Raw genomic sequence first — 230686 nt, forward strand, 5'->3', positions numbered from 1 at the left:
CCACTGCCGCGTCGCTGGGTCATAGAGCGCAGCTGTGGTGAGTCAATCGGCTCGGAGGCCTGGCTCGTGACTACGAGCGCCTACCGGAAACCCTGGCAGGAATCGACTTTATCGTCTTCAGCATCATCATGCTCGGAAATGCTAAGGCTCTACTTCAAAATTCATAACGCGCTCTAGGGTGCGCTCGCATCGTCCCTGAGCACGAATGTATCGCCACGTGGCTGAAAGTTGCGCTGGATTGCGTCCCCCCCGGTTTCACGTATGTGGCTGATCCGGCCATCCTCCAGCGTGACGATCTGGTCGGCAATATCGAAATAGCGGTCGTCGTGACTGATCGCCACGATCACCTTGTTGCGTCGCTTCAGTGCTGGAAGAATCTCGTGATAGAAGACGGCCTTGAATGTTGGATCCTGGTCGGCGGCCCATTCGTCGAACAGGTAGACGTCCTTGTCGTCGAGGATGGCGGCCAGTAAGGCCATGCGTCGCCGCTGCCCATCGGAGAGCGCCAGCGTTGAAAAGCAACCGTCCTCATAGCGGACCTTGTGTTCCAGGCCAAGAGCCTTGAGGTAGTGCGTGATCTGTTCAGTCCGGTTGGCAGGATCGGCATCGCCGAGCACGCGATTGAATAGATGATAATCCGAATAGATCGCGCCGATGCACTGGCGCAACGTGCCGATCGTGTCGTCGGTGACGGCTTGGCTGCCAAACCGAATGGTGCCTTCCCCTGCACGGTAGTGCAGGGTGATGAGCTTGCTGAGGGTCGACTTTCCCGACCCATTGCCGCCGACAATGAAGGTGACTTCGCCGCGGCGGAGTTCCAGATCGAGCGGTCCGACCCGGAAGCCCCTGCCGTCGGCAGCAGCATGTGTGTAGCAGACGGACTCGAGCCGAATGCGGTCCCATGTGGCAGCCGGAAGCTGGTCCATGGCGATGGCCTCGGCCGGAATTTCATTGAACAGCCGTTCCACGCGATTCAGGGAAACACGAGACATCGTCAACTGCGGGATGTAGTTGAGGATCATCGCTACCGGGCCGGTAATGTACAGAAGGGCCATGATCACGCCGATCAGTTCCGAGCTGGTCACGATCCTGTAGTTCACGAATATGAAAAGAATGCAGCCAATGACGAAGAAGCTGAGCAGGTCACCGTAATTACTGGCCGCACGCACCAGCGTATGCCCTGACTTCTCGCTGTCGCGCACCTCCCGCTCATGGCGCATGAGCACTTCGCTGAAGAAGGTGTCGCGTTTGACGTCGCTGAGCTTGAGTTCCTTGATCCCATGGATGAGTCCGTGGATGGACTCCTGCAGATGGTCGAACCCGGCACGCGCGCGGACGAAGTATCGGCGTCCGAAAATGATCGGAATCTGGTAAGTCACCACGCCGAACACGATGCAGCCCAATACGAACACGAACACGTCCGAATTTAGCACGAGAAGAAAGCCGAGCATGCCGACCAGGGTGACCACATTGATGAGAAGATCCGGCATCAGGCGTGCGCCCAACACGATGCGGGGCACGTCGGTGGTCAATGCGGCGATCAGCCGCGGCCCTCCAATCTGCTCTAGCGCCTGAAGTGGCGCTGCGGCAATGCGCGCGTACATCTGCGATCGCAGGTCCGACGCGACATCGATGGCCACCCGCGTCAACATGATCTGCGATACGGTGCGCGATACCAGGATGAAGACGCAGACAGCCGCAAAGACGATTGCGAACGGAGCGTTCGCGATCTCCAGGAAGAGCCACGTGGTGGGTGGCGAGACGACTTCGTCGAATCGGCGGTCGCCATCTTGAATCACGCTCAGCACCAGAGGGATCAGCAGCGAGTAGCTGATGCCGGACAGCCCGCCGAGAATGATCGACGCGAAGACCCGATTCGGCGCCCGGCCCGAGAACTGCCCTAGCAGATTCATGGCCGGGTCCCGCGGGCGGAGGTAGCGCTGTCGGTGCCAGTCGCTGCGGGGGACAGCGAGTAGTAGCGTACCTTTTGAAAAGGTTCGACCATGTCGTCGTAGTGACGGCTCATCACATTGCCTGATTGGCCGGTGGAGTTCATGTACTCGTGCCGTATGCGATTCCGGCTCATGGCGATCACCTGGCGGAAGCCTGCGCCGAATTTCTGGAGATAGCCTTCCGCATCGCTGAAATCGGCCGACGCGACATTGATGGCATCGGCGGAGCCGCCGTTATCGATCCGGCGTTCGAACAGCGGGCGGAGCGGCTTGATGTGGCTCATCGGTGGGTGCGCATACACGGTTCGGTGAAGCTGACCCCACCCCCAACTGTCCATGCTCCAATCCCCACGCAGCTTGTGGAGTTCGTTGAGCGCAGCGGTAAGGGAGGTGGCAAGCACGGCATCGCAGGCGGGTAGCGCACTGTTAGCCGTCTTGGCGGCGCTGCACCAGTGGCCGTCATCGTTGCGCAGGCTCTGTTCCAGTTGCTCGAGCCTTACCGTACCGGCAAGTCGACGCAGCTGGCGCGTGCGTTGCGGATTATTCCAGTCGCCTTGCAGTGGATTGGAATACAGCTGCTGGCGGAGCTGCCGCATCCAGGCGTGGAAGATGCTCGCGGCCTGGCTGTCGGCTTGGGTGTTCCCGTCCCAGTGCGCAAGGTACTGTGCGGCGCGACTGGAGTGCCCGTCAGGGGGGAGCCTGTTCCGTAGGGTCGCCATCATCGCCGCTACGTTGAGATCCAGCGTATCCGCCTGCATGCGCTCCATGTCCGCGACATCGAACGTCTTGCCTGCACCGATGCCTGCCTGGATCAGCTGCCGGATGCGACGCGCCCGTGCCGGCGATGCCCAGTCATGCGAGACGAAGTAGGGATAGTCCGCGTCGTTGATGCCGTCGTTGGCGCTGATCAGGTAGCCTTCGGGCGGATTGTAGCGTTGCGGCCATTCGGCGGAGGGGACCGAGCCTTTCCAGCCATAAGCCGGGTCCCAGCCCGGTACCGGCAGTGTTCCTTCGCCCTGGCGTCGCAATGGTATGCGTCCAGCGCCGATATAGCCGATATTGCCCGCCCTGTCGGCATACAGCATGTTCATGGCGGGTGCGACCAGGTGATCAAGCGCGCTGCGGAACTGCGTCCAGTCTTTGGCGTAGTTCAGCCTGAAGAATGCCTCATAGCTGGAATCGTCGGGATCCAGGCCGGTCCAGCGCAGGGCGACAGGTCGGTCGAACACGGCGAACTGATCGCTGATGATGGGGCCGTGCCGGGTACTTCGGACATGCAGAGTAACGGGGGCATACTGTCGTCGCAGGACGTCGGGGAACTCCGCGCGGACCCGAATTGTTTCGGTGCGCTGTTCAAATGGGATCCAGCCGCCGTCGGTATCGTAACGATCGCCATTTGCGTCGGTTCGCTCGAAGAACAGATCCTGGGTGTCCGCCATCATATTGGTGCCGCCCCACGCGATGTGGTCATTGCGCCCGAACACGACCAGAGGAAGGCCTACCAGGCTCATGCCGCTCGAGTGCAGGGTCGGCGTCTCGAGGCTGACGGCGTACCACAACGAGGGAATCTGAAGCCCGAGATGCGGGTCGTTGGCGAGAAGCGCGCCCCCGTCGGTGGTGTGCTTTCCCCCGATCACCCATGCATTGCTGCCGGTGTTTGGCAGCGCCAGGTGCAGTGATGCCAATACTCGGCGATGCGTGTCAGCCATCGCTTGGAGGCCTGTATCGGCCGATGGAGTCGCTGCAGGCACAGTGGCCTGCGTAGCGCTGCGATAGCCTGGGAAGAAGGTCGCGGCGCGATCCTCTCCCAGCAGCGATCTGGTCAGGTAGTAGTCCATCTCGCGACGATAATTGCCGCCCAAGTCCAGGGCGAAAACCTTGACCCAAGCCAATGAATCCATCTCGGTCCACGGCTGTGGCTTCAGTCCCAGCAGCCTGAACTCGACGGGCAGCTTGTCGGTTTCAGCGATACGCGCATTGATGCCAGCGGTGTAGGCGGTGAGCGACGCGCGCGCCGGCGCGCTGAGCGTGGTCCAGGCGCTGCGCGCCGATGCGTGCAAGCCCAGGGTTCGAAGCCATACGTCGGCATCGATGCTGTCCTTGCCGAACACCTCGCTCAGTTCGCCGCGTGCCATGCGTCGCTGCACTTCCAACTGCCAAAGCCGATCCTGCGCCTGGGCATAGCCGACTGCGAAGAAGGCATCGGAATCCGTTTTCGCCCGGATGTGGACGGCGCCCTGCGCGTCGCGTTCGATGTCGACCGGCGAGGACACGCCACTCGTGATTCGTGTGGCCGCTTCTGGTGGCAGACTGCCGCGCAGTTCTAGCCAGATCCAGCTCGCAAGCGCCAGTAGCGGGATCGCTACCAGCAGGATGAGTCGTGCGGCAACGGGGTGCGTGCGGAAGGGACGGAGTGCACTCACGATGCGGTCCTGCGGCCGTAGGCCGGGTGTCGGAAAAACGCATGCTCGGGGCTTGCGCGCAGATCATCGGCAGGGCAAGTAAGCATTCGGAGAGCGCCTCCAGATTGCGCTAGGAAGAACAGTTCCATCTCTGTTGGTTGCCGTATTGGCAACGTCGGCGTGCGCCTGTATATCACACCTTTTGCACAGTTCCAGATCGTTGCTCGGCTACTTTCACGTTCTGCAACGCGCATGTTTCGCACGTGTCGCGGATGTTGTCTTCGTCGTGGGCCGCGTTAGATGCAACCCGTGCCGCATTGGTTTTTGCGCGAGAGTGCGACTTGCTCCACAGATCCAGAGATTGTCGCGTGATGCGATTGTGAAAGACCCGCTTTGGACGCTAGAGTCCAGCCGCACCACGCATTCGTAACGACTCGTTACTTGGTGCGCCAAACGTTGTTTGCAGCAACGCCGATGCCATGGTCTGCATGGTCATTGCAGCTTAGGGATGAACTGGGATGGACAGGATGTCTGATGTGCGTCTTCCACGCGCCACTCGCTACTCGCTCTGCGGCATCCGCCATGCGGCAATTTCAGTCGCATGACAAGGTCGTGTGCGGTTTACGGTGAATGCCTGCGGGACGTCCGATCTGCGCGGCAATGCGATGTGCATTGCCGCCAGCTGATTCGCGCGCTTTTTTGCTAATGCCGGTATCGAAAACGCCTTGCAGTGCATTGCGTCGGACGCTGTCGCGCCGAACCCGACGCGGTTAGGCGCCAGGCTGAAGCTGGATCGTGATTTCTCGTCGAGGGGGCGTGTCCGTGGCAACCTGCAATGTGGCCGAGACCGAATGGATTCCGTTGTCTGCGGCCCAGCGCGGCCGCTGGCTGGCGTATCGCATGGCACCCGAACGCCAGGGTGATCACAACATCGTTTTTGCCGCTCGTATCGAGGGCCATCTGTGCGCGGAGGTGTTGCGCAGTGCGCTGGCTCAGCTGGCGGCACGTCATGCTGTACTTCGACTGCGCATCGTCGAGCACGATGGAATACCACATCAGCGTTTCATCCATGACGTCGCGCCGACACTGCATGTGGAGGACGTGACCGGTTGGAACGAAGCTGCGTTGCAGCAGGAGATCGTTCGGGCCACATCTCAGCCTTTCTTGCTGGAGCAAGAAGCACCGTATCGCGCGGCTCTCTATGAGCAGGAGGCGGGCACACAGATTCTCACATTGGCGTTCGACCACATTGCGGTAGATGGCTGGTCGTTCTGGATACTGCTGGAACAATTGGGCTTGCTTTTGCAGGATGCCGAGGCTTCACTGGGAGTCGATCTCGACATCGACTATCCGGATTACGTAGGCTGGCAACGCGACTGGCTTTCCTCGGAGCGGGCGGCATCGCAGCGTTCCCACTGGAATCATGTCATGGCGTCGTTGCCGCCAGCGTTGCAGTTGCCTGTGGATCGCAAATGCCAGGATGTAGCAGGCGAAACACAGGTGGTGCCTGTCTGGCTTGCGCCGACGTTGACTACGGCGTTGCGCGCACTCGCTCGCCGCCATGGCGCAAGCATCTATACAGTCCTTCTTTCGGCATGGCAGATTTTCCTGCATCGCATCACCGGCCAAGCCGAGATCGCGGTGGGATCGCCGATGCCCGGCCGCAGCGGGGTGCGCTGGGATCATGTGGTAGGTGACTTCGTCAATCCTGTCGCGCTGGTTGCGCGATTCACCGAAGACACCACTGTGCAGGACGTGTTGCGACAGGCGCGCAACGACTCTCGGCGCGCATTGCGGCACCAGGACTATCCCTATTCCAGCTTGGTGGAAGATCTGCGTGGTCGCTCTGGTCTGTCGACGATCGAACTGTTCCAGACCATGTTCGTATATCAGCACGCGCGCCACGGCGCAGGCATGCGTGCGCTCTGGGAAGAGTGCCAGGCATCGACGCCGATCGCCTGGGCGGGCCTCCACTTGCGGGGCTATCCGGTAGCGCGGAGCGGCGGCGAGACGTTCCCGCTGATGCTTGAGGCGATGGAACTCGAGACCGGGGTGCGCTGCGACCTTCGTTTCAACCCGTCAATATACGAGCGTGAGACCATCGCCGAATGGTCAAACGCATGGGTACATCTGCTGGGGAGCATGGCGTCTGATGAGACGCAGAAGGTCTATGCGTTGGAACTCATGCCACCTCGGCCAGCGAGCACGAGTGGAGGTATGGCAGGGTGCGCGGCTGTTCGGTCGGCGCTGGAAGGCTTCAGGCACTGGGCAGCGGTGGCACCAGAGGCTATTGCACTCGTTGACGGCGATGTCGAAGTCACCTATGCCGAGTTGGCGCGGCGCGCTAGCCAGATCGCGCGCCGACTGGCCGAGAGAGGGGTCGGCCGTGGAGATCGCGTGGCGCTTTGCCTGCCACGCGGTACGGAACTGGTTGCTGCGATGCTGGCGACGTGGGAAGCGGGCGCAGCCTACGTGCCTCTCGATCCTGACTATCCCCGGGCCCGTTTGGCATACATGCTGGATGACAGCCTGCCAGCCTGCGTAGTCGTGTCTTCGGCATCCGATGACGTTCTGCCGACGCGCGCTGACGTCGATCGCGTGGTGCTGCCAGGAACAGATGTAGCTGAGGCTGACGTGATGCTGCTGAGCGCAGCGAATGCGCCGAAGTCCGACGACGTCGCGTATCTCATCTACACATCCGGCTCCACCGGCGAGCCGAAAGGCGTCGCCGTGACGCACGGTAACCTTGCAGCACAGGTCTCCGTGCATATCGGCAACTGTGCATTGGCACCCGGCCAGCGTATGCTGCAGTTCGCTTCTGCGTCGTTCGATAGCTCGGTTGTCGAGATATTTCCGACGCTATCGGCCGGAGCGACACTGGTATTTCGGCCAGAGACATTGCTGGCTCCCGACGCGGAGTTCGCCGCATTCCTGGCCAGCCACCGGATCGACACCGTCGACCTGCCCACGGCATTCTGGAATCGCTGGGCTATTGCCCTGCGGGACGGTGCGCCGTCGCCATCGGTACGCCGCGTTGTGGTGGGAGGAGAAAAGGTAGAGCGACGCTTCTTCGACGCATGGAGTCAGGCCACGGCCTGTCCCGTACTCAATACCTACGGACCGACCGAGACCACGGTATATGCGACGGCGATGCTGCTCGAGCAGGGGGCATTGCAGGACGGACAGGATGTCCCGATCGGCCATCCAGTGGGGCATACCGAAGTGCACGTGCTTGATCGATGGGGCGCGCCGGTGCCGGTAGGTGTCGTGGGTGAACTGTACATCGCGGGTCCGCAGGTGGCCTTGGGCTATTGGAATCGCCCGGAGTTGACCAGCGAACGTTTTGTGCGTGATGGGTTTGTGGCAGATCCCCGGGCACGCATGTACAGGACCGGCGATCTCGGTCGCCGCCGCGCAGACGGGATCCTGGAATACGTAGGCCGTACTGATTTTCAGGTCAAGATCCGCGGGTTTCGAATCGAACCGGGCGAAATCGAGGCGCGCCTGGCGGCGTTCCCGGGTGTGGACGAAGCAGTGGTGCTCGCGAGAGAAGACGTTCACCGAGAAAAGCGGCTTGTCGCGTATGTGGTACCAAGGCAAGGCGCTGCTATCGGAGTCGCTCAGCTGCGGCGGGCGCTCGCCGCTGAACTGGCGGCCTACATGCTGCCTGCTGCCTACGTTGTGCTGTCCTCGTTGCCGCTGACGCCCAATGGCAAGATCGATCGTGCAGCACTGCCCGAACCGGGCGACGATGCAGTGGTACGGCAACCGCACCAGTCCCCTTGCGGACCGGTCGAACAGCGTATCGCAGACGTGTGGTGTGCGCTGTTGGGTTTGCGACAGGTCGGGCGATACGACGATTTCTTCGAGCTGGGTGGGCATTCTCTGTCAGCGGCACAAGCGGCCTCGCGGCTGCGTGAGGCACTGGGATGCGAGGTGCGTTTGCGCGATCTGTTCACGCACCCTCGGTTGTTCGATCTGGCCGCGTTCCTGGCCCGTGCTGACGAATCGGCTGCATCCGTGCAGGTGCCTGTTGCGCTGGCTGCACCGCGGCCTCCTGCTTTGCCGATGTCTTGGGCTCAACAACGGCTATGGTTCCTGGATCAGCTCGATCCGGCGGCCGGGGCGGCGTACCACATGCCGGTGGCATTGCGTTTGAGCGGTGTGCTGGATGATGTCGCCTTGCTAGCGAGTCTGGACCGGGTTGTCAGCCGGCACGAGATCCTGCGCACTGGTTTTGTGAGTCACCAGGGAGATGCCGTACAGGTCGTTTCGGCGCCAGACACGCCATTCTGCTTGCGGGCACATGATCTTCGCGGGCAGCCTGCCGATCAGCAGGCGGTCGTGCTGGCCAGTCTTCGCCACGATGAAGCGCACGTGCCGTTCGATCTGGCGCGTGGCCCGCTGATCCGCGGGTCGCTGGTACGTCTGGCGGATGAAGAGCATGTGCTGCTGATGACACAGCATCACATCGTGTCCGACGGCTGGTCGATCAACGTGTTGATCAACGAAATCAATTCGCTGTATGCGGCATTTCGGGCCGGACAGCCTGATCCGTTGCCGCCGTTGCCGCTGCAGTACGCCGACTACGCCCTGTGGCAGCGCAGCCCTGCGTATGCAGAGGGGCTGCGCGATCAGGTGGAATACTGGCGCCGGCAGCTGCGAGGCGCCCCCATACTGTTGGAGTTGCCGGTTGATCGTCCGCGGCCTGCGGTGCAACGCTATGCCGGCGCATGCGTGCCAGTGCAGTTGTCAGCCGGACTGTGCGACGACCTGACAGCACTGTCTCGGCGCCACGGCACGACGGTGTTCATGACGCTGCTGGCGGGCTGGTCCATGCTGCTGTCGCGGCTGAGTGGGCAGGCGGAGGTGGTGGTGGGGACGCCGGTAGCCAACCGGGTGCGCCCGGAGCTTGAGCCACTGATCGGCTTTTTCGTCAATACGCTTGCACTGCGGGTGGACGTGGGCGGGGCGGCGGACGTGGCGGATCTGCTGGCACAGGTGAAGGCGACGACGCTGGGCGCCTACGAGCATCAGGATCTGCCGTTCGAGCAGGTGGTCGAGGCGGTGCAGCCGGTGCGCAGCATGAGCCATAGCCCGCTGTTCCAGGTGATGCTCAGTTTCGACAATACGCCTGGAGACGAAGCACTGTCGTTGCCGGGGTTGCAAGTGGAGCAGTTGCAGAGCGAAGCGTCGAAAGCGCACTTCGATATGGAGCTTTCACTGCGGCCTGAGAGCAACCGGATCATCGGAGAACTGTCCTATGCGACCGATCTTTTCGATGCATCGACGGCCGAGCGGCATGTGGCCTGTCTGGAGGCGCTGCTGCAGGCGCTGTGCGAGCACGAGGGCGCACTGGTCTCGCTGCCGTGGTTGTCGTCGCCGGAGCGTGAGCGGGTGCTGGAGGTATTCAACGCCACCTCGATGCCGCGGCCGATGACGCTGATCCACCACGCGTTCGAGGAACAGGCTCGTGCTACGCCGGACGCGGTGGCGCTGGAGTGCGGAGGCGTGACGCTTTGCTACGCGGAGTTGAACCGGCGTGCGAATCAGGTGGCGCACCGGCTTGCCGCCGTGGGCGCGATGCCCGATGCGCGAGTGGCGATCTGCGCCGAGCGTGGGCTGGACATGGTGGTAGGCCTGCTGGGCATCCTCAAGTCCGGCGCGGCCTATGTGCCGCTGGACCCGACACATCCGCGCGAGCGCCTGGCGGGGATGCTGGCCGACTGTGCGCCAACGGCGGTGCTGGCACAGCCGTCCACGCTCGGTTTGCTGCCGCAGGATGCGCAGGTGCCGACGCTGGTCTTGACGGCGCGGGTGTGGGAAGACGCGCCGACGCATGACCTGCAGGTCGCCGGGTTGACGCCGCAGCACCTGGCCTACGTGATCTACACCTCCGGTTCGACCGGGCAACCGAAGGGGGTGATGAACGAACACCATGCGGTGATGAATCGCCTTCACTGGGGCAAGACGCAGTTCCCCTGGATGGTGGGCGAACGGGTGTTGCACAAGACGCCGTTCGGATTCGACGTGTCGGTCTGGGAGATATTTCAGCCGCTGCTGTCCGGGGCCAGGCTGGTGCTGGCGCAACCGCAGGGTCATCAGGATCCGGACTATCTGATCGCCTTGATCGAAAGTGCGCAGATCACGGTGGCGCACTTCGTGCCGTCGATGCTGCAGGCGTTCCTTGATCGCCTGCCGGTGGGCCGGTGTGCGGGACTGCGGCAGATATTCTGTAGCGGCGAAGCGCTGGGGTTGGCGCTGGCGGCACAGGTACGGTCGAAGCTGCCGCAGGTGGAGCTGCATAACCTGTATGGTCCGACAGAAGCGGCGATCGAGGTGACCTGGTGGAACTGTGCCGAGGGCACGACGCGGCCCGCGGTTCTGATCGGACGGCCGATCGCCAATACCCGCATGTATGTGCTGGATGGGCAGGGCGAGCCGGTGCCGGTGGGGGTGGCCGGTGAGCTGTGCATCGGCGGGGTACAGGTGGCACGCGGCTACTGGAACCGTGCGCAGTTGAGCGCGGAGCGGTTCGTGCCGGACCGGTTCAGTGCCGATCCGCAGGCGCGGATGTACCGCACCGGGGATCTGGGCCGGTGGCGGGCCGACGGAACGATCGAGTACCTGGGGCGCAACGACTTCCAGGTGAAGATCCGCGGCTTCCGGATCGAGCTGGGGGAGATCGAGGCGCAGTTGCTGGCGTGTGCGGATGTGCGCGAGGCGGTGGTGGTGGCGCGTGCCTACGGCGAGGGCGACACGCGGCTGGTGGCGTACGTGGTGATGGCGCCGGGTGTGGCCTGCGATGTGTCGGCGCTGCGGCAGGCCTTGCTGCAGCGGCTGGCCGAGTACATGGTGCCGAGCGCGTTCGTGGCGCTGGAGGCGTTGCCGCTGACGGCCAATGGCAAGCTGGACCGTCAGGCGCTGCCGTCGCCGGAGACGGCGGCGGTTGCGGTGCGTGCGTACGAAGCGCCGCACGGGGAGATCGAAGAGGCGATCGCGGCGATCTGGCAGGACCTGCTGGGCGTGGAACGGGTGGGGCGCCACGACCACTTCTTCGAGCTGGGCGGCCACTCGCTGCTGGCCGTGCAGGTCGCCTCACGATTGCGTGAGCGGTTCGGCGTCAGCGTACCGGTTGCCAGTCTGTTCCAGGCCGCTCAGCTCTCGGCTCTCTCCGCACTTGTGGTGAGCGCCATCGTAGAGCAGTACCCCCAGGACGCCATTGCGGCTCATGCCGATGCGCTTGAGGGCCTGTCCGCCGACGACTTGCGTGCCTTGCTGGAAACAGAAGACGCATGAATCGACTCATTTTCGCCAGATCGGCAATTCGTTCCGTAGGTACGCCATGACGCATTCATCATCGTCGGAAATCGAACTGCTGAAGCTGGAATTGATGCGTCGCCGCTTGGCAAAGACAAGCATAGCCAAGCCTGCATTGACTGCATCCATTCCTCGCGCGGAAAGGAGCGGAACGCTGCCGCTGTCGTGGGCGCAACAGCGGCTATGGTTCCTTGAACAGTTCGATCAGGCCGCAAGCGTGGCCTATCACATGCCGGTGGCGTTGCGCTTGGACGGCGACCTGGACGTGCCGGCATTGCAGGCCACCCTGGATCGCATCGTCATGCGCCACGAGAACCTGCGGACGGTGTTCGTTAAATCAGGAGATGCGGCACGGCTGGTGATCCGGAACGACGTCAACGGACTGCCGATGGACTACCAGGATCTCAGCGATGCTGCGGGACGCCTGGACGATGCCGAAGTTGCGTTGATCGTGTCGGAGCAGGTGCGTACTCCGTTCGATCTGGAGCATGGGCCGTTGATTCGGGCCTGTCTTTTCAAGCTGCGTGAGCGCGAGCATCTGTTTCTGGTAACCCAGCACCATATCGTCTCCGACGGCTGGTCCATCGGTGTGTTGATCAACGAATTCACTACGTTGTATCCATGCTTCCGCTTGGGACGGCCTGATCCGTTGCCGCCGTTGCCGATCCAGTACGCAGACTATGCGGTATGGCAGCGGCAGCAGCTGCAGGGACAGGGACTGGAGGATCGGCTGTCCTTCTGGCGCGGACACCTCCGCGGTGCCCCGCCGTTGCTCCTGCTGCCGACTGACCGCCCCCGGCCCGCAGTGCAGAGCTATGCCGGAGATCGTGTTCCGGTGATGTTTGCTGAGGCATTGACTCAGTCGTTGAAGGAGTTGGCACAAAGGAGCGGCACGACGACCTATATGGTCCTGCTGGCAGGCTGGTCCACATTGATGGCCCGCTTGAGTGGGCAGACCGACGTGGTGATAGGCAGCCCTGTGGCGAACCGGGATGCTGTGGAAACGCAAGGGCTGGTGGGCTGTTTCGTCAACACCGTCGCGCTACGCGTCCAACTGGACGATGATCCGACGTGCCTGCAACTGCTGGAACGAGTCAAGCGCACCGCGCTGGCCGCCTATGCGCACCAGGATCTTCCTTTCGACCAAGTGGTCGAGGCATTGCAGCCTGAGCGGAGCCTCAGCTATAGCCCAGTGTTCCAGGTGATGCTGACGCTGGACAATACGCCTCGCAACAGCACCCTGTCGCTGCCTGGCCTGGATGTCATCCAAGTGGAGCCTGCGCATCCGACGGCGCACTTTGACCTGCGCATGTTGTTGAGCGATGGCGGTGTGTCGCTGGAGGGCGAGCTCGAGTACGCCAGCGATCTGTTCGATCGCGCCACGGCCGAGCGCATGGTGACGCAGTGGTTCACCCTGCTGGCCGGCATGTGTCTTCATGAGAACGCAGCCCTGAGCGCGCTGCCTTTGTTGACAGCGGCCGAGCGGCAGCTGGTCGTGCATGGCTTCAACCGCATCGAGGAGTGCACGCCGGACGAGCACGTGGTGGGGTTGTTCGCCGCGCAGGTGGCGCGCACGCCGCAGGCGCCGGCGATCGCCTTCGGCGGCCTGACGCTGGACTTTGCCACGCTGGATCGTCAGTCCAGCCAGCTGGCGCAACGGTTGGTGGCGCTGGGCGTGCGCCCGGACGATCGGGTGGCGATCTGCGTGGAGCGTGGGGTGCAGATGGGCGTGGGCCTGCTGGGGATCTGGAAGGCCGGCGCAGGCTATGTGCCGCTGGACCCGGGGTATCCGCAGGAGCGGTTGGCGTACATGCTGCAGGACAGTGCCCCGCGTGCGGTGGTCAGCCAGGGCGATGTGCTGGCGTCGCTGGAGCTGTCGGTGGCGGTGCCGCTGGTGGACCTGGACGATGCGACGCTGTCCGCCGAGCCGACGCAGGCGCCGGCGGTGGCGCTGGAGCCGCAGCATCTGGCGTACATGATCTACACGTCCGGCTCGACCGGGCAGCCGAAGGGGGTGATGATCGAGCATCGCTCGCCGGTGAACTTCTGGCGTGCGATGCGCCAGAGCACGCATCGGGACCTGCCGGCCAATGCGCGTGTGGCGGTGAACGCCGCGTACGCCTTCGACATGTCGCTCAAGGGATGGCTGCAGTGGTTGTCCGGGCATTGCGTGATGCCGGTGCCGCAGCAGATCCGGGCCAGCGGCCCGGCGCTGCTGGCGTTCCTGGAGCAGGAGCGGATCGATGCGCTGGACAGTACGCCCTCGCAGTTGGAAGGCCTGCTGGCGGCGGGCCTGCTGGAGGGGACGGGCCATCGTCCGCGCAGCGTGCTGCTGGGGGGCGAGGCGATCGGGCCGGCGTTGTGGGCGCGCTTGCGCGGGTCCGAGCGGATCGCGTTCTTCAACATGTACGGTCCGACCGAGTGCACGGTGGATGCGACGCTGATCGGCGTGCGGGAGGCGGGTGCGACGCCGACGATCGGGCGTCCGATCCGGAACGTGCCGGTGTACATCCTCGATGGGCAGGGCGAGCCGGTGCCGGTGGGGGTGGCCGGTGAGCTGTGCATCGGCGGGGTGCAGGTGGCACGCGGCTACTGGAACCGTGCGCAGTTGAGCGCGGAGCGGTTCGTGCCGGACCGGTTCAGTGCCGATCCGCAGGCGCGGATGTACCGCACCGGGGATCTGGGCCGGTGGCGGGCCGACGGGACGATCGAGTACCTGGGGCGCAACGACTTCCAGGTGAAGATCCGCGGCTTCCGGATCGAGCTGGGGGAGATCGAGGCGCAGTTGCTGGCGTGTGCGGACGTGCGCGAGGCGGTGGTGGTGGCGCGTGCCTACGGCGAGGGCGACACACGGCTGGTGGCGTACGTGGTGATGGCGCCGGGGGTGGCCTGCGATGTGTCGGCGCTGCGGCAGGTCTTGCTGCAGCGGCTGGCCGAGTACATGGTGCCGAGCGCGTTCGTGGCGCTGGAGGCGTTGCCGCTGACGGCCAATGGCAAGCTGGACCGTCAGGCGTTGCCGGCGCCGGAGACGGCGGCGGTTGCGGTGCGTGCGTACGAAGCGCCGCACGGGGAGATCGAAGAGGCGATCGCGGCGATCTGGCAGGACCTGCTGGGCGTGGAACGGGTGGGGCGCCACGACCACTTCTTCGAGCTGGGCGGCCACTCGTTGATGGTGATCGGGCTGATCGAACGGCTGCGCCAGCGCGGCCATGTCACCGATGTGCGCAGCGTGTTCACGGCCCCGATCCTGAGCGCGCTGGCTGAGCGCATGGGAGCCGAGCGCCAGGGCGGTCCGACGCTGGCTGCCAATCCGATCACCCCCCAGACCACCCGCCTTACGCCGGAGTTGCTGCCGCTGGTGCGGCTGGAGCAGGCGCAGATCGACCAGATCGTGGCGCAGGTGCCGGGCGGGGTGCCCAACATCCAGGACATCTATCCGCTGGCGCCGCTGCAGGAAGGCATTTTGTTCCACCACCTGCTGGAGCAGGAGCGCGAAGGCGACGCCTATCTTATGCGTTCGGTGGTGGCCTTCGCCGACCGGGCACGACTGGATGCGTTCCTCTGGGCGATGCAGCAGATGATCGACCGGCATGACATCCTGCGCAGCGCGATGCAGTGGCAGGGGCTGCCGCAACCGGTGCAGGTCGTGCACCGGCAGGCGCGCTTGCCGGTGCAGGAACTGGAAGTGGACGCCGGCCAGGATGCGCTGGCGCAGTTGCAGCAGGCGACCGATCCGCGCCGGCATCGGGTGCCGGTGAGCCAGGCGCCGGTGATGCGCGCGTTTGTGGTGGAAGACCCGGTGCGCGGGGAATGGTTGCTGGCGCTGCTGCGGCACCACCTGGTCTGCGACCACGTGGCGATGGATCTGCTGCTGTCGGAAATCCAGACGCTGCTGGGCGGCGGCACGCTGCCGCCGGCACGGCCGTATCGTCACTTCATCGCGCAGATGCAGCACGAGGACGTTGCCGCCCACGAGGCGTATTTCCGCCAGCAACTGGGCGACATCGAGGAACCGAGCGCACCGTTCGGGGTGATGGACGTCCGCCACGACGGGGCGGCGGTGAACGAGGCACGCAGTGGGCTGCCGCTGGCGATGGCGCAGGCGATCCGCAGGCAGTCGCGGCAGTTGGGCGTGAGCCCGGCGGTGCTGTTCCACGTGGCCTGGGCACGGGTGGTAGGGCAGTGCAGCGGGCGCGATGGCGACGTGGTGTTCGGGACGGTGCTTTCCGGACGGCTGCAGGGGTCGGAGGGCGCCGACCAGGTGGTGGGCATGTTCCTGAACACCTTGCCGGTGCGGATCGGGCAGGGAGCCGATGCACGCGGCTCCGTCGCGGCGGTGCACGAGCAACTGAGCGCGCTGCTGGAACACGAGCAGGCATCGCTGGCACTGGCACAGCGCTGCAGTGGCGTGGCCGCTCCGCTGCCGCTGTTCACCTCGCTGCTGAACTACCGGCACAGCCATGCCGCCACGCCCGAGGAGAGCGCGCAGGCGGCACAGGCATGGGAGGGCATGCGCCTGATCGGAGGCGACACCCGCAACAACTATCCGCTGACGATGTCGGTGGAGGACCTGGGGGAGGCGTTCGGGCTGACTGCGTTGGCGGTGGACGGGATCGACCCGCAGCGCCTGGTGGGGTACATGGAACAGGCGCTGTGCGCATTGCTGGACGCGCTGGAGACGGGGGCGCAGCAGCCGCTGCGTCAGCTGGCGATCCTGCCGGCGGCCGAGCGGCAGCTGGTCGTGCATGGCTTCAACCGCATCGAGGAGTGCACGCCGGACGAGCACGTGGTGGGGTTGTTCGCCGCGCAGGTGGCGCGCACGCCGCAGGCGCCGGCGATCGCCTTCGGCGGCCTGACGCTGGACTTTGCCACGCTGGATCGTCAGTCCAGCCAGCTGGCGCAACGGTTGGTGGCGCTGGGCGTGCGCCCGGACGATCGGGTGGCGATCTGCGTGGAGCGTGGGGTGCAGATGGGCGTGGGCCTGCTGGGGATCTGGAAGGCCGGCGCAGGCTATGTGCCGCTGGACCCGGGGTATCCGCAGGAGCGGTTGGCGTACATGCTGCAGGACAGTGCCCCGCGTGCGGTGGTCAGCCAGGGCGATGTGCTGGCGTCGCTGGAGCTGTCGGTGGCGGTGCCGCTGGTGGACCTGCACGATGCGACGCTGGCCGCCGAGCCGACGCAGGCGCCGGCGGTGGCGCTGGAGCCGCAGCATCTGGCGTACATGATCTACACGTCCGGGTCGACCGGGCAGCCGAAGGGGGTGATGATCGAGCATCGCTCGCCGGTGAACTTCTGGCGTGCGATGCGCCAGAGCACGCATCGGGACCTGCCGGCCAATGCGCGTGTGGCGGTGAACGCCGCGTACGCCTTCGACATGTCGCTCAAGGGATGGCTGCAGTGGTTGTCCGGGCATTGCGTGATGCCGGTGCCGCAGCAGATCCGGGCCAGCGGCCCGGCGCTGCTGGCGTTCCTGGAGCAGGAGCGGATCGATGCGCTGGACAGTACGCCCTCGCAGTTGGAAGGCCTGCTGGCGGCGGGCCTGCTGGAGGGGACGGGCCATCGTCCGCGCAGCGTGCTGCTGGGGGGCGAGGCGATCGGGCCGGCGTTGTGGGCGCGCTTGCGCGGGTCCGAGCGGATCGCGTTCTTCAACATGTACGGTCCGACCGAGTGCACGGTGGATGCGACGCTGATCGGCGTGCGGGAGGCGGGTGCGACGCCGACGATCGGGCGTCCGATCCGGAACGTGCCGGTGTACATCCTCGATGGGCAGGGCGAGCCGGTGCCGGTGGGGGTGGCCGGTGAGCTGTGCATCGGCGGGGTGCAGGTGGCACGCGGCTACTGGAACCGTGCGCAGTTGAGCGCGGAGCGGTTCGTGCCGGACCGGTTCAGTGCCGATCCGCAGGCGCGGATGTACCGCACCGGGGATCTGGGCCGGTGGCGGGCCGACGGGACGATCGAGTACCTGGGGCGCAACGACTTCCAGGTGAAGATCCGCGGCTTCCGGATCGAGCTGGGGGAGATCGAGGCGCAGTTGCTGGCGTGTGCGGACGTGCGCGAGGCGGTGGTGGTGGCGCGTGCCTACGGCGAGGGCGACACACGGCTGGTGGCGTACGTGGTGATGGCGCCGGGGGTGGCCTGCGATGTGTCGGCGCTGCGGCAGGCCTTGCTGCAGCGGCTGGCCGAGTACATGGTGCCGAGCGCGTTCGTGGCGCTGGAGGCGTTGCCGCTGACGGCCAATGGCAAACTGGACCGTCAGGCGCTGCCGTCGCCGGAGACGGCGGCGGTTGCGGTGCGTGCGTACGAAGCGCCGCACGGGGAGATCGAAGAGGCGATCGCGGCGATCTGGCAGGACCTGCTGGGCGTGGAACGGGTGGGGCGCCACGACCATTTCTTCGAGCTGGGCGGCCACTCGCTGCTGGCCGTGCAGGTCGCCTCACGGTTGCACGCATCGCTGCAACTGGAGGTCCCGCTCCGCGAACTGTTCGCACGGCCGACCCTGTCGGCGCTGGCCGCCAGCCTCGACAGCACGGCCTCTCTCGCTCCCTCCCGGACCTCCATCACCCTGGCTGATCGCAGCCGGCCGTTGCCGCTGTCGTGGGCGCAGCAGCGGTTGTGGTTCCTGGACCAGTTGGACCCGGCCGCCGGCGCGGCGTACCACATGCCGGTGGCGCTGCAGTTGCACGGTGCGCTGGACCGGGCCGCGCTGCAGGCCAGCCTGGACCGCATCGTCGCCCGCCACGAGAACCTGCGCACACGCTTCGTCAGCCAAGCCGATGGTCCGGTCCAGCTCGTCGATGCGGCCGACATCGGCTTCCGGCTGCAGTGGCACGACCTGTCCGCGTTGCTGCCCGATGCCCAGGCGCAGGCCGTGGCCGCGCACAGCCAGGAGGAGGCCGGCGCACGGTTCGACCTGGCGCAGGGGCCGTTGGTACGCGGGCGCCTGCTGCGCCTGGACCAGGACACGCATGTGCTGCTGGTGACCCAGCACCACATCGTGTCCGACGGTTGGTCGATCGGCGTACTGGTGCAGGAGGTCAGCGCGTTGTACGCGGCCTTCTGCCAGGGCCAGGCCGACCCGCTGCCGGCGCTGTCGATCCAGTATGCCGACTACGCCGCCTGGCAGCGCGGCTGGTTGCAGGGGGATACGTTGCAGGGGCACCTGCAGTATTGGCGTGCGCAACTGGCCGGTGCGCCGGCGTTGCTGGAACTGCCGGTCGACCGTCCCCGTCCGCAGGTGCAGCGCTATGCGGGCGAGCGGCTCGCGGTGCATCTGCCGGCTGCGCTGAGCGCCGGGCTGCGCGCCCTGTCGCGGCGGCATGGCACGACCCTGTTCATGACCTTGCTGGCCGGCTGGTCGGCACTGCTGTCGCGCCTGAGCGGGCAGTCGCAGGTGGTGATCGGCAGCCCGGTGGCCAACCGCACCCGGCGCGAACTGGAGCCGCTGATCGGCTTCTTCGTCAATACGCTGGCCCTGCGGGTGAACCTGGAGGCGGCCCCGACCGTGGCCGACCTGCTGGCGCAGGTGAAGGCGACCACGCTGGCGGCCTACGACCACCAGGACCTGCCCTTCGAACAGGTCGTCGAGGCGGTGCAGCCGGTGCGCAGCCTGCGCCACAGCCCCCTGTTCCAGGTGATGCTGAGCCTGAACAACACGCCTGACCGCGGCGGCCTGCAGTTGCCGGGCCTGACCCTTGAGCAGATGCCCAGCCCCGCACAGACGGCGCAGTTCGATCTGTCGCTGTCGCTGGTGGATCAGGGACAGACGCTGAGCGGCAGTCTGGTCTATGCCAGCGACCTGTTCGATCGTGCCACGGTGGAGCGGATGCTGGCGCAGTGGCAGACCTTGCTGGCGGCGATGGTGGCCGATGCGCATGGCCCGCTCATGGCGCTGCCGCTGCTGGAGGCGGACGAACGCGCGCAGGTGCTGGGCGGCTTCCATGCGCAGGCCCATGCAGGAAGAGCGCAGACGTTCTCGCCCGGGCTGGTGCATGCCGGGTTCGAAGCCCACGCGGCCCGCACGCCGCACGCCACGGCGGTGCGGTGGGAAGGGCAGACGTTGAGCTATGGCGAACTGGAACGGCGCGCCAACCAGGTGGCGCACCGGTTGATCGCACTGGGCGTGCGCCCGGATGAGCGGGTGGCGCTGTGCGTGGAGCGCGGCCTGGAACTGGTGGTGGGCCTGATCGGCATTCTCAAGGCCGGTGCCGGCTACGTCCCCCTGGACCCGGCCTATCCCGGCGACCGGCTGGCCTACATGCTGGCCGACAGCGCACCGGTGGCAGTGCTGACCCAGATCGCACTGGCCGCCACGCTGCCGGCAACGAGCGTCCCGATCCTGGCGCTGGACCAGGCGGCACAGTGGCAGGCGCAGCCGGTGCACGCGCCAGACCCGGCGCAGTTGGGGCTGCAGCCGCACCACCTGGCGTATGTGATCTACACCTCCGGCTCGACCGGTCAGCCGAAGGGCGTGATGGTCGAACATGCACAGGTGAGCCGGTTGTTCGCGGCCACCGAGCACTGGTTCAACTTCGGCCCGCAGGATGTCTGGACGCTGTTCCATTCCTATGCGTTCGACTTCTCGGTGTGGGAGCTGTGGGGAGCGTTGAACTACGGCGGGCGGCTGGTGGTGGTGCCGTCGCTGTGCGCGCGCGCGCCAGCGGAGTTCTACACGTTGCTGGTGACCGAGCAGGTCACGGTGCTGAACCAGACGCCCAGTGCGTTCCGTGCGTTGAGTGCGGCGACGGGCGCGGGCGCGCATGCGCTGCGCCTGATCGTATTCGGGGGCGAGGCCCTGGAGCCGGCGATGCTGGCGGACTGGGTGCGGCACACCCCGACCTCGTCCACGCAGTTGGTCAACATGTACGGCATCACCGAGATCACCGTGCATGCGACCCATCGGTCGATCACCGAGGCCGACATCCTGACCTCGCACGGCAGCCCGATCGGCCAGGCGATCCCGGATCTGCGGCTGTATGTCCTGGATGCGGGCGGAGAGCCGGTACCGGTGGGAGTGAGCGGGGAGCTGTACGTCTCCGGCGCGGGCGTGGCGCGCGGCTATCTCAACCGGCCGGCACTGAGCGCCGAGCGGTTCGTGCCGGATCGGTTCAGCACCGATCCGCAGGCGCGGATGTACCGCACCGGCGACCTGGGCCGCTGGCGCGCCGACGGGACGATCGAATACCTGGGACGCAACGACTTCCAGGTGAAGATCCGCGGCTACCGGATCGAACTGGGCGAGATCGAGGCGCGCCTGGGCGCCTGTGCCGGCGTGCGCGAGGCGGTGGTGATCGCGCGCGAGGACAGCCCGGGCGACAAGCGGCTGGTGGCCTACGTGGTGATGGAATCGGGGCAGGCGTGCGAGGTGCATGCGCTGCGTCAGGCGCTGGCCCGCGACCTGGCCGAGTACATGCTGCCCAGCGCATTCGTGGCGCTGGAGGCGCTGCCGCTGACAACCAACGGCAAGCTGGACCGGCAGGCGCTGCCGGTCCCGGATCAGAGCGCGGTCCTGCAGCGTCCGTTCGAGGCGGCGCAGGGCGAGCGGGAGCAGGCGCTGGCCCAGGTCTGGCAGGAGCTGCTGACGCTGGAGCAGGTCAGTCGCCACGATCACTTCTTCGAACTGGGCGGCCACTCGCTGCTGGTGGTGAGCCTGATCGAACGCTTGCGCCAGCGCGGATGGAGCATCGACGTGCGTGCGGTCTTCATGACCCCGGTCCTCATGCAATTGGCGACGCTGCTGCAGAGCACGGCAGATACGGCATTCGAGATACCCGCCAATCTGATCCCCGAGCACTTCGGAGAGCAGGACACCGCAACCGATATGGAGGAGTTCAACGTATGACGCCACAGGACGTGCTCGCTCAGCTTCACGAACGCGGAGTATCGGTGCAAGTCAAGGACGGGGAGCTTGTCGTACGTGCAGCGCGTGGAGCGATGGACGACGGACTCATGGCGATGCTCAAGCAGCACAAGGCAGAGTTGATAACACTCCTTGAAAATGCTTCGCCTGCCGTCACCGGGATTACGCCGCAGATGCTGCCGCTGGTGCAGCTGAACCAGGAAGAGATCGACGAAATTGTCGAAGGCATTCCCGGCGGCGTGGCCAACATACAGGACATCTATCCATTGGCCCCGTTGCAAGAGGGCATGCTGTTCCAGCATCTGCTCGGGGGTGACGGCGATGCCTATCTGCTGAGGACGACGTTGGAATTCAACGATCGTGGAACGCTCGATGCTTTCGTGGACGCGCTGGGAGCGATCATCGCGCGGCACGACATTCTACGGACAGGCTTCCGATGGGAGGGCCTGTCCACACCGGTTCAGGTGGTCCAGCGCAGAGCGCCGCTCCACATCAGCGAGGTGATCATCCCGGCAGGCGAAGACTGCGCCAGTTGGCTCGATGCCCATACCGACCCGCGCCATCGTCGTCTGGATCTGCGGCACGCCCCGTTGCTGCATGCCCATGTGGCGCAGGATGGCGATCGAGGCTGCTGGCGAATGAGCCTGTGGCGGCATCACCTGGTCTGCGACCATGTCACGATGGAACTGCTGCTGGGTGAAGTTGCCGAGGTCCTTGCCGGTCGTGGCGCCGACCTCCCGCCTCCGCAGCCCTATCGCAATTTCATTGCGCGCACCCGTGCAGTGCCGGCGGATCGCCACGAGGCCTACTTCCGTGAGCGGCTGTCTGACATCGATATGCCGACGGCACCGTTCGACGTGTTGGATGTGCATGGTCAGGGGGAGTCCATACAGGAGCATAGGCAGGTGCTGTCAGAGGCCGATTCTGTCGTGCTGCGCGCGGAGGCGCGTCGCCTCGGGGTATCGCCCGCCGCTGTATTTCACCTGGCATGGGCGCGGGTACTTGCGATGTGCTGTGGGCAGGACGATGTGGTCTTCGGAACGGTACTGTCCGGTCGCCTGCAGATCGGCAATGCAAGCCAGGTGGTGGGGATGTTCATCAACACCCTGCCGATCCGCATTACGGTCGGGACCGCAACGATCGAAGATACATTGCGCAGCATTCAGCACGATCTGGGCGAGTTGCTGGAGCATGAACAGGCGTCGCTGGCGCTGGCGCAGCGTTGCAGCGGCGTAGCCGCGCCGCTGCCGCTGTTCTCGAGCCTGCTCAACTATCGACACAGCCACCGACCGGTCGGATCCGGCGGTCCGGTTGATGCTGTCTGGCAGGGCATTCGGTTGATGGGGGCCGAGGAGCGCACCAACTACCCCATGGTGATGGCAGTTGAAGACTGGGGCACTGCGTTCGGGCTGACAGTGCAGTGCAGCCAAGGACTGGATGCACCCCGCATTGCCCGCTACATGAACACGGCAGTGCAATCCGTGCTGTCCGCGCTCGGGATGCGCCCGACGTTGCCGGTGCGCAGCCTGGCGGTCATGGATGCGGCTGAGCGCGAGCGCGTGTTGGAGGAATTCAACGCGACCGATGTCGCATTGGAAATCGACGATACCGTGCACGGCCTGTTCGAAGCACAGGTCCGGCGTACACCGGACGCGCCGGCGGTGCGTCTGGACGATGCAGGGCTCAGTTACAGTGAGCTCAACAGGCGCGCCAATCGGCTTGCGCATCATCTGATCGGACAGGGTGTCCGCCCCGACGACCGTGTCGCCATCCATGTGGAACGCAGCATCGAGATGGTGGTAGGCCTGCTTGGCATCCTCAAGGCCGGAGCGGCCTATGTTCCGCTGGATCCAAGCTATCCGGTCGACCGACTGGGGTACATGTTGACCGACTGCGAACCGTCGCTGCTGCTGACCGACAGTGCGCTGCTCACGCGTCTGGATCGTGGTTGTCTGCCGCGGACGATCTGTCTGGATACCGATGCGGCGCTGTGGGAAGAAGGCGATGATACCGACCCCGATCCGCAAACGTTGGGCCTGACACCGCTGCATTTGGCCTACATCATCTACACATCGGGTTCGACCGGACGTCCAAAGGGGGCGATGAACGAACATCGAAGCGTGGTCAATCGCCTGCTCTGGGCACAATCCGCATTCGCGCTTGACGCCGCCGATCGCGTGTTGCAGAAGACACCATGCGGTTTCGATGTGTCGGTATGGGAATTTTTCCTTCCTCTGCTGGCCGGCGCCGAGTTGGTCTTGGCGCAGCCGTCCAGGCATCGGGAGCCGGACTATCTGGCTGCACTGGTGACCTCGGCCGACATTACCGTGGCTCACTTCGTCCCTTCGATGCTACAGGTGTTTCTTGCCAACCTGAGCGCTGGCGACTGCGCGTCGCTGCGCCATGTCCTGTGCAGCGGAGAAGCGCTTCCGCATGCATTGCAGATGCGCTTCTTCGCGGCGCTGCCTCACACGAACCTCCACAACCTGTATGGCCCTACCGAAGCTGCGGTGGATGTCACCTGGTGGCGTTGCGAGGCGCAGCGCCACGCGGGACGCGTGCCGATCGGGTATCCAATCGCCAACACCCGCATGTATGTTCTGGATCGTCACGGATCACCAAGCCCGATCGGCGTGAGCGGCGAGTTGGTCATCGGTGGCGTGCAGGTGGGGCGAGGCTATTGGCGTCTTCCTGAACTGACCGACGAGCGATTTGTTCCGGATCCCTTTGCGCGTAAGCCGGGAACGCGAATGTATCGAACCGGAGATCTCGGCAGATGGCTGCCCGATGGGGCAATCGAGTACCTGGGGCGCAACGACTTCCAGGTGAAGATCCGGGGCTTCCGGATCGAACTGGGCGAGATCGAGGCCCGCCTGATGGCCTGCCCAGGGGTAGGCGAAGCGGTGGTGCTGGCGCGACAGGACGCCGCAGCCGAGATCCGGCTGGTGGCTTATGTGGTGATGCGCGAGGGGGGCGACGCGTCTCCAGGCACGCTGCGGCAGGCGTTGGCCGGCGATTTACCCGAATACATGGTGCCCGGTGCCTTCGTGATGCTGGATGCGCTTCCGTTGTCCCCGAACGGAAAGCTGGACCGCAAGGCATTGCCGGCCCCGGACATGGAGGCGGTGACCTCGCGTCACTACGCGCCGGCGCAGACCGCCGCCGAACATGCGTTGGTCGAGGCCTGGCAGGCGCTGTTGGGCGTGGAGCGGGTAGGGCGGCACGACCATTTCTTCGAGCTAGGCGGGCACTCGCTACTGGTAATCGGGTTGATCGAACGCCTGCGTCGCAGCGGCTATGCCACCGATGTTCGCACCGTTTTCACTACTCCCGTACTGCACGAGCTTGCGGCAAACCTTGAGGCCAGGGACGGCGACAGGCTGGATGTCGCATTCAATGCCATCACGGAGGCAACGGCGCGAATTACGCCGGACCTGCTGCCATTGGTCGCACTCAGCCAAGCGGAGATCGACGCGCTGGTGGAGCGGATCCCCGGCGGGGTCGCCAATGTGCAGGACATTTATCCGCTGGCCCCCTTGCAGGAAGGCATCCTGTTTCATCATTTGCTGGAGCAGGACAGCGAGGGAGATGCCTACCTGATGCGGTCGGTGATCGCCTTCGAGCGCCGTGATCGCTTGGATGTGTTCCTGGAAGCGTTGCATCAGGTCATTGCGCGACACGATATCCTGCGCACCTCGGTTCATTGGCAGGATCTGCCAAGGCCTGTGCAGGTTGTGCACCGACGCGCCGAGCTGCCAGTGGAGATGCTAGCTCCCATTGCAGGCAGCGATGCACTCGACCAACTGCTGGCCCGCACCGACACACGCAAGCTGCGTTTCGAACTGGGCCGTGCGCCGTTGTTGCGAGCTTATGTCATCGAAGATCGCGCCAGCGGCGAATGGCTGCTGGCACTGCTCAATCATCATCTCGTCGATGACAACTATTCCCTGCAATTGTTGCTTAGGGAGGTGCAGACGCTGCTGCGCGGCGAGGGCGACTTACTGCCGCCGGCAATGCCGTACCGCAACTTCATTGCTCGTACCGAGGCGATGGACCTCAGTGGGCACGAGGCCTATTTCCGAGCCCAGTTGGGCACCGTGGAGGAGACTACTGCACCGTTCGGTATCGTGGATGTTCGCGCTGAGGATACCAAAGTCTCGGAAGCGCGCTCGCGCCTGCCGATGAGCATGGCGCGCCGCCTCCGCGACGCGGCGCGCCGACACGCCGTACCGGCTGCCGTACTGTTCCACGTAGCCTGGGCACAGGTGGTGGCCAAGTGCAGCGGCCGCGGCGACGTGGTGTTCGGTACGGTGCTTTCCGGCCGGTTGCAAGGGTCCGAAGGCGCCGATCAGGTGGTGGGCATGTTCATCAATACCCTTCCGGTTCGGTTCGACGTCGAAAACCTGGACGCTATCGCGGCAGTCGAACAAATGCAGCGGCAATTGCTGGACCTGCTTCAGTACGAACAGGCGTCTCTTGCGCTTGCGCAACGCTGCAGCAACGTCCCGCCCCCGTTGCCGTTGTTCACGGCATTGATGAACTATCGGCACAGCAACGCCGTGACCAGTCAGGCGGAGATCGAAGCCGCAGCGCTGGCATGGGAAGGAATGCGATCGATCAGTATCGAAGCCCGCAACAACTACCCGCTGACGATGTCGGTGGAGGACCTGGGGGAGGCGTTCGGGCTCACTGCGTTGGCGGTGGACGGGATCGACCCGCAGCGCCTGGTGGGGTACATGGAACAGGCGCTGTGCGCATTGCTGGACGCGCTGGAGACGGGGGCGCAGCAGCCGCTGCGTCAGCTGGCGATCCTGCCGGCGGCCGAGCGGCAGCTGGTCGTGCATGGCTTCAACCGCATCGAGGAGTGCACGCCGGACGAGCATGTGGTGGGGTTGTTCGCCGCGCAGGTGGCGCGCACGCCGCAGGCGCCGGCGATCGCCTTCGGCGGCCTGACGCTGGACTTCGCCACGCTGGATCGTCAGTCCAGCCAGCTGGCGCAACGGTTGGTGGCGCTGGGCGTGCGCCCGGACGATCGGGTGGCGATCTGCGTGGAGCGTGGGGTGCAGATGGGCGTGGGCCTGCTGGGGATCTGGAAGGCCGGCGCAGGCTATGTGCCGCTGGACCCGGGGTATCCGCAGGAGCGGTTGGCGTACATGCTGCAGGACAGTGCCCCGCGTGCGGTGGTCAGCCAGGGCGATGTGCTGGCGTCGCTGGAGCTGTCGGTGGCGGTGCCGCTGGTGGACCTGGACGATGCGACGCTGTCCGCCGAGCCGACGCAGGCGCCGGCGGTGGCGCTGGAGCCGCAGCATCTGGCGTACATGATCTACACGTCCGGCTCGACCGGGCAGCCGAAGGGGGTGATGATCGAGCATCGCTCGCCGGTGAACTTCTGGCGTGCGATGCGCCAGAGCACGCATCGGGACCTGCCGGCCAATGCGCGTGTGGCGGTGAACGCCGCGTACGCCTTCGACATGTCGCTCAAGGGATGGCTGCAGTGGTTGTCCGGGCATTGCGTGATGCCGGTGCCGCAGCAGATCCGGGCCAGCGGCCCGGCGCTGCTGGCGTTCCTGGAGCAGGAGCGGATCGATGCGCTGGACAGCACGCCCTCGCAGTTGGAAGGCCTGCTGGCGGCGGGCCTGCTGGAGGGGACGGGCCATCGTCCGCGCAGCGTGCTGCTGGGGGGCGAGGCGATCGGGCCGGCGTTGTGGGCGCGCTTGCGCGGGTCCGAGCGGATCGCGTTCTTCAACATGTACGGTCCGACCGAGTGCACGGTGGATGCGACGCTGATCGGCGTGCAGCAGGCCGGTGCGACGCCGACGATCGGGCGTCCGATCCGGAACGTGCCGGTGTACATCCTCGATGGGCAGGGCGAGCCGGTGCCGGTGGGGGTGGCCGGTGAGCTGTGCATCGGCGGGGTACAGGTGGCACGCGGCTACTGGAACCGTGCGCAGTTGAGCGCCGAGCGGTTCGTGCCGGACCGGTTCAGTGCCGATCCGCAGGCGCGGATGTACCGCACCGGGGATCTGGGCCGGTGGCGGGCCGACGGGACGATCGAGTACCTGGGGCGCAACGACTTCCAGGTGAAGATCCGCGGCTTCCGGATCGAGCTGGGGGAGATCGAGGCGCAGTTGCTGGCGTGTGCGGACGTGCGCGAGGCGGTGGTGGTGGCGCGTGCCTACGGCGAGGGCGACACACGGCTGGTGGCGTACGTGGTGATGGCGCCGGGGGTGGCCTGCGATGTGTCGGCGCTGCGGCAGGCCTTGCTGCAGCGGCTGGCCGAGTACATGGTGCCGAGCGCGTTCGTGGCGCTGGAGGCGTTGCCGCTGACGGCCAATGGCAAGCTGGATCGTCAGGCGCTGCCGGCGCCGGAGACGGCGGCGGTTCCGGTGCGTGCGTACGAAGCGCCGCACGGGGAGATCGAGGAGGCGATCGCGGCGATCTGGCAGGACCTGCTGGGCGTGGAGCGGGTGGGGCGCCACGACCACTTCTTCGAGCTGGGCGGCCACTCGTTGATGGTGATCGGACTGATCGAACGGTTGCGCCAGCGCGGCCATGTCACCGATGTGCGCAGCGTGTTCACGGCCCCGATCCTGAGCGCGCTGGCTGAGCGCATGGGCGCCGAGCGCCAGGGTGGTCCGACGCTGGCTGCCAATCCGATCACCCACCAGACCACCCGCCTTACGCCGGAGTTGCTGCCGCTGGTGCGGCTGGAGCAGGCGCAGATCGACCAGATCGTGGCGCAGGTGCCGGGCGGGGTGCCCAACATCCAGGACATCTATCCGCTGGCGCCGCTGCAGGAAGGCATTTTGTTCCACCACCTGCTGGAGCAGGAGCGCGAAGGCGACGCCTATCTGATGCGTTCGGTAGTGGCCTTCGCCGACCGGGCACGACTGGATGCGTTCCTGTGGGCGATGCAGCAGATGATCGACCGGCATGACATCCTGCGCAGCGCGATGCAGTGGCAGGGGCTGCCGCAACCGGTGCAGGTCGTGCACCGGCAGGCGCGCTTGCCGGTGCAGGAACTGGCAGTGGACGCCGGCCAGGATGCGCTGGCGCAGTTGCAGCAGGCGACCGATCCGCGCCGGCATCGGGTGCCGGTGAGCCAGGCGCCGGTGATGCGCGCGTTTGTGGTGGAAGACCCGGTGCGCGGGGAATGGTTGCTGGCGCTGCTGCGGCACCACCTGGTCTGCGACCACGTGGCGATGGATCTGCTGCTGTCGGAAATCCAGACGCTGCTGGGCGGCGGCACGCTGCCGCCGGCACGGCCGTATCGTCACTTCATCGCGCAGATGCAGCACGAGGACGTTGCCGCCCACGAGGCGTATTTCCGCCAGCAACTGGGCGACATCGAGGAACCGAGCGCACCGTTCGGGGTGATGGACGTCCGCCACGACGGGGCGGCGGTGAACGAGGCACGCAGTGGGCTGCCGCTGGCGATGGCGCAGGCGATCCGCAGGCAGTCGCGGCAGTTGGGCGTGAGCCCGGCGGTGCTGTTCCACGTGGCCTGGGCACGGGTGGTAGGGCAGTGCAGCGGGCGCGATGGCGACGTGGTGTTCGGGACGGTGCTTTCCGGACGGCTGCAGGGGTCGGAGGGCGCCGACCAGGTGGTGGGCATGTTCCTGAACACCTTGCCGGTGCGGATCGGGCAGGGAGCCGATGCACGCGGCTCCGTCGCGGCGGTGCACGAGCAACTGAGCGCGCTGCTGGAACACGAGCAGGCGTCGCTGGCACTGGCTCAGCGCTGCAGTGGCGTGGCCGCGCCGCTGCCGCTGTTCACCTCGCTGCTGAACTACCGGCACAGCCATGCCGCCACGCCCGAGGAGAGCGCGCAGGCGGCACAGGCATGGGAGGGCATGCGCCTGATCGGAGGCGACACCCGCAACAACTACCCGCTGACGATGTCGGTGGAGGACCTGGGGGAGGCGTTCGGGCTGACCGCACTGGCGGTGGACGGGATCGACCCGCAGCGCCTGGTGGGGTACATGGAACAGGCGCTGTGCGCATTGCTGGACGCACTGGAGACGGGGGCGCAGCAGCCGCTGCGTCAGCTGGCGATCCTGCCGGCGGCCGAGCGGCAGATGGTCCTGCACGGGTTCAACCGCGTCGAGGAGTGCACGCCGGACGAGCATGTGGTGGGGTTGTTCGCCGCGCAGGTGGCGCGCACGCCGCAGGCGCCGGCGATCGCCTTCGGCGGCCTGACGCTGGACTTCGCCACGCTGGATCGTCAGTCCAGCCAGTTGGCGCAACGGTTGGTGGCGCTGGGCGTGCGCCCGGACGATCGGGTGGCGATCTGCGTGGAGCGTGGGGTGCAGATGGGCGTGGGCCTGCTGGGGATCTGGAAGGCCGGCGCAGGCTATGTGCCGCTGGACCCGGGGTATCCGCAGGAGCGGTTGGCGTACATGCTGCAGGACAGTGCCCCGCGTGCGGTGGTCAGCCAGGGCGATGTGCTGGCGTCGCTGGAGCTGTCGGTGGCGGTGCCGCTGGTGGACCTGGACGATGCGACGCTGTCCGCCGAGCCGACGCAGGCGCCGGCGGTGGCGCTGGAGCCGCAGCATCTGGCGTACATGATCTACACGTCCGGGTCGACCGGGCAGCCGAAGGGGGTGATGATCGAGCATCGCTCGCCGGTGAACTTCTGGCGTGCGATGCGCCAGAGCACGCATCGGGACCTGCCGGCCAATGCGCGTGTGGCGGTGAACGCCGCGTACGCCTTCGACATGTCGCTCAAGGGATGGCTGCAGTGGTTGTCCGGGCATTGCGTGATGCCGGTGCCGCAGCAGATCCGGGCCAGCGGCCCGGCGCTGCTGGCGTTCCTGGAGCAGGAGCGGATCGATGCGCTGGACAGCACGCCCTCGCAGTTGGAAGGCCTGCTGGCGGCGGGCCTGCTGGAGGGGACGGGCCATCGTCCGCGCAGCGTGCTGCTGGGGGGCGAGGCGATCGGGCCGGCGTTGTGGGCGCGCTTGCGCGGGTCCGAGCGGATCGCGTTCTTCAACATGTACGGTCCGACCGAGTGCACGGTGGATGCGACGCTGATCGGCGTGCGCCAGGCCGGTGCGACGCCGACGATCGGGCGTCCGATCCGGAACGTGCCGGTGTACATCCTCGATGGGCGGGGCGAGCCGGTGCCGGTGGGGGTGGCCGGTGAGCTGTGCATCGGCGGGGTGCAGGTGGCACGCGGCTACTGGAACCGTGCGCAGTTGAGCGCGGAGCGGTTCGTGCCGGACCGGTTCAGTGCCGATCCGCAGGCGCGGATGTACCGCACCGGGGATCTGGGCCGGTGGCGGGCCGACGGGACGATCGAGTATCTGGGGCGCAACGACTTCCAGGTGAAGATCCGCGGCTTCCGGATCGAGCTGGGGGAGATCGAGGCGCAGTTGCTGGCGTGTGCGGATGTGCGCGAGGCGGTGGTGGTGGCGCGTGCCTACGGCGAGGGCGACACACGGCTGGTGGCGTACGTGGTGATGGCGCCGGGGGTGGCCTGCGATGTGTCGGCGCTGCGGCAGGCCTTGCTGCAGCGGCTGGCCGAGTACATGGTGCCGAGCGCGTTCGTGGCGCTGGAGGCGTTGCCGCTGACGGCCAATGGCAAGCTGGACCGTCAGGCGCTGCCGGCGCCGGAGACGGCAGCGGTTCCGGTGCGTGCGTACGAAGCGCCGCACGGGGAGATCGAGGAGGCGATCGCGGCGATCTGGCAGGACCTGCTGGGCGTGGAACGGGTGGGGCGCCACGACCACTTCTTCGAGCTGGGCGGCCACTCGCTGTTGGCCGTGCAGCTGATGGTGCGCCTGCGCGACACGTTCTACATCGAAGTCCCCCTGCGCGAACTGTTTGAGCAGCCAATCCTTCAGGTGCTCGCCGATGTGATTCAGGCCCAACTGATGTTGGGAACGCTCGAAGACGAGATCAGAAGCATGGACGACGAACTGGATGGCCTGACCGAAGCTGAACTGCTTGCGATTCTCAAGCGGGAGTCGGTGAATGAGTGAGCAGAACGAAACGCTTGAAGCGCTCAAGCGCAGCATCGTATTGAACCGGGCCAAGCAACGCGCCGCAGCCAAGGCCAAAAGCGATGGCAATGGCCAAGCGATTCCCCACGCCGATCGCAGCCGGCCGTTGCCGCTGTCGTGGGCGCAGCAGCGGTTGTGGTTCCTGGACCAGTTGGATCCGGCCGCCGGCGCGGCGTACCACATGCCGGTGGCGCTGCAGTTGCACGGTGCGCTGGACCGGGCCGCGCTGCAGGCCAGCCTGGACCGCATCGTCGCCCGCCACGAGAACCTGCGCACACGCTTCGTCAGCCAAGCCGACGGTCCGGTCCAGCTCGTCGATGCGGCCGACATCGGCTTCCGGCTGCAGTGGCACGACCTGTCCGCGTTGCTGCCCGATGCCCAGGCGCAGGCCGTGGCCGCGCACAGCCAGGAGGAGGCCGGCGCACGGTTCGACCTGGCGCAGGGGCCGTTGGTACGCGGGCGTCTGCTGCGCCTGGACCAGGACACGCATGTGCTGCTGGTGACCCAGCACCACATCGTGTCCGACGGCTGGTCGATCGGCGTACTGGTGCAGGAGGTCAGCGCGTTGTACGCGGCCTTCTGCCAGGGCCAGGCCGACCCGCTGCCGGCGCTGTCGATCCAGTATGCCGACTACGCCGCCTGGCAGCGCGGCTGGTTGCAGGGAGAGCGCCTGCAGGGTCAGCTGGACTACTGGCGAAGCCAGCTAGACGGCGCGCCCGCACTCCTTGAATTGCCGACAGACCGTCCGCGTCCGCTACTGCAGCGCCATGTCGGCGATCGGGTCGATGTACGTCTGCCGGCCGCGCTGAGCGCCGGGCTGCGCGCCCTGTCGCAGCGGCATGGCACGACCCTGTTCATGACCTTGCTGGCCGGCTGGTCGGCACTGCTGTCGCGCCTGAGCGGGCAGTCGCAGGTGGTGATCGGCAGCCCGGTGGCCAACCGCACCCGGCGCGAACTGGAGCCGCTGATCGGCTTCTTCGTCAATACGCTGGCCCTGCGGGTGAACCTGGAGGCGGCCCCGACCGTGGCCGACCTGCTGGCGCAGGTGAAGGCGACCACGCTGGCGGCCTACGACCACCAGGACCTGCCCTTCGAACAGGTCGTCGAGGCAGTGCAGCCGGTGCGCAGCATGAGCCACAGCCCCTTGTTCCAAGTAATGCTCACGATGAACAACACCCCCGCAGGCGGTGGCCTCTCGCTGGCAAGCCTGCGCATCTCCGCCATGGCGTCGTCGCGTCCCACAGCGCACTTCGATCTTGCGCTCTCGTTGAATGAGACGACCGACGGCATCGCTGGAAACCTCGAGTACGCCAGCGACCTGTTCGAGCGGCGCACGGTGGAACGCTTCGTGGCTTGTCTCCAGACGCTGCTGGGCGCGATGTGTGCCGATGACAGGGTCTCTGTGATGCGACTGCCGCTGCTCACTCGCCGGGAGCGCGAAGACATCCTGGAAGGGTTCAATCGCCGCAGCGGTGAGACGGGCATGGGCATGTTGCTGCAGGACATGATTCAGGCCCATGCGCTGCATGCACCGGAGGCGATCGCACTGCAGGGCCAGCATGGCGCGATGACCTACGCGACGCTGAATCTTCGCGCTAACCAATTGGCCCATCGCTTGATCTCGGCTGGCATCCGCCCGGACGATCGCGTGGCGATATGCGGTGAGCGCAGTTTCGAAATGATCGTGGGATTACTGGCGATCCTCAAGGCTGGCGGAGCCTATGTACCCTTGGATCCCTCCTATCCGGCGGACCGCCTGGCGTACATGCTCGCTGACAGCGGTCCTGTGGCGCTGCTCACTCAATCGCATCTCCAGGAGCAACTGCCTTGGCTGGCTGATGCGCGGCTACCGACGTATCTGCTTGACGAGCCTGAGCCGTCCCCGCAGATCCACGCTGCCGACCCCGTAGTGCCAGACCTGCGTCCAGACCATCTGGCTTATGTGATCTACACATCGGGTTCGACCGGACAGCCCAAAGGCGTCGCCATCGAACACCGCAACATCGTGGCGCAGTCGCTGACGCATATCCGGACCTACGGACTCCATTCCCAGGACCGGACCCTGCATTTCGCCAGCTTCTGCTTCGACAGCTCGGTGATCGAACTGTTCCCGGCCCTGTGCGTTGGAGCGACAGTGGTGCTTCGCCCTCCGACGATGATCGCGCCAGACGAAGAATTTGTGCGCTTTCTCAGCGACCAGCAGCTGAGCGTGATCGATCTCCCCACCGCCTTCTGGCACGCGTGGGTGCAAGAAATCTCGGCGCTGCGCTCGCTGCCACCACCTGGACTGCGGCTGATGGCGGTGGGGGGCGAAAAGGTGGAACGTCGCCACCTGCAGGCATGGCTGGAATCCCCAACGACCGCAGGCTGTCGCTGGCTGAATATGTACGGTCCCACCGAAGCCACGGTGGACACCACCTCCGTGGGATATCAGGGGCAGCAGGAGCTCCCGCCAGGTGAAGTGTCGATCGGCAAGCCGCTAGCCAATGTGCGTGTGTATCTGCTGGATGAATGCCATCAGCCGGTTCCTGTCGGTGTGCCGGCGGAGATCTATGTTGGGGGCGTCGGCGTTGCCCGTGGGTACCTGAATCGAACCGAGTTGACCAGCGAGCGTTTTTTCCGCGATCCGTTCGTGGATGATCCGACGGCGCGCATGTACCGGACTGGCGACCTGGGCCGCTGGCAGGCCGACGGCAGTATCGATTACATCGGCCGCAACGATGCCCAGGTCAAGATTCGCGGATTCCGCATCGAGTTGGGCGAGATCGAAGCGCACCTGTCCAGATGTGAGGGCGTGCGTGAGGCGGTGGTCATCGCGCGGGAGGACACGCCAGGAAGGAAGTTCCTGGCTGCCTACCTCGTCGCACACGATCATGCCACGCTCTCCATCGCGGGCTTGAAGGAGACGCTGGCACGTGATCTGGCCGAGTACATGGTGCCGGCCACCTACACCTTCCTGGATGCGCTGCCGCTGTCGCCCAATGGCAAGATCGACCGCAACGCGCTACCCGTACCCGTTGATTCCGCGCTGCAGGCCTCCGCTTATGTGGCGCCCCAAGGCCAGTATGAGCAGGCCGTGGCGCAGGTGTGGGGCGAGGTGCTGGGGCGGGAAAGAATCGGCAGAAACGACCATTTCTTCGAGCTTGGCGGACACTCGCTGCTCGCCGTCCAGGCAGTGTCGAGGCTCCGTCAGGCGTTGGCGATCCAGATCCCGTTGCGCGACCTCTTCACGTGGCCTACGCCAGCCGCTCTGGGCGCCCGTCTGGGCGAGACGCAAAAGGGCAGCGTACAAACCATCGTGCGCGCCGACCGTATGCAGCGGCTGCCGTTGTCGTGGGCACAACAGCGCTTGTGGTTCCTGGATCGGCTCGATCCTGCGGCTGGTGCCGCTTATCACATGCCGGTGGCACTGCGCCTGCGCGGCCAATTAGATCGCGGCGCGCTGCGCGCTGCGCTGGACTGCATCGTGGCACGCCACGAAGTGCTGCGAACCCACATCGCATCGGAGTCCGGCCAGGCATGGCAGGTGATCGGCCCGGTTGAACAGCGCTTTGCGCTGACCGAAGTGGACCTTTCGGCACTCTCCGCTTCGACGCAGGCCGAGCGCGTGCGGACGCTAGCCAGGGAGGAAGCCCATGCGCGGTTCGATCTCGCGACAGGCCCTTTGATTCGAGGCCAACTGCTGGTCCTGGATACGACCACCCATGTACTGCTGGTCACCCAGCACCATATCGTTTCCGATGGCTGGTCGGTAGGCATCTTGATTCGTGAATTCAGCGCGTTGTACGACGCGCTGTGCAAGGGGGCAGCCGCTCCGTTGCAGGCCCTTGAGTTGCAGTATGGCGACTTCGCCGCATGGCAGCGTGGTTGGCTGCAGGGAGAAATTCTGCAACGCCAGCTGAGCTATTGGCGCGATCGGCTGGAGGGTGCGCCTGCGTTGTTGGAACTGACCACGGACCGGGCGCGACCTGCGCTACAGAGTTATGCCGGCGGCCGCGTTCCTGTGCGTTTGTCGCCCTCGTTGAGTGAGTCGCTGAAGGCGTTGTCCCGGCGGCATGGCACGACGGTGTTCATGACGCTGTTGGCTGCATGGTCCGTGCTGCTGTCGCGCCTGAGTGGGCAGGCGGAGGTGGTGGTGGGGACACCGGTAGCCAACCGGATGCGTCCGGAGCTGGAGCCGCTGATCGGCTTTTTCGTCAATACGCTTGCACTGCGGGTGGACGTGGGCGGGGCAGCGGACGTGGCGGATCTGCTGGCACAGGTGAAGGCGACGACCCTGGGCGCCTACGAGCATCAGGATCTGCCGTTCGAGCAGGTGGTCGAGGCGGTGCAGCCGGTGCGCAGCATGAGCCACAGCCCGCTGTTCCAGGCGATGCTGAGCATGAACAACACGCCTGGCGGCAACACTGGCATGCGGATGCATGGACTGGAACTGGACACACTCGACAGTGGACAAGCCAGTACCCACTTCGATCTGGAACTGGCGGTCAGTGATACCGGTCAGGCGTTGATCGGCAATCTGGTGTACGCCACCGATCTTTTCGATGCATCGACGGCCGAGCGGCATGTGGCCTGTCTGGAGACGCTGTTGCAGGCGCTGTGCGCGCACGAGGGCGCACTGGTCTCGCTGCCGTGGTTGCCGTCGCCGGAGCGTGAGCGGGTGCTGGAGGTGTTCAACGCAACCTCGATGCCGCGGCCGATGACGCTGATCCACCACGCGTTCGAGGAACAGGCTCGTGCCACGCCGGACGCGGTGGCGCTGGAGTGCGGAGGGGTGACGCTTTGCTATGCGGAGTTGAACCGGCGTGCCAATCAGGTGGCGCACCGGCTTGCCGCCCTGGGCGCGAGGCCCGATGCACGCGTGGCGATCTGCGCCGAGCGTGGGCTGGACATGGTGGTAGGCCTGCTGGGCATCCTCAAGTCCGGCGCGGCGTATGTGCCATTGGACCCGACACATCCGCGCGAGCGCCTGGCGGGGATGCTGGCCGACTGTGCGCCGACGGCGGTGCTGGCACAGCCGTCCACGCTCGGTTTGCTGCCGCAGGAGGCGCAGGTGCCGACGCTGGTCTTGACGGCGCGGGTGTGGGAAGACGCGCCGACGCATGACCTGCAGGTCGCCGGGTTGACGCCGCAGCACCTGGCCTACGTGATCTACACCTCCGGTTCGACCGGGCAACCGAAGGGGGTGATGAACGAACACCATGCGGTGATGAATCGCCTTCACTGGGGCAAGACGCAGTTCCCCTGGATGGTGGGCGAGCGGGTGTTGCACAAGACGCCGTTCGGATTCGACGTGTCGGTCTGGGAGATATTTCAGCCGCTGCTGTCCGGGGCCAGGCTGGTCCTGGCGCAACCGCAGGGTCATCAGGATCCGGACTATTTGATCGCGTTGATCGAAAGTGCGCAGATCACGGTGGCGCACTTCGTGCCGTCGATGTTGCAGGCGTTCCTTGATCGTCTGCCGGCGGGCCGGTGTGCGGGACTGCGGCAGATCTTCTGTAGCGGCGAAGCGCTGGGGTTGGCGCTGGCGGCACAGGTACGGTCGAAGCTGCCGCAGGTGGAGCTGCATAACCTGTATGGGCCGACAGAAGCGGCGATCGAGGTGACCTGGTGGAACTGTGCCGAGGGCACGACGCGGCCCGCGGTTCCGATCGGACGGCCGATCGCCAATACCCGCATGTATGTGCTGGATGGGCAGGGCGAGCCGGTGCCGGTGGGGGTGGCCGGTGAGCTGTGCATCGGCGGGGTGCAGGTGGCACGCGGCTACTGGAACCGTGCGCAGTTGAGCGCGGAGCGGTTCGTGCCGGACCGGTTCAGTGCCGATCCGCAGGCGCGGATGTACCGCACCGGGGATCTGGGCCGGTGGCGGGCCGACGGGACGATCGAGTACCTGGGGCGCAACGACTTCCAGGTGAAGATCCGCGGCTTCCGGATCGAGCTGGGGGAGATCGAGGCGCAGTTGCTGGCGTGTGCGGACGTGCGCGAGGCGGTGGTGGTGGCGCGTGCCTACGGCGAGGGCGACACACGGCTGGTGGCGTACGTGGTGATGGCGCCGGGGGTGGCCTGCGATGTGTCGGCGCTGCGGCAGGCCTTGCTGCAGCGGCTGGCCGAGTACATGGTGCCGAGCGCGTTCGTGGCGCTGGAGGCGTTGCCGCTGACGGCCAATGGCAAGCTGGACCGTCAGGCGCTGCCGGCGCCGGAGACGGCGGCGGTTCCGGTGCGTGCGTACGAAGCGCCGCTCGGGGAGATCGAGGAGGCGATCGCGGCGATCTGGCAGGACCTGCTGGGCGTGGAGCGGGTGGGGCGCCACGACCATTTCTTCGAGCTGGGCGGCCACTCGCTGCTGGCCGTGCAGGTCGCCTCACGGTTGCACGCATCGCTGCAACTGGAGGTCCCGCTCCGCGAACTGTTCGCACGGCCGACCCTGTCGGCGCTGGCCGCCAGCCTCGACAGCACGGCCTCTCTCGCTCCCTCCCGGACCTCCATCGCCCTGGCCGATCGCAGCCGGCCATTGCCGCTGTCGTGGGCGCAGCAGCGGTTGTGGTTCCTGGACCAGTTGGACCCGGCCGCCGGCGCGGCGTACCACATGCCGGTGGCGCTGCAGTTGCACGGTGCACTGGACCGGGCCGCGCTGCAGGCCAGCCTGGACCGCATCGTCGCCCGCCACGAGAACCTGCGCACACGCTTCGTCAGCCAAGCCGACGGTCCGGTCCAGCTCGTCGATGCGGCCGACATCGGCTTCCGGCTGCAGTGGCACGACCTGTCCGCGTTGCTGCCCGATGCCCAGGCGCAGGCCGTGGCCGCGCACAGCCAGGAGGAGGCCGGCGCACGGTTCGACCTGGCGCAGGGGCCGTTGGTACGCGGGCGCCTGCTGCGCCTGGACCAGGACACGCATGTGCTGCTGGTGACCCAGCACCACATCGTGTCCGACGGCTGGTCGATCGGCGTACTGGTGCAGGAGGTCAGCGCGTTGTACGCGGCCTTCTGCCAGGGCCAGGCCGACCCGCTGCCGGCGCTGTCGATCCAGTATGCCGACTACGCCGCCTGGCAGCGCGGCTGGTTGCAGGGGGATACGTTGCAGGGGCACCTGCAGTATTGGCGTGCGCAACTGGCCGGTGCGCCGGCGTTGCTGGAACTGCCGGTCGACCGTCCCCGTCCGCAGGTGCAGCGCTATGCGGGCGAGCGGCTCGCGGTGCATCTGCCGGCTGCGCTGAGCACCGGGCTGCGCGCCCTGTCGCGGCGGCATGGCACGACCCTGTTCATGACCTTGCTGGCCGGCTGGTCGGCACTGCTGTCGCGCCTGAGCGGGCAGTCGCAGGTGGTGATCGGCAGCCCGGTGGCCAACCGCACCCGGCGCGAACTGGAGCCGCTGATCGGCTTCTTCGTCAATACGCTGGCCCTGCGGGTGAACCTGGAGGCGGCCCCGACCGTGGCCGACCTGCTGGCGCAGGTGAAGGCGACCACGCTGGCGGCCTACGACCACCAGGACCTGCCCTTCGAACAGGTCGTCGAGGCGGTGCAGCCGGTGCGCAGCCTGCGCCACAGCCCCCTGTTCCAGGTGATGCTGAGCCTGAACAACACGCCTGATCGCGGCGGCCTGCAGTTGCCGGGCCTGACCCTTGAGCAGATGCCCAGCCCCGTACAGACGGCGCAGTTCGATCTGTCGCTGTCGCTGGTGGATCAGGGACAGACGCTGAGCGGCAGTCTGGTCTATGCCAGCGACCTGTTCGATCGTGCCACGGTGGAGCGGATGCTGGCGCAGTGGCAGACCTTGCTGGCGGCGATGGTGGCCGATGCGCATTGCCCGCTCATGGCGCTGCCGCTGCTGGAGGCGGACGAACGCGCGCAGGTGCTGGGCGGCTTCCATGCGCAGGCCCATGCAGGAAGAGCGCAGACGTTCTCGCCCGGGCTGGTGCATGCCGGGTTCGAAGCCCACGCGGCCCGCACGCCGCACGCCACGGCGGTGCGGTGGGAAGGGCAGACGTTGAGCTATGGCGAACTGGAACGGCGCGCCAACCAGGTGGCGCACCGGTTGATCGCACTGGGCGTGCGCCCGGATGAGCGGGTGGCGCTGTGCGTGGAGCGCGGCCTGGAACTGGTGGTGGGCCTGATCGGCATTCTCAAGGCCGGTGCCGGCTACGTCCCCCTGGACCCGGCCTATCCCGGCGACCGGCTGGCCTACATGCTGGCCGACAGCGCACCGGTGGCAGTGCTGACCCAGATCGCACTGGCCGCCATGCTGCCGGCAACGAGCGTCCCGATCCTGGCGCTGGACCAGGCGGCACAGTGGCAGGCGCAGCCGGTGCACGCGCCAGACCCGGCGCAGTTGGGGCTGCAGCCGCACCACCTGGCGTATGTGATCTACACCTCCGGCTCGACCGGTCAGCCGAAGGGCGTGATGGTCGAACACGCACAGGTGAGCCGGTTGTTCGCGGCCACCGAGCACTGGTTCAACTTCGGCCCGCAGGATGTCTGGACGCTGTTCCATTCCTATGCGTTCGACTTCTCGGTGTGGGAGCTGTGGGGAGCGTTGAACTACGGCGGGCGGCTGGTGGTGGTGCCGTCGCTGTGCGCGCGCGCGCCAGCGGAGTTCTACACGTTGCTGGTGACCGAGCAGGTCACGGTGCTGAACCAGACGCCCAGTGCGTTCCGTGCGTTGAGTGCGGCGACGGGCGCGGGCGCGCATGCGCTGCGCCTGATCGTATTCGGGGGCGAGGCCCTGGAGCCGGCGATGCTGGCGGACTGGGTGCGGCACACCCCGACCTCGTCCACGCAGTTGGTCAACATGTACGGCATCACCGAGATCACCGTGCATGCGACCCATCGGTCGATCACCGAGGCGGACATCCTGACCTCGCACGGCAGCCCGATCGGCCAGGCGATCCCGGATCTGCGGCTGTATGTCCTGGATGCGGGCGGGGAGCCGGTGCCGGTGGGAGTGAGCGGGGAGCTGTACGTCTCCGGCGCGGGCGTGGCGCGCGGCTATCTCAACCGGCCGGCACTGAGCGCCGAGCGGTTCGTGCCGGATCGGTTCAGCACCGATCCGCAGGCGCGGATGTACCGCACCGGCGACCTGGGCCGCTGGCGCGCCGACGGGACGATCGAATACCTGGGACGCAACGACTTCCAGGTGAAGATCCGCGGCTACCGGATCGAACTGGGCGAGATCGAGGCGCGCCTGGGTGCCTGTGCCGGCGTGCGCGAGGCGGTGGTGATCGCGCGCGAGGACAGCCCGGGCGACAAGCGGCTGGTGGCCTACGTGGTGATGGAATCGGGGCAGGCGTGCGAGGTGCATGCGCTGCGTCAGGCGCTGGCCCGCGACCTGGCCGAGTACATGCTGCCCAGCGCATTCGTGGCGCTGGAGGCGCTGCCGCTGACAACCAACGGCAAGCTGGACCGGCAGGCGCTGCCGGTCCCGGATCAGAGCGCGGTCCTGCAGCGTCCGTTCGAGGCGGCGCAGGGCGAGCGGGAGCAGGCGCTGGCCCAGGTCTGGCAGGAGCTGCTGACGCTGGAGCAGGTCAGTCGCCACGATCACTTCTTCGAACTGGGCGGCCACTCGCTGCTGGTGGTGAGCCTGATCGAACGCTTGCGCCAGCGCGGATGGAGCATCGACGTGCGTGCGGTCTTCATGACCCCGGTCCTCATGCAATTGGCCACGCTGCTGCAGAGCACGGCGGCGGCCGTGCAGCGAAGCGTCGCCGCCAATCCCATTACCCCGGCCACAGAACGGATCACGCCAGACCTGCTGCCGCTGGTGAGCCTCTCGCAGGTTCAGATCGACGCCATCGTCGCATCCATACCGGGGGGCGCCGCCAATGTGCAGGACATCTATCCCCTCGGTCCGCTTCAGGAGGGCATCCTCTTCCACCACCTGATCGACAGTGAACGTCCGGGTGATCCCTACCTCGTGCGGTCGTTGTTCGCGTTTGACCGACGGGAGAAGCTGGATGCCTTCGTAGCAGCGCTGCAGCAGGTGATTGAACGGCATGACATTCTGCGCAGCGCGCCGCGCTGGCAGGGACTGGAGCGGCCGGTGCAGGTGGTGCATCGCCGAGCGCCATTGCCGATGGAAGTGCTGAGCCCGGTGGAGGGAAGTTCCCCTATGCAGGCGTTGCTCAAGGTCAGCGACCCGGCCCGGATCAAGCTGGACCTGGAGAAGGCCCCATTACTCCGTATCCAGGTGGTGGAAGACACTGCGAGTGGCCAATGGCGGATGGCGCTGCTCAACCATCATCTGGTTGACGACAACTACTCCATGCAACTGCTGTACCGCGAAATCCGGACGATTTTGCAGGGGCATGCGCACACCTTGCCGCCTCCGGAGCCGTACCGCACCTTCATCGCACGGGCAGTCGATTCGGACGACGCAGGGCATGAAGCCCACTTCCGCAAACAGCTCGGTTCCGTGACTGAACCCACCGCGCCGTTTGGCGTGCTGGATATCCACGGCGAAGCTGGTTACGTTCGCCGTGCGCGAGTCGACCTGCCGTCGTCGTTGACCACCTCCGTGCGCGAGCAGGCTCGCGCTTCCAGAGTGACGCCCGCCGTGCTGTTCCACGTGGCCTGGGCGATGGTATTGGCCCGGCTGATCGATCGCGCCGATGTGGTGTTCGGCACAGTGCTGTCCGGTCGCCTGCAAGGATCGGAGGCGGCCGATGAAGTCGTCGGAATGTTCATCAACACCTTGCCGCTGCGCTTGGATCTGACCGGTTGCACCGTCACCGACGCTGTGCAGCATGCGCAGCAGGCATTGGGCGAACTGCTCCAGCATGAGCAGGCATCGTTGACGCTCGCTCAGCGCTGCAGTGGGGTGAGGGCTCCATTGCCGTTGTTCACCACGCTGCTCAACTACCGTCACAGCCATCTGGTGGAAGACGGGGAAGAGAGCATCGAGGTATGGGATGGGATCCATGCACTTGGAACTGAAGAGCGGACCAACTATCCCATCGGCGCGTGTGTGGACGATCTGGGAACAGGTTTCACGCTGACGGCGCAGACATGCGGAAGCATTGATGCAAAGCGCGTGGTTGCCTATCTGCTTCAGGCAACGGAGGGGCTGGTCACTGCCCTTGCCGGCGAAGCTGCAGTCGAGGCTTTGTCGGTCGACGTGATGCCTGTCGGCGAGCGCATGCAGTTGCTCGAGGCGTTCGCCAGGTCGCCAGACGATATGGCCTGCGGGCGGCCCGAAACATTGGTCCAACTGTTCGAGGCACAAGTCGCCCGGCGCCCGGATGCGGTGGCGCTGTACGGTGCTTTTGGCCACTGCCGATATGACGATCTAGACCGTATCGCCAACCACCTGGCCCGCGCTCTGCGTGAGCAGGGCGTCGTTCGCCACGATCGAATCGCCGTCTTCGCGGAACGCGGGGAAACGATGATCCAGGCGCTACTGGGAGTGCTCAAGGCAGGTGCGGTTTACGTGCCGATGGATCCGGACTATCCGGCTGAGCGCCTGACGTTCATGCTTGAAGACAGCGCGCCATCGTTGGTGCTCGCCACCCGAGCGGCGGAAACGCAAGTGCGCCGATTGGGGTTCGCCGGTACCGTGATTGTGCTCGAGGACATGATGGGTCCGTCGGCCCGGCGCGAAAGCGAGCACTGCCTGCATGCGCAGGAGGCCGCAGCACAGCCGAACGACGCGGCCTACATGATCTACACCTCCGGCTCGACGGGCCGCCCCAAGGCGGCCATCAATCGCCATGCTGGTGTCAGCGCAATGATACGTGCTTCGTTGCAGGCGGTCGGCATCGACGACAGCAGCCGCATCCTGCAGTTCGCCTCGCCCAGTTTCGATGGCAGCGTCTTCGAGATATTTGTGTCGCTGTGCTCCGGCGCGGCGTTGTGCCTGGCAGATCGCGAAAGCTTGCGCCCTGGCGACGCGCTAGTGGACACGCTGCGGCGATTCGAGATCAGCCATGTCGCGATGCCCGCTTCAGCGTTGCAGGCCTGTGGTGCCGGCGCAGCCATACCATCCTCGATCACACTGATGCTGGGAGGAGAAGTGCTGCCTCCCGCATTGGCTCGGGCCTGGGCCTCGACGCACCGGCTTTTCAACCTCTATGGCCCCACCGAGACGGCGGTGACGTCCACCTTCCACCGTTGTCTACCTGACGCCGAAACCCATGTCCCGATAGGACGTCCCCTGGGGCATTGCCGACTGTACGTCCTCGACGAGCAGGGGCGTCTTTCGCCGATTGGCGTACCCGGGGAACTCCATGTTGGAGGGGTGGCAGTCGGTCTCGGCTACTGGAAACGCGAGGCGCTGACGGCCGAGCGCTTCGTCGAAGATCCCTTCATGCAGACTGGAGCTGGGCGGATGTACCGCACCGGAGACAAGGTCAGGTGGTGCGATAACGGAGAGATCGAGTACCTAGGGCGCAACGATTTCCAGATCAAGCTGCGCGGGTTCCGGATCGAACTGGGCGAAATCGAAGCGCGCCTAGGTGAGATCCCGGGGATACGTGCCTGCGCCGTGGTGGCGCGCGACCATGCGACCGGCCTGCGCCTGGTAGCCTACGTGGTGCCCGAAAAGGGTGTCGATCTGGATGCCGGCTTCCTTCGCCAGCGGCTCGCGCTGACCCTGGCGGAGTTCATGCTTCCCAGCGCCTTCGTGCAACTCGCCGAATTGCCACTGAGTCCGAACGGAAAGCTGGACCGCACCGCTTTGCCGGCTCCGGATCAAGCCGCGCTGGCGCAACGTCCCTATGTGGCGCCACGCACACCGGACGAGCAGGCGCTGGCACGTTTGTGGAGCGAGCTATTGGGAACGGATCGCGTCGGCTGCGACGATCACTTCTTCGAACTTGGCGGTCACTCGCTGTCGGCCATTCGACTGGCTTATCTCGCCCGAGAGAGGCTGGGAGCGACACTCTCACTCGCCACCGTCTTCGCATCGCCCACACTCTCGGCGATGGCCGAAACACTGCATGGGAGCCGCCGCGGCCAGTATGATCCCGCCGCCCCGGCAACACAGACGCTGGTGACGATGCTGGCCGGCGATACCGGAGCACCGGCCCTGTTCTGCATCCATCCGATCGGTGGGCAGGTGGCGCGCTATTTACCATTGGCACAACGCCTATCGACGCATTGGCAGGTATTTGGGGTGCGTTCGGCCGAAGTCGTGGATCTCGGCGAATCGCCCAGCCTGGATGCGTTGGCGCTTCAGTATGCCCAAGCAATCCAGCACGTACGCCCGCGGGGCCCTTATCACCTGCTGGGCTGGTCGACCGGGGGAATGTTCGCGGCAGCCGTCGCCACGGCCCTGCAGGCGCAGGGTGCCGTAGTGGAGTATCTCGGCTGGATCGATACCCATACGACAGCAATCCCCGCCGATACCAGCACTGCGTACCGCTATGCGGCAATGGCCGAGCTTCGCGGTAGCCGCTATACGCTGCGCGATACAGGCGATGCAGCGGATCTGCTGCTGGCAAGGCTTCCTACTTTAACGTACGAAGAGGCATCCCCTTTGCTGGAAGCCGCGTTACAGCCAGCGATGGACCGCCCCACATTCGAACATCTGCAGACGCAGATCGCGGTGGGCTCACATCATCTTCAACTTCTGCGGGATTTCAGCCAGACCGCGTTGATGAAGCCCACCCAGCAGTTCCGGGTCGGGGGAGGGGAGGACGAAGCAGCGCTCGACACACATCCGAACGACGTGGTGTGGATGGAGGGGGACCATTACACGTTGCTTGCCGAACCCCAGGTGGGCCAACTGGCCGAAGCATTGTACGATTGGCGAGACGCAAGGAGCCCTGCATGAGTCAATCCAGCCAGGCCGGTTGGCTTGTCGGACAGCCTGCTCCGACCGCGCGCCTTCGACTGTATTGCTTCTCCTATGCAGGTGGCAGCGCCTCCATCTTCCACGGATGGGGAAGCGCCCTCGGGCCGGACGTGGAAGTCTGCGCGGTGCAGCTTCCAGGCCGCGGCGCGCGCCTGGCCGAACCGCCAGTCACCACGATGCAGGCATTGCTGCAATCCCTGGTGCCGGTGATCGCGCGACACAATGATCGGCCCTTTGCGTTTTTCGGGCACAGTGTGGGTGCCTTGGTCGCCTTCGAGTTGACCCGCTACCTGCGCCTGCATGGGATGTCGCTACCGCGACAGCTGATCGTGTCCGGTTGCCAGGCCCCTCAGTTCCGCAGCGTGCCGCGCAACTACCACCTCCTTGACGACGATGCGTTCATCGACGTGCTCGGCGTTTACAAGGGCACGCCACGGATAGTGCTGGAGAACCGCGAGTTGATGGATCTGCTACTGCCGGCGTTGCGCGCCGACTTCTCCATAGCGGAAACGTACCGGTATCGCGGGGGACCACAACTGGGTCTTCCCATCACGTTGTTTGCCGGTGAGCACGACGACATCCGTGGAGAGGGCCAGGTGGACGGCTGGGGACGGGAGTCCAGCCATCCGCTGAGCACGATCTGGTTCGACGGCGGGCACTTCTTCATCGATACGCATCGGCAACAGGTCGTCGACCAGGTGCGTGCCGCCCTGTCCAACGTGCACGAGCCGCTGCACGCTTAGCCGTTGCCCCAATGCACCATTCGATGCAAGCGCATCATTAGAAGGAACTGCAATGCACGTACGTCCGTTGTTCTCCGCCGCCCACCATCCCATCGTCATCACGCCGGATGGCGATGCCAGCGTCGCGGCACTGCAAGACTATATCCACAGCCACCAGGAACAGTTGCAGAAATGGCTTGTGCAACACGGCGGCATCCTGTTCCGCGGATTCGCCCTGGACGGCGCCGAAGGGTTTCGTCAGGGCGCCGAGGCACTCGGCGCACGCCCGTTCGAGTACATAGGCGGAAACACGCCACGCAGCCAGGTCGCGGTCGACGTCTATACGTCGACGGACTATCCAGCGAGCGAAATCATCTCGATGCACAATGAGATGTCCTACCTGCCGCGTTGGCCGAGCCGGCTTTTCTTCTACTGCCTGACTCCAGCGGCATCCGGTGGACAAACCTCGCTTGCCAACAGCGGCGACGTATTGCGATCGCTGCGCGACGACATCCGCGATCGCTTAGGGACGCGCAAACTCAGTTACATCCGCAACTTCCAAAGCGAGATCCCGCTTGGAAAGAGCTGGCAGGCGACATATCAGTCCAACGATCGCCAGCAAGTGGAGCAGATCGCCGCCGACCAGGGATCGGTGTGCCACTGGAGTGGGAGCGATGCACTGCGTGTCTCCACGCTGTGCGAGCCCTTTGCCACTCACCCTGGCACGGGCGAACAAGTGTGGTTCAACCAGGCGGAGCAATGGCATCCGTCCGCACTCAATCCGGCGATTCGCACCATGTTCGAGCAGGCGCTTGGAAAGGGGCGGTTGCCGCACGAGTGCGAGTACGGCGACGGGACGCCCATCGAAGAACCGGTGCTGGCGGAGATCCGCAGGGTGATGAATGAGAACAAGCTGCTGTTCGATTGGCAGCGCAACGATCTGCTGATGATCGACAACGTGCTGATGATGCACGGTCGCGAGTCGTTCAAAGGAGAGCGCAAGACCTTGGCGTACCTGTCGGAGACGTGATCGTCCGCAGCGAGCGGAGGGGATATGACGGCCGGGGAGGCCCAGACGGCGACCCGAACTTCTGACTTGAAATGGAGACGTGTGTAATGGATGAACTGAATCATTTTTTCAGCACAGCGCCGACCGTGGACTACGGCGTGGTCAACTCCTACAACGAATGGGACCCACTGGAAGAAGTGGTGGTCGGACGCATCGACGACGCGGTCGTGCCGGAGTGGCACGTCACCTTGGAATCGACGATGCCGGAAGTTGCCTGGGACATGTTCCGTCGCAAGGGCGGAGAGCGATTCCCGCAGGATATGCTGGACAAGGCGCGCGAAGAGCTTGAGGGCTTTGTAAAGCTTCTCGGCGAGGCCGGCGTCACCGTGCAGCGGCCGGCGGCGATCCGCCAGAGCCGACCGTTCGCCACGCCCGACTGGAAGGCCAAGGGGAGCCTGTACTCCGCGATGCCCCGCGACACGTTCCTGGTCGTGGGAAACGACATCATCGAAGCGCCGATGGCATGGCGGAACCGCTACTTCGAACCCAATGCATTTCGCGAGGTGCTCAAGGGATATTTCCGCAAGGGGGCGCGCTGGACGGCCGCGCCCAAGCCGGAGCTGCTGGACGATCTCTACGTGCAGGACTTCAAGAGCCCGGAGTCCATGGACGAGATGATGTATGCCATCACGGAGTTCGAGCCGGTCTTCGATGCGGCCGACTTCGCCCGGTGTGGGCGCGACATCTTTGCGCAGAAGAGCAATGTCACCAATGAGATGGGGATTGCCTGGCTGCAGCGGCACCTGGGACCGGAGTATCGGGTCCATACGCTTGACGTCGTAGACACCCACCCGATGCACATCGACGCCACTTTTACACCGCTGGCACCGGGCAAGGTGCTCATCAACCCCGAACGCATCCACCAATTGCCCAAAATGTTTGATACCTGGGAGAAGCTGGTCCCGCCGCCGCCCACCATCGACATCACTCGCGAATTCTCCATGTGCAGCAACTGGATTGTGGCCAACACCTTCATGCTGGACGAGAAGCGCATCTTCGTGGAGGCCAGCGAGGAGCCCTTGCTGCGGCAGTTCGAGGCATGGGGCTTCGAACCGATTCCCTACTCACTGATCAATTTCAACCGCTTCGGCGGTGGATTCCATTGCTGCACGCTGGATGTGCGCCGTCGTGGCGGTTTGGAGTCCTACTTCGATTGATCCAATCGTCGGTCCGGTCGGACCGACGCCTTTCCGCTCTCGGCTGAGGCAGCCTCATGTTCCGACAAGATCTCTACCAACCTGGGAACGCCGTCGCCGGCAACCTCAGGTTGCACTACCAGAATCTGCATCACGTCCCGTTTCCCGGCTTCGTCAGCGATGCCTTCTTTCCGACGCTGAAGGCAGAAGTCGATCGTCTTCTGGAGCATTCGCGCCGGCGCGACTTCCTCATGGAATGCATGGAGAACTCCCCGCGGCGCATGAATGTCGTCAACGGACACACGATTGAGCGGATGTCCACGATAATCCCTGAGTTGTACAACTCTCCGACGTTGCTGGATTTCCTTTCAGATGTGGTCGGCGAGCGGGTTTTGCCGCTCGACGACGATATCGACAGATACGTGATCAACCAGCTCCGACGCTCTTCGGATACCTTCGGTGCGCACTACGACGACTATCCGTTGTCGTTCGTGCTCATCATGGAATCGCCTGGAGAAGAGGGCGGCGGGTATGCGGAGATGTGCCCGAATGGCGCGCTGTCGGACCTGGACATCAACCCCATCCGCTTGCCGCTCAAGGCCACCGATGCTTATCTCCTCAAGACCGACACCACCGCGCATCGTGTGGCTCCGTTGAGGGTGGATGCGTTACGGACCGCCATCAACTTCGCCTACACAACGCCGGGCTTTGTGCCGCAATGGACCGAGTCCGCCAACCGCCTGTATGCAGAAGATGACGCCTGAAGGAAAAGCGCCTGCGGCTTCTGTTCGCGCTTGTTGCGTGGCGGATCTTTAGGCCTGTCGCGCAGGAAATGCGATGTTGCCAGATGACTTTTCGTCCGGTGGGGCATCTAACGACAGGAGTGTTTGAGGATCAAGGACGGGTGCCAATGGGTCTGCAACTGCGTATGGTGTGGCTTTCCCTGCTGCTGGCAGGGGGGCTGGCGTGTCACAGCGCCCCGGCATCCGGGGCGATCAAGCTGGATGGGCGGGTCGATGAACCGGAATGGTCTGAGGCGCTACGATTCGACGACTTCAAGGTCACCGACCCGTACCGTTTGACCGCCCCCGAGCCCGGCCTGGGCACCCAGGCTCGGCTGTTGTCTACGCCTGACGGCATCGCAGTGGCCTTTTTGGTCGAGCAGAGGCCGGGAGTCGCCCGGGTCAAGCCGCGACTGGAGCGCGACCAGCGTCGAGAATCGGATCGGGTGAACTTCATCATCGATTTCGATGGCGATGGGCGCACAGCCTACAGCTTCACGGTCGGGTTGTCCGGCTCGATCCAGGATGGCGTAGTGACCAACGAGCGGGAAATAAATCTCGACTGGGACACCGACTGGACTTGGGCAGTGAGCGAGGGAGAGCAGGGATGGCAGGCGGAGATGCTGATCCCTTGGTCAGTGGCGTCCATGCGCGGCGTGGAACAGCCCACGCGCAAGGTGGCCGTGTACTTCGGACGCTCGCTGGGAAGTACCAGGGAGCGCCAGGCCTTCCCCAGCGTCTCGGCAGAGCGCAGCCGGTTCCTGTCCGGGTTCGAGCCAGTGGAGATCGCACAGTATCGCAAATCGCTTTTCCATTACTGGCCATACGCAACCGCTCGACATGATTTCATCAACGGCGCCATCCGTTACGAGGCCGGTATCGACCTGTTCTGGAAGCCTTCGCCCGACTTCCAGTTGAGCGCTACCCTCAATCCGGATTTCGGACAGGTGGAATCGGACGATCTGGTGGTCAATTTTGACGCGATCGAAACGTTCTACAGCGACAAGCGCCCTTTCTTCACCGAGAACCAGGGCATCTTCGACCTGCGCACACCCGATGAAGGCCGCTTGGTACATACGCGCCGCATCGGTGGCGACGCCGATGACGGATCGGGGGCGAGCGATATCGATGCGGCGCTCAAGCTCATCGGGTCGGCAGGCGCGCTTGGCTACGGGCTCATGGTGGCGACCGAAGACGGAGTGGCCGGACGCGACTTCTACGTGGCTCGACTGCAGTACCCAGCCAGCCGTACTCTGAATCTCGGGTGGCTCGGGACCCAGACCGAGCGACCCTACCTGAACCGTTCGGCGCAAGTGCAGGCAGTAGATATCAGTTGGCGTCCGAACGAGCGCCTGATCGTCAACGCCCAGGTGCTGGGCAGCTTCACCGACCAAGCCCGCACATCGACCCACGACAGCGGTGCATGGACACGTGTCAACTGGATTCCCTCCAGCCGCTGGAGCTATGAGCTGGAGGCAACGCATTTCGGTCGGGATCTCAACTTCAACGACCTGGGTTACCAGCGGCGCAGTAGCCTGAACGAAGTCGAGGCGACGGGTGAGTATGTCCATCGCAGTCCGGACGCCGCGTCGCGATTGAGCAGTGTGCGAACCGCAGTGGAAGTGCAGGCGCGCAGCAACGATTCCGGTGACGACCTGCCCACGTACCTGATCCTGACCAACGCGCTGAATTTCCGCTCGGGCAACCGACTGGTGCTTGAGACGTCCGTAATCTCGCCAGGTGCCGACGACCTCATTTCTCGTGGCAATGGACTGTGGAAGAAGTCCAGGCGCTACAAGGCCACCGTCGAATGGACCACGCCACGCTATGGCGACTGGGCGTTCTTCGGTGCCGGCGACCTGATCGGGCGCGGGCTGTCCGCGCGTCCGTCCAAGGTGCTGACGCTCATCGCCAGCTGGTACCCGAGCGATCTGTTCAATGCCGAGCTTGAACTAGGTCCGGAGTGGGGCAATGACTGGCTGATCTGGGAGGGCCAGCGCAACTTCGGTCGCTACGCCCGCCGGGTCGATTTCCTGAGCATCAACATGAACTGGTTCCCGGGCATGCGCCACGAGCTTCGCCTCAAACTCGAATGGTTGGCCGTACGCGCCAAGGACGGCCAACGTTATGTCCTGGCGGACGATGGCCGCATGTTGGCTGCTAGCGAGTCCCTGTCGAACTTCGATGTCAACAACTTCGGTTTCCAACTACGCTACCGCTATCTTCTGGGTCCACAATCGGATCTGTTCCTGGCGTACTCACGTGGAGGAGCAACACGTCAGGAGCGGGACGGAGTGGGTGACCTGGACCTGCTCGACGAAGCACTGCGGTTGCGCGATGCCGATCAATTGCTCGCCAAGGTCAGGTACCGGTTTTGAGTTGAACGCCACAGGATTGATGGAAGTCTCACAATTTCCCATGGATCCTGGCTAACCGGCGGGCCTGCAGACACATCCCACTTCCATGGACGATGCTGAACTTCAATGGCTAGCGCTGGCGAGGCGCGGTGACCAGCAGGCATTCCGTCGGCTGCTCGATGCGCATGCTCGCAAAGTTCGCAGCCTGTGTCTGCGCATCACCCGCGACGCCGCAATGGCGGACGATGCAGTGCAGGAGACGTTCTACAACGTCTGGCGACACTTGGGCAGCTTCGACGAGCGCGCCGCCTTCCCGACTTGGCTGCATCGGATCGCGGTCAACGCGGCATTGGAACAACTTCGCCGCAATGTCCGTCACCAGCACGAAGTCAGTCGCCTCTGGAAGGACGTCGACGATGACGGCCCCGACTATCTGTCCTCGTTGGTCGACGAGCTTCCCGGACCAGAGGATCACGCGGCAAGTGCGCAACTTGCCGATCGTATTGGCGCCCAGATGGCGGCGCTGAGCGCCAACGAGCGCGCCGCCTTCGTGCTCAGGCACTGCGAAGGCCAGGGGTTGCACGAGATCGCACAAACCCTGTCGATGAACATCGGGCAATGCAAACAGGCGATTTTTCGCGCCGTGCGCAAGTTGCGCGGCGCTTTGGAATCGGTGAGGTGACCATGAAACATGTTGTCAGCGACGACGAACTTGTGCTGTTTCACTACCGCGATGGATTGTCGGCATCGCGGCTTCGGGAGATCGAGGTCGCATTGGCGGACGACGCGTCCGTGCGTACGCGTCTGGCCACGCTGAAGCGATTGCTTGCCGCGGCAGACGACGTGCTCGTGCCCGAGCCGGACCAAGGCTATGAAGAACGTCTCTGGCAGCAGCTCCAGCCGCGCCTGCGGGCAGAGGCGGGCAGGGAGCACCTGGTGCAACTGCGCATGCCGGCCCCGCGGCGGCGGCGACGCTGGATGCGAGCGGCGGCGGCGGCCGTCCTGGCGCTGTCCATCGGCTTGGTGGTTCGGCCCATGCTCGCCCCGGAGCGTTTAGTGGCGACCTCTCCTGCGCGACAACCCGGCCTCCCGACGACGACTGCCATCTCCGCCACACCCAATCGGATCATCGACGACGCGATGGCGTCTCACCTCCGTCGGACCGAGGCAATGCTGGTGGAAGTGCTCAACGGCGACGGAGCGCTCTTCATCGTTGGAAGCGCTGGCGAAGCCCAGGTATTGCTGGACGACAACAGGCTTCTTGCTGCGGCAGCGGCGCGCAGCGGCGATCGGGGATTGGCCGTCTTCCTGAGCTCGCTCGAACCGGTATTGCTCGAATTGGCTAACCAAACGCCCGACGCGGGCATCCAACTGGATCAGAACGGCATGCGGGACGTGGTACGCAATGCCGATTTGCTGTTCCAGGTCCGTGCCGTCGAGGCCGGTCTCAAGGCGACGGAACGCCGGCGTGTTTGAATCGAGGTGAAGCCATGAGACATTCAAAACTTCCTGTTTTTTTCGCATTGGCAATGGTCATTGGTACAGGCACCGCCTCGATGGCAGCCCTGTCAGCGGATCAGCCATCGTCCATCGACCAGGATGCTTACTCGAACGATGAGAAGGCTCTGTATCGAAAGGCCCATCAAGCGCTCAGCGAGGGCGACTGGGATCTGGCGGTGCGGCAGTTCGCCGCGCTCGAACGCAAGCTTGATGGCCGCAGCGGCGCGGATGCGACCCTGTACTGGCAGGCCTACGCGCTGAGGCAGGCGGGACGCGGCGTGGAAGCCCAGCCGTTACTGCGGCGTCTGCACGTGGAATACCCGGGCAGTCCCTGGATTGCTCAGGCCAGACGGTTGCAGGGAGGCGAGCGCGACGAAGAGGCGCTGCTGGGCTTGCTGAATCTGCCTGCAGACCAGGCCGTGGCGAAGCTTGTCCAGCGGTTGCAGGCCGGTGGCTCCGAGCAAGATCGTCGACGGGCGCTTTTCGTGCTCGGCCAAATCGACGATCCCAAGGCAGTGCAGCAACTCACTAAGGTGGCCGGCGGTAAAGACCCCGCATTGGCCGGCGCGGCCGTGCACTTTCTAGGCGTGTCCGGCGCCACCGCACAATTGCAGCAGTTGTATGCCACGAGTACGGACCCGGTCATGCAGCAACGCGTGCTGAAGGCGTTGGGAGTTGCAGGTGCAGGGCCAGCATTGGAAGCAGCGGCACGGGAGAATGCCGCGGTTCCGGTACGCCGTGCGGCGATTCAGGCACTTGGCGTGGCGGGAGACGCTGATGCATTGGCGCGCATCGCTTCGGGCGACAGCAATCTTGAGGTTCGACGCGACGCCATCAAGGCGCTCGGTGTCGCTGGCGGGCACAAGCAGCTGCTTGCGCTGTATCCGATGGTTGCCCGCTCGGCACCGCTGCGCGCCGAGACGATTGCGGCCCTCCAAATGGCAGACGGCGATGGCGGAGCACTGCTGTCCCTTTACCGAAACGCCAAGACCCCGGAAGAAAAACAGGCCCTGCTGCAGGCGCTCAAGTCAGACAGCCCTTGATCGCAGGCGTCAGCACTTACTCGCTCAATTGCCAAACCCAGGAGTTGCCGATGAAAACTTCAAGAAAAGGTGTCTGGATCGGACGTATCGTGACCGCCGGGGTGTTGGCCTCGGCGCTGGCGGCCCTCGTCGTAAGCGCGCAGCCGCAGGGCACGGCGGCAACGACGAGGGCCGCTGCGCGCGACGATACGAGCGCGCTGCTTCTACTCGCTGCGGTACGCGCTGGTGACGAGAACAGCGTCCGCGAGCTGGTTCTTTCGGGCGTCAATGTCAATGCCGTAGTCGAGCATGAAGGATCCGCTCTCATTGTCGCGGCCCGGACGCGCAATCTTGACATGGCCAAAGAGTTGCTACTGCTTGGTGCCGATGTAAAGCTTGCCGTACGCGGCGATGGCAACCCGCTGATGGCGGCAGCAGCCACGGCTGATAACGCCGCGCTGATCGAACACCTCATCGCGGCTGGCAGCGACGTCAATGCCATTGCGCTCGGCGATGAAACACCACTGATCAACGCCGCACGAAGTGGCAGTCTCGAGAACGTCAAGGCACTGGTCAGTCGGGGCGCAAATGTGAACCTCGCCGTCAACAGCGAGCTGGGCGTGCGTCGATCCCCACTCAATCAGGCCAAGGGATCAGCGATTCGGGACTACCTCATTGCTCGAGGTGCCCATCCGTGACTGCAGGGTTTGAGTGTGATCTGTTAGGGAAGTTCTGAACAAAGGCCGCCAACCTGCGCAAGCGCACGCGACGCGAGCTGTTCCTGAAAGAGATGGAGCAGGTGGTGCCATGGAAGGCGCTGCTGGCGCTGATCGAGCCGCATTATCCGACTCTGGGTCGGCCGGGACGGCAGCTCTATCCGCCGGCGACAATGCTGCGAATCCACTTCCTGCAGCAGCGGTACGCGTTGAGCGATCCGGCGATGGAAGAGACCCTATAAGACACCCCGGTGATGCGCCGCTTTGCACAGCTGGATCGTGTCCTTGGAGAGAGAAAAATCCTTTTAAATCAAGCAGGCACACGATCCAAGCGAAAAGGACACGAACTAAAGAAACTGACAAGAGGTAAGCCACAGTGTGGATTGCTTTGGTTCGTGTCTGACACCAAGTCGTTGATGCTTAAGGACTTCGCCAGAGAAGCTCACGGACGAGCCTCGTTGGCAGTTCCCAAGGACACGATCTAAAGAGAAATGTCACCTTCTGGACGCGGTCGCGAGCAGGGCGGGGTGCTTGAGCCATCGAGAGTAACGCGCGCAGTCCGGCACTAGCTCGGATGCGCCCCGGCGAGCACGACAAAACGATAGTCTAAAGACTATAAATACCTTTTCTATTCAATGCGTTGCGATTGCACGACGCTTCTCCGCGTGCTAATTCTGCGGCGCCGCATGCTGCGGTGACTGTCAATCGGCGGAGACGCGAACTATGGCCTGACGCACTCGGATGCCTGTGGCTAGAACGACGAAAGGTCAGGGTGGGCGCCCTGACCTTTCTGAACAACCGGATAATCCGCCGATTGGGTCTAGCCTTTCATACTTTCCTTTCCCTGTCAACAGGGAGAGCGGGCGTCTATTGCGTCGGGTCTGAGGACCCAACGATGAGCTTGAACATGAGGGCCTCGCGCCCAGTCAGGGATCTGGTCGTAAGGCCGGGTGAATTGGTGATGTGCGGGGGAAAACTTTCACGAATTCTTAACTGCGTAGCCCCGGACAAGATCCACGTGAAAACCGAAGGTGCTGCCGAGTTTCAATGGGTTGGGATCGGTGAACTTTCTGCGTACGAGCATCTCGCCGTCAAAGGCAAGATCAGGCACGTGTCCCAAAACGATCCTGATCAGGAAGCAGCTGCACGCGAATGGACGCGTGCCCTTGGCCGGGCGGTCAAAGAGCAGGGTTCCAAGCTACTTGCGCCGACTTGCCAAAGCTTGGCTGCCAAGTTCGGCGTTTCGACCAAAACGGTGCGCCGTCGTTGGAAGCTGCATTGCGACAACCCGCTACCTGCATCTCAGTTGCCCAGCATGCCTGGCCCGACACCTAACGCGAGACTTTTGTCGCCTTTAGCAGAGAGCTTGATTGCTTCAGCTATCGATGAGGTCTATTTGGTGCGCGAAGGCAGCACTGTTTCGGCGGTGGTTCGTAGATGCGCTCAACTTGCCCAACAAGCCAATGTGCCCACACCAAGCTACGCGGCTGTTCGTGCGCGGATCAAAGCGCGTGATCCGCTCCAAGTGGCCGTCAAGCGGCAAGGATCCCACGAGGCCTACGCAAAGCAATCCCCCTCCATCCGGGGACTTGAAACGAGCTATCCACTCGAAGTTGTGCAGATCGACCACGCGTTAGTTGATTTGATGGTGGTGAGCCCGTTGACCAGGCAAGTCATCGGCCGTCCGTGGATCACGCTGGCCATCGACGTTTTTACTCGTTGTGTTGTTGGCTACTACATGAGCTTCGACCCGCCCGATCAAACGTCAGTGGCTCTCACCCTTGAACATAGCTGTTTACCCAAGGAGAAATGGCTTCACTCCTTAGGACTAAGGGAAAAGGTCACCTATCCGATGTTCGGGAAGATGTCACGGATTGCCTGGGATAACGCGAAGACATTCAAGACAAAGTCGCTGCTCGCACAATGCGAACGATACGGAATCGAAGTGCGCCCTAGGCCGGTTCGCCGCCCGCACTATGGCGCTTACATCGAGCGCTACATCGGGACGATGATGGGTGCTGTGCACTTGCTGCCAGGCACAACGTTCTCGAACTCAAAGCAACGAGGGGACTATCAATCGGAGAAGAAAGCAATTCTCACATTTGCCGAGCTGGAGCAATGGCTTGCGTTGGAGATTGCTGGCGTGTATCACAACAGCCCGCACAGGGGTTTGGCTGGCCGTACACCAGCCCAGGTTTGGGAACAGTCGTGGACAAGCGCTCAGGGAGTGACTAGGTTTCCTCCAATTATTGGGAACCCTCGAGACTTCACTCTTGGGTTTCTTCCTGCCACGGGAAGAAAGATTGGGCGGACAGGGATCCAGCTGCACTCGCTGCACTACTGGGACCCAGCCCTTACGCCGTTTATCAACGATGGAATCGAGCATAGAGTCCACTTCAGCCAACGAGACCTCAGCAAGGTCTATCTGTATGCTGGCGGCGATTACCTGGATGTGCCGCTACTGGATCGCTCAAGGGAACCCTTCTCTCTATGGGAGCTTCGGGATATCCGTGCGCACCTTAAAAATGAGGGGCGAAGGGCTTCATCAGAGAGCGAACTCTTCGAGGCGATGGAATTGCAACGCAGCATCTTACTCGGCGCGGCAAGTAGCTCTAAGAGGGCACGCCGGAAGGTGGCTAGGTTGCCAGAGCCTAGGCAAGGGCAGCATAACCACGGCGAGGTCGACTACACGACACCAGTGGAACCCATTCGGGCAAGCCTGGGAGAAGTGGAATGAAGAACGCCAATGCTCCCGAGTCGGCGGTTGCGGTTCCATATCTAGACGGTGACCTGCCATTTGTACTGAGTTCGCCCTCTATAAACATACTAAAGATATTGAGCCGGCTGCGCGCTGGTGAGTACAAGCGCAGCCGCCCTGTATGTCTTCATATTGTCGCCGCAGCCGGAAGCGGCAAGAGCAGACTTCTAAATCACTATATGTCGCAGGTTTCAGCGGCGCGAGAGACGAGCGGATCGAGATACCGGGAAGCAATCTTAATTGAGGCGCCCTATGACGGCAATTGCATGAAGATGTGCCGGTCCATCATCAATGCATGTCTGCCTGGATACCCGATCCGTAAGTCCCAGAATATTCATGAGCAGGTCGCTGATGTCCTTCATGCTTCGGGGGTTAAGCAGTTGCTGATCGATGAAGCTGGGCACATCCTCAATGCGGGCAAGGCCGGCCAGCAATACACTTTGGCGTTGATCAAGTCCATATGTAACTTGGGCATCACGGTCTGCATTGCGACAACCAGGAACATGGTCAATGTGCTAGCCGCGGACGAGCAGCTCGCCTCACGCTTCAAGAAGGTCGAGCTACCGGTCTGGGTTGAGTCAATGGAGTTCAGGCAGTTTCTTGCCGGTATTGAAGCTGAGTTGAACCTGCCGAGCCCCTCAAACCTCGACAGCAAGACTGTTATTCGCTGGCTCACCGCTCATGACTGCTGCGTTACGTTCAGGCTCCTTGAGGTGGTGATCGGTGCCGCCCGGATGGCGCATTCTAGGGGGCAGGGACGTATCACGATCGAATTGCTCGACGAGTGCTGGAAAGCTGGCTTAGGCGAAGAAGGCAAGGGCAATGAGGGTTGAAGATCTGCCTGACGCAGCCGTTCCGTTTCCAGGTGAGAGCGTCTTTTCGTGGCTCGAAGCTACAAGACAGAAGCTGGGCCTTGCTCCGTCTGAATGGAAAGAGTGGTGTGGTTTCTCACCCAGCGAACCTGAGCGACGGTCCGATGGCAGTGCGTGGGGTAAGCTCCCTACGGAGTTGGACCGCATAGAGCTCATACCAGTAGCTTGGCGCATCGAGAGCACCTGGAGACAGATGGCATGCCCAAGATGCGTACTCCCAGTGGACAAGGGAATTAGGTATCCGGTTTTGGTGGACTGGCTCGACGCACGAACTATCGCTTGTAGCCGGCATCAGTTGCTTTTGTGTTACTTCCCTACCGACGAACCCATGCCAGTTACTGCGAACCAAGAGATCCAGGACTTATACGAATGGCTGCAGCAATGGCGGAAAGGAACAATTGAGCGACAGGATGCTCGGCTTCGCCGCGACCTAGTTTTGGCGTCCGGACGAAACTGGGACCCAGGTTTTTCAAAAATCGCTAGCGCTGAGTTCGCATGGGTCATTGAAGGGATGGGGTGGCAACTGCCAAGAGCCCAAAGCTCTTACCGTCCGCTCGGGCCCTCCCGGATCGGTGCACTCGGCCCTCTCGACAGGGCGGCTGCTTTGCTCGGAGCGTACCGTGCCTGGACTGCTTTGAGAGACCCATCCTCACAATCGCTTCCCGATTGGCCCACTGCGGCGTGGAGATGGCTTGAACGCCGACTGCGCTCAGGCGCGGGACCAAGCGTAGGGGCGACGCTCGGGGGTGTCCTTATGGCGAGTCGGGGTCGGCGTAGGTGACTCTTACCGCCGCTAGCCCAAACAGCAGTGGGTGCACGGCGGGCGAGCAACTCTATCTCCGGTGTTACGTAATAGTGAGGCGGTGCGGAGAAGATAAATGGATCCGCTTCGCGATTTTTTCAGCTTAAAATAAGCAGAGGACAATGATGTGAAATTTAGATTGATGACTAATGTGATCAAATATCGCCAGGGCTACGTCGAAATTTCAAACATCCATGCAAGGTGCGTGAATCTAGAGGTCTGGTCTATCAACCCGGATACTGAACTTAAAGAAGGCGAGGACCCATGCAATGAACTCGAAGATGATCACGTTACAGGAAACGTTGAGGTTGAACTGGGTCCAGAGGGAGTGAAAGCGCTGATCAATGCGCTGCAAAAAGCACTGAGCGAATCTCTCGACTCAGTGAACGTGTTTGATGATAAAAATCAAGCTTAGTTTTCTGTGGCAGCCTTGATCTCACGGGTCAACGCTAACGCCAAGCAGCTTTTATTTCTCGTGGCCTGGCGAACTAATCCACTCAGCGAGTGTGATATTTAGCTCTACACCTTCTGACACCTTGTGTAAGCATTTCGCCAACTTTGATTGTTGATCTGGCGACAAAGCGCCGATTGCCAGAATGGCATCAGCCATTTCTGGGGTACTCGCTAAGAGATATGCTGGAGGCACGCCTAGGATTTCGGCCAGTTTATCGAGGTTGTCGAATCCAACTGCTGTGACCTGACGCTCGTAACGGTTTATTCGGGAGGAACCCTTCTCCTTGCCCAGACCCATACGATCACCCAAGGCTCTCTGGCTTAGGCCACGCAGCTGCCGTGCCTGCTTGAGGCGGGCAGCAAAAATGGCGCGGACAGACAGCAGCTCTTGGGACACGTAGACAACAGGGTTGCGGGATGTCTCATGAGCATGAACAAACCTCTTCCTCTCGTGCAGTCTCTATCTGTAGGATAGAGGGTGCAGAGCTGGAAAAAACGTGACCGGATACGCAATCTCACAGGGGGATCCATGAAATTAGGCGCAATCATCTTCAGTGTGGCCACAATTTTGGAGCTAGGGGTCACGGTTGGCTGCAGCAGACCTACACAAGATGTGGACTATTACAAAGCCCATCCGGAGGAGCGGAGCAGGGTGGTCGTGGATTGCGGCCAAGACCTTAGCAACGCGCAAAGGAGAGACGACTGTGCAAATGCTGGGAAAGCGGAATTCGAGGGTAAGCCTGTAAAGAAAACCCCCGGTAAGGCTTATTAAGCCCATTAGAGTTGCTGGCGGATTAAATTACTAATGACAAAACTACCTCTTGCAACCATCTTCAGCGCTAAATCTAAAATCCGAGAAGAGCTTCGTAAGCTTGAGGAACAAGAAGTAGCGCTCCGCCAAGAACAGGCCGCCTACGCTGCAGCCGAAATTGTAGGTCTGCTGTCCCAATACAGCGACTATTTCACGCCGAAACAAAAGGCCGAACTGGCCATCGCCATCGGCGCTAGGAGCCTTGGCCGTAGCGGCAAGGCTGCCACTACCCACACCAAGAAGGAAGTTACCCCCAAGTATTGGCTGCCCCATACTCAGGAGACCTGGTCGGGCCGCGGACGCACTCCTTTAGCATTCAAGGCGTGGGAAGGCACGGTGGCTTATAAGCACTGGAAGGTCAGTCACCCGAATGAGAAGTTCCCTAAGTATCCCGGCTGATCGGCAATCTGGATGTAGGTGGGATATCCGAGGAGGTGTGGTCTTAGGGCTGCCCTGAGCTGATCAGCGACGGGCAAATCAGCGCCTCGTAATTCGATGGGCGATCGCTGGCAATTGAACTTGATTCGCGGAATTCTTCATCTCCGGGCTTGCTCATCAGAAAAATAATGTTGCGTGCGCTTGGGTGTAGGATTCTTCTGATGTTGCGCTCAGCCTTCAACTGATCACAGGTCCGCCTTTCTCATGGCAATGTGATCCCATCGTCTAGGCCACTTCACCCACCATGGTTGGGGGACGGAGGCAACAACCTCCACTCAAGCGCCGACGATCAAGGGCCCCGCACGCGGGGCCTTTGCTTTTTGCCCGGCTGGGCTGGGGCCTGATATCGGCCAGGGCGAGTAGGGCCGCGGCTCGACTTCACGGATGCATTTGTCCAATCCCGTAGACGGTTTTTCCCAGCCTCTGGGCTGCGCTTGCGGCATCCTCAGCCCAGCAGTAGCGTCTATCAGGCCGCATCCTCAAGGAACGAACGATGAAATCCCTCTCAACGATAGTGATTGGGGTGGCCATGATGGCCGCCGGGTTGTCCCCGCTCGCCAAGGCAGCGCAGCAGCCGGCATTGAACCCGGCCGACGTCATCGAGGGCATGGGAGAACGCATTCCCCCCGGCAAGGAAAACGTCAGCCTGTCGCCGCTGTTCAAGACATACGTCTTCGAGAAAGCGGGGTTGAAATTTGTCCAGATCAACTCTCTCCAAGATGAGGTCATCACTGTGATAGTGGTGACCCCGGGTGCGGAATCCCGCCTGCCGATAGGCTCCGCCGCGGGCCAGCCGCTGCCCGTGCTCGAGGGCGACGCGACAAGTTGAGCGGACGCTCCCATTGAGCGGGACTCTCCTCGTAGTCTATCCCTTGCCAGCAAAGAGAAAGCCCCAGGTGGTGACCTAGGGCTTTTCAAAAAACGCGTTGCGGATCGGGTGCGTGCTCAGCTCAGATCGCAGTTGCTCGGCAGCTTCCACGTCGTCGCCGGTAGCATGTTCTTGACTGCAGAAGATGTGGTGATGCCAACATTGCTAGCGCCGATGAGTTCTTCCAGGTCGGCGATCGACACGATGTAGTCGTCGAGGCTGCCCAAGCCAGTTTGGTTCGGAATGATCCAGCTAATAGCCTTCTCGGCGCCCGTGCTCGGGTCCATAGTGATGATGGTCTTCCAGAAGTATTCCGGCGTGCGGATGCCGTGGCTCGACAGGAAGTAGTCGTTCGACGTGTCGCCGAAGACCACGCCACCGTAGACCTTCACCGGCTTGATGTCTCGGTAGCACTCGGCGACGTTCTCCGCCTGCACCCAGATCCCCTGGTTGAAGCCCGACACTTGCGGCACGATGTTGGACATCAGGTTCGCGCGAACGATGTAGGTCGAGTTGTAGTCCATGTGGTTGGACGTGACTAGGTGACCACGATCGTAGCCCGAGCGCACGCTGGCGTATGACTTCGTCGACGTCTGACCGCCACAGCCGCTAGGAAGCGTCGTATCAAGCTTGAAATCAGACGGACGCGCCGCGGAGCCAGTGTCCGGGTTGAGCAAGTATTCGTAGCGCGTGGCGGTGTGCTCTGTGCAGTCGTAGGTCAGGAGGAAGCCGCCCTTGTTGAGCGTGACGACCTGAGCCTGCGCTGTTGCGCCGGCGGTGGTGAACAGGAAGACTGCGAGGAAGATCTGGAATCGCATAGTGCACTTCTCCATGTGTTTGGGCAGGCCGCACGAACCCAGCAAGCACGGACAAGGGCCGTGCGTGTTGAGAGACGCGCGAGTTGACAGAGGTGGAGCAGACAGCCGAGACCGGCTCGATGCCGGTGTGGTGGGAGAGACGGCAACCGGGCCCTTTGCCAAGTAGTGGCACGCGGTTGCGCTATGTATCTAACAGCGAGCTGAGCGGGTCAACCGCGGTTTAGTCAAATTGTGACTCAGCCTCAAGACTTCGCCGCTGTAAGCTTGTATCCATTGCAAGGAAATGATGAGAACACAATTGAAGATACTTTCTTTGACGGATTGCATCGGAAGCATCAGATTCCAAGGCAGGTCCATTCACTAGCTCCAGATCCAGTCGCAGTATCCGAAGCCATGTTAGAGGCTGGCGTGGTAGCAAATCCTCAAGAAGCTCCACGGCAGAGCTGGGATGCCGAAAATGATGCCATGTAAAGTTGTTCTGATTATCATCGCTAATAAATAACTGTTGCCACCAAATACTTAGGTCATGGCTGCGATTCCCTACGAGAACCAACTGCTCGGCGCGTTTATCTATGCGCTAGGATATGAAGCAGGTCGAAACCAGCAATCCGTGCCGGTTAACCTGTTTCAACAAACCCCGCTAGACAGCTGCTTAGGCGACTTAATCGTCGGAGGAGCACGCTGCCTTGCCATTGAGTTCAAGCGTCGACGTAGTGATCTGCGCAGCGAACGCAACAAATGGCGTGCCGACTTCGGTAAATGGATCAATGAGAGACCGGAGCTTATAAATACCTCCTGCAAAAGTCACTTCGTCTGCTTTGGCGATCATGGAGACAGTGAGGTCAAGCTATCACTCGCGCGCTATTTGCAGGCTTACAACGATATGGAAAACGTAGTTGCGCTTCCGGCCGGTGAGGCGGTAAAGCACCTAGCCAAGCCATCCTTGCCTGGCAAGCAGCCGGCCTGGGGAGTTGATGGCCCTGCGCTTCTGAGCTATTTAGAAGCCATCCGGGTCTTTCGTAAGACCGAGGGCGGAAGATCTGGCGTGTACAGTGCGACCTGGCTAACTGTTTGCGCGTCCAACAGTGGCTATCAGATTCTTGCGGCACCGTCATTGGAGGCGCTACTTGGACACTCCAAGGAGCATGAAAATTCACATGCCCGCGGCCACGAGCGAGCTGCCGAGCACGAACAGGAATACGATGGACCCAGCATGTGAAGCAAGGACACGGTTATCAATAGGACTACACCGTATCAGCTGGGTACTCGTTAAGATTTTCGAAGGAAATGAGGGCGTTTTTGTCGCGCGCATGGAATTGCATGCATTCTGCGCCGCTGCAGCATAGGTCAATTAGACGTTATTCCATACGGAGAGCCCTGGCAAAAGGACAGGAAATAGGGGGCATTATCAGGGGTAGAGAAGAGTAGCCTCCCCCAGGTCGGGCATCGCGCCAGTTCCTTAATTCGGTAAGTAACACGGTCAAAGTTCGAGGAGAGGATTTTAGTCGCCATGAATGAAATGTCTTACGCTGCTGCCCTCGATGCTGGGCTAGAACCAATCTCTTATCGCAGCGACGCTTTAGAATTCCTGGGAGAAGGGTACTTCACGGGAAAGTTGGATGGCTTAGTGTGGTCAAAGCGGCAGCCATGCCTGATGGCATTGTTGACACTGGACAACGACGCGCGAGTTCAGGTACTGGGCTTTCAACGCCACTCTCGCAAAGACCTGCCTGAGTATCTAGGACTCCGCTTATTGACGCCGGGCCAGCGGATCGTTCTACAGGTTGATCGAGGCCTGCGTGGTGGGCTTCGGCCGCTGGTGCTCTCAGATGATGCTGGTCAAGTATCAAATCCGGGCGCGAAGCATCAAGGCGACGAGAAGCAATGAGTCGCTCTTGCAGGTAACTGAGGCTCTGGCGGGTACGCCGGCTATGCACGATCGACCTTGTCCGCGATACTTTCTCAAGCTACGATCAGCCTGACCCAACGTGCTGTTCTACCCCCGCATCCATGATGGAAGCCCATGAACGAACAGACTGCCATCCCCGTTTCGGTTGACACGGATTCCCACCAGGGCGAGTTCTACTTTCTGGAACCCAGCCGCTGGAATGATGGCATCGGGCACGGCCTGCAGTTTGCCAACGAAGCGGCGCTCTGTCGGCCGGGTATGCACACGGTCGATCCACCCAACGGCGACCCTGCCCAGTACCCCGAACGCCCTCACTTGGTACATGTGCCGGCCGAAGGCGGGTTGCCGCGTGATTTCGAGGTCTACGCCAGCATCTGGATTGTTTCGCAGGCGTTGAAAGATGTCTTCGATGCAGTGGACGCGCAAGGCTTTGCGTTTGCTGCGTGTGACTTCACGTTGGCCGATGGAACTCCCGGACCGCAGTACTACCTGTGCGATGTCATTCGCGAGCTGGATGCGCTTGACGCTTCGGCCTCCCGCGTGAAGGTCAAGGTTGAGCACGACTTCATCACCGACCAAGACGTGCAGTTCTACAGCATTGTCGGTGGTGCTTCGCTGGTGTTCAAGAAAGAAGTTGTAGGCGGCGCGCACATTTTCCGCCAGCCCAATAGTGGGTTCGACCCCATTTGCGACCGAGTGATGTTCGACGCCCTCAGCCACGCGGCGTTGGACGGTATACGACTGCAGGATGCTTCAGCGCTGTAAGCCAGCCATCCCCTGAAATGGACTTCTGAGCGGGAGTTGACCGATGTCTGATAAACCGCGTTTCCGTGGACACCATATATTCGAGCAGGTCGCGTACAAGGACAGCCGGCTGCTTCAGGAGCTGGACAAGCGCGGTCTTTTCCACCTGCACGATGAAGGCAATATCCTGAATTTGCCGGTCAACGACGAACTGGCCGCAAAAATGGGCATTTCACCTCATGGTGGCGGTCCGCTGGACAGCTACTCCAAAGAACTTTCCACGTTGCTTAAAGACCTGGAGGCAACTCCCGACGGAAAGGCCACGCTTGGCAAACTGGGAACACCCGAACAACAGGCTGCTGCCGCCGAGCGCATGGGTGCTCGGATAGCGAACCTCGAGCGTACCCTGCGGGCCGGTCTGGTGAACGGTGACCTGTTCACAAACTTGCCAGAGGGCATGTCCAAAGATGTGGCCAACGCCAAGAATCGCATATTCTTCGGTGACGTTGATGGCTATGAGCACGCACATACCGAACAGATCAACGAATTCAAGGCCATGAGGCCAGACGAGCTGCGCTGGCGCGCTGTGACCCAGTCCGAGGCTAACGTCAATCTGGCGCTGGAAGAACTAAAAAGGACCAACTCTCCCGCGCTTAGTCCACGCTGGGGTGGGCATGAATCATTTGGCGCCGCGATTGAAGAGGCCAATCAGGCCGGCCGCCTGCGTCTCACGGAACAAACTGCGGCGAACGTTCGCAGCGCCTTCACTCTTGAAAAGCCTTTGGTCATCACGCGACCTACGTCCACCTCCGGCCATGGTGCCAGCGCTTCGGAAGTAGCCAATCATATTGGAAGACCCAGCTCCAGCGTATCGGAACTAGCCGGCAGTGCAGGCCGGGGCGGTGTAACCGAAGGCGCTGCCAGCGAGGCGGCGGCCTTGGCCGCGCGCGGACGCATCAGCGGTGCCGGCATGCTCACCACCGCTGGTGTGGCCGCGGTGGCGTTGGATTTTGCAGTAACCGGCCACCGCGTGGTTGAGTTGCGCTCGCAGGGCAACCAGGCTGGCGCGGACTCGGCTACCACCCACTTCGTGGGACGTACCGCCGGCGGCATTGCCGGTGGCGTCAGCGCAGGTTTTGTGTACGGACTGATTGCCGGCTCGGAGACCGGCCCAGGTGCTTTGGTGACCGGCGTGGTGGGCGGTGTGGTCGGTGGGTTTGCAGGGGAATACTGGGCGCAGCAGCAAGACAAGAAGACCGTCTACACCCAGGTAGACCGCAGCGGCAACGAGTGGAGCCGCGACCCGGAAAAGCCTGGCAGCCCGTGGACCCGCACGGTGACTGCGCCCACGCCCGAGGGTGGCTTCCGGGAATTGCAGATGGTCGCCGGCGGAAGGCTGGTAGACGAACTGAACTACAAATCGGCCAACGACGCCTATTCGCTGGGGTTGGCCAACCTGCCTGAGCCCCAAAAACCGTTTCGCATCGATGCCAGTGGGGACCGCACTCCGCCGCCGGAGCCGTTTGAAACGAGCCGCCACTACGTGCGCAACCCGCAGAATGGCGAATGGAGTCTTTCCATCCATGAGGTGATTGATGGACGCGTTCCGGTCGATCGCTCAGTGGCGATAAGCCCGGAGAAGTCGGTGCAGTTGGAAGCGGAATCATTGCGCATCATTGCCCAGAACGCCGCCAACACGCCCGAAGCACTCGCCGCCCGCTACCAGGTAGCGTATGAGCAGTACGGCTGGCGCGACTTCGCCAACATTGAACCCGTACCCGAGGTGATCACCAACGCTCAGACCCAGCAACTGCCACTGATGGCCTCGGACGGTCACGAATACACGCTGGGCGGCGATGGCAAATGGACCACCCCCGGCACGCTCTATGGCACCAACACGGCAGAGCTAGACGTGCAGAAAGAGCTGGACCTCACTCGCCAAAGCCAGGAAGCGGGCTTGCAGGAACTCCGCACCATGGCCCAGATTGCCCACGACAATCCCACCCCAACCGAGTTGGGCCTGCGCGACCAAGTGATTTTAGGCTACCGCGCCGCCGGCATTTCCCGCACGCCCGAAGAGATTGACGCCGCCGTGGACGCGGTGACTCAAGATCATGCACGCGATATGAGCGAGCGCATACCATATTCCCTGCAAGTGCAGAAGGATGGCTCGTTGGTCACCTTGGCAGGCAAGGATGACGAGCGGATGGAGATCAAATCCGTAACAACGCGGGAAGAGATTGAACAGGCGCACGCCCGCCACGCAACTGCTCCAGAGGCGCAGCCGCCAGCCAAGGTGTCGCCCACTTCCCCCAGCACACCTGAGCCCGCACCAGTCGCGCCTGTGCCGCATGGCACTGCACCTGCCACGCAGGACAAGGGCGAAGTTGATCGTCGCCACGGCATGGCTCCGCGCCCGGAAGACACCGGGTTGGTGGAGCAGTTGCGCTCATCTGTGGCCAGGCTAGATGAAAAGCACAACAAGCCGTGGGACGACAGCAGTGATCGCCTGCTGGCGAGCGCTTACCGGATGGCGGCCGAAGCCGGGTTCAATCCCGGCGACAAGGTGGGCGTGGCGTTGAGTGAAGCGACCGAAACACGCGCCGCCGGAAGCACCCTGTTCGTGATGCGATCCGGGCCAGGGGCGTCGCCGGACCCTGCGGCAAACCGGGCGCATATGCCGACGCAGGAGGCATTGGCGGCTACGCCCGAGCAGCAGTATGCAGCCGCCAACCAGAGCCGGGCGTCGCAGCAACAGGATCGTGTGCAGGAGTTGGTGCAAACGCAGACCCAGGACCAGCAGCAACGGGACGAGCAGATGCGGCAAGGGCCGAGAATGGCTTGATCCCCGATGTTCGACCAACCATATGCCGGGCTCTGCCCAACTGCTGCTGGCGCGAACCCCGACCCCCCTTCTTCTGCAGCCAAAGGCGGGCGAGACTATGTCCGCTTCTGGCCGAAGGCGGACATTGGAGACACACGTGCACCGCAGCCGGCGACACCATGCTTGTTGGCCGGATCCAGCTGCCATAAGATCGAGAAGGAAAAAGGGGAAACCTCACCTGGATTGGGCATGTGCCGGGGCATCGCGGCCGTCTAGCAGGCGGTTAGACATTGATCGGGGGATTTGTGCAAACAGCAGGCCTGAGAGGATACAAAGCCACACTGGCTAAAGTTAACGATCAGCTCTGTTTTCATTTCTTTGCGGCCCAGCAAGCTGGACCTGCAATAAATCAAGCAGTAGCTGAACATCCTGATCGGTTCGTAACCGAGTCATTCCCGGAGAACTCTTTCTCTCCTAGGATCAACATTCGCAACAAGAGCTTGCCGGACTTTCAGAAGTCAGCGATGGAAACGCTGGGCGGCGTTGCGCTAGTCTTTGCGACCGAGTGCCTGCTTTCGTACAGCGACGAAATTCAGTCGCTACGATCAGAGGTTGTCCCAACCATCCATGACGCTATCACGCATAAAAAGCAAGAGGAGCAGCTCTCTGAGAAGCTGACACACTGGGGGGCTCCGCCACCTGCCGCCCTCACAAAGTCATTCGCTTACCTGAGGCTGCGTCGTAACCATATCGCCCACGCTAATCATGATCCGAATCAGTCGCTCAAGGAACTGACAAAGAACTACGGTAGCATGCTTGCCGCATATTGGGGTGGGCAGCCAACCAAGCTTCCTGGCTTATCATTCACCAGTCAAGATTTCTCTGTGAGTAGTGCGCAAGAGGCTTTCTCTTTGCTCAATCTTTGCAGAGTCGTTATGGAGAAGTACGACGATCTCTTATGTCAAACTATCCCGCAATCGGATATGGAGTCTTCTGCTCTAAGGAGCTTCATCCTGTCCAACAAGCATCTGCGAGGAAGGTCGCTCAGCGACCGACATAGGAAGTTCGCCTATCAATTCAAACTTAGTTTTGGAGTAGATCTGGCAATGACCGAGCCTGAGTTTGACCGCGCCTGGGCCAATGACTAGCAGTCGCTCAAGGCAAGCCCGATTCTTGCTTTGGTTACTCAGGCTGTACGTCGCGGTAAAAGCAAGAGCGGTGTCTGTCCGCTTCTGGCCAAGAATGGACATTGGGCAGAGTCGTGGATTCAGGATGTTTATCGGCGATAAGGAGAGCGCTTTTCGCTCTGAAGCGGACGTCCGAATCAAGATTTACGCCCTGATGGAGGACCAAACGGCGGGCCTTCCATAACGACCACGAGCTGAGCAATGGTTGGCCGCACTGGTTAGCGTCGAATAGTATTGAATGGCGCAGGATGCTTTTGTACAGGAGGCTTGGCAGGGTGTCCTAAAACGCAATCCGCTCAGAGAGGATGGATTGCCTGCGAGGCAACGGCTTTCATCGAGCACGGAGGAATCGCGTCTGTGGCAATGATTGAGGGCTTGTTGAAATCTGGAGCAGATCATGGCGAGGAAGAGTGAGACCCCCATTGGGGTCGCCGACATACGTGAGTTCTTGGCAACCCAGGACGATTTCGCTTTGGAATTGGCCATCTACCACCAGACGAAGCTGTTGGGGCTTGAAGTGACGCACGGCGGCAACTATGAGGATCCGGTAACGAAGAAACCGCGGCAGTACGATCTGCGAGTTTTCCGCGCTCACGGCGATAACCGCATCGACTTGGCAATCGAGTGCAAGAGCCTGAGTCCGTCGTTCCCGCTGTTGATCTCACGGATCCGCCGCATTCCGGAGGAGAGCTACCATCAGCTCATATGGTCACATGACGACGATGACGCCAGCGGTCCGTTCCGGGTCCCTGGGCTGGACGCTAACGCGCGGACCGCCAGCCTCCGCAACGAGGATTCGCTATACCGGGCGGGTGAGTTCGTTGGCAAGGCCACGACCCAGATCGGCCGGAATGACAAGGGCCAGTTTGTATCGGGCGATGGGCAGGTGTTCGACAAGTGGAGCCAGGCACTGGCTTCGGCCGCCGACCTGGTGTTCGACGCTACCGAGCATCACGCGGATAGCGAGAGCGGAGTCTGCAACACCTTCATCTGCCCGATATTGGTCGTGCCCGATGGCACGCTCTGGGTCGTCGACTACGAGGATGATGGCGCGGTACGCGGCGATCCGCGGCAGATCGACGAGGCGACCCTGTTCGTCGGGCGCGAGTATTGGGGGAGCGTGAGCCACCCCGGCTACACAATCAGCCATCTGCATTTCTGCTCCCGATCCGGAATCGTGGCGCTGCTGGGTCGGGTCGCCGGCGATCAGTTGCTTTGGGAGAGCGTGTTCCCGGTCGGTCCGATTCTGGCGTCGGTGGCCGGGGACTGAAACAAGCCACCGGCGCTTACCCCGCGTATCAGCCTCTTTCTGTGGTTTCGATCAACACGAGCGAGACTCCAGGGATTTCTTCATCCTGCCCGATCTCCGGCGCGAACTCGCCGGGCGGCACACGGTCGCCTCCGTTGCGTACCTGGCCAAGGGTTCGCAGCAGCAGCGATTGCATCTGGCTGCGCTCCGATCCCGGTACCACCTGGATGCCATCGCCGGACAGGCAACTGGTCATGAAACTCAGGGTGGACATAAGGGGATCACCCGCAGCACGTGAGGGACCTTGCAGGTCGACCCGACGCCGGTTGAAAACGTTGCGCAGTCCATGCGCCAGCAAGTCCCAGACGACCTGGCTCCAGTTGCTCGGATCAAGATCGAGATCGTCCTCGAATGGGCGGCCGCTAACGCCGACGACGAAGCGGAGCAGTTCGGTGGAGAATGGGAAGCACGGGAAAAGCTGCTGGCTTGGAGGGCACGTGGTCATGCAGTACGTGCCGGGCCATCCCAGCAGCCCTGATGCCGAAAGTCCGCCGGTACCATCATCGAGTAGCAAGTACTGCGCACCGACGTGAGCCAATTTCGGGGTCACGTCGCGCTGCTGCCCGTCGAGCGGGGCGCCTGTCTGGAAGTATTCGAATGGCGGCCACGATTGATACAACTGCAGTTGTACCTGCTCGTTCGCACCCACGGCATGTCCCGCTGCACCGCACCACTTGGCCTGCAACAGCAGTGCATTGCTGCGCGCGGCCTGCTGAGCCGCGTTGTAGTGCCGATGGACCAGCAGGATGTCGCCGAGTTCGCAGCCCTTGACGCCTTTCCCCGTCCGAACCAATGGGCGTTGATGGCAGAAAACCGAGGTCACCGTGCATGTGAGCCCGTACGGGTTGAGGATGCCGCGCAATGTGTTAGCGATGTAGGGTGTGCCCTCTTGCACCAGCATGGCCACGATATCCGGTTCCTGCGGCTTCTTCGGCCTGGACCTGACGAGGGCTTCGTGCACCGAGATGCGGAGTGCTTGCTCGAAGCCGGCTGTGGCGTAGGAACTGTGATCCAGAAGCAAACTTTCGAGCGTCATGAGTCATATCCATTGAGGTTCATGTCCACTCTAACGGTTGATGGTGGAAGCAGAAAGACAGGTAGTCGGGCCGCCGTTAGAGGTTGAAGAACCAGGATGCAGGGTTCTGGAAAGGCCGATGAGTGCTAAGCGTAAAGAAATCCTCGCATTGTCGTTGGGGAGGGAACGAGCACTCGGGCGCACTGCCCCTAAACGGCTGGCTGCAATAACCAGGTCGAGCGGCTTAGAATCGAGGCTGCATCAAGACATCAGGATGGACGGGGAATGGAGCGAGTGTCGGGGTTGGGCTATTCGTATTTCAATGCATGTCAGGTATTGCGCGAACGATTCCGGCGTTTCTCCAGAAAGAATTTGCCTGAAAGGATCCACCGCGAGAGCGGGCAGAGATACCTGGTTGATGTCGATGTCTTGGCGCTGTTGCGCGACACGACCTTAATACGGAACAACGTACCATCCGTCGCCGCTGCGGAATATATGCGGCTTCAATCGGATCTGGCCAGCGGGCTCCCGGACTACCAGGAGGCATTGGACAGGGGGTGGTTCCGACAGATTGGCGACGAACTCATTTCCGCGTGGCCATTGCGGGACTATGTGAGGACACAGGAGCCGTTTTTTGCCGAGGCTTTGGAAAACTACATTCGCTGGCTGCACGGCTACTCATATCAGGTGGCACACCCGGGGAACCATGCCACGGCAAACGAATTCGGGGCCTACCTCCTGGCCGATCGGGAAGTGCGCGAAGAACGCCCATTAGTTCTTTCAGCCGATTGGATTGCGGCGCGCTTATGGGACACGGTGCCGACGCCCGATATCAGGTCGTGGGCGGACTGGTGGGAGCTTCTGGATCGGCCGTCATTGCTACCAGTTCTTGTTTGGTCTTCCGAACATGCAAAAGTGTTTCGCAATGCCGCGTTGACGGCCTTACGTGAAGGCAATCTGCCGCGCTGGGGAGAGGATGGACGTGAAGTGACCCGGAACCTCCGCTTCAACGGCGACCAGCGGGGCGCATCGTCGCTGGATGAGTATCCCCAGCATTTGCTCGGGCTCTATCGTCGTTTGTGCTCCGAGCCAACAGATGGTCAGCGTGTCTATGAGTCATATCGGTTGACGAGTCTGGTCGGTCCGCTCGTCAAGGAGCTGCCGCATATTGTGGGGCCTATTCCATCGGCGACCGCCAGCACGCTGGCTGAGTTGGCGCTAATGTCCCCTGTCGTGCTGGACGCTTTGATCACGTACTTGAAACAGGAGCCGGAAGCGCTGGCCGATTTCGTGTTCTGTCCGCATGCAACATCACTGGTGTGCTACCTGGTGGCGACCTGGGATCGTATTGCGCCCGGGCAATGGGAGCAGCGGGATGCCGCCGCCGAGACGGTTCAACTCTCGTTGTTGATGGATTGCCTGGAAGTGCTCAAGCACTTCGTTGTCCAAGAGCGAGCCTCGCCGGAAGAGTACGGCCGCCTCCTCGCAGCACTGCAGGCGCAGGACGCGGAACGTCATGAGGGCCTGCATAGGCTTCCGATTGTGATCGAGCATCTTCGGTCACTACCTGCGTCCGTGCAGAAATCGATTCGTGGCGGCTTGCTGGCTCTTGGACTGGAAGGAGGCAGCGCCACCGATTTCACCGTGTTGCTCAAGGCATTAGCGGTACTTGGAACCGATCTGAAAGAAGACGAGGCCGCGCGCATTTCCCGTGCGTACAAAGAGTTGATCGGCGCTCTCAAGTTCGAACCGGACGTTGCCATGCTGGACGAATCAGCAGCCGGAGCACTTGCCGGGATCGGGATGAATCATTTTGGAGCCATACGGACTGAAGTGCTGGCTCCACTGGATGTGGCGGCACTCATCAAGTCGCGGCCCGAGGATCTCTCGCGGATTGGAGCGGCATTGTGCGCGCATATGCGTATCCTGGCGCGTGCAGTAGCCAGTTATCCAGGAGCGGTGCCGGAGGCGCTGGTGGATGCATTGGCCAAGGCGATCCACTCTGGGGCGTGCAGTCGGGCGGAACGCCAACAAGTCGATGCATTCGAATTTGCTTTCGAGCCTTGGCGAAAGTCGCGCCAGCGCCCTGTCGAGATCGACCTGATCGAGGCCATTCGCAGGCTCGATAGCCCCGCACAGCAAAAAAAACTCGTGGATGCATTGCTGAAGGTCGAAGAGCCGCTGGTGCTAGCCGCATTGCTTCAGCGCCTACCATGGATGCACCACGATGCCATCCGAAATCGGCTTGAACAGCTGAAGCCGGATGATGTCAGCCCCGCAAGCTGGATTCCGCAGTTGGATGGGCGGATCGATGCGCTACTAGACGCTGGGTTGGACGGGATGGCCGCGTTGTACCTTGAGGATCGGAACCGGCAGCTGGAGGGGCGGCAGTCTCCAGATGGGGGGATTGCGCAGTTGCGTGCGAAATTGCATTTGCATTTCTTGCGCAGTGAATTCCCCGAAATCGAACATGCGGTTATTCCCGCTGGCTTGGCGGGAGAACGAGAAAAGGATGCCCGGCGGACGATCGAATTTTTCCGTGGCCTGATGTGGCTGACGCGGACGCCGAAGGATCCAGGGAAAGCAGCCGTCATTTTTTCGCGGCTATACCGGGAGCGGCCCAGTACCACATATGCGATCAATCTTCTGGCTTCCCGGATCGACAAGCTGCTAGAAGGCAATTTATTCAAGACATTGTCGGGTGAGCAGGCATCTTTGGCTAGCTACGCGCTGCAGGAAGCGGACAACCAAATTGGAGATGGTGAGCAGCTGGATCTGAGCGGGCGTTCCGTGCACGACAGCAATTGCGCGAAGTTGTTGCTTGCGATGGGGCGGCCACGCGAAGCGTTGGCCAGATTGTCTTTGCTGGACCCAACCCTGCGCACAGCGGACAGTCTGGCGTTCGAGGCCGTGGCGAATGCACGGATTGGCGACCGCCAGCGCGCTGAGCTGCTTCTTCGCGTGGCGCGGGAAATGTTCGGTCCCAGCAATGCGCTTTTGAATGCAGCCGCGGATCATGTAGCGCACGTGCCTGATGCGGGTTCCTATGCTGTTGGTGCACGTGTGCTGATGGATGAGCAAGGCCTCGCCAGGATACGTGCGGGATTGCTGCTTTTTGCGGGGCTTTCTCCAGAAGAACAGGCAGCCGTAATGCGGCAGGGTTCGCTGCCGCTGGAGCAAGTGCTGGCTGAGGTATTCCGGGATTCAGCGGCGACGTTTGAAGCGGCGACTTCCTATCTCAAGCTGCATGACAATCATTATTTCGACGAGGATGACCTCAATGGCTTGTTCGCCGATATGGTGCGTGGCCGGATTGAGTCGAAGTTCGGATGGGCGGTGAGTGAGCAGTCACCAGGTGGATTCACTGCTGCAGGAAATGCGGGGAGGCGCGATTTTTCCATCGAGAAGAATGGCGTGGATATTGCCGTTTTCGAAGCATTGAAGGCCGATCGCCCCAAGGATGAGCGAATAGTTAAGCACTTCCAGAAATTACTTGCCTATTCGAATGCCAGCTTGTTCTTCCATGTCACCTATTCATTCAGAAAGGAGGGGCGGAAAGCGCGCGAAGACACGGAGATGTTCGCTTCAATTCGAGAAATGGCGAAGTCAACTCCGGATGGCGTGGACTTTCTCGGTCTAGAGGATATAGCCGCTGACGGTGCCAGGCCGTATTGCCTCCGGGGTGCCTATAAGCGGCATGGCTCCGACGTCACAGTGTTTTTCTTCTTGATCGACATGCAGCTGGGTGCATTACGTGCGGCCATCGGTGCGCCTGACGCGGTAGCGGGCCTTGATCAATAACGGGTGCTTCCGGCTTCAAGAAGCAAAGCCAGATCCGTCATCTTCGGCAGGACGGCTGCGGCCGCAGCCGTTGGGCGTCCGCTCAAGTCGAAAGACCATGCCGGGCAACCATCCGGGGCGTGTTTGTATGGCCACTGATACTCTGTGCTTCGGCGGCGGCCCTGAGTGCGGTGCTGGCTCTGTTCGATCCGCACAGTGAACGTGTAATGCCAGAGTGTTGAAGGAGCGTATCGGCTCGATCGGAGGTATCGCACACCAGGAATTCTACTTAAGCGCCGGTTCCCTGTCCCAACACGACAGGGAGCAACGGATTAGGGAGATTTATCGGGGGCAGGGAAGGGCACTTCCGACTCGACCAGAACTTCTGCCAAAGCCGATAGTTGACGTTGGCAATTCCGGCAATGCCGGCGTAGCCAATCATACGCATAACAGGCCAACACCACGTGGCCCTCGGCAGTGGTGCGTCGGTCCGTTTGATCGATATTTGGGCCAGACCATCCAGATTCCCGAAGATTCCCTCGCCGCCGACTCAGTGGCGACTTTGCTCGTGCTCCCCCCGTGGGGAGGGGGAGTGTCTGGCAGCCTTGGCACGAACACGACCGTCCACGTCCGCTGACGCGCGCTACCGCACCGGAACCACGCTAGAACTTCGATTCTTCTATTTCGTTCGACCGGCCCGGGGTGTAACTCACCTCGAGCGAGGCACTCATCCGGATGACAGCGGTGGTATGCCAGTAGCGGGCAACGTGTTGGACACGGTCAGCCCAAGCCTCCTAAACCAGCACGCTCTAGGCGTAGTCGCGGCAAAGTGGCTGCAACCTGACACCGATCAAACTGCTCTGCATAGCGACACTGGTACGAAGAGCGTCCACGCGTTACTCTGGATCGTGTCCTTGGAGAGGGAAAAAAGCCTTTGAAATCAAGCAGGGGCACGATCCAAGCGAAAAGGACACGAACTAAAGAAACTGACACACAGCCAGACCCAACGCAGCCGCTGCGTGGCCATGCACGAAATTTCGCATAATGTATCTTATGTAAAATCAAGCAGGCCCGATGCGGCCCGCAACGCAAGACACCATCAGACCCACCAACCTCACCGCACCGTCACCAACCCCTGCGCCCCCGCCCACTGCTGGATGTCGTCCCGGCGGATCGCCGCGGCCATCAGGCCTGGAAAGGCATCCGGCGTGCAGGCGAACGACGGCACGCCCAGCGCCGCCAGCTTGGCCGCCAGGGCGCGGTCGTAGGACGGCGTGCCCTCGTCGCTGAGGGCGAGCAGCACGATGAACTGCACGCCGGATTCGATCAGTTCGCGGGCGCGCGCCAGCAGCCGCTCCTCGACGCCGCCTTCGTACAGATCCGAGATGAGCACCAGGATGGCGTTGTGCGGTTCGCGGATGATGCCCTGGCAGTAGCTCACCGCGCGGTGGATGTCGGTGCCGCCGCCCAGTTGCACGCCGAACAGCAGGTCCACCGGATCGTCCAGTTGCTCGCTCATGTCGACCACTTCGGTGTCGAACACGACCAGGCGCGTGGACACCGCCGGCAGCGAGGCCATCACCGCGCCGAAAATGCTGGAATACACCACCGAGGCGGCCATGGAGCCGCTCTGGTCGATGCACAGCAGCACTTCGCGTTGCGGCTTCCTGGCCTTGCGGCCGTAGCCGACCAGGTCCTGCGGCACCACGGTGCGCAGGTCCGGCTGCCAGTGCCGCAGGTTGCTGCGGATGGTGCGGTGCCAGTCGATCTCGGCCAGGCGCGGGCGGCGGTTGCGGCGCGCGCGATCCAGGGCACCGGTTACCGCCGAGCGCATCGGTTCCTCCAACTGGCGCAGCAGGCGCTCCACCACTTGGCGCACCACCATGCGCGCGGTGTCCTTGGTCTGCGCCGGGATCACCCGGCTCAGGCCGATCAGGTTGGCGACCAGGTGCACGTCGGGCTGCACCTGCTCGAGCATTTCCTTTTCCAGCAGCATCTGGGTGAGGTCCAGGCGCTGCAGGGCGTCGCGTTGCATCACCTGCACCACCGACGACGGAAAGTAGCGGCGGATGTCGCCCAGCCAGCGGGCCACGTTGGGCGAGGAGGCCCCTCGCCCGCCGCGGCGCCCCAGGCCGCCCGCGCCGTCGGGTTCGTACAGGGCGGCCAGCGCCTGGTCGATGCCCTGCAGCGGCTTGGGCAAGGCGCCGCAACTGGATTCGGCTTCCTGCCCCAGGATCAGGCGCCAGCGCTGCGCGCGCGAGGTGGGCGTGTCGGGAGTGGATGGCGTGTCGGTCATGCGGGCAATCCCAGCAGTTCGCGCAGCGTCGGCAGGGCACGCTCGGCGCGGGCCAGGTTCCAGTCCGGGGCGACAGCCGCCACGGTGGCCTCCACCGGCGCCTGGCGCACGCGCGTTCCCAGATCGCGGCGGTCGGCCGGCGGGAAGGCGGCGAAGGTGCGCCGCACCAACGGCAGCACGCGCACCAGTTGTGCTTCGTCCAGCGCCACGACCCAGGCGTCGATCATCTGCCACACGGCGTCGTCGTGCAGCAGCACGGTGGCGTTGCGGTTGAGGAAACCGTCCAGCCACTGCGCGGCCTGCAGCGGTTCGGCACCGGGCGACAGCTGCTGCTGCAGCTGCAACTGCACGGTGTCGGCCTGTACCGCCTGCGTGTCGAACAGGAGCCGCAGCGCCACGCCGCGCAGCAGCGCGCTGCATGCCGGCGACAGCGCGACGCGTCGCAAGGCCTGCTGCCAACTGGCGCTGCCGTCCGCATCGCCGCGCAGGCCGATGGCGCGGTCGGCGTCCAGGACGATGCCGCGTGCCTGTTCGGCGCGGGCCTCGTCGAGGCTGGACAGCGCCAGAGTCAGGCCGACGACCGCACGCGCCAGCATGCTGTCGAACAGGTGCGCGACCTGGCGGCCCTCGGTCTGGCGGACATTGCCGTAGCGGTACACGTTGGCCAGCGGCGGCAGTGCGCCGAGCAGCGCCAGCGGGTCGGCATCGGTGGCGGCACGGGCCTCGAGTTCGGCCGCGATCGCGCTGACCGCCTGCGGCAGGTCGGCCAGCAGCACCTGGTCCACCAGCGCGGACAGCGCAGGCAACGCCTCGGCCTTGCGTGCCTGCGCGATGGCCATGCTGGACGCGGCATCGGCCAGGGTCTGCCCGTGGCGGCTGGCTTGCACCAGGTCCACCAGGAAGTGCGGCTGCCAGGCCAGCTGCCAGATTTCGTGGAAGGTGCCGCGTGCGGACTGCCCGGTGCGCGCCAGCCGGCCCCATTCGATGCCGATCAGGCGCAGTCGATGCAACAGATGGCTGCGTGCCAGGTCGGTGTCCTTGCGCAGATCCAGATCCAGGGTCTTTTCCAACGCTTCGGGTTTCAGACGCAGGCGCTTCTGCTGCGCCTCTAGGTCGCGCTGCAGCGGCACCGCCGGCACGCTGTCGGGCACCTGTCCCAGGGCATCGCCGATCATCAGGCGCTCACGGATGAGCCGCATCGGCGCATCGTCGCCGTTGCAGATGACCGCGCGGCTGGCTTCGGCGATGTCCTCCAGGCCAGGGGCTGGATGACCACGCAAGGCAGCCAAGGTGTCGGCCAGGCGGGTGGCCTCGATCAGGTGCGCCGACGAGCAATCGAGTCCGTTCTCGCGCAACAGGCGCCCCACCCGCGCATACCAGCCGACGGCGCGCTGGTCGTGGACGCCGCTGCTGCGCCACAGGTGGTCGTACCAGCCCGGCGCTTCAACGCCGGCGCCGTAGCCGCTGTCCATGCTCAGGTGACGATAGGTCCACGGCACCCAGGTGCTCTGCGTCTTGCGCTTGGGCATGGCCTTGAGCAGGCGGCTGTCGGCGGTGGCGCTGTTGGCGCGCAACGCCTCCGGCTGTAGTGCCGGCACATGCCAGGCGCCGCACACAACCGCGACGCGCGCGAAGGCCTTGCCGGCACTGCGCAGCGCGCTGCGCATATGGGCCTCGCGTACGGCCTCGTGTTCGCCGCGCAGGCCGGGGTGATCCGGCGTGTGTGCGCGCACCGCGGTCATGGCCTCGGCGATGGCATCGAACAGGCCTTGCCCGTCGCCGCGCTCTTCCACCATGTGGTTCCACCAGGTCTCGCCGTCGGCATGGCCGGCGGCGCGCGCCAGCCAGTCCAGCGGATCGGACGAACGCACCTCGGCGCTCCCCTCCCCGGCTGGGTCGGCAGCGTCCGGCGCCGGCAGCGGCGTGTCCGCCTGCTCCGGCATGTCGTGGATCTGCGCGGGCGCACGCTCGGCACGTGCCTGCGCCTGCCATTCCAGGGTCAAGGCGGGCGGCACATCCATGAAGCGCACCGGCACGCCGTTGTGCAGCGCCCAGTGCATGGCCTGCCACTCCGGGGAGTACGCCGCATAGGGATGGAACACCGCCAGTTGCGGGTCGTCGACGCAGTAGGACAGCAGGGCCACCGGCGGCTGCATGCCCTCCTCCAGCACGTGCGGCAGCAACGCCTCGGTGCCGGCCGGCCCTTCGATCAGCACGCAGTCCGGCTGCAGCGCCGTCAATGCGGCGACCAGGCTGCGCGCGCAGCCGGGGCCGTGGTGGCGAATGCCGAACAGGGAGATCGCGTCGCTCATCGGTGCCGGCCCGCTCAGGCCTGCTCGCGGAAGGCGCGGTACAGGTCCTTCCAGTCCTCGCGCTCCTTCACGACGGTTTCCAGGTATTCCTTCCACACCAGCGCATCCTGCACCGGATCCTTGACGATCGCGCCGATCATGCCGGCCGCCATGTCGCCCGGGCGCAGCACGCCGTCGCCGAAATGGCCGGCCAGGGCCATGCCGTTGTTGATCACCGAAATGGCCTCGGCCGTGGACAGCGTGGCGGTCGGGCTCTTCAGCTTGGCCTTGCCGTCTTCGGTGACGCCATTGCGCAGCTCGCGGAAGATGCGCACCACGCGCGCCACTTCCTGCAGCGCCGGCGGTTCGGCCGGCAGGTCCAGCGCCGCCCCCATTTCGGCCACGCGCTTGCGCACGATCGCCACTTCGTCCTCCTCGCTGGACGGCACCGGCAGGATCACGGTGTTGAAGCGTCGCTTCAGTGCGCTGGACAGTTCGTTGACGCCCTTGTCGCGGTTGTTCGCGGTAGCGATCACGCTGAAGCCGCGCACCGCCTGCACTTCGCTGCCCAGTTCCGGAATCGGCAGGGTCTTTTCCGACAACACGGTGATCAGCGCGTCCTGCACGTCGGCCGGAATGCGGGTGAGTTCCTCGATGCGGGCGATCTTGCCCAGGCGCATGGCCTGCATCAGCGGGCTCGGCACCAGCGCCTTCTCGCTGGGGCCGTTGGCCAGCAGCTGCGCGTAGTTCCAGCCGTAGCGGATCTGCTCTTCGCTGGTACCGGCGGTGCCCTGCACCAGCAGCGTGGAATCGCCGCTGATCGCCGCGGTCATGTGCTCGGAGACCCACGACTTGGCGGTGCCCGGCACGCCGAACAGCAGCAGGGCGCGATCGGTGGCGATGGTGGCCACGGCCACTTCCATCAGGCGGCGGTCGCCGATGTACTTGGGGCTGACCACGAAGCCGTTCTCCAGCGTGCCGCCAATCAGATAGGTGACCACGGCCCAGGGCGAGAGCAGCCAGTTGGCGGGCCGTTGGCGGCTGTCCTGGCGGCGCAGTTCCTCCAGTTCCTCGGCGTATTGGTGTTCGGCGTGCTGGCGCAGGACGGCAGTGCTCATGAGGTCTCCAATGAAAGGCGTGAGGATCAGGATGCGGCGTGCAGGGTCTGGCGCAGGGCCAGGAGCTGGCGGGCCTGCTGCACGCAATCGAGCATGGCGGCGGTGGCATCTGCCGGCGGATCGGCCACCTTTACCTGCAGCAATGCGGACGGATGCAGGACGGCGAGCAGTTCCAGCAGCGCATCGCGCAGGGTGTAGTCGTGGCGCAGCGTGGCCTCGCCGAACAGGGCCCCCAGCCCTGCCGCCAACCGCTGCGAATACGCCACGCTCAGGGTCTGGCCGAGCGCGGTGCTGGCCAGCACGTCGCCGAGCAGGCGTTGTTGCTGCAGGTCGGCGGCACTGGCCGGCCAGTGCCGCTCGCGCTGCGCCGGCGGCAACAGCGCGAGCAGGTCGCCCAGGCCCAGCAACCGCTGCTCCACGCCGATCAGCGCTTCCACCCAGGCCGGTTCGCTGGCATCCACGCGTTCCAGCCAGGAACGCAGCAAGGCGTCGTACCACTCGGTGTCGCGCGCCCAGGCCAACACCTCTTCCGGGGTCTTCTCCAGGGTGTCGCACCACCAGGCAAGCGGCAGCTGTCGCGCCAGTTGGTAGAGCCACCAGGCGCGTTCGCCAAGGGCGTCGTGATCCGGCCGCTTGCCGTCCATGGCGGCGTCGGTCCAACCAGGATCGGCGGCGGACGGCGCATCTAGCATCCAGCTCACCCGGCGCAGCAAGCCGCTGCGTTGTTGCCGCAGGATGCCGAGCATCTGCGTGCGCAGGTACTGCGCATGCGCGCTTGTCGAAAGTCGCGCCAGCATCGGCCCGGCGAGCAGCCGCACTTCGCGGCTGCGATCCTTCAACAGCTGCTGCAGCAAGGGCGCGTCGGCATCGCTCAGGTGCGCCTGCAAGGCCTCGACGCAGGCCGCGCGTTCGCGCGCAGACAGATCCTTGAGTGCGGCTTCCAGGCGCGAGCGTGCGCCAGAGGCGTCCTGCGTGCGCAACTGCCGCAAGGCCAGCAACCGGGTGTCGAACGCGCCGTCGTTCCACATACGCTCCAGGTCTGCAGGCGTCTGCGCCGCCTCAACCGCATCGGCGGCGTAGGCCCACTCCGCACTGCGCGCCGCCAGCCATCGCCCACGCGCACCGAGTACCGGGCGCAATGCGGACCGCAGCGCGCTCAGGCGTGCGCCTGCATCCAGTGCCTGCGGCAGTACCGCGACCGGCAGATGCTGGCCGCGAGCGGCCAACTGCAGGCAGGCCTCGTGGCGCAGGCGCTTCAGCCACGCGGGCGGCTGCTGGCCGGCGAACAGCCCTCGCAACACCGGCAACCAGGGATGATCGGCGGGCAGCACCTGCGGATCCGGCGGTGCAGGCGGCACCAGTGGCATTGGTGCGCCCAGACGCAGCGCCGCACGCCGGCAGGCCGCCAACGCGCCCACCTGCAGGCTGTAGCCCAGTGCGGCGTCCTCCTGCGTGGCGATGGCAGCGAGCACCTCGCCGAGCGCGCCGTCGACCGGGATCCGTTGCGGGCGATCGATGCCCAACAGGGCCGGCTTCAACCAGGCCTCGTTCATGCCGCGCTCCTTTCCCAACGCTCGCCTTGCGCATTCCAGGCGCTGAGCGGCAACAGCGTATCGCCATCCCACTCGCCCATCAGACACAACGGATGGCCACCCGCGAACGCGAGCAGCGCCCAGCCCTGCAACGCGGACACCTGCAGGGGCAGGCTGCCGTCGGCGTGCTGCGCCCAGGCGCTGCGGCCATCGTGCGCGATGTGTAAGTCCTGCAGATACATGGGTACCTGCGGCAGCCAGGGATTGAGCGCATGCGCGCGGGCGGCGTCGTCGAGGGTGTCGGTGCATGGCGGCGCGGCGCCTGCCTGCACTCCGGCATCCACCTCGCCCGGGACGGCCCGCAACGGCACCGTACCCGGATGGAAGTGCAGGCGGCCGACATGCACGTCGCCATTGCGCCAGTGCTGCTCCCAGCCGCGCCCACCGTGGCTGTAGTCCTGCAGCAACGCCGTGCGACCGCTATCCATGCCGTGCAGCCACACGCGGCGCTCCAGCAGATTGCCCGGCTGCTCGATCAGGAGCTGGCCCTGGACGTGCCAGCGATCGTGCACCGCCTCGCCGTCGCGCAGCACCATCTCGCGCTCCAGCGGCCAGCCCAGCGCCGCGCGCAGATCGGCCTGGCGCGTGGCGCTGAAATCCTCCGCCCGCAGCACCGCCTGGGCCAACAGCTGCAGCAGGCCGAGGCGCTCGCCGAGATCGGCCAGTTGCGCGAGATCGCGACCGCCCTCGCCCACGGCGCGCTCCAACTGCGCGGCCAGCCCCGGTGCCTGTGCATCCACCATGCGCGCCATCATGCGCCGCGCGTCGTGGGCGAACTCCGCGCCCAGGTTGGCCAGGCCCTGGCGGAACTGGTCGGCGATCCAGCGTTGCAGTTCCATCGCGCCGGCCTGGATGCGCGCCCAGCGCGCCTGTTCGCGTTTGGCCGCCGCCGCGGCCTGGGCCTGCGGATCGGGTGGCGGCGTGCTGGCGGCGACCTCCTTGCGCGCCGCGCGCTCGCGGCGTCCCTGCATCCATTCGTCGACCCAGGCCGGGCGGGTGCCCGGCACGCAGCGCGGACTGCCGGCGGCATACAGCAACAGCATGGCCAGGCCATGCTTGCACGGGAACTTGCGGCTGGGACACGAGCAACGGCTGACCATCGCCGCCAGGTCCACCTGGGTCTGGTAGGGCTTGGCGCCACTGCCCTGGCATTCTCCCCACAGCACCTCGGCATCGGCCCCGAGCAGGCCCCATTTCGCGTCCGTGGCCAGGCCCGCGGCCGCCTTGGCCGATGCCGCATCGGGCGCAAGCGCGAGGACCTGCTCGCGCGTGAGTCGCAATTCCATATCCGTACTCATTTCAGCGTCGCGGCGATGATAGCCGAGCTTGTGTGGCAATCCGCCACACCGTCGGGGCCGAACGCGTGGCTCCGGACGAATGCGGCCGTGGCTCAGCCGCCCCGCCCCAACCGCCGCAGGATCTGGGCGCGTTGTTTCGCGCTGAACACGGCGGCGTGTGCCTGCAGCAGCGCGATCACCGCGGTATGCGCCCCCTCGGTGCGGCGTTGCAGTTCCCGGGTGGCGGCCTGTTCGATGGCGCGCCATTCGGCGACGGTGGTTCCGGTCGGGATGAGGGTGCTGGCTGCACGCATTGCGAGGTCCGGTTGCGACACTGGGGCAGGCCGCTACTCGCTCGGCCTTGCCCTACTCTATCGCCAAGTGGTCTGCCTTGGCGCGTGTCGCATGGACGGCCGGATGCAGAACCGCATCTACGCTCCGCAGCTGTTGCGGATCTCAGGCGTGGCGCTTGCGTGGCGTCGCCGCCGACGCACTGGTCGCCGGCGCATCGGCATCGCCCGCGGGCACATGCGGCAAGCGCACCCGCGCGCACAGCCCGCCGCCCTCGCGGTTGGCGAATTCCAGCGCACCGCCGTGCGCCTGGCAGATCGCCGCGGCGATCGACAGGCCCAGGCCGCTGCCGCCGGAATGGCGCGCACGCGAGTCGTCGGCGCGCCAGAAGCGGTCGCCCATCCGCGCCAGCGCCTCTTCGTCGACACCAGGTCCGCGATCGGCAATGCGGATCAGCACACCCTCGGCATCGGCCTGCGCCTCCAGGGTCAGTTCGCCACCGGCCGCGGCGTAGCGCAGCGCATTGTCGATCAGCACCGAGAGCACCTGGCCGAGGCGGTCGCGGTCGGCACTGATGTGCAGGTGATCGGGGATGCGGACCTGCACCTGCATGCCGGCCTCCTGCAGCGGTTGCGCGGCCCAGGTCAGGCGTTCGCGGACCAACGCGCCGAGCGCGAACCGCTGCGGCTCCAGCATCAGCTGGTTGGCACGGGCCATCGACAGCAGGTGCAGGTCGCCGACCAGGCGATTGATCTGCTCCAGCTGGCGCTGGACCATGCGCAACTGCTCCTCGCTACTCGGGAACACCTGGTCGAGCATGCCCTGGACCCGTCCCATCGCCGCGTTGAGCGGCGTGCGCAATTCGTGCGCCAGCATCGCGCTGGACTCGCGCACCTCGCGTTCGTACTGCTGCAGCTGCGCACTCATCCCATTGAAATCGATCGCCAGGCCGGCCAGCTCGTCCGGCGCGCCGGGCACCACCCGCGCGCGCGCGGCGAAATCGCCATCGCTGATCCGGCGCGCCGCCGCGGCCACATTGGAGAACTGTCGCGACAGCGGCCGCGAGGCGAGCAGGCCGCAGACCACGATCACCGGGATCGACGCCAGGATCATGCCCGCCAGCAGCAGCCAGTCGCGGCTGGCCAGCCCGGGCAGGAAATCCGCCACGTCGTAATAGGTCTCGAACAGCTCCCACAGGCGCCGCGCATTGCTGTGCGGATCCTCGCGCAGTCGCAGCATCTCCTGCCGCGCCTGCGGCGGCAGGCGGCTCAGGGTGGAGACGTCCCAGATCGCGAAGCGCAGCACCATGCCCAGCGCGATCGCGATAATGGTCAACACCGCCAGCGCGCTCATGCGCAGGCCCACCCACTGCCACAGCGGCGCGTGGCGCTTGCGGCGGAACCAGGACCAGTTCATCGGAAGCGGTAACCGATGGCGCGCACCGTCACCAGCAGCCCGGTGACCTGCTCGTGTTCCAGCTTCTTGCGCAGGTTGTGCACGTGCGCATCCACCACCCGTTCCAGCGCATCGCTGTCGGGCAGGCAGATCTCCAGCAGTTCGCTGCGGGTGAAGGCCTTGAACGGCGTCTTCATCAGCGTCGCCAGGATGTTGAATTCGGTCGGGGTCAGTTCCAGCGCCACCTCCTGCCCGTCGGCATCGCGCACGGTGGCACGCACCGCGGCGGTGTCCACGGTGAGCCGTTCGTGGCGCAGCGGCTCCTCGCTGGCGCGTGCCGGCCCGGCGCGGCGCAGCACCGCAAACACCCGCGCCACCACTTCCTTGGGGCTGTACGGCTTGACCACGTAATCGTCGGCGCCGTAACGCAGCGCGCCGAGCTTCTCCGGTTCGTCGCCCATCGCGGTGACCATGATCACCGGCGTGTCGCTGCTGCGGCGGATCGTGGACAGCACCTCGGTGCCGCTGAGCCGCGGCAGCATCACGTCCAGCAGCACCAGGTCCGGCTTCCACTGCGCATGCACCGCCACCGCCTTCTGTCCATCCTCGGCGATGGTGACCTCGAAGCCGTCGCGGCGCAGGTAGGCCTCGAGGATGCTGGCGCTGTCGGCATCGTCTTCGACCAGCAGGATCTTCTTCGCGTGCATGCCCGGTGCCCGTGTTTGGCGTCTTGATGGAATCTTGAAGATTCCTAGAAGGCGGCTTGAACATGCCCGCCGATGCTGGCAGTCGAGTTCGATCACCCGACTGCCGCCATGATTCTACCGTCCCTGCCGCTCCGCCCGCGTCGCGCCCACGCCCTGTTCGGGCTGCTCGCCCTTGCCTTAGGGGGCTGCTCTTTGGCGCCGGTCTACCAGCGCCCGCAAACCGCACTGCCCCTCACCCTGGGCGCGACCACCGCAACCGTGGCCGCGGCCCCTGGCCGAAGCGACAGTGCGCTCACCGAGCAGGAGCAGCAGTTCGTGCGCGCGTTCTCGCCGCAGCACGACCTGACCCCACTCGTCACCCTGGCGCTGGCCCACGACCCGGACTTCCGCAATGCCGTGCTGACCGTGCAACAGGCCCGCGCCCAGTACCGCATCGAACACGCGCAGCAGTTGCCGCAGCTCGGCCTCGATGCCCAGGGCACGCGCCGCGAGTACGACGACGCGGCCACGCAGGCACGCTATGGCCAGAAGCTGAGTACCGTTGCAGTGGGCGTGGACGGCTTCGAACTGGACCTGTTCGGCAAGCTGGCCTCGCTGTCGGCGGCGGCGCAGCAGCGCTACCTGGCCTCCGAAGAGGGCCGCCAGGCGGCGCGCGGCGCACTGATCGCCGAAGTCCTGCGGGCCTACACGCTGGAACGCGCCGCCCTGCAGAGCCAGCAGCAGACGCAGACCATCGCCGAACGCAGTGCCGCGCTGCTGGCGATCGCCACGCGCCAGCAGGCGGTCGGACTGATTGCCCGCGATGCGCTGGACCGCCAGCGCCACGACGACGACCAGGCGCAGGCGCGCGCGCAGCAGGCCGCCAGCGACCACGCCGCCGCCCGCCGCGCCCTGCACTTGCTCGCCGGCTACGCCGCGCCCGATGGCGTCGGCACCCTGCAGGACCTGCTGCCTGGCGCGGGGCAGGACGACGGCCGCGTCTGGCGCGACCTCGATTCGCAGCTGCTGCTGCAGCGCCCGGACGTCCGCCAGGCCGAAGCAGAGCTGCGCGCGCGCAATGCCGACATCGGCGCCGCGCGCGCCGCATTCTTTCCGTCGATCCGCCTGAGCACCTCGCTGGGCACCGCCAGCGAGGCATTGAACGGCCTGTTCATGCCCGGCAGCCGCACCTGGAGCTTCATGCCGCAACTGGTGCTGCCGCTGTTCGACGGCGGTCGCAACCGCGCCAACCTGGACATCGCACAGCTGCGCAAGGACGGCGCGGTGGCCGACTACGAGAAGACCGTGGAAGCGGCGTTCCGCGAGGTCGCCGATGCGCTGGATGCGCTGCCGGCGCTGCAGCAGCGCGAACGTGGCGAACGCACCAATCTCGAACGCGAACGTCAGCGTGTGGCGCGCCTGCAGCAGCGCGTCGCGCAAGGTCTGCAGGACCGCCCCGAGCTGCTGGCCGGCGACATCCAGGCCGCGCAGGCCGAACTGGCGCACCTGCAGGCGCGGCAGGACCTGCTGCTCGATCGCATCGCGCTGTTCCGCGCGTTCTACGGCGTGCCACTGCCGCACGCGCCCTGATCGTTCCCCCGCACGAGGTTGCCCAGATGAAACATGTCCTCTCCGTTCTGTCGCCCACTCTGACCGTGGCATTGCTGGCACTGCCGCCGGCCGCGCACGCAGCAGATCCCGACCCGGCGTCCGGCGCCGGCCTGTTCGGCGATCGCACCCAAGTGAGCGTGGGCGCCGGCGCCATGCTGAACCCGCGCTACCCCGGCTCCGCCGACGACCGCGTGCAGGCGGTGCCGGTGTTTTCGATACAGCGCGGCATCCTGTTCGCGGACACGGTACGTGGCGCCGGCGTGCAGTTCCAGAACGCGCACGGCTTCTCCGCCAGTCAGTCGTTCGGCTACGACCTGGGCCGCCTGCAACGCAACAGCAGTTGGCGCCCCGGCTCCAAACGCCTGGCCGGCATGGGCGACGTCCCCGGCGCGATCACCGCGCGCAGTCTGGTCATGCAGCAACTCACTCCATACCTGGCACTGGACGCCGAAGCCGAGTTCGCGCTGAAGGACGGCGCGCGCCGCAACCGCTACCGCGCCGGCGCGCGCTTCACCCTGCTGCAGGCCGCGGCCGATAACGTGACCCTGGACCTGGACGCGCATGTCGGCGACCGCCGCTTCAACCAGGCGTACTTCGGCGTCACCGAAGCGCAGAGCCTGACCAGCGGATTCCAACCGCACCGCGCCGATGCTGGCGTGTACGCCTATTCGGTCGGCGCCGAATGGGATCACACCCTGTCGCCGCACTGGACCGCCTCGCTGCTGCTCGACGCCACCCGCTACGTCGGCCCCGCCGACGGCAGCCCGGTGGTGCGTCGCCGCGCCGCTGCCGGCGGCGGCGCCACCGTCACCTACACCTTCTGATCGCTTTCGGACATCGCCGACCATGACCCTGCGCCCCACCCTGCTTCTCTCGCTGTGCCTGCCGCTGGCCGCGCTGGCGCTGTCCGGCTGCGGCCGCGAGGCCGCACCGCCCCCCGACGCGCCACGCGCGGTCAAGCTGGAAACCGTCGGCAACGATGCCGCGCACGACAGCACCCGCTACTTCGCCCAGGTGCGCCAGCAACAGCGCGCCGACCTCGGCTTCGAAGGCGGCGGCCGCATCGCCGCCATTGCCGTGGACGTGGGCGACCGCGTGCACGCCGGCCAGGTGCTCGCACGCCTGGACCCGGAACCGAACAACCTGCGCCTGCAGCAGGCCGAGGCCGGCGTCGGCATCGCCGCGGCCAACCTGCAGCAGCAACAGACCCATCTGGCGCAGCAGCAGGCCATGTTCGACGACGGCGCCGCCTCCGCGGCCACCCTGACCGCGGCCAAGAGCGCCTTCGCCGCGGCGCAGGCGAAGGTCCGCAGCGCGCAGTCGGACCTGGCGCTGGCGCGCCGCGCGGTGCGCCAGTCGGAACTGCGTGCGCCGTTCGACGGCAGCGTGGTGGCGCGGCTGCAGCAGCCCGACACCTTGGTAAGTGCCGGCCAGCCGGTGCTGCAGCTCGACGGTGCGGATCGTGCGCAGGTTCTGGCGACCTTGCCGGCCGATCGTGCGGCGGCGCTGCAACCCGGCCAGCGTGTCCTCGCCTACCGCAGCAACGCACCGCAGCAGGCCTTGCCGCTGCGCCTGCGCAGCGTCTCCGAACGCGTGGACGGCGGTGCCACCGTGCAGGTGCTGTTCGACAGCCACAGCGCCGATGCCGTGCAGCCGCGCAGCGGCGAATCGCTGCTGCTGGCCCTGCCCGACAGCGGCGCCGATCAGGCGCCGAGCGTACCGCTGAGCGCGCTGCTCCCGAGCATGGCCGATGGCCACACCATGGTGTTCGTGTACCGCCAGGACAGCGGCAGCGTGCGTCGCCGCCGGGTCGTCACCGGGCACAGCGATGGCGGCCGTGTGCAGATCCTGCATGGCCTGGCACCGGGCGAGCGCGTCGTCGCCGCCGGCGCCGCCTTCCTCCACGACGGTCAGCACGTCGTGCCGTTCCGTCCCACCACCCGCCTCGGCACCGTCTCGCCATGAACCTGACCCGCGCCACCTTGCAATCCAGCCGCCTGGCGCTGTTCAGCGCCGCCCTGATCCTGATCGGCGGCATCGTCACCTTCCTCGGCTTCCCGTCACAGGAGGAACCGAGCGTGACCGTGCGCGACGCAATCGTGCAGGTCGGTTTCCCCGGCATGCCCAGCGAACGCGTGGAGAACCTGCTCGCGCGACCGCTGGAGGAACGCCTGCGCGAGGTCAGCGGGCTGAAGAGGATCGTCACCACCATCCATCCCGGCAGCGCCATCGTGCAGATCACTGCGCAGGACAGCGTCAAGGACCTGCCGGCGCTGTGGCAGCGCGTACGCAGCAAAGCCGCCGAAGCCGGTGCCGAGCTGCCCGCGGGCACCCAGGGTCCGCTGGTGGACGACGACTTCGGCCGTGTCGCCATCGCCTCGATCGCGGTCACCGCGCCCGGCTTCAACACCGCCGAGATGCTCGGACCGCTGCGGCAGATGCGCGCGCAGCTCTACGCCGTGCCGGGCGTCGAGCGGGTCACCTTCCACGGCCTGCAGGACGAGCGCGTCTATGTCGCCTTCGATCGCACCAGGCTGGGCGAGGCTGGCCTCACTCCGGCCGCGGTCGCACAGCAACTGCGCGCGCAGAACGTGGTCGCCGGCGGCGGCCTGGTCGCCGCGTCGGGCATGGCGATGACCGTCACCACCTCCGGCGAGGTGCGCGACCTGGACGCGCTGCGCAATATCCCCATCGCGACGCAGGGCACCGACGGCCCGCGGCAGATCCCGCTGGCGCAACTGGCGCGCATCGAACTGATGCCGGTGGACCCGCCGGAGGCCGGCGCGATCTACCAGGGCCAGCCGGCGGTGGTGGTGGCGGTGTCGATGGCGCCCGGCAACAACGTTGCCGAAGTCGGCAAGGCGCTGCGCCGCACCCTGGGCGAAACCGCCAAGGCGCTGCCGGTGGGCTTCGCGCAGCACGTGGTCACCTTCCAGGCCGACGTGGTCGAGCGCGAGATGGGCAAGATGCACCACGTCATGGGCGAGACCATCGTCATCGTGATGGCGGTGGTGATGCTGTTCCTCGGCTGGCGCACCGGCCTGATCGTCGGCGCGATCGTGCCGTTGACCATCCTCGGCGCACTGATCGCGATGCGGGTGCTGGGCGTGGAACTGCAGACCGTGTCCATCGCCGCGATCATCCTTGCGCTGGGCCTGCTGGTGGACAACGGCATCGTCATCGCCGAGGACATCGAGCGGCGCCTGGCCGCCGGCGAGGAACGCCGTGCCGCCTGCGAGGCCGCCGGCCGCAGCCTGGCCATCCCGCTGCTGACCTCCTCGCTGGTGATCGTGCTGGCGTTCTCGCCGTTCTTCTTCGGCCAGACCAGCACCAACGAGTACATGCGCTCGTTGGCGATCGTACTGGCGGTCACCCTGCTCGGCTCCTGGCTGCTCAGCATCACCATCACCCCGCTGCTGTGCATGTACTTCGCCCGCGCGCATGCCGCACCGGCCGACGGCCATGGCGACAGCTACACCTCCAAGCCGTACCGCCTGTACCGGCGTGCGATCGAGGCGCTGCTGGCGCACAAGGCGCTGTTCCTGGGCAGCATGCTCGCCCTGCTGACGCTGGCGGTGACCGTGCTGGTCTCGGTGCCGTACAGCTTCCTGCCCAAGTCCGACCGTCTGCAGTTCCAGATGCCGGTGACCCTGCAACCGGGCAGCGATGCACGCGAGACCCTGCGCACCGTGCAGTCGATCAGCCAGTGGCTGGCCGATCGCCGGCAGAACCCGCAGATCGTCGACAGCATCGGCTATGTCGCCGATGGCGGCCCGCGCATCGTGCTCGGGCTGAACCCGCCGCTGCCGGCGGCCAACATCGCCTACTTCACCGTCAGCGTGCAGCCGGGCACCGACATCGACGCGCTGATCGCCAAGGTGCGCACCCACCTGCGCCAGGCCTATCCGGCGGTGCGCGCCGAGCCCAAGCGCTTTTCGCTGGGCTCCACCGAATCCGGCGTGGCCATCTACCGGGTGATCGGCCCGGACGAGGCGCAACTGCGCCGCCTCGCCGCCGGCATCGCCGACGCCTTGCGCGCCCTGCCCGGCACGCTGGACGTCAGCGACGACTGGGACAGCCGCATTCCGCGCTACGTGGTGCAGGTGGACCAGGCCAAGGCGCGGCGCGCCGGCGTCGCCAGCGAGGACATCGCCCAGGCGCTGCAACTGCGCTATGGCGGCGTGGACGCCTCGGTGATCCACGACGACGGCAGCAACGTGCCGATCGTGCTGCGCGGCGACAGCGGCCCGGGTGCGCGCAGCGGCGACCCCGGCGACACGCCGATCTATCCGTCCTCCGGCGCCGCGCCGCTGCCGCTGTCGGCGATCGCCGACATCCAGTTGCGTTCCGAACCCTCGACGATCCAGCGCCGCAACCTCAGCCGCGCCATCACCATCACCGGCCGCAACCCCGACCTGACCACCGACCAGGTGGTGGCCGCGTTGGCCCACAAGGTCGCGGCGCTGCGCCTGCCGCCCGGCTACCGTATCGAGATGGGCGGCGAGCTCGAGGACGCCGCCGAAGCCAACCAGGCGCTGCTGCAGTACATGCCGCATGCGCTGGGCGCGATCCTGCTGCTGTTCGTGTGGCAGTTCAATTCGTTCCGCAAGCTGTTCATCGTGGTCGCCAGCATTCCGTTCGTGCTGATCGGCGCCACCCTCGCCCTGCTGGTCACCGGCTATCCGTTCGGCTTCATGGCCACCTTCGGCCTGCTCGCGCTGGCCGGCATCATCGTCAACAACGCGGTGCTGCTGCTCGAACGGATCGAGGCCGAACTGGCCGATGGCCTGAGCCGGCACGAGGCGGTGATCGCCGCGGCGGTCAAGCGCCTGCGCCCGATCGTGATGACCAAGCTGACCTGCATCGTCGGCCTGATCCCGCTCATGCTGTTCGCCGGGCCGCTGTGGACCGGCATGGCCATCACCATGATCGGCGGCCTGGCCCTGGGCACGCTGGTGACGCTGGGCGTGATCCCGGTGCTGTACGACCTGCTGTTCGCACGCCGCGCCAGCGGGCCGGCGAAGGTCGCGGCGTGAGGCGCCAGCGCTGGCACCGCGTGATCCTTGCCTGCGCCGTGCTGTGCATGGCGCTCTGCGCGGGCGGCTGCGCCAGCGTCACCCTGCAGCGGGTGGATGCGGCGCGCTACATCCAGGCCAAGCGCGGCGATGCGCTGAGCGCCGCGCGCCCCAGCGACGCCGCGCTGCAGACGCTGAACGTGGCTGGCCTCGACGCGGCAAGCTGCACGGCGAAGGCGCCGCCGTGCATCGACCGGTTGCTCGGCAACGCCGACATGGACCAGGAACGCGCCCTGGCGACGGCGGCGGAGCTGTCGCTGCTGGCCGCACAACGCGCCGCCAGGCAACACGCGGACAGCGATGCCACCCTGGCCGACTGGCTGCAGACCGCGCGCTACGCCTACGCCTACCTGTTCTTCAGCGCACGTACGCCCAGCGAACGCGCCTTCGAGGAACGCCAGACCCAGGTGCGCGACTACTACAACTACGCCGTACAGCAAGCGGTGACCGCCTTGTTCGCGCGTTATCGGCGGCATCCGCCCGCCACGCACGACGCCGGCGCGCAGATCGCCGCCCTGCCCGACTGGACAGTGACACTGGATGCCAGCGGCGTGGGCAGTCCGCAGGACATGCCGATGCCCGAGGCGATGCTGGCAGCCGGCGACCTGCGCTTCGACGGGCTGCGCAGCGTGTATCGGCGCGATGGCTTCGGCGCGGAAATGGTCGCGGTCCTGCCGCAGCCTTCGGCGGACGCCATGGACGATGCCGACGCCGCGCCCGCCTACAGCGACATGCCCACGCCCAATCTCACGGTGCTGCTGCGCTTCGACGGCCGCACTCTCAAGGAAGTCCTGGCCGGTCACAGCGCGCACGTGGAGGTCCACGATCCTTCGCTCGGCGAGCGCGTGGCGATGGGCGGTATCGACGTGCCGCTGGCGGCCAACTTCAGCGCCGGCTATGGCGTGTGGATGGCGCGCGCCGGCTTCGCCGCGCAATCGCTGCGCACCCTGCTCGGCCTCGGGCACGGCATCGACCGGCCGCACGTGTTCCTGACCCAGCCCTACGATCCGCACCGGCGCGTGCTGGTGCTGCTGCACGGGCTGGCCAGCAGCCCGGAGGCCTGGGTCAACCTGGCCAACGACCTGCTCGGCGACCCGCAGGTCCGCGCGCGCTACCAGATCTGGCTGGTGTACTACCCGACCAACCTGCCGATTCCCTACACCCATCTGCAGGTTCGCACGGCGCTGCAGCAGACGCTGGACCGGCTGGATCCACAACGCCGCAGCGTGTCCGCGCATGACATGGTGCTGATCGGGCACAGCATGGGCGGCGTGTTGGCACGACTGATGGTGTCCTCCAGCGAAGGCGACCACCTGTGGCGCACCCTGTTCGACGATGCAACCCTGGATCCACAGGCGCGCCAGGCGCTGCAGGCCAGGCTCGGACCGATGCTGCATTTCGCGCCGATGCCGGAAGTGTCCGAGGCGATCTTCCTGGCCACCCCGCACCGCGGCACGCCCGAAGCCGCCGGCACGGTGGGCGAACTGGCACGCGCCGTGATCGGCCTGCCCCGGCGCGTGCTGGATCAATTCAAGGACATCGCCGGCAAGGACATGCTCGGCGCCCTACCCAACAGCATCGACAGCCTCAGCGACCACGATCCCTTCATCCTCGCTGCGGCGCAGTTGCCGATCTCGCCACAGGTGACCTATCACTCCATCGTCGGACAAGAGGATCCGCGCGTGCCGCTGGCACAGTCCAGCGACGGCATCGTGCCGTACTGGAGCGCCCACCTGCCCGGCGCGGCCTCGGAAACCGTCATCGTCTCCGGACACAGCGTGCAACGTACGCCACAGGCGATCCTGCAGATCCGCCGGCTGCTGCGCTGAGCGGGCGCAGCGCTAGCTCTCTCTCAAGGAGAAGGACAAAAGCCCCTCTCCCTCCGGGAGAGGGGTTGGGGTGAGGGTACGGGGCGCGCAGCGCCTGCACCACTCTGGCCATGCGAGGCTACGCCCGTACCCTCATCCGCCCCTTCGGGGCACCTTCTCCCGAAGGGAGAAGGGAACAGCAACACCGCTCGCTCGAAGCAGCCACCGATCCACCTGCCGTCCAGCACCGGCACTGCCGCCATCTGACCTCGACCACACACGACCGCCGCACACATAAAAAAACACCCGGCAATGCCGGGTGTTTTCGAAAAGTGGCGTCCCCACGGGGATTCGAACCCCGGTCGCCACCGTGAAAGGGTGATGTCCTAGGCCTCTAGACGATGGGGACGCGGATAACGATGTTGCTTTGCGGACGGCCTATGTCCGGAAAGTTGGTGGAGCCAGCCGGGATCGAACCGGCGACCTCTTGCATGCCATGCAAGCGCTCTCCCAGCTGAGCTATGGCCCCACGTGTACTGGCAGAAGCGGAATCTTACCCGACTTTCTTCCGATGTACAAACCCCGCACTCATTGCGTTCGGCAGAGCCGAACCCGGATGCGCGCGAGGAATTCCTGCTGAAAAATGGCGTCCCCACGGGGATTCGAACCCCGGTCGCCACCGTGAAAGGGTGATGTCCTAGGCCTCTAGACGATGGGGACGCTGTTAACGATGTCGCTTTTGCGGACGGCCTATGTCCGAAAAGTTGGTGGAGCCAGCCGGGATCGAACCGGCGACCTCTTGCATGCCATGCAAGCGCTCTCCCAGCTGAGCTATGGCCCCACGTGCTGCGAGGAGCGGAATATTAACGATCGTGATCGGCACACGCAAGCGTTTTTTTGCGGAACGTTCGCGACGTCGCAATGGCGCTCGCCGCGACCCGCAAAATCCGCTGCGTCCCTGCGTTCAACGGCGTACGCACCTCGCACCGAGCGCTGGATGCAGTCTGCGGACAGCGCCAAAGCGCCTGGTAGAGCCTCCAGCGCACCCAGCGCCGGCAATTGCCGATATCCGCATAACGCACCTACCCGCGCGGCACGCACGTAGCTGCCGAACGCGGCGCCAACCTATCGATCCACATATATATAGAGAGACGCTCGGCAGCCACCACGGCCGCTGATCGCCCCCGCCTGCCCTGCCCAAGGACGGCGAGCGCAAATGCGCTGGCGGCCGAGCCGAAGTGTCGGCTATACTCCGCGGCCGCGCCGAAGTGGCGGAATCGGTAGACGCAGCGGACTCAAAATCCGCCGCCCTTAAAAGCGTGTGGGTTCGAGTCCCACCTTCGGCACCAGGACTGACGGCAGCTTCGGCTGCCGTTTGTTTTTTGCGCGACGACCACGTGTGAAGCAGACACAGGTAAACGCTTCATCTTCCTGTGTCGGTTGTCTAGGCGACGGCTGTGACGGTCCCGCTATACTTTCTGTTCCCAAACCTTAACGAGCAAGCGATGTCGGCATTGCGGGGCCTGCGTATCCTGGTGGTCGAGAACGACGAGATGAACGCCACGCTGCTGGAGCTGCAGCTTGCCCAGGCCGGTGCCGAGGTGGTCGGCGTCGCCGCCTCCGTGCAGCAGGCGCTTGCGCTGATCGACAGCGAACGCCCGGACCGGGCCGTGCTCGACTTCCGCCTCTCCGCCGGCGAGACCAGCGAGCCGGTGGCGCGGGCATTGACCGACCGCGGCACGCCGTTCGTGCTCGCCACCGGCGTCGCCGCCGACACCCTGCCCCCCGGCTTCGCCGCCGGTGTGGTGCTGACCAAGCCCTACCTGTCCGAGCAGCTGATCAAGGCGCTGCAGGACGCTCACGCCAAGACGACCGCACGCCCCTGAGAATCCTCGATCGTAAGCCCGCCGCCTGGCGGGGACGATTCGAGGGATTCAGCCATCAACGCCAAGGACTGTTCGCCGCCTCCTGTCCGGTTTCCCGCCGGCAGCGCCACGGGGGCCTTGCTGCGCGCCATCGATTGGCGCGAGCACGAACTGGGTCCGATGGAGCACTGGCCGCGGAGCCTGCTCACCGCACTGTCGATCTGTCTGAACTCGCGGTTTCCGATGGCCGTGCGCTGGGGCGAGCGCCAGTTCAACCTGTACAACGACGCCTACGTGCCGATCCTCGGGTTGCGGCATCCGCAGGGGTTCGCGCGGCCGATGGAAGAGGTGTGGCCGGACGTGTGGCCCGAGGTCCGGGCGCAGGCCGACCAGGTGATGGCCAGCGGCGAATCGACCTGGAACGAGCACATCCCGCTGACCATGCTGCGCAACGGCTACAGCGAGCAGGTGTACTTCACCTTCTCCTACAGCCCGCTGTTCGACGACGAGGGCGACATCGCCGGCGTGCTGTGCGTGTGCACCGAGGACACCGCGCGCATCACCCTGGCGCGCGAACGCGATGCGCTGCTGAAGGCGCTGGAAGCGCAACGCGCGCAGATGGCCGATGCCTTCGAGCAATCGCCGGCGGCGCTGGCGATCCTGCGTGGCCCGGACTACGTGATCGAGACCGCGAACCAGCGTTACCAGCAACTGGTCGGGCCGCGCGAGGTGGTCGGCCGGCCGCTCATCGAGGCCATTCCCGAAATCCAGGGCCAAGGCGTCATCCGCCTGCTCGACAATGTCCGCGCTAGCGGCGTGCCGTTCACCGACGAGTCGATGACCTTCCAGCTGTGCCGCAGTCCGCACGAAGCGACCTCGGACACCACGCTGGAATGCGTATACCAGCCCATGCACGACGCCGAGGGCAAGGTCAGCGGGATCCTGGTGCATGGCATCGACCGCACCGAGCAGGCGCGCGCGCAGGCGCACGACAGCTTCCTGCTGATGCTCGAGGACACCCTGCAGAACCTGCACAGCGCCGAAGCGATCTGCGAGACCGGCGCCGCCCTGCTCGGCCAGCACCTGGGCGCCAACCGCTGCGCCTACGCGATCGTCGAGGCCGACGAGGACGCGTTCGACGTGCGTGCGGATTACGTCGACGGCGCCAGCCACCTGACCGGGCGTTCGCGCTTCAGCGACTTCGGCAGCGACCTGTCCGAGTGCATGCGCGAGAACCGGCCGTGGGTGGTGCACGACACCGAGACCCACCAGCCGCCGATGCGCGTGGACGATCCCAACTACCAGCGCCTGGGCCTGCGCGCGGTGCTCACCGCGCCGCTGCACAAGGCCGGTCGCCTGGTCGCTGCGATCGGCGTGCACCAGGCCCAGCCACGGGTCTGGACATCGGCCGAGATCGAGCTGGTACGGTTGGTGGCCGCACGCTGCTGGGAATCGATGGAACGCGCGGACGCGCAGAGAGAACTGGCCAACAGCGCCGCGCGCTTGCGCGAACTGGCCGACGCGATGCCGCAGATCGTGTTCACCGCCATGCCGGATGGCCACGTCGACTACTTCAACCGGCGCTGGTACGAGTACACCGGCTTGCCTGTCGGCGAGGCCGGCTACGACAGTTGGCGCCATGTGCACACCGAGGAAGGGCTGGCGCGGGTGATGGAGGTGTGGCCGGAGGCGCTGCGCAGCGGCAGGCCGTACGAGATCGAATATCCGCTGCGCCGCCACGACGGCGAGTACCGCTGGCACCTCGGCCGCGCCCTGCCGATCCGCGACGACAGCGGCCGCATCGTGCGCTGGATCGGCACCAATACCGACATCCACGACCGCCGCTTGACGGAACAGCGCCTGCAGGAAAGCGAACTGCGTTTCCGCCAGCTGTGCGACAACGCGCCGGTCATGATCTGGATGGCCAATGCCGACGGCGATTGCGAGTACATCAGCCGCCAGTGGTATCTGTTCACCGGGCAAAGCGAGCAGGAAGCGCTGGGCAGCGGTTGGCAGGAACAGGTCCATGCCGACGACCTGGCCGCGGTCGGCCGCACCCTGGCGCGCGCCTGCGCCGACCGCCGCGCCTACACGCTGGAATACCGCCTGCGCCGCCACGATGGCGAGTATCGCTGGTGCCTGGCGAGCGCCACGCCGCGCTTCAGTTCGTCCGGCCAGTTCCTCGGTTTCATCGGCTCCCTGCTGGACATCGCCGAGCGCAAGCGCATCGAGAACGCCACCGCGGCCGAGCGCGCCGCGCTGGAGATGATCACCACCGGCAAGCCGCTGAACGCGGTGCTGGAGGCGATCGCACGCGGCATCGAGTCGCAGAGCGATGTCGGCCTGCGCTGCACCATCATGCTGGTCGACGAGCACCGCCAGTGCCTGCTGGAAGGTGCAGCGCCGAGCATGCCGCAGAGCTTCCGCAAGGCCGTGCAGCGCCTGCCGATCGATCCCAACACCGGCTGCTGCGGACGCGCCGCCTACCTGCGCCGGCAGGTGTTGTGCAGCGACGTGCGCGTCAACCCGCATTGGCAAGACTATCTCGCCACCGCCCTGGAGGCGGACATCGTCGCCTGCTGCTCCACGCCCATCCTGGCCAGCGACGGCGAGGTGCTGGGCGTGGTCGCGATGTACTACCCATTCGTGCACTACCCCAACCCGCACGAACAGGACCTGGCGCGCTCGGCCTCGCACCTGGCCGGCATCATCATCGAGCGCCGCGGCACCGACCTGCGCCTGCAGCAGTTGCTCGCCGCCGAGCAGAGCGCGCGCGGCGACGCCGAACGCGCCAGCCGCATGAAGGACGAATTCCTGGCCACGCTCAGCCACGAGCTGCGCACGCCGCTCAACGCGATCCTGGGCTGGTCGCGGCTGATGCAGGACGCATCGGTGCGCGAGAAGGATCTGGTCAAGGGGCTGGAGGTGATCGAACGCAGCGCCCACGCGCAGGCGCAGATCATCGACGATCTGCTGGACATGAGCGCCATCCTGTCGGGCAAGGTGCGCCTGGATACGGACGAGCTGGATCTGCGCACGCTGCTCGGCGACACCATCGACGCGGCCCGCCCCGGCGCGCAGAACAAGGGCATCGACATCGTGCTGGTTGCCGACGACACGACCGCCCTGCCCTATCTGGGCGATCCGGTGCGGCTGCAGCAGGTGCTGACCAATCTGATCGGCAACGCGATCAAGTTCACCCCGAGCGCCGGCACGGTCACGGTGACCCTGGACAGCACCAGCACGCATGTGCGCATCGCCGTCAGCGACACCGGCATCGGCATCGACCCGGCGTTTCTGCCGCACGTGTTCGACCGTTTCCGTCAGGCCGATGCGAGCAGCACGCGCAGTGCCGGCGGCCTCGGCCTGGGTCTGGCCATCGCCAAGCAGCTGGCCGAACTGCACCAGGGCCAGTTGTCCGTCAGCAGCGATGGCGTCGGTCTCGGCGCCACGTTCACCCTGCTGCTGCCGCGCAACGATCTGCAGCCCCTTGAGCCGATCCACCGCGACCAGGACGCGGCGCTGTCCAGCGCCGTGCGGCGGCGTGGCGGCATCCGCCTGGACGGCGTGCGCGTGCTGGTGGTGGACGACGACATGGATTCGCGCGGCGTCACCCAGCGCTTCCTGCAGGAAGCCGGTGCAGTGGTCGAGGCCGCGGTCTGCGCCGACGATGCCGAAGCGCTGCTGCGCAAACGGCCCTATGCGCTGCTGGTCAGCGACGTCGGCATGCCGCGCCGCGATGGCCACAGCCTGATCCGCAGCGTCCGCGCCCGCGGTGCCGGTGCCGCAAGCCGCATCCCGGCCATCGCCCTCACCGCCTACGTGCGCAGCGAGGACCGCGCGCTGGCCCTGGAAGCCGGCTTCGATGCACACCTGGGCAAGCCGGTGGATCCGGTCAAGCTGCTTGGACTGGCCGCATCGCTGGTGGCACCGCCGCCGGCCACGCTCGCCACCGACGAGAGCTCGCGCGCCGAACCGGCTTGATCCGACGCGCTGCACGACCGCAGCTTGCGGTCGTGGCGGCGGTGACCGGCGCAGCCGCGCCAGCCGTCCTCCTGCAATCTCAGCCGCGCTTGGCGCGGGCGAACGCGTCAGCCAACGCACTGTTGACCGGCGCCGCGGCCGCCGGCCGCGGCTTGGCGTTGCCGCCGCTCGGGGCGCCGCGCCCGTCGCGTTCCCGGCGCGGCGGGCCGCCCGCGCCGCGTGCGCCAGTGTCGCGGTCGGCGGGACGCGCCGGCGCCGGCGCGTCGTCCAGACGCCGGGTCAGCGCGATGCGCTTGCGCGCCACGTCCACTTCCAGCACCTTGACCTTGACGATGTCGCCGGCCTTGACCACGTCGCGCGGATCCTTGACGTAGCTGTCCGAGAGCGCGGAGATGTGGACCAGGCCGTCCTGGTGCACGCCGATGTCGACGAACGCACCGAAGGCGGCGACGTTGCTGACCACGCCCTCCAGCACCATGCCCGGCTTGAGGTCCTTGATGTCCTCCACACCGTCGGCGAAACGCGCCGCCTTGAACTCCGGGCGCGGGTCGCGGCCGGGCTTTTCCAGTTCCTTGAGGATGTCGCGCACGGTCGGCAGGCCGAACTTCTCGTCGGTGAACTGGTCCGGCTTGAGCCCGCGCAGGAAACCGCCATCGCCGATCAGCGCCTTGATCGGCTTGCCGGTGGCGCCGACGATGCGCTCCACCACCGGGTAGGCTTCCGGGTGCACCGCCGAGGCGTCCAGCGGCTCCTCGCCGTCGGCGATGCGCAGGAAGCCGGCGCACTGCTCGAAGGTCTTCTCGCCCAACCGCGGCACCTTGAGCAGATCCTTGCGGCGCTTGAACGGGCCGTTGTCGTCGCGATGGCGCACGATGTTCTCGGCCACGCTCGACGACAGCCCGGACACGCGCGACAGCAGCGCCGCCGAGGCAGTGTTGACGTACACGCCGACCGCGTTCACGCAGTCCTCCACCCGCGCGTCCAGCGCCCGCGCCAGGCGGTACTGGTCGACGTCGTGCTGGTACTGGCCCACGCCGATCGCCTTGGGCTCGATCTTGACCAGCTCCGCCAGCGGATCCTGCAGGCGCCGTGCGATCGACACCGCGCCGCGCAGCGACACGTCGAGCTGCGGGAACTCCTTGGCGGCGAATTCGGAGGCCGAGTACACCGAGGCCCCGGCCTCGCTGACCACGATCTTCTCCAGCTTCAGCTGCGGATTCTGCTTGATCAGGTCGGCGGCCAGCTTGTCGGTCTCGCGGCTGGCGGTGCCGTTGCCGATCGCGATCAGTTCCACGCCGTGCTGCGCGCACAGCTGACGCAGCGTATGCAGCGACTGGTCCCACTGCCGGCGCGGCTCGTGCGGATAGATGGTGTCGGTGGCCAGCAGCTTGCCGGTGGCGTCGACCACCGCGACCTTGCAGCCGGTACGGATGCCCGGATCCAGGCCCAGGGTCACGCGCGGGCCCGCGGGCGCCGCCAGCATCAGGTCCTGCAGGTTGTCGCCGAACACCGCGATCGCTTCGGCCTCCGCCTTTTCGCGGGCCTGGTTGAACAGGTCCAGCAACAGGTGCATGTGCAGCTTGGCGCGCCAGGTCAGACGGCAGGCGTCCAGCAGCCAGCGGTCGCCGGGACGGCCCTGGTTGGCGATGCCGGCGCGCAACGCCACGCGGCCCTCGGCGTACTGGTGGCCGGCCTCGGCCTCGCTGCCGGGATCCAGTTCCAGGTACACGATCTCCTCGCGGCGCGCGCGGAACAGCGCCAGCAGCCGGTGCGAGGGAATCTTGGCCAGCGCTTCGGCGTGGTCGAAGTAGTCGCGGTACTTGGCGCCTTCCTGTTCCTTGCCCTCGGCCACGCGGGCGCGGATCACCCCGACCTCACCCAGCCAGTTGCGCAATTCGCCGACCAGCGCGGCGTCTTCGCCCCAGCGCTCCATCAGGATCGCCCGCGCACCCTCCAGCGCGGCCTTGACGTCGGCCACGCCCTTGTCGGCATCGACGAAGCCGGCGGCGAAGGTCTCCGGCACCAGTGCCGGATCGGCCAGCAGGCCGTCGGCCAGCGGCTCCAGCCCGGCCTCGCGGGCGATCTGCGCGCGCGTGCGGCGCTTGGGCTTGTACGGCAGGTACAGGTCTTCCAGCCGCGACTTGGTGTCGGCGGCGACGATCTCCGCGCGCAGTTCGTCGCTGAGCTTGCCCTGCTCGGCGATGCTGGCCAGCACCGCGGCGCGGCGCTCTTCCAGTTCGCGCAGATAGGTCAGGCGCACTTCGAGATTGCGCAACTGGGTGTCGTCGAGCCCGCCGGTCACTTCCTTGCGGTAGCGCGCGATGAACGGGACGCTGGCGCCCTCGTCGAGCAGGGCGATGGCGGCGCGCGCCTGCGCCGGCTGCGCGCCGATCTCGGCGGCGATGGTGTTGGCGATCTGCTGGGCGAGCTGAGTGTCGTGCATTGCGTCCGGCCGAAGCCGCCTTGCGGAAAACCCGCATTTTCGCAGTGCGCGCGCCGCCGGGGAACCCGTTGACAGGCTCGCGCCAAGCTGGCGGCGTCAGGTGACGCCGTTCGGCCCGTCCAGCACCATGCGCACCTTGCGGATCAGCTCCTGGCGGTTGTACGGCTTGGCCAGCACCTCGAACTCGTTGCCGCCGGCATCGGTACGCTCGATCGAGGACTCGGCATAGCCGGTGGTCAGCAGCACCTTGATCTTGGGCCGGCGCCGCCGCGCCTCGCGCGCCAGCATCACCCCGTTGAGGCCGCCCGGCATGATCAGGTCCGAATACAGCAGGTCCACGTGCACGCCGGTGTCGAGCAGTTCCAGCGCCTCGCGGGCGTTGTAGACCACGTGCGTGGCATAGCCCTGGTCGCCCAGGAACAGGCGCGCCAGTTCGGCGATGTCCGGGCGGTCCTCGACGATCAGGATGGTCTCGTCGCCCTGCCGGTCGAACGGACGGCGCGTGCGCGAATCGCGCGGGGCCATGTTCTCGACGTTGTCGTCGATCGGGAAGTACAGGCGCACGGTGGTGCCGTGGCCCTCCTCCGAATACAGCCGCACCGCGCCGCCGGACTGCTTGGCGAAGCCGTAGACCATGGACAGGCCCAGGCCGGTGCCCTTGCCCTCTTCCTTGGTGGTGAAGAACGGATCCAGCACCCGCGCCAGCACCTCCGGCGGCATGCCGCTGCCGTTGTCGGTGATCGACACGCACACGTAGTGGCCGGGCAGCAGATTGTCGTAGGTGGTGGGTTCGTCGGCGCGCACCGAGACGTTGCGGGTCTGGATCACCAGGCGCGGCGCGGCCTGGTCGGCCATTGCGTCGCGCGCGTTGATCAGGATGTTCAGCAGCGCCACTTCAGCCTGGGTCGGGTCGATGCGGCAATTGCGCAGGTCCGGCGACAGTTCCAGCGAGAACGCGATGCCGTCGCCGAGCGTGCGCTCGGCCACGTCGCTCATCCCGGCGACCAGGGCATTGAGGTTGAGGACGCGCCCTTCCAGCTTCTGCTTGCGCGCGAACGCCAGCAACTGCTGGGTCAGGCGCGCCGCCTGGCCGGCGGCGTCGCGCGCGCGGTCCACGCTCTTGCGCAGCAGCGATGGATTCAGCGGATCGCTCTCGACCGCATGCTCGATCAGTTCCAGGTACCCGGACATCACCTGCAGCAGGTTGTTGAAATCGTGCGCGATGCCGCCAGTGAGCTGGCCAAGCGCTTCCATCTTCTGCGCTTGGCGCAGGGCGTCCTCAGCGTCGCGACGGCGGCTGACGTCCAACTGCGAACCGAAGAAGTACACCAGTTCGCCGCGGTCGTCGTAGACCGGGGAGATGTACAGCGCGTTCCAGAAGCTGGAACCGTCCTTGCGGTAGTTGAGGATCTCCACCGCCACTTCGTTGTGCGCGGTAATGGCATCGCGGACGCTGCGCACCGTCTCGCGGTCGGTGTCCGGCCCCTGCAGGAAGCGGCAGTTGTTGCCGATCAGCTCATCGCGGCTGTAGCCGGTCATCTCCAGGAACGCGCGGTTGACGAAGATGATCGGGTTGTCCGGCTGCCGCGGATCGGTCACGATCATCGGCATGCGCGTGGTCTGCACCGCAGCGAAGAAGATATCGCTGCGCTGGTTGGACATGTCGGTGGGGGCGTTCGGGTCGACGGTCGTCGGCGGCGCCGAGGTGTTGCTGGTTTCTGGTGCGGGCATGGTCGATGGCAGGTCGATGCGAACCGTCGCTGGCCCGCCTAGGCGGGCGACCACACCGGGGTTCGCACGCCGGCGTCAACGCGAATAATACCTATGCAAGCGTTCTACCACGATATCGTCCTGCAGCGATTCCAGCGCCATGATCCGCACCTGCCGGTCGCTCAGCGCCAGCACGCGCTCGACGTAGATCTCCGGGCCTGCCTCGGTTTCCTTCATGGACTTGCGGAAACCGTAGGGCACCACGCCCTTCTCTCCGTCCTTGCTGCCACCGATGTACAGAACGACCGACATGACGCTTCCTCTACAGGGAATTCGTGGAACTGGCGCGCACCATACACAGCGCCATGTGAGGGACTTCTGCACCGAGGTTAATCGTGGCTGTTTGCCCCAACATGACGCCCGTGCCGCCTCACGCAGACTTAACCGGGCCTGCGCGTAAGTCGCACATCCCTTCTGCGCTGGGGCGCCATGGATCTCAAGAGCGGTTATCCCTTCTGGTCGGTCCGCAACGGCCTGATGCAGAGTTTTCCGCAGCTGCGCGACGACGTGCGCTGCGATGTCGCCATCGTCGGCGGCGGCATTACCGGTGCGTTGATCGCCGAGGAACTGAGCACGCACGGGCATGCGGTCACGCTCCTGGAGCAGCGCGACATCGGCTGGGGCAGCACCGCGGCCAGCACCGCCCTGCTGCAGTACGAGATCGACACCCACCTGATCGACCTGGCCAAGCGCTATGGCGAACCCGCCGCCGCGCTGGCCTACGGCGCCTGCGCGCAGGCGCTGGAGCAATTGCGCGACCTGGTGCGGCCGCTGCGCGACGTCGACTTCTCCCGCAACGACAGCCTCTATTACGCCAGCAAACGCCGGCACGTGCGGGTCCTGCAGGAAGAACTGGAGGTGCGCGCGCGGCACGGCCTGAACGTGGAATGGCTGGACGCGCAGGCGCTGGACACCGCCTACGGCATCCAGGCGCATGGTGCGATCCTCAGCCACCAGGCGGCGCGGGTGGATCCGTACCGCCTCACCTATCGCCTGCTCGGCCGCGCCTTCCGGCGCGGGGCCGGCGTCTACGACCGCACCCGCATCGCGCGGATCGTGGTCAACAGCCGCGGCGTGACCCTGCACACCGACCAGGGCGCGCAGGTGCGCGCCGGTCACGTGGTGATGGCCGCCGGCTACGCCAACCAGCACTGGCTGGATCAGCGCGTGGCGCGCAACCGCAGCAGCTATGCCTTCGTCAGCGACCCGCTGGATCCGTCCGCGCTCGGCCCGTTGCACGACACCATGGTCTGGGAGAGCGCACGGCCGTACCTGTACCTGCGCAGCACCGGCAACGGCCGCATCGTCGCCGGCGGCGAGGACGACAGCGTCGACGTGCCGGCACGCCGCGACGCGCGCGTGGACAGCAAGGCGCGCACGCTCTCGCGCAAGATCGCCAAGGCGATCCCGGGGCTGGAGCTGCAGCCGACCTTCGCCTGGGCCGGCACCTTCGCCGAAACCGAGGATGGCCTGCCGTTCTTCGGCCCACATCCGCAGCACGGCCCGCGCGTGCAGTTCGCCATGGCCTACGGCGGCAACGGCATCACCTACAGCATGATCGGCGCCGGCCTGCTGCGCGCGCAGATCGAGCGGCACGCGCATCCGCTCAAGCGCCTGTTCGGTTTTTCACGGCTGGATTGAAGGGAGCCGCTCGCAAGGACGTGGGTCACTCGTAGGAGCGGTTTCAGCCGCGACCAGGCATTCGGTGGAACGCCCGTCGCGGCTGAAGCCGCTTCTACGTGGCACCTGATGCATCGCGAAGTGGCAAACGCTATGCACTCAGCCAGTACCTGGCCACCAACCGCGGCCGTGCATTGCGTAGCGATCGGCAGCCCGCTCCAGCGGGTTGCGCACGCTGACCCCGCCGCAGGCCAGGTACACCGGCAGGAACAACGGCCCCAGCAGCATGTACTGCAGCACGTGCGCGCGTTCGTGATCGCCGAGCCGCACCGCCGGATGCCGGCAGCGACCGGCGGCGTGCTCGTAGGTGGCGCAGGCCACGTCCAGATCGTCGGCGCTGAGCAGAATCACGTTGCCCAGGGTCATCGCCCCGCGCGGCCGCAACGGCACCCGTTCGAACACCAGCGCCAACTCGCGGCGACTGAAGCGCAGGCGCGCACCGAACGCCAGCGCGATGCTCCCGGCGAGCACGCCAAGCGCCGTGTTCGGCGAGGTCCACAGAACGCCGAAAACGATGCCGGCACGGCGAAACGCCAGCGGCAGCGGCCGCTTCAGTCGGCTTCGTTGGGAATCAGCAGCCACAGGATCAGGTAGACCAGGATGCCGGGGAACGCGGCCGAGACGATCGAGCCGACCACGTACAGCACTCGCAGCAGCGTCGCATTCCAGCCGAAGCGGTGAGCGATGCCGCCCATCACGCCCGCGATCATGCGGTCGTTCAACGAGCGCGACAGCGAACGGGCTTGCGACATGGCACGGACTCCAGCGACGACGGCGTAACGACTCTACGCGCGCCGGCGCGGGCGCGGCGTGAGGGCACGCTGCGATGGGCGCTCAGTGCCCGCCATCGCGCTCGGCCAGCCAGCGATGCAGTGCCGCCGGCACCTCGCGCTGGGCGCGGCCGGAAACGTAGATGCCGATATGGCCGCCGCGGAAACTCAGCTCGGCGTAATCGCGGCTGCCGACCACGCCGCGCAGCGCCCGCGAAGCGTCCGGCGGCACCAGGTGGTCCTGCTCGGCGTAGACGTTGAGTACCGGCATCGTGACCTTGCCCAAGTCCACCGTCTGTGCGCCGATGCGCGCGCGTCCGTGCATCAGCGCGTTGTCCTGGTAGAACTGCTTGACGAACTCGCGGAAGGTCTCGCCGGCCAGGTCCGGCGAATCGAAGATCCATTTCTCCATGCGCAGGAAGTCCTCCAGCGCCCGCGGATCGTCGAGGATGTCGAGCAGGCCCACGTATTTCTGCAGGTTCAGCCGGAACGGCTTGAGCATCAGGTAGCTGACGTTCATCAGGTCCGCCGGCACGTTGCCCAGCGTGTCCACGAACAGGTCGACATCGACCTGGCGCGCCCAGTTGGACAGCATGTTGTCCGGGGTGTGGAAATCCACCGGCGTGACCATGGTGACCAGGTTGCGCACCTTCGCCGGCTGCAACGCGGAATAGCAAAGCGAGAACGTGCCGCCCTGGCAGATGCCGAGCATGTTGACCGGCGCGCCGTCGCCGGCCGCGCGCAGGTGGTCCACCGCGCCGTCGATATAGCGCAGCAGGTAGTCCTCCAGCGTCAGATAGCGCTCGGAGCGATCCGGGTAGCCCCAGTCGAGCACGTAGACGTCCTCGCCCAGCGCCAGCAGGCCCTGCACCAGCGAGCGATCGGCCTGCAGGTCGACCATGTACGGGCGATTGACCAGGGCATAGACGATCAGCAGCGGCACCTTGGCGGTGGGCGGGCGGTCGCCGACGAAGCGATACAGCACCACCTTGCCGTCGCGCCACACTTCCTGGCGCGCGGTGGCGCCGTAGTCGACCGTGTCCAGGCCGGGCAGCACGCGCAGGCCCTCGAGCAGCTTGCGCTGCAGCTCCAGGGTTTCCTGAACCAGATCGTCGCTGCTGAAGCTCAGCGGCCCCTTCATGCGCGACTCCGGCGGGCGGCGGCGGACGTGGTCCCGGCACGCCGCGGCTTGGCCGCGGACGCGGCCTTCTTTGCCGCGGTGGCGTTGGATTTGGATTTTGGTGCGACCGCTACCGGCTTCGCAGCGGCAGGCTTGGCGGCCGTCTTCCTGGTGCTTTTCTGCGGCGTTGCGTTGGCCGGGGCCGCTGCTGCAGACGCAGGCGCCGCAGGCGTGCCGTGCCCTTCGCCACGCTCGAGCCGCCGCAGCCGTCGCTCCAGGTCGGCGATGCGCCGATGCGCGGCGTCCAATTCGGTGCGTGTGGGCAGGCCAACCTGCTCGCAGACCTGCTCGGTCTCGCGCTGCAGCAGGGCGCGCAGGCGCATCTGCGCATTGGCGACGTCGGCGTAGACCTGACGGAACTCCGGCGACAGCGCCGCCGCCGCATAGGCCTCCTCGGCCGCGTCGATCCACAGATCGAACATCGCCCGCGCGTTGGTCAGTTGCCGGCCAGGCTCCTCGTGCGCGCGCAGCTTCTCCTCGAACAGGCCGAAGGCACGGTCGATGGCGCCCTGCAGCAGCCCCAGATAGGCCTGCAGCTGCGCCTGGTAGTCCTGCTGCGCCTTGGCCAACGCGCGCCAGCGCGCCTGGTGGTTGCGCGCCGGGCCGAACCCGGGCATCTGCAGCCACGGCCCGCTGTCGCGCTGCAGGCCCTGCAGCCACTGCGCCGCCTGCTGCAACCAGGCGTCGATCCCGGCCTGGCCGGTGCCGCGCACGGCGCCCAGCAGCCACTGCAGCAATTGTTCGCGCTGGCCCTGCACTTGGCGCTTCCACGCCTCGGCGACGTCGGCACTGCTGGCGTCGCGGCCGGCGAACTGCGCCGCCACCTGCTGCATCGCGCCGAGCCAGTCGCCGGCCTGCTGCTGGAACTGCGCCACCGCGTCCTCGGCCTGCGGTGCGCTGCCGCGCGGCAACCACTGGCTCCAGGCCGTGATCGCCTCGCGCCAGGCGCCGGCGCCGTCGCCAGGCACGGCGGACGCGGGGCCCGGCGCACCCTGGCGCAACGCGGCGCTCCAGGCCTCCCAGTACTGCCGCGTCATCGCCTCGAAATCGCCGGCGTCACCGCCGCCGCTAGCCTTCATCGCCACTCTCCCGAACTGGCCCGCGATGATAGCAACCCACCGCGATCAGGGTTTGGGGATGCGCAGCGTCTTGCTGATCATCAGCGAGCCGGACAGCGCGAACAGCAGCGCCAGCGGATGCAGCAGCCACGGCCCCAGCCGCCACTCGCCCCACCACAGGGCATCGCCGATGTGGCCCAGGTGCGCCGCGATCGCCAGCACGATGACCAGGCCAAGGCTGCTCGGGATCGGCGTGCCTTCGAAGTACGGCACCTTGTCGCCGTCGCCGGCCAGTTGCTCGGCGGTGACGTTATAGCGGGCCAGGCGGCTGACCCCGCAGCAGACGAAGAAACTCAGCACCAGCCAGTCCCACCCGCCCTGCATGCCGCAGGCGTAGGCCAGTGCGGCCGGGGCCACGCCGAAGGAAATCACGTCGGCCAGCGAGTCCAGCTCGCGGCCCAGGGTCGAGGACGACTTGCGCCAACGCGCCACCCGGCCGTCCAGCGCGTCGAACACGAACGCCAGCGGAATCAGCGCCATGCCGAACAACAGGTCGCTGCGGCGGCCGTCCTGCAGGAAGCGCATCGCCGCGAACACCGCGCCGGTGCCGCAGAAGGCGTTGGCCAGGGTGAACCAGTCGGCCAGCTGGAACTCGCGCAGCATGGAGAAGTGGCGTTTCATCGGCATAACGTGGCGGATCCGGCGTGAGCGGCAAGCGACGGCACAGGGTAGCGTGGCGCCGCCGCACTGGCGAGCGGCCGCTGCCGGGCGCCGCGCGCGCTGCTACGCTGATCGCTCCCCACTTTCGCGCAGGTATTGCCTTATGCAGACCGTCCTGATCACCGGTGCCGCCAGCGGCATCGGCGCCGGCATCGCCAAAGAACTGGCCGCCGGCGGCCGCCACATCGTCGTCAGCGACCTCGACCCGACCGCCGCCGACGCGGTCGCCGCGCAGTTGCGTCAGGCCGGCGGCTCGGCCGAGGCGGTGGCGCTGGACGTGGCCAGTGCGGACAGCATCGCCGCGGCGCTGGCGGCCGTCAGCCGGCCGGTGGACGTGCTGGTCAACAACGCCGGGCTGCAGCACGTGGCGCCGTTGCAGGAGTTCCCGATGGACAAGTGGAGCCTGCTGGTGGAGGTGATGCTGACCGGCGTGGCACGGCTGACCCAGGCGGTGCTGCCGGGCATGCGCGAGCGCGGGTTCGGCCGCATCGTCAACATCGGCAGCATCCACTCGCTGGTCGCCAGCCCGTACAAGAGTGCCTACGTCGCCGCCAAGCACGGCCTGGTCGGCTTCTCCAAGGTGATCGCACTGGAGACCGCCGACACCGACATCACCATCAACACGCTCTGCCCCAGCTACGTGAAGACGCCGCTGGTGGACAGGCAGATCGCCGACCAGGCGCGCACCCGCGGCATTTCCGAGGCCGACGTGATCGCCCAGGTGATGCTCAAGCCGATGCCCAAGGGCGTGTTCATTGCCTACGACGAACTGGCCGGCTGCGTGGCGTTCCTGGCCTCGCCGGCGGCGCGCAACATCACCGCCCAGACCATCGCCATCGATGGCGGCTGGACCGCGCAGTAGCGCTGCGACAGGCACGCACGTCCGGCTGCGTGCTCGCGCGATCGACACTGGCGAATTTTTCGCCAGCGCGACGGCGACCGTTGCGGCACAACGCCACCGGCCTCTTATCCACAGCGTTCGTGCGCTTTCATCCACACCGGCTGTGGAGAAGCGCGGCCGGGACTGTTGAAATTTTCGCCACCAGGCGAAATCGGGCAGCCATTTCAGGGACTTGCCACGCTTGCCCACAGGCTTGTGCAGGATCGATCCACAGCTGCTGTGGACAAACCGGGCGCGAGAAGGATGAGGCCGTTCCTTCTCCCGCCGGGAGAAGGTGGCCCGAAGGGCCGGATGAGGGTACGGGCGAAGCCTGGCGCAACCGAACTCCGCGGGTCGCTTTCGCGCTGCACTCTTGCCCTACCCCCCCAAACTTCGCGGGTCGCTTTCGCGCCGCACCCTCACCCCACTCACCCAAACTTCACGAGTCGCTTTCGCGCCGTACCCTCACCCCAACCCCTCTCCCAGGGGGAGAGGGGCTTAATGTCAGACCCGCGAATAGCGCCAGGACTGCATGCGCCCGTCGCGGTATGGCATGACCCCGTGGAACGGGCGCGGGTCGCCATCGAACACCAGCGGCAAGAAGAGGCTGTTCCTTCTCCCGTCGGGAGAAGGTGGCCCGAAGGGCCGGATGAGGGTACGGGCGGAGCCTGACGCAGCCAAACTCCGCGAGTCGCTTTCGCGCCGTACCCTCACCCCACCCACCCAAACTCCGCGGGTCGCTTTCGCGCCGTACCCTCACCCCAACCCTCTCCCGGCGGGAGAGGGGCTTAAGTGTCAGACCCGCGAATACCGCCAGGACTGCATGCGCCCGTCGCGGTACGGCATGACCCCATGGAACGGGCGCGGGTCGCCATCGAACACCAGCGGCAGGAAGTGGCGATCACCCTCCCACATCGGCAGCGTGTCCATCTGCGCGATCGGCACCCAGGCCAGCGCGCCCTCGGCGTTTTCGGCGAACGGTTCCCCGCTGTAGGCCTCGATCAGGAACACGAAGCCCAGCCAGTCCTCGCCGTGCTTGCCGAATCCCGGCCAGCTGATGGTGCCGCGCAACTGCAGCGCCTCGCAGGTGATGCCGGCCTCCTCCAGGATCTCGCGGCGCATGCCGGCCAGCACGTCCTCGTCCGCCTCGACCTTGCCGCCCAGGCCGTTGTACTTGCCCAGGTGATGATCGCCGGGCCGGGCATTGCGATGGACCATCAGCACCTGGCTGCGGTCGGGCGAGAGAACGTAGCCCAAGGTGGCGACGATGGGGGTGTAAGGCATGCGGAGAAGGCGGATGGCGACGGGCGCGCAGTATGCCGTAACCGCGCCCCCGCTTCGTCTAGCCTGTGGCTAGACGGCGGGCGTCGCCGCGTCCTGCGCCGCGCGCGGCAGCGGCGGCGCCGAGCGCAACGTGGCCACGCCGTGGCCGCGCTCGGCCAGGTATTCCAGCCATTTGCCGAGGAAGGTGTTCATACGCATGCGGTGGCTGATCAGTTCCGCCGGCGGCGGGTACAGCCCCATCACATCCTGCCAGCGGCGGCCGACATAGCAATGCGTGGTCTCGGCCTGGCGCGCATCAAGGTACAGGCGCACGTAGGCCGACGGGTCCGGCTCGCCGGTCAGCGGATCGCACAGGTCGTAGGTCAGGCGCAGCTCGACGGTGTAGCGGTGGCGTTCGATCACGTCCAGGCGCAGGTCCAGGCCATCGCCGATGCTGGACACGTAACTGCCGGCGGCCAGGTCGGCCGGCACGAACAGGCGGTTCAGGTGCAGATAGTTCTCGGCGTACAGCCCCATCAGCCAGCCGAAACGGCTGAGCCGGGGGATGCGTTCGCTGCGGGTCAGGGCGTGCTGCATGGGCCGATCCTACACGCTGCATCGCGCCGGCGGCAGCATTGACGGATCGGCGCCAGCGGCCTACCTTGGAGATCCATGCGGCGAAGTGCGGAAATTCCATCGCTGCCAGGAGCGGCCCCGCCCCGACCGGCGCAGACCCGCCCGCAACCACCCTGATCAGAACATCTCGCGCTGCAGCCCCAGCGTCGCCAGCACCTTGCTGGAAATCTCCTCGATCGAGGTATGCGTGGTGCTCAAGGTGGGAATGCGCTCCATGCGGAACATGGTTTCGGCCGCCGCCACTTCGCGCCGGCAGGTCTCGGCATTGGAGTACCGCGAATTCGGCCGCCGCTCCTGGCGGATCTGCTGCAGCCGCTCTGGATCGATGGTCAGCCCGAACAGCTTGTTGCGGTAGGCGCGCAGCCGCGGCGGCAGCCGATCGCTCTCCAGGTCCTCATCGGTCAGCGGATAGTTGGCCGCACGCACGCCGTAATGCAGCGCCAGATAGATGCAGGTCGGCGTCTTGCCCGCGCGCGACACCGCGACCAGGATCACATCGGCTTCGTCGTAGGTGAGCGCGATGCCGTCGTCGTGCGCCAGCGCGAAGTTCATCGCGTTGATGCGGCGGTGATAGGTCTCGAAATCGACCAGACCGTGCGCCTGTCCCACGCGCGAGTGCCGCGGCGCGTTCAACTCGCGCTCCAGCGGCTCGATGAAGGGCGCGAACACGTCGAGCATCAGCGCCCCGCTCTCGGCCAGCAGCATGCTCAGTTGCGGGTCGACACAGGAGTTGACCACGATCGGCCGGACCTGATAGCGCTCGCCCGCGGCATGGATGCGCTGCGCGGCATCGCGGGCTTTTTCCGGATCGTCGACGAACGACATGCGGTCGGTGACGAAGCTGAAACCGCTGAACTGGGTGAGCAGGCTATGCCCAATGGTTTCAGCGGTGATACCGGTTCCATCGGACACGTAGAACACCGGTCTGATCGTCGACATTGCCTGCATTCTCCTGGCTGAAACCCAACGGATGCGCCCGCTTCGCTTGTGCCGGCTCGGGTGCGCACTGCATCATATCGGCTTCTTCCCTCACGGACGCGGCCATTCAGCCCGCCTCGGGCGATGGCCTAACGGAGCATCGCGCTTGAACGAGAACATCCTGTGGTTGCATGAGCTGCGCCTGGCCGACCTGGCTCGCGTCGGTGGCAAGAATTCCTCCCTCGGCGAAATGATCGGCAATCTGGCGGGGCTCGGCGTGTCCGTGCCGGGCGGCTTCGCCACCACCGCCGAAGCGTTCAAGGCCTTCGTCGCCCACAACGATCTGTACCAGCGCATCTTCGACAAGCTGGCCACGCTGGACGTGGAAGACGTGGGCGCGCTGACCGCCGCCGGCAAGGAAATCCGCGGCTGGGTGATCGACGCGCCGCTGCAGCCGGAGCTGGACCAGGCGATCCGCGACGCCTACGCGCAACTGTGCAACGAGAACGGCGGCGGTGAAGTCGCGGTCGCGGTGCGCTCCTCGGCCACCGCCGAAGACCTGCCCGACGCCAGCTTCGCCGGCCAGCAGGAGACCTTCCTCAACGTGACCGGCGCCGACGACGTCGTGCACAAGGTCAAGGAAGTCTTCGCCAGCCTCTACAACGATCGCGCCATCGCCTACCGCGTGCACCACGGCTTCAAGCACGAGGACGTGTTCCTGTCGGCCGGTGTGCAGCTGATGGTGCGCTCGGGCGTCGGCGCCTCCGGCGTGCTGTTCACCCTGGACACCGAATCCGGTTTCCGCGACGTGGTGTTCGTTACCTCGAGCTTCGGTCTCGGCGAAATGGTCGTGCAGGGCGCGGTCAACCCCGACGAGTTCTACGTCTACAAGCCCACCCTGAAGGCCGGCAAGCCGGCGATCCTGCGCCGCTCGCTGGGCAGCAAGCTGATCCGCATGGTGTATTCGGACGTGCCCGGCGAGCGCGTACGCATCGAAGACACGCCGGCGCAGCTGCGCAACACCTTCTCGATCAACGACGAGGACGTGCAGGAACTGGCCAAGCAGGCGCTGGTGATCGAGCAGCACTACCAGCGGCCGATGGACATCGAGTGGGCGAAGGACGGCGTCAGCGGCAAGCTGTTCATCGTGCAGGCGCGCCCGGAGACGGTGAAGTCGCGCGGCCACGCCACCCAGATCGAACGCTTCGCGCTGCAGCAGCGCGGCGAAGTGATCGCCGAAGGCCGCGCCATCGGCCAGAAGATCGGCGCCGGCGTCGCCCGCGTGGTGCGCAGCCTGGACGACATGAACCGGGTGCAACCCGGCGACGTACTGGTCGCGGATATGACCGATCCCGATTGGGAGCCGGTGATGAAGCGCGCCTCGGCGATCGTCACCAACCGCGGCGGCCGCACCTGCCACGCGGCGATCATCGCCCGCGAGCTGGGCGTGCCGGCGGTGGTCGGCACCGGCAACGCGATGGAGCTGGTCGAGGACGGCAAGGAAGTGACCGTCAGCTGCGCCGAAGGCGACACCGGCTACATCTATGGCGGGCGCCTGCCGTTCGAGCGCACCACCACGGACCTGGGCAACATGCCGCCGGCGCCGCTGAAGATCATGATGAACGTGGCCAACCCGGAGCGCGCGTTCGACTTCGGCCAGTTGCCCAACGCCGGCATCGGCCTGGCGCGCCTGGAGATGATCATCGCCACGCACATCGGTATCCATCCCAATGCGCTGCTGGAGTACGCCAAGCAGGACGCGGCGACCAAGAAGAAGATCGACGAGAAGATCGCCGGCTACGCCGACCCGGTGAGCTTCTACGTCAACCGCCTGGCCGAAGGCATCGCCACGCTGACCGCGTCGGTGGCGCCGCACCCGGTGATCGTGCGCCTGTCGGACTTCAAGTCCAACGAGTACGCCAACCTGATCGGCGGCAGCAACTACGAGCCTCACGAAGAGAACCCGATGATCGGCTTCCGCGGCGCCAGCCGCTACGTCGATCCGAGCTTCGCTGCCGCGTTCGCGCTGGAATGCAAGGCCGTGCTCAAGGTCCGCAACGAGATGGGCCTGGACAACATGTGGGTCATGATCCCGTTCGTGCGCACCCTCGAGGAAGGCCGCAAGGTCGTCGAGGTACTGGCCAGCAACGGCCTGCGCCAGGGCGAGAACGGCCTGAAGATCATCATGATGTGCGAAGTGCCGTCGAACGCGCTGCTGGCCGAGGAGTTCCTGGACATCTTCGACGGCTTCTCGATCGGCTCCAACGATCTCACCCAGCTCACCCTGGGCCTGGACCGCGACTCCTCGATCGTGGCGCACCTGTTCGACGAGCGCAATCCGGCGGTCAAGAAGATGCTGTCGATGGCGATCAAGGCCGCGCGCGCCAAGGGCAAGTACGTGGGCATCTGCGGCCAGGGCCCGTCGGATCACCCGGACCTGGCGGAGTGGCTGATGCAGGAAGGCATCGAGTCGGTGTCGCTGAACCCGGACACCGTGGTCGACACCTGGCTGCGCCTGGCCAAGCTCAAGAGCAAGGGGTGATGCCGATGCAGTCGTGGCTGACGGCACTGACGGCGGCCACGACCGCTGCGCCGGCGACGCGCGCGGCGCGTCCGTTCGACTGGCGGACCCTGGACTGGGCGCAGTACGCGCTCAACTGGGGCGTGGCGATCCTGATCGTGGTGGTCGGGATGTGGATCGCCAAGCGCCTGAGCGAATGGCTGCGCAGCGCGCTGCTGCGTGCGCGGGTGGAAACCACGCTCAGCAACTTCCTGCGCAACGTCGCCTATGCGTTGATGCTGGTGCTGGTGCTGGTCACCGCGCTGCAGAAGATCGGCGTGCCGCCGACCTCGCTGTTCGCCGTGCTCGGCGCCGCCGGCCTGGCGGTGGGCCTGGCGCTGAAGGACTCGCTGTCCAACATCGCCTCCGGGGTCATGCTGATCGTGCTGCGGCCAATGCGCGACGGCGACCACGTGGTGGTGGCCGGCCAGGAAGGCGTGGTCGACGAGATCCGGATCTTCCAGACCCGCATCCGCACCTTCGACGAGCGCATGGTGACCCTGCCCAACAGCACCATCACCACCGCGCCGATCGTCAACTACAGCACCCTGCCCAACCGGCGCCTGGAGATCACCGTCGGCGTCGGCTACGGCGACGACCTGAAGAAGGCGCAGGAGCTGTTGCTGAAGATCGCCCAGGACAATCCGAACATCCTGAAGACGCCCGCCCCGTTCGTGCAGGTCACCAACCTGGGCGAGAGCACGGTGGACCTGATGCTGTTCGGCTACGCCAAGAACGGCGATTTCGGCGCGGCCAAGAGCAGCACGCTGGAGCAGATCCGCAACCAGTTGCTGGAGAACGGGCTCAGCATTCCGTATCCGCAGCGCGACCTGCACGTGTACCACCACGATGCGGACGGCCGCCCGATCGCCGAGCTGTTGACCAAAGGCGTCACCGACGACGGCGAGACCAAGCCGGGACCGCCGCTGGCGCGCTGAGCGGCGGCGTCATTTCCTGTACTGCCTGTGCATCCGCCCGACGATCGTCGGGCGGTCTTCCGTATGCGCCTCGACGGCGCCTGAATCGCGGATCAGCCCTCGCCCTGCCCGCCCAGCCTGCCCATGAACGGGCGGTAGTAGCGCAGTTCGTCGATGGAATCATGCACGTCGCTCAGCGCGGTGTGCGAGGAGGTCTTGGTCAGCCCGGCCGACACCGTCGGCGCCCAGCGCCGCGCCAGTTCCTTCAGCGTCGACACGTCCAGGTTGCGGTAGTGGAAGAAGCGCTCCAGCCGCGGCATCTGCCGGTGCAGGAAACGCCGGTCCTGGCAGATCGAGTTGCCGCACATCGGCGAGGTGCCGGGCTTGCACCACTGGGTCAGGAACGCCATGGTCTCGGCCTCGGCCTGGGCCAGCGTGACCTGGCTGTCGAGCACGCGCTGCCACAGGCCGGAGTGGCGGTGCTGGTTGCGGTTCCACTCGTCCATCGCCTCCAGCGTCTGCAGCGGATGGGCGATGGCGAACTCCGGGCCCTCGGCCAGCACGTTGAGTTGCGCGTCGGTCACCACCGTGGCGATTTCGATGATCGAATCGCGATCGGTATCCAAGCCGGTCATTTCCAGATCGATCCAGATCAGCCGATCGTTCGCCACGTGCGCTTGCGCCATATCACCGTCCTGTCGTTCGCGGCGGCGAGGCCGGCGCGGAAGTGTCGTATCAGACTTCAATGATACCGCGCGGCCTGCGCAACCGGCAGGGGCTGGCCGCTCACGCGCCCAGCGGCGGCTTGCCGCGCTTGGCGCGGAAATAATTGGTCAGGCGCGTGCTGGCCTCCGCCGCCAGCACCCCGCTGCGCACCTGCACGCGGTGGTTGTGGCGCGGGTCGGCGAGCAGGTCGAACACGCTACCGCAGGCGCCGGTCTTGGGATCGGTCGCGGCGTAGACCAGTTCAGCCACCCGCGCGTGCACCACCGCCATCGCGCACATCGCGCACGGCTCCAGGGTCACGTACAGGCGGCTGCCGACCAGGCGATGGTTGCCGAGCCGGCGGCCGGCCTGGCGCAGCGCGACGATCTCGGCATGCGCGCTGGGATCGTGTTCGGCGATGTTGAGGTTCCAGCCCTCGCCCAGCACCTCGTCCTCGGCCGAGACCAGCACCGCGCCGACCGGGATCTCGTCGAACTCGCGCTCGGCGCGTTCGGCCAGGGCCAGCGCATGGCGCATCCAGTGCACGTCGCGCGACAGTTGCGCGTCGTCGCCGACGCTCATCGCGACGCGCCGTGCTTGCGCACGAACTCGGCGAACACGGCCAGCGTCGCTTCGCTGACATGGTGCTCGATGCCCTCGGCATCGCGGCGCGCGGTGTCCGCGTCGATGCCCAGCGCCAGCAGGAACTGCTCCACGGTCTGGTGGCGCTGCCGGCTGGCCGCCGCCAGCGCCTCGCCCTCGGCGGTCAGGAACACGCCGCGATACGGACGCTGTACCACCCAGCCGCCCTTGACCAGGCGCTTGAGCATCTTGGCCACGGTCGGCTGGGCCACGCCCAGGCGCGCGGCGATATCCACCTGCCGCGCTTCGCCGCCGTCGGCGAGCAGGTCGGAAATCAACTCCACGTAGTCCTCGATCAGCTCCAGGCGGTGCGCCTCGCGCACTTGGCGGAAGCTTTCGACCTGCACTTCGGCGTCGAGCAGCACCGGCGGCGCCATCGACTTCCCGCTTTTCTGCATCGCAACGCCCTTGTCCTGTGCCGGCACCCGCCGGCCACCTGCATATTCTGGCCGAAATCCGGGCTATCGCAGCGATTCGAATTGCCAATGCTAATCCATATAGCATCTGCTATATACTGATTCGCGTCCCCGCTCCACGCCGTCGCCGCCATGGCCGCCCCCCTGCCCCTGCCCCGTTCCGCTGCCGAACACGCCAGCCGTGGCGAGGCGCGCCCCAGCCTGGGGGCGATGAACGCGAGCGTCGCCGTGCCGCGCACCGGCCTGGGCTGGCGCCGCTTCCTGGCCTTCCTCGGGCCCGGCTACATGGTCTCGGTCGGCTACATGGACCCGGGCAACTGGGCGACCGATATCGCTGGCGGCTCGCACTTCGGCTACCTGCTGCTGTCGGTGATCCTGCTCTCCAACCTGATGGCGATCGTGCTGCAGGGGCTGGCCGCGCGCCTGGGCATCGCCACCGGTCTCGATCTGGCCCAGGCCTGCCGCGCGCACTACTCCAAGCCGGTGAACTTCCTGCTGTGGCTGGCCTGCGAAGCGGCCATCGTCGCCTGCGACCTGGCCGAGGTGATCGGTACCGCGATCGCGCTGAAGCTGCTGTTCGGCATCCCGCTCACCGCCGGTGCGATCATCACCTCGATCGACGCGCTGCTGGTGCTGTTCCTGATGCGCCGCGGCTTCCGTGCGCTGGAGGCGTTCGTGATCGCCCTGCTGACGGTGATCTTCGCCTGCTTCCTGGTGCAGATCGTGCTGGCCGCGCCGCCGCTGCGCGAGGTGCTGGCCGGCTTCATCCCGCGCGCGCAGGTGGTGACCGACCCGGCCGCGCTGTACCTGGCGATCGGCATCATCGGCGCGACAGTGATGCCGCACAACCTGTATCTGCATTCGTCGATCGTGCAGACCCGCGCCTACGAACGCACCGACCAGGGCCGCCGCTCGGCGCTGCGCTGGGCACTGACCGACAGCACCATCGCGCTGAGCCTGGCGCTGTTCGTCAACGCCGCGATCCTGATCCTGGCCGCCGCGGTGTTCCACGCGCACGGCCGCACCGACGTGCAGGAGATCGAACAGGCGCACGAACTGTTGGCGCCGATGCTCGGCGTCGGCCTGGCCTCGACCCTGTTCGCGGTGGCGTTGCTGGCCTCCGGCATCAATTCCACCGTCACCGCCACCCTGGCCGGGCAGATCGTGATGGAAGGCTTCCTGCACCTGCGCCTGCCGCCATGGGCGCGGCGCCTGCTGACCCGCGGCCTGGCGATCGTGCCGGTGGTGGCGGTGACCTCGCTGTATGGCGAACAGGGCACCGCCAAGCTGCTGGTGCTGAGCCAGGTGGTGCTGTCGATGCAGTTGCCGTTCGCGGTGATCCCGCTGGTGCGCTTCGTCACCGACAAGCAGCGGATGGGACCACTGGTGGTGCGGCGCGGCCTGGCCTGGCTGGCCTGGGCGATCGCCGCGCTGATCGTGGTGCTGAACCTGAAGCTGCTGGCGGATACCGTGTTGCAGTAAGCGATAGGCCGGGCGCGCGCCCGAGGTTAACGGTCCTGTGCTGCCGACAGCGGCACCACGTACGCCTCCAGTTCCGCCATCCGCCCATCGCGGAATCGCCAGACGTCGCAATAGGAAAACAGCGACGTCCCGGCGTCGCCGGTAACGAGCGCGATCTGGCCGATGGCCACGACGTGGTCCTCGCCGACGATGAACTTGCGCACGTCGAACTGCGGCGGCTGCCGGCAGGCCTCGGCCATCCACTCCCTGCTCAGGTTCTCTGTGCCTTCGCGAACAGCGCCGTATAGCGCCGCTGCATCTCCTCCGGCGTCACCGACTCGATCGCGTGGCCGATCAGCCAGCGGTGGCCGAAGGGATCGCGCACGGTGCCGGAGCGCTCGCCGTAAAAGTGGTCCTGCATGCCGCGCTCGAGCGTGGCGCCCGCGGCGACCGCGCGGGCGACCAACGCGTCGGCATCGTCCACATGCAGGTGCAGCGTGACCGGCGTGGCACCGAGGTGTTCCGGGCTGCGCACACCCATGTCCGGATACTCCTCCGACAACATCAGCGTATGGCCGTCGAGATCCACCTCGGCATGGCCGATGCGCCCGTCCGGCTCGGTGAGGCGGAACAGTTCGCGTGCGCCAAACGCTTGGGCGTAGAACGCCATTGCGGCGGCTGCGTCGCGCACGCACAGGTAGGCATAGAGCTCGTGGATCGCCATGTCGAATCCTTGTGAGGTGACAGGCCATTAGTGTGCCGCGGCGCATGCACAGCGTCTTGCAAGGATTTGACCTGCACTCCGCTCAGCGCGGCACGTGCCGCGGTGCGGCCGGGTCGGCCATCCGCCGCCAGGCAGACGGTGTCACCCCGGCCACGCTGCGAAAGGTATTGGCCAGATGCGCCTGGTCGGCGAAGCCACTGGCGGTGGCGATCCCGGCCCAGTCCCGCGATCGGTCGCAGGCCAGTTCCAGCGCATGCGAGAACCGTTGCAACCGCAGCCATGCATTCGGTGCGAGACCGGTGGCCTGCCGGAACATGGCGATGCAATGCCGATGGCTGAGCCCGCTGGCGCGCACCATGGTCTCCACGCGCAACCCTGGATGCCAGGCGCACGCAAACATCCTTTCCAACGCTGGATGCAGCATCGGTGGCCGGCCACGAGCACGCGCGATCAACCAATGCTCGAATGCCGCCAGCCGCGCCGGCGCATCGGTGCAACGCTGCAGCCGCTCCAGCAGCGCATCGACCTCGCCAGCGGACAGCAACAGCTCCAGCGGCGTGTGATGCCCGGCCAGCGCGGATTCGGGCACGCCGAGCAGCACGCCGGTGGCGCCGGGACGCAACATCGCACCGACCGAGACGGCGGGCTGTGCGACATCGCGCACGTGATACGCCGTGCGCACCCCGCCCACCACCGCATGGCCCAGGCAATGGCCATGCAGGTCGGCGGCGTGGTCGAACACCTGCAACGGAGCGCCGCCGACCCGAACAGCGAGATGCGTGGCGCCAGTCGGCAGCACATGCTCGCGCACGGGCGCCCGTTCGGCTGCCGACATCGGTGCTGGATCGTACGCCCACACCGCTGTCACCAGGCCGCGCAATGCCGGAACGGGAGGCCGATGCACGGAAGCCATGGCGCGATGCTACGCCTTCCCCGCTCATAGACGTAGACCATCCAACGACGTGCCCGGTCGCTCTGAACACAGCGTGCGATAGCCAATGAGCGAAGCGTCAGCGCTGTTACCGCTAACACGAATGCACAGCCAGGAAAAACTAACAGATATGCGTCTGCATCCGTCGATCACTGCGATGCGTCTCACACTGTCGCGTCCGCTGCCAACTGTCTACCTTCGGCAGCGAGCCGGCTTATACAGTAGCCGCGACACACCACGGATGGCGGGGATGGCCGCGGGACGAGATATCGCCAAAGGCGCTTTACTGAGCGCGGCCTACTGCAGCGCCTTCCTGCTGGCCTGGCGCTGCTCCGTGGACCAGTGGTATCTGCCGGCAGGCGTGCGCGTCGCCAGCCTGCTGTTCCTGCCCGCACGGCGCTGGCCGTGGTTGCTGGCCGGCGAAGCCGCCGCGTTGCTGACGCTGCGCATTCCGATGAGCGAGGCCTGGGGCGCAAGCGCCACCTGGGCATATGTGAGTCCGTTCCTGCTGATGCCGGCCGTGTCGCTGCTGCCGGTCGTCGTGCGTCAACGCGTTCCGGATCTGGCACGCAACGATCACTGGCTGCTGCCGCTGACACTGGCGACCGCGCTGTGGAGCACGCTGTGCAACATCGCGATCAACACCGCACTTGGGGGGCCGGCAGGGCCCGCGCCGCTGGACGTGCTGCTGCGCTACTGGCTTGGCGATTACCTCGGCACGCTGATGTTCGTGCTGCCGGCATTGCTGTGGTTGCGACGCGACGAGCCTGCGCAGATGCAGGCCTCGCTGCTGCGCGAGGGGTTGGCGTCGATCGGCGTGGTCGTGGCGCTGTCGGCATCGATCGCCCTGGCCGGCGACGCGCTGCTGCGGCAACTGCTGATGGTCCTGCTGGTGATCCCGGCGATCGTGCTGACGCTGCGCCATGGGTGGCGGGGCGCGGCGCTCGGCGTGGTCCTGGCGAACGTCGCCGTGGCGCTGTCCATGCCCAGGGTCGTGGCACCCGGCATGCACGACGCCGACGCGTTCGTGGTGCAGATCCTGCTTGCCGCCACGGCCACGGTGATGTTCGCGTTCGGGTCGCGCATCTCCGCGGCCTATCGGCACATGCGCGACGACGGACGCCTGCGCGAGCAGGCGCTGGCCTTCGCGCAGGCCGGCTATCTGTCGGCCGAACGCACGCTGCGCCGGCGCGTGGTCGACTACACCGACCTCAGCACCCAGATCAACAAGCTGCGCCGCGACGTGGTGGAGGACCTGCGCGCGCGCGGCCATTACGCCGCCGCCATGCAGATGACCCGCACCGGCGTGATCCAGGCGCAGTTGCTGGACGAGTACGTCACTGCACTGTATCCGCTCGGCATCGAGACGCATGGGCTGTACCCCACCCTGCACTCGCCGACCTTCGCCAACCTGTGCGGGACGGAGTTCCGCTGCCGCCTGCATGGCGATCCGCGGCGGCTGTCGCTGGGCCTGCAACTGGTGGCCTATCGCTGCATCCTCGACGCGATCGAGACGCTGCCCGTGGCCCACACCCATCTGCTGCAGGCGCGCGTATGGCGTGCCAGAGGGCGGCAGGGCATCGCCATCCGCATCACCGCCGATGCCGCGATGCTGAGCGCCTTGCGGCGCCGCCCGGAGGCGCCGGAGCGCGAGCTGGCGGTCCGCCTGCAGGCGCATGGCGGCACCTGCCGGCGCCGCCATGCGTTGAGCTTCAGCTTCCTGGTGTCCGAAAGCCAGGCCGCCGGCCTCACTCCACCGCGGTGATCTCCCAGGCGTCGCCGCTGGCATCCTCGCGCAGCCGCACCACCACATCCGCAGTCCGGTAGATCACACGACCCGGCATCGCCGGCGATGCCGTGAGCGAGACCCGCGCCACGTCGCTGCCCATCGGCAGCACCCACAGGGTCTTGCCGATGCGGCCGACCGCGGCACGTACCACACCGCTGGCGTCGTTGATCTGCAGGTAGTTCACGCCATCGCGCGAGAACGCGTAGACGCGCCAGGCCGAGTCCGTGGCCAGATTCAGCGCCTTGGGCACGCTTTCGCCGAGTCCCTTGCCCACCACCCCATGCCCGCCAGAGGGACAGCAGGACTGTGCCTGCGCCTGAAAGGACAGCGCCAGCCCCGCTGCCGCCATGATCGCCAAGCCCTTCGCCTTCGTCTTCATTCCATGTTCCTTTCCCATCCGGGGAATTCCGCCTGCATCTCAGGCTGGATCAAGGTACGTGGTCCGGGGCGTGAAGCGGTCGACAAACAGTGCCGCGGCCATGGCGCCCGACCAGGCCGTTACCTGTCCACGATGAGCAAGCGCCCTTCGGTGAGCGCATCCAGGCACTCGGCCATGGGCGCCCCAGACGCGATCATCAGCAACGCCTTGCGCTGCTCCGCATCCAGTTGCGCATCACGCTGGGCCTGAGCCAGTTCTCGGTACACGTGCACCTATCTACGATCGCCGCAGCGGTGTTAATGGATAACACTGGAGACGGTTCGTCACGAATGAAACCGAGATCCGCTGAAAGCACGGCTGCCACGGTCCGACGGGAGTCCATGTTGGCATAGGTGCTGCGTGAAGCGTGTGCGACGTGCATCAAGGTCTGTAGCTGAAGCTGCGTTGGAATGTCTTGGGACGCAGACCTCGGCGCAGCGCTCCGCGCCGGCACCGATCCCGACCCTACTCACGCGAGGTCCAGCCCCTGCACTATCCGGCGCCATGCGATCTGCAGACCGCAGGACACGCGGCGCACCTGCTCCACGTCAGCGCGAGCCGCCGCCTTGGACGGCACCCACGCAACACGGTCATGCGCAAGAGGATCGTGACGAGGCACGTCAACGAACAGAATCATCAGGCTGTCGGCTTCTACGAAAGAATGGGTTTCAGGCGCACAGGCCAGTCCCCACGCGACCACCAGGGCAAGCCCTATCCGCTCATCCACCTTGAATACGCGCCCTAGGCGCACTTTGGAACAGCGCTCGCGGCCTACGCAGGGAGCGGCAGATGCGGAAAGCGTAGGTGCTCGCGCTACTCTCCAAAGATCCTGGCGCAGTACGCGCGCAGCCGTTGCGGCGCGTCTAGCGGGCCGCGGAAGGCGATATGACCGTCGGGCCGCACCAGCACCATCGCAGGATCGCCTTCGATGCCGTAGGCGCCATGTGCCAACCCATCCAGGTCGAACAGCGCCGTGGCGTCGCCGGCCTGCGGTACCGTCTTGCCGAGGATCAACCGCGGCCGGATCCACTCCCACGCATGGAGCTGCGCCAACGCATCACGCATCGGCATCAAGGCGTCCTGCTGCCGGGCATCGAACAGCAGCAAGGCCCAGCCCCAGGTCACGCCATCGGGGTTGTAGAGATGCGCGAACAGCGTCGTGGACGCACCGTCCTGGGCGATGACGGCCGCATCCGGTGCGCGGTCGCCAGGATGCGGAACGCGTCGGTGCACGATCTCCCGCAATCCCTTGAGGTGGTCTTCGTTCAAGGGGCTGTCGGGATAGGCGACGGACAGTTGCTGGAGATCGTCGGTGCCCTGAATCAGCGCGCCGATGTTGGGCAGAAAGCTCGCGGCGATACCCATGGCCGCATCCTTGATGGCGCCGCGATACACGCTGTTCCGGAAGCCCTTTTCCTGCTGCGCATCCAGGCGGCGGTGTTCGCCGCCGCGCTCCAGTCCGTAGGATTCCAGCAGCACCGGTGCGGCCTTGCCGTTTAGGGCCATCGCCAGCCGCCATGCCAGGCCGACCGCATCCTGCAGCCCGGCGTTCATGCCCTGGCCGCCCGCGGGCAGAGTGAGATGGCCGGCATCGCCGACCAGGAACACGCGTCCCTCGGCGTAGCGCGAGGTCACCCCATGCTGGAAGCGGCTGTGGGTCATCCAGATCGGATCGCTGAGCTCCAGCGTCTCGTCTTCGGTGACCTCGCGCGCGATGGCCTGCAGTTCCTCCAGCGTCGGATCGCGATCGGGGATGCCCGCGTCGTCGGACAGGAAGAACAGCCGGTGGTAGCCCTCCCACACCGGCAGCACGCCGCAGAAGCCCTTGGGGTAATAGAAGAACCAGAGGTGATCAAAATCGGTGGAGCGGCGCCAGCGCAGTTTCGCGTCGAGCTGGCGGTTCATGCAGTGGGGCAGCTTTTCCGTCGCGAAGTCCGCGCCGATCTGCTTGCGCACGAAGCCTTCGGCGCCGTCTGCGCCCACCAGGTAGCGGCAGCGCAGGCGCTCGACCGGGCGCCCTTCGACCGGCTCACCGTCGTCGTTCACCGTCGCGATCGTCACGCTGACCCCGTCCGCATCCTGCTCGAAGCCGACCACCTTGCGGCCTCGTTCGAGCGCTGCGCCGCCGGTCTCGATCCGCCGGGCAAGCACGTTCTCGATGACGTCCTGGCCGCTGTACAGCACCTCCGGATACGGACTGGAGACCTGCGCGATGTCGATCGGATCCACTGTCTTGCCGTTCAACAGGGTGTTGATCCGGGTGATCCGGTACGCCCGCTCGGCCAGGGCATCGCGGATGCCGATGCTCGCCAGCAGCTCCTGCGGGCGCGCCCAGAGATTGTTGGCGCGCGAATGCGGCTGGGGCTGCGTGCGTTGCTCGAAGATGCGGAATCGCACCCCGTGGTGCGCCAACGCGCAGGCGGTGGTCAGGCCGACTGGCCCGCCACCGATGATGATGACGTCCGTATCGAAGCCGTCAGGATGCGGGGCAAGCGCCATGGTCTCTCCTTGGGTTGAATCCTGCCGCGCGCAGGCTTGCGCGCTTCATTCGGCCAGCGACTGGTCTAGGGCGTCGCGCATGTCCAGGAGCACCGCGATGGCGGTCCTGACGCGCTCGGCACCCAGTCGGTCGATCAGGTGCTGGTCGAGCGACGCGACAGCGGCTTCGGCGGCGCCCAGGGCTGCGCGTCCTGCCTGCGTCAACACCACCAGCTTGGCGCGCGCATGGTGCGGATTGGTCTCGAATACGACGAACCCGTGTTCGGCCAGCAACTCGACCACACGCTGCACCGCCTGCCGGGTCAGGCCCATGTTGCGGGCGATATGCGCGACCGGCAGCGGCACCGGCGAGTAGCCCAGCGCACCGAGCACCTGCCACCAGGCGGTGGTCAGCCCGATCGGGCGCACCAACCGGTTGCCCATGTCGACCAGGCGGCCGTTGGTGGCGAACACCGCCAGCACCAGCTCGCGAACCAGCAAGGGAAGGTTTTCCGCAGCCATGCATCATCCTGTCTATTTGACAGCATGTTGTCAAATAGCTCTCACCACGTCGTGTCCCTCGAAGCGCCCCAAGGCTCCGCACGACGTGACTGCTGAACTTCGGCATGTTCTGTCGCGGTGCCTTGGGCGGGTCGGCCGCCACCCAGCGACCGCCGGCGACGGATCGGCGGCGGCATTGCCACGTCCGTCGCTGGCGCTAGGAATCTGCTGGCGCAGCGGTGGGCTGCAGCAGGAGCCGCACCAACGGATTGGGAAACCGCCGCGCCATGGTCACGGCGTGGAAGGTCTCCACGATGTCCGGCAATTGATCGCCTTCCACTAGCACGCCCGCGGCGATCTCGTCCTTGACCACGATCGGCGGGAGCACGGCCAGGCCGATGTCCTCGCGCGCCAGCAGGCGCATCATCGCCATGTCCTCCACTTCCGCCACGATCTGCGGGCGCACGCCCAGGCGGTCGGCCAGGGCATCGAATCCCGCGCGCACGCTGTTGTCCACTGTCGGCAGGATGATGGGATGGTGGCGAAGGCGGTCGGCGACGCTGGCGGCATGGCCCAGCCGGTCCGGCGTGCCCACCAGGCTGACCGGTCGCTCGGCAAGCCGATGGGTCACGAACGGCGTCAGCGCGTCGCCCGGCGGCGCCTGATTCAGCAGCACCACGTCGAGATTCAGTGCTTCCAGCGCCCGCAGCAGTTCGCCGGCGCTGCCCGAGCGCAGGATCAGGTCGATATCGGTTCGGCCGAGCAGCGGCCGCAGGAACTCCAACTGGAAGTTGCGCGACAGCGTGGCCAGCGAACCGACCCGCAGCGCCTGCCGCGCGGCACCGGTCTGCCGCAGCGTGCCCAGCAGTTCATCACCGGTGGCGAAGATCGCGTCGGCATGGTCCAGCGCGATCTGCCCGGCCTCGGTCAGGTGCAATTGCCGTCCGCGCCGCTCGAACAGTGCGTGGCCGAGGCGCTCCTCCAGCTTGCGGATCTGCACGGACAGGGCCGACTGCGTGAGGTTGAGCCGCTCGGCGGTGCGGGTGAGATTGCCGTCGTGGGCCACGGCCCAGAAGTAGCGCAGGTGGTTGTAGTTCAGGGCAGCCATCGTTCGATAATAGCGAACGATATCGTGAAAACAATGAATTTTTGTTCGACCCCAGCGATCGCTATCGTGGCGCCGCCCGCCACCGTGCCCGATCCGAGGGGATTGCCTTGTCGCTCTATCTGCTGCCGCTCTCTGCACCGTTCCTGCTGCTGGTCGCCGCCGTGTTCGGCTTCGTCCGCAGCGGCCGGCGCCCCCGTCTCCTCCCCGCCTTCGCCGAAGGTGCCGCGCTCGGCGCGCTGCTCGTCGCCATCGCCTCGCTGGCGCTGCTGATCGCCCGCGGCGCCGGCGACAGCGAACTGATCGGAGGGAACGGTGTCGGCCTCTCGGTCCGGCTCGATGCGGTGAGCACCACGATGCTGCTGCTGGTCGCCTTCGTCGGTTGGATCGTGGTGCGCTACACCCGCACCTATCTCGATGGCGAGGCGCGCCAGGGCTACTTCACCGGCTGGCTCTGCGTCGCGCTCGCGGCGGTGTTGCTGCTCGTGCAGGCCGGCAACCTAGTCCAGGTCGTGGTAGCCTGGATCGCGACCAGCGTCGCGCTCAATCGCCTGCTGCTGTTCTATCCCGACCGCGTGGCGGCACAGCGCGCCGCGCGCAAGAAGCGCCTGTTCTCCAGCATCGGCGCCATCGCTCTGGCGAGTGCGGTCGCGCTGGTCTGGAACAGCCTGGGCACCACCGACATCGCCACGATCAACACCCTGGCCCGCAGCGGCCAGCACGGCTGGTCGCTGACCGCGGCCGCCGCCCTGCTTGCGCTGGCCGCGGTGCTGAAATCGGCGCAGTTCCCGACCCACGGCTGGCTCACCGAGATGATGGAGGCGCCCACGCCGGTGTCGGCGCTGCTGCATGCCGGCGTGGTCAACGGCGGCGGCTTCCTGCTGATCCGCTTTGCCGACCTGATGCTGGCGGCCCCCGGCGTGCTCGCCGTGCTGGCCATGCTGGGCGGGTTCACCGCGCTGTTCGGTGCGCTGGTGATGCTGACCCAGCCCGCGGTCAAGACTTCGCTGGCCTGGTCGACGGTCGCGCAGATGGGCTTCATGATCCTGCAGTGCGGGCTGGCGCTGTTCCCGCTGGCGTTGCTGCACATCGTCGCGCACTCGCTGTACAAGGCGCATGCCTTCCTGGCCTCCGGCGGCGCGGTCGAGCAGGTGGCGTCGATTCGCCGGCCCGGGCCGGTGGCGGTGCCCGATGGGGCGGCGGTCGGCCGCGCCTTCCTGATCGCGCTGGCGATCTACATCGGCATCGGCGCGGCCTTCGGGTTCGCCTTCGGCTTCGGGCACAAGTCGCCACAGGCGCTGGCCCTGGGCGCCATCCTGATCTTCGGTGTGGCCTACCTGCTGGCCCAAGGCCTGGCCGATGCCGCGCCGCGCCCGCTCACCCGCAGGACCGCGCTCTACGCCAGCGCCGCTGCGGTCGGCTACTTCGCCTTGCAGAGCGCCGCCGAATGGTTGACCGCCGGCGTGCTGCCGGCAACGCCGGCGCCGGGCCGGCTGGAGTGGACGCTGATGGCGCTGGCGGTGCTGAGCTTCGGCCTGGTGGCGGTGGCGCAGGCGCTGTTCCCGCTGTGGGCGACGCACCCGGCCGCCGCCGGACTGCGCGTGCATCTCGCCAATGGCCTGTATGCCAACGCCACGCTCGATCGCCTGCTCTGCGGCTGGTCCGTCCGCAAGACCTCGTGACTCCCTAACCGCCAGGACACCCCCATGCTGATGACCACCACCGACGCGTCGCACCTGTCCCACGCTGCGATCATCGCCGCCGCCGCGCGTGCGGCGCGTGCCATTCCCCCGCTGTGGCCGCTCGCCTCGAGCGTGGCAGTCAATCCCTTCCTCGGCCAGACCGGCGAACCGCTGCCGATCGCGGCGGCGCGGCTGCGGCGCGCGGCCGGCATCGCCGTGACCATGCCGCGCGCCTGGTATGCGGAGCGACTGCAGTCCGGCGAGATCGCCGAAGAGGATCTGCGGGCGGCCTGGCACAACGTGCCGGCGGCGCTGCGTCCGCCGAGCGTGGCCGCACTGAAGCTCGCTATCGAAGCCACGCGCCCTGCCCCGCAGGCGATCCCGACCGTCGCCGATCTGGCACGCGATGCGTCGCAGGTCGACTGGCCGGGCATCGTCGAAGAGCGCATCGGACACTGGGCCGCCAGCTACTTCGATCAGGGCCAGGCGCTGTGGGTCGCCGGACAGTCCGGTGGCGCCTACAACGCATGGCGACTGGTCGCGACCCATGATCTGACGCCGGAAATCGCCGGACTCACCCGATTCGCCCAGCAGGTGGCGGACGCGCCAGCGACTGCCGAAGAGGCGATCGCCGAGGGGGTCGCCCGCCTCGGCCTCGCGCCAGACGCGCTGGAGGGCTATTTCCACCGCCTGCTGACCACGCTAGGCGGCTGGAGCCAGGTTGCGCGGTATCGGCTCTGGCAAGCGGAGTTGAGCGGCGGAACCGATGCCTGCGTCACCGACCTGCTCGCCATCCGCATCAGTTGGGACGCCGCGCTGCTGGGCAAGTTCGGTGCGGCGATCGCGCCGCAGTGGCGAAGCGCCATCGACGCCTACAGCGCGCCGGTGGCGGCGACGCCGGACGATGTCGTCGACGGCCTCCTGCAGGAAGCGGCCGAACGCGCGGCGCAGCGGCGGCTCGACGCGCTGCTTGCGTCACCCGCCCCGCTCCCGGCGACGCCCGACCGGATGAAGCTGCAGATGGCCTTCTGCATCGACGTGCGCTCGGAAGTGTTCCGCCGCGCACTGGAAAGCCTCGATGCGGGCATCCAGACCCTCGGATTCGCCGGATTCTTCGGGCTGGGCATCGGCCATCGGCGGTTCGCCTCGGACGTGGTCGAGGCACGTCTTCCCGTGCTGCTGACACCCGCGGTGCACACCTGCGCGGGAGCGGCGACGGCCTCGGTGGCCGAGGCGGACCTCGCCGCGCGGATCGCGGCGCGTGCGAAGCGTGCCTGGGGACGCTTCAAGCTGGCCGCCATTTCCTCGTTCGCCTTCGTCGAGGCCACCGGCCCGATCTACGTCGCCAAGCTGCTGCGCGATGGCTTGGGACTGACGCGGCACTCGGCGCCGAACGATCCCGCCCCGCGCCCGGCCGACGCGCTCGACCTCGACACGCGCCTGACCATGGCCACGCGCATCCTCACCGCGATGTCGCTCACCAGCAGGTTCGCCCGACTCGTGGTGATCGCCGGCCACGGGGCAAACGTGGTCAACAATCCGCACGCCAGCGCCCTGCACTGCGGCGCCTGCGGCGGCTATTCCGGCGAAGTGAACGCGCGTCTGCTGGCCGCGCTGCTCAACGACTCCGAGGTACGCGCCGGTCTCGCCGAACGCGGCATCGCGATCCCGGCAGATACGTTGTTCGTCGGCGCCCTGCACGACACCACGACCGATGCGGTCACGCTGTACAGCGCCGACCATCCTTCGCCCGACCATGTCGCCGACCTCGACCAGACGGCGCGTTGGCTGCACGCCGCCGGCGCGCTGGCGCGCGGCGAGCGCGCGCTGCGCCTGCCACGCGCGCAGCGCAGCCAGGACATCGCGCCTCGCGCCCGCGACTGGGCCGAGCTGCGCCCGGAGTGGGCGCTGGCCGGCTGCCAGGCCTTCATCGCCGCGCCGCGTGCGCGCACGGCCGGGCGCGACCTGGCCGGACGCGCCTTCCTGCACGACTACGACTGGCGGCGCGACGAAGGTTTCGGCGTGCTGGAGCTGATCCTGACCGCCCCGGTCGTTGTCGCCAGCTGGATCAGCCTGCAGTACTACGGATCGACTGTCGCACCCGAGGTCTTCGGCGCCGGCAACAAGCTGCTGCACAACGTCACCGGCGGCATCGGCGTGGTCGAGGGCAACGGCGGCCTGCTGCGCGGCGGACTGCCCTGGCAATCGGTCCATGACGGCGAACGGCTGATCCACGAACCGCTGCGGCTGTCGGTACTGATCGAGGCACCGACCGCCGCAATCACCGACATCCTCGAACGCCATCCGCAGGTCCGCGCGCTGTTCGACAATCGCTGGCTGCATCTCTTCGCGCTGGACGACCAGGGCCGCATGGCGTGTCGCTACACCGGCGATCTGCGCTGGGAGGTGTGTCCTGGCGATGCATCTTCCACGCGCAATCCGGTACCGGCGGTGGCCTGACGGCGCGTTTTCTCAGCCCGCCCTTCCCGACGCAGGCGGGAGGGCGGGCGTCGGTTTCTCCGCAACGGGCGGACACTTGCGGGATCGCGGAGCGACAGCGTCAGGCCACACGCGTGCCGGCGCCAGCAACCAGCATCTCGACAAAGCCGGTGACCTTTGATGGGCGAAAGCGCGCCGTCGGGTAGACCACGTGAATGCCGCCGGCCGGCAACGACCAGTCCGGCAGAACGGCGACCAGCGTTCCCGCTGCCAAGGCATCCGCCACCAGGAAATCCGGCAGGACCGACACCCCGCCACCGGCCAGCGTCGCCGCCAGCACCGCCGGCGTCGCGTTGGTCGACAGGGCCTGACGCATGCGCACCGTGCGTCGCTCGAAATCATCCTTGACGAAGTGCCAGATCAACGGCTCGCGGAGCGCGCTGTTGGCGACGAACGGAACCTGCGCGAGATCGTCGGGGTTCGCGACCGCCAAGGCGCTGGCCAGTTCCGGCGTGGCGACCAGGCACTGCCGGAAGTCGCCGATGCGCCGCGCATGCAGGCTGGAATCGTCGAGCCAGCCCACCCGGATGGACAGATCGACCTGGCTGGCGACCGGATCGATGCGCGTATCGGCCAGGATCAGCTCGACCTGGCACGCCGGATGACGCCGCGTGAAAGCGGCGGCCAGCGGTGCGATCCTGGAGGTGCCGTAGTCGTTCGGTGCTGCCACCCGCAGCACGCCGCTCGGCTCGACATTGGAGCGCGTCACCTCGCCGATGGCATCCTCGACCTGACGCAGCACACTCACGCTGCGCGCATGCAGCAACCGCCCGGCCTCGGTCGGTTCGACCCGACGGGTGGTACGCATCAGCAGCGCCGTCTTCAACTCTGCTTCGAGCTTGGCCACCTGCTGGCTGACCACGGTCTTGGTGATGCCCAGCCGTTCGGCCGCGCGCGTGAACGAACCCGTGTCCACCACGGCCGCGAAGTAGGCAAGCCTGTTGAGATTGACGGCTTCCACGCCGACCTCTCCGAATTGTCAGCCAATTGCTTACAGAATGTAGCATTCAAAGCGATTTATCCGCCAATCCGCGGTCGCTAAGGTGGCCGCACCTCCTCAAGCGGATCCCACCATGCACATCACCTACCTCTTCGATCCTCTCTGCGGGTGGTGCTACGGCGCCATCCCCGCGCTGGACCAGCTTGCGCAGGTCCTTGGCGTGACCGTGCGGCTCGCCCCCACCGGCTTGTTCGCCGGCGAGAACGCGCGGCCGATGGACGCGTCCTTCGCCGCCTACGCTTGGCAGAACGACCAGCGCATCGCCCGCCTCACCGGGCAGGCGTTTTCCGAGGCCTACCGCAGCCAGGTGCTCGGCGCGACCGGTACCCTGTTCGATTCGGCCCCCGCGACGCTCGGCGTGATCGCCGTTGGCATGACCGCGCCGGAGCGCGAACGCGACGCGCTGAAGACACTGCAATGGGCCCGTTATGTCGACGGCCGCAACACCTCCGATCGCGCGGTCGTGGCAGCGGTGCTGTCCGGTGCAGGCTTTGCCGATGCCGCACAGCGTGTCGTGTCGCCCGACGCCGACGTGCTCGGCGCCTATCGCGCGCGCATCGATGCCGCGCGCGGCGAAATGGCGCGCTTCGATGCGCATGGCGTCCCCACGCTCGTCGTCGACGACGCGCACGGCAGCCGGCTGCTGCCGAGCGATCTGCTGTTCGGCGACCGCAACGCCCTGGTCGCGCAGTTGCGCGCAGCCTGAGCTTCCCGACCCTTCTTTCCCACTGCCTACGCGCCCGAAGACAAGGAGATCTGCGATGAGCAACGACCGCCAGACGTCCGCATTGACATGGACCCATTTTCCCGCCGGCCAGAACGGCTTCTTCCGTGCGCCGGTGCTGCTGACCGGCCCGAGCGAAGCGCTGCTGATCGACGGCGGCTTCACCTATCCCGACGGCAAGGCGGTGGCCGAGGCGATCAAGGCCACCGGCAAGACGCTGACGACGATCTACGTCAGCCAGTCGGATCCGGATTACTACTTCAGCCTCAAGCCGCTGCACGAGGCCTTTCCGCAGGCCAGGGTCATCGCCGCCTCCGCCACGCGCGCCGCCATCCAGGCCAATGTCGAGAAGAAGCTCGCCGTGTGGGGGCCGCAGCTCAAGGAAAACGGTCCGCAGACACTGGACGATATCGTCCTGCCCGAGATCTTCGACGGCGCCTCGCTGTCGGTCGATGGCGAGACGGTCGAGATCGTCGCCGCCCAGGGCCTGGCCAATCGCCGCTATCTCTGGGTGCCGTCGCTGCACGCCGTGTTCGGCGGCGTCATGATCTTCTCCGGCGTGCATGTCTGGACCGCCGATACGCAGACGAAGGAGCAGCGTGCTGCCTGGATCGCCAATCTCGACGCGATCGCCGCGCGCGCGCCGGCGGTCGTCGTGCCTGGCCATCTGACGCCCGACGCGGCGCCCGACCTGTCGGCCATCGCCCACACCAAGGCCTATCTGCTCGCCTTCGAGGAGGAACTCGCGACCGCCAAGGATGCGGTCTCGCTCAAGGCGGCGATGGAAGCGCGCTTCCCGAACCTCGGCATGGGCGTGGCCCTCGAGATCGGCGCCAAGGTCGCCACCGGCGAAATGCCGTGGGGCTGAGATGATCGACAACCGCGAACTGATCCGGAAGACTTACGCAGGGTCCTCCGAGGAGAACGCCGAACACCTGTTGGCGGTGCTGTCGCCCGACGTCGAATGGACGGAGGCCGAAGGCTTCCCCTACGCCGGCACCTATGTCGGCGTCGAGGCGCTGATGCGAGGCGTCTTCCACCGCCTCGCGAGGGAATGGGCTGATTACACGGCCAGCGTCCATACCTATCTGGCCGATGGCGAGCGGGTGGCGGCCTTCGGCGTCTATTCCGGCACCTACAAGGCAACCGGAAAATCCATGCGTGCGCACTTCGCACATCTCTACGAACTGCGCGACGGCCGGATCGTGCGCATGCAGCAGTACGTCGACAGCGCGATGGTGCGGCACGCGATCGACTGAACGAGCAAGCAATCGCGTCAAGCAGGGGTCGCAGCAGACGCCGCGCGGATTGCCGCAGCGATCTCGTCCTCGCTTTGCCCCCCATTGATGGCAACGCGTCCCCCGAAGACGAAATGGGGAACCGAACGGACACCGGCCTGCGCCGATCTGGCCGCTTCCTCCTCGACGCGGCGGTGCTGCGCAGGATCAAGGGCGATGGCACGCGCACGATCGCGATCGAACCCGTGCTCGGCTGCGATGTCGGCCAGCACATCCGCATCGGTGATGTTCTTCGCCGCGATGAAGTAGGCATCGGTGATGGCGACGGCGAGCCGATGCTGGGTGCCGTGCCCAGCGGCGGCGAGGATCAGGGCATGCGCCGCCTGGGTCGGATAGGTCCAGCGCTGGCGACCCAGATCCAGCTCGAAGCCCGACGCGCGCGCTTCCGCCTCGGGGCGCGCGAAGGCGGCCTTCGGATCGGTGATGCCGTAGCGCGAACGCAGCAAATCGGGAATGTAGAGGCCACCTGCGGGCGCATCCGGCAGCAGCAGCACCGGATGCTGCCGGATATCCACGACCAGGTCGGGGAAACGCTCCGCCAGCACCTTGTCGAGACGATGATGTCCGACGAAGCACCACGGGCATGTGATTTCGGTATAGAGGTCGATCTGCATCGCCATGTTCTCGCGATCCTGTCTTCGCGCTATGAATTCGAAGGGAGCCCTGGATCGATGCCGGTCAGTTGCACCGACACCTCCCACAGTCGTCTCGCCAGTTCCGGGTTCCGCGCTTTCGGAGACGGTGTGCACTCGCCGGAGGGACCTCGTAGCTCGGACAGTTGCGTCGGCCCGTAATAGCCGCCGGGCTCGATCTCACCTGTCGCCGCGTGCAATGCGCCCCACGCGCCCTTTGCCGGCGTATTGAAGAACAGGCCGATCAAGGACATGGCGATGTTGCCCCACCCGCTGTCGCGCGCAAGATCGGTTCCGGCAAGACCCGGATGGCAGGCCACTGCCGTCACCGGCATGCCCGCCGCTCGCAGTCGCCGATCCAATTCAAAGACAAAAAGCAGATTCGCCAGCTTGCTCGCCGCATAGCGCGGCATCCACTTGTAGCTCTTCTCCGCGCTGAGATCGTCCCACTCGATCTTCGCATCCTTGTGCAGACCGCTGCTGGTGACGACGATGCGCGACCCGGAAGTTTCCGCGAGCTTGGGCAACATGAGCGCGGTGAGCGCAAAGCAACCGAGATGATTGACGCCGAATGTCCGCTCGAAGCCCTGCGCCGTGCGCCTCAGCTTCGGCCCCTGCACACCGGCGTTATTGACGAGCGCATCGATGCGCGACTCTTTTTCGGCCAGTTTTGCGGCGCTGCGAACACTCGCCAGATCCGCGAGGTCCAACGGCAGGAATCCGAGATTCGCATCAGGAATCTTCGCATGAATCCGACCGACGGCAGCCTGTGCTTTCTGCTCGTCACGGCAAGCGAAAAGCACCCTGGCTCGCCGCGCCGCCAATGCGCTTGCTACTTCAAAACCGATGCCGGTGTTGGCACCGGTCACGATAAAGGTTTTTCCCGATTGATCGGGCACATCGGCGCTGGTGAATCCGCTCACGGCAAAGACTCCGCAATGGCTTTACTGGTCATCATGAAAAGAACTGCGCAGGCCATGCTCATGTGTGTTGCCGCGAAGGCATTCCCGCGTCACTGGTTGGCGATGCACGGCGCGGCGCGCACGAATTGCGTGTCTGTCACCTGATCGACCAGGAACTTGGCGAGATTGCCTCTGGAAAGCTTGCTGCCGAGCCCGGTCCGTCCATACCAACCCACCTCCACGCTGCCGTCGGCCGGGCCATCCTTGAGGTTGGGAATGCGCACCAGCGTCCAGTCCAGGTCCGAACCGGCGACCAAGGCGCCGGTCGCCTGGATGTCCTGGTAGCCCTTGCGCGCGATCAGCTTGAACAGCAGCGCGAACGCGTGGGGCCGAACGCGAACCCGTCCTTGGGATCGCGATAGGCGGCAGTGGAAATCTGGATGAGGCGGCGCACGCCGGCCTGCTTCATCGCGGCGATGATGTTGGCCAGGCCGTGCATGACCGGCTTGTCGCCCTGCACCTTGAGACCGTTGGGGCCCAGGGCGCTGATGACCGCATCCGCCCCTCGGACGCACTGCGCGATGGCGACGCGGTCCTGCAGGTCGCCGACAACGATGTCGACCTTTCCCGCGAACGCGGCGAGCTTCCCGGCGTCGCGCGTGTAGACCGACAGGTGATAGCCACGCTTCAAGGCTTCCTCGATCAGGTGCCGCCCGGTCGGTCCGGTCGCACCGAACAAGGCGATGGTCTTTTTCCCGGTCATGCGCTCATGCCGCCTTCGCCAACAAGGCGGCGACGGCCGTTGTGGCATCGGCGACGGCGGCGTTCACCGCATCGGGCCCGAGCACGGTGCCTTCGATGCGCACCACGTCGACATCGGTGAGGCCGATGAAACGCAGCAGATGCAGCAAGTAGCTGGTCTGAAAGTCGAACGGCGCCCAGGCGCCCTCCGAGAACACGCCGCCCGTGGCAGCGACGAGATAGACCTTCTTGCCGGTCAGCAGCCCCTCCGGCCCGCGCTCGCCATAGCGGAACGTGACACCGGGCCAGGTGACGTGATCGAACCACGCCTTGAGTTGCGAGGACGGACCGAAGTTCATCATTCCCGAACCGAGCACGATCACGTCGGCGAGCTTCAGTTCGTCGACGAGCTCCTGGGCGATGTCCACCGCCTCGACCTGTTCCGGCGTGCGGTGTTCAGGCGACACGATCCGGCCATGAATATAGGCCGACGTAATGTGCGGCGGTGGATGCGCGGCGAGGTCACGCACGGTCAGCTGACCGCCCGAGCGGGCCTGGAGACCCTCGGCGATGTCGGTCGCGAAGCGGGTGGAGAGACTGTCCGCGCGGCGCGGACTGGACGTGACAAGGAGGATACGGCGCATGACGGCTCCAAGGTATAAAATGAGAACCAAGTAATAAGTAAGAAGTTACTTACTAATCCATACAGAGGATGGTATGGTCCCTGCCGGCGCCCAACAAGAAGGCACACGGATGTCACCTGGTCACATCGACCCACCTGTCGACGTCCCTGCACCTGACACGGGTGGCTGTCTGGCGACGCGTCAAATCCTGGATCGCATCGGCGACAAGTGGAGTCTCTACATCATCGCGATGCTGGCGAACGGCCCGCAGCGCTTCAATGCATTGAAGCGTGGCATCGACGGCATTTCCCAGCGCATGCTGACGCTGACCCTGCGCGGACTGGAACGCGACGGACTGGTCACGCGCACGCTGTACCCGACGATTCCTCCGCGCGTCGATTACGCACTGACCGACCTTGGACGCACGCTATTGACGCCGGTCATGGCATTGGTCGATTGGGCGAACGAAAACCAACGCGCCATCGCCGAAGCGCATCGACGTTTCGACGATGCGCCGGAGCAAGATCAGGTCTTGGTTCAGGGCGTCGTCTACCAGCGTCGCTAGTCAGACCCCGTTTTCGTGGCGCGCGGCTGGAAGAAGCAACTGCCAGTACACGACATCCACCCAACGGCCGAGCTTGTAACCGACCTGCTCAAAGTGCGCCACCTTCTTGAACCCTAGCGCTTGGTGCAGCCGGGCACTTGCATCGTTCGGTTGAGCGACACCGCCGATGACTGCGTGCAACTCCAGCCGTCGCAGTGTTTCCAGCAGCGCGCCATACAGGACAGCGCCCAGCCCGCGCCCACGATGCCCATCATCCAGGTAGATCGTGGATTCCACCGAATGCTGGTACGCCTTTCTCGCTCTCCACTGGGTGGCGTAGGCGTATCCAACGACTTCGTCGCCCACCAGCGCCACCAGCCACGGAAGGCCGACGCTGTGGACATCTTCAATGCGCCTGGCCATGTCGGCCGACGTCACGGGATCCAGTTCGAACGTGACGCACGAGTTGGCGATGTAGTGGTTGTAGATGTCCGCGATGCGCTTGGCATGCACGGGACTGGCCGACACGACGGTCGCTGTCACGGTCACCGGCTTCCTTTGTTGATGAAAAGGCAGGGCCTGAATCACAGGCGCTTCGACATGCAGACGGCGCTGGACGGACAGAGGCGTTCGAACTGACTCGACGCCCCGACCAGCGGCGGCACCTGCCGCCGGTCGCACTGTGCGTAGCCCATGGCGGCGAACACATCCTGCGCCGTCGTGGTCAGCAGATACAAGGCAAGCACCTCACGCTGCACAGCCAGGCGCTCTGCCTCCCAAACCAGCCGACGCCCGAGGCCATCACCGCGATGCCCCTCCGCGACGCACAACGACCGCAGCACGCCATGTTCGCCATGGAATTCGACAGCCACCGTGCCGACCAACCCACCCCGACGCGCGGCAAGGAACTGTCGCGACGCGTGACCGGCGATCAGGTCGGAGGTCGGCAACCCCGAGGACTGCAGCAGTTCTTCCGTCTGCTGATCGAACTGCGACAGGCTGATCACGACGTCCATGACATCACCTCGATATGTGCAGAAGAACGAAACGACGATTGGCGGCAACCTGACGATACGCCGTCGGCGCGACATGAGCCGTGCCCACGCTCATGTCGCAGCCATTCCGCATCAAATGCCAAGCGTCAGCAAGTCCGCCCCTCTCCGCAACGCACGTCGCCGCCGCAGCAGTTCTCGGTCAGGTAATCGAGCAGGCGCGTCATCGTGTCGAACTCGGCGCGATAGCAGACCGTCCTGCCCCTTTGCTCGGCGCGGATCATTCCGACAGCAGCCAGCTCCTTCAGGTGGAAGGACAGGGTCGGCCCCGGCAGGGTCAGCGCGCTGGCGATCTCGCCCGCCAGCTTGCCCGCCGGTCCGGCCTGGACGAGCAGCCGGAAGATGGCCAGGCGGGTCTCGTGGCCCAATGCCGACAAGGCCTTGGTTGCGGTCAAATGTTCCATTATTTTAGAATAATTGAATTAATGAACCCGGGCAATCGATCATGGACCTTCCCAATCTTGACCCAACGCTTGCGCCCGCAGCGGATCGCGTGCGCCTGGCCGCCGGCGATGCCGAGCACAAGCCGCGCATCCTGATCCTGTATGGATCGCTGCGCCCGGAGTCCTACAGCCGAAAGCTGGCACTGGAAGCGCAACGCCTGCTCGACTACTTCGGCGCCGAGACCCGCGTCTTCGATCCGCACGACCTGCCCATGGTCGATGCCGTCGGCCCGGACCATCCGAAGGTGCAGGAACTGCGCGCCGCTTCGCTGTGGTCGGAAGGCCAGGTCTGGGTGAGCCCCGAACGTCACGGCGCGGTGTCGTCGGTCTTCAAGAACCAGATCGACTGGCTGCCCCTGCAGGAAGGCAGCGTCCGACCGACGCAGGGACGCACGCTCGCGGTGATGCAGGTCTGCGGCGGATCGCAGTCCTTCAACGTGGTCAACGCGCTGCGCATGCTTGGGCGCTGGATGCGGATGGTGACCATCCCGAATCAGTCGTCGGTGCCGAAGGCCTGGCAGGAGTTCGACGCCAATGGCCGCATGAAACCATCGGCGTACTACGACCGGGTGGTGGACGTCATGGAGGAACTGGTGAAGTTCACCTATCTGGTGCGCGGCCGCAGCGACTACCTGGTCGACCGCTACAGCGAGCGCAAGGACACGCAGGCCGCCGCTGCACTGGCGGCGGCCGCAGGGGCGATCGAAGCCACCCAGGCGACAGAGACCGCGCCATGAAGGCCGTGATCTGCCACAACCCGGAATGCGGCACCTCGCGCAACACCTCGCCCTGATCCGCCACGCGGGAGCACACCACAGGTCGTCGAAACCTCACGACGCCTCCAAGCCGGCAGCGACTTGTGGAACTGATCGCCGCATCGAGGCTGACGGAGCGGGAGGTTCTTCGGGAGAAAGGCACGCCGTATCAGGCGCTGGAGCTACGACATCCCGAGCTGACGGACAGCGACCTGCTGGATGAGATTCTGGAAGGCGAGCCGGAACACGACCGCAGTGCCAAGCCTGCTTCCGGGTCGCGCCGATCAGCCAGCGCCGCCCACGAAGGAGGTCATCTCACTCCCATTCGATCGTCGCCGGCGGCTTCCCGGAGATGTCGTACACCACCCGCGAAACACCCCGCAATTCGTTGATGATGCGATTGCTCACGGTGCCGAGGAAGTCGTACGGCAGGTGCGCCCAGTGCGCAGTCATGAAGTCGATGGTCTCCACCGCGCGCAGCGCGATCACCCATTCGTAGGCGCGGGCGTCGCCGACCACGCCGACCGACTTCACCGGCAGGAACACGGCGAAGGCCTGGCTGGTCTTGTCGTACAGGTCGGCCTTGCGCAGTTCGTCGATGAAGATCGCGTCGGCCTTGGCCAGCAGTTCGGCGTACTCGCGCTTCACTTCGCCGAGGATGCGCACGCCCAGGCCGGGGCCGGGGAACGGATGGCGGTAGACCATGCTGCGCGGCAGGCCGAGTTCGACGCCCAGGCGCCGCACTTCGTCCTTGAACAGTTCGCGCAGCGGTTCGACCAGGCCCAGCTTCATGTGCTCGGGCAGGCCGCCGACGTTGTGGTGGCTCTTGATGACGTGGGCCTTGCCGGTCTTGCTGCCGGCCGACTCGATCACGTCCGGGTAGATGGTGCCCTGCGCCAGCCACTTGGCGTTGCGGAGCTTGTTCGACTCCTCGTCGAAGATCTCCACGAACAGGTTGCCGATGATCTTGCGCTTGGCTTCCGGGTCGCTGACGCCGGCCAGCGCCTGGAAGTATCGGTCGGCGGCGTTGACCCGGATCACCTTGACGCCCATGTGCTCGGCGAACATCGCCATCACCTGGTCGCCTTCCTGCCAGCGCAGCAGGCCGGTGTCGACGAACACGCAGGTCAGCTTGTCGCCGATCGCCTTGTGCAGCAGCGCGGCGACCACCGACGAATCCACGCCGCCGGACAGGCCGAGGATCACTTCGTCGTCGCCGACCTGCGCGCGCACGCGGGCGATCTGGTCGTCGATGATGTTGGCCGCGGTCCACAGCGTGGCGCAGCCGCACACGTCGACCACGAAGCGGCGCAGCAGGGTCTGGCCCTGCAGGGTGTGGGTGACTTCCGGATGGAACTGCACGCCGTACCAGCGCTTGGCCTCGTTGGCCATGGCCGCGACCGGGATGCGGTCGGTGACGGCGGTGATGGTGAAGCCCGGCGGCACCTGCGACACGTGGTCGCCGTGGCTCATCCACACGTTCAAACGCGATGCGCCTGCGTGATCGGTCAATCCGGAGAACAGCGCATCGGCAGCGACCACCTCGACCTCGGCATGGCCGAACTCGCGCTGGTCCGCCGCTTCGGTGGCGCCACCGAGCTGCGCGGCCAGGGTCTGCATGCCGTAGCAGATGCCGAAGATCGGCAGGCCGCTGTCGAACACCTCCTGCGGCGCGACCGGCGCCCCCGGCAGCGTTGTCGATTCCGGGCCACCGGAGAGGATGATGCCTTTCGCGCCGAAGCCGGCGATCTCGGCCGGATCGTGGTCCCACGCCCAGATCTCGCAATACACGCCCAGTTCGCGAATGCGCCGCGCGATCAACTGCGTGTACTGCGCACCGAAATCGAGGATGAGGATCTTGTCGCTGTGGATGTTGGTCATTGGGGCCGGGAATCGGGAACGGGGAATCGGGAATGGGCAAAGCGGTGCAGACGCTGGTTCATCGATTCCCGACTCCCGATTCCCCATTCCCGGATGGGCGTCAGCCCATCCTGTAGTTCGGCGGTTCCTTGGTGATCTGCACGTCGTGGACGTGGCTTTCGCGCTGGCCGGCACCGGTGATGGTGACGAACTTCGGCTTGGTACGCATCTCTTCGATGGTGGCGCAGCCCACGTAGCCCATGGTCGCGCGCAGGCCGCCGATCAACTGGTGGATGATGCCGCTGAGCGGGCCGCGATACGGCACGCGGCCTTCGATGCCTTCCGGCACCAGCTTGTCGGCGTCGGAGGCGTCCTGGAAGTAGCGGTCCTTGCTGCCCTTCTCCATCGCGCCCAGGCTGCCCATGCCGCGGTAGCTCTTGTAGCTGCGGCCCTGGAACAGTTCGACCTCGCCCGGGGCTTCCTCGGTGCCAGCAAACAGCCCGCCGACCATCACCGTGGAGGCGCCGGCGACCAGCGCCTTGCCGATGTCGCCGGAGTAGCGGATGCCGCCGTCGGCGATCAGCGGGATGCGGTCCTGCAGGGCCTCGGCGACCATGTCGATCGCGGTGATCTGCGGCACGCCGACGCCGGCGACCACGCGCGTGGTGCAGATCGAGCCCGGACCCACGCCGACCTTGACCGCGTCGGCGCCGGCGTCCATCAGCGCCAGCGCGGCGTCGCCGGTGACGATGTTGCCGCCGATCACCTGCAACTGCGGGTAGGTCTTCTTGACCCAGGCCACGCGGTCGATGACGCCCTGCGAATGACCGTGCGCGGTGTCGACGATGACCACGTCCACACCGGCCGCGGCCAGCAGCTCGATGCGCTGCTCGGTATCGCCGCCGACGCCCACCGCGGCGCCGACCAGCAGCCGCGTGGCGGCGTCCTTGGCGGCGTTGGGGTTGTCGGTCTTCTTCTGGATGTCCTTGACCGTGATCAGCCCGCGCAGCTCGAAGCCGTCGTTGACCACCAGGATCTTCTCGATGCGGTGGCGGTGCAGCAACTGCAGCACTTCCTCGTCGCTGGCGCCTTCGCGCACGGTGACCAGGCGATCCTTCTTGGTCATGATGTGGCGGACCGGATCGTCGAGCTTCTTCTCGAAGCGCATGTCGCGGCTGGTGACGATGCCGACCAGCTCGCTGCCGTCCACCACCGGCACGCCGGAAATGTTGCGGGCACGGGTGAGTTTGAGCACCTCGCCGATGGTAGTCTCCGGACCGACCGTGAACGGCTCGGTGATGACACCGGCCTCGAACTTCTTGACCTTCGCCACTTCGGCCGCCTGCTGCGCCGGGGTCAGGTTCTTGTGGATGATGCCGATGCCGCCGAGCTGGGCCATGGCCACCGCCAGGCGGTGCTCGGTGACCGTGTCCATCGCGGCCGACAGGATCGGCAGTTTCAGGCGCAGGTCGCGGGTCAGCCGGGTTTCCAGGCTGACGTCCTTGGGCAGGACGATCGAATGGGCGGGGACGAGCGAGACGTCGTCGTAGGTGAGAGCTTCAGCCTGGATGCGCAGCATCGGCGGACCCGAGTGTGGGGAAGCGCGGCATTTTAACGCATTGGGGCGGGGATTGGGGAGTCGGGATTGGGGATTCGCTAAAGCGGCGCCCCGCGCGGCCGGGCGTTTTCCTGGCTTTCAGCAGGCCGATGCTGGAACGGATAGACGTGCATGCGCTTCCGCTGTTGCTTTAACGAATCCCGAATCCCACAGCCCCAATCCCGCGCAGCCCTCAACGCATCCCCAATCCCGAATCCCGACTCCCCGCCGCCTCAGCGGCCTCGATCGTGTTCTGCATCAGCGTGGCCACGGTCATCGGCCCGACCCCGCCCGGTACCGGCGTAATCCAGCTGGCGCGCTGCGCCGCCGCGTCGAAGCCGACGTCGCCGACCAGGCGGCCGTCGTCCAGGCGGTTGATGCCGACGTCGATCACCACCGCGCCGGGCTTGACCCACTCGCCCGGGATCAGCCCCGGCCGGCCCACCGCCACCACCAGGATGTCGGCGTCGCGCACCCGCGCCTGCAGCACCTCCGGCGGGGTGAACTTGTGGCAGCAACTGACCGTGCAGCCGGCGATCAGCAGTTCCAGCGCCATCGGCCGGCCGACATGGTTGCTGACGCCGACGATGGTGGCGTTGCGCCCGCGCACCGGCTGGTCGGTGTGCGCCAGCAGGGTGACGATGCCGCGCGGCGTGCACGGGCGCAGGCCGAACTCGCGCAGCGCCAGGTGGCCGACGTTCTCCGGATGGAAGCCGTCCACGTCCTTGCGCGGATCGATGCGGTGGATCAGCCGGCTGGCATCGGGGATGCCCGGCAGCGGCAGCTGCACCAGGATGCCGTGGATCTTGGGGTCGGCATTGAGCCGGTCGATCAGCGCCAGCAGCTCTGCTTCGCTGGTGCCGGCGGGCAGGTCGTAGTCGAACGCCTCGATGCCCACTTTCTCGGCCGCGCGGCGCTTGTTGCGCACGTACACCGCCGAAGCCGGGTCGCCGCCCACCAGCACCACCGCCAATCCGGGCCGCGGCTGCCCGGCCGCCAGCCGCGCGTCGACCCGCGCCTTCAGCTCGTCGAGCAGCTCTTCGGCGATGCGCCGCCCGTCGAGGATGCGGGCCGGGACGGAGGAGACGGGCGCGGAATCGGTCATCGGGGCAGGCGGGTGTAGAGTCGGGGGATGTCCATTGTCCCCGATTCCGCCATGACCGACACCACCCGCATCGAGGCCGCCGCCTTCCGCCGCCTGCTGCAGCACCTCAACCAGGACCGCCCCGACGTGCAGAACATCGACCTGATGATCCTGGCCGGGTTCTGCCGCAACTGCCTGGCCGACTGGTACCGCGAAGCGGCGGCCGCCGAGGGCGAGGACCTGAGCAAGGAGCAGGCACGCGAGCGCGTCTACGGCATGCCGTTCGCCGAATGGAAGGCGCAGCACCAGGCCGAGGCCACCCCGGCGCAACTGGCCGCCTTCGCCGAGGCGCAGCGCAAGCACGGCTAGCAATGCTGCGTTACACCGCGATCGCGGCGGCCATTCTCGTCGCCGCCTACCTGGTGGTCTGCGCCCTGCTCTACCTGGGCCAGCGCGACCTGCTGTATTTCCCGCAGGGCACGCGGGTGGCACCGGCGCAGACCGATTTCGCGCTGCGGCGCGACGCGGACGTGGAGCTGCGCGGTTGGCGGGTCACTCCCGGTCGCGACAAGGTGCTGCTGTACTTCGGCGGCAATGCCGAGGATCTGCGTGTCGCACGCGCGCAGTTGCAGGCTGCCCTGCCCGACCACAGCCTCTACCTGCTCGCCTACCGCGGTTACGGCGCCAGCGGCGGCAAGCCCAGCGAGAACGCCCTGGTCGGCGATGCGGTGGCGCTGTACGACCACGTCCGCGCCGCGCAACCACAGGCACAGATCGCGGTGCTGGGACGCAGCCTGGGCAGCGGCGTGGCCAGCCAACTGGCGGCGCGCCGCGCGGTGGCGCGGCTGGTGCTGGTCACACCGTTCGACAGCCTGGTGTCGGCGGCGCAGGCGCACTACCCGTGGGCGCCGGTACGCTGGTTGCTGCGCGATCGCTACGACTCGGCGCGCGCCTTGCGCGCCTATCGCGGCCCACTGCTGATCCTGCGCGCCGGTCGCGATCAGGTGGTGCCACCGGCCAGCACCGATGCCCTGCTCAAGGCCCTGCCACAGCATCCGACCGTGGTCGCCTTCGCACAGGCCGACCACAACGACATCAGCGACGATCCGGGCTACGTGCGGGCGCTGCAGGCGTTCCTGCGCTGAGGCTGGGCCCCTGTCGTAGGAGCGGCTTTAGCCGCGACCAGGCGTTCCCAGGAAGGTACGTCGCGGCTAAAGCCGCTCCTACAACTCCCCGCCAACGATTCGATTGTGGTTACGTTCCGTCACGTTGCTGCGCTGGCTCGATCAAACGAGATCAGCGACGATCCTGGGCTACGTGCAGGCGTTGCAGGCGTTCTTTCGCTGAAGCTGGGCCCCTGTCGTAGGAGCGGCTTTAGCCGCGACCGGGCATTCCCAGGAAGGTCTGTCGCGGCTAAAGCCGCTCCTACAACTCCCCGCCAACCATTGCGGCTATGTGCCGTCACGCTCCTGCGCTGGCTCCGCCACCGGCACGCCTTCCGGGTTCAGCGTACGGCTTTCGCGCCGCGGCGGCGTGAACGGCGTCGGGGTCGGCACCACTGGGGTGATGTTGCCGTACATCAGGCCCCTGCCAGCACGCACGTCGCCGGCGGCGATCTCCAGTTCGAGCCGCTCGGCATCGCGGCGGCGGATCTCGCGGGCGATGGAACGCGCCTCGCTCTCGTCCATGCCCAGCTCGATCAGCGCGGCCTGGCCGAATTCCACCGCCGATTCGAAGGTCTCGCGAATGTGGTAGTCGACGCCGGCGGCGATCAGCTCCAGCGCGTGTTCGCGGTCGTAGGAGCGCACCAGCAGCTTGGCCTGCGGGAACTCGGTGGTGGCCAGCTCGACGATGCGGTTGGCCGCCTCGCGGTTGTCCACGCACACCGCGATGGCGCGGGCGCTGTGCGCGCCGGAGGCGTGCAGCACATCCAGACGCGTGCCGTCGCCATAGTAGATCTTGAAGCCGAACTTGGCCGCGCTCTGGATCATCTCGATGTCGTTGTCGATGATGGTCACGTCCACGTCGCGCGCCAGCAGCGACTGGCTTGCGACCTGGCCGAAGCGCCCGAAGCCGATGATCAGCACGCTGCCGGTGAGGCCGTCGGCCGCATCCACGCCGTCCATCGACGGCGCCTCCACCGGCGCCCAGCGCCGGTACAGCAGGACGAACAGCGGCGTCAGCGCCATCGACAGCACCACGATGGCGGTCAGGTTGGCGTTGATCTGCGCGTCGATGACACCGGCGCCGCTGGCGGCGGCGAACAGCACGAAGGCGAACTCGCCGCCCTGCGCCATCAGCACACCGCGATCCAGCGCCTGCGCATGGCCGCTGCCGGTGAGCCGCGCGACCAAGTAGATGCACGCGGCCTTGGCCGCCATGAAGGCGAGCACGCCGCTGAGGATCAGGGTCCAATTGGCCGCCACCACCGCCAGGTTCAGCGCCATGCCGACACCGAGGAAGAACAACCCCAGCAGGATGCCGCGGAACGGCTCGATGTCGGCTTCGATCTGGTGACGGAAGGTCGATTCGGACAGCAGCACGCCGGCCAGGAACGCGCCCATCGCCATCGACAGCCCGCCGAGCTGCATCAGCAGCGCCGCGCCCAGCACCACCAGCAGGGCGGCCGCGGTCATCACCTCGCGCGCCTTGGCCGCGGCCAACAGCCGGAACAGCGGATTGAGCAGCCAGCGTCCGGCCGCCAGCAGGCCGACGATCGCCGCGGCACCAACACCGATGCCGACCCAGCGCGACGGCGCCGAGGCATCCGCGGGCACCGGCGCCATCCATGCCACCACCGCCAGCAGCGGCACGATCAACAGGTCCTCGAATAGCAGGATCGCCACGATCTTCTGCCCGGCCGGCAGGGCGATGTCGCCGCGTTCGCCGAGCAACTGCATCACCACCGCAGTGGAGGTCAGCACGAAGCCCGAGGCGGCGATGAAGGCCACCGGGAGCGGGAAACCGAAGGCCAGGCCGACGCCGGTCAGCACGCTGGCGCAGACGATGATCTGCGCGGTGCCCAGGCCGAAAATCTGCTTGCGCAGGCTCCACAGATGCGAAGGCCGCATTTCCAGGCCGATCACGAACAGGAACATGACCACGCCCAGTTCGGCGACGTGCAGGATCGCCTGCGGATCGGAGAACCAACCCAGGCCGAACGGCCCGATCGCCAAGCCGGCGGCGAGATAACCGAGCACCGACCCCAGGCCGAGCCGGCGGAACACCGGCACCGCCACCACCGCGGCGCCGAGCAGCGCCACCACCTTGATCAATTCGCTGCTGTCGGCTGGACTGGTCATGCGCCGATTCTACGCACAAGGTCCGGACATCCCTATGGAGCGGAATGCGAGGTGAGACGCGGCGCACTGCGTGCTGCGCGCAACGCGCCTCTCGTGCGACACGCACGCGATCGCATGTTGGACGGCATCGATCGTGTGCGATCAGCGCGCAGCCTCGCCTCCCTTCTCCCATCGGGAGAAGGTGCCCCGAAGGGGCGGATGAGGGTACGAGCGCCGCTGTGAACAACAACGGCCGACGCAGCCAGGCATCGCGAAGCGCTTCGCGCCCTACCCTCACCCCAACCCCTCTCCCGCAGGGAGAGGGGCTTGAGCATGCACGACTCGCGTGAGCCATCGAGACCACACCTCCCTTCTCCCACCGGGAGAAGGTGCCCCGCAGGGGCGGATGAGGGTACGGGCGCCGCTGCGCCATCGACGAGCTAGTGCAGCCAAACAGCGCGAGACGCTTCGCGCCGTACCCTCACCCCAACCCCTCTCCCGGAGGGAGAGGGGCTTGAGCGTGCGCGACGCTACTTCACCCATCGAGACCCCGCTTCCCTTCTCCCATCGGGAGAAGGTGTCCCGAAGGGACGGATGAGGGTACGCGCGCCGCTGCAAACAACGACGCCTAATAGCAGCTAACGCTCAGCGCCACAAAACTGCGCGTAGTCGATGTACCCGGGAAATGGCCGGTCCGGCGCGCACAGCGGGCACTGCGGATCGGCGGACAGGCGGGTTTCGCGGAAGCGCATCGCCAGTGCGTCGAAGTGCAGCAGCCGGCCGCGCAGCGGTTCGCCGATCTCCAGCAACAGCTTCAGCACCTCGTTGGCCTGTAGCAGCCCGACGATGCCGGGCAGCACCCCGAGCACGCCGGCATCGGCGCAGTTCGGTGCGAACTCCGGCGGCGGCGGTTCCGGGAACAGGCAGCGGTAGCACGGCGCCTGCCCGCGCCGGCGGCCGGCGTCGAACACGCTGACCTGGCCCTCGAAGCGCTGCACAGCGCCGTACACGAGTGGCTTGCCCAGCTTCACGCAGGCGTCGTTGAGCAGATAGCGCGCAGGGAAGTTGTCCGAGCCGTCCAGCACCACGTCCACGTCCTGCAGCAGCCGCTCGACATTGTCCGCGGTGACCCGCTCACGGATCGCTTCGACCCGCACCCCCGGATTCAGCGCCCCCAGGCTCGCCGCAGCCGAGTCCACCTTGGCCTGGCCGATCCGCGCGTCGCCGTGCAGGATCTGCCGCTGCAGGTTGCTGCGCTCGACCACGTCGTCGTCGGCGATGCGCAACTGCCCCACCCCGGCCGCCGCCAGGTAGAAACCGGCCGGCGAGCCCAGGCCGCCGGCGCCGACCAGCAACACGCGCGCGGCCTGCAATCTGCGCTGGCCTTCGATCCCGACCTCGGGCAGGCGAAGGTGCCGCGAATAGCGGTCGAAGAAGTCTTCCTGCTCCGGTTCCAGCGCCGGTCGCTGCAGCGGCAAACCCTCGCGCTGCCAGCGCGTGGTGCCGCCCAGCACCGATGCGACTTGCGGATAGCCGGCCTGCTCCAGGAACACCGCGGTATCGTGCGAGCGCTTGCCGCTCTGGCAAATCAGCAGCACCTCGGTGTCGGCGCCGAGATAGGCGGCCGGGTCGGCCTGCAACTGCGCGCGGGCCACGCCCTGCGCGCCGGCGGCCATGCCGGTGGCACGCTCGTGCTCCTCGCGGATGTCGATCAGCCGCGCGCCCTGCGCCTGCCGCGCCTGCGCCTGTGCAGGGGTGAGTTCTCGAATGCCCATGCGCGCATTATCGGCGCAAACCGGGCCCGCGTCCGCCGTCGACGGCGCGGCGCAAGGGTGCTCCAACAGCGACGGAAGCCTCCCGTGGGAGCGGCGCCAGCCGCGGCCATGCCCGACCGGTGACGCCCGTCCCGGCTGGCGCCGTTCCAAAGGCGGCCTGCATCCAGCTTGATGGTGGCGAATGCAGGTGCTTGGGGGTGCCCTCAATACGGCACCACCTCGACCACGTCACCGGCCTGGAACTGGCGTGCACCCTCCTCCAGCCGCAGCAGCACGTCGCTGTCGGCGGCGCCGCGCAGGCGGTGCGAGCCGTCAGCGGGATTCGGTTCCACCCACAACTGGCCGTGCGCGTCGCAGCGCATGCGTCCGCGCAGGAACTCCAGCCGGTCGTGGCGCTTGTCCCAGCCAGCCGCCAGTCGCGCACGCCAGGCCCGGTGCGGTTCGCTGCGCCGCTGCAACGCATCCAGCAACGGCCGCCCGATCGCCATGAAGGTGGCCAGCACCGACACCGGGTTCCCAGGCAAGCCCAGGAACAGGGCGCGATCCCACTCGCCGAACAGCAGCGGCATGCCCGGGCGCATGCGCACCTTCCAGAACAGGATGCGGCCGTGCTCGACCAACAGACGCGGCAGGTAGTCCTTCTCGCCGGCCGAGACGCCACCGCAAGTCAGCACCACGTCGAACGCCGAGGCCGCATCGGCGAGCATGGCCTGGATGCGCTGCGGATCGTCCGGCAGGGTCGGCCAGGCGGTCGGCGACAGCCCGAGCAGGCGCAGCTGCGCCATCAGCATGTCGCGGTTGCTGTTGTAGATCTGCCCTGGCTGCAACGGCATACCCGGCTCGACCAGTTCGTCGCCGGTGGCGAACACCGCCACGGTCGGCCGTGCCGCCACCGTCAGCTGGTCCACGCCCAGGGCCGCAGCCAGGCCGATGCGCGAGGGCGTCAGCAGCATGCCGGCCTCGAGCACGCGCTCGCCGGCGCGCACGTCCTCGCCACGCGACCGCACGTGCGCGCCCGCGGCGAGCCCGTCCGGCACCTGCACGAGACCATCGCGCTCGTGCACGTTCTCCTTGATCACCACCGTATCCGCATCGGCCGGCAATGGCGCGCCGGTGGTCACGCGCAGGCACTCGCCGGGCGCGAGCGCCTGTTGCCGATCGGTGCCGGCGAACTGCTCTCCGGCCAGGCGCAAGTCGGTCGGCGCCCCCGGGCTCAGGTCGGCGTGGCGCAACGCGAAACCGTCCATCGCGCTGTTGTCGAACGGCGGCAGGTCGATCGGCGCATCGAGCGGTTCGAGCAGGATGCGGCCATCGGCACGCGACGCCGCCAGGCGCTCGCTGTTGACGGGACGGGCGCGCGCAGCGGCAGCGACGATCGCCAGCGCGTCGGTGTAGGCAATCCGGGAGGGATAGTCGGTCATGGTGGCGGCAGGATACCCGCTGCGGCCAGATCCTGCGGCGTGTTCAGATTGCCCAGCACGATCTCCGGCAACGCCACCGGCCGCATCCGCAAGCGCTGCTGCAAGGCGCGCGGCGCATAACGGCCCGCCGCCAGCGCCTCCTCCAGCGCCGGACGCAACGCGTCAACCCGGTACAGCGCCACCAGCGGCTGCGCGCCGGCGGCATCCTCGACCCAGGCACCATCGCGATCCACAGCGGCTGCGGCCAACATGGCCGGCAGATCCGAGGGCAACCGCCACAGGTCGACCGGCACGGTCAGCAGCCACGGTGTACCGCAGTGGGCGGCGAGTGCATCCAATCCGGCGATCGGCCCCAGCGAACGCTCGGCGTCGGACGGCGCCGCGACACGGTCCGGGACTGCCTGCAGGCCGATGGCGGCATAGCGCGGCGAACTGCGATTGGCGCTGACCAGCACCGCGGCCACCCGTGGCGCCAATGTCTGCACCAGCCATTGCACCTGCGCTTGTCCATCGCGCTGCAGCCAGGCCTTGTCGCACCCGCCCAGTCGTTGCGCGCGGCCGCCGGCGAGAATGCCGAGGGTGATCGCGCGCCGCGTGTCCATCGTGCGGCTACTTGCCGCGGACGTGCTTCATCAGGCGCCGCTTCTTGGCGATCTGGCGCTCGGTCAGCACGTTCTTCTTGCCTTCATACGGATTGGCGCCTTCGCGGAACATGAAGCGCACCGGCGTGCCGACCAATTTGAAGCGCTTGCGGAAGAAGTTCTCCAGGTAGCGCTTGTACGACTCCGGCAGCACCTTCAGGCGCGTGCCGTGGACGATGAAGGTCGGCGGATTGCTGCCGCCCGGATGCACATAGCGCAGCTTGGAGACGTGGCCGCGGATGCTCGGCGGCGGATTGCTCTCGTAGGCGATTTCCAGCGCCTGGTTGACCTCGCTGGTGCTGAACTCGCGCACCGCCGAGGCGTGCGCGCGATGGATCGCCTGGAACAGCTCGCGCAGGCCCGAGCCATGCTTGGCGGAGATGCGCACCGCCTCGGCCCAGCTGACAAAGCCGAGCTTGCGCGACAGCAGGTCTTCGGCCTGGGCGCGCTGGTAGTCGCTCTGCCCGTCCCACTTGTTGATCGCCACGACCAGGGCGCGGCCGGCGTCGAGGATCGCGCCGAGCACGGTCGCGTCCTGGTCGGTCACGCCTTCACCGGCATCGAGCATCAGCACCGCGACCTGGCACTGTTCGATGGCCTGCAGGGTCTTGAACGCGCTGAACTTCTCCACCGCCTCCTCGACGCGGCCGCGGCGACGCAGGCCGGCGGTGTCGATCAGCCGGTACAGGCGGCCGTCGCGCTCCAGGTCCACCGCGATCGAGTCGCGGGTGGTGCCGGGCACCTCGGAGGCGATCATGCGCTCCTCGCCCAGCAGGCGATTGACCAGGGTCGACTTGCCGACGTTCGGGCGGCCGACGAAGGCGATGCGCATGCGCGCCGGGTCGGTATCCAGGGTTTCGCCGGCGCCCTCTTCCGGCAGCCGCTCCAGGACCTCGTCGAGCAGGTCGTCGATGCCGTGGCGATGCGCGGCGGAGACCGCGATGGCGTCGCCGAGGCCGTAGCGCGCGAACTCGGCGCGCACCTGGTCCTCGTCGGTGCCGTCGATCTTGTTGATCAGCAGCAGGGTCGGCCGCGCCAGCTTGCGCAGCCAGGCCAGGATCTCGTCGTCGAGCGCGGACGATCCCTCGCGTCCGTCGACCACGAACAGGATCAGGTCCGCCTCGCCGGCGGCGGCGCGCGCCTGCTCGGCCGTGGCACCGGCCAGGCCTTCCTCTTCGCCGGAGATGCCGCCGGTATCGACGATCACGAACGGGGTGTCCGGCTGCAGCCGGCATACCCCGTAGTGGCGATCGCGGGTGACGCCCGGCTGGTCGTGGACCAGCGCGTCACGGCTGCGCGTCAGCGCATTGAACAGCGTGGACTTGCCGACATTCGGCCGTCCAACCAGGGCGACCAGCGGCAGCATCGCGACATCCTTCTCTTGTTATTGACCCAACCGGAACGCGGTCAGGTCGCCTTTCGTGTTCTGCATCAGCAGGATTCCGTCCGCGACCACCGGCTGCGCCACCAGCGGCTTGCGCCCGACCCGCTCGCGCGCGGCGAACTCGCCGTTGTCGAGCCGGAGCCAGTGCAGATAGCCCTTGTAGTCGCCGACCACGGCGTAATCGCCCTGGATCGCCACGCCGGTCAGCGAGCGGCGCGCCAGCCCCGGCTGCGACCACATCGCCGATCCGGAGGCCTTGTCCAGCGCCCACACGGTGCCGGCGTTGTCGGCCACCACCACGTTGCCGGAACTCACGCCGACACCGCCGGCGCCGCCATGATCGCGGTTCCACAGCGGGCGGCCGCTCGGGCCTTCCAGCGCCACGGTCTGGTTCTTGAAACTGGTCGCATACAGCGTGGTGCCGTCGAGCACCGGCGCGCCGTCGACGTCGGCCATGCGCTCCAGTTCGGTGCGGCCTTCCGGCACGCCGATGGTCTGCTCCCACAGTACGCGGCCGTCCTGCATCGCCAGCGCGGCCAGGGTGCCGTCGTCGTTGCCGATGAACAGCACGCCCGGACCCGCCACCACCGGCGCGTTGCCGCGCACGGTCAGGCTCGGCAGTTCCTGCGCATTGAACCAGCGCTGCTGGCCGGTGGCCGCATCGAACGCCGTGGTGCGGCCATCATTGCTGCGCACGAACACCATGTTCTGCGCGATCACCGGCGCGGCGATCACTTCGTTGGGCACCTTGGCACGCCACTTCTCGGTGCCGTTGGCGGCATCGAGCGCGATCACGGCGCCATCCAGCGCACCGACCACCACCAGGCCGTCGCCCACGCCGGGGCCGCCGGCGAAACGCGGCAGCGGACGCTTCTTCTCGAGCCGCTTGCGTTCCTTGGCCTGCTGCTTTTCGTTGCGCAGGCGCTGCTTGTAGGCGGCACGCTCATCCTTGGACAGGTTCTTGCCGGACTCGCTCTCGACCTGGCTCTTCGGCTGGTCCTCGGCCTGCGACAGCTGCTGCTTGCGCGCCTGCTTGGCGTCGTATTCCCAAATGGTCTTGCCGGTCTGCAGATCCAGCGCGTACACCGTGCCGGAGGTCGCGGCCGCATACACCTTGCCGTCGGCCACCACAGGGCGCTGGCGCACGCCGATCAGGCGCTCGCCCTTGCCGGCGTCGGTGGACCACAGCTTCACCACCTTCACCGACGGGGTGAACTTGACCAGTTCGGCCGGCTCGGCGGCCTTCTTGGCGGCCGCATCCTTGCCCGCGAACCAGCCCTTGACGGTGCTGCAGCCGGACAGCGCCAGACCCAGCAGGGCCACGGTGGCGACACGCTTGAACATGACTACCTTCATCAGATCGGCTCCGCGGCATTCGGCACGCTGCCGCCCGCATCCATCAATTTCGTTTCGACCACGCGCCGCTGCGGCGAGGCCACGTCCAGGCTGGTCAGCGCCTTGGCGTACGCATCGCGCGCCGCATCGCGCTTGCCCTGCGCGATCAGCGCATCGCCGCGAATCTCCAGGCCCTGCGAATCGGTGGCCGAGGCCACCAGCGACAGCGCGTCCTGCGGCTTGCCGCCGGAAATCAGCAACCGCGCCACGCGATGGTCGACCATCACCTTCATTTCGCCGTCGGCCTTGAGCCCGCGCAGCGTGGTCAGCGCGGCATCGGACTTGCCCGCGTCGACCTGCGCCTTGGCCAGGCGCAGCGCCGCCAGTTCGGCGTAGATGTTGGCCGAGCCCTGCTGCAGTTCGGCCATGTCCTTGGCCGCCTTGTCCAGCTGATTGGCCTGGATGCTCTTGAGCACCGCTTCGTAGCGGGCATTGGCCTGGGCCAGATCGTTGGACCGCTGCTTGGTCCACCACTGCCAGCCGATGATCGCGCCAAGGCCCAGGACGATGCCGCCGATCAGGCCGGCGCCGTTCTTCCTGAGCCAAGTGCGGACGCGTTCGCTTTGTTCGTGCTCGTCGAGCAGGTCGTCAATCGCCATGCGTACTCTCGCCCCGCCGCTGCGACGGGACATGGAATGTTGAAAGTGAGGAACCGCGCCGCCGTCACTCGGAGGCGGGCACCACGGAACCGTCAGAGGATACCGCAAAGCGCGCCACGTTCGCGCGCCTGAACGGGGTCAGATCCACGGTACTCCCGGATTGCTGAACCTGGACCGCGGAGGCATTGCCCAGCACCACGCGCCCGACCTGGCCCGGCGCATAGGTGCGGGTCTCGCCCGCCTTCAGCAGGGCTTTTTCCACCGGCGTGCCGTCGGGGGCAAGAATCTGCACCCAACTGTCGCCCTGGAACGACAGGCTCAGGGCGTTCTTCTCCGGCTCTGCGGCCGGGCGCGGCATCGGCGTCAACGAGGCGATGTACGGTGCCGCACTCGGCGCCGGGCGTGCAGCCGCCGGCGCGGCCGGTGCGGCCGCAGCGGCGCCATTGGCCGGCGTCGCCGTTGCCGCCGGGGTCGTGCCCGGCGTACCCGGCACCACATCCAGCGAGGCGGTGCTGGGGCCGTTGTCGTCGGCGAAATGGCTGCGGGTGGCGTACCACACCGGCACCGCCAGTCCGGCGGTGATCACCACGTAGACCATGCGCCGCGTGGCGCTTTCGAGCATGCGCCGCAGCGGCGGGGTATGCGTGTGGCTGATCAATTCGACCGGCTGCACCGGCGCGATCTGCGCGGTCTGCAGCAACGGCTCCAGATCGACGCCGAGCAGGCGCGCATAGCTGCGCAGCTGCCCGCGGACGAACACCGGCGCGCCGAGGCGCTGCCACTGCTCCGACTCGAGTGCCTGCACCACATGCACCGGCATGCGCAGTCGGCTGCCGACGTCGTCGATGCTCAGGCCGGCCGCTTCGCGCGCTTCGCGGAGCTGTTGCCCGCAGCCTTTGGCGCCATCGAAAGCGTTCGGATTGGAATCACTGATCACAATGCACTAGCCCCGGGTGTCGTGGTCGCGGCGTCGGGAAACTCCTTGCGCAACCGCTGTTGGTAACGGCCGGCGGCAGCCTTGTCGCCCAGCCTTTGCTCAATCTGAATAGCAAGTTGTAACACGGAAGCGGTGGCAGGCGCAGCCGCCAGACGCCGCTCGGCGAAGGCGCGCGCCTCGAAAAAGCGCCCTTGCGCGACCTCGTTGCGGGCCATCGCCTCGAGTGCGTATGCGTTGTCCGGGTCCAGGTCCAGCGCCTTGCGCAGGTCGCGTTCGCCGCGCTCGCGCTGGCCGACCTGCAAGGCGCAGCCGCCGGCGTTGGCCAGCGCCGAAGCCGGCGTGGCGTAGTCCTGCAGCGCGAGCGCACGGTCGAACCAGGCCAGCGACTCGGCCGGCGACCCATTCGCGCACAGCCAGGCACCGTAGTTGTTCAAGGTCGCACCGTTGCTCGGCGCCAGCTCCGCAGCCTTGCGGTAGTACCCGCCGGCGGTCGTGGCATCGCCGCGACGATCGGCGAGCACCGCCAGCACGGTCAGCGCGTCCACCGATTGCGGATCCAGCGCCAGCGCCTTGCGCGCATGCGTCTGCGCGGCCTCCAGGTCGCCGGAGGCAAGCCCGTTGGCGGCCAGACCCAATTGTTCCTGCAAGGCCACCCGCGCCTTCACCGCACGGTTGTCGCGGAAGGAATACTGCGGTTGCACCTGCTCGCTGGTGCGCACCGTGCCGGTCTTGGCCGCGATCCAGTTGCAGCCCGGCAAGGCCAGCACTGCGATCGCCACCATCGCGAGGGAACGCCCTTGGCTACGCCGCCGCATCCCGATCCGCCCGCGTCTGCAATTCGCGCTTGAACTCGGCCTGGCGACGGGTGCGGTCCATGACCTGCCCCTTGAGTTGCCCGCAGGCCGCATCGATGTCGTCGCCGCGCGTGCGCCGCACCATGGTCAGCACCTGCGCGTCCAGCAGGATCTTCTGGAACGCGCGGATCTCGGTCTCGCCGGAGCGCTCGTAGCGCGTGCCCGGGAACGGATTGAACGGGATCAGGTTGACCTTGCCGGCATTCGACGCCTGCACCGCGTTGTCGAACTGGCGCATCAGCCGCGCCAGTTGCCGCGCGTGTTCGGGCTGGTCGTTGATCCCCTTCATCAGGGTGTATTCGAAGGTCACCGACTCGCGGCGCTTGTTGGCGCGCAGGTAGCGCGCACAGGCGGCCATCAGCTCGGCGATCGGGTACTTCTTGTTGAGCGGGACCAGGGTCTCGCGCAGCGCATCGTTGGGCGCATGCAGCGACACCGCCAGCGACACGTCGCTCTCGCTGGACAGGCGGTCGATCTGCGGCACCAGACCCGAGGTGGACAGGGTCACGCGCTTGTTGGCCAGGCCGTAGCCCAGGTCGTCGCGCATCACGCTCATCGCGCGCACGACGTTGTCGAAATTCATCAGCGGCTCGCCCATACCCATCATCACCACATTGGTGAGGCGGCGCATCTGGTGCGGCACATTGCCCAGATGCCGCGCCGCCACCCATACCTGGCCGATGATCTCGGCAGTGGAGAGGTTGCGGTTGAAGCCCTGGGTGGCGGTGGAGCAGAACGTGCAGTTGAGGCCGCAACCGACCTGCGAGGACACGCACAGCGTGCCGCGGGTCTTGTCGGGGATGTACACGGTCTCGATCGCGTTCTTGCCGTCCACGCCCATCGCCAGCAGCCACTTGTGGGTGCCGTCGGCAGAAGGCTTGTCGAACACGATGTTGGGGACGACGACCTCGGCATGCCGTTGCAGCTTGGCGCGCAGCGCCTTGCCGAGGTCGGTCATCTGGTCGAAGTCGGTGACGTAGCGGTGGTGGATCCACTTCATCACCTGGTGGGCACGGTAGCGCGCTTCGCCGAGGGTCTCGGCGAAGAAACGCTCCAGCCCCTCGCGATCGAGGTCGAGCAGATTCTGCTTGGCCGCCGCGCCGCTCCGCACGGGATCGGCGATGGCCAAGGGAGGATGGACGACCTCGTTCACGACGACCTCGCTTAGCGCGAAACCACTTCGGTGGCGGCGAAGAAGTACGCCACTTCGTTGGCGGCGTTCTCGACCGAATCCGAGCCGTGCGCGGCGTTGGCGTCGATCGAATCGGCGAAGTCGGCGCGGATGGTGCCCGGCGCGGCGTCCTTCGGGTTGGTGGCGCCCAGCAGGTCGCGGTGCGCGGCCACGGCGTTCTCGCCTTCCAGCGCCTGGATCATCACCGGGCCGGAGATCATGAACTCGACCAGCGCGTTGAAGAACGGACGCTCGCGGTGCACAGCGTAGAAGCCCTCGGCCTCGCGGCGCGACAGCTGCTTGTACTTGGCGGCCACGACCTTCAGGCCGGCCTTCTCGAAGCGCGAGTAGATTTCGCCGATGACGTTCTTGGCGACGGCATCGGGCTTGATGATGGACAGGGTGCGCTCCAGCGCCATGGGAAGTTCTCCGTTGGGCGGGCCACTGAAGGCCCGAGGTTAACATGAAAAAAACCCGCGTCAAAACGCGGGCTTAGCCAGAATTGCGATGGACAATTCTATCCAATCGGCGCCGGCTTTGCACGGTCGGGCCTGAATCGTGCTGCAAAGCAGCATGACGCCCTCCCCGCCCGGGCCTAGACTCAAACAATCGTTTGATTGATTCTGGCGGCCGCATGGCAAAGCAAGCGCACTTCTCGACCAAGGACCGCATCCTCAGCGCGGCCGAGGAACTGTTCGCGCAGCACGGCTTTTCCGGCACTTCGCTGCGCCAGGTCACCAGCCAGGCCGACGTCAACATCGCCGCGGTGAACTATCACTTCGGGTCCAAGGAAAACCTGGTCAACGAGGTGTTCCGGCGGCGCATGGACGAGATGACCGCCGCGCGCATGGCGCAACTGGAAGCCGCGCAACGGCAGCATCCCGGCCAGCTCGGCCCGGTCCTGGCCGCCTTCGTCGAGCCGGCCCTGGCGATGGCCCAGGAGCGGCAGAGCGGCGGCGCCTTCGTGCGGGTGATCGCCCGCGCCTACGCCGAGAACAACGACAGCCTGCGCCAGTTCCTGTCCGACCACTACGGCCATGTGCTGCGCGAGTTCGGCAAGGCCATCGCCGCCTGCGTGCCCGGGCTGAGCAAGCAGGAACTGTACTGGCGCCTGGATTTCCTGGCCGGCGCCCTGACCTACGCCATGGCCGACTTCGGCCTGATCAAGCGCCCCGCCGGCGTCAGCGAGGGCGCGCACCGCGCCCACGCCGCCCGCGAACTCATCCGTTTCGCCGAAGCCGGCTTCCTCGCCCACTCGGCTCCCTGATCCCGCAAACGTTGACCCACAGAGGCTGATCGCTATGTCCAATCCCCTGCTCGTCCGCCGTGCCGCCGTCCTGGGCGCGGGCGTGATGGGTGCGCAGATCGCTGCGCACCTGACCAACGCCGGCGTCGACACCGTGCTGTTCGACCTCCCCGCCAAGGAAGGCCCCGCCGATGGCGTGGTGCTCAAGGCGATCGCCAACCTGACCAAGCTCAGCCCGGCGCCGCTGGCCAGCACCGCGCTGGCCGAGGCCATCACCCCGGCCAACTACGACTCCGGCCTGGAGCAACTGCGCGGCTGCGACCTGATCATCGAAGCCATCGCCGAGCGCATGGACTGGAAACAGGACCTGTACAAGAAGATCGCGCCGTTCGTGGCCGACCATGCGGTGCTGGCCTCCAACACCTCCGGCCTTGGCATCAACGCCCTGTCCGACGTGCTGCCGGAACAGCTGCGCCACCGCTTCTGCGGCGTGCACTTCTTCAACCCGCCGCGCTACATGCACCTGGCCGAGCTGATCCCGGCCAAGCACACCGAGCCGGCGGTGCTTGAAGGCCTGGAGAGCTTCCTGGTCACCACCCTGGGCAAGGGCGTGGTCTACGCCAAGGACACCCCGAACTTCATCGGCAACCGCATCGGCGTGTTCTCGATCCTGTCCACCATCCACCACACCGAGCAGTTCGGCCTGGGCTTCGACGAGGTCGACGGCCTCACCGGCCCGCTGGTCGGCCGTCCCAAGTCGGCCACCTACCGCACCTCCGACGTGGTCGGCCTGGACACCATGGCGCACGTCATCAAGACCATGGGCGACACCCTGCCGAACGATCCCTGGCATGCCTTCTTCAAGGCGCCGAGGTGGCTGGAGGCGCTGATCGGCAAGGGCGCGCTGGGCCAGAAGACCGGCGCCGGCATCTTCCGCAAGGTCGGCAAGGACATCGTGGTACTGGACCTGCAGAAGCAGGACTACCGTCCGGCCGACCGCGCCGCGGCGCCGGAAGTGGTCGAGATCCTGAAGATCAAGAACCCGGCCGAGAAGTTCGCCAAGCTGCGCGAGAGCCAGCATCCGCAGGCGCAGTTCCTGTGGGCGACCTTCCGCGACCTGTTCCACTACAGCGCCTACCACCTGGCCGACATCGCCGAGACCGCGCGCGACGTGGACCTGGCGATCCGCTGGGGCTACGGCTGGGCGCTGGGTCCGTTCGAGACCTGGCAGGCCGCCGGTTGGAAGCAGGTCGCGCAGTGGATCGCCGACGACATCGCTGCCGGCAAGAGCATGAGCAGCGCGCCGCTGCCGAACTGGGTGTTCGACGGCCGCGACGGCGTGCACGCCGCCGAAGGCTCGTACAGCCCGGCGCGCGACGCCAAGCTGCCGCGCTCGGCGCTGCCGGTGTACAAGCGCCAGCGCTTCCCCGATCCGCTGCTGGGCGAGAAGTTCGCGCAGGGCGAGACCGTGTTCGAGAACGACGGCCTGCGCATGTGGCACGACGGCGACGACATCGCCGTGGTCAGCTTCAAGACCAAGATGAACACCGTCTCCGACCAGGTGCTGGACGGCCTGCAGGAAGCGGTCGGCCGCGCCGAGAAGGACTTCAAGGGCCTGGTGCTGTGGCAGCACAAGGAACCCTTCTCCGCCGGCGCCGACCTGGCCGGCGCGCTGGGCCTGCTGCAGGCCGGCAAGGTCGATGCGTTCGAGGCGATGGTCGCCAACTTCCAGGCCACCAGCCAGCGCATCAAGTATTCGCTGGTGCCGGTGGTCGCGGCGGTGCGCGGGCTGGCGCTGGGCGGCGGCTGCGAGTTCCAGATGCACAGCGCCAAGACCGTGGCTGCGCTGGAGAGCTACATCGGCCTGGTCGAGGCCGGCGTGGGCCTGCTGCCGGCCGGCGGCGGCCTCAAGGAGATCGCGGTGCGCGCGGCGCAGGCCGCGGGTCCGGGCGGCGACGTGTTCGCCGAACTGAAGAAGACCTTCGAAACCGTGGCCATGGCCAAGGTCTCCACCTCGGCGGTCAACGCCAAGGAACTGGGCCTGCTGCGCGGCACCGACAAGGTGGTGTTCAACAGCTACGAATCGCTGTACATCGCCAAGGCCGAGGCGCGCGCCCTGGCCGAGGGCGGCTACCGCCCGCCGCTGCCGGCGCGACGCATCCAGGTCGCCGGCGACGTCGGCATCGCCACCTTCAAGATGCTGCTGGTCAACATGCTGGAAGGCCGCTTCATCAGCGAGTACGACTACGAGATCGCCACCCGCATCGCCACCGTGCTGTGCGGCGGCGAAGTCGACCGCGGCGCGCTGGTGGACGAGGAATGGCTGCTCAAGCTCGAGCGCAAGCACTTCGTCGAACTGGCCCAGCAGGAAAAGACCCAGGCGCGCATCGGGCACATGCTCAAGACGGGTAAGCCGTTGAGGAACTGAGATTCGGGAGTCGGGATTGGGGATTCGTTACGGCAGATCCCCAAGACCTGATGCCACCCTCGCCTCCCACCTTTTATCAGCCGGGCAAAGCATTCGACGCCGGGATCCGCTCTGACGAATCCCCAATCCCGAATCCCCAATCCCGGCTTTCGGAGAAAGCCAAATGAGCAAACAGATCCAGGAAGCCTACATCGTCGCCGCCACCCGTACCCCGGTAGGCAAGGCGCCCAAGGGCATGTTCCGCAACACCCGTCCCGACGACATGCTGGCGCACGTGCTGCGCGCGGTGGTGGCGCAGGCGCCGGGGATCGACACCTCGCGCATCGACGACGCGATCATCGGCTGCGCGATGCCCGAGGGCGAGCAAGGCATGAACGTGGCGCGCATCGGCGTGCTGCTGGCCGGCCTGCCGAATTCGGTGGCCGGGCAGACCATCAACCGCTTCTGCTCCTCGGGCATCCAGGCGGTGGCGCTGGCCGCCGACCAGATCCGCCTGGGCAATGCCGACCTGATGCTGGCCGGCGGCACCGAATCGATGTCGATGGTGCCGATGATGGGCAACAAGGTCGCGCTGTCGCCGAGCGTGTTCGCCGACGACCACGTCGCCATCGCCTACGGCATGGGCATCACCGCCGAGAAGGTGGCGGAGGAATGGAAGGTGTCGCGCGAGGACCAGGATGCCTTTGCCCTCGCCTCGCACCAGAAGGCCATCGCCGCGATCGCCGCCGGCGAGTTCCGCGACGAGATCAGCCCGTACGAGATCGTCTCGCACCAGCCCGACCTGGCCGGCAACGTCATCGCCCTGCGCAAGAAGCTGGTCGACACCGACGAAGGCCCGCGTCCGGACAGCTCGATCGAAGGGCTGGCCAAGCTGCGCCCGGTGTTCCGCAACGGCCAGTTCGGCGGCAGCGTCACCGCCGGCAACTCCTCGCAGATGAGCGACGGCGCCGGTGCGGTGCTGCTGGCCTCCGAGCAGGCGATCAAGGACTACGGGCTGACCCCGCTGGCCCGCTTCGTCAGCTTCTCGGTCGCCGGCGTGCGCCCTGAAGTGATGGGCATCGGTCCGATCGAGGCGATTCCGAAGGCGCTCAAGCAGGCCGGCCTGAGCAAGGACCAGTTGGACTGGATCGAGCTCAACGAGGCCTTCGCCGCGCAGTCGCTGGCGGTGATCCGCGACAGCGGCCTGGACCCGTCCAAGGTCAACCCGCTGGGCGGCGCCATCGCCCTGGGCCATCCGCTCGGCGCTACCGGCGCGATCCGTACCGCCACCCTGGTGCACGGCCTGCGCCGGCACAAGCAGAAGTACGGCATGGTCACCATGTGCATCGGCACCGGCATGGGCGCCGCGGGCATCATCGAGGCGCTGTAAGCGCGCGGTAGCGCCCTACCCTCAGCCACCTCTTATCCAAAAGCGGGCCATAGCCCCTCTCCCACCGGGAGAGGGGTTGGGGTGAGGGTCCGGCATCAAGCGTTGCTGCGCACGCCAGCGCAAAAAAAAGCAGCCTCGCGGCTGCTTTTTTTTGTCATACGATTCGACCGATTCGGATCGAATCATTGCTTGACGCTACTGGATCAGAAACTCGGCCAGCGCGCCGCCCTGCAGCGGCGCGCCGTGCCCAGCTCACTCCTCGGCAAGCATCTGGGTCAGCTTCTCGCGCGCCGGCTTGGCCAGCTTCTTGTTCTCCAGCGCGAAGCGGATGGTCGCCTCGACCAGGCCCAGGTGGGTACCGCAATCGAAACGGGTGCCCTCGAAGCGGTAGGCGTCGACCTCTTCGCTCTTCAACAGCGCGGCGATGGCGTCGGTCAGCTGGATCTCGCCGCCGGCACCGGTGCCGGTGCTTTCCAGCAGTTCGAAGATCTTCGAGCTGAGCACATAGCGACCGACCACCGCCAGATCGCTCGGCGCATCTTCGGGCTTGGGTTTCTCGACGATCTGCGCGATGCGGCCCTTGCGACCGTCGAAGGCCTCGGTGGCGACGATGCCGTAGCTGGCGGTGTTCTCGTGCGGCACGTCTTCCACCGCGATCACGCTGGCGCCGCTGCGCTCGTTGAGATCGGCCATCTGCTTCAGCGCACCGTCGCCGCGGTTCCAGATCAGGTCGTCCGGCAGCAGCACTGCGAACGGCTCGTCGCCGATCACCGACTTGGCGCACAGCACCGCATGGCCGAGGCCCAGCGCTTCGGCCTGGGTCACGAAGATCGCGCGCACGCCATCGGGCAGCACGTGGCGGATCATTTCCAGCTGTTCGTGCTTGCCGGCACGCTCCAGCTTCTGCTCCAGTTCGTAGGCCTTGTCGAAATAATCCGCGACTGCGTGCTTGTAGCGGTTGGTGACGAAGATCAGGGTGTCGCAACCGGCCTCGATCGCCTCGTCCACGGCGTACTGGATCAGCGGCCGATCGATGATCGGCAACATTTCCTTGGGAACCGTCTTGGTGGCGGGAAGGAAGCGGGTACCCAAACCTGCAACCGGAAATACTGCCTTGCGGATTCTCTTGCTCATCAGAGCCTTCTGGCCTCGCGTGCGGGGAATGGAACGATGGTAGCGGAGCCGTCGTGACCGTCTTGCTGACGCAAGGGCGCGAACTCCGGCATGGTCATGCGCAACACCTTCTCGATGGTGTCGCTGTCGTAATCGGCCACCGCGGCGCGCAACTGCTGCACACCGCGCAGCACGTCCTCGCGCGAGAAGCTGCGCACGCCCGCTTCCAGGATCTTCGGATGCGAGGTGGGCCGATAGTTCTCGTCGGCGTAGAACAGGGTTTCGTGCAGCTTCTCGCCCGGCCGCAGGCCGGTGTAGACGATGGCGATGTCGCGCCCGGGCTGCTTGCCCGCCAGGCGGATCATCTGCTCGGCCAGCAGACGGATCGGCACCGGCTCGCCCATGTCCAGGGTGTAGATGGCGCCATGCGACGCGGACGCCGCGGCCTGCACGATCAGCTGGCTGGCTTCGGGAATGGTCATGAAGTAGCGCGTCACCTGCGGATCGGTCACCGTCACCGGGCCGCCCTGGCGGATCTGCTCGCGGAACAGCGGCACCACGCTACCCGCCGAATCCAGCACGTTGCCGAAGCGCACCGTCACGAAGCGCGTGCTCACCGCTTGGTCGTCCAGCGACTGGCACACCATTTCCGCATAGCGCTTGGACGCGCCGAGCAGATTGACCGGATTGACCGCCTTGTCGGTGGAAATGAACACGAAGGTCGAGACCTTGGCGGCGACGCAGGCACGCGCCACGTTCTCGGTGGCCAGCACGTTGTTGCGCACCGCCTCGCGGCACTGCTGCTCCAGCAGCGGCACCTGCTTGTAGGCGGCGGCATGGAACACCGCATCCGGCTCGGCCACCTGCATGGCGTGGCGGATCACCGCCGGATCGCCGCAATCACCGAGCACGCAGTCGATCTCCAGATCGGGGAAGGTCCGGCGCAGGTCGGCATGGATGGTGATCAGCGCCAGTTCGCTGATCTCCAGCAACACGATCTTGCGTGCGCCGTGGCGTGCGCACTGCCGGCACAGTTCCGAACCGATCGAGCCACCGGCGCCGGTGACCAGCACGGTACGCCCCGACAGCCAGCCCTTGATCAGCTTCCAGTCCGGGGTCACCGGCTTGCGCCCGAGCAGGTCCTCGATCGCGACCTCCTTCAGTTCGCCCGGCAGGTAATGGCCGTCGAGCACATCGAGCAGGCGCGGCACGGTGCGGAACGGCAGACCGGTGCTTTCGCAGATCGCCACCACGCGCTGCATGCCGGCCGCGTCCAGCGACGGGATTGCGATGACCAGCAGCTTGGCCGCGGTTTCCTTGGCGATCGCGCCGGCCTCGTCGATGCGGCCCAGGATCGGCAGGCCCTGCAGCTTGGCGCCGTGCAGATGGCCGGCGTCGTCGACGAATCCTACGGGCTGGTAGGCGCCGGAACGGCGCAGGTCGCGCACCAGTGCCTCGGCCGCACGGCCGGCACCGACGATCAGCACACGCCGCGCGGTGTCGTCCGAGTGCGCGATCTGGTAGTCCTTCCAGGCGCGATACAGCAGCCGCGGCGCGCCCAGCAGGGCCGACAGCGCGAACGGATACACCATCAGCACCGACAGTGGGATCGCATCGAAACGGCTGTAGGCCAGCCCGAGCACGATCGCCACCAGGCCATAGAAGCTGGCCTTGAAGATATTGAGCAGGTCGGGAACGCTGGCGAAGCGCCACAGACCGCGGTACAGGCCCACCTTCCAGAACACCAGCCCTTGCGCGGCGAGCACGATGGCGGTGTTGAGGTTCCACAACGGCAGCGGATGCTCGCCGGGGAGCATGGTGTAGCGCGCGGCGTGCAGCAGTTGCCAGCAGACCCAGACGATGGCCAGATCGTGGACGACCACGGAGGCCTTCGGAAACAGCTCGGTGACTCGGTCGCGCGTGGAAAGCATCAGTAATCCGTAAGAGTTCGGCGCATCCGGTTGCGCAAAGCCAGCCAAAGCACACCTGCCGAACAGAACCAGGCGATCGTCAGACCGGCCTGGAAGCCCGCATCCAGCGGCCTGCCCAGCCGCGCAATTGTAATCGCGACAATGCTGAACAGACCGTAGGCGAGCGTGACGACAGTATGGCTACTGCCGGTGTGTACCCAACGCTGATAGAAATGTTGCGCGTGCGGTTGCCACCAGCGTTCGCCGGCGAGCATGCGCGAGGCGAGCGTGAAGCCCGCGTCGATGGCGAAGGCCGACAGCGGCAAGGCCGGCAGCCAGGGTGCCTGCCCGCCGGCGACGATGCACCAGGCAAACAACGCAGCGATCAGGTAACCGAGCGCGCCGCTGCCGACATCGCCGAGGAAAATGCGTGCTCGCGGGTAGTTGAACGGCAAAAATCCCGCGCAGGCCACCAGCAGTACCCAGCATGGCCAACGCAGCGGCTCAGGCAGCAACCAGGCGAATCCCAGGGCGGCGAGCATCGCCTGGCTACTGGCCAGGCCATTGATGCCATCCATGAAATTCCAGATATTGATCAACGAAACCGCCGCCAACCACACCAGCGCGACCACCCACAGCGGTTGGCTCGCCTTGTAGACAAGTGCAGCCAGCAGAGTCGCCGCCACCACATGCACCAGCAATCGCAATGCCGCCGACAACGAACGGTGGTCGTCCCACCAGCCGACGCCAGCGACCAGCACCAGGCCGGCGGCGACAGTGGCGATGCCCGCGCCGTGCTGCGGCCATTGCAGGGCCGCCCAGCCGCAGGCCAGCAGCACCGCCGCCACGATCGCCACGCCGCCGCCGCGCGGCGTCGCCACGGTGTGGCTGCGCCGCTCGCCGGGCGCATCCATCAACTTGCGTTTGAGTGCGTACTGGCGCGACAGCCAGGTGCCGGCCGCGCTGAACACCCCGAGCGCCAAGAGCAGCGCGACTCCTGCGATGGGCACTACACCACCGCGTAGTTGAGCAACGGCTTGACCGTGCCCCACTCCTTGCAGCTGGGGCATTGCCAGTGGTGGGTGCGCGCACCGAAGCCGCAGCGGGTGCAGCGGTAGCTGGGATTGCGCACCAGCAACTGGTCGGTGATGTGCTTGAGATCCTGCAGGGTCGCGGTGGAATCGGCGCCCTCGGCCAGGGTCAGATCGATCAGCGCGGACTCGCCGCGCACCGACGGCCGGTCCTTGAGCTGCCGGCCCAGATAGGAGCGCGCAGCGGAAATGCCTTCCTGCGACTCCATCAGGCGGGTCAGCGCCAGCACCGGGGCGATGCCGCGGTAGTGCTCGGTCATCTCCGACAGGAACGCGCGCGCGCCGCTGAGATCCTGGCCGCGGCGGTAGCACTCCATCAGCGCCGGCATGATCTCCGGCAGGTAGTCCGGGTCGTGGCGGGCGGCGCGCTCGAAGGCGCGGATCGCGGCCTCGTCGTTGCCGTCGTCGACATCGATGCGCCCTTCCAGGATGCCGGCGCGCACCGACTTGGCGTCGGCCTGGTAGGCGCGTGCGATCGCCGCGCGCGCCAGGTCGTTCTTTCCAGAGGCGCGATAGCGATCGGCCAGTTCGCATTCGAACTGGGCGATCAGCTTGCCCATCGGTTCGCCGGTCACCTCTTCGTAGCGGGTGGCGTTGTCGATGGCCTTTTCCCAGTCGCGCTCGGCCTGGTAGATGCCGATCAGGTGCTTGAGCGCCTGCGGCGCGCGCTGGTCGATCTGCGCCAGTTCGGTGAACACGGTTTCGGCGCGGTCCAGCAGCCCCGACTTCATGTAGTCCTCGCCCAGCGCCAGCAAGGCCTGCACGCGCTGCGCGTCGCTCAGGTCGCCGCGCTGGACCAGGCCCTGATGCAGTCGGATGGCGCGGTCGACCTCACCGCGGCGGCGGAACAGGTGGCCCAGCGCGACCTGGGTCTCGAAGGTTTCCTTGTCCAGCTCTGCAATGTGCAGGAACAGCTCGATCGCCTTGTCCGGCTGCTCGTTGAGCAGGTAGTTGAGGCCGCGGAAATAGGTGCTGGAGAGCCGGCTGACCTGGGTGTCGCCATGACGCTGGCCGCCACGGCGACCGATCACCCAGCCGCTCAGCGCCGCCAGCGGCAGAAACAGGAAGAACCAGAACCACTCGGTCAGAAAGTCCATCGAAGATCAGCGTCCGTCCAAGGGCTGGTGGGCATGGGAAGAGACCGGCGCGACGGCCGGCGCAGCGGCGTTCGCGGCCTTGTTGGCGCGACGCAGCTTGGCGTACAGGGGAATCACCAGGGCCGCCAGGACCAGCGAGGCGCCGATCAGCACGCCGGCGAACAGCGAGACGATGATGGCGATGCCGGAGGTGGTGGCGATGCTGGAGAACACGAAGTTGATCTGGATCGGCTGCGAATTGAGCGACCCGATGACCAGGCCGGCCAACAACAACACCAGCAGGATCAGCAGTCGTGCAATTTTCATGAGCAACTCCAGCGTCGGGAGACACTAGATTAGCCGAACAGGCGTGGATTCCGGCAAGCGCCGGACGCCGGGCTCAGGGCGTGTCGGATTCGACCGGGACGACGCCGCTCACGCGCTCGCGCAGCTCCTTGCCGGGCTTGAAATGCGGCACGTGCTTGCCGGGAAGCGCGACGGACTCACCGGTCTTGGGATTGCGTCCCAGGCGCGGCGGCCGGTAATGCAGGGAAAAGCTGCCGAAGCCGCGGATCTCGATGCGATCGCCGCCGGACAGGGCGCCGCCCATCATTTCCAACAACGACTTCACCGCCAGATCGACGTCGTCCGACTTCAGATGCGCCTGCTTGCGCGCCAGGATTTCGATCAGCTCGGATTTGGTCATTTACGGATGCGTGCAGTGGGGTCGCAACCTGGCACGGCCCGGGAACACCGGGCCGTGCCAGTAACGCTGCGTGTGGCGGGTTACTCGGACTTGTTGCCGTTCAACTGCGCACGCAGCAGCGCGCCCAGTTGGGTGGTGCCGCCCGACGCGGACTGGTATTCCTCCAGCACTTCGCGCATTTCGGCATCGTCCTTGGCCTTGATCGACAGCTGCAGGGTGCGACCCTTGCGGTCCATGCCCACGAACTTGGCTTCGATCTTGTCGCCGACCTTCAGGTGCTGGCTGGCGTCGTCGACGCGCTCGTTGGCGATGTCGCGCGCAGCGACGTAGCCTTCGATGCCGTCGGCCAGATCGATGGTGGCGCCCTTGGCGTCCACTTCACGCACCACGCCCTCGACCTTCGAGCCCTTCGGGTTGGCGGCCATGTACTGGCCGAACGGATCCTGCTCCAGCTGCTTGACGCCCAGGCTGATGCGCTCGCGCTCCGGGTCCACCGCCAGCACCACGGCTTCCAGCGTGTCGCCCTTCTTGAAGTTGCGCACGATGTCTTCGCCGGTGGTGTTCCAGCTGATGTCGGACAGGTGCACCAGGCCATCGATGCCGCCGTCCAGGCCGATGAAGATGCCGAAGTCGGTGATCGACTTGATCTGGCCGGACACCTTGTCGTTCTTCTTGTGGGTGGCGGCGAAGGTCTCCCACGGATTGGCGGCGACCTGCTTCATGCCGAGCGAGATGCGGCGACGCTCTTCGTCCACGTCCAGCACCATCACTTCGACTTCGTCGCCGACCTGCACGACCTTGGACGGGTTGACGTTCTTGTTGGTCCAGTCCATCTCGGACACGTGCACCAGGCCTTCCACGCCCGGCTCGATCTCGACGAACGCGCCGTAATCGGTGACGTTGGAGACCTTACCGAACACGCGGCTGTTGGCCGGGTAGCGGCGGGCGATGTTGTCCCACGGATCCTCGCCCAGCTGCTTCAGGCCGAGGCTGACGCGGTTACGCTCGCGATCGAACTTCAGCACGCGCACGTCCAGCTCGTCGCCGACGTTGACCACTTCGGACGGATGGCGCACGCGCTTCCAGGCCATGTCGGTGATGTGCAGCAGGCCGTCGATGCCGCCCAGGTCCACGAACGCGCCGTAGTCGGTCAGGTTCTTGACCACGCCCTTCAGGATCGCGCCTTCCTGCAGCTTGTCCATCAGCTGCTCGCGCTCTTCCGAGTGCTCGCTCTCGACCACGGCACGACGCGAGACCACCACGTTGTTGCGCTTGCGGTCCAACTTGATCAGCTTGAACTCCAGTTCCTTGCCTTCCAGGTAGGCCGGGTCGCGCACCGGGCGCACATCCACCAGCGAACCGGGCAGGAACGCGCGGACATCCTTGATGTCCACGGTGAAACCACCCTTGACCTTGCCGCTGATGCGGCCGGTGATGGTCTCGTTCTTCTCCAACGCTTCTTCCAGCTCGTCCCACACCATGGCGCGCTTGGCCTTCTCGCGCGACAGCACGGTCTCGCCGAAGCCGTTCTCGAGCGAGTCGAGCGCGACCTTGACCAGGTCGCCTTCGGCGACGTCGATTTCGCCAGCGTCGTTACGGAACTGCTCGATCGGCACGATGCCTTCGGACTTCAGGCCAGCGTTGATCACCACCACGTCGCCGCGGACTTCCACGACGGTACCGGTGACGATGGCGCCGGGCTTCAGCTTGGCCAGGTTGGCTTGGCTGGCTTCGAACAGTTCGGCAAAAGATTCGGTCATTTGAAATTACTCTAGTGGACACACGGACAGGGCGTTTTCTTCTGGAAAACAGCGACTGTCCACCTGTTAGTCGGCCCGAACAGCGGCCGGGTGTGGAATGGAAAAACCGCAGCGCGGGATTGCGCAGCGGAGCCTTTGACGCTATCGATGGAACATGGATGTTGCGGGTGTTGCGAGGAACCGGCGGCATCCATGACGATGCCGCCCTGCTGCTGCCCTGCGTGCCGCTCAGACCGGCAGCAACTGCAGGACGCGGCCCACCACCTGGTCGATGTCCATGCCGGTGGTATCGAGGAGGACGGCATCGTCTGCCGGCCTCAGCGGGGCCACCGCGCGTTGGGCATCGCGTGCGTCGCGGGCCATGATCTCGCGCAGCAGGTCGTCGAATATAACCGAAACCCCTTTTTCCTTCAACTGCTTATGCCGGCGCTGGGCACGCTCCTCGGCGCTGGCGGTCAGGAACACTTTGTAGGGGGCATCGGGGAAAATCACCGTCCCCATGTCGCGACCGTCGGCGACCAGCCCGGGAGGGGTGCGGAAGGCCCGCTGGCGCTGCTTCAGCGCCGCGCGCACCTCGGGGATGGCGGCGATCGCCGAGGCCACCGCGCCGGTGGTCTCCAGGCGCAACTCGTCGGTGGCGTCGGCGCCATTGATCCGGACCCGCAGGCCGCCGCCGGCGACCTCGTCGAAGTCCACCCGGGTATCGAAGGTGCAGCGCACCAGGGCGGCGGCGTCGGAAATGTCCAGATTGGCCCAGCTGGCCGCGACCCCGACCGCCCGGTACAGCGCCCCCGAATCCAGGTAATGCCAGCCCAGGCGGGCGGCGACGATGCGGCTGACGGTGCCTTTGCCGGCCCCGGATGGGCCATCGATGGTCAGGACGGGAGCGGGCTCGTTCATGCGGTTCCTCAGGATGGGGCGGCGCATTGTAGCGCCGACGCCGGCCGAGCTGGCGCAAGCAGTTGAAACCATGAAGAAAACCAGGCTACAATCGCCGGCTTACTGATCCTGCGCCATGGTTTCGGCCGTGCCGCCCTCCTTCGAATCCACAAGTTTACGCCGAGGTGTGCCATGAAAGTCCTGTCCTCCCTGAAGTCGGCGAAGGCCCGTCACCGCGACTGCAAGGTGGTCCGCCGCCGCGGCAAGGTCTTCGTGATCTGCAAGTCCAACCCCCGTTTCAAGGCGCGTCAGCGCTGATCCGACCCGGCCTGCCCTGCCGCACCGCGCGCAGCGGTGGCCGGTCGTCGACGAAAGCCGCCTTCGGGCGGTTTTTTGTTGCCGAAGTTTGCTGTAATCGGCGTTCGTCCTCTGGGGAGTACACGTGATGAAGCATCGTCTGTCCGTCCTGCCGCTGCTGGCCGTGTTGGGCCTGGCCGGCGGCGCCCACGCCGAGACCCTGCTGGTCGACCGGGTCAAGGAAGAACCCGCGGCGGCGCTGCCGACCCGCGGCCTGAGCATGGCCCAGGTGCAGGCGCGCTACGGCGCCCCGCAGCAGAAGCTGGAGCCGCGCGGCGGCCAGAAGCGGCAGTGGCCGACCATCAACCGCTGGGTCTATCCGGCCTTCACCGTGTACTTCGAGAAGCAGAAGGTGGTGGACGTGGTCGCCAACAAGGCCGACGCCAACGAGATCGGCCCGAAGCCGGCGATCCGCTGACGTCGGTCCTGCGCCCGGTTGCGCGAGCGCCTGACCGAACACCCCGGCGCTGCCGCGTCGCGACCGTCTCGTCCCGCGGTCCCGCGCAACGCCCCCGCGCCGCCGGCGCGGGGATATGAATGACACACGCCCTGGCGCGATGCCAGGCACAACCTGAGTAGTAGTCGCAATGTCTGATCGTCTTCGCCTTCCCGCCGAATGGGAGCCCCAGTCCGCCATCCTGATCGCCTGGCCACATGCCGGCACCGACTGGGCCGAGCGCCTGGCCGAGGTCGAGGAGACCTACATCGCCCTGGTCGCGGCGATCGTGCGCTTCCAGCGGGTGCTGATCTGCGTGGCCGACGCCGACCTGCAGATCTATGCGGAGGCGCGGCTGCGCTCGGCGCGGGTGGACATGCAGCGGGTGCGCTTCGTCGAGGCCGAGTACGACGACACCTGGCTGCGCGATTCCGGCCCGATCACCCTGGCGCGCGCCGGCGGCGGCTTCCAGTTGCTGGATTTCCGCTTCACCGGCTGGGGCGGCAAATTCCAGGCCAGCCGCGACGACCAGTTGGTGAGTGTGCTGGCCGAGCAGGGTCTGTTCGCCGACAGCGCCGTGCGCCGCATCGACTTCGCCCTGGAAGGCGGCGCCATCGACTGCGACGGCGCCGGCACCCTGCTGACCACCTGGCAATGCCTGCACGAGCGCCATCCGCAGCGCAGCCGCGAGTCGCTCAGCCACGACCTGGCCGAGTGGCTGGCGCAGCAGCGCGTGCTGTGGCTGGACCACGGCTACCTGGAAGGCGACGACACCGACGCGCACATCGACACCCTCGCCCGCTTCGCCGGGACCGATGCGATTGTCTACCAGGCCTGCGACGACGCCGGCGATTCGCACTACGCCGAGTTGCAGGCGATGGGCGCCGAACTGGCGGCGTTGCGTACCGCCGAGGGCGCGCCCTATCGCCTGTTCCCGCTGCCGTGGGCGCAGCCGGTCATCGATGAGGGCCGGCGCCTGGCCGCCTCCTACGCCAACTTCCTGATCGTCAATGGCGCGGTGCTGATGCCGGCCTACGGCGACGCGGCCGATGCGCAGGCGCAGGCGGTGATGGCGCAGGCCTTCCCGCAGCATGAAATCGTGCCGATCCCCTGCCGCGCGCTGATCTGGCAGAACGGCAGCCTGCACTGCATCACCATGCAGCTGCCGGCCGGCCTGCTCGCGGACTGAGCCGCCGCCGCTGCGCCGCACGCCGGCGCAGCGCCGACCACACCCGCGGCCACGCACGGCGCGGCATTCATCTCCCTGGAACCTGCCGCGCGGCCATCCGCGCTACCATGCCGGTTTACCGCGAACCTTGATTCCGCAATGAGCCGAAACACTCTTTCCGTCGCGCTGATCCAGGAGCGCAACCACGGCGACGCCGCGGCGAACCTGGCAGCGATCGAATCGCGTGTGGCCGAGGCTGCCGCGCAGGGCGCGCAGTTGGTGCTGCTGCAGGAACTGCACAACGGCGCGTACTTCTGCCAGCACGAGTCGGTGGACGAATTCGACCTGGCCGAGCCGATTCCCGGCCCCAGCACCGAGCGCCTGGGCGCGCTGGCCAAGCGCCATGGCGTGGTCCTGGTCGGCTCGCTGTTCGAGCGCCGCGCCGCCGGCCTGTACCACAACACCGCGGTGGTGTTCGAAAAGGACGGCAGCCTGCTCGGCAAGTACCGCAAGATGCACATCCCCGACGATCCGGGCTTCTACGAGAAGTTCTACTTCACCCCGGGCGATCTGGGCTTCACCCCGATCCAGACCTCGGTCGGCCGCCTCGGCGTGCTGGTGTGCTGGGATCAGTGGTACCCGGAAGCGGCGCGGCTGATGGCGCTGGCCGGCGCCGAACTGCTGCTCTATCCCACCGCGATCGGCTGGGACCCCAATGACGAACAGGCCGAGCAGGAACGCCAGCGCGACGCCTGGATCCTCAGCCATCGCGGTCATGCGGTGGCCAATGGCGTGCCGGTGCTGAGCTGCAACCGTGTGGGCCACGAGCCGTCGCCGCTGGGCGCATCGGGCATCCAGTTCTGGGGCAACAGCCATGTGCTCGGTCCGCAGGGCGAGTTCATTGCCGAGGCCGGCGCCGAGCCGACCGTGCTGGTCTGCGACGTCGACCTGCAGCGCAGCGAGCACGTGCGGCGGATCTGGCCGTTCCTGCGCGACCGCCGCATCGATGCCTACGGCGATCTGCTGAAACGCTACATCGACTGACCCGCAGCGCCGCCCCGGTCCTCGCATGCGCCGCGCCGCGGACTGCGACGCAGCCCGCCCCGGCGGCAGGCGCCCATGCCTGTCGCGGCCGATGCCCTCACCCCCCATGCCCGCTGAGCCCCGGCGCCGACGAGGCGCCCTCCGATGAGTGATGGAATGAACGAACTTTCCCAGGCCGACGGCGACGATGCGCTGTTCGACGGCCAGCCGTACCGCATCGTCGAACGCGATGGCATCCGCTACACCCTGCTCGGCACCGCGCACGTGTCCCTGGCCAGCGTTGCCGCCGTGGAACGGGCGATCGGCAGCGGCCGTTTCGACGCGGTGGCGGTGGAACTGGATCCGCAACGCCTGCAGGCGCTGACCGATCCGGACGCACTGACCAAGCTGGACCTGGTGCAGGTGATCCGCAAGGGCCGCGTGGCCCTATTCGCCGCCAACCTGGCGCTGGCCGCCTACCAACGGCGTCTGGCCGAGCAACTGGGCATCGAACCCGGTGCCGAACTCAAGCGCGCGGTGCTGCTGGCGCGCGAACGGCAGTTGCCGGTGTACCTGGTCGATCGCGAAGTCGGCCTGACCTTCAAGCGCGCCTCCAGCCGGCTCGGCTTCTTCGGCAAGCTGAAGCTGGCCAGCGGCCTGCTCGGTGGCCTGTTCGCCTCCGACGAGGTCGGCGAGGCGGAGATCGAGAAGCTCAAGCAGGGCGACATGCTCGAGGCCAGCTTCGGCGACTTCGCCAGCGAGAGTCCGGCGCTGTACGAAACCATCATCGCCGAGCGCGACCGCTACATGGCCACGCGCCTGCGCGAGGAACGGGCGCAACAGCGCGCGCTGCCGCTGACCGACAATGCCGAACCGCTGGAGGGCGCGCCGTCGACCGGCGTGCGCGAGGTGCTGGCGGTGGTCGGTGCCGGCCACCTGGCCGGTCTGGCGCGGCATCTGCAGGGCGACCAGGACGATCCGGCGACGCTGCGCAAGGCGCTGGAAGAGGTGCAAACCAAGAAGAAGGTGCCATGGATCACCCTGACCCTGACCGCGCTGGTGCTGGGCGGCGTGGCCTGGGGCTACTGGCACGGCGGCTTCGCGCTGGGCACAGACCTGCTGCTGCAGTGGGTGCTGTTCACCGGCGGCCTGGCCGGGCTGGGCTGCATCCTCGCCGGCGGGCATCCGCTGAGCGTGATCGCCGGCGCCATCGCCGCGCCGCTGAAGCCGTTCCGCCCCGGCGTGCCGGCCGGTGCGTTCAGCGCCCTGGTCGAGGTGCACATGCGCAAGCCGGCCTATGGCGATTTCCTGGCCCTGCGCGACGATGCGCAGAACCTGCGCGGCTGGTACCGCAACCGCGTCTCGCGGGTGGTGCTGACCTTCCTGCTGACCAACCTGGGCAGCATGCTCGGCGTGTGGCTGGCCGGCTTCCGCATCTTCGGCAAGCTGGCGGGTTGAACAGCCGAAGGCAGTGACCTCGTAGGAGCGGCTCTTGTCCCCTTTTGCGGGATCAGCCGCGACCGGCCTTCCCTGGGACGCCTGTCGCGGCTGAAGCCGCTCCTACGAAAAGCTCATGCGGTTTGCGGTGCGGCGATACCACGCGCGCGCCGTACCAAGCCCGCCACGCCGTTGCTCAGATCGTCCAGGATCGCGTAGATGGTCGGCAGGAACAGCAGGCTGACCACGGTCGAGAACGCCAGGCCGCCGGCGATGGCGCGTGCCATCGGGTAGTAGGCCGGGCCGTCGCCGAACATCTGCGTGGTGGTCAGCGAGATCGGCACCATCGCCAGGATCGCCGTGCCCATGGTCATCATGATCGGGCGCAGGCGCTCGCGCGAGCCTTCGATCAGCGCCTCGGTACGACCCAGGCCGCGCCGGCGCAGGTTGTTGATGTGCTCGATCATCACGATGCCGTTGTTCACCACCACGCCCATCAGCACCAGGATGCCGATGAAGGCCATGATCCCGAAGCTGGTGCCGGTGATCCAGAACAGCCAGAACACGCCGAACACCGAGAACAGCACGCCGCTCATGATCGCCACGGGGAACAGCAGCGATTCGAACATCGCGGCCATCACCACGTAGATCATCACCAGTGCGATCAGCAGGTTGAACAGCATCTGCTGGCTGGCCTGATCGTCGTCCTGGCCGTCCGCGCCGTCGAAGCTGTAGCGGTAGCCGACCGGGAAGTCGACCGCCTTGAGGGTGTCCTCGATCGCTTGCTTGGCCTCCGGCGCGGTGACCTTGGCGCCGAGGTTGGCGGTGATGGTCAGCGTGGTCTGCCGATTCGTGCGGGCGATCTGGGTCGCGGCGGCGCGCGGTTGCGTCTCGACCAGGCTCAGCAAGGGCACGCTGCGCCCGTCCTGGGTGCGCACGTTGAAGCTGTCCAGGTCTTCCGGCGAGGTCTGCTCGGCGCCGGCGAAACGCACCCACACCGGCACCTCGTTGTCGCCGTGGCGGAACTCGCGCAGCGACGCGCCGCGCAGCGCCAGGCCGACGAAGCTGGCGACCTGCTCGGCGCTGAAGCCGAACGCGGCGGCGCGCTCGCGGTCCACCCGCACCGCCAGTTCGGTGCTGCGGTCACCGCTGTCCACGCGCACGTCGCGCAGTTCCTTGCGCCGTGCCAGCAGCGGCACCACGTCGTCGGCGAGCGCGCGCAGCGCCTCGGTGGAATCGCCGACCAGTTGTACCTGCACGGTCTGCCCGCCACCGTTGCCGCCATCGCCGCCGTTGCTGTTGCCGACGTGGAAGTCCACCCGCGCCGAACGCGGCAGTTCCTTGCGGATGCGTTCCATCAGCGCCGGCAGGTCGCGGACCTGCTTCAGATCCACCGTCAGCGTGGTGCTGCTGCCCTCCTCCTCGCTGAACCAGGAATACACCTGGGTCACGTGGTACTGCGCGCGCCGCGCATCGATGAAGCGCTCGAGCCGGGTCACTTCCTCGGCCATCTGCTCGCGCGTGTAGGCGCCCTTCCACTGATAGCCGATGAAGACCTGCTCGCCGCCGTCGCCGCCGAACATGTCCTTCTTGGTCTGCAGCATCGGGATCACGCTCAGCGCGCTGATCAGCACGATCGCGCAGACGCTCCAGCCGCGGTGCGCCAGCGACCAGGCCAGCACCCGCGCGTAGCGGCGCTGCAGGCGCGGGATCAGCCCATGCGGGGAATGCAGCAGCGCCGGGGTGCGCATGCGCGCCGACAGCATCGGGATCAGGCTCACCGCCACCAGCCACGACGCCAGCAGCGACACCGAGATGGTGATGGCGATCTGCGACATGAAGATGCTGATGTTGTTGGTTTCGCCGAACAGGTTCGGCAGGAACACGATGCAATGGCACAGGGTGCCCGCAGACAGTGCGATGGCGACGTTGCGGGTGCCGACGATGGAGGCGCGCTGCGGCTGGTCGGGCATGCGCTCGCGCTCCTGGTAGATGCTCTCCACCACCACTACCGCGTTGTCCACCAGCATGCCCACCGCCAGCAGCAGGCCCATCATGGTCAGGATGTTGAGGGTGACCCCGGCGAAGTACATGAAACCCAGGGTGATCGCGAAGCAGATCGGGATCGCCAGGGTCACCATCAGGGTCGACGGCCAGTGCCGCAGAAAGAAGAACAGCACCGTCACCGACAGCAGCAGGCCGACCGCGCCGGCTTCGGCCAGTTCCGCCAGCGACGAGGTCACCGCCTTGCCCTGGTTGTCGATGACCTTGATCTGCACGTCGCTCAGCGCCGGCTGCTTGCGGATCTGCTCGACCTCGGCCAGCACCGCGCGCGAGACCTCGACCAGGTTGGCGCTGCGCTCCTTGAACACGTCCAGGCCCACCGCCGGGCGCCCGTCCAGGCGCCGGCCGTAGCTCATCCGGGTCGGCTTCAGCCGCACCTCGGCGATGTCGCCCAGGCGCAGGCCCTTGGCGTCGATGACCAGGTCGCGCAGCTCCTGCAGGTCGCGCAGTTCGCCGACCGGCTGCACCCGCAGGCGCTGGCCGTTGTCGTCGATCTGCCCGGCCGACAGCGAGAAGTTGAGCTTGCCCAGGCGCTCGCTGAGCTGGTTGAGGCTGAGGTTGTGCGCGCTGAGCCGGTCCGGGGCGATGGCGATCTCGACCTCGTTCGGCGGCGCCCCGGACACCGACACCTTGGCCACTCCGGGAATGCGCTCCAGGCGACGCTTGAACTCGCGATCGAGCATGTCGTACGCGCCGGTCAGGTCGGCCGCGCCGGCCAGGCGCACTTTCAACACCGGCTGGTCGCTGCTGGACCACTTGAACACGTTGTAGCGCCGCAGGTCGGTCGGCAGGTCGGCGCGGATCGCGTCGATGCGTTCGCGCGCATCGGAGGCGGCGATGGCGATGTCGCGGTCCCAGTCGGAGAACTCGATGAAGATGTTCGCGCCGTCGGCGGTGGCGGTCGAGCGCATGCGCTTGATCCCGGTCATCGTCGCCAGCGCTTCCTCGGTCGGCCGCACCAGGTTGCGCTCGACCTCGTCCGGGGTCGAGCCGGTGTACGGCAACTGCACGAACAGGAACGGCGCGGAGATGTCCGGCAAGGCCTCCAGCGGCAGGCGGAAGGCGGCGATCAGCCCGACCACCACCAGCGACACGAAGCACATGATGGTGGTGACCGGACGGCGGATGCTGAATTCGGCGACGCTCATGCCGGTGCGCCCTCGCCGTCCTGCAGGCGCTGCTCGCCGTTTTCACGTTGCCGCGCGCGACGTCCGCGCTCGGCGTAGTACGCGTCGGCGCGGCGGTCCAGGCGGTCGTAGACCACCGGGATCACCAGCAGGGTCAGCAACGTGGACACCAGCAGCCCGCCTATCACCGTGATCGCCATCGGCGCACGCACCTCGGCGCCCTCGCCGCTGGCGATCGCCAGCGGCAGGAAGCCGAACAGCGTGCACAGCGTGGTCATCACGATCGGCCGCAGCCGCGAGCGTGCGCCTTCGATCAGCGCGGCACGCTTTGCCACGCCCTCCTCGCGCAACTGGTTGACCTTGTCGATCAGGATGATCGCGTTCTTGGTCACCAGGCCCACCAGCAGGATCAGGCCGATGAACACCACCACCGACACCGGCTTGCCGGTCAGCAGCAGCGCCAGCACCGCGCCGACCAGCGCCAGCGGGATGGTGAACAGGATGACGAACGGATGCAGCAGCGACTCGAACTGCGAGGCCATCACCAGGTACACCAGGAACACCGCCAGGCCGAACGCGAACAGCAGCGAGCGCGCCGACTGCGCCAGTTCCTCTCCTTGCCCGCCGATGTGCATGCCGACGCCGGCGCCGAGCGGATCGCGCGCCACCATCTCGCCCACTTCGCGCACCGCCGTGCCCAGGTCGATGTCGCGCAGGTTGGCCGAGACGATGGCCACGCGGATCTGGTCGGCGCGGTGGATCTCGCTGGGACCGGTGGTAGCGACCACGTCAGCGACCGCATCCAGGGTCACCGGCCGGCTGCTGCCCGGATTGACGATCAGCCGGCGGATGCTGTCGACACTGGCGCGGTCGCTCTGCTGCGCGCGCACCAGCACGTCGATCTTGCGGTCGCGGAAGCTGTAGCGGGTGGCGACGTCACCGCGCACCTTCTTCACCACCACGTCGGCAATCTGCCGCGTGGTCAGCCCCAGCGCACCGGCACGCTCTTGGTCGAAGCGGATCTGGATCTCCGGGAAACCTTCTTCCACCGTGGATTTGACGTCGGCGAAGCGGCCGTTGCCGCGCAGCAGCGCCGCCAGCTTCTGCCCGGCGTGCTGGATGGTCTGCAGGTCCTGGCCGCGCAGTTCGATCTCCAGCGGCGTGGAGAAACTGAACAGCTCCGGCCGGCTGAAACCGACCTGCACGCCCGGGTGGTTGCGCATCGTCGCGCGCATGCGCTCGCTCTGCTGCGCCTCGAACTGCGCGCTGCCGCCGCCGGCCATGGCGATGGTCAGCTTGCCGATGTTCTCGCCGCTCTCTGTGGGGTTGGCGTCGAGCCGGGTGCCGCTGCCGCTGACCCCGTACAGCGCCTGCACGCCCGCGTCCTTGCCGTGGACCTCCTGCAGTTCGCGCACCAGCGCGTCGGTCTGCCGCAGCGGCGTGCCGGCCGGCAGTTTCACGGTCATCTCGAAGCGGTCCTGCGCCAGCTGCGGGATCAGGTCGGCGCCCAGCAGCGGCGCCACCGCCAGGGTCGCGGCGAAGGCCAGCGCCGCCAGCCCCAGCACCCAGCCGGGACGCGCCAACGCGCCGGGCAGCAGCCGCAGATAGCCGCGTTCGGCCAGCGCGTACGGCGCCATCGCCAGGGCGCTGGCCTTGCGCATCACCGGCGCGATCACCGCCACCGCACCGCGCCACAGCCGCACGACCAACCAGGCCACGCCGAAGAACACCCCACGCACCGCCGCAGCGGCGCCGCGCCGGCTCCAGGCCAGCGGCTTCAGCCAGCCGCGCCGCGGCTGCCAGTGCGGCGGCGCCGGTTCCACCGGGAACGCCAGCGGCGCACGGCCCTTCAGCGAGCTGAGCATCGGGATCAGGGTCATCGACACCACCAGCGAGATCGCGATGGCGATCGCCACGGTCAACGCCTGGTCGCGGAACAGTTGCCCGGCCACGCCCTCCACGAACACCAACGGCAGGAACACCGCGATCGTGGTCAGGGTCGAGGCGACCACCGCCATGCCCACCTCGCGGGTACCGACGATCGCCGCATCGAGCACGCTCAGACCGCGCTCGCGCGCCTTGGCGATGCTTTCCAGCACCACGATCGAATCGTCCACCACCAGGCCGGTGGCCAGCGCCAGGCCGCCCAGCGACATCACGTTGAGGCTCAGGCCGAGCCGATCCATGAAGAAGAACGTGGTCACGATCGACACCGGCAGCGACAGCCCGATCACGAACGTGCTCCACCCATCGCGCAGGAACAGGAAGATGATCAGGATCGCCAGCAGGCCGCCGATCACCGCGTCCTTCTTGACGTCGCCGATGGCGTGTTCGATGAAGCGCGACTGGTCCTCCAGCGTGGTCAGTTCGGCGTCGGCGGGAATCTGCGCCTGCAGTTGTTCCAGGCGCTTGCGCAGCGCCGCCGCGGTGGCCACAGTGTTGGCGTCGCCCTCCTTGTAGATGGCCAGTTCCACCGCCTCCTTGCCGCCCAGGCGGATGATCGCCTCGCGCTCCTTGTAGCCCTGCCGCACCTGCGCCACGTCCTTGAGCCGGATCGGCATGCCGCCGGCGACGGTGGTGGTCGTGCTGGAGGTCGCGCTCTGCGCCGCCGACGCCGCGGCCAGCGCCGCTTCCGAGCCGGTGGAGGCGGCGATCGCGTACATCTGCTGCAGGGCCGCGTCGGCCGCGTTGCCGCCGGCCCCCTGGGTGGTCAGCAACAGGTTGCGGATCTCGTCCAGGTCGGCGAACTGGTTGACCGTGCGCACCAGATAGCGCTGCGTGCCCTGCTCCAGGCGGCCGCCGGAGAGATTGACGTTCTCATCCTTGAGCCGCGCGATCACCGTGTCGATCGGCATGTTGAGCTGCGCCAGCCGCTGCTGGTCGATATCCACCTGGATCTCGTCCTCCAGGCCGCCGCCGACCTTGACCGCGGCCACGCCCGCCACCGGCTCCAGCTTTTTCTTCAGGTCCTCGTCGGCGTAGCGACGCAACTGGGTCAGCGCGCGCACCGCCTCGGCGTCGGTGTGCGCGGCGGTCTTGCTCGACAGCACCAGGCGCATGATCGGCTGGGTGGAGGGATTGAAGCGCAGCAGCACCGGCGCCTTGGCCTCCAGCGGCAGCGACAGCGCCTCCATCTTGTCGCGCACCTCCAGGCTGGCCTGGTCCATGTTGGTGCCCCAGGCGAACTCCAGCACCACGTCGCTTTGTCCGGTGCGCGAGACCGACTTGAGCTTGCGCAGGTTCTTGACCACGCCGACTGCTTCTTCCACCGGCTCGGTCACCAGCGTCTCGATCTCCGAGGGCGCGGCGCCGGCGTACTCGGTGCGCACGGTCAGCGTCGGATAACTCAGGTCCGGCAGCAGGTTGACCTTGAGCCCGTGCAGCGCGATCGCGCCGAACAGCAGCATGGTCAGCGTGATCATCGCGATGGTCACGCGGCGGCGGGTGGCGAATTCGACCAGGCCGCCGCCGTGCGCAGCGGCAGTTGGCGGTGGGACGTCGTGCGCGTCAGGACCGGCGCCGTGCATCAGCGCGCTCCGGAAGCGGTCGCCGGTGCGGCAGCGGCGACCTCGCGTTGCGGCGCGATCACCTGCACGCGGCTACCGTCGCGCAGCGCGACCTTGCCGGCAGTGACCACCTGGTCGCCGGCCTGCAGGCCCTGGCGGATCTCCACCCACGGCCCTTCGGCATAGCCCAGCGTCACCGGCACCCGCGCGACCTTACCGGCGACCACGCGGAACACCGCCGGCTCGCCATCGTCGAGCAGCGCCAGCCGCGGCACCACCAGCGCATCGGTGCGCTGGTCGTAGTCGATGCGGATGCGGCCGAACATGCCCGGCTGCAGCGCTTCGGCGCCCTCGTCGAAGGCGCAGACCACGCGGAAGGTGCCGCTGCCGGCATCCACCACCGGCGCGATACGGTCGACCCGGCCGCGGAACTGCTTGCCCGGCAGCGCATCGGCCAGCAGGGTCACCGGCTGCCCGGTCTTGAGCGTGGCCAGTTCGCGCTCGGGCACGTTGAGCGTGGCCTCCAGGCGCGAGTCGTCGACGATGCGGAAGATCGGCGTGTTGATCTGCACGAAGTTGCCGGTCTTGATCGAGCGCGAGGCGATCACCCCGGAGATCGGCGCCACCACCGTGGCATAGGACAGCTCCAGCGCGGCCAACTGGTGTTGCGCGCGCACGTTGGCCAGGTCGTACTTGATCTGGTCGACATCGGCGGCACTGACGAGTTGCTGGCCCACCAGTTGCTGCGAGCGGCGGTAGTTGTTCTCCAGCTTGCGCAGTTGCGCCTCGCTCTGCGCCAGCGCCAGCCGCGCGCGGTCCGGGTCCAGCCGCACCAGCGGCTGCCCGGCGCTCACCTGCTGGCCTTCTTCGGCCAACACCGCCAGGGCCACGCCGGAGGTCTTGGCGACCACCTGCGACTCGGCGCGCGCTTCCAGCGCCGCGGTGCCGCTGTAGCTGGCCGCCACCGCACGGCGACTGGCCGCCGCCACCTCCACCGGCACCGCCTCCGGCGCCTTTTCGCTGTCGGCGGCCTTGGCCTTGGCCTCGGCGGCCGGTTTGCAGCCGCCGAGCAGCAGCGTGGTGGTGACCAGCAGCGCGGCAGCGCAGGTGGCAGTGCGGCGCTCGAACGGTCGCGTCATCGTCGTGTCCTTGGTGGATGGCGTGAATGGTGTTGTAGATAAGTAGATCACCAAACAACGTCGTGCCGTATGCCCCAAAGGTCACGGGTCGCCCACCGCCGCCAGTTTCGGAGCCGCGAAAGGTGAGGCTATACTCGGGCCGTTCCGTGTTCCCCCACGCCGGAACCCCAATCCGTCCTCCGGACCACGAAACCATGCGCACGCAGCCGCTAGCCGCTTGTTTTGCTCTGGCCGTACTCGTTTCTGTTGGGGCCGCCCCGGCCATGGCGCAGACCGCGCCGGCGCCCGCCGCTCCCGCCGCCGCCGCAGCCGCGGCGCCCGCCCCTGTGCAGGGCAATGCCGCCAACGGCCGGGTGCTCACCTACACCTGCCAGGGCTGCCACGGCGTCACCGGCTACAAGAACGCCTACCCCAGCTACCGCATCCCCAAGATCGGCGGGCAGTCGGCGCAGTACCTGACCCAGGCGCTGACCGAATACCGGCTCGGCAAGCGCAAGCATCCGACCATGCAGGCCCAGGCGGAAAGCTTCTCCGACCAGGAGATCGCCGACATCGCCGCTTTCCTGTCCACCCTCAAGTAGGCCTCCCATGCCGAACGCCGCGCACGCCTTGCGTCCCGCCCTCGTCCTGCTTGCCGCCCTGTGCCTGGGGGCCTGTTCGCAATCGCAGGTGGAATCCACCAGCAAATCCGCCGGCGACCCCGGCCATGCCAGCGGCGAGCACGGCTCCGGCTCCTCCGCCGGCCTGCCCGGCGGGCGCATCGAGGCCGGCGACAAACTGGCCCACGCCAAGGGCAAGGCCACCGGGCAGAGCTGCATCGACTGCCACGGCGCCGAAGGCAACGCGCCGATCGACCCGACCTATCCCAAGCTCGGCGGCCAATACGGCGACTACCTCGCGCACGCGCTGCAGGCCTACCGCGGCGGCACCCGCACGCATCCGCTGATGAGCCCGCAGGCGGCGCAGTTGAGCGACCAGGACATCGCCGACCTGGCCGCCTACTTCGGCTCGCGCAGCAGCCAGTTGCGCGATTTGCACGGCGTGAACTGAGCGCAGCACGCGCAGGCAGCCACGCACACCGCATGACGTGCGTGGTCGCCTGTACCATGGTGCGCTGAGCAGCGGCGGCGCGGCCGCACGCGGTGCGCTCCGGATGTCCGTTCGCATCACGCTCAATCTGTCGCTCCGGCGCCATCCAACGCGAGGGCCACGCGCAGGAGCGGCTTCAGCCGCGACCAGGCTTCATCGGGAACGCCCGTCGCGGCTGAAGCCGCTTCTACGAGACAGCACGCCGTGCGCGACGGATCGTTTGGAGTTGTCTTTCCGCGGCGATGAGCCCTCTAATTGAAAGCCGTGCCGCTGAAGCGGCCCACTCAGTGCAGCCGCGTCGCTTCGCATGTGCTGAAAGCTGGTGATGTGCGGCGCCCTCTTGTGACGCCGAGCCGCACCCCGCAACTCAGCGACTACCGTTGTCTTCCTGCAACTCGCGCTTGAACGGGACGTTCGGCGGCGGCCGTGCGCCGGCCGGCTGCTCGTTGAGATTGGGATCGGTGATGCTGCAGCCGCCGCCCACCTGCAGGATCGAGATCACGCAGGAAATGCTGCTGGTGGTGCCGGGAATCGGGATCTTCACCGACTTGATGCCGCGCCGCACCCACTCTTCCAGCAGCGTCGCGTTCGGCAGCCAGTACTTGTCGAACGAAGTCGGCGTGTAGTCGTACGGCGGACGCTTGAGCCACTCACCGGCCTTTTCGATGCGCTCGCGCGTCCAGGTGTCGGTGTCCGAGCCGGGCGCATTGCGCGCCGGCGCCTGGTCGTTGCCGCGGCCATCGGCCAGGCGCACGCTGCCGTCGGCATTGAACAGGCCGCCGCCCTTGCTGGCGCCCGCACCGGCATCGCCAGGGCGGTTGCGGGCGGCCGCCCCCCAGTCGTCGCCGCGCTGCGGCGTGGCCCAGCCGCCATCGCGGGCGACCGGCGCAGGACCACTACCAGAAGCTGCGGCCTGACTACCGGGCGGTGCGGTGCCGGCCGCAGCGGCGGTCGGCTTGGCAGTCGCACTGGCCGCAGCGCCGGCAACGGCGGCCGGCGCCGACTGCGGTGTCGGCGCGCTCGCCGGCGTGGTGTCCGGGCTGGCGGCCGGGGCAGCCGGCGGTGCCGGCGTGGGTGCGCTCGCGGTGGCGGCATTCGGCGTCGGCACTTCGATCTGACGCACCTGCGGCACCTCGGCACTGCGCAGCACCGGTGTCGGCACCGGCGTGCGCAGCTGTGGCGCCGGAACCTGCACCTGCGGCAACGGGGCCGGCACCTCGCGTTCGCGCACCTGCACCTGCGGGGCGGCCGGGCGCGGCACCGCGATGTCGCGCGGCCGCAGCTGCGCCACGGTCGGCACATCGGTGACCACCTCGACCTCGCGCACCGGCACCTGCACGTCGGGCGGCACCACCGCGCGCGGCGTCGGGACCGGCACACGCACGCTCGGCGGCGGCGGCAGCACGAAGTCGCGGGTGGGCGTGGGCGTTTCGGTCACCTGCAGCGGCTGTTCCGCTGGCGGCGGCGGGGGCGCACTGGCCGTAGTCGGCGCGGGCACCGGTGGAACAGGTGCCGGCGCTGCGGCCGCTGCCGGCGCAGGCGCTGCCGCGGCTGGCGGCGTCGGGCGCGCGCGCGCAGACGCGGCACGCTGCGCATGCGGCGGGGTCGGCGACGCTGCATCCGCGGACGCGGACGCTTCGGCCGGCGCACCGCCGCCGCTCTCGGCGGGCGTGCCGCGGCCGACGAATTCCACCTGCACGCGTCCGGCTTGGTCCGCGTCGGCGCGCGGCGGCAGCCAGCGCACGAACGCCACCCACAGCAGGAACACCGCGAACAGCAGATGCAGCAGCAGGCTGAGCAACACGGCGATGCGCCGCCACCAGCGCTGGTCGTACGGCGCCGGGTCCCAGTGCTGCCACCACAGGCGGCAGAACGCCTGCCACAGTGGCAAGGCCGGCAGACGCGTGGTCACCGGCGGCTGCGCCGGCGGCATCGCCGCAATCAGCTCGGGGGCGGCGAACGGCCGCGGCACGGCGGGTTGCGCCGCGATCCAGTGCGCCCATGCGTATGGCAGACCGGTGCGGCGGTCGCGCAGCAGCTTGCGCGGCGTGCGCGCCAACAACACATCAAGGATGTCGGTGGCGCGCGTCACCGGCAGCGGGAGTCAGGCGGCCGAATCGCGCGGAATGTAGGGAGCGCTGCCGCTGTCGTGGTCGGTGGCGTCGCGTACCGCGGTCACCCCGGGCACGCGGCCCATCAGCGTCTTCTCGATGCCCTGCTTCAGGGTCACGTCGGCCATGCCGCAGCCGTGGCAGCCGCCGCCGAAGCGCAGCAGCACCACGCCATCGGCGGACACTTCCTGCACCGCCACGCGGCCGCCGTGCTGGGCCAGTTGCGGATTGACCTCGTTTTCCACCACCCAGCGCACCCGCTCCACCAGCGAGGCCGCCTCGCCCGGCGCTTCGCCCTTGATCTTGGGCGCCTTGATGGTGAGCTGCTGGCCGGTGCCCTGGGTGACGTAGTCGATTTCGGCGCCGTCGAGCCAGGCGACGCTGTCGGCCGCCACGTACAGAGTGAAGCCGGCGCAGTCGATCGCCCATTCGTCGCCGGCCAGGTCCGCCGGCTCGGCGAACTCCAGCCGCGCATCCGCGCGCGGGGTGCCGGCATCGACCGCGCTCAGGCGCACGCCCATGCCGGGCACGGCCTCGCGTTCGAGCAGCTTGCGGAAATGGGCCTGTGCGTTGTCTGAGATCTGGATCATGCGGGTATTCTAGACCCTTCCACGCCCTGCGCTCATCGCGGGCGGTATGTTGATCGGCCCTGTCCGTTCCACCGCAGAGACCCTCCATGAACGACCTGATCCCCCTCGCCCAGGCCCATTGCTCGCCCTGCAAGGGCAGCGAGTACAAACTGACCCAGGCGCGCGTCGCCGAACTGCTGCCACAGGTGCCCGGCTGGGAAGTCGTGGAGAACGGCACTGCGATCAGCCGCACCTTCCGCTTTCCCGACTATTACCGCACCCTGGCCTTCGTCAACGCGCTGGCCTGGATCGCGCACCGCGAGGACCACCACCCCGACCTGGGCGTGCACTACGACCGCGTGGTGGTGCGCTATTCCACCCACGACGTCGGCGGCCTCAGCGAGAACGACTTCATCTGCGCCGCCAAGGCGTCCGCCCTTCCGGAATGATCACGATGACCGCCACCGCCCGCCGTCTGCTCCCCCTGGCCTGCCTGAGCACCGTGTTGCTCAGCGCCTGCGGCCAATCCCAGCAATCCCAGACACACACCGTGGCCCAGCCGCCGACCGAGGTCGCCGCGGTGAAGACGCCGCCACCGGACTACCCGATCGACGTGGCCTGCGCCGGGCTCGGCGGCACGGTGGTGCTGAAGGTGGTGGTCGGCGTGCAGGGCAAACCGACCGAGGTGGACGTGGTCACCGGCAGCGGCCAGGCCAAGCTGGACGCCTCGGCGCAGGAGGCCGTGCGCGGCTGGACGTTCAAGCCGGCCACCCGCAACGGCCAGGCAGTACCGTGGACCATCCAGGTGCCGGTCAACTTCAATCCGCCGCAGCCGCGCCCGGACCGTTGCTTCGCGCTGGACGCGCAGGCGCACAAGGCCGGCTGAACCACGGGCGCGCGCCGCGCGCCTTCACGCGACACCCGCAGCGCGCCGGGTCTGATCGACGCCTCTTCTTCGGAGCCGCCGGCGCATGCTGGACATCCCACTGCACAACGTCCTGGTCGCGCTCGCCGTGACCCTCGGCGCCGGCCTGGCCACCGGCCTGGGCAGCGTGCTGGTGCTGTTCAGCAGGGGACCCAATCCGCGCCTGCTCGCCTTCGGTCTGGCGTTCTCCGCCGGCGCGATGGTGTATGTGTCGCTGACCGAGATCCTCGGCAAGTCGATCGCCGCCTTCAGCGCGGCCTTCGACCCGCGCCTGGGCCAGGCCTACGCCACCCTGGCGTTCCTGGCCGGCATGGTGCTGATCGTGGCGATCGACCGGCTGGTGCCCAATCCGCACGAAAGCCTCAACAGCCGCGATCCGCTGTTCCGCGACGACAACCGCGCCTACGTCAAGCGCGTCGGCCTGCTCACCGCGGTGGCGATCACCGCGCACAACTTCCCCGAGGGCCTGGCCACCTTCTTCGCCACGCTGGAAAGCCCGGCGGTGGGCATGCCGCTGGCCTTCGCCATCGCCGTGCACAACATCCCCGAAGGCATCGCCATCGCGGTGCCGGTGCACTACGCCACCGGGCGCAAGTCCTATGCCTTTGCCGCCAGCCTGCTGTCCGGCCTGGCCGAGCCGATCGGCGCGCTGATCGGCTACGTCGCGCTGGCGCGCGTCCTGTCCGAGGCGGTGTTCGGCGCGGTGTTCGGGCTGATCGCCGGGGTGATGGTGTTCCTGGCCCTGGACGAATTGCTGCCGGCGGCCAAGCGCTACGCGCAGGGGCACGAGACGGTGTACGGCCTGGTCGCAGGCATGGCCACGCTGGCGCTCAGCCTGGTGCTGTTCCGCCTGTCCGCGCCGGTCTGATGACGGCGGCCGACGCCGGCTGAACGCGCGCTCGCTGGCCTGCGCGACAACGCTGCGCAGAAAGGTCGCAGACACCCAAGGCGGCGCATGCTGCGGCCACCTTCGCCCCGCTCGATGAGGTGTCGCATGGATCTCCGCCCCTTTCCTCCGGCCAGGCTGGCCCTGTTCACCGCCCTGAGCGTGGTGGCACTGGGCGCCTGTCAACGACAGGATGCGCCCGCCCCCGCGGCCCAGGCCGATGCGCCAGCCCCCGCCGCAGCGCCCGCACCTGCCCCCTACGTCCCGCCCACCGCCGACCAGCTGTATCAACTGGTCGCGCCGATCGCGCTGTTCCCGGACAAGCTGCTGGCGCAGACCCTGGCCGCCTCGGTGTATCCGGACCAGGTGGTGTCGGCGCAGGACTGGCTGCGTAACAACCGCACCCTGTCCGCCACGGACCGCCTGCAGGCGGCCGCGGCGCAGCCTTGGGATCCCAGCGTCAAAGCGCTGACCGCCTTCCCCGACGTGGTCGACCAGTTGGCCGGCAACGGCGACTGGACCCGCGCGCTGGGCGACGCCTACGCCCACGATCCCAACCAGGTGCTGGACGCGGTGCAGGTGATGCGCCAGCGCGCGCAGGCACAGGGCCACCTGCGCAGTACCCCGCAGCAGCGCGTGCAGGTGGTGCAGCGCACCGTGGTGGAGCCGGCCCCGGCCTATGCCGACGCGGTGCCGCCGCCCACCCGCACCATCGTGATCGAACCGGCGCAGCCGGATGTGGTCTACGTACCCCGCTACGACCCCGACTTGGTCTACGGCGCACCGGTCAACGTCTACCGCGAGTACCGTTACCGCCCGCCGCGCCCCTACTACGACACCGGCGACCTGGTCACCGCCGGCATCATTTCGTTCGGCGTCGGCGTACTGGTAGGCGACGCGCTCGAACATCACCACCACAGCGTGTTCGGCTGGCTGGAACCGGCGCCGCCGTGGCACAGCTGGGGCTGGAACAACTGGGGGGTGAACTGGAACGCGCCGCCGTCGGCACCGAACTACGTGGTCTACCGCAACAGCGTGTACGCGCCGCGCACCACCATCATCAACAACCACTACGACAACCGCAGCTACGTGCACAACGACTACCGCGGTGCGCCGCCGCCGGCCGCGCCGATGGGCGGTCCGGGTGGGCAGCAGGCTTTCGCTGGCGCGCATGCGCCGGGGGCCGCGATGGCCGCCGCGGCGATGGCGGCGCGCACTCCGGCAGCCGCATTCGGGCCGACCCGCGCGCAGCCGCCGGCGATGCCGCAGACCATGCCGCATTTCACCAACCAGATGTTGCAGGCCGGCCGCCCGGTGGCAGCGATGCCACCGCCGGTGCAGCGCCTGCCGGCTCCGGGCACGCCAGCGGCCATGGCCGCCGCGCGCGACCAGCGCCTGCTGCCCGGTTTCGCCCAGCGTGCCGCGGCTCCGCAACGCAGCGTGGCGATGGCGCAGCCGAATGCGCCACGCACGGCACCGTCGATGCCGGTCCCGCAGTTCCATGGCCGGCCGGTGCCGCAGGCGCTGACGCCCAGCCAGGCGCCGCGCGAGGCCATCGCCAATCGCGGCATGCCGGAAGCGCGCTTTGCGGAACCGCCGCGGCGCGGCGACCCGGGCATGCAGTCGTCCGGTTTCGCTCGCGAGATGGCCCGTGCGCAGCCACCGCGAGAGGCGATGCCGGCCGAAGCGCCGCGCGCCCAGGCCTGGCATGCGCCTGCGCCCCAGCGTGAGGCGCGCGCGCAGGAGATGCCGCGCGAGACGATGCGCGCGCCAATGCCGGAACCGCGCCAGGAGCAGCGTCAGGAACAACACCAGGAACAGCGCGTGGCCCGGTTCTCCCCACCGCCGCGCATGCCCGAGCCGCGGCCGGCCGAGTCGCATCCGGCACAACGCCCGGCGCCCGCCCACCACGACGGGCACCACGATCACGACCATCACGAAAGCTGAGCGCAGCGCGGGGGCGGCGGCAGCAGGCCGCTCCCGCGGGCTTGGCTCAGCCGAGGCGGTTCAGCGCCTCGGCCAGTTCGTCGGCCAGCGGTGCGTTCAATAGATAAGGTGTCTTGCCGTCGTCCAGGCTGAATTCCAGCGAGGCGGCATGCAGGAACAGGCGCTTGAGCCCGATCTGCTCCCGCAGGCGCTTGTTGACCGTCGGATCGCCGTACTTGTCGTCGCCGGCGACCGGATGCCCGAGGTGCTGGGCGTGCACGCGGATCTGATGGGTGCGGCCGGTCTCGATCCGCACCTCGCAATAGGAATGCCCGCCACGCCGCTCCAGCACCCGGAAGTGGCTCAGCGACGGCTTGCCGGCCGCGTTCACCTGCACGTGGCGCTCGCCGCCCTGGCGCAGGCCGATGTGCAGCGGCGCGTCCACGCTCATGGTGCCGTCGGGCATGCGCCCGACCAGCAGGGTCAGGTAGCGCTTGCTGATGCCGCGGCCCTGGACCCGGTCGTCCTCGCGCATCAGCGCCTGCAGCTCGGTCAGCGCCGAACGCTTCTTGGCCACGATCAGCAGCCCGGAGGTGTCGCGGTCGAGCCGGTGCACCAGCTCCAGCGACTGATCGGGACGTAGCGCACGCAGCGTCTCGATGGCGCCGAAACTGATCCCGCTGCCGCCGTGGCTGGCGACACCGGATGGCTTGTTCAGCGCCAGCAGCCGCGCGTCCTCGTACACGATCGCCGCCTCGAGCCGGGCCATGAACGCATCCGGCGGCGCACTCTTCTCGCCCTCCTCGGTCAGCCGCACCGGCGGGATTCGCACCTCGTCGCCGGCTTCGAGCTTGCGCTCGGCCTTGGTGCGGCCGCCGTTGACCCGCACCTGGCCGCTGCGCATCAGCTTGTAGATCAGGCTGCGCGGGGCGCCCTTAAGCTGGCCGAGCAGGAAATTGTCTACGCGCTGTCCGGCCCTGTCTTCCGGGACCTTGAGAATGCGCACCGCGCTGGTCGCGACATCGCGCGGCTTCGGAGGGATCGGGGGGGAAGTCATCAGGCAGTTTATTCTGTTACACTCGGGGGGCGAGATAAGGGTTTGATTTCGTTGGAAGTTAGTTGAGGGCCAGAAGCCCGGCTTACGACGATTCCGGCACAGTGCGCGACCACCGCCCCCGGGGCGGCCATGTTAGCGGCTCACCGGCCTACCCGGCCATCGCCGGATGCCGCAAGCGTCCGCGCTGAACATGCCCCGTGCGGCACCCAGCCTGGCTGGAGTCGCCGCCGGTCCTGAACCACCTAAAAGCAAAAAGCGCTCCCGCGGCTCGCCGTGGTGTCGTAGCGCTGGAAACCCAAGACGCCCACCCCGCGCCTGCGCGATGGGCGACGAAGCGTGACCAGAAGCGAAACCCCATGGCGTTCCGCGCGGTAGCAGCGCGAGGAACGCAACAATGAAGCGAATGCTGATCAACGCCACGCAGGCAGAAGAACTGCGTGTGGCCATCGTGGACGGCCAAACCCTGTACGACATCGACATCGAGCAGCCGTCCAAGGAACAGAAGAAGTCCAACATCTACAAGGGCCGCATCACCCGGCTCGAACCCTCGCTGGAAGCGGCCTTCGTCGAATACGGCGGCGAGCGCCACGGCTTCCTGCCGCTGAAGGAAATCTCCCGCGATTACTTCCAGGCCGGCGTCGACCACAACAAGGCGACGATCCGCGAACTGCTGCGCGAGGGCCAGGAAGTCGTGGTGCAGGTGGACAAGGAGGAGCGCGGCAACAAGGGCGCGGCCCTGACCACGTTCATCTCCCTGGCCGGCCGCTACATGGTGCTGATGCCGAACTCGCCCAGCGCCGGCGGCGTCTCGCGCCGGATCGAAGGCGAGGACCGCGCCGCGCTGAAGGAAGCGCTGGACAAGCTGAACATCCCCGACGACATGGGCGTGATCATCCGCACCGCCGGCGTCGGCCGCGATGCCGAAGAGCTGCAGTGGGACCTGGACTACCTGCTGCAGGTGTGGAAGTCGATCGCCGAGGCCGCCCTGGCCAAGCCGGCGCCGTTCCTGATCTACCAGGAATCGCGGCTGATCATCCGCGCCCTGCGCGACTACCTCCGCGCCGACATCGGCGAGATCCTGGTCGATACCGAGGAGATGTACGGCGACGCCAAGGAGTTCATGCAGCAGGTGATGCCGCAGAGCCTGCGCAAGCTCAAGCACTACACCGACGACATCCCGCTGTTCAACCGCTTCCAGATCGAGTCGCAGATCGAGGCCGCCTACGAGCGCAGCGTGCGCCTGCCCTCCGGCGGCTCGATCGTGGTCGACCAGACCGAGGCGCTGACCGCGGTGGACGTCAACTCCTCGCGCGCCACCAAGGGCAGCGACATCGAGGACACCGCGTTCCAGACCAACCTGGAGGCGGCCGAAGAGGTCGCGCGCCAGCTGCGCCTGCGCGACCTCGGCGGCCTGGTGGTGATCGACTTCATCGACATGGCCTCCAACAAGCACCAGCGCGAGGTCGAAAACCGCCTGCAGAACGCGCTCAAGTACGACCGCGCGCGGGTGCAGATCGGCCGCATCTCGCGCTTCGGCCTGCTGGAGATGAGCCGCCAGCGCCTGCGTCCGTCGCTGGGCGAGTCCAGCCAGATCGTCTGCCCGCGCTGCGACGGCCACGGCCGCATGCGCAGCGTCGAGTCGCTGTCGCTGTCGATCATCCGCGTCGCCGAAGAGCACGCGATGAAGGAGAACACCGGGCAGGTGCTGGTGCAGGCCCCGGTGGAGATCGCCAACTACCTGCTCAACGAGAAGCGCCGCGCGCTCAGCGAGATCGAGAAGCGCCACGACGCGCCCATCGTGATCGTCGCCGACGAGCAGTTGCACACCCCGCACTACGAAGTGACCCGCCTGCGCGAGAACGAGCTGGGCGAGGAAAGCACCAAGCCGAGCTACCAGCGCGGCACCCCGCGCAAGCTGCCGGTGCACGCGCTGACCAAGGCGCAGCTGAACATCCCGGCGCCCGCGGTGACCAATGTGAAGCACTCGCAGCCGGCCCCGGTGCGCGAAGTGGTCGAGGAACCGGTGGCCGCACCGGCTCCGACGCCGGTGGTTGCGCCGGCCCCGGTCGCGCCGCCGGCCACCGGCGTGGTCGGCTGGCTGAAGCGCATCTTCGGCGCCGGCGACAGCCCGGCCCCCGCCCCGGCCGCGGCCGAGCCGGCCCAGCGCCAGCGCCCGCAGGACGGCAACCGCAACCGCAACGACCGTGGCGATCGCAACGACCGTAACGCCCGCCGCGACGGCAACCGCAACGGCGGCCAGGGCGGCAATGCCGCCCGCGGCAACGGCAACAACGGTGGCGGCAACGCGCGCCGCGACGAGCGCCGCGCCGGCAATGGCAACGGTGGCGCCGCGCCAGCCGGGCAGCAGAACCAGCAGCCCAAGGCGCCGCGCAACGAGCAGGCCGCGCAGCAAGCCAAGCCGCAGCAGCAGCCGCAAACGCCGAAGCCGCCGAAGCAGCAGCAGCCGCAGAACCCGCCGCGCCAGCCGAAGCCGCAGCAGGAGCCGGCGCAGGCCGCCGTGCAGGGCGACAAGCCGCAGCGTCAGCCGCGCGCCGACGAGGCCGTCGCCAAGCAGCAGGCCGCGCCTGTCGCGACCGCTCCGGTGACGCCGGCGCAGGACGCCACCACCCTGGCCGCCGCGGCAGTCGCCGGTGGCGCGATCGCCGCGACCCAGGAACCGGCAGCGGCCGTCGAGGCCGCCACCCCGGCACCGGTGCAACCGGCACCGGCCGCCGCCGCAGACAGCATCGACGCGCGCGAAAGCGCCGCGGAAACCGCGCAGGCCGTGCCCGCTGGCGAAGGCGCCGAGGGTGAGGACGGTACCGGCGACGCCGGCGGCCGCCGCCGTCGTGGCCGTCGCGGTGGCCGCCGCCGCCGCCGTGGCAATGGCGAAGCCGGCGCTGCCGGCGATGCCAGCGGGTTGGACGATACCGACCTGGATGCCGGCGACAGCGACAGCGATGGCGAAAGCGCGCAGGCGCCGAGCCGCAGCCAGCCGGAGTTCGACTTCGACGACGACGCTGCCACCGACGCGCCGTCGGCCAAGCCGCAGCCGCCCGTGCAGGAGAAGCGCGAGCCGCAGGAAAAGCGTGAGCCGCGTCGTGAGCGTCCGGCTGCTGTCAGTGCACCGGCACCGACCGATGACGCAGCCCAGGCCCCCGCGCCGATCACCGCCGACCCCGTGCCTGCGCCGGCCACCGCACCGATGCAGCCAGCCGCTGCCGATGCCGTGATCGCATCGCCTGCGCCGACCGCGCCGACCGCGCCGACTGCACCGACCGCTGCAGCGCAGGGCGTCAGCGCTGCCGCGGTGGCCCACGCCGATACCGTGGTGGCTGCGGCACCGGCTCCGGTCGCCGCGACCACGCCGGTTGCGCACGAGCCGGTCGCCGCCGAGCGCGCGGCAGCGCCGTCCGCGCCTGCAACCCCGGCCGTCGCGCCGGCTGCGCCGCAGCAGCCGCAGGCGGTCGCGACGTCCGTCGAGCAACCGACCGCCGCCGCCAAGGCGCCGGTTGTGGAACCGGAGGCCGCGGATGCCACGGCGACGGTCGAGGATCCGGCGAGCGTGACTGCACCGGCGACGGCTACCATCGCGCCGAGCGCGGCGCCGACGACCGCGCCCGCCGTTTCCGCGGAACCGCGTGCCGAGGAAACCGCGCCGGTCAAGCCGGCCTACGCGCCGGTGCAGGCCACCCTGCTCGACGCCTTCGCCGAGGCACCGGCGCAGGTCCCGCAGAGTGACGACGCAGCGGCCGCAGCGCCGGCCGAGCCTGCATCGGCGACCCTGGCGAGCGACAGCAGCGCCGCGGTCGCCACGCCGGTCGCACCGACGCAGGCGCAGGTCGCGGCTGCAGACGAGGCGGACAAGAAGGAGCGTGCCGCCGCGGCTGCGCAGTCCGCAACGCATGCGCCGCATACCGCGGACAAGGCGGACGGCGACGAGCACAAGGATCGCGGCTGATCCACGCGCGTCCGTTTGCAGTAGGGAAAAGCGGCCTTCGGGCCGCTTTTTTCATGGGCGCTGCGAAGCGCGCGCAATGCGGTAGTTCAAGGCGATCGCCCGCATGCGCGAGACTTCAACGCATCCTGCTCGGGCTGCCATCCCGTAGGAGCGGCTTCAGCCGCGAGGCCTCACCGGTAACGCCTCGTCGCGGCTGAAGCCGCTCCTACGAGAGCAAATGGTCGCGCACGTGATGCGTGGAAGGCGGCGACTGGCGTTGTCCTGAAGATGCCCCAACACCTGCACGCCCATGTCGTTGCAGGCTTGCTGCAGCAGTGCCTGACGCATCCGCGAAGAGCGCCTGCAGCCTCCTCCACCGCGCTTGCGCCAAGTGATGCCGCGGCGGCACCCAACCATCCCGACCGCGGCACTCGCGAAGGCACGGGACCTCGGCGAAGCCGGCGAACGTTTGGTCGCAGTCGATCCACCACGAACAAGTCCCCTCGTTCGCGCAAGCAAAACGCAAAAGCGGCCCGAAGGCCGCTCCCATGCAGTCCGACCAGTCCCGGCGATTACAGCGGGTGCGCCGGATCCAGCAATCCGTATTGCGTGGCCAGGCGCGCCAGGGCGATGTTGTCCTGGATCCCGACCTTCTCGAACAGCCGCGCCTTGTGCGTGTTGACGGTCTTGGCGCTGAGGCTCAGGCGCTTGGCGATGTCTTCCTGGCGCAGGCCGCGGGTTAGCAGCAGGGCCACTTCCAGTTCGCGCGGCGACAGCGCGTCGAATGGCGAACCGCCGCCTTCCAGATTGGCCAGCGCCAGGTTCTGCGCGATGTTGGCGCCGAGGTAGCGCTTGCCCATCGCCACGTCGCGCACCGCGCGCAGCAACTCCTGCGCATCGCCGGCCTTGCCGACGTAGCCGGACGCGCCGGCTTCCAGCAGGCGCTTGGGCAGCGGACCGTCTTCCAGCACCGACACGATGATGACCTTGGTGCCGTGGTCGCCCTTGACGATGCGCTCGGTGACCTCCAGCCCGCTGACGCCGGGCATGTGCAGATCGCACAGAACGATGTCCGGCTTCAGCTGCCGGATCTGCGGGAGCGCATTTTCGCCGCTGTCGGCCTCGCCGACGATCTCGATATCCGTTTGATTCGACAGGATCAGCTTCATGCCCGTCCGGACAAGAGCGTGATCATCGACCAGAAAAACCCTGATGGCCATCTCGTATAACCCCAACGCAGCGGATACCGCACCATCCAGACTATCTGCGTGAATTATTCAGGGCAAGACGAATTCGTAGACAAACGACGATGCTTCACGGGGTGCTCATTCACACCTCGCGAAACGTCATGATGGCGTCATCAAAACCCTGCCGAGCTTACTCAAGGCTCGGCACGCAGGGTCGAGTGACCTGCCTGCGCTTTCCTCGGAAGGCGCGCGACGGTCCCTGCGTCAGGCCGAGGCCAGTATGCTGGCACGGTGGGAAAAGCGTTATCAGGACAATCCTGATCTCACGTCAGAATTATCTGACCCTCCCCCTTCTCGCTCCCGGACACTCCCTACCGCGGATTCCCGGACAGAGCCGGCGAAATTTTCCGACAACCGGCTTGGGAAATGGCCGACGCACGTCATCGCGCTTGGTACGACCACGATGCGCGTGGCCGCCTGCGGCACACTGCGCGAATGAACAAGATCCACCCCTACGCCAGACAGGACTACGCCGCCTGCCTGGGGCTGTTCGACAGCAACGTCCCGCAGTTCTTCGACCGCAGCGAACGCGCCGCGTTCGAGCGCTTCCTTGATCAAGACGTCGGCGCCTGGCACTACCTGGTCGTCGTCCGCGCGGGCGCGGTCGTGGCCTGCGGCGGCCACGCGCTGCGCGCCGACGGCCGCGTCGCCAGCTTCGGCTGGGGCATGGTCGATCGCCGCCTGCACCACCAGGGCCTGGGCCGCGCACTGACCCAGGCCAGGCTCGACGCCTGCCGGCGCAGCGCCGGCCTGGCGCGGATCGAATTGGACACCAGCCAGCACACCCAGGCGTTCTACGCGCGCTTCGGCTTCACTGTCGAACGCGTCGTGGCGGACGGCTACGGCCCAGGGCTGGACCGGTGGGACATGGCGATGGATCTGGACCGCGCGCGCGACGGCTGAGGTTGCATCCACACGCAAGCGCAACCTGCGGGGTCAGTTTTCCCGTCAACGACATCCGCAGGCGGCGTTGCGTGATCGACGCCCTGCGCCGCGCGTAGATTCGTTCGTGCACCGCACTTGCGCACGCACGATCGTCCCGGCCGGCAGCCCTGCTGCGGCCGTTCGGTACCATGGCGGCATTGCGCAAGCGCGCCCTTCTCTCCCGCCACGCAGCGCCATGTCCCGTTCCGCTCCCTCCACACGTCTCTCTCGCGCCGATCCGACCGCGCTGTTCTGGCGCGACCCGGCGCTGCCGTTCGTGGAAAGCCGCCGCGCCTGCGACAGTCGGGCCTGCTACAGGCCGCACCTGCATCCGACGTACTCGATCGGCGCGGTGGATAGCGGCCACAGCCTTTTCAGCGGCGTCGACGTCGGCCCGATCGCGCTGCGCCCGGGGACCATGGTGTTCGTCCCGGCCGAGCGCGTGCATGCCTGCAACCCGGCCCCTGAGTCGGCATGGAGCTACAAGATGCTGCATCTGGAGGCGGACTGGCTGCAGGCGCTGCGCGAGGAGGATGCGGGAGCCCTCACGCGCGCGGCCGAGCCGATCCGGATTGTCGATGCGCCGGCGACCTACACGCGCTTCTGCCAGCTCAACGCACTGCTGTTCTCCGATGCCGAGGCCGGCGCCAAGGAAGCCGCGCTGATCGCGTTCATCGGTGATCACGACACCGAGCAAGGGATGCGGATCGAGTCCCCTTGCGCGCCAGCGCACCTCGCCGCGCAGCTCCGCCCGGCGCTACAGCGCCTGCGCAGCGCTCCTGCCGCCGACATCGCCTTGCAGGAATTGGCCGAGCTGGCAGCAATGAGCCGCTATCGCCTCATCCGCGCATTCCGCACCGTCACCGGGATGACGCCGCATGCCTGGCAGCTCAATGCGCGCATCAATCTCGCCAGAGCGCGGATCCGCCAGGACGCGCCGCTCGCGCGCCTGGCGCAGGAACTGGGCTTCGCGGACCAGGCGCATTTCCAACGCGTGTTCAAGGCGCATGCGGGCGTCTCGCCGGGCCGTTTCCGGCGATCACGCGGGTAGCCTCCGCGCAATTTCGTTCAATCCGCGCCCGGCCGCGATCGCCACACTGCGACGCACCGCGTTCACGTGTGGCCCGATGGAACAGTTCCTGATGATCGCCGCAGCGCATTTCCTGGCGCTGCTCTCGCCTGGCCCCGACTTCTTCCTGGTCGCCCGCACCTCGCTGTCCGCCGGTTGGCGCGTCGCCAGCGGCGCCTGCATCGGCATCGCCCTGGCCAACGGCGTGTTCATCGTCGCCGCCTTCGCCGGCACCGCGGCCCTGCGCGCGGACAGCCGCGTGTTCGTCGTCCTGCAACTGGCGGGGTGCGCTTACCTGCTGTATCTGGGCGTGCTGTTCCTGCGCCACGCCGGCCATGGCACGCTGGACGTCTCCGGCCAGCGAGATCGTGCGGCTCCTGCAGCGTCGGTCGTGGCGTGGTGGCGCGCGGCCGGCATGGGCGCGCTGTCCGGCCTCCTCAATCCAAAGAATGCGCTGTTCTACGCCAGCCTGGCGGCGATGCTGACCGGGCCGCACGCCAGCGCCGGCTGGAAGACCTTCTACGGCGCCTGGATGTTCGGCGTGGTGCTGCTGTGGGACCTGCTGGTCGCCGTGCTGATCGGCAACCGGGCTGTGTTGCATCGCTTCGCGCAGGCGTTACCGTGGCTGGAACGTGGGTCCGGCATCGTCCTGATCCTGCTCGCGGTGGGCGTACTGGTGGCACTGGCACTGCGTTGAAGGATTCGCCGCGTCGCGTTCGCCCTCAGGCGGCCAGCGCGTAGCGACGGCAGTGCTCCAGATAGCCGGCCTCGTGATGGCCGGCGAGCGCGACCACGCTTTCCCAGAGCCACGACGGTGCGTCGATGGCCTTGCGCCGATCGGCGTTCAGCAGTTGGAGCCACCCGGCGCGCGTCCGCGGCTTCATCTGCCGCGCATGCGCCTTGCCGACGACGAAGGCGAGATAGCGTGCCGAGCGCACCGCCTCGGCGTGGTTGAACTGGTCGACTTCGAGTTTCAGATCGCGCGGCGAGAGTTCGCGAATGAACAGCGAGCGGCCCAGCATGTGCACCGGCATCATCCTGCTGCCCAGGTAGGGCGACAACGCCCGCGCCGCGGCGATGACGCGCTCCGCGTTGTCCGCCGGCATCCGCACGTCCGGCGCCGCCGGCGCGATCGGCTCAACCGCCTCCTTCAGATCGACCAGCGCATAGGACCAGTGGCCCTTGCCGGTCTTCAGCGCGACGATCGCCGCGTAGCGCAGCAGGCCCAGCGAACTGCAGCCCTTCATCCAGTACGCCGCATCGACCAGGCGCACTTCGCGATCCTTGGGTTTCCCCTTCAGCGACAGCACCATCTGCGCCACCTTCGGATCGGCGAACAACCGCTCCAGCGCCTCGCGCTCTTCCGGCGCCAAGGCCCAGAACTTCTCGCCCAGCGGGATGCGCGGCTCCACCGCCTGCAGGCGTTCCTTGGCCAGATGCCGCCAGCGCCGGCCGAACGCCTCGCGGCGGATGCTGCGTACGGTCTCGGGTTCGGTGCCCGGATGTTCGCGGGTCGGGTCGGCGATCGCCGCGCCGTATCCGTCGATCATCGCTTCCATCATCCGCGCCGTGGTGACGCCGGGCAGGTCCGAGCCGCGCGCCGCGGTGGCCAGCGACAGGCCCAGGCGGATCAGATCGTGCGCGGGGTTGCCGATCACGCCCTGGTCGAGGTCGCGGATCTGGATCTCCACGCGCCCCTCGCCGTCGGCGACCGGGCCGAGGTTGCCGAGGTGGCAATCGCCGCAGATCCAGATCGCTGGCCCCATCGGCACGCGCCGCGCCGCTGGCGACGCTGCCAGCCATTCGTAGAACCTGGCGGTATTGCCGCGCACGTAGGCGTGGGCGGAGCGGGCCATCTTCAGGGTGCGCTTGTCTTCGAGAATCGCGGGGCGTTCGGCGAGGCTTGGCATGGCGGGGAGAACCGATGCAATGGGCGTGGGGGTCACGCGCGGCGGCGCAGACGCTAGCAGAGCCGAGCGGAATGGTCCGTGCACGGCGGCCGCGGCGGCAACGCACTCCGTGTCTCCGGATCACGCGCGTTCGACACGCATGCAATCGCGCGGCGATATCGCGCGACTTCGCAAGGTTTCTCTGTTCCGTTGCAGCCGCTGAGCGAACCGACGACGGTCGGTTCGCCCGCTTCCCCGGTGCCGCTGCGGCGCCAGGCACGCGTCGCCAGCGAATGCCCGGCGTCGACGTGATCTTGATCACGCCCCCGGCTATGCTCCGCGCACCTCACATAACTTAGGGAGAAGTTCATGCGTCTGACCGTGCCGGCAACGCTTGCCGTGTGTGTGTTGCTCGCCGCCTGCAGCAAGGGCGGCGACAAGAACGGCGACAACGTCGCCATGTCCAACGCCTCGGTCGCCGACGTGGCCAAGGTGCAGGCGGCCAAACTGCAGCCCGGCCAGTGGGAGATGCGGATCGAACAGGTGAGCAGCGAGACCAGCGGCGGTTCCGGCAACATGCCGCAGATGCCGAAGATGCCGCCGAGCACCGCCAAGGTGTGCCTCACCGCCGAGCAGATCAACGATCCCGCCAGCCTCTTCGGCAGTGCCTCGCCGATGCAGAAGAACTGCGTGTACGACACCTTCAGCATGAAGGACGGCAAGATCGACGCGAAGATGCATTGCACGATGGGCGACATCAAGGTCGCCGGCACCAGCACCGGCACCTTCAGCGCCACCGAGATGGCCTCCGAATCGCACTCCACGATCACCGGCCTGCCGGGCGGCATGTCGATGAAGACGCACATGAAGATGGACGGCAAACGCCTGGGCGAGTGCCAGCCAGGCGACATCAAGGCCGGCAACACCAAGGCGCCGGCTGCAGGCTGAGCATGCTTGTCCCTTGAGGGCGGCGCCCGGCGCCGCTTTCCAGGAAGTCTTGTGCTTGTTCAACACGCCGCGATGGTGACCCGTCGCGGCGTTTTTCATGGGCGCGTCCACGCGCTTGCAGACGCTCGATCCACCTCTGACCACGCGCGGCCGCGCAGCGAAGGCAATGGGTTGTTCATGCCTGGTTGCAGGCGGATCGATTGATGTAGGTCGCCCACGCCAGTCTCCACTCCACAGCACCGCCGCCCTTTGCGGGCGCACCGTGCCGAACCACGACCAACAGGAGACACCATGCGCAACGCCCTTCTGGCCACGCTGATTGCGCTCACGGGTGCGCCCGCCATGGCGAGCGCACGCACGCCGGCGCCTGACTGTCACGCGGTGGTGCTGGCCGCAGTGCAGGACGACATGCAGAACACCTGGAACAAGGGCCAGACCGCGCCAGTGGACATCGCGCGCGACACGCCGTCGGGCGGTGCGTTCTGCACGCATGGCGGCAGTTGCCTGCCGCGCAAGGTCGCCAGTCAGGAGGCGGTGCGCCTCACCGATTGCAAGGTCGGGCCGTCGATCGGCGACGGAGACTCCCGATTGATTGCATTGCCGCGTGCGCACAAGCGCTGAATCTCCGACGTGCACCAGGAGCGCCAACCATGAAACTTCGATTGCGACTGGCAGCGCTGTGCTGCCTCGGGTTCGCCTGCGTGTCTGCAGCGAACGCACAACCCACGATCCGCGTCGCGGTCTATCGCGGTGCTGCAGGCTGCGACGACTGCTCCGAAACCGCCAAGGACGCGATCGAGGCGCTGAGTCCGCAGTACCAGGTCGACATCATCGGCCCGAAGGAGGCGCAGGACGTCACGCCTGCCACCCTGCGCGGCTACGCGGTGTATGTGCAACCGGGCGGCGGGCAGGACATTCCGGCCGCGCTGCAGGCGATGGGCGAGCGCCGGATCGCCGCCATCCGCGACTTCGTCGCGCAGGGCGGCGGTTATCTGGGTCTGTGCATGGGCGCGTATCTCGCCGACGACACCAACATGGGCCTGATCGGCGACGATCTCGATGGCGAGGTCGGGCGGCGCGGCTTCCCCGTCACCACCATCGATGAGGAGGCCGTCGCGGTTCGCTGGAAGGGCCAGCCCGACAGCGTCTTCTTCCAGGACGGCCCCTACTTCCCGCAGAGCACCCAGGGCGGCTTCCGCGCGCTCGCCACCTACGCCAACGGCGACGTGGCCGCGGCCCGCTATAGCTTCGGCCGCGGCACCGTCGTCCTCAGCGGTCCGCATCCCGAGGCGGACCGGAACTGGTTCGAACAGGCCGAGATCCCGCTGGACAGGATGCCCAGGACGCCGGTGCTGCGTGCACTGTTCGACGAATTCGCCACGCGGTCGTCGCAACCGTCATCTGTCCGTGTCGACCGCTAGAGGCAGAAGCCCCAGACAGGCCGGACTACTTCAACGCCCGCCAACTCCGCCCGGCACGGAACGCGCGCTCCAGCGTCGCCGCGAGCAGGCAGATCTTCAGCGTCTGCGGCAGGATGCCGTCGCCCGGATCGCTGGGCGTGCCCAGCACCACCGACAGCTGATTGGCAATCGCCTGCCACACCACCTGCGGGTGCGGGCCGATCAGCCGGGTCAGGCCCATCCAGGCCCAGGCCGAGGCCCAGTCCAGGGCGCGATACAGCACGATCAGCGTCACCAGCGCCGCCAGCCCGGTCGCGCCGGCCAGTTGCACGCTGTTGGCCGCGGCGCGATAGCGCGAGACGGTGCCGGCCCAGAAATGGCCGATGAAGTCGCGCAACCAGGTCGGCAGTTTTCGCCACAGTCCCAACGTACCGTCGACCTTGCTCGACCACTTGGCGGACGCATTCCATTCGGCATTGTGGACGTCGTAGCGGTAGATCAACGCGGCCAGCGCCAGCCAGACCACGGGCAACAAGCCCGAGAAGAAGATCGCCACCAGCGTGTCCGCCACACCCGGCGGCGCCTGCTCCACCGCGCCAGGCAACGCGGCGTGGGCGACGCCGATCGGATGGCTGATGCCCTGCCACAGTTGCTGGCCGAGATCGGCGATGCGCAGATGCGCCAGCCAGCGGAACACACCGCCCTTCCATTCGGTGAGCACGTACATGCCGACGAAGGTCCAGCCCGCCTCGCACAGCACGATCAGCACGTTCCAGGCGGGATGCGCGCTGCGCTGCTTCTGTTTTTTCGCCGCGCGCCGGATCAGCCACAGCAGCGCCACCGACGCCGCCAGCCACCAGCCGCCGGACACCTCGAACAGCGATCCCCGATAAGTCGGATCGAACGGATTGAACTGCCCCAAGCCCTCGCGCCCATAGGCGCGGATGGTCTCGCCGAGGAAACCCCAGGCGGCGTAGTAGGCGAAGAACGGCACCAGCGCCTGCGACACGATCGTAGACAGGCGGCGCAAGCGCGCCCTACCCGCCTCGTCTGCTGCCGACGCGTCGGCCTGTTCGGCCAGCGCCGCGCTGGCGATCCCCGGCAAGGCCGGGCGCAGCGTTTCGAACAGCAGCACGAAGATCACCAGCTTGACCAGCACCACCAGGGTCAGCGACAGCAAGCCGGCGAGCCGGTTCTGATAGCCGATCCACACCGCAGCTTGCAGCAGCAGTTCGTTGAGCAGCACGCCGGCCAGTGCCACGGCGAGCACTTGCGGCAAGTAGCGGAACCACAGCCGCAGCGTGTCGCTGATCAACCCCAGCGGCCCGCCGCGCAGCGCCATTTCGGTCATGGCGTTGCTCCTCTCGCGAAACGCAGGTAACGCGGACGACCGCCGCGCGTGCTCACGGTAAGTTGCAGCTGCGCGGCCACCGCACGCGGCACCAGATAGTAGCCGTCGATCGCCAACGGCACGCCCGGCTTGGCCGCGAACACGGCCAGCCCATCGCAGGCCACGCCGGGCGGTTCGCCCGGCTTGGCCAGGGCACGCTGCAACAGGTCCGGCACGGTATCGATCGCAGTCCACGACCGGCCAGTGCCATCGACCAGCTTGAGCGTGCAATCGCTCCATTGCGCGCCGGCGGCGCCGGGCACCAACGAGAGGCGCGTGCGCACGAAGGTGCGGTCGGCGGGCAGACCTGGCTCGAACGGCAGCACGTCGACCGATACCAGTCGGACGGCGGCACCGTCGTACTCCGTGGTCTGCGTCATCGCCACCTCGACCGGTCGCCATTCGCGCGCGTGCAGCAGTTCCCGCGCGTCGCGCCAGCCGGTCGCGGCCATCGTGCACGGCACCAGCACGGCCAGCGCCACCAGCGCGAGCCAGCGCATGCGCCGCTCTGAAACGGCCGGGGGCGCGTCGCGGTCAGAGGCGTGCATGCAGCGCATCCAGATCGAGCACATCGGTGACCGCCGTTGCGGGCGGGAGCGGCGGATAGCGCACCTGCGCCTCGGCCGTCAGCTGCGGGTCGCGGTCTTCCGACAGCACCAGCGTGCCGCCGGCCTTGGCAAGCGCGGACGGCAGTTCGAACACCAACACGTCCTTGCGCTCCAGCCCGGGCTGCAGTGTCTTGATCGACGACAGCACCGCGTCGCCCATCTCGGCGCGGCCGCTGGCGCGGTAGCGGCGGCCGTCGGGCGTCGCCCAGACCCGGCCATACACGCGTGCGGTCGCGCGCGCGACCTTCGACCGCACCGGCACCACCAGCCACACGCCGCCACTGTCGCGCTGCTGCACCGCGCCCGCCGCCTTGAAGCGGATGGTGCGCGCAAGTTGCGGCGTGCCGGCGTCCACGGCCAGATTGTCGGTCTGCACCCAACCGCTCGGCGCTCCGGACACCGCAATCGGGCCGGTGATGCGCTCGTAACGCGGCATCGTCCAGCGCATCCCGGCAAGCAGCACGAAGCCGAGCAGCAGGATCGCGATGGCGGAGAGCCGCTTCACGGCGCACCCGCCCCAGTGTGGGAACGCAGCGCATCAAGCGGCAACTCCACGACCCCGACCGGATGCGGATCGGTCCATATCGGCTGCGCGTAGAGATTGTCGAAGGCCTTGAAGGTCCTGGCGGTGATGTCGAAGCGCAGGCGGCCAGCCAGCTGTTCCGTCGCCGGATAGGTCCAGACCAGGGCGATCTGTTCCGGCAGGCCCGGTTGCAGTTCGGTGGTCGCCGCGCGATCGCGCAAGAGATAAGCACTCGGCCGCGCATCGGCCCCGCGCGGCGGCGTCTTCAACGTCACCGCCTGCACCAGCGAGCCGCTGGTCTGCGTGGTGCGATTGGTGGCCTGCAGATACAACAAGATCGCCTTGCGACCATCGCGCGACACGGTGTCGCCATTCGGCAGCCGGTCACTGGTTTCCACGTGGTCGAAGCGCAGCGACCACTCGCCAGCGGCGACGTCCTTCCCGGCCCGCAGCGCGGGCGGCACCGGCACCTCCTTGGCCTCGAACAAGCCGATGCCCCACCCCACCACGATCGCGGCAATGCCACCGATCCCGGCCAGCATCCGTGTCCGCCACTGTCCTAGAGACGCTTTGCTCGCCAAACCGGGTGACCCTTTTGGAAGCTCGGCCGGACGGTAGCACCGGGTTGCGAAGACGTGCAACCCGCAACTGAAGAGAAACGGTATCCCGTCCGCACTGTAGATCCTACTTCCAGACCTCCTTGCAAATGCTCAAGCGAGAGACAAGGCGCTTATCGCGGATCCCGTGACGCGGGTGCCTATTCTGAGCGCTTGAAATCGGGGCTAACGTCATCTCGCCCGAGGGCCGATGGGTGCGCTTTCATCAGCCACTCGGCCACCAGAAGATTCGGTAGCCAGCATAACCAGGCAATCGCCCGATAGGCCACGACAAATTCGATGCCCAAGACAAACGTCGAAAAAGGCAGGTAAAGACGCAGCGTCACCGCAGACAGGGTCAAGGCGAACGAGCGGATCATCCAGCGCCGATGCTCAGCCAGCCGACCTGTCAGAACCTTGCGTAGCGCGATGGCCGTTGTCGCCATCCACGCGATTCCAAGCGTGCCGAACCCCGCGCCAGCGACAGGCCCGGTGGATATCCCGGCAGCAAGAAACAGGGAGGAGATGCCTCCGACCATGCAACTGGCGACATATACGCGTCCGGTCGCCCGATGCCACCCCGGGTGACGCAGACGAAGCCGGCGAACGAACTGGAGGGGCCCACAGAGCAGCGCCGTCGCGGCGCTGGTCGCGTGCACGATCAACCATGGATGCACGTGCCGGTTGGCTGCGACTCCAGGTGGCACGGGACCTCGGTCGAACAGATAGCGATAGGACACCAGGGCGACCATGCCGCTCAACAGAGCGAGCACGCCCCATGCATAGCCCGACCGTCTGGATTTCGCTGTCGTGCTTGCCTGCGACCGATACGCCGAATGCATCACGCTGCTCCCTGGAGTGACAAATGCGGCCATGGGCCGGACTTCAAGCCGCGGCATGTCCGCCACGTCCTTCAAGTGCAACACTATCGGTGCCGGGCAGCCGAGCCCATGTTCGATCGTCGAAACCTCTGTCGCTATCGTCCAGACATGACCGACCCGCTTTCCGACATCCTCACCCTCGTTCAGCTCGACTCGTATGGATTTCGAGGCTTGGACGCTGGGAGCGACTGGGGACTGCGTTTCCCACCAGCCGACGGGATCCGATGCTTCGCCATCGATTCGGGAGAATGCAGGATCGTGCTGCAGGACGCCCGCTCTCCTATCGCCTTGGAACCGGGTGATGTGATTCTTGTGCAAGGAGGAGCCGCCATGCAGCTGTATGCAGGCGCCCCCACGACGTGGCAGGACGCCATCTCGTTCCTGACACAGGTGCCGCCTGGCCACGTCGCTGAACTCAATGGCGGCGGGGTTTGTCGAGGCATCGGGGGTTTCTTTTCCTTGCGCGGCCAACATGCTGCGGCCATCCTGTCAGCGGTACCGCCGGTGGTCCACATTCGATCTCAAGATCACAAGGCAGCGCTTCAAGCCAGCGTACGGCGCCTCATCGTCGAACTGCGCGAACCTCGACCAGGTAGCGATCTGCTCGCTGGACACCTTGCGCAGGCGCTGTTGATCGAGGCCTTGCGCGCCCATCTGGAGACAGGCCAGCAGCAGATGGGATGGCTGGCCGCGCTCGGCGTGCCAGCACTGCATCGTGCCCTGACGGCCATGCACGCGAACGTCAGCCATCGGTGGACGGTCGCAGAATTGGCCGCCGCCGCACGGATGTCGCGCTCCAGCTTCGCCGCTCATTTCGAGCGCGTCACCGGCGAGACACCGATGGATTATCTGACCCGGTGGCGCATGGCCCTGGCGTCTCATCGTCTGCTGACGTCGACGCTCTCGGTCGGTGCGATCGGCATGTCTGTCGGTTATTCATCTGAAAGCGCGTTCGCGGTTGCATTCAAGCGCAACTTCGATGCATCCCCCAGCCAGTATCGCGCGCAATCGGTAGCGGCCAAGTTCTGACGTTGTGGGTGTCTTTAGGACGCAAACACTGAGGAGGTCTCACCGCACTAGATCAACGCAGGCGTCCCGCCCTTAGGCTTCGCATACGCCATCACGCCTTGACTGCCAGTGTGGCGGAGAGAGTGGGATTCGAACCCACGGAAGGTTTGACCCTTCGCCGGTTTTCAAGTTTCCCGGTCAACCGCTTTACCCCGCTTTAAGCAGCTATTGTAAGCCTTGCGTACCTTTACAGGTCAATGGGTTGCGTTCGCTTTTTGTTTTGTGGAACTTGTCGTAACTTTACCGCTGGCGCTTACGAACTGCTTATGAGCGCCTGAAAAGATGCGGCCGGCGACTGCGCCAACAGTCCCGACCGCGTGGTCAACTCCCTTGTGTACGAAGGAAGCCAACGTGACGATAGTAACCACAACCGCACCAGTCAGCGAGGCGCTATATGCCTAAGCTGACAAAGAACTACATCGACAAGATCACCGCACCCGCTGATAAGGAGGCGTTCCACTGGGACGACTCGCTCAAGGGGTTCGGCCTCCGGGTCACTCCTACCGGCAAGATCACCTATATCGTGCAGGGGCGCGTCAACGGCAGTTCGCCCCGTATCAGCATCGGCCCGCATGGAGTCTTCACCGTCGATCAAGCCCGTGATGTTGCCCGCGAGCACTTGCGCAGCATGCGCATGGGCATCGACCCGCGCGCCGTCGCCAAGAAGGAAGCAGCCCAGCGCGTGACCCTCCGCGACGTGGCCGACGCCTACAAGCGCGACCGCCCCTTGAAGGACAGCAGCAAGGCCGAGATTGAACGCCATGTGACCACAACCTTTGAGGCATGGCTCAAGAAGCCGCTTAGGGACATCAACCGCGAGATGGTCACGAAGCGGTTCAACGACATCAAGAACAAAGGCACGCGCGGCGATGGGCCAGCCCCCGCGCAGGCGAACCAGTCAATGGCAGTGCTTCGCGCCCTATTCAACTACGCGATCCGCGAATACCGCGAGCCGGACGGGTCGCCAGTTCTGACGGATAACCCCGTCGATGTGCTCTATAAGAAGTGGGTGCCGCTCAAGCCCCGCACCAGTCGCGTGCCGGATGCCAAGGTCGGCGCGGTGTGGTCATTCCTCACCCATGCCCGCGACCAAGCCTACAACCGAGACACGCTGGCAAGTATCGACCTCGTGATGCTGCTCCTTCTCACTGGCCTGAGAATCGGGGAATGTAGCGAACTGACATGGGATCGGGTCAATCTCGATGAAGGCTGGATTCACATCCCCGACCCAAAAAATTCCAATCCAGTCTGGTTGCCGTTGTCGTCGCAGGCTGTGCAACTGCTCAAGACGCGGCAGCGCGTCAAGGGTAGCCCGTTCGTGTTTTCGTCCTGGGGCAAGGCTGGGCACATCAAAGACCCGCGCGACACCATGAAGAAGGTAAGCGAGGCGGCAGGTACGAAGATCACGCCGCACGACCTGCGCCGCACCTTCACGACCATCGGCATCGCCAATTGCGGCATCGACTTGCACAAGGTCGAATTGCTAACGAACCATGTGCCCAAGGGCGTTACCGCGCGCCACTACCTTGAGACTTCGCACCTGCAATATCTCAAGCCTGAAACGCAGCGCATATCCGACTGGATCGAGCAGCAGGCAGCCGCATTGAACAACCGTTTAGAAGAATCAACGGTTTAATTTATCCAACATTGCCGCGTAAAGCCGTGTTAGGGTAGCGCCAACTAACTCGCATCCTAGTTCAAGCGTGATGCTGTCCCGGCCTCGGTCGGGTTGAACTGGAGAGAAGCTGCATGGGCAGCGGCGGGCATCAAAGTCTGGAAACAGGCTTGATCGCTCACCGACTGCCCATTTTCGTTTGTGGCGCGGTGGGCAGTCTGAGGACTCCGCCCATGCCCACACTTTCAGCGCTCAGCCCCGACCTGCTGACGAACGAAGAAGCTGCCGCACTGCTCGGCATCAAACCGAACACCCTTGAAATCTGGCGCACGAAGGGCAAAGGCCCGGAGTTCGTGAAACTCGGGCACACCAAGTCCGCGCCCATCCGCTACCTGCGCACCAAGATTTTCGAGTGGCTGGAGCGCCAATCCTTCGCCAGTACCAGCGCCTACGCGCCGAACGCCAAACAAGCTGTTTGACGGTCATGGCGACGAAAACCCAATGCAGCCGCGCAACTTGCCGACCCCGCACACCCGCTGATAAGCCCTGCGTAACGCCATCAAGAAAAAAGCTCGCGGGTCAGGCGAGCTTTGAAGAGGTACAACCGTGATGAACGAACACACTGTAGGACAGCCGCCGCAGGTCATACAAGATGAAATGCTGCTACTGCAAAACGCTGCGGGGGCGACGCTGCCACCGGGCCAAGGGGGTAGCATTGGCGGGGTGCCGATCTCGGCCCCAGCGCCCGCACAGCCGCCTGCATGGTTGCAGCAAGCCGCGGAGCGCAACCCGCATCTCACCCCCGAGGTAGCGCACGCTCAGGCAGAGGCCGAGCGTGTGAAGGGGCTGGCCGATTTCGCGCGCGAGTCGAACAAGGTCGAGGAAACGAAGCTCAAGCAAGAGGAGGTGAAGCTCAAGCGCGACATGCTCAAAAAGGGCTTGGGCATCGAAGACAGCGCGAGCGGTCCTCGCGCACTTGTCGGGCGCACGCTCGGCACCGTGCAGATGCGTGCCATCGACTGGCTATGGACTGGATGGATTCCGAAGGGGTACGTCACGCTTCTTGCAGGCGAGACCGGCGCGGGTAAATCGACGGTACTGGCGGACGTTACCGCGAGGGTCACCACAGGGGCGCCGTGGCCGGGCGAGTATGAACCGCGCCAGCCGGGCCGCGTCCTATGGCTCGGCAGCGAAGACAGCATCGAGGAAATGACTGCGCCGCGTCTGGTGGCGTGCGGCGGCAACCTAAATCACGTCATCGAGATTCAAGGCGTGACGCAGCAAGGGAAGCGCAACACCTTCTCGATGCAAGATGACCTTGGCGAGATTAGGCGCTGGCTGGCAGCCGCGAGGGATGAAGGGTTTCCATTCGCCATGCTCGTCATTGACCCCGTGACGAGCTACCTACCCGGGCAGAAGTTGCGCAAGGTTGATCTGAACGACGCGGGGCAACTCCGTACCGTCCTTGAGCCGTGGCTGGTGCTCGCGCAGGAGCACAACATCGCAATCGTCTGCGTGACGCACTTCGCCAAGGATACGACGCGCTCAATGCTGCATCGGGTTCTGGGTTCTGCCGCCTTTGCCCAGACGTGCCGGAGCCTGATCGCAATCATTAGTCGCGACGATGATGGCCCCCACGCCAAGGCAATGGTGCAGGTCAAAGTCAATCTGCCAGAGCATCCCGGCGGCGCGTGGAAGTTCAGCACGGTGAAAGTCGATATTGCGACTGACCCACGCAACGGCAAGACCATCAGCGCAACCCGCCCGAACTGGGAAGAGCTGGATGGCGCGCTGACTCCGCAAAGCATGGTGGGCAATGCGCGTGGCCCCGTCAGCAAGTACGAGGCGGCTTTTGGCATGTGGCTGAAGGCGCATTTCTTGACCACGCCTGCAACGCCGTGGCAGCCGATCAGCCAAGTGAAGCAAGCAGCGGCGTCCGCAAATGTTGTCTCTGAACGCTGGTGGAACGAACACAGCGGCAGCTACATGGACAAGCAGAACGTTGGAGGGATTTGGTACTGCCGCCCGAAAAATCTGTATGCAGAAACTACGTAATGTGGGGAATGTCCGTAGCGTGGGGCCAAGGTGGGGAATGTGGGCACAGGTGCCCCACCGACCACCATGGCCCCCACCTTACGGGGTTTCCTTACGCATGCGCGGGCGCGTTGTCGGCGGTCCGCCTGCTGATCCCGTTGAACTTGCGCCAAGCGTAGAACTCGCACGCCACGTTGTTCTCGTTCCAACCGTTCCCCGGCGCTGCCGCCTTCGCGTCCTTGATCGTGGCCGTGGGGTTCGCGTCCAGCCATACCCAGACGGCAGCGCACAGCCCGCCATCCTTTGGACGCTTCACGCCGTTCTGCTCGACACGCTCCACCTTTGGGGCTGCTGCCTTCTTCGGCTTGCCTGTGGGGACCACGGGCGCAGCCTCCGCAGCGGTTGCAGGTGCTTCCATCGCCTTCCAGCCGAAGCGTACTTCGTCGCCGTTTTTATGCACGGTGATCTCTACCAGTTCGGCGGGCACCCCTGCGGCAACACCAGCGCGGCGGGCGTTCTCGCGTTTCGTGTAGGTCTTGGCTTCCATGTCGTTGCTCCTGTGCGGGTTGTAGATGGGGCAACGCTAAGACGCATCTCCGAGACTCGGCAACGACTTTTTGGATGCACCCGACAGCGCCAGTGATGCCGAACGAATAACGCTGAATTACCTGTTCTTTGTTTGTTCTGGAACTGTAAGCCTTTGTATTAAATAATTATTCCTTGCGGAACTTCGCTGATATTTCCCAGCATGTAAGCAATGCGTACCAGTTACGCGCCTTTTATCAAGGAGTTTGCACATGCCCACGCCAATTGATGCACGAGTAACCCCCAGCCTCCATTCGGAGAATGTTCGCCAGCTTGACGGCTACAGCGACGACAGCGCGCCGTATCTCAGCCCCGTGATGGAAACGCTCGACGATGCCTATCTCACGCTGGGCAAGATTCACGATGCGCGCGACCACGCCAGCCGCAATCAGGCATGGACGCCGGAGCAGGCGGTGATTGCCGTATCCGATGCCGCCTACAAGCAACAGCAGCGCCTGCTGTCGAAGTTCGACAAGTTGTCCAAGACCCTCGATCAGCAGATCAAGTCGATGGACGAGATGCTGACCGGCCCCCTGCAACAGAAGGCAGGCATGGGCACGCTGAACACCGAGATTCGGAATCACGTCCGCGCTATGCCGACGGAGGAGCGCCAGAAGTTCTTGGAGGAGGCACTGGCTCGCAAGGATTTGACCTCGCTGACGGCGATTCTTGGAGGGCCGGGGTATCTTTCGGGGTTGATGGATGCCGAGGTTGCGCACTACACGCGCAAGCTCCACGAGATTCAGCATCCCGAGGTTGTTGGCCGTCTTACCGCCCTTCGCAGTGCCAAGGCTCACGTTGAAAAAGTCGGCCCGCTTGTGATGGGGCAGGTTGAGAAAGCGATGGGCAGTGATTGGGGGCGCGTCACCGCACTTCGTGAAGGCAACAGCAAGGCGCTTGCCGCGCTCAAGTTTGGCGACGGCCTGTAAATCCCTGTAATCAACAGGATGTCGAGGTAATCAAACATGGCGGAAACCGAAACGCCGGAATGGCTGAAAGCGCATCAAGAAGCCAACGCTTCGTCGGCAGGTCAGCGAGGCTGGTCACCCGGCCAGTCCGGCAATCCTCGGGGCAGGCCCGCAGGGTCACGCAACCGAAAGAATGTCATCGCTGACGAGTTTGCGAAGGAAGGCAGCGCGGTCGCTCGCGTGGTTATGGACGCCGCACTGCAAGGCGACATGCAAGCCGCGAACATGGTGCTGCAACGTCTGTCGCCTCCGCTCCGTGCCCGCGCTGAAAAGGTGACGTTTGAACTGACCCCGGATGCGCCGCTGCACGAGCAGGCCAATCAGGTGCTCGCATCGGTTGCAGAAGGCGCGATTGATCCAGAAACCGGAAAGATGCTGATCGACTGCATCCAGTCGGTCGCAGGCATCCGCGCCGTTGATGAACTGGAAGCGCGCCTTATCGCGCTGGAGGAAAAGAAACAATGAGCATTTTCGACACCGACAGCATTCCGCAGTGCGGCTGGGCGCGGCCAAAGATCGAACGCCCGATTAACACGCCACAGGGGCAAGCCGATCTCAAGCTGATCGTCAATGCCTGCTATGAGGCGATTTTGAAGTGCGACGACCCGGCAGTGCGCTATCAGGCCGCGCAACTGCTTCAAGCAATCGGCCCGATGAAAGGAACCCTGCAATGAAGAACGACAACCTCGACCACGAAAACCGCCCGGTCAAGTACGGCATCACGCCCGACGAACTTCGGCAGATTCAACAGCGTCGTATTGAGGCGCATGCAGCCCGCGAGACTAGCGACGCGCTGAACCTGCTCCGGGCGGTCAAGCTGGGCGCGGCATTGCGCGAGTCTCAGGACTAACCACATGAGCATCAGCAGCGCCAAAGGCATGCTCGCCCGCCTCAAGCACTTGGAGCGCTCGCAAGGTGCCAGCGACGAAATGCGGGGCTGGGTCAGTGACATGCTCAGCACTGCCATTGCTGACGGTCGCATGTGCCCCGTTGATGGCCCTGTGGTGCGGCACTGCCTGCTGAACTGGATCGATGACGACACCGCACGCGCCGGGACTGCCGGTTGGGGCTTGCTGCGATGAGACCGAGCAACGCTGCCTTCCGCCCTGATCGTCGTCAGTGGTAGGCGGTGCACGGGTTAAGAAGGCCGGGCCGAGGTCAAGCACACCGACCCTCGTTAATCGATCGGGTGCAGCAGCGGGATGGGGCCACTCTTACCTGTCTGACGCTGCCTTCAAGCCCCTGCCGGTGCCCATGACCTGCGGGGGCTTGTCGTTTGTGCGGCTGCGCGAGCGCTGCGGGCGGCTGGGGCGACGATCACCACACTGCCGCCGCTAGGGTACTGGCGAGCATGGCACGCGGCCTGTAGCGGCGCGCATGCCAGCGGGCAAGGAACAGCAAACACGGAGTTATTCGGGCTTGTCCGCCAAAGGCTTACACCTTCTATGCACAGCTAAACTGTAGCCTATTGACATAAGCACTTCGTAAGCTCTGGCGTGTGACAACCCCCTCAATTATCATCCTCTTGTAGACAACAAGAGGGGGAAATGGATGCTGATCGGGTTTCAGGACTACAACGGTGCAGGGCAGCTAATTGCAACCACATATCAGCAGGAGTGGGCAGAACTGGAGCAGGTTCTGATGGCAATGCCATTGCATCTGAAAGCCTCTGACGAGGCTGGAATTCAAGGCTCGCCTATCTTTGATCCGATTGGAACAAACCAAGCCATCCTGGACGGATTGGTTCCGTTGCAATGGCGGGCCAAAGTTCCAATTCTTCCGCCGTTCAATGTGATGGGCAAGGACATTGATTTCGCCAAGAATGGCATCCTTGTGGAAGTTCAGTTTTCAAACTACCCATTTGTCATCAATAACGTTCTGCGCTCTGAGATGTTTCATAACGCGCAGACCGTATTTCATCAGCAGCCTACGGGCCTGCTTATCGTGGTGACCAAAGCCAAGGTTTTTCCTGCATCCCAAAGCACGCTTTACTACGAACAAGCGAAGAGCCACTTAGACCAATTGGTGGGTCTGAATGCGTTCAAAGTTCCAGTGAGACTCGTCGCTCTCGGCGCTAACGCGCCTAGTCAGACCCAAGCTATATGGACGCAGTACGCCGCTAATAGAACCTCTCGTACGGTTGTGCAGCAGGTGTCGAGAACGTTCAATATCAGCGCCCCTGCACCAAGAAGTGGGCGTGCAACCATCACGTAGAGTGATAAAAAAGGCACCCGTAGGTGCCTTTTTTATCGTTCATCGAACAACGGAAGCGGTGCAGGAGACAGCACCTCGCGCAATGGCTTAGTCGATTTTCCGTTGAGATCCTTCGCCTCGGGGATTGGTCTTCCTGCGATCTTGGCTTCGAAAGCGTCAGCTTCGTATTGCAGGCGCTCCGTCAGTTGCTCAGCATGGTATTCCTCGGGGTATATCTTCGCTTTGCTGCCGTCAGAGGCCACCTTGCCAACTTGGACATCGAAGCGGAATTTCTCGATGGACTCACCCGTCCGGGCCACATAGGCCCGCAGCGTCTTGAGGTTTGGGAAGTAGCCTCGCTCGTCGGGCAGGCCGATAAGTCGGCGCAATGCAACAGCGTGGTAACCCGCGTCTAGCTCTGCGCCGACGTAGTGCCTGCCGTGATCTCGTGCGACCACGGCTGTGGTTCCGGTGCCCATGTAAGGATCTAGCACCACACCGCCTTCTGGCGTCGTTGCGAGAACGATGCGAGCAATCAACCCCTCTGGGAACTGCGCAGGGTGGATGGTCTGTTCCTCGTGGTTATGCTTCACGTTCTGGAAGACCCACACGTCACCGGGATTCTTACCTTCTGGGTTGCAGGACAGTTCGCCCTTGTTGTCACCACGGTGAGACTTCTTGTTCTGCCACTTCTGTGGCACACGTATGGCGTCGAGGTCGAAGAAAAACTCTTCGCCTTTAGTGAACCATAGAATAGTCTCATGCCTTCCTGAGAATTTTTTCTTGGCATGAAGACCATGCTGACGAACCCACACGATGCGGTTACGCGGTAGCATCCCTAGGTCTTCGAGGATGGGAAAGAACTTCACGTCCAGCGGCACGAGCGTGCCCTTGTGCGAGAAGGAGCCCACCTGCCAAAAGATCGAGCCTGTGGGTTTCAGCACGCGATGACACTCTCTCAGCACAGCTCGCTGATCGTCTAGATAGTGCTCCAGCTCCCGCTTCGCTTCGTACTCTTTGCCGATGTTGTAAGGCGGTGAGGAAACGACGAGATCGACCGACTCGCTGGGCAGGGATCGCAGCAGCTCAAGGCAATCGCCGTTGACGATTTGATCTAGTGACATAAGTACATCCTTCCGCGACGGTTCCTGCTCGTTCATCAATTCTCGATTTTCTGTTGACTGCTCTAGCTATGGTACTGACCTTGCCGAGCTTGGCCTAGGAGGCGGCCGCATGAACCATGCCTTCGCTCCACGATCAGTTACGGTGTGCTTACGGGGCGCGTTTGCCCTGAAACAAAGAAGGCCCCCAAGTTGGGAGCCTTCTCCGTCGCCCTTACAAGCCCTTGCGCGTTTTCAAAAATGCGCTAAGTGCTTGTTTTTATTGGCGGAAGCGGTGAGATTCGAACTCACGGATGGTCGCCCATCGCCGGTTTTCAAGACCGGTGCATTCAACCGCTCTGCCACGCTTCCAAATTCTAGTTACAACTGTTTTCAAGACCGGTGCCTTAAACCGCTCGGCCATCTCTCCGTTTGCGAACGCGGCGGTAACCAACAACCACCGGCACAGGCGCGCATTTTCGCACGCCCGCGTCGGTTTTGCTCGACCGACCTGCTCGGCCGGCGTCGCGATCAACCCGCCTCGACCGCCATCGCGCCCAGGGTCGAGTGCCGCGCCTTGGTGCGCTCGGGGCAGTTGCCGCCGCAGTCCAGACGCGAGGCTTCGATCTGGCGCGGCAGGTGTTCGGCGAGGAAGTCGATGAACACGCGCACCGCCGGCAGCAGGCCGCGGCGCGAGGCGAACACGGCATGGCAGATGCCCTGCGGCAGCGACCATTCCGGCAGCACCACTTCCAGTTCGCCGTTGCGCACGGCTTCGGCGCAGACGGTCTCGGGCAGCAGGGTGATGCCGAAGCCGTCCTTGACCATCGACTGCAGCAGCGGGAAATCGAAGCCGGCCACGCGCGGCTGCAGGTCGACGCGGCGCACTTCGCCGGCCGGGCCGTGCAGTTCCCAGCGCTGCCGCGCCTCGTCCTCGCTGATGCTGAGGGTGACGTGCGAGGTCAGTTCCTCGGGATCCTTGGGGCGGCCGGCGCGGTCCAGGTACTTGGGGCTGGCGACCAGCAGTTCCTGCACCTGGCCGAAGCTGCGCATCACCAGGCTGCCGTCGTCGTCCAGGCGCGAGCGCACGCGCAGGGCGACGTCGTAGCCTTCGTTGATGATGTCGACGCGGCGGTTGCTGATGTTCAACTGCAGCCGCACCTTGGGGTACTGGTCGAGGAACATCGGCAGCAGCTTGGGCAGCTGCATCTGCGCCAGCGACACCGGCACGCTGACCCGCACCAGCCCGCGCGGCTCGGCGCTGAGCCGGTCGACGACTTCGCGCGCGGCCTGCGCCTCGGCCAGCATGGTCTGGGCGTGGCGATGCACGCTCATGCCCAGGTCGGTGACGGCGAAACGGCGCGTGGAGCGCTGCAGCAGACGCACGCCCAGATCGCTCTCCAGCTGGCTGATGCGGCGGCTCAGGCGCGACTTGGGGATGCCCAGGGCGCGTTCGGCGGCGGCGAAGCCGCCGTGGTCGACCACCATGGCGAAGTAGTACAGATCGTTGAGGTCGTGCATGTTCTTTCGATATTTAGAACGATGGGGACAATCGGATCCGATTCATTCTACTCCTACAACGATTTGCGCTGCAGGACGCCGGTCGCGCTCGCTCGGTGGCTCAGGCACGGAGGTAGACGCGCGCATCGTAACCCTGACCGGGCTAGCGCAAAGTGACGGATCAGGGCGTTTGGCGCACGCGGAACGCCGTTTGCGGCGAGTGCGGCGAGTGCGGCGGGTGCGGCGGGTGCGGCGGGTGCGGCAGCAAGGAATACCTGCGGATGCCCTGCCCTGCCCGGGCCCAGTCGAGGACATGAGGACGCAGTCGGGAGCCGACTGCATCGCGGCAGCTCGCCTGCAACACGCAGTCGCGCAAGACGCGTCGCCGCAACCACGACAACGCTAGGATCGCCCGGGACCAACGCCCCGGGCTGGCGGCAATCAGCCGATCCGCTCGGCCCCGCCCATGTACGGGCGCAGCGCGTCGGGCACGGTGATCGAGCCGTCGGCGTTCTGGTAGTTCTCCATCACCGCGATCATGGCGCGGCCGACCGCGGTGCCGGAGCCGTTGAGCGTGTGCAGCAGTTCGGGCTTGCCGGTGGCCGGGTTGCGCCAGCGCGCCTGCATGCGCCGCGCCTGGAAATCGCCGCAGTTGGAGCAGGAGGAGATCTCGCGATAGGTCTGCTGCGAGGGCAGCCAGACTTCCAGGTCGTAGGTCTTGCTGGCGGAGAAGCCCATGTCGCCGGTGCACAGCAGCATCTTGCGGTACGGCAGGCCCAGCGTTTCCAGCACCACTTCGGCGCAGCGGGTCATGCGCTCGTGTTCGGCGGCGCTATCTTCCGGGCGGCACACGCTGACCAGTTCCACCTTCTCGAACTGGTGCTGGCGGATCATGCCGCGGGTGTCGCGGCCGCCGCTGCCGGCCTCGGAGCGGAAGCACAGCGAGTGCGCGGTCATGCGCAGCGGCAGGCGCTCGGCCTCGACGATCTCGTCGCGCACCAGGTTGGTCAGCGAGATCTCCGAGGTGGAGATCAGGTAGCGCTTCTGTTCGCCCAGCGCGGTGGCGAACATGTCTTCCTCGAACTTCGGCAACTGGCCGGTGCCGTACAGGCTGTCGGCGTTGACGATCACCGGCACGTTGGTTTCCTGGTAGGCGTGCGGGCCGGTGTGCAGGTCCAGCATGAACTGCGCCAGGGCGCGGTGCAGGCGCGCGATCGGCCCGCGCAGCACGGTGAAGCGCGCGCCCGACAGCTTGGCCGCCGACTCGCCGTCCAGCCAGCCGTGGCGCGCGCCGAGTTCGACGTGGTCCTTGACCTCGAACTCGAAGCTGCGCGGGCTGCCCCAGCGCTGCAGTTCGACGTTGTCGGCTTCGTCCTTGCCCACGGGCACGTCGGCCTGCGGCAGGTTGGGAATCTCCAGCGCCAGCGTCTCCAGTTGCGCGCGGATCTCGTCCAGGCGCTGCTCGGAGGCCTTCAGCTCGTCGCCGAAGCCGGCCACTTCGGCCATCAGCGCGCTCGCGTCCTCGCCCTTGGCCTTGGCCTGGCCGATCGCCTTGGAGCGGCTGTTGCGTAGGCTCTGCAGTTCCTGGGTCCGCACCTGGATGCGCTTGCGGTCGGCCTCCAGGGCCTCCAGGGCGGCCACGTCGAGCGCATAGCCGCGGCTGGTGCGCAGGCGCTCGGCGAGGTCGGCGGGCTGTTGGCGAAGCAGAGCGGGATCGAGCATGGGCGCGGGGTGCCAGGGGAACGAACCCCGGATTATCGCCTGTCCGCCGCGGTTTTGCCGACCCGCGCCCGCCGCGGCGCGCGATTCACCGCGGCTATGCCAGAATCGGGCGGTTCCCCACGGTGAGCCTCATGTCCACGTCGCCCTCGTCTTCCAAGCCCGGCATCGTGCTGCATCTGCCGCGGCGCCTGCTCGCGATCGTCGGCATCGCCTTCGTCGCCGGCCTGCTGCTGTTCCTGGTGGTGTGGCTGGTCGGACGCAAGGACAACGATTTCTACAAGCCGCAGCCGGCGCAGCAGGTGCAGCAGGACACCGAACAGGTGAAGCCGCTGCCCGAGCCTCTGCCCGCCGGCAGCGCCGCCAGCAGCATGCCGCAGGCCAAGGCGGCGCCCGCCGGGGACGCACCGAAGCTGGTGGAGACCGCGCCGACCCCGCCGCCGACCACCGAAGCACCGGCTCCTGCCGCAGGCAGCGATGGCGCCGGCAGCACGGCCACCGCGCTGGCCCCGGGCGACCGCCCGGTGCCGCTGGAAGGACAGACCCCACCGCCGCGCTATCCGCCGGCGGCGCTGCGCCGCGGCGATGCCGGCACCGTGGTGGTGCGGGTCGAGGTCGATGCCAGCGGCGCGCCTGCCGGCGTGGCCCTGGTGAGGCGCAGCGGCTCGCGCGACCTGGACCGCGCGGCGATGGAAACCGTGCGCCGCTGGAAGTTCCGCCCGGCGCAGCAGAACGGCCGCGCGGTGCCGGCCAGCATCGAGATCCCATTCGACTTCAAGCCAGGACCGTAACCGAATAACTGAACCGCCGCCCGGTTGCGCCGGCGGCGTTCACATGGGGGTGACACTGCAGGTACGGGTCCTGGGCGACACTGGCGCCGCACCCACGGCACCGGAGTTGCCGCCATGCCCACCCCCTACAAGTCGACACAGCCGATCCATGCGTGGAAGCGTTCTTCCGCGCGGCCGGCTGACCGCGGGGAGCAGCATGCGCGCGCCGACCGCGGCTCGCCCTGGGCGTGGATGGTGGTGATCGCCCTGGCGCTGGCCGTCGCCGGCTGGTGGCTGGCGCTGGATCGCGACGACGACGGCAGTGACTACCAAGCCTCGTCATCCACGCCTGCCAAGGATCCGCCGCGTCCACAGCCCACGCACTGATTCCCGACTTCCCGACGTACTTCTTTCTTCCACCGGCCGCGCTCGTACGCGGCCGATGTTGTTTGCTCGCTCAGGCGGTGCGTAACCCGAATCCAGCGCCGCGCGCCAGGCTATCGAAACCCGGGAACGAGGTCGCCACGTTTGCGACGTCCTGGATCCGCACCTCGCCCTGCGCCAATTGCCCGGCAATGGCGAAGGCCATGGCGATGCGATGGTCGCCGTGGCTCTCGATGGTCCCGGCGCCCAGCGTGCCGCCGTGGATGGTGGCGCCATCCGGGGTTTCGTCGACGACGATGCCCAGGCTGCGCAGCCCGGTGGCCATCGCCGCCAGGCGGTCCGACTCCTTGACCCGCAGCTCCGCCGCGCCGCTGACCACGGTCTGGCCGTCGGCGGCGGCGGCGGCCACGAACAGCGCCGGGAACTCGTCGATCATGTCCGGCACCACGTCCTCCGGAATCCGTGCACCGCGCAGCGGCGCGTAGCGCACCCGCAGATCGGCCACCGGCTCGCCGCCGTGCTCGCTGTGGTTGTGCTCGACGATGTCCGCGCCCATCAGCCGCAACGCGGCGAGCAGGCCAGTGCGGCGCGGATTGAGTCCGACCGCCTTCAGGGTGATGTCCGAGCCGGGAATGATGCTGGCGGCGACGATGAAGAAGGCAGCCGAGGAGAAGTCCGCCGGCACCGCGATGTCGGTGGCGCGCAGGCGCTGACCGCCGCGCAGCCGCGCCTGGCCGGGCGCGAACTCGATCTCCACGCCGAACGCGGACAACATGCGCTCGGTGTAGTCGCGGGTCGGATGCGGCTCCTGCACCGAGGTGACGCCCTCGGCATACAGGCCGGCCAGCAGCACCGCCGACTTGACCTGGGCACTGGCCACCGGCGAGACGAAGTCGATGCCGCGCAGCGGCTGCCCGCCGTGGATGCGCAGCGGCGGCACGCCATTGGCCTCGGTGTCGATGCGCGCGCCCATCAGCGCCAGCGGCTCGGTCACCCGCCGCATCGGCCGCTTGGACAGCGACGCATCGCCGACCAGCACGCTGTCGAATGGCTGCGCCGCGAGCAGTCCTGCAAGCAGGCGCATGCCGGTGCCGGCATTGCCGCAATCCAGCTCACCCTGCGGCGCCTGCAGCCCATCCACGCCCACGCCATGCACGATGCGCTGCGACGGCGACGGCGTCTCGATCCGCACCCCGAGCCGCGCGAAGATCGCCGCCGTCGAACGCGTGTCCTCGCCCTCGAGAAACCCCTCGATCCGCGACGTCCCATCGGCCAACGCCGCGAACATCACCGCCCGGTGCGACACCGACTTGTCCCCCGGCACCGTCAGCGTGCCCTGCAGCGCAGTGCCGCGCGTTGCGATCCAGCCTTGCTCGTTGCTCATCATCGTTCCTGAAAGTCCAACCACCCGAATATCCATCGCCACCCAGCGACACTGGTGCCGCTACCGCGTGCTTGCGCTACCGCGACGACGCCTAAACCCAGTCCACCACCGACACCGCCAACGCTGTTGCTGGTGCTGGTGTTCCTGCTTTTGCCGTTGTCCCGGCTTTTGCTATTGCTCTCAATCCCCCGTGAGGGCTGGCGGACACGGCGGGTAAAACCCCGTGAGGGGCGACGCGCAGGATGCGCGTCGTTTTCGGCAGGCACATGGATGTGCCTTCCGAAAATTCCCGACGTGACCGCGGACCCCGCGCGCAGCGCGGGGCAGCCCGCCCGGGTGTGCTTTCTTTTGGTTACTTTTCTTTGCACAAGCAAAGAAAAGTAACTCGCGCGTCAGCGCGAAAGCTGTTGCGGTTAGCTGTTGCAGTCAAAGCTGTTGCTGTTGAAAAAAGAGTTCATTTCCCCGAGAACGCCCCGTCGCGGCTGAAGCCGCTCCTACAACAGATGCACATCTCCTCGTAACCAAAGCAGCCCGCGACGACAGGGCCGACACAACCGCGCAACCAACTCAAGGCACCGCCACCGGGTACGACCCCAACACCTTGATCTGCGCCGAATGCGCCTTCAACTCCGCCAACGCCAACTTCATCGCCTCATCCTTCACATGCCCCGCCAGATCGATGAAGAACCCATATTCCCATTTCGCCTGATGCGACGGCCGCGACTCGATCCGGTTCATGCTGATCCCATGCCGCGCGAACGGACTGAGCACATCGAACAGCGCACCCGGCTTGTCGTGGATGAACACCAGCACCGACGTGCGATCGTGCCCCGACGGCGGGAAGATCTGCCGCCCGATCACCAGGAAGCGCGTGGTGTTGTCCGCGTCGTCCTCGATCGACTTCATGATGACCTTCTTAAGCGCATACACATGCGCCGCGCTCTCCCCACCGATCGCCGCCGCATCGTCGGCATTGCGCGCCCGGCGCGCGCCCTCGGCGTTGCTGGAGACCGGAATCTTCTCCACCTTGGGCAGGTTCGCGCGCAGCCAGCCGGCGGTCTGCGCGAACGACTGCGGATGCGCATAGATCCTCTCGATCGCGTCGAGCCGCCCGCTGCGCGAGAGCAGGAACTGGTGCACGCGCAGCTCGGTCTCGCCGCAGATCTTCAGGTTGGAGGTCAGGAACATGTCCAGGGTGACCTGGATCGTGCCCTGCCCCGAGTTCTCCACCGGCACCACGCCGAAGTCGGCGTTGCCGCTTTCCACTTCCTGGAACACTTCCTCGATGGTGGCCATCGGCAGGCCCACCGCCGAGCGACCGAAGTGCTTGAGCACCGCCTGCTGGCTGAAGGTGCCTTCCGGCCCCAGGTAACCGATCTTCAGCGGCTCCTGCTGCGCCAGGCACGCGGACATGATTTCGCGGAATACGTGCACCAGCACTTCGTCGCTGAGCGGCCCCTGGTTGCGGTCGACCACCATGCGCAGCACCTGCGCCTCGCGCTCGGGGCGGTAATAGTCCACCGCCGCGGCGAGCTTGCCCTTGGCCTTGCCGACCTGGTGCGCGAACTGCGCGCGCTCGGCGATCAGCGCCTGGATATTGCGGTCGATCTCGTCGATCTTGGCGCGCACGTCGGCCAGGGCCGGCGTGGCGGCGGGTTTCGCGGGCTTGGCCGGCTTGGCGCCGGCGGCGGGAGATTTCTTCGGCTTTGCGGCCATGGATCGGGGGTTCCTCGGTGGTCCGGATCGCCGCAGCGATCCGGTCGCGGCTGAAGCCGCTCCTACAAAAATCGGCGACTCAGCCGTGGCGCTGCTGGAAGTCGCGCATGAACGCAACCAGTGCCTGCGCGCCGGCCAGCGGCATGGCGTTGTACAGCGACGCGCGGATGCCGCCGACTGCCTTGTGGCCCTTCAGCGCCAGCAATCCGGCCGCCTTGGACTCGGCGACGAAGCGCGTGGTGAGGGTCTCGTCCGGCAGGAAGAACGGGATATTCATCCGCGAGCGCACCGCCGCCGCGACTTCGTTGCGATAGAAGCCACCGGAGGCGTCGATCGCCGAATACACCAGCGCCGACTTGGCCTGGTTGCGCGCGGCGAACGCCTCCACGCCGCCCTCGGCCAGCATCCACTTGAACACCAGCCCGGCCAGGTACCAGTTCCAGGTCGGCGGGGTGTTGAGCATGGAGTCGCGCGCCACGTGCGAGCGGTAGTCGAAGATGTCCGCGCGCGGCTGGCCGGCGCGTTCGAGCAGGTCGCGGCGGATGATCACCACGGTGACGCCGACCGGGCCGAGGTTTTTCTGCGCGCCGGCATAGATCAGCGCGTACTTGGAGACGTCGATCGGCTCGGAGGCGATGCTGGAGCTGAAGTCGGCGAACAGCGGCACGTCGCCGACGTCGGGCGTGTCGCGGAACTCCACGCCGTGGATGGTCTCGTTGGCGGTGATGTGCACGTAGGCGGCATCCTCGCGCAACTGCCAGGCCGCGCGCGGCGGGATGTCGCGGAAGCCGTCGGCCTCGCTGCTGGCGGCCACGTGCACGTCGACGTAGGGCCCGACCTGCTTGATCGCGGTCTTGCCCCAGTGCCCGGTCACCACGTAGTCCACGGTCTGCCCGGGCGCGGCGAAGTTCAGCGCCAGCAGCGCCTGCTGGGTGGTGGCGCCACCGGCCAGGAACAGCACCGCGTAGTCGTCGGGAATGCCGATCAGCCGCCGCAGGTCGGCGTCGGCCTGTGCCGCCACCTCCATGAACTCGGCGCCGCGGTGGCTCAGCTCCACGATCGAGGCGCCCACGCCGTTCCACTCCAACATCTCCGCCTGCGCCTGGCGCAGGACCGATTCCGGCAAGGCAGCGGGGCCGGCACTGAAATTGAACGCGCGCGTCATGGAGCACCTATCGGACAGGACCCCTAGTATGCCGCAGCGCAACAGCTTGCGGCCCGGGCAATTTAGGTTGCATTTGCATCCATTCGCCCTGCGTATGCGTAGTCTGTGGTGAAGTCCCCGCCACTGCTCGCCCCCTTCGCTCCAGGAGTCCGCCATGTCGTTGCGCGATGCCCTCACCGTTCCAAGCCGCGAGATCACCGACGAGGCGGTCTACCGCGACCGGCGGCGTCTGCTGCAGGCCCTGGCGCTGACCCCGGTGGCCGGCCTGGTCGGCTGCGCCGACGCCGAGCCGCCGGCCCCGCCGAAGACCGTGGTGACGCAGGAGCAGGCGCGCAGCGGGTTCCGCACCAACGAAGAGCTGACCCGCTACGAGGACGTGACCAGCTACAACAACTTCTATGAATTCGGCACCGACAAGACCGATCCGTCGAAGGCGGCCAAGACCCTGCGCACCTCGCCGTGGTCGGTGAAGGTGTCCGGCGAATGCGAAAAGCCCGGCACGCTGAGCCTGGACGACCTGCTCAAGGGCCACACGCCCGAGGAGCGCATCTACCGCCTGCGCTGCGTGGAAGGCTGGTCGATGGTGATCCCGTGGCTGGGGGTGCCGCTTGGCGATGTGCTCAAGCGCTTCGCGCCGACCTCCAAGGCCAAGTACGTCGCCTTCACCACCCTGGCCGATCCGCAGCAGATGCCCGGGGTCCGCTACAGCTCGATCGACTGGCCGTACAAGGAAGGCCTGCGCATCGACGAGGCCATGCACCCGCTGACCCTGCTCGCTACCGGCCTGTACGGCAAGCCGCTGCCGCAGCAGAACGGCGCGCCGCTGCGGCTGGTGGTGCCGTGGAAGTACGGCTTCAAGAGCATCAAGTCGATCGTCGAGATCCGCTTCGTCGAGCGCATGCCGGAAACCGCCTGGCACGAGCTGCAGCCCTCCGAGTACGGCTTCTTCTCCAACGTCAATCCGGCGGTGGACCACCCGCGCTGGAGCCAGAAGACCGAGCGGCGTATCGCCGGCAAAGCCAGCAAGCTGTTCGCCGAGCGCATCCCCACCCGCCCGTTCAACGGCTATGCCGACCAGGTGGCGTCGCTGTATGCGGGGATGGATCTGAAGAAATGGTATTGAGCCGGGATTGGAGATTCGGGATTGGGGATTCGCGGAGCAGTCGCTGCGCGCGGCGGGTTTGCGCGTCCTCTCTGGCAGCATTGGTGCGCATTGGTTTGAGACTGCATGGCTAAGACCTCCGCTTCAGTGATCGCCGCCAAGGCGGTGGTGCATGCGCTGGCGCTGGCGCCGATGGCGTACCTGGGCTGGCAGTTCTGGCAGGTGTGGCAGACCGGCAGCGATGCGTTGGGCGCCGATCCGGTGGCCGAGGTCGAGCATCGCACCGGGTTGTGGGCGCTGCGGCTGCTGCTGTTGACCCTGGCCATCACCCCGCTGCGGCAACTGACCGGGCAATCGGTGCTGCTGCGCTTCCGGCGCATGCTCGGGCTGTACGCGTTCGTCTACGCGACCGTGCATCTGGCGGCCTACCTGGGGCTGGACCTGCGCGGCTACTGGACGCAGATCTTCGAGGAGATCGTCAAACGCCCGTACATCACCGTGGGTTTCCTGGCGTGGCTGCTGCTGGTGCCGCTGGCGATCACCTCGACACAGGGCTGGATGCGCCGGCTCAAGCGCAACTGGGGCAAGCTGCACAAGGCGATCTACGCGATCGGCGTGCTCGCCGTGCTGCACTTCTGGTGGCTGGTGAAGTCGGACATCCGCGAACCGCTGCTGTACGCGGCGATCCTGGCGGTGCTGCTGGGCTGGCGCGGCTGGCGGGCGCTCAGCGCGCGCCGAACCACAGCAGGCCGCTGAGCGCGGCGGCCAGCAACAAGGCGCTGAGCAACAGCCACGGCCAGCGCCGCGCGGTGGCCGGGCGTGGCGCCACCGCCGGGGTCAGCGCCAGCGCGGCCAAGGCGGGGTCGTCGCGCAGCGGCTCGGCACCGACGACCTGCGGGACTTCCAGCACGAAGCGGTGCTGGGCATCGAACACCACCTGGTCGCCGGGCTGCAGCCAGCAGCTGCGCACGGCCACGCCGTTGACCTGGGTCTGCGCCTCGCCGAAGCCGCGCAGCAGCACCCGCTCGCCATGACGTTCCAGGCGCGCGTGCTGCTCGGCGCAGGCCGGATCGTCGATGCGGATGTCGCACTCGCGCAGGCGGCCGACGCTGCGTACGCGGTCCACGGTGAAGCTGCGGCCGTGGTGCGGGCCGCCGACGCCGCGCAGGACCAGGCGCGGATCGTCGTGCTCGGCGTCGCTGACCTCGGGCAGGCGCTGCAGCGGCTCGCACTTGCCCTGCACCACCATTTCGACGCCGTCGGCATAGACCGCGTCGCCAGCGCGCAGCAGCGCCATGCGCCGCACCGGGCGGCCGTTGACGTGAATGCCGCGGCTGCCGTTGGCGACCTGCAGCCACAGACCGCGCCGGTCCAGGCAGAACTGCGCCAGAAGCAATGCGCCCTGGGTGTCGTCGACCACACTGACCTGGCCGGAGGCCAGCCGCACGATGCGATGCACGCCCGCGCGCAGGGGCCGGTCGGGATGTTGGCGGTTGCTGAAATGGACTAGCAGATCGTGCACGGCGGGCAGCCTAGCAGGTTGCCTGCGCGCGCAGAAGCGCGCGTGCTGGACAATGCACCGCGCATACGCACAATGCCTGATCGTTCACGCGGGCACCCGCCCGCACAGGAGCCAGCATGCCCAGCATCGACATCCGCCACGACCACGACAAGACCCCCGCGCAGGCGCGCAAGGCCATCGAAACCGCCGCCAAGAAACTGGCCGAGCGCTTCGACCTGGAATCGCACTGGGATGGCGATTCCTTGCTGTTCTCTCGCTCGGGCGTGGACGGCCGCATCGAACTGCTGCCCAAGCAGGTGCACGTGACCGCTGAATTGGGCTTCCTGCTGTCGGCGATGAAGGGCACGGTGGAAAGCGAGATTCGCCGCGTGCTGTCGGAAAAGCTGGGCTGATCAGTGTATCGAGCCCCTCTCCCCTCGGGACAGGGGTTGGGGTGAGGGTGCGGTGTCGAGCGCTGACGCAATCAAGCTGCACGAGGCTGCGCTCGTACCCTCATCCGCCCCTTCGGGGCACCTTCTCCCGAGGGGAGAAGGAACGGCTAAAGCCCCTCTCCCACCGGGAGAGGGGTTGGGGTGAGGGTACGGCGTCAAGCGCCGACGCAATAGTTGCACGAGGCTTCGCCCGTACCCTCATCCGCCCCTTCGGGGCACCTTCTCCCGAGGGGAGAAGGGAGAGGCCAAAGCCCCTCTCC

171 protein-coding genes, 6 tRNA genes and 3 pseudogenes (1 of these 180 running past the window's edge) are annotated in these 230686 nt (G+C 66.4%); 88 read left to right on the forward strand and 92 right to left on the reverse strand.

What is annotated here, in order from left to right; genetic code table 11:
- Positions 1–167: pseudogene (locus tag AC1PLR_RS10510) on the forward strand (transposase) (it extends 607 nt beyond the left edge of the window).
- Between the two features lie 6 nt (positions 168–173).
- On the opposite strand, the gene AC1PLR_RS10515 reads toward AC1PLR_RS10510, so the two are convergent.
- On the reverse strand, positions 174–1913 hold the full coding sequence (locus AC1PLR_RS10515; protein WP_481103481.1) for a cyclic peptide export ABC transporter: 1740 nt from the start codon (positions 1911–1913) through the stop codon (positions 174–176).
- Positions 1910–4375 (reverse strand): penicillin acylase family protein, encoded by a 2466-nt coding sequence (locus AC1PLR_RS10520; RefSeq protein ID WP_481103482.1) that lies wholly within the window; start codon positions 4373–4375, stop codon positions 1910–1912. Before AC1PLR_RS10520 ends, AC1PLR_RS10515 begins: the two co-directional genes overlap by 4 nt.
- 795 nt (positions 4376–5170) lie before the next feature.
- Between AC1PLR_RS10520 and AC1PLR_RS10525 the strand changes: the two genes are divergently transcribed.
- The 18 genes and pseudogenes from AC1PLR_RS10525 (at position 5171) to AC1PLR_RS10610 (ending at position 59468) form a co-directional block, all read left to right on the forward strand.
- Positions 5171–11653, forward strand: coding sequence for an amino acid adenylation domain-containing protein (locus AC1PLR_RS10525; RefSeq protein ID WP_481103483.1), 6483 nt, complete (start codon positions 5171–5173; stop codon positions 11651–11653).
- 94 nt (positions 11654–11747) lie between these two features.
- On the forward strand, positions 11748–21512 hold the full coding sequence (locus AC1PLR_RS10530; RefSeq protein ID WP_481103574.1) for an amino acid adenylation domain-containing protein: 9765 nt from the start codon (positions 11748–11750) through the stop codon (positions 21510–21512).
- Positions 21509–21607: pseudogene (locus AC1PLR_RS10535) on the forward strand (hypothetical protein); the annotation flags it as partial. The gene AC1PLR_RS10530 and the pseudogene AC1PLR_RS10535, both read left to right, overlap by 4 nt.
- Positions 21608–21619: 12 nt before the next feature.
- Positions 21620–31513 carry a non-ribosomal peptide synthetase gene (locus AC1PLR_RS10540; RefSeq protein WP_481103575.1) on the forward strand — a complete coding sequence of 3298 codons (9894 nt, stop codon included), beginning with the start codon at positions 21620–21622 and terminating at the stop codon, positions 31511–31513.
- Positions 31506–45296 (forward strand): amino acid adenylation domain-containing protein, encoded by a 13791-nt coding sequence (locus AC1PLR_RS10545; protein WP_481103484.1) that lies wholly within the window; start codon positions 31506–31508, stop codon positions 45294–45296. The genes AC1PLR_RS10540 and AC1PLR_RS10545 overlap by 8 nt, the downstream gene beginning before the upstream one ends.
- On the forward strand, positions 45293–46060 hold the full coding sequence (locus AC1PLR_RS10550; RefSeq protein WP_481103485.1) for a thioesterase II family protein: 768 nt from the start codon (positions 45293–45295) through the stop codon (positions 46058–46060). Before AC1PLR_RS10545 ends, AC1PLR_RS10550 begins: the two co-directional genes overlap by 4 nt.
- A 52-nt stretch (positions 46061–46112) precedes the next feature.
- Positions 46113–47069 (forward strand): TauD/TfdA family dioxygenase, encoded by a 957-nt coding sequence (locus AC1PLR_RS10555; protein WP_481103486.1) that lies wholly within the window; start codon positions 46113–46115, stop codon positions 47067–47069.
- Between the two features lie 86 nt (positions 47070–47155).
- The gene (locus AC1PLR_RS10560) at positions 47156–48265 is read left to right on the forward strand and encodes a hypothetical protein (RefSeq protein ID WP_481103487.1); all 1110 of its coding nucleotides are present in this window, start codon (positions 47156–47158) and stop codon (positions 48263–48265) included.
- A 56-nt stretch (positions 48266–48321) separates the two neighbouring features.
- The gene (locus AC1PLR_RS10565; RefSeq protein WP_481103488.1) at positions 48322–49008 is read left to right on the forward strand and encodes a HalD/BesD family halogenase; all 687 of its coding nucleotides are present in this window, start codon (positions 48322–48324) and stop codon (positions 49006–49008) included.
- A gap of 146 nt (positions 49009–49154) precedes the next feature.
- Positions 49155–51404: a DUF5916 domain-containing protein gene (locus tag AC1PLR_RS10570; protein ID WP_481103489.1), complete on the forward strand. Its 2250-nt coding sequence runs from the start codon at positions 49155–49157 to the stop codon at positions 51402–51404.
- 85 nt (positions 51405–51489) lie between these two features.
- On the forward strand, positions 51490–52065 hold the full coding sequence (locus tag AC1PLR_RS10575; protein ID WP_481103490.1) for an RNA polymerase sigma factor: 576 nt from the start codon (positions 51490–51492) through the stop codon (positions 52063–52065).
- Positions 52066–52067: 2 nt separating this feature from the next.
- Positions 52068–52859: a hypothetical protein gene (locus tag AC1PLR_RS10580; protein ID WP_481103491.1), complete on the forward strand. Its 792-nt coding sequence runs from the start codon at positions 52068–52070 to the stop codon at positions 52857–52859.
- Positions 52860–52873: 14 nt separating this feature from the next.
- On the forward strand, positions 52874–53926 hold the full coding sequence (locus tag AC1PLR_RS10585; RefSeq protein WP_481103492.1) for a HEAT repeat domain-containing protein: 1053 nt from the start codon (positions 52874–52876) through the stop codon (positions 53924–53926).
- A 50-nt stretch (positions 53927–53976) separates the two neighbouring features.
- Positions 53977–54603 carry an ankyrin repeat domain-containing protein gene (locus tag AC1PLR_RS10590; protein WP_481103493.1) on the forward strand — a complete coding sequence of 209 codons (627 nt, stop codon included), beginning with the start codon at positions 53977–53979 and terminating at the stop codon, positions 54601–54603.
- Between the two features lie 53 nt (positions 54604–54656).
- Positions 54657–54860, forward strand: a pseudogene (locus AC1PLR_RS10595) (transposase); the annotation flags it as partial.
- A gap of 779 nt (positions 54861–55639) precedes the next feature.
- Complete coding sequence (locus AC1PLR_RS10600) at positions 55640–57358, forward strand: transposase (protein ID WP_481103494.1); 1719 nt, start codon at positions 55640–55642, stop codon at positions 57356–57358.
- A complete protein-coding gene (locus AC1PLR_RS10605) occupies positions 57355–58212 on the forward strand; it encodes a TniB family NTP-binding protein (RefSeq protein ID WP_481103495.1) in 858 nt (285 codons plus the stop codon). Before AC1PLR_RS10600 ends, AC1PLR_RS10605 begins: the two co-directional genes overlap by 4 nt.
- A gap of 983 nt (positions 58213–59195) precedes the next feature.
- The gene (locus tag AC1PLR_RS10610; RefSeq protein WP_481103496.1) at positions 59196–59468 is read left to right on the forward strand and encodes a hypothetical protein; all 273 of its coding nucleotides are present in this window, start codon (positions 59196–59198) and stop codon (positions 59466–59468) included.
- 51 nt (positions 59469–59519) lie between these two features.
- Here AC1PLR_RS10610 and AC1PLR_RS10615 read toward each other — a convergent pair whose 3' ends face one another.
- Positions 59520–59903 carry a helix-turn-helix domain-containing protein gene (locus tag AC1PLR_RS10615; protein WP_481103497.1) on the reverse strand — a complete coding sequence of 128 codons (384 nt, stop codon included), beginning with the start codon at positions 59901–59903 and terminating at the stop codon, positions 59520–59522.
- Positions 59904–60035: 132 nt separating this feature from the next.
- Between AC1PLR_RS10615 and AC1PLR_RS10620 the strand changes: the two genes are divergently transcribed.
- From AC1PLR_RS10620 to AC1PLR_RS10630, 3 genes are all read left to right on the forward strand, one after another.
- Positions 60036–60278 (forward strand): EexN family lipoprotein, encoded by a 243-nt coding sequence (locus AC1PLR_RS10620; RefSeq protein ID WP_481103576.1) that lies wholly within the window; start codon positions 60036–60038, stop codon positions 60276–60278.
- A gap of 33 nt (positions 60279–60311) precedes the next feature.
- Positions 60312–60716 (forward strand): H-NS histone family protein, encoded by a 405-nt coding sequence (locus tag AC1PLR_RS10625; RefSeq protein WP_481103498.1) that lies wholly within the window; start codon positions 60312–60314, stop codon positions 60714–60716.
- A 532-nt stretch (positions 60717–61248) separates the two neighbouring features.
- Positions 61249–61584, forward strand: a complete 336-nt coding sequence (locus AC1PLR_RS10630; RefSeq protein ID WP_481103499.1) for a hypothetical protein — start codon at positions 61249–61251, stop codon at positions 61582–61584.
- A 116-nt stretch (positions 61585–61700) separates the two neighbouring features.
- On the opposite strand, the gene AC1PLR_RS10635 is transcribed toward AC1PLR_RS10630, so the two are convergent.
- Positions 61701–62441 (reverse strand): DNA/RNA non-specific endonuclease, encoded by a 741-nt coding sequence (locus AC1PLR_RS10635; protein WP_481103500.1) that lies wholly within the window; start codon positions 62439–62441, stop codon positions 61701–61703.
- Positions 62442–62967: 526 nt separating this feature from the next.
- On the opposite strand from AC1PLR_RS10635, the gene AC1PLR_RS10640 reads away from it, so the two are divergent.
- From AC1PLR_RS10640 to AC1PLR_RS10665, 6 genes are all read left to right on the forward strand, one after another.
- On the forward strand, positions 62968–63660 hold the full coding sequence (locus AC1PLR_RS10640) for a hypothetical protein (protein ID WP_481103501.1): 693 nt from the start codon (positions 62968–62970) through the stop codon (positions 63658–63660).
- Positions 63661–63951: 291 nt separating this feature from the next.
- Positions 63952–64329 carry a hypothetical protein gene (locus tag AC1PLR_RS10645; RefSeq protein ID WP_481103502.1) on the forward strand — a complete coding sequence of 126 codons (378 nt, stop codon included), beginning with the start codon at positions 63952–63954 and terminating at the stop codon, positions 64327–64329.
- Between the two features lie 135 nt (positions 64330–64464).
- Positions 64465–65115: an imm11 family protein gene (locus AC1PLR_RS10650; protein ID WP_481103503.1), complete on the forward strand. Its 651-nt coding sequence runs from the start codon at positions 64465–64467 to the stop codon at positions 65113–65115.
- A 43-nt stretch (positions 65116–65158) separates the two neighbouring features.
- Positions 65159–67939, forward strand: coding sequence for an XVIPCD domain-containing protein (locus AC1PLR_RS10655; RefSeq protein WP_481103504.1), 2781 nt, complete (start codon positions 65159–65161; stop codon positions 67937–67939).
- A gap of 269 nt (positions 67940–68208) precedes the next feature.
- Positions 68209–69066, forward strand: a complete 858-nt coding sequence (locus AC1PLR_RS10660; protein WP_481103505.1) for a hypothetical protein — start codon at positions 68209–68211, stop codon at positions 69064–69066.
- A 436-nt stretch (positions 69067–69502) separates the two neighbouring features.
- The gene (locus AC1PLR_RS10665) at positions 69503–70375 is read left to right on the forward strand and encodes a hypothetical protein (protein ID WP_481100963.1); all 873 of its coding nucleotides are present in this window, start codon (positions 69503–69505) and stop codon (positions 70373–70375) included.
- Positions 70376–70403: 28 nt separating this feature from the next.
- Here the strand turns inward: AC1PLR_RS10665 and AC1PLR_RS10670 are convergent, their stop codons facing one another.
- Positions 70404–71450, reverse strand: a complete 1047-nt coding sequence (locus tag AC1PLR_RS10670) for a hypothetical protein (RefSeq protein WP_481100964.1) — start codon at positions 71448–71450, stop codon at positions 70404–70406.
- Between the two features lie 264 nt (positions 71451–71714).
- On the opposite strand from AC1PLR_RS10670, the gene AC1PLR_RS10675 reads away from it, so the two are divergent.
- The gene (locus AC1PLR_RS10675; protein WP_481100965.1) at positions 71715–75230 is read left to right on the forward strand and encodes a hypothetical protein; all 3516 of its coding nucleotides are present in this window, start codon (positions 71715–71717) and stop codon (positions 75228–75230) included.
- Positions 75231–76323: 1093 nt separating this feature from the next.
- Here the strand turns inward: AC1PLR_RS10675 and AC1PLR_RS10680 are convergent.
- The 8 genes from AC1PLR_RS10680 to AC1PLR_RS10715 form a co-directional block, all read right to left on the reverse strand.
- On the reverse strand, positions 76324–77505 hold the full coding sequence (locus AC1PLR_RS10680; RefSeq protein ID WP_481100966.1) for a VWA domain-containing protein: 1182 nt from the start codon (positions 77503–77505) through the stop codon (positions 76324–76326).
- Positions 77502–79817, reverse strand: coding sequence for a DUF5682 family protein (locus AC1PLR_RS10685; protein ID WP_481100967.1), 2316 nt, complete (start codon positions 79815–79817; stop codon positions 77502–77504). The genes AC1PLR_RS10680 and AC1PLR_RS10685 overlap by 4 nt, the downstream gene beginning before the upstream one ends.
- A gap of 14 nt (positions 79818–79831) precedes the next feature.
- Positions 79832–80914 carry an ATP-binding protein gene (locus AC1PLR_RS10690; protein ID WP_481100748.1) on the reverse strand — a complete coding sequence of 361 codons (1083 nt, stop codon included), beginning with the start codon at positions 80912–80914 and terminating at the stop codon, positions 79832–79834.
- A 26-nt stretch (positions 80915–80940) separates the two neighbouring features.
- Complete coding sequence (locus AC1PLR_RS10695; protein WP_481100968.1) at positions 80941–82467, reverse strand: DUF5691 domain-containing protein; 1527 nt, start codon at positions 82465–82467, stop codon at positions 80941–80943.
- Positions 82464–83792, reverse strand: a complete 1329-nt coding sequence (locus AC1PLR_RS10700; protein ID WP_481100969.1) for an SWIM zinc finger family protein — start codon at positions 83790–83792, stop codon at positions 82464–82466. The genes AC1PLR_RS10695 and AC1PLR_RS10700 overlap by 4 nt, the downstream gene beginning before the upstream one ends.
- A gap of 104 nt (positions 83793–83896) precedes the next feature.
- A complete protein-coding gene (locus AC1PLR_RS10705; protein WP_481100970.1) occupies positions 83897–84097 on the reverse strand; it encodes a hypothetical protein in 201 nt (66 codons plus the stop codon).
- A gap of 142 nt (positions 84098–84239) precedes the next feature.
- Positions 84240–85490, reverse strand: a complete 1251-nt coding sequence (locus AC1PLR_RS10710; protein ID WP_481100971.1) for a sensor histidine kinase — start codon at positions 85488–85490, stop codon at positions 84240–84242.
- Positions 85487–86176 carry a response regulator gene (locus AC1PLR_RS10715; RefSeq protein WP_010341904.1) on the reverse strand — a complete coding sequence of 230 codons (690 nt, stop codon included), beginning with the start codon at positions 86174–86176 and terminating at the stop codon, positions 85487–85489. The genes AC1PLR_RS10710 and AC1PLR_RS10715 overlap by 4 nt, the downstream gene beginning before the upstream one ends.
- A gap of 72 nt (positions 86177–86248) precedes the next feature.
- On the opposite strand from AC1PLR_RS10715, the gene AC1PLR_RS10720 reads away from it, so the two are divergent.
- Genes AC1PLR_RS10720 through AC1PLR_RS10740 form a run of 5 tightly spaced genes read left to right on the forward strand, consistent with a single transcriptional unit; the run spans position 86249 to position 94670 of the window.
- Positions 86249–87745, forward strand: coding sequence for an efflux transporter outer membrane subunit (locus AC1PLR_RS10720; RefSeq protein WP_481100972.1), 1497 nt, complete (start codon positions 86249–86251; stop codon positions 87743–87745).
- Between the two features lie 26 nt (positions 87746–87771).
- Positions 87772–88590 carry a MipA/OmpV family protein gene (locus AC1PLR_RS10725; protein ID WP_481100973.1) on the forward strand — a complete coding sequence of 273 codons (819 nt, stop codon included), beginning with the start codon at positions 87772–87774 and terminating at the stop codon, positions 88588–88590.
- A 22-nt stretch (positions 88591–88612) separates the two neighbouring features.
- The gene (locus tag AC1PLR_RS10730; RefSeq protein ID WP_481100974.1) at positions 88613–89731 is read left to right on the forward strand and encodes an efflux RND transporter periplasmic adaptor subunit; all 1119 of its coding nucleotides are present in this window, start codon (positions 88613–88615) and stop codon (positions 89729–89731) included.
- On the forward strand, positions 89728–92802 hold the full coding sequence (locus AC1PLR_RS10735; RefSeq protein ID WP_481100975.1) for an efflux RND transporter permease subunit: 3075 nt from the start codon (positions 89728–89730) through the stop codon (positions 92800–92802). The genes AC1PLR_RS10730 and AC1PLR_RS10735 overlap by 4 nt, the downstream gene beginning before the upstream one ends.
- Positions 92803–92849: 47 nt before the next feature.
- Positions 92850–94670, forward strand: a complete 1821-nt coding sequence (locus AC1PLR_RS10740) for an esterase/lipase family protein (protein ID WP_481100976.1) — start codon at positions 92850–92852, stop codon at positions 94668–94670.
- A gap of 312 nt (positions 94671–94982) precedes the next feature.
- On the opposite strand, the gene AC1PLR_RS10745 is transcribed toward AC1PLR_RS10740, so the two are convergent.
- The 4 genes from AC1PLR_RS10745 to AC1PLR_RS10760 all read right to left on the reverse strand — a co-directional run bounded on the left by AC1PLR_RS10745 (position 94983) and on the right by AC1PLR_RS10760 (position 95490).
- Positions 94983–95058 (reverse strand) — tRNA-Glu (locus AC1PLR_RS10745).
- Positions 95059–95102: 44 nt separating this feature from the next.
- A tRNA-Ala gene (locus AC1PLR_RS10750) sits at positions 95103–95178 on the reverse strand.
- A 115-nt stretch (positions 95179–95293) separates the two neighbouring features.
- Positions 95294–95369, reverse strand: a tRNA-Glu gene (locus AC1PLR_RS10755).
- 45 nt (positions 95370–95414) lie between these two features.
- A tRNA-Ala gene (locus tag AC1PLR_RS10760) sits at positions 95415–95490 on the reverse strand.
- A 421-nt stretch (positions 95491–95911) separates the two neighbouring features.
- On the opposite strand from AC1PLR_RS10760, the gene AC1PLR_RS10765 reads away from it, so the two are divergent.
- From AC1PLR_RS10765 to AC1PLR_RS10775, 3 genes are all read left to right on the forward strand, one after another.
- Positions 95912–95998: transfer RNA gene (locus AC1PLR_RS10765), tRNA-Leu, on the forward strand.
- A gap of 156 nt (positions 95999–96154) precedes the next feature.
- Positions 96155–96535: a response regulator gene (locus AC1PLR_RS10770; RefSeq protein ID WP_010341911.1), complete on the forward strand. Its 381-nt coding sequence runs from the start codon at positions 96155–96157 to the stop codon at positions 96533–96535.
- A gap of 159 nt (positions 96536–96694) precedes the next feature.
- Entirely contained in the window at positions 96695–100498 is a 3804-nt protein-coding gene (locus tag AC1PLR_RS10775; protein WP_481100977.1) for a PAS domain-containing protein, read from the forward strand.
- 79 nt (positions 100499–100577) lie between these two features.
- On the opposite strand, the gene AC1PLR_RS10780 is transcribed toward AC1PLR_RS10775, so the two are convergent.
- From AC1PLR_RS10780 to AC1PLR_RS10790, 3 genes are all read right to left on the reverse strand, one after another.
- Entirely contained in the window at positions 100578–102941 is a 2364-nt protein-coding gene (locus AC1PLR_RS10780) for a Tex family protein (protein ID WP_481100978.1), read from the reverse strand.
- 96 nt (positions 102942–103037) lie between these two features.
- On the reverse strand, positions 103038–104672 hold the full coding sequence (locus tag AC1PLR_RS10785; protein WP_481100979.1) for a hybrid sensor histidine kinase/response regulator: 1635 nt from the start codon (positions 104670–104672) through the stop codon (positions 103038–103040).
- A gap of 75 nt (positions 104673–104747) precedes the next feature.
- Positions 104748–104963, reverse strand: a complete 216-nt coding sequence (locus tag AC1PLR_RS10790; RefSeq protein WP_017907884.1) for a hypothetical protein — start codon at positions 104961–104963, stop codon at positions 104748–104750.
- Positions 104964–105140: 177 nt separating this feature from the next.
- Between AC1PLR_RS10790 and AC1PLR_RS10795 the strand changes: the two genes are divergently transcribed.
- Positions 105141–106352, forward strand: a complete 1212-nt coding sequence (locus tag AC1PLR_RS10795) for an NAD(P)/FAD-dependent oxidoreductase (protein ID WP_481100980.1) — start codon at positions 105141–105143, stop codon at positions 106350–106352.
- Between the two features lie 138 nt (positions 106353–106490).
- Here the strand turns inward: AC1PLR_RS10795 and AC1PLR_RS10800 are convergent, their stop codons facing one another.
- The 5 genes from AC1PLR_RS10800 to AC1PLR_RS10820 form a co-directional block, all read right to left on the reverse strand.
- A complete protein-coding gene (locus tag AC1PLR_RS10800) occupies positions 106491–106946 on the reverse strand; it encodes a hypothetical protein (protein WP_481103577.1) in 456 nt (151 codons plus the stop codon).
- Positions 106943–107143, reverse strand: a complete 201-nt coding sequence (locus AC1PLR_RS10805; RefSeq protein WP_010342965.1) for a PspC domain-containing protein — start codon at positions 107141–107143, stop codon at positions 106943–106945. Before AC1PLR_RS10805 ends, AC1PLR_RS10800 begins: the two co-directional genes overlap by 4 nt.
- Positions 107144–107225: 82 nt before the next feature.
- Positions 107226–108302, reverse strand: a complete 1077-nt coding sequence (locus tag AC1PLR_RS10810; RefSeq protein ID WP_371182056.1) for a class III poly(R)-hydroxyalkanoic acid synthase subunit PhaC — start codon at positions 108300–108302, stop codon at positions 107226–107228.
- On the reverse strand, positions 108299–109420 hold the full coding sequence (gene phaE / locus AC1PLR_RS10815; RefSeq protein WP_481100981.1) for a class III poly(R)-hydroxyalkanoic acid synthase subunit PhaE: 1122 nt from the start codon (positions 109418–109420) through the stop codon (positions 108299–108301). Before phaE ends, AC1PLR_RS10810 begins: the two co-directional genes overlap by 4 nt.
- A 45-nt stretch (positions 109421–109465) precedes the next feature.
- Positions 109466–110080 carry a CDP-alcohol phosphatidyltransferase family protein gene (locus AC1PLR_RS10820; protein ID WP_010342962.1) on the reverse strand — a complete coding sequence of 205 codons (615 nt, stop codon included), beginning with the start codon at positions 110078–110080 and terminating at the stop codon, positions 109466–109468.
- Between the two features lie 142 nt (positions 110081–110222).
- On the opposite strand from AC1PLR_RS10820, the gene AC1PLR_RS10825 reads away from it, so the two are divergent.
- Positions 110223–110981, forward strand: a complete 759-nt coding sequence (locus tag AC1PLR_RS10825) for a 3-hydroxybutyrate dehydrogenase (RefSeq protein WP_481100982.1) — start codon at positions 110223–110225, stop codon at positions 110979–110981.
- A gap of 813 nt (positions 110982–111794) precedes the next feature.
- On the opposite strand, the gene AC1PLR_RS10830 is transcribed toward AC1PLR_RS10825, so the two are convergent.
- The 3 genes from AC1PLR_RS10830 to ppsR all read right to left on the reverse strand — a co-directional run bounded on the left by AC1PLR_RS10830 (position 111795) and on the right by ppsR (position 113837).
- Entirely contained in the window at positions 111795–112283 is a 489-nt protein-coding gene (locus tag AC1PLR_RS10830; protein WP_010342960.1) for an NUDIX hydrolase, read from the reverse strand.
- 69 nt (positions 112284–112352) lie between these two features.
- Positions 112353–112859 (reverse strand): DUF1249 domain-containing protein, encoded by a 507-nt coding sequence (locus AC1PLR_RS10835; RefSeq protein WP_371182052.1) that lies wholly within the window; start codon positions 112857–112859, stop codon positions 112353–112355.
- A 156-nt stretch (positions 112860–113015) separates the two neighbouring features.
- Positions 113016–113837, reverse strand: coding sequence for a posphoenolpyruvate synthetase regulatory kinase/phosphorylase PpsR (gene ppsR / locus AC1PLR_RS10840; protein WP_010342958.1), 822 nt, complete (start codon positions 113835–113837; stop codon positions 113016–113018).
- Positions 113838–113982: 145 nt separating this feature from the next.
- On the opposite strand from ppsR, the gene ppsA reads away from it, so the two are divergent.
- A complete protein-coding gene (gene ppsA, locus AC1PLR_RS10845; protein ID WP_481100983.1) occupies positions 113983–116358 on the forward strand; it encodes a phosphoenolpyruvate synthase in 2376 nt (791 codons plus the stop codon).
- Positions 116359–116363: 5 nt separating this feature from the next.
- A complete protein-coding gene (locus tag AC1PLR_RS10850; RefSeq protein ID WP_209031472.1) occupies positions 116364–117314 on the forward strand; it encodes a mechanosensitive ion channel family protein in 951 nt (316 codons plus the stop codon).
- Positions 117315–117406: 92 nt separating this feature from the next.
- On the opposite strand, the gene orn is transcribed toward AC1PLR_RS10850, so the two are convergent.
- The 3 genes from orn to mntR all read right to left on the reverse strand — a co-directional run bounded on the left by orn (position 117407) and on the right by mntR (position 119038).
- The gene (gene orn, locus AC1PLR_RS10855; RefSeq protein ID WP_267111874.1) at positions 117407–117979 is read right to left on the reverse strand and encodes an oligoribonuclease; all 573 of its coding nucleotides are present in this window, start codon (positions 117977–117979) and stop codon (positions 117407–117409) included.
- Positions 117980–118079: 100 nt separating this feature from the next.
- On the reverse strand, positions 118080–118580 hold the full coding sequence (tadA, locus tag AC1PLR_RS10860) for a tRNA adenosine(34) deaminase TadA (protein WP_481100984.1): 501 nt from the start codon (positions 118578–118580) through the stop codon (positions 118080–118082).
- Positions 118577–119038 (reverse strand): manganese-binding transcriptional regulator MntR, encoded by a 462-nt coding sequence (gene mntR, locus AC1PLR_RS10865; RefSeq protein ID WP_209245701.1) that lies wholly within the window; start codon positions 119036–119038, stop codon positions 118577–118579. The genes tadA and mntR overlap by 4 nt, the downstream gene beginning before the upstream one ends.
- Positions 119039–119266: 228 nt before the next feature.
- Here mntR and AC1PLR_RS10870 point away from each other — a divergent pair, with 228 nt between their 5' ends.
- On the forward strand, positions 119267–120538 hold the full coding sequence (locus tag AC1PLR_RS10870) for an Nramp family divalent metal transporter (protein ID WP_481103578.1): 1272 nt from the start codon (positions 119267–119269) through the stop codon (positions 120536–120538).
- Between the two features lie 26 nt (positions 120539–120564).
- Here the strand turns inward: AC1PLR_RS10870 and AC1PLR_RS10875 are convergent, their stop codons facing one another.
- From AC1PLR_RS10875 to AC1PLR_RS10885, 3 genes are all read right to left on the reverse strand, one after another.
- Positions 120565–120777, reverse strand: a complete 213-nt coding sequence (locus AC1PLR_RS10875) for a nuclear transport factor 2 family protein (RefSeq protein WP_481100985.1) — start codon at positions 120775–120777, stop codon at positions 120565–120567.
- 11 nt (positions 120778–120788) lie between these two features.
- The gene (locus tag AC1PLR_RS10880) at positions 120789–121241 is read right to left on the reverse strand and encodes a VOC family protein (RefSeq protein WP_481100986.1); all 453 of its coding nucleotides are present in this window, start codon (positions 121239–121241) and stop codon (positions 120789–120791) included.
- Between the two features lie 82 nt (positions 121242–121323).
- Positions 121324–122154 (reverse strand): helix-turn-helix domain-containing protein, encoded by an 831-nt coding sequence (locus AC1PLR_RS10885; protein ID WP_481100987.1) that lies wholly within the window; start codon positions 122152–122154, stop codon positions 121324–121326.
- A 268-nt stretch (positions 122155–122422) separates the two neighbouring features.
- Here AC1PLR_RS10885 and AC1PLR_RS10890 point away from each other — a divergent pair, with 268 nt between their 5' ends.
- Positions 122423–123937 carry an MASE1 domain-containing protein gene (locus AC1PLR_RS10890; RefSeq protein ID WP_481103579.1) on the forward strand — a complete coding sequence of 505 codons (1515 nt, stop codon included), beginning with the start codon at positions 122423–122425 and terminating at the stop codon, positions 123935–123937.
- On the opposite strand, the gene AC1PLR_RS10895 is transcribed toward AC1PLR_RS10890, so the two are convergent.
- From AC1PLR_RS10895 to AC1PLR_RS10915, 5 genes are all read right to left on the reverse strand, one after another.
- Positions 123921–124340, reverse strand: a complete 420-nt coding sequence (locus AC1PLR_RS10895; RefSeq protein ID WP_481100988.1) for a hypothetical protein — start codon at positions 124338–124340, stop codon at positions 123921–123923. The genes AC1PLR_RS10890 and AC1PLR_RS10895 overlap by 17 nt on opposite strands.
- A gap of 119 nt (positions 124341–124459) precedes the next feature.
- Positions 124460–124606, reverse strand: coding sequence for a hypothetical protein (locus AC1PLR_RS10900; RefSeq protein WP_481100989.1), 147 nt, complete (start codon positions 124604–124606; stop codon positions 124460–124462).
- A gap of 586 nt (positions 124607–125192) precedes the next feature.
- Positions 125193–126878 (reverse strand): FAD-dependent monooxygenase, encoded by a 1686-nt coding sequence (locus AC1PLR_RS10905; RefSeq protein WP_481100990.1) that lies wholly within the window; start codon positions 126876–126878, stop codon positions 125193–125195.
- Between the two features lie 45 nt (positions 126879–126923).
- Positions 126924–127379, reverse strand: a complete 456-nt coding sequence (locus tag AC1PLR_RS10910; protein ID WP_043091274.1) for a MarR family winged helix-turn-helix transcriptional regulator — start codon at positions 127377–127379, stop codon at positions 126924–126926.
- A 196-nt stretch (positions 127380–127575) separates the two neighbouring features.
- Positions 127576–128466 (reverse strand): LysR family transcriptional regulator, encoded by an 891-nt coding sequence (locus tag AC1PLR_RS10915; protein ID WP_420009781.1) that lies wholly within the window; start codon positions 128464–128466, stop codon positions 127576–127578.
- Between the two features lie 107 nt (positions 128467–128573).
- Between AC1PLR_RS10915 and AC1PLR_RS10920 the strand changes: the two genes are divergently transcribed.
- Together AC1PLR_RS10920 and AC1PLR_RS10925 are read left to right on the forward strand one after the other, a co-directional pair.
- Positions 128574–130145, forward strand: a complete 1572-nt coding sequence (locus AC1PLR_RS10920; RefSeq protein ID WP_481100991.1) for a proton-conducting transporter transmembrane domain-containing protein — start codon at positions 128574–128576, stop codon at positions 130143–130145.
- 24 nt (positions 130146–130169) lie between these two features.
- Positions 130170–132605, forward strand: a complete 2436-nt coding sequence (locus AC1PLR_RS10925; RefSeq protein WP_481100992.1) for a YbcC family protein — start codon at positions 130170–130172, stop codon at positions 132603–132605.
- Positions 132606–132705: 100 nt separating this feature from the next.
- Here AC1PLR_RS10925 and AC1PLR_RS10930 read toward each other — a convergent pair whose 3' ends face one another.
- Complete coding sequence (locus tag AC1PLR_RS10930) at positions 132706–133605, reverse strand: LysR substrate-binding domain-containing protein (protein ID WP_481100993.1); 900 nt, start codon at positions 133603–133605, stop codon at positions 132706–132708.
- A gap of 112 nt (positions 133606–133717) precedes the next feature.
- Between AC1PLR_RS10930 and AC1PLR_RS10935 the strand changes: the two genes are divergently transcribed.
- The 3 genes from AC1PLR_RS10935 to AC1PLR_RS10945 are packed head-to-tail and all read left to right on the forward strand — an operon-like array spanning position 133718 to position 135627.
- On the forward strand, positions 133718–134350 hold the full coding sequence (locus AC1PLR_RS10935; protein WP_481100994.1) for a DsbA family protein: 633 nt from the start codon (positions 133718–133720) through the stop codon (positions 134348–134350).
- A gap of 55 nt (positions 134351–134405) precedes the next feature.
- Positions 134406–135236: an MBL fold metallo-hydrolase gene (locus AC1PLR_RS10940; protein WP_481100995.1), complete on the forward strand. Its 831-nt coding sequence runs from the start codon at positions 134406–134408 to the stop codon at positions 135234–135236.
- Position 135237: 1 nt separating this feature from the next.
- The gene (locus AC1PLR_RS10945) at positions 135238–135627 is read left to right on the forward strand and encodes a nuclear transport factor 2 family protein (protein WP_481100996.1); all 390 of its coding nucleotides are present in this window, start codon (positions 135238–135240) and stop codon (positions 135625–135627) included.
- Positions 135628–135644: 17 nt separating this feature from the next.
- Here the strand turns inward: AC1PLR_RS10945 and AC1PLR_RS10950 are convergent, their stop codons facing one another.
- The 5 genes from AC1PLR_RS10950 to AC1PLR_RS10970 form a co-directional block, all read right to left on the reverse strand.
- Positions 135645–136286, reverse strand: coding sequence for a DsbA family oxidoreductase (locus tag AC1PLR_RS10950; RefSeq protein WP_481100997.1), 642 nt, complete (start codon positions 136284–136286; stop codon positions 135645–135647).
- 23 nt (positions 136287–136309) lie between these two features.
- Positions 136310–137221: an oxidoreductase gene (locus tag AC1PLR_RS10955; RefSeq protein WP_481100998.1), complete on the reverse strand. Its 912-nt coding sequence runs from the start codon at positions 137219–137221 to the stop codon at positions 136310–136312.
- Between the two features lie 89 nt (positions 137222–137310).
- Positions 137311–137574 (reverse strand): NAD(P)H-binding protein, encoded by a 264-nt coding sequence (locus tag AC1PLR_RS10960; protein WP_481103580.1) that lies wholly within the window; start codon positions 137572–137574, stop codon positions 137311–137313.
- The gene (locus tag AC1PLR_RS10965) at positions 137559–137963 is read right to left on the reverse strand and encodes an NAD(P)H-binding protein (protein ID WP_481100999.1); all 405 of its coding nucleotides are present in this window, start codon (positions 137961–137963) and stop codon (positions 137559–137561) included. The genes AC1PLR_RS10960 and AC1PLR_RS10965 overlap by 16 nt, the downstream gene beginning before the upstream one ends.
- Before the next feature lie 4 nt (positions 137964–137967).
- Positions 137968–138585 (reverse strand): FMN-dependent NADH-azoreductase, encoded by a 618-nt coding sequence (locus AC1PLR_RS10970; RefSeq protein ID WP_371182018.1) that lies wholly within the window; start codon positions 138583–138585, stop codon positions 137968–137970.
- Between the two features lie 109 nt (positions 138586–138694).
- On the opposite strand from AC1PLR_RS10970, the gene AC1PLR_RS10975 reads away from it, so the two are divergent.
- Positions 138695–139129: a winged helix-turn-helix transcriptional regulator gene (locus tag AC1PLR_RS10975; protein ID WP_209245716.1), complete on the forward strand. Its 435-nt coding sequence runs from the start codon at positions 138695–138697 to the stop codon at positions 139127–139129.
- On the opposite strand, the gene AC1PLR_RS10980 is transcribed toward AC1PLR_RS10975, so the two are convergent.
- The 3 genes from AC1PLR_RS10980 to AC1PLR_RS10990 form a co-directional block, all read right to left on the reverse strand.
- Positions 139130–139651, reverse strand: a complete 522-nt coding sequence (locus AC1PLR_RS10980; RefSeq protein ID WP_481103581.1) for an arsinothricin resistance N-acetyltransferase ArsN1 family B — start codon at positions 139649–139651, stop codon at positions 139130–139132.
- A gap of 41 nt (positions 139652–139692) precedes the next feature.
- Positions 139693–140124: an arsenic resistance N-acetyltransferase ArsN2 gene (gene arsN2 / locus AC1PLR_RS10985; protein WP_481101000.1), complete on the reverse strand. Its 432-nt coding sequence runs from the start codon at positions 140122–140124 to the stop codon at positions 139693–139695.
- Positions 140125–140249: 125 nt separating this feature from the next.
- Positions 140250–140564, reverse strand: a complete 315-nt coding sequence (locus tag AC1PLR_RS10990; RefSeq protein WP_148828992.1) for an ArsR/SmtB family transcription factor — start codon at positions 140562–140564, stop codon at positions 140250–140252.
- Between the two features lie 41 nt (positions 140565–140605).
- Here AC1PLR_RS10990 and arsH point away from each other — a divergent pair, with 41 nt between their 5' ends.
- Positions 140606–141340 carry an arsenical resistance protein ArsH gene (arsH, locus tag AC1PLR_RS10995; RefSeq protein ID WP_481101001.1) on the forward strand — a complete coding sequence of 245 codons (735 nt, stop codon included), beginning with the start codon at positions 140606–140608 and terminating at the stop codon, positions 141338–141340.
- Between the two features lie 333 nt (positions 141341–141673).
- On the opposite strand, the gene guaA is transcribed toward arsH, so the two are convergent.
- From guaA to folD, 3 genes are all read right to left on the reverse strand, one after another.
- The gene (guaA, locus tag AC1PLR_RS11000; protein WP_153750512.1) at positions 141674–143239 is read right to left on the reverse strand and encodes a glutamine-hydrolyzing GMP synthase; all 1566 of its coding nucleotides are present in this window, start codon (positions 143237–143239) and stop codon (positions 141674–141676) included.
- Positions 143240–143339: 100 nt separating this feature from the next.
- Positions 143340–144797 carry an IMP dehydrogenase gene (gene guaB, locus AC1PLR_RS11005; RefSeq protein ID WP_010342915.1) on the reverse strand — a complete coding sequence of 486 codons (1458 nt, stop codon included), beginning with the start codon at positions 144795–144797 and terminating at the stop codon, positions 143340–143342.
- A 211-nt stretch (positions 144798–145008) separates the two neighbouring features.
- A complete protein-coding gene (gene folD / locus AC1PLR_RS11010) occupies positions 145009–145920 on the reverse strand; it encodes a bifunctional methylenetetrahydrofolate dehydrogenase/methenyltetrahydrofolate cyclohydrolase FolD (protein ID WP_481101002.1) in 912 nt (303 codons plus the stop codon).
- A 51-nt stretch (positions 145921–145971) separates the two neighbouring features.
- On the opposite strand from folD, the gene AC1PLR_RS11015 reads away from it, so the two are divergent.
- Together AC1PLR_RS11015 and AC1PLR_RS11020 are read left to right on the forward strand one after the other, a co-directional pair.
- Entirely contained in the window at positions 145972–146268 is a 297-nt protein-coding gene (locus AC1PLR_RS11015) for a DUF1244 domain-containing protein (RefSeq protein ID WP_481101003.1), read from the forward strand.
- Between the two features lie 2 nt (positions 146269–146270).
- Positions 146271–147044, forward strand: coding sequence for an alpha/beta hydrolase (locus tag AC1PLR_RS11020; protein ID WP_481101004.1), 774 nt, complete (start codon positions 146271–146273; stop codon positions 147042–147044).
- 306 nt (positions 147045–147350) lie between these two features.
- Here the strand turns inward: AC1PLR_RS11020 and AC1PLR_RS11025 are convergent, their stop codons facing one another.
- The 11 genes from AC1PLR_RS11025 to ndk all read right to left on the reverse strand — a co-directional run bounded on the left by AC1PLR_RS11025 (position 147351) and on the right by ndk (position 159776).
- On the reverse strand, positions 147351–149201 hold the full coding sequence (locus AC1PLR_RS11025; RefSeq protein ID WP_481101005.1) for a monovalent cation:proton antiporter-2 (CPA2) family protein: 1851 nt from the start codon (positions 149199–149201) through the stop codon (positions 147351–147353).
- Positions 149202–149818: 617 nt separating this feature from the next.
- Positions 149819–150955 (reverse strand): molybdopterin-synthase adenylyltransferase MoeB, encoded by a 1137-nt coding sequence (moeB, locus tag AC1PLR_RS11030; RefSeq protein ID WP_481101006.1) that lies wholly within the window; start codon positions 150953–150955, stop codon positions 149819–149821.
- A 203-nt stretch (positions 150956–151158) separates the two neighbouring features.
- On the reverse strand, positions 151159–152376 hold the full coding sequence (locus AC1PLR_RS11035) for a molybdopterin molybdotransferase MoeA (protein ID WP_481101007.1): 1218 nt from the start codon (positions 152374–152376) through the stop codon (positions 151159–151161).
- Positions 152373–152978 carry a molybdenum cofactor guanylyltransferase gene (gene mobA / locus AC1PLR_RS11040; RefSeq protein ID WP_481101008.1) on the reverse strand — a complete coding sequence of 202 codons (606 nt, stop codon included), beginning with the start codon at positions 152976–152978 and terminating at the stop codon, positions 152373–152375. Before mobA ends, AC1PLR_RS11035 begins: the two co-directional genes overlap by 4 nt.
- A gap of 7 nt (positions 152979–152985) precedes the next feature.
- Complete coding sequence (gene der / locus AC1PLR_RS11045; protein WP_017913737.1) at positions 152986–154383, reverse strand: ribosome biogenesis GTPase Der; 1398 nt, start codon at positions 154381–154383, stop codon at positions 152986–152988.
- A gap of 18 nt (positions 154384–154401) precedes the next feature.
- A complete protein-coding gene (gene bamB, locus AC1PLR_RS11050; RefSeq protein WP_010342904.1) occupies positions 154402–155757 on the reverse strand; it encodes an outer membrane protein assembly factor BamB in 1356 nt (451 codons plus the stop codon).
- Positions 155757–156395, reverse strand: coding sequence for a YfgM family protein (locus AC1PLR_RS11055; RefSeq protein WP_481101009.1), 639 nt, complete (start codon positions 156393–156395; stop codon positions 155757–155759). Before AC1PLR_RS11055 ends, bamB begins: the two co-directional genes overlap by 1 nt.
- Before the next feature lie 64 nt (positions 156396–156459).
- Entirely contained in the window at positions 156460–157332 is an 873-nt protein-coding gene (locus tag AC1PLR_RS11060) for a helix-turn-helix domain-containing protein (RefSeq protein WP_209230909.1), read from the reverse strand.
- Positions 157329–158147, reverse strand: coding sequence for a type IV pilus biogenesis/stability protein PilW (pilW, locus tag AC1PLR_RS11065; protein WP_209245731.1), 819 nt, complete (start codon positions 158145–158147; stop codon positions 157329–157331). The genes AC1PLR_RS11060 and pilW overlap by 4 nt, the downstream gene beginning before the upstream one ends.
- Positions 158134–159339, reverse strand: coding sequence for a dual-specificity RNA methyltransferase RlmN (gene rlmN, locus AC1PLR_RS11070; protein ID WP_481101010.1), 1206 nt, complete (start codon positions 159337–159339; stop codon positions 158134–158136). The genes pilW and rlmN overlap by 14 nt, the downstream gene beginning before the upstream one ends.
- Positions 159340–159350: 11 nt before the next feature.
- The gene (gene ndk / locus AC1PLR_RS11075; protein WP_002812972.1) at positions 159351–159776 is read right to left on the reverse strand and encodes a nucleoside-diphosphate kinase; all 426 of its coding nucleotides are present in this window, start codon (positions 159774–159776) and stop codon (positions 159351–159353) included.
- A gap of 215 nt (positions 159777–159991) precedes the next feature.
- Here ndk and AC1PLR_RS11080 point away from each other — a divergent pair, with 215 nt between their 5' ends.
- From AC1PLR_RS11080 to AC1PLR_RS11090, 3 genes are all read left to right on the forward strand, one after another.
- Positions 159992–160624 carry a TetR/AcrR family transcriptional regulator gene (locus AC1PLR_RS11080; protein WP_010342898.1) on the forward strand — a complete coding sequence of 211 codons (633 nt, stop codon included), beginning with the start codon at positions 159992–159994 and terminating at the stop codon, positions 160622–160624.
- A gap of 34 nt (positions 160625–160658) precedes the next feature.
- Positions 160659–163031 carry a 3-hydroxyacyl-CoA dehydrogenase/enoyl-CoA hydratase family protein gene (locus AC1PLR_RS11085; RefSeq protein ID WP_481101011.1) on the forward strand — a complete coding sequence of 791 codons (2373 nt, stop codon included), beginning with the start codon at positions 160659–160661 and terminating at the stop codon, positions 163029–163031.
- A 163-nt stretch (positions 163032–163194) separates the two neighbouring features.
- Complete coding sequence (locus AC1PLR_RS11090) at positions 163195–164400, forward strand: acetyl-CoA C-acyltransferase (RefSeq protein ID WP_010342896.1); 1206 nt, start codon at positions 163195–163197, stop codon at positions 164398–164400.
- 252 nt (positions 164401–164652) lie between these two features.
- Here AC1PLR_RS11090 and galU read toward each other — a convergent pair whose 3' ends face one another.
- From galU to cmk, 8 genes are all read right to left on the reverse strand, one after another.
- A complete protein-coding gene (galU, locus tag AC1PLR_RS11095; RefSeq protein WP_029562082.1) occupies positions 164653–165534 on the reverse strand; it encodes a UTP--glucose-1-phosphate uridylyltransferase GalU in 882 nt (293 codons plus the stop codon).
- Complete coding sequence (locus tag AC1PLR_RS11100; RefSeq protein WP_481101012.1) at positions 165534–167444, reverse strand: polysaccharide biosynthesis protein; 1911 nt, start codon at positions 167442–167444, stop codon at positions 165534–165536. The genes galU and AC1PLR_RS11100 overlap by 1 nt, the downstream gene beginning before the upstream one ends.
- Positions 167444–168433 carry an MraY family glycosyltransferase gene (locus AC1PLR_RS11105; RefSeq protein WP_420009755.1) on the reverse strand — a complete coding sequence of 330 codons (990 nt, stop codon included), beginning with the start codon at positions 168431–168433 and terminating at the stop codon, positions 167444–167446. Before AC1PLR_RS11105 ends, AC1PLR_RS11100 begins: the two co-directional genes overlap by 1 nt.
- Positions 168433–169611 (reverse strand): lipopolysaccharide assembly protein LapB, encoded by a 1179-nt coding sequence (gene lapB / locus AC1PLR_RS11110; protein WP_010342892.1) that lies wholly within the window; start codon positions 169609–169611, stop codon positions 168433–168435. The genes AC1PLR_RS11105 and lapB overlap by 1 nt, the downstream gene beginning before the upstream one ends.
- Before the next feature lie 6 nt (positions 169612–169617).
- Positions 169618–169917 (reverse strand): LapA family protein, encoded by a 300-nt coding sequence (locus AC1PLR_RS11115; protein ID WP_209245736.1) that lies wholly within the window; start codon positions 169915–169917, stop codon positions 169618–169620.
- 73 nt (positions 169918–169990) lie between these two features.
- On the reverse strand, positions 169991–170296 hold the full coding sequence (locus tag AC1PLR_RS11120) for an integration host factor subunit beta (protein WP_010342890.1): 306 nt from the start codon (positions 170294–170296) through the stop codon (positions 169991–169993).
- 80 nt (positions 170297–170376) lie between these two features.
- Entirely contained in the window at positions 170377–172056 is a 1680-nt protein-coding gene (gene rpsA, locus AC1PLR_RS11125; protein WP_010342889.1) for a 30S ribosomal protein S1, read from the reverse strand.
- 228 nt (positions 172057–172284) lie between these two features.
- Positions 172285–172956, reverse strand: coding sequence for a (d)CMP kinase (cmk, locus tag AC1PLR_RS11130; protein ID WP_017913728.1), 672 nt, complete (start codon positions 172954–172956; stop codon positions 172285–172287).
- Positions 172957–173127: 171 nt separating this feature from the next.
- Between cmk and ykgO the strand changes: the two genes are divergently transcribed.
- The 5 genes from ykgO to AC1PLR_RS11155 all read left to right on the forward strand — a co-directional run bounded on the left by ykgO (position 173128) and on the right by AC1PLR_RS11155 (position 177377).
- A complete protein-coding gene (gene ykgO, locus AC1PLR_RS11135) occupies positions 173128–173253 on the forward strand; it encodes a type B 50S ribosomal protein L36 (RefSeq protein WP_010342887.1) in 126 nt (41 codons plus the stop codon).
- Positions 173254–173380: 127 nt separating this feature from the next.
- Positions 173381–173710: a hypothetical protein gene (locus AC1PLR_RS11140; protein WP_017913727.1), complete on the forward strand. Its 330-nt coding sequence runs from the start codon at positions 173381–173383 to the stop codon at positions 173708–173710.
- A 169-nt stretch (positions 173711–173879) separates the two neighbouring features.
- Positions 173880–174917, forward strand: a complete 1038-nt coding sequence (locus AC1PLR_RS11145) for an agmatine deiminase family protein (RefSeq protein ID WP_481101013.1) — start codon at positions 173880–173882, stop codon at positions 174915–174917.
- Positions 174918–175055: 138 nt separating this feature from the next.
- A complete protein-coding gene (locus tag AC1PLR_RS11150; RefSeq protein ID WP_019799707.1) occupies positions 175056–175940 on the forward strand; it encodes a carbon-nitrogen hydrolase in 885 nt (294 codons plus the stop codon).
- 144 nt (positions 175941–176084) lie between these two features.
- A complete protein-coding gene (locus AC1PLR_RS11155) occupies positions 176085–177377 on the forward strand; it encodes a TraB/GumN family protein (RefSeq protein ID WP_010342883.1) in 1293 nt (430 codons plus the stop codon).
- 113 nt (positions 177378–177490) lie between these two features.
- Here AC1PLR_RS11155 and AC1PLR_RS11160 read toward each other — a convergent pair whose 3' ends face one another.
- The 3 genes from AC1PLR_RS11160 to AC1PLR_RS11170 are packed head-to-tail and all read right to left on the reverse strand — an operon-like array spanning position 177491 to position 185192.
- The gene (locus AC1PLR_RS11160; protein ID WP_481101014.1) at positions 177491–180568 is read right to left on the reverse strand and encodes an efflux RND transporter permease subunit; all 3078 of its coding nucleotides are present in this window, start codon (positions 180566–180568) and stop codon (positions 177491–177493) included.
- Positions 180565–184074, reverse strand: coding sequence for an efflux RND transporter permease subunit (locus tag AC1PLR_RS11165; RefSeq protein WP_481101015.1), 3510 nt, complete (start codon positions 184072–184074; stop codon positions 180565–180567). Before AC1PLR_RS11165 ends, AC1PLR_RS11160 begins: the two co-directional genes overlap by 4 nt.
- Positions 184074–185192, reverse strand: a complete 1119-nt coding sequence (locus AC1PLR_RS11170) for an efflux RND transporter periplasmic adaptor subunit (RefSeq protein ID WP_481101016.1) — start codon at positions 185190–185192, stop codon at positions 184074–184076. The genes AC1PLR_RS11165 and AC1PLR_RS11170 overlap by 1 nt, the downstream gene beginning before the upstream one ends.
- 194 nt (positions 185193–185386) lie before the next feature.
- Here AC1PLR_RS11170 and AC1PLR_RS11175 point away from each other — a divergent pair, with 194 nt between their 5' ends.
- Together AC1PLR_RS11175 and AC1PLR_RS11180 are read left to right on the forward strand one after the other, a co-directional pair.
- Entirely contained in the window at positions 185387–185773 is a 387-nt protein-coding gene (locus AC1PLR_RS11175; protein ID WP_481100692.1) for a c-type cytochrome, read from the forward strand.
- Positions 185774–185780: 7 nt separating this feature from the next.
- Positions 185781–186242 carry a c-type cytochrome gene (locus tag AC1PLR_RS11180; protein ID WP_481101017.1) on the forward strand — a complete coding sequence of 154 codons (462 nt, stop codon included), beginning with the start codon at positions 185781–185783 and terminating at the stop codon, positions 186240–186242.
- 406 nt (positions 186243–186648) lie between these two features.
- Here AC1PLR_RS11180 and AC1PLR_RS11185 read toward each other — a convergent pair whose 3' ends face one another.
- Both AC1PLR_RS11185 and AC1PLR_RS11190 read right to left on the reverse strand, forming a co-directional pair.
- Positions 186649–188373: a transmembrane repetitive protein gene (locus AC1PLR_RS11185; protein ID WP_481101018.1), complete on the reverse strand. Its 1725-nt coding sequence runs from the start codon at positions 188371–188373 to the stop codon at positions 186649–186651.
- A gap of 12 nt (positions 188374–188385) precedes the next feature.
- Entirely contained in the window at positions 188386–188982 is a 597-nt protein-coding gene (locus AC1PLR_RS11190) for an NfuA family Fe-S biogenesis protein (RefSeq protein WP_019800223.1), read from the reverse strand.
- Between the two features lie 86 nt (positions 188983–189068).
- Here AC1PLR_RS11190 and AC1PLR_RS11195 point away from each other — a divergent pair, with 86 nt between their 5' ends.
- From AC1PLR_RS11195 to AC1PLR_RS11210, 4 genes are all read left to right on the forward strand, one after another.
- On the forward strand, positions 189069–189410 hold the full coding sequence (locus AC1PLR_RS11195) for a 4a-hydroxytetrahydrobiopterin dehydratase (RefSeq protein WP_010343877.1): 342 nt from the start codon (positions 189069–189071) through the stop codon (positions 189408–189410).
- A 5-nt stretch (positions 189411–189415) separates the two neighbouring features.
- On the forward strand, positions 189416–189847 hold the full coding sequence (locus AC1PLR_RS11200) for an energy transducer TonB (protein ID WP_420009748.1): 432 nt from the start codon (positions 189416–189418) through the stop codon (positions 189845–189847).
- An 85-nt stretch (positions 189848–189932) separates the two neighbouring features.
- Positions 189933–190754, forward strand: coding sequence for a zinc transporter ZupT (zupT, locus tag AC1PLR_RS11205; protein ID WP_019800225.1), 822 nt, complete (start codon positions 189933–189935; stop codon positions 190752–190754).
- A gap of 126 nt (positions 190755–190880) precedes the next feature.
- Positions 190881–192719, forward strand: a complete 1839-nt coding sequence (locus tag AC1PLR_RS11210) for a DUF3300 domain-containing protein (protein ID WP_481101019.1) — start codon at positions 190881–190883, stop codon at positions 192717–192719.
- Positions 192720–192765: 46 nt separating this feature from the next.
- Here AC1PLR_RS11210 and AC1PLR_RS11215 read toward each other — a convergent pair whose 3' ends face one another.
- Positions 192766–193755, reverse strand: coding sequence for an RluA family pseudouridine synthase (locus AC1PLR_RS11215; RefSeq protein ID WP_481101020.1), 990 nt, complete (start codon positions 193753–193755; stop codon positions 192766–192768).
- Positions 193756–194149: 394 nt separating this feature from the next.
- Here AC1PLR_RS11215 and AC1PLR_RS11220 point away from each other — a divergent pair, with 394 nt between their 5' ends.
- On the forward strand, positions 194150–197716 hold the full coding sequence (locus tag AC1PLR_RS11220; RefSeq protein WP_481101021.1) for an Rne/Rng family ribonuclease: 3567 nt from the start codon (positions 194150–194152) through the stop codon (positions 197714–197716).
- Positions 197717–198267: 551 nt separating this feature from the next.
- Here the strand turns inward: AC1PLR_RS11220 and AC1PLR_RS11225 are convergent.
- Positions 198268–198915 (reverse strand): response regulator, encoded by a 648-nt coding sequence (locus AC1PLR_RS11225; RefSeq protein ID WP_010342586.1) that lies wholly within the window; start codon positions 198913–198915, stop codon positions 198268–198270.
- A 462-nt stretch (positions 198916–199377) separates the two neighbouring features.
- Here AC1PLR_RS11225 and AC1PLR_RS11230 point away from each other — a divergent pair, with 462 nt between their 5' ends.
- The 3 genes from AC1PLR_RS11230 to AC1PLR_RS11240 all read left to right on the forward strand — a co-directional run bounded on the left by AC1PLR_RS11230 (position 199378) and on the right by AC1PLR_RS11240 (position 201632).
- Positions 199378–199845 carry a GNAT family N-acetyltransferase gene (locus AC1PLR_RS11230; protein WP_481101022.1) on the forward strand — a complete coding sequence of 156 codons (468 nt, stop codon included), beginning with the start codon at positions 199378–199380 and terminating at the stop codon, positions 199843–199845.
- 217 nt (positions 199846–200062) lie between these two features.
- On the forward strand, positions 200063–200917 hold the full coding sequence (locus AC1PLR_RS11235) for an AraC family transcriptional regulator (RefSeq protein ID WP_481101023.1): 855 nt from the start codon (positions 200063–200065) through the stop codon (positions 200915–200917).
- A gap of 76 nt (positions 200918–200993) precedes the next feature.
- Positions 200994–201632: a LysE family translocator gene (locus tag AC1PLR_RS11240; RefSeq protein ID WP_481101024.1), complete on the forward strand. Its 639-nt coding sequence runs from the start codon at positions 200994–200996 to the stop codon at positions 201630–201632.
- 25 nt (positions 201633–201657) lie between these two features.
- Here AC1PLR_RS11240 and AC1PLR_RS11245 read toward each other — a convergent pair whose 3' ends face one another.
- Positions 201658–202845, reverse strand: a complete 1188-nt coding sequence (locus tag AC1PLR_RS11245; protein ID WP_481101025.1) for a DUF2252 family protein — start codon at positions 202843–202845, stop codon at positions 201658–201660.
- Positions 202846–203193: 348 nt separating this feature from the next.
- Here AC1PLR_RS11245 and AC1PLR_RS11250 point away from each other — a divergent pair, with 348 nt between their 5' ends.
- The 3 genes from AC1PLR_RS11250 (at position 203194) to AC1PLR_RS11260 (ending at position 205193) form a co-directional block, all read left to right on the forward strand.
- Positions 203194–203772 (forward strand): DUF3617 domain-containing protein, encoded by a 579-nt coding sequence (locus AC1PLR_RS11250; RefSeq protein ID WP_481101026.1) that lies wholly within the window; start codon positions 203194–203196, stop codon positions 203770–203772.
- A 291-nt stretch (positions 203773–204063) separates the two neighbouring features.
- Positions 204064–204393, forward strand: a complete 330-nt coding sequence (locus AC1PLR_RS11255; RefSeq protein ID WP_481101027.1) for a hypothetical protein — start codon at positions 204064–204066, stop codon at positions 204391–204393.
- A 41-nt stretch (positions 204394–204434) separates the two neighbouring features.
- On the forward strand, positions 204435–205193 hold the full coding sequence (locus AC1PLR_RS11260) for a BPL-N domain-containing protein (RefSeq protein WP_481101028.1): 759 nt from the start codon (positions 204435–204437) through the stop codon (positions 205191–205193).
- Positions 205194–205218: 25 nt separating this feature from the next.
- Here AC1PLR_RS11260 and AC1PLR_RS11265 read toward each other — a convergent pair whose 3' ends face one another.
- From AC1PLR_RS11265 to AC1PLR_RS11285, 5 genes are all read right to left on the reverse strand, one after another.
- Complete coding sequence (locus AC1PLR_RS11265; RefSeq protein WP_481101029.1) at positions 205219–206523, reverse strand: hypothetical protein; 1305 nt, start codon at positions 206521–206523, stop codon at positions 205219–205221.
- A complete protein-coding gene (locus tag AC1PLR_RS11270; RefSeq protein WP_481101030.1) occupies positions 206520–207110 on the reverse strand; it encodes a hypothetical protein in 591 nt (196 codons plus the stop codon). Before AC1PLR_RS11270 ends, AC1PLR_RS11265 begins: the two co-directional genes overlap by 4 nt.
- Positions 207097–207675 carry a hypothetical protein gene (locus AC1PLR_RS11275; protein ID WP_481101031.1) on the reverse strand — a complete coding sequence of 193 codons (579 nt, stop codon included), beginning with the start codon at positions 207673–207675 and terminating at the stop codon, positions 207097–207099. The genes AC1PLR_RS11270 and AC1PLR_RS11275 overlap by 14 nt, the downstream gene beginning before the upstream one ends.
- The gene (locus AC1PLR_RS11280) at positions 207672–208235 is read right to left on the reverse strand and encodes a hypothetical protein (RefSeq protein ID WP_481101032.1); all 564 of its coding nucleotides are present in this window, start codon (positions 208233–208235) and stop codon (positions 207672–207674) included. The genes AC1PLR_RS11275 and AC1PLR_RS11280 overlap by 4 nt, the downstream gene beginning before the upstream one ends.
- 215 nt (positions 208236–208450) lie before the next feature.
- Positions 208451–209164 carry a DUF2306 domain-containing protein gene (locus tag AC1PLR_RS11285; RefSeq protein WP_481101033.1) on the reverse strand — a complete coding sequence of 238 codons (714 nt, stop codon included), beginning with the start codon at positions 209162–209164 and terminating at the stop codon, positions 208451–208453.
- 114 nt (positions 209165–209278) lie between these two features.
- On the opposite strand from AC1PLR_RS11285, the gene AC1PLR_RS11290 reads away from it, so the two are divergent.
- The 4 genes from AC1PLR_RS11290 (at position 209279) to AC1PLR_RS11305 (ending at position 213908) form a co-directional block, all read left to right on the forward strand.
- Positions 209279–210199 (forward strand): AraC family transcriptional regulator, encoded by a 921-nt coding sequence (locus AC1PLR_RS11290; RefSeq protein WP_481101034.1) that lies wholly within the window; start codon positions 209279–209281, stop codon positions 210197–210199.
- Between the two features lie 433 nt (positions 210200–210632).
- A complete protein-coding gene (locus AC1PLR_RS11295; protein ID WP_481101035.1) occupies positions 210633–211874 on the forward strand; it encodes a tyrosine-type recombinase/integrase in 1242 nt (413 codons plus the stop codon).
- Between the two features lie 212 nt (positions 211875–212086).
- Positions 212087–212332 (forward strand): helix-turn-helix domain-containing protein, encoded by a 246-nt coding sequence (locus tag AC1PLR_RS11300; protein ID WP_481101036.1) that lies wholly within the window; start codon positions 212087–212089, stop codon positions 212330–212332.
- Between the two features lie 130 nt (positions 212333–212462).
- On the forward strand, positions 212463–213908 hold the full coding sequence (locus tag AC1PLR_RS11305; RefSeq protein ID WP_481101037.1) for an AAA family ATPase: 1446 nt from the start codon (positions 212463–212465) through the stop codon (positions 213906–213908).
- A 91-nt stretch (positions 213909–213999) separates the two neighbouring features.
- Here AC1PLR_RS11305 and AC1PLR_RS11310 read toward each other — a convergent pair whose 3' ends face one another.
- Positions 214000–214434, reverse strand: a complete 435-nt coding sequence (locus AC1PLR_RS11310; protein WP_481101038.1) for a hypothetical protein — start codon at positions 214432–214434, stop codon at positions 214000–214002.
- A gap of 250 nt (positions 214435–214684) precedes the next feature.
- On the opposite strand from AC1PLR_RS11310, the gene AC1PLR_RS11315 reads away from it, so the two are divergent.
- The 6 genes from AC1PLR_RS11315 (at position 214685) to AC1PLR_RS11340 (ending at position 217654) form a co-directional block, all read left to right on the forward strand.
- Entirely contained in the window at positions 214685–215401 is a 717-nt protein-coding gene (locus tag AC1PLR_RS11315) for a hypothetical protein (protein ID WP_481101039.1), read from the forward strand.
- 36 nt (positions 215402–215437) lie between these two features.
- The gene (locus AC1PLR_RS11320) at positions 215438–215905 is read left to right on the forward strand and encodes a DUF5681 domain-containing protein (protein ID WP_481101040.1); all 468 of its coding nucleotides are present in this window, start codon (positions 215438–215440) and stop codon (positions 215903–215905) included.
- On the forward strand, positions 215902–216114 hold the full coding sequence (locus AC1PLR_RS11325) for a hypothetical protein (protein WP_481101041.1): 213 nt from the start codon (positions 215902–215904) through the stop codon (positions 216112–216114). Before AC1PLR_RS11320 ends, AC1PLR_RS11325 begins: the two co-directional genes overlap by 4 nt.
- Positions 216111–216290 carry a hypothetical protein gene (locus AC1PLR_RS11330; RefSeq protein ID WP_023906213.1) on the forward strand — a complete coding sequence of 60 codons (180 nt, stop codon included), beginning with the start codon at positions 216111–216113 and terminating at the stop codon, positions 216288–216290. The genes AC1PLR_RS11325 and AC1PLR_RS11330 overlap by 4 nt, the downstream gene beginning before the upstream one ends.
- Positions 216291–216294: 4 nt before the next feature.
- Entirely contained in the window at positions 216295–216522 is a 228-nt protein-coding gene (locus AC1PLR_RS11335; RefSeq protein WP_481101042.1) for a hypothetical protein, read from the forward strand.
- Between the two features lie 469 nt (positions 216523–216991).
- A complete protein-coding gene (locus tag AC1PLR_RS11340) occupies positions 216992–217654 on the forward strand; it encodes a BglII/BstYI family type II restriction endonuclease (RefSeq protein ID WP_481101043.1) in 663 nt (220 codons plus the stop codon).
- Positions 217655–217686: 32 nt separating this feature from the next.
- Here AC1PLR_RS11340 and AC1PLR_RS11345 read toward each other — a convergent pair whose 3' ends face one another.
- The 4 genes from AC1PLR_RS11345 to serS form a co-directional block, all read right to left on the reverse strand.
- Positions 217687–218793 (reverse strand): DNA-methyltransferase, encoded by a 1107-nt coding sequence (locus AC1PLR_RS11345; protein ID WP_481101044.1) that lies wholly within the window; start codon positions 218791–218793, stop codon positions 217687–217689.
- Between the two features lie 224 nt (positions 218794–219017).
- A tRNA-Ser gene (locus AC1PLR_RS11350) sits at positions 219018–219105 on the reverse strand.
- 159 nt (positions 219106–219264) lie between these two features.
- Entirely contained in the window at positions 219265–220254 is a 990-nt protein-coding gene (locus tag AC1PLR_RS11355; protein ID WP_010342573.1) for a LysR family transcriptional regulator, read from the reverse strand.
- 420 nt (positions 220255–220674) lie between these two features.
- Positions 220675–221955: a serine--tRNA ligase gene (serS, locus tag AC1PLR_RS11360; RefSeq protein WP_481101045.1), complete on the reverse strand. Its 1281-nt coding sequence runs from the start codon at positions 221953–221955 to the stop codon at positions 220675–220677.
- Positions 221956–222086: 131 nt separating this feature from the next.
- Here serS and AC1PLR_RS11365 point away from each other — a divergent pair, with 131 nt between their 5' ends.
- On the forward strand, positions 222087–222743 hold the full coding sequence (locus AC1PLR_RS11365; RefSeq protein WP_481101046.1) for an energy transducer TonB: 657 nt from the start codon (positions 222087–222089) through the stop codon (positions 222741–222743).
- A gap of 114 nt (positions 222744–222857) precedes the next feature.
- The gene (locus AC1PLR_RS11370) at positions 222858–223109 is read left to right on the forward strand and encodes a hypothetical protein (protein WP_420009720.1); all 252 of its coding nucleotides are present in this window, start codon (positions 222858–222860) and stop codon (positions 223107–223109) included.
- A gap of 70 nt (positions 223110–223179) precedes the next feature.
- Here the strand turns inward: AC1PLR_RS11370 and aroA are convergent, their stop codons facing one another.
- The 3 genes from aroA to serC form a co-directional block, all read right to left on the reverse strand.
- On the reverse strand, positions 223180–224493 hold the full coding sequence (gene aroA / locus AC1PLR_RS11375) for a 3-phosphoshikimate 1-carboxyvinyltransferase (protein ID WP_481101047.1): 1314 nt from the start codon (positions 224491–224493) through the stop codon (positions 223180–223182).
- 564 nt (positions 224494–225057) lie between these two features.
- A complete protein-coding gene (gene pheA, locus AC1PLR_RS11380) occupies positions 225058–226206 on the reverse strand; it encodes a prephenate dehydratase (RefSeq protein ID WP_481101048.1) in 1149 nt (382 codons plus the stop codon).
- A 79-nt stretch (positions 226207–226285) separates the two neighbouring features.
- The gene (gene serC / locus AC1PLR_RS11385) at positions 226286–227371 is read right to left on the reverse strand and encodes a 3-phosphoserine/phosphohydroxythreonine transaminase (RefSeq protein WP_481101049.1); all 1086 of its coding nucleotides are present in this window, start codon (positions 227369–227371) and stop codon (positions 226286–226288) included.
- 154 nt (positions 227372–227525) lie between these two features.
- Here serC and msrP point away from each other — a divergent pair, with 154 nt between their 5' ends.
- Together msrP and msrQ are read left to right on the forward strand one after the other, a co-directional pair.
- Positions 227526–228494 (forward strand): protein-methionine-sulfoxide reductase catalytic subunit MsrP, encoded by a 969-nt coding sequence (gene msrP / locus AC1PLR_RS11390; protein WP_481101050.1) that lies wholly within the window; start codon positions 227526–227528, stop codon positions 228492–228494.
- 105 nt (positions 228495–228599) lie between these two features.
- Positions 228600–229229: a protein-methionine-sulfoxide reductase heme-binding subunit MsrQ gene (gene msrQ / locus AC1PLR_RS11395; RefSeq protein ID WP_371181900.1), complete on the forward strand. Its 630-nt coding sequence runs from the start codon at positions 228600–228602 to the stop codon at positions 229227–229229.
- On the opposite strand, the gene AC1PLR_RS11400 is transcribed toward msrQ, so the two are convergent.
- Positions 229198–229995: an FHA domain-containing protein gene (locus AC1PLR_RS11400; protein WP_481101051.1), complete on the reverse strand. Its 798-nt coding sequence runs from the start codon at positions 229993–229995 to the stop codon at positions 229198–229200. The two genes, msrQ and AC1PLR_RS11400, sit on opposite strands and share 32 nt — an antisense overlap.
- 116 nt (positions 229996–230111) lie before the next feature.
- Between AC1PLR_RS11400 and AC1PLR_RS11405 the strand changes: the two genes are divergently transcribed.
- Positions 230112–230387: a polyhydroxyalkanoic acid system family protein gene (locus AC1PLR_RS11405; RefSeq protein ID WP_481101052.1), complete on the forward strand. Its 276-nt coding sequence runs from the start codon at positions 230112–230114 to the stop codon at positions 230385–230387.
- Positions 230388–230686: the final 299 nt, after the last annotated feature.

It is taken from the genome of Xanthomonas sp. NCPPB 3570 (genome assembly GCF_056725115.1).

What these genes read in the sequence shown, in the direction of transcription:
- lapB (WP_010342892.1), bottom strand. Translation starts at nt 169,611, where the DNA reads ATGGACTTTCTGACCGAGTGGTTCTGGTTCTTCCTGTTTCTGCCGCTG.
- AC1PLR_RS11015 (WP_481101003.1), top strand. Translation starts at nt 145,972, where the DNA reads ATGACCGACACCACCCGCATCGAGGCCGCCGCCTTCCGCCGCCTGCTG.
- AC1PLR_RS10675 (WP_481100965.1), top strand. Translation starts at nt 71,715, where the DNA reads ATGGAGCGAGTGTCGGGGTTGGGCTATTCGTATTTCAATGCATGTCAG.
- AC1PLR_RS10605 (WP_481103495.1), top strand. Translation starts at nt 57,355, where the DNA reads ATGAAGAACGCCAATGCTCCCGAGTCGGCGGTTGCGGTTCCATATCTA.
- AC1PLR_RS11115 (WP_209245736.1), bottom strand. Translation starts at nt 169,917, where the DNA reads ATGAAAATTGCACGACTGCTGATCCTGCTGGTGTTGTTGTTGGCCGGC.
- AC1PLR_RS10620 (WP_481103576.1), top strand. Translation starts at nt 60,036, where the DNA reads ATGAAATTAGGCGCAATCATCTTCAGTGTGGCCACAATTTTGGAGCTA.
- AC1PLR_RS11180 (WP_481101017.1), top strand. Translation starts at nt 185,781, where the DNA reads ATGCCGAACGCCGCGCACGCCTTGCGTCCCGCCCTCGTCCTGCTTGCC.
- AC1PLR_RS11305 (WP_481101037.1), top strand. Translation starts at nt 212,463, where the DNA reads ATGAACGAACACACTGTAGGACAGCCGCCGCAGGTCATACAAGATGAA.
- AC1PLR_RS11255 (WP_481101027.1), top strand. Translation starts at nt 204,064, where the DNA reads ATGCGCAACGCCCTTCTGGCCACGCTGATTGCGCTCACGGGTGCGCCC.
- der (WP_017913737.1), bottom strand. Translation starts at nt 154,383, where the DNA reads ATGCTGCCGCTGGTCGCCCTGGTTGGACGGCCGAATGTCGGCAAGTCC.
- AC1PLR_RS11315 (WP_481101039.1), top strand. Translation starts at nt 214,685, where the DNA reads ATGCCCACGCCAATTGATGCACGAGTAACCCCCAGCCTCCATTCGGAG.
- AC1PLR_RS11265 (WP_481101029.1), bottom strand. Translation starts at nt 206,523, where the DNA reads ATGACCGAAATGGCGCTGCGCGGCGGGCCGCTGGGGTTGATCAGCGAC.
- guaA (WP_153750512.1), bottom strand. Translation starts at nt 143,239, where the DNA reads ATGACCAACATCCACAGCGACAAGATCCTCATCCTCGATTTCGGTGCG.
- AC1PLR_RS10935 (WP_481100994.1), top strand. Translation starts at nt 133,718, where the DNA reads ATGCACATCACCTACCTCTTCGATCCTCTCTGCGGGTGGTGCTACGGC.
- AC1PLR_RS10590 (WP_481103493.1), top strand. Translation starts at nt 53,977, where the DNA reads ATGAAAACTTCAAGAAAAGGTGTCTGGATCGGACGTATCGTGACCGCC.
- AC1PLR_RS11090 (WP_010342896.1), top strand. Translation starts at nt 163,195, where the DNA reads ATGAGCAAACAGATCCAGGAAGCCTACATCGTCGCCGCCACCCGTACC.
- AC1PLR_RS11175 (WP_481100692.1), top strand. Translation starts at nt 185,387, where the DNA reads ATGCGCACGCAGCCGCTAGCCGCTTGTTTTGCTCTGGCCGTACTCGTT.
- AC1PLR_RS11025 (WP_481101005.1), bottom strand. Translation starts at nt 149,201, where the DNA reads ATGACCAGTCCAGCCGACAGCAGCGAATTGATCAAGGTGGTGGCGCTG.
- AC1PLR_RS10655 (WP_481103504.1), top strand. Translation starts at nt 65,159, where the DNA reads ATGTCTGATAAACCGCGTTTCCGTGGACACCATATATTCGAGCAGGTC.
- AC1PLR_RS10825 (WP_481100982.1), top strand. Translation starts at nt 110,223, where the DNA reads ATGCAGACCGTCCTGATCACCGGTGCCGCCAGCGGCATCGGCGCCGGC.
- guaB (WP_010342915.1), bottom strand. Translation starts at nt 144,797, where the DNA reads ATGCTGCGCATCCAGGCTGAAGCTCTCACCTACGACGACGTCTCGCTC.
- AC1PLR_RS11270 (WP_481101030.1), bottom strand. Translation starts at nt 207,110, where the DNA reads ATGCACGCCTCTGACCGCGACGCGCCCCCGGCCGTTTCAGAGCGGCGC.
- AC1PLR_RS11310 (WP_481101038.1), bottom strand. Translation starts at nt 214,434, where the DNA reads ATGGAAGCCAAGACCTACACGAAACGCGAGAACGCCCGCCGCGCTGGT.
- aroA (WP_481101047.1), bottom strand. Translation starts at nt 224,493, where the DNA reads ATGATGAGCAACGAGCAAGGCTGGATCGCAACGCGCGGCACTGCGCTG.
- phaE (WP_481100981.1), bottom strand. Translation starts at nt 109,420, where the DNA reads ATGAAGGCTAGCGGCGGCGGTGACGCCGGCGATTTCGAGGCGATGACG.
- AC1PLR_RS10910 (WP_043091274.1), bottom strand. Translation starts at nt 127,379, where the DNA reads ATGGCTGCGGAAAACCTTCCCTTGCTGGTTCGCGAGCTGGTGCTGGCG.
- AC1PLR_RS10950 (WP_481100997.1), bottom strand. Translation starts at nt 136,286, where the DNA reads ATGGCGATGCAGATCGACCTCTATACCGAAATCACATGCCCGTGGTGC.
- AC1PLR_RS11055 (WP_481101009.1), bottom strand. Translation starts at nt 156,395, where the DNA reads ATGGCGATTGACGACCTGCTCGACGAGCACGAACAAAGCGAACGCGTC.
- arsN2 (WP_481101000.1), bottom strand. Translation starts at nt 140,124, where the DNA reads ATGGACGTCGTGATCAGCCTGTCGCAGTTCGATCAGCAGACGGAAGAA.
- AC1PLR_RS10710 (WP_481100971.1), bottom strand. Translation starts at nt 85,490, where the DNA reads ATGAACTGGTCCTGGTTCCGCCGCAAGCGCCACGCGCCGCTGTGGCAG.
- orn (WP_267111874.1), bottom strand. Translation starts at nt 117,979, where the DNA reads ATGGCGCAAGCGCACGTGGCGAACGATCGGCTGATCTGGATCGATCTG.
- AC1PLR_RS11250 (WP_481101026.1), top strand. Translation starts at nt 203,194, where the DNA reads ATGCGTCTGACCGTGCCGGCAACGCTTGCCGTGTGTGTGTTGCTCGCC.
- AC1PLR_RS11100 (WP_481101012.1), bottom strand. Translation starts at nt 167,444, where the DNA reads ATGCTTTCCACGCGCGACCGAGTCACCGAGCTGTTTCCGAAGGCCTCC.
- AC1PLR_RS10795 (WP_481100980.1), top strand. Translation starts at nt 105,141, where the DNA reads ATGGATCTCAAGAGCGGTTATCCCTTCTGGTCGGTCCGCAACGGCCTG.
- AC1PLR_RS10630 (WP_481103499.1), top strand. Translation starts at nt 61,249, where the DNA reads ATGAAATCCCTCTCAACGATAGTGATTGGGGTGGCCATGATGGCCGCC.
- AC1PLR_RS10915 (WP_420009781.1), bottom strand. Translation starts at nt 128,466, where the DNA reads ATGGCTGCCCTGAACTACAACCACCTGCGCTACTTCTGGGCCGTGGCC.
- AC1PLR_RS10570 (WP_481103489.1), top strand. Translation starts at nt 49,155, where the DNA reads ATGGGTCTGCAACTGCGTATGGTGTGGCTTTCCCTGCTGCTGGCAGGG.
- AC1PLR_RS11230 (WP_481101022.1), top strand. Translation starts at nt 199,378, where the DNA reads ATGAACAAGATCCACCCCTACGCCAGACAGGACTACGCCGCCTGCCTG.
- AC1PLR_RS10515 (WP_481103481.1), bottom strand. Translation starts at nt 1,913, where the DNA reads ATGAATCTGCTAGGGCAGTTCTCGGGCCGGGCGCCGAATCGGGTCTTC.
- AC1PLR_RS11120 (WP_010342890.1), bottom strand. Translation starts at nt 170,296, where the DNA reads ATGACCAAATCCGAGCTGATCGAAATCCTGGCGCGCAAGCAGGCGCAT.
- AC1PLR_RS11165 (WP_481101015.1), bottom strand. Translation starts at nt 184,074, where the DNA reads ATGCACGGCGCCGGTCCTGACGCGCACGACGTCCCACCGCCAACTGCC.
- AC1PLR_RS10965 (WP_481100999.1), bottom strand. Translation starts at nt 137,963, where the DNA reads ATGACCGGGAAAAAGACCATCGCCTTGTTCGGTGCGACCGGACCGACC.
- pheA (WP_481101048.1), bottom strand. Translation starts at nt 226,206, where the DNA reads ATGGCCGCAAAGCCGAAGAAATCTCCCGCCGCCGGCGCCAAGCCGGCC.
- AC1PLR_RS11145 (WP_481101013.1), top strand. Translation starts at nt 173,880, where the DNA reads ATGTCTGATCGTCTTCGCCTTCCCGCCGAATGGGAGCCCCAGTCCGCC.
- AC1PLR_RS10610 (WP_481103496.1), top strand. Translation starts at nt 59,196, where the DNA reads ATGACTAATGTGATCAAATATCGCCAGGGCTACGTCGAAATTTCAAAC.
- AC1PLR_RS10545 (WP_481103484.1), top strand. Translation starts at nt 31,506, where the DNA reads ATGAGTGAGCAGAACGAAACGCTTGAAGCGCTCAAGCGCAGCATCGTA.
- AC1PLR_RS10695 (WP_481100968.1), bottom strand. Translation starts at nt 82,467, where the DNA reads ATGAACGAGGCCTGGTTGAAGCCGGCCCTGTTGGGCATCGATCGCCCG.
- AC1PLR_RS11225 (WP_010342586.1), bottom strand. Translation starts at nt 198,915, where the DNA reads ATGGCCATCAGGGTTTTTCTGGTCGATGATCACGCTCTTGTCCGGACG.
- AC1PLR_RS10805 (WP_010342965.1), bottom strand. Translation starts at nt 107,143, where the DNA reads ATGTCGCAAGCCCGTTCGCTGTCGCGCTCGTTGAACGACCGCATGATC.
- AC1PLR_RS10990 (WP_148828992.1), bottom strand. Translation starts at nt 140,564, where the DNA reads ATGGAACATTTGACCGCAACCAAGGCCTTGTCGGCATTGGGCCACGAG.
- AC1PLR_RS10650 (WP_481103503.1), top strand. Translation starts at nt 64,465, where the DNA reads ATGAACGAACAGACTGCCATCCCCGTTTCGGTTGACACGGATTCCCAC.
- AC1PLR_RS10940 (WP_481100995.1), top strand. Translation starts at nt 134,406, where the DNA reads ATGAGCAACGACCGCCAGACGTCCGCATTGACATGGACCCATTTTCCC.
- AC1PLR_RS10700 (WP_481100969.1), bottom strand. Translation starts at nt 83,792, where the DNA reads ATGGAATTGCGACTCACGCGCGAGCAGGTCCTCGCGCTTGCGCCCGAT.
- AC1PLR_RS10740 (WP_481100976.1), top strand. Translation starts at nt 92,850, where the DNA reads ATGGCGCTCTGCGCGGGCGGCTGCGCCAGCGTCACCCTGCAGCGGGTG.
- AC1PLR_RS10770 (WP_010341911.1), top strand. Translation starts at nt 96,155, where the DNA reads ATGTCGGCATTGCGGGGCCTGCGTATCCTGGTGGTCGAGAACGACGAG.
- AC1PLR_RS10575 (WP_481103490.1), top strand. Translation starts at nt 51,490, where the DNA reads ATGGACGATGCTGAACTTCAATGGCTAGCGCTGGCGAGGCGCGGTGAC.
- AC1PLR_RS11215 (WP_481101020.1), bottom strand. Translation starts at nt 193,755, where the DNA reads ATGACTTCCCCCCCGATCCCTCCGAAGCCGCGCGATGTCGCGACCAGC.
- moeB (WP_481101006.1), bottom strand. Translation starts at nt 150,955, where the DNA reads ATGGGCATTCGAGAACTCACCCCTGCACAGGCGCAGGCGCGGCAGGCG.
- zupT (WP_019800225.1), top strand. Translation starts at nt 189,933, where the DNA reads ATGCTGGACATCCCACTGCACAACGTCCTGGTCGCGCTCGCCGTGACC.
- AC1PLR_RS11190 (WP_019800223.1), bottom strand. Translation starts at nt 188,982, where the DNA reads ATGATCCAGATCTCAGACAACGCACAGGCCCATTTCCGCAAGCTGCTC.
- AC1PLR_RS10875 (WP_481100985.1), bottom strand. Translation starts at nt 120,777, where the DNA reads ATGGCCGAGGCCTGCCGGCAGCCGCCGCAGTTCGACGTGCGCAAGTTC.
- AC1PLR_RS10625 (WP_481103498.1), top strand. Translation starts at nt 60,312, where the DNA reads ATGACAAAACTACCTCTTGCAACCATCTTCAGCGCTAAATCTAAAATC.
- AC1PLR_RS11340 (WP_481101043.1), top strand. Translation starts at nt 216,992, where the DNA reads ATGCTGATCGGGTTTCAGGACTACAACGGTGCAGGGCAGCTAATTGCA.
- msrQ (WP_371181900.1), top strand. Translation starts at nt 228,600, where the DNA reads ATGGCTAAGACCTCCGCTTCAGTGATCGCCGCCAAGGCGGTGGTGCAT.
- AC1PLR_RS10880 (WP_481100986.1), bottom strand. Translation starts at nt 121,241, where the DNA reads ATGGCGATCCACGAGCTCTATGCCTACCTGTGCGTGCGCGACGCAGCC.
- AC1PLR_RS11035 (WP_481101007.1), bottom strand. Translation starts at nt 152,376, where the DNA reads ATGACCGACTATCCCTCCCGGATTGCCTACACCGACGCGCTGGCGATC.
- AC1PLR_RS10690 (WP_481100748.1), bottom strand. Translation starts at nt 80,914, where the DNA reads ATGAGCACTGCCGTCCTGCGCCAGCACGCCGAACACCAATACGCCGAG.
- AC1PLR_RS10585 (WP_481103492.1), top strand. Translation starts at nt 52,874, where the DNA reads ATGAGACATTCAAAACTTCCTGTTTTTTTCGCATTGGCAATGGTCATT.
- AC1PLR_RS10780 (WP_481100978.1), bottom strand. Translation starts at nt 102,941, where the DNA reads ATGCACGACACTCAGCTCGCCCAGCAGATCGCCAACACCATCGCCGCC.
- AC1PLR_RS10715 (WP_010341904.1), bottom strand. Translation starts at nt 86,176, where the DNA reads ATGCACGCGAAGAAGATCCTGCTGGTCGAAGACGATGCCGACAGCGCC.
- AC1PLR_RS11325 (WP_481101041.1), top strand. Translation starts at nt 215,902, where the DNA reads ATGAGCATTTTCGACACCGACAGCATTCCGCAGTGCGGCTGGGCGCGG.
- AC1PLR_RS11140 (WP_017913727.1), top strand. Translation starts at nt 173,381, where the DNA reads ATGAAGCATCGTCTGTCCGTCCTGCCGCTGCTGGCCGTGTTGGGCCTG.
- AC1PLR_RS11200 (WP_420009748.1), top strand. Translation starts at nt 189,416, where the DNA reads ATGACCGCCACCGCCCGCCGTCTGCTCCCCCTGGCCTGCCTGAGCACC.
- AC1PLR_RS11370 (WP_420009720.1), top strand. Translation starts at nt 222,858, where the DNA reads ATGCCCACCCCCTACAAGTCGACACAGCCGATCCATGCGTGGAAGCGT.
- AC1PLR_RS11345 (WP_481101044.1), bottom strand. Translation starts at nt 218,793, where the DNA reads ATGAACGAGCAGGAACCGTCGCGGAAGGATGTACTTATGTCACTAGAT.
- AC1PLR_RS10645 (WP_481103502.1), top strand. Translation starts at nt 63,952, where the DNA reads ATGAATGAAATGTCTTACGCTGCTGCCCTCGATGCTGGGCTAGAACCA.
- AC1PLR_RS10540 (WP_481103575.1), top strand. Translation starts at nt 21,620, where the DNA reads ATGGCGATGCTCAAGCAGCACAAGGCAGAGTTGATAACACTCCTTGAA.
- AC1PLR_RS10530 (WP_481103574.1), top strand. Translation starts at nt 11,748, where the DNA reads ATGCGTCGCCGCTTGGCAAAGACAAGCATAGCCAAGCCTGCATTGACT.
- AC1PLR_RS10635 (WP_481103500.1), bottom strand. Translation starts at nt 62,441, where the DNA reads ATGCGATTCCAGATCTTCCTCGCAGTCTTCCTGTTCACCACCGCCGGC.
- AC1PLR_RS11330 (WP_023906213.1), top strand. Translation starts at nt 216,111, where the DNA reads ATGAAGAACGACAACCTCGACCACGAAAACCGCCCGGTCAAGTACGGC.
- AC1PLR_RS10640 (WP_481103501.1), top strand. Translation starts at nt 62,968, where the DNA reads ATGGCTGCGATTCCCTACGAGAACCAACTGCTCGGCGCGTTTATCTAT.
- AC1PLR_RS10680 (WP_481100966.1), bottom strand. Translation starts at nt 77,505, where the DNA reads ATGACCGACACGCCATCCACTCCCGACACGCCCACCTCGCGCGCGCAG.
- AC1PLR_RS11355 (WP_010342573.1), bottom strand. Translation starts at nt 220,254, where the DNA reads ATGCACGACCTCAACGATCTGTACTACTTCGCCATGGTGGTCGACCAC.
- AC1PLR_RS10820 (WP_010342962.1), bottom strand. Translation starts at nt 110,080, where the DNA reads ATGAAACGCCACTTCTCCATGCTGCGCGAGTTCCAGCTGGCCGACTGG.
- AC1PLR_RS10785 (WP_481100979.1), bottom strand. Translation starts at nt 104,672, where the DNA reads ATGCCCGCACCAGAAACCAGCAACACCTCGGCGCCGCCGACGACCGTC.
- AC1PLR_RS11365 (WP_481101046.1), top strand. Translation starts at nt 222,087, where the DNA reads ATGTCCACGTCGCCCTCGTCTTCCAAGCCCGGCATCGTGCTGCATCTG.
- AC1PLR_RS10565 (WP_481103488.1), top strand. Translation starts at nt 48,322, where the DNA reads ATGTTCCGACAAGATCTCTACCAACCTGGGAACGCCGTCGCCGGCAAC.
- AC1PLR_RS10925 (WP_481100992.1), top strand. Translation starts at nt 130,170, where the DNA reads ATGCTGATGACCACCACCGACGCGTCGCACCTGTCCCACGCTGCGATC.
- AC1PLR_RS11245 (WP_481101025.1), bottom strand. Translation starts at nt 202,845, where the DNA reads ATGCCAAGCCTCGCCGAACGCCCCGCGATTCTCGAAGACAAGCGCACC.
- AC1PLR_RS10725 (WP_481100973.1), top strand. Translation starts at nt 87,772, where the DNA reads ATGAAACATGTCCTCTCCGTTCTGTCGCCCACTCTGACCGTGGCATTG.
- AC1PLR_RS11335 (WP_481101042.1), top strand. Translation starts at nt 216,295, where the DNA reads ATGAGCATCAGCAGCGCCAAAGGCATGCTCGCCCGCCTCAAGCACTTG.
- AC1PLR_RS11280 (WP_481101032.1), bottom strand. Translation starts at nt 208,235, where the DNA reads ATGCTGGCCGGGATCGGTGGCATTGCCGCGATCGTGGTGGGGTGGGGC.
- AC1PLR_RS11285 (WP_481101033.1), bottom strand. Translation starts at nt 209,164, where the DNA reads ATGGCCGCATTTGTCACTCCAGGGAGCAGCGTGATGCATTCGGCGTAT.
- AC1PLR_RS10665 (WP_481100963.1), top strand. Translation starts at nt 69,503, where the DNA reads ATGGCGAGGAAGAGTGAGACCCCCATTGGGGTCGCCGACATACGTGAG.
- AC1PLR_RS10790 (WP_017907884.1), bottom strand. Translation starts at nt 104,963, where the DNA reads ATGTCGGTCGTTCTGTACATCGGTGGCAGCAAGGACGGAGAGAAGGGC.
- serS (WP_481101045.1), bottom strand. Translation starts at nt 221,955, where the DNA reads ATGCTCGATCCCGCTCTGCTTCGCCAACAGCCCGCCGACCTCGCCGAG.
- AC1PLR_RS10970 (WP_371182018.1), bottom strand. Translation starts at nt 138,585, where the DNA reads ATGCGCCGTATCCTCCTTGTCACGTCCAGTCCGCGCCGCGCGGACAGT.
- bamB (WP_010342904.1), bottom strand. Translation starts at nt 155,757, where the DNA reads ATGAAGGTAGTCATGTTCAAGCGTGTCGCCACCGTGGCCCTGCTGGGT.
- AC1PLR_RS10890 (WP_481103579.1), top strand. Translation starts at nt 122,423, where the DNA reads ATGGCCGCGGGACGAGATATCGCCAAAGGCGCTTTACTGAGCGCGGCC.
- AC1PLR_RS11020 (WP_481101004.1), top strand. Translation starts at nt 146,271, where the DNA reads ATGCTGCGTTACACCGCGATCGCGGCGGCCATTCTCGTCGCCGCCTAC.
- AC1PLR_RS11210 (WP_481101019.1), top strand. Translation starts at nt 190,881, where the DNA reads ATGGATCTCCGCCCCTTTCCTCCGGCCAGGCTGGCCCTGTTCACCGCC.
- AC1PLR_RS11235 (WP_481101023.1), top strand. Translation starts at nt 200,063, where the DNA reads ATGTCCCGTTCCGCTCCCTCCACACGTCTCTCTCGCGCCGATCCGACC.
- AC1PLR_RS11320 (WP_481101040.1), top strand. Translation starts at nt 215,438, where the DNA reads ATGGCGGAAACCGAAACGCCGGAATGGCTGAAAGCGCATCAAGAAGCC.
- msrP (WP_481101050.1), top strand. Translation starts at nt 227,526, where the DNA reads ATGTCGTTGCGCGATGCCCTCACCGTTCCAAGCCGCGAGATCACCGAC.
- AC1PLR_RS10870 (WP_481103578.1), top strand. Translation starts at nt 119,267, where the DNA reads ATGAACGCGAGCGTCGCCGTGCCGCGCACCGGCCTGGGCTGGCGCCGC.
- AC1PLR_RS10945 (WP_481100996.1), top strand. Translation starts at nt 135,238, where the DNA reads ATGATCGACAACCGCGAACTGATCCGGAAGACTTACGCAGGGTCCTCC.
- galU (WP_029562082.1), bottom strand. Translation starts at nt 165,534, where the DNA reads ATGAGCAAGAGAATCCGCAAGGCAGTATTTCCGGTTGCAGGTTTGGGT.
- arsH (WP_481101001.1), top strand. Translation starts at nt 140,606, where the DNA reads ATGGACCTTCCCAATCTTGACCCAACGCTTGCGCCCGCAGCGGATCGC.
- ykgO (WP_010342887.1), top strand. Translation starts at nt 173,128, where the DNA reads ATGAAAGTCCTGTCCTCCCTGAAGTCGGCGAAGGCCCGTCACCGCGAC.
- mntR (WP_209245701.1), bottom strand. Translation starts at nt 119,038, where the DNA reads ATGCAGAAAAGCGGGAAGTCGATGGCGCCGCCGGTGCTGCTCGACGCC.
- AC1PLR_RS10685 (WP_481100967.1), bottom strand. Translation starts at nt 79,817, where the DNA reads ATGAGCGACGCGATCTCCCTGTTCGGCATTCGCCACCACGGCCCCGGC.
- AC1PLR_RS11220 (WP_481101021.1), top strand. Translation starts at nt 194,150, where the DNA reads ATGAAGCGAATGCTGATCAACGCCACGCAGGCAGAAGAACTGCGTGTG.
- AC1PLR_RS10905 (WP_481100990.1), bottom strand. Translation starts at nt 126,878, where the DNA reads ATGGCGCTTGCCCCGCATCCTGACGGCTTCGATACGGACGTCATCATC.
- cmk (WP_017913728.1), bottom strand. Translation starts at nt 172,956, where the DNA reads ATGAACGAGCCCGCTCCCGTCCTGACCATCGATGGCCCATCCGGGGCC.
- tadA (WP_481100984.1), bottom strand. Translation starts at nt 118,580, where the DNA reads ATGAGCGTCGGCGACGACGCGCAACTGTCGCGCGACGTGCACTGGATG.
- AC1PLR_RS10735 (WP_481100975.1), top strand. Translation starts at nt 89,728, where the DNA reads ATGAACCTGACCCGCGCCACCTTGCAATCCAGCCGCCTGGCGCTGTTC.
- AC1PLR_RS10555 (WP_481103486.1), top strand. Translation starts at nt 46,113, where the DNA reads ATGCACGTACGTCCGTTGTTCTCCGCCGCCCACCATCCCATCGTCATC.
- AC1PLR_RS11170 (WP_481101016.1), bottom strand. Translation starts at nt 185,192, where the DNA reads ATGACGCGACCGTTCGAGCGCCGCACTGCCACCTGCGCTGCCGCGCTG.
- ppsR (WP_010342958.1), bottom strand. Translation starts at nt 113,837, where the DNA reads ATGTCGACGATCAGACCGGTGTTCTACGTGTCCGATGGAACCGGTATC.
- AC1PLR_RS10550 (WP_481103485.1), top strand. Translation starts at nt 45,293, where the DNA reads ATGAGTCAATCCAGCCAGGCCGGTTGGCTTGTCGGACAGCCTGCTCCG.
- mobA (WP_481101008.1), bottom strand. Translation starts at nt 152,978, where the DNA reads ATGGACACGCGGCGCGCGATCACCCTCGGCATTCTCGCCGGCGGCCGC.
- AC1PLR_RS11300 (WP_481101036.1), top strand. Translation starts at nt 212,087, where the DNA reads ATGCCCACACTTTCAGCGCTCAGCCCCGACCTGCTGACGAACGAAGAA.
- serC (WP_481101049.1), bottom strand. Translation starts at nt 227,371, where the DNA reads ATGACGCGCGCGTTCAATTTCAGTGCCGGCCCCGCTGCCTTGCCGGAA.
- AC1PLR_RS11405 (WP_481101052.1), top strand. Translation starts at nt 230,112, where the DNA reads ATGCCCAGCATCGACATCCGCCACGACCACGACAAGACCCCCGCGCAG.
- ndk (WP_002812972.1), bottom strand. Translation starts at nt 159,776, where the DNA reads ATGGCGCTGGAGCGCACCCTGTCCATCATCAAGCCCGATGCCGTCGCC.
- AC1PLR_RS10850 (WP_209031472.1), top strand. Translation starts at nt 116,364, where the DNA reads ATGCAGTCGTGGCTGACGGCACTGACGGCGGCCACGACCGCTGCGCCG.
- AC1PLR_RS10730 (WP_481100974.1), top strand. Translation starts at nt 88,613, where the DNA reads ATGACCCTGCGCCCCACCCTGCTTCTCTCGCTGTGCCTGCCGCTGGCC.
- AC1PLR_RS11080 (WP_010342898.1), top strand. Translation starts at nt 159,992, where the DNA reads ATGGCAAAGCAAGCGCACTTCTCGACCAAGGACCGCATCCTCAGCGCG.
- AC1PLR_RS10580 (WP_481103491.1), top strand. Translation starts at nt 52,068, where the DNA reads ATGAAACATGTTGTCAGCGACGACGAACTTGTGCTGTTTCACTACCGC.
- AC1PLR_RS11150 (WP_019799707.1), top strand. Translation starts at nt 175,056, where the DNA reads ATGAGCCGAAACACTCTTTCCGTCGCGCTGATCCAGGAGCGCAACCAC.
- AC1PLR_RS11155 (WP_010342883.1), top strand. Translation starts at nt 176,085, where the DNA reads ATGAGTGATGGAATGAACGAACTTTCCCAGGCCGACGGCGACGATGCG.
- AC1PLR_RS10895 (WP_481100988.1), bottom strand. Translation starts at nt 124,340, where the DNA reads ATGAAGACGAAGGCGAAGGGCTTGGCGATCATGGCGGCAGCGGGGCTG.
- AC1PLR_RS11290 (WP_481101034.1), top strand. Translation starts at nt 209,279, where the DNA reads ATGACCGACCCGCTTTCCGACATCCTCACCCTCGTTCAGCTCGACTCG.
- AC1PLR_RS10720 (WP_481100972.1), top strand. Translation starts at nt 86,249, where the DNA reads ATGCTGGCAGTCGAGTTCGATCACCCGACTGCCGCCATGATTCTACCG.
- AC1PLR_RS10885 (WP_481100987.1), bottom strand. Translation starts at nt 122,154, where the DNA reads ATGGCTTCCGTGCATCGGCCTCCCGTTCCGGCATTGCGCGGCCTGGTG.
- AC1PLR_RS10705 (WP_481100970.1), bottom strand. Translation starts at nt 84,097, where the DNA reads ATGCGTGCAGCCAGCACCCTCATCCCGACCGGAACCACCGTCGCCGAA.
- AC1PLR_RS10830 (WP_010342960.1), bottom strand. Translation starts at nt 112,283, where the DNA reads ATGCCTTACACCCCCATCGTCGCCACCTTGGGCTACGTTCTCTCGCCC.
- AC1PLR_RS11295 (WP_481101035.1), top strand. Translation starts at nt 210,633, where the DNA reads ATGCCTAAGCTGACAAAGAACTACATCGACAAGATCACCGCACCCGCT.
- AC1PLR_RS10670 (WP_481100964.1), bottom strand. Translation starts at nt 71,450, where the DNA reads ATGACGCTCGAAAGTTTGCTTCTGGATCACAGTTCCTACGCCACAGCC.
- pilW (WP_209245731.1), bottom strand. Translation starts at nt 158,147, where the DNA reads ATGCGGCGGCGTAGCCAAGGGCGTTCCCTCGCGATGGTGGCGATCGCA.
- AC1PLR_RS10975 (WP_209245716.1), top strand. Translation starts at nt 138,695, where the DNA reads ATGTCACCTGGTCACATCGACCCACCTGTCGACGTCCCTGCACCTGAC.
- AC1PLR_RS10775 (WP_481100977.1), top strand. Translation starts at nt 96,695, where the DNA reads ATGGAGCACTGGCCGCGGAGCCTGCTCACCGCACTGTCGATCTGTCTG.
- AC1PLR_RS11195 (WP_010343877.1), top strand. Translation starts at nt 189,069, where the DNA reads ATGAACGACCTGATCCCCCTCGCCCAGGCCCATTGCTCGCCCTGCAAG.
- folD (WP_481101002.1), bottom strand. Translation starts at nt 145,920, where the DNA reads ATGACCGATTCCGCGCCCGTCTCCTCCGTCCCGGCCCGCATCCTCGAC.
- AC1PLR_RS10810 (WP_371182056.1), bottom strand. Translation starts at nt 108,302, where the DNA reads ATGAAGGGGCCGCTGAGCTTCAGCAGCGACGATCTGGTTCAGGAAACC.
- AC1PLR_RS10835 (WP_371182052.1), bottom strand. Translation starts at nt 112,859, where the DNA reads ATGCAGCACGCCCTGACCCGCAGCGAACGCATCCCCCGGCTCAGCCGT.
- AC1PLR_RS11240 (WP_481101024.1), top strand. Translation starts at nt 200,994, where the DNA reads ATGGAACAGTTCCTGATGATCGCCGCAGCGCATTTCCTGGCGCTGCTC.
- AC1PLR_RS10560 (WP_481103487.1), top strand. Translation starts at nt 47,156, where the DNA reads ATGGATGAACTGAATCATTTTTTCAGCACAGCGCCGACCGTGGACTAC.
- AC1PLR_RS11160 (WP_481101014.1), bottom strand. Translation starts at nt 180,568, where the DNA reads ATGAGCGTCGCCGAATTCAGCATCCGCCGTCCGGTCACCACCATCATG.
- rpsA (WP_010342889.1), bottom strand. Translation starts at nt 172,056, where the DNA reads ATGACCGAATCTTTTGCCGAACTGTTCGAAGCCAGCCAAGCCAACCTG.
- AC1PLR_RS11085 (WP_481101011.1), top strand. Translation starts at nt 160,659, where the DNA reads ATGTCCAATCCCCTGCTCGTCCGCCGTGCCGCCGTCCTGGGCGCGGGC.